This window comes from Cognatundibacterium rivi (assembly GCF_018139565.1).
Classification (GTDB): domain Bacteria; phylum Pseudomonadota; class Gammaproteobacteria; order Burkholderiales; family Burkholderiaceae_D; genus Undibacterium; species Undibacterium rivi.
Genome location: NZ_JAGSPK010000003.1, coordinates 57543 through 288228, shown reverse-complemented (window position 1 = coordinate 288228; position 230686 = coordinate 57543). Strand labels below are relative to the sequence as shown.

Sequence of the window (230686 nt, the reverse complement as noted above, 5' to 3'; positions counted from 1 at the left end):
GCAATGGTGCGGGCGATTTGCACCGCCTGATTCAAGGGGCGGGTAATGCTGCGGGTTGTCCAGTAAGCGAAGCTGCACGCCAGCAGAATCGCGATGATCGCAATACCCGATAGCATATTTCTGCTGTTCTGATAATTTTTCTCAGCATCTTCGCCGCTTTTGACCATGATGGTGCCAATCAGCGTAATCAGGTTTTGTACCTGAGAAAAATAGCCAGTCTGCGCATGCACAACGGACGACAACAGATATTCACCCGCTTCCTGTTTTTTTCCGTCGCCGATTAACTTCAGAAACTCGTTTTGAGTCACTGCATATTTACTGCGCGCTTCTTTCACGTCATTGAAAACCTGCTTGCCCTTTTCAGTCGAAATCGTTTTGTCCAGCTGGGCAATTTTTTCACCAACTCGGCTAACGTTAGATTTAATTTCGCTGAGTGCTGCTTTAATTTTTTCCGGATCTTCGGTGATCAGTAAATTTCGCATCGCAAGCGCATTGAAATTAATGCCATCAAGTATTTCATTGGCGAGCACCACTTTTGGGTAACGGTCGTTGACCAGCAGACTGGTGCCGTCGTTGAGTGAGCTCATGCGATTAATGCCAAACAAGGTCATGCCGATCAATAACATGACGACGATACCAAAACCTATGCCTAATCTTGTGCCGACTTTCATATTCATATTCATTTGTATTCTCTTCAGGTGAGTGAGTTGATACGGGCTCGTCTGTCTTTATTCGATGGCGAAAATTATTCAGAGAGCTGTTCTATTAAACCCATGTCACTGCTGGAAATGAGTTTGTCTATGTCGATCAAAATCAGCATGCGGTCATCTAATGTGCCGACGCCAATTAAATGGCCGGTATTGAGCGAGCCGATATCGGGTGCTGGCTTGACTTGTTCTTGCACCAGATTGATGACGTCGGAAACGCTATCGACGACCATGCCTATCACCCGCTGGCAGACGTGAAGAATAATCACAACGGTGAATTCATCGTAGGCCGGATTGTCCAGATTGAATTTGATCCGCATATCGACGATGGGCACGATCACCCCGCGCAGATTGATGACCCCTTTGATAAAGTCCGGCGCATTGGCAATCCGTGTCACTGCTTCGTAGCCGCGAATTTCCTGCACTCGCTGAATATCGATGCCGTACTCTTCTTTGCCCAGCGTGAATGCCAGAAATTCCAGTGAACCCAGTGCTGCGACGGGGTTCTGGGTGGTGTTGATGTTGTCGCTCAGTTGCATCACTATCCTTCGCATTCAGTGAAAGATATTTCTCTTTTCATCTGATACAGCGACCATGCGGCAAAGCATGTTGCTCACCTGTGAGGATAGTGGTGTTCAGCTGGCAGATAGGTTGAGGAAAATATCGGATCAGAATCGCGCTGTTAGTGTGATAACAGCACAGAATTTATTTCCAGATGGCAATGCTAAGGCTTTTGATTATATCGAGTCAATCGAATTTATCGATTTGTTGTTTGCGGGAGAATCTCTGATTACAAAGTGTGTGTTGTTTTACATCAAGGTTTTTCGCTGTTGATGTTGAAAATATCAGCGATGGTTGTCAGTAGTGCCGCCGCGGGAACTGGCTTGGTGAAGTAATGCCTTATTCCTTTGCGCAGGGCTTCATCGCGGTCTAAGCCATCGCTGTATCCAGTGCACAATATCACTGGCAAATCGGGTTGCATGCTGTGCAGATAGCGAGCCAGGGTCACACCAGTGATGCCTGGCATCGTCTGATCGGTGATCAGTAAGTCGATGGCAACTTCTTCGTTGGCGAGTGCATTCATCACCTTGTAAGGATCAGTAAATAATTCCACCTGATAACCGGCACCGGTTAACAGTTCCCGCAAAAATCCGCCGACGGCGGGTTCGTCATCAACGACCCAGATACGTTGTCCGGTGCCGGTGATACCTTCTGCACTGGAATTTTTTGCGGCTAGTGATTTGCATTCTGATGCTGGAACGATGGAAAACAGCAGCCGGAAGCGGCTTCCGAGGTTAGCACCGGATTCCACCAAAATATGGGCGTCTGAGCGTCGCAGTATGCCCTGTACCATAGACAAACCCAGTCCGGTTCCTTTACCCACTTCCTTAGTTGTAAAAAAAGGATCGAATAAGCGCGACATATTTTCGGGTGAGATGCCGCCGCCATTGTCTGAGACATCGATCGCCAGGTATTTGCCTGTTAACCTTTGCTGACTGATGGCGCAGATTTCCCCGTGTAATTCTGTCTGGTGCAGATGAATATCAATCACGCCATGGGTATCAATTGCATCGCGCGCATTGATGACGAGATTCAACAGGATCTGGCTTAATTCTCCAGCGTCCATACGGATACACAGATCATCTTCGATATGGCTTTGCAACTGTATGCTGGAAGGCAGCGACGGCAACATCATCGCCACCACTTCGTGTATAACCGAGGCAGGAGAAATCAGATTCACGCCTGTGCTGGCCTGGGTGCGGGTGAAGGTCAGCATTTTGGCGATCAGATCCCGCGCACGTTCGCTGGCCGTGATGACTTCTTTCAGATAGATCGCCAGTTTGCTTTGTTTGTCAGGCACGAAGCGTTCCAGCGCCAGATTCGAATAGCCAAGAATCGCGGCCAGAATATTATTGAAATCATGCGCAATGCCACCCGTCAATTGCCCCAGCGCCTGCATCTTTTGCGACTGTTGCAATTGTCTTTCCAGTTCCTGTTTGACGGATTCTGCTTTCTCTCTTTCAGAGATGTCACGCGTGAAAATAAAGAAATGTCTGGATTCCGGATCGTAAGTCACAGAAACTTCAACGCGGAAAATATGCCCGTCTTTATGGCGATGATGCGTTTCAAACTGGTCGCGATATTGTGTCCTGATTTTTTGCAGATGATTTTGGGCGTTTTCAGCACTCTGCGTGACATGCAATTGATTGATGCCCATTGTCAGCAATTCCTCCATGGAATAGCCGGACATTTTCACGTAGGCTTCGTTGACTTCAAGCAAATTTCCTTTGGCATCAACGATGACGAAGCCATCAATCGCGGTATCGAGCACGCGCTTGTGCCGTAATAAGGCTTTCGTGCTTTCCGTCACATTTTCGCCAACCGAAACATATCCCTCAATAATCCCATTGTCGTTCAGCAGCGGTGTGACGGTGCGATTGATGATGAAGCTTTCGCCGTTAGTTCGGGTAATGGTGATTGCACCACGCCAGATACGTCCGGCCTCAACGGTCTTTTTTAATTCTGCTGCGATCCTGGGATCAGGTGTGATCGGTGCCGAAAATAAACAGGCCTGTCCAGCGTCTTCCGATGCATCGGGAGGAAGAATGGCACGTGATGCCGGATTTCTCCAGCGCAGTACGCCATTTTCGTCGGTCAGAAAAATCGGTGTTGCGGATGACTCCAGTGCCATCGCTTGCGAACGTAAAGTTTCATTGATTTTTTGTACGGTTTCCGCATGCATCGCCAGCGTCTGATATGGCTTGCGCACAATCACTACAAACATCGCACGGTAAATCAGCGCATAACTGACGACCTTGTAAAAATGTCCGATTAAATTCGATGTGTCACTGATGACGACGTAGTCTGCAAAAAAAAATTCACTCATCGCCGCGATGGTAATCGCCGCGAACATCAGTGTTGAGAATTCCTGACCAGATGCGCGTGCGAGACGGTAGTAACGAAAGGCGGCGATGGATAGCGCTGCGGTGATCAGCCATTCAGTGACGATCTTGAACTGGCTTAATCCGATGTTTTCATTGTATGTAATGATCAGGCTGCTTTCCTGAAAAAAGACCAGCCACAAAATCCCCAGGTTAATGACACTGAATGCGGCCAGCACGGTATATCTGAAGCGCCGTCCGGGAGGATGCAGATTGGGAAAAAAACTGATGAACAAAATAATACCGGCGAACAGTATCCGCGCAAAAAGCCAAAAGGCAATCGACTTTTGTGGCGAGGATGGCGTGATCAGATCAGGCATTCCTTTGTAGGACATGACATGCGCAAAATCGAGCCAGCCAGCGGCGAGCAAAGTGACGGCGATCAGCAGCAGCGACGTGGAGACTTCTTTTTCCGGTGTGTGCCAGACGGCTGCAAAAATAAGAAACGCAAACAGAATGGCCGCAAATTCCAGCAAGGTATGCAGGGGAAGATAATACTGGTGCGGAATATGAATATTCGTCAGAGGCAACACCATCGCCAGCAAAAATAAGACGACAAAGACCGCGACCAGAGATAACTGACGGCTTAACAGCTTGTGCTTCGCGTCTACTCCGGGGATAAGCATGATGTCATTCATTCGGCGGGCATTCAACGTTCATCGTGGCATCAGTTTTATTCATCGTCGGCATGACCGTAAGAATAATTCAAGCGAAGCGGAAAGAAGATTATCGATGGAGAATGTATCGACGTATGGAGCCTATTCTGACATGGTCAGATGTTGAAACCTATGACCTGAAACAAACGTGCGGTATCGATAGGTTTTGAAAAGCAGCATTCCACACCGACGGAGAGAAGTTCCGCTTCGTTTTCCGGGCTCAGATATCCACTCATGGCGATAATCCTGACATTGGCTTGCCCCGGTATTTCTTTGATCTGACGGCAGACCTCGGTACCTTTGATGCCCGGCATCATCAGGTCGAGCAATACGATATCCGGGGAAAAAGTATGCACTTTACGCCCGGCATCAAAGCCATCGTAGGCAGCCTCTACCACCATGGGCTGCTCGCCTTCACCGAGCAATTCCATCAGGAAGCCAGCGAAAGCTTTATTGTCATCGACGATCAGGATTCGCTGTGGTCCTTTGTTTCCGGCAGGATTCCACTGGCGGGCAAAGCGTTCGACTTCTTCCAGACGAAAACGGCGATGTCCACCCGGCGTGACTTCGGCCTGCAATAAACCCCGTTGCGCCCAGCTACGCACAGTAATTGGCGACACCATCATCCATTGCGCGACTTCATTCGGCGTCAGGTAAGGTTTCTTTTTGTAGTCTTCAGTCATAAAAACGATTGATTCAATAATGTTACAGATGCGCCCAATTATGTCACTTTATTGATTTAGGGAAATAAAATAATGTTTCTGTCGCCCTCTGTCTGCGTGCTTTGACTGCGAAGCACGAGCGTATCAGCGTATGCCCCAGACAAACGGATCTTCCTCATTCAGCAGTATGTCTGCCTCCATGTTAACAAAGGCCATTCCGCGTAAACTGGGCAATATCTGTCCGCTTGCCTGACTCTCAGGTGAGGCTGGCAACTGATACGAGGCCTCGAAGACACTACCGATAATGCTTTCCTGACGCCATAGCTGACCCGGTGCCAGTTTATTGTCGGCCGCGAGGCAAGCAAGCTTGGCGCTGGTGCCGGTGCCGCAAGGTGAACGGTCATAGGCTTTGCCGGGGCAGAGTACAAAGTTCTTGCTGTGATTATTCGCTTTGGTCGCGGCGCCGAACAATTCAATATGATCGATGAGTGCATTGTTCTCGCCGGTAATCTGGCTGGCTTCCAATGCTTGTCGCACGCGCCATGCGTAGTCGGTCAGCCGCTCTACGTTCGACAGATGCAATTCCTGTCCATGTTGATTGATCAGGAAAAACCAGTTACCACCCCATGCGATATCACCGCAGACTTTGCCTATCCCCGGCACATCCACGCTGACAGCGGTTCTGTAACGATAAGCGGGAACATTGTGCACAGTGACGCTGTGATCGTCATGTAATTCTACATTCACGATACCGACCGGTGTTTCTATGCAATGTTGCCCGGCGTTGATCTTTCCCTGATGGGCGAGAGTGGCAACAAAACCGATCATGCCATGACCGCACATGCCGAGATAGCCGACATTGTTAAAGAAAATAATCCCTGCGATACAAGACGGATCGGCAGGTGTGCAGGCCAGTCCGCCGACGACGACATCTGAGCCGCGCGGTTCGCAAGCGGTGGCACTGCGATAGTGGTCAAACTTGTCGCGAAAAATTTGCAGACGCTCAGCGAGCGAGCCATGACCTAATTCAGGGCCGCCGCCGACGATAATGCGGGTGGGTTCGCCGCCGGTGTGAGAATCAATGATGGAGATTTTTTTCAACATGCGTTTCTTTCTGCGCGCGGATATCAGTGATGGTATGGTGCCATAGTATAAAGGCCTGACGTTTGTTTTATCCGGAACCTTGATTTTTTTTTCCGAAAAACGCATGCAATTCTCAGGTCAGAATCTGCAACAATATGGATTGCTGAGCATGCGATAATGAGGCTTGGCGAAGAGCACATCATAAGACAACATCGCCAGTTCCCGGTTTTTGATTAACTTGCAATTTAGCTGAATTTTCCACTATCTGCTGCATGAATCTGTTTCCAGCCAAAACTGAACATCAATTACCTGATGAGATTAAAAAACGCCTGACTGGCGGCTTGTTGATTTCTTTGTTGGTGCATGCTTTCATCCTGTCTTTGCAGTTTGGTTTACCGGGTGTCGGCTTACCGGGTCTGGAAGTCCCCTGGGATAAACGCCGTGCAGAAACACCTGAACTTAGTGTGCAAATTGCCGATGTTGTTCCTGCGGCAGCCACGACAGCAGCGTCTGCTGACGTGACCCGTTCTGATCCTGTTGCTGGTGCCAACCTGAAAGCTGAAACGAACACCGTTTCACCATCAAAGGAATCCATAGTTTCTGCGGCACCGCTGGCTTCCGTACCCGCACCGGTAATAGCTGATGCGCCGAAATCAACGACGGCGCGCGGAATACAGTTGCTGGCACCGCGGGTTGCCGTTGTCAGCGTACCTGTGCCGGAGAAAAAGACCCACACCAAAGCCGCGAAAGCGAAAAAATCTGTGACCCGGATACCTGTTGCTATGCCACGTCCACCAGGGGTTGTCGCAGTTGATGTGCCGGACATTATTACCCAGAATAATTTCAGAACCGACACTTTCAGCGTCGCGGTTCGTGATCCGGAAGAAAACAAGAAAGAGCTGACGCAGAACGTCGAGCAGAGAATGTTTCCCGACCCTGTAAGCCAGTCAGATGAAGCGTCGGCTGATCTGCCGCCGGTCGCTGTCAGTCGCTTTGAGCCGGATGCGCAGCAGCGTGAACGGCGCGAAGAAAAAATACTGCAGGCGACGAGAGAGTTGTTGCAAGAAAAAATTGCGGCACCTGCCTCCACGCAACAAAGTGTGAAGCAGATGGAAGAAGCCAGCCGCAAGCAACTTGCTGAAGCCGTGCGCGCAGAGGCTGATGCTGCGCTGGCACTGAGACAACAACAGGAAGCCGAGCGACAACAGCAACGTATTTTGCAAGAAGCCAGCAAAGCCAATGCCAGCGTGCTGGCTGCAACCGCGCTGCAAGGTATCGATAAGATGAAACTTGTTGATGACAGCCTGAAGCAGCAAATGCAGGCTGAGCTTGCTCAGCGCGAACAACAACGCAAAGAGCGCCAGACTGCCATGCTCACCGCCCGCCAGCAGGCAGAGGAGCGCGAGGAAGAATTGAAGCGACAACGCGAAGAGGCGTTGCGCAAACAACAGCAGATGGAAATGCAAATTGCTCAGGCAAAAAATGAGGAATTGCAGGAACGCCAGAAAATGGAAAAGCTGGCAGAACAACGGGCGCAACAGCAAGCACAAGAAGCTCTGCAAAAAGGACAACAAGAACGTCTCGAAATGCAGCGTGCCGAAAATGCCCGTCAGCAGGCTCAACAGACTGAACAGGCGCTGGCGCAGCAACGCGAACAGGCTGCTATCGCTGTGGCAAAAGCTGGTGGTACGAATAAGCTGGCGAGTGCGAATGATCACCCTATGTCTGCTGGTAAGGCAGATGGCAATAGTGCTGTCGGCAAGAGCAATATGTCCGGTAGTCACAGTAATTCTGCAGGATCAGCCGCAAGCAATGCCGTGGGAAGTGGTGACAAAACGGCGGCATTTGTTTTGCCACAAAGCTTACTCAGCAGCGATCTGGCGAACCGCTCGCGCGAACAGGCGCGTGGTTTGGATTTATTGCGTGGCACGCCACCTTTGCCGCGTGCCGATACTGAAGAACGGCCACGCCGTCGCAGTGTGTTAGGCAGTGCGGAAAAAGATATCCAACTGCGTATGTACATCGATAGCTGGAAGCAAAAAATCGAAAGAAACGGGAATCTGAATTTTTCACAGACATCACGCGATAAAGCGCGCGGCGATCCTGTTGTCACGGTCGCGATTCGCAGCGATGGCAGTGTTGAGGAAATTACGATACACCGATCGAGCGGGCGTGCTGATCTGGATCAGGCTGTGCGTAATATTGTTCGTATCAACGCCAAGTACGCTGCATTTCCACCGAATATCGCTGCACAATATGATGTGATAGAAGTGCGTCGCGTATGGAATTTTGATGATGGTTTGCGCATACTCGAAGAGTTGCGCTGATCGTCGCTGATGCTGATATTTTGACGCACTTTTGTTTGATCGCCGCCATTGCTGTTTGCAGTTGTTCTGTTCAGCGCTGATAGTGACGCATTGTGAACTGAAAACGGCGATGGGAAAGTTCTGCGAGATCTTCTGATGAAAAAATATTTAATGAGGCTGATATGCGTATTCTGATCACAGGTGGTACCGGGTTAATCGGTCGCCGTTTATGCTCGTCCTTACTGGAGCACGGACACGTGCTGACGGTGTTCAGCCGTCATCCTGAAACAGTCAGATCTTTGTGCGGTAATGCCGTCAACGCGATGCAATCGCTGGATGAATATCACGTCGATACCGAGTTTGATGCGGTGATTAATCTGGCAGGTGAACCTATCGTTGATAAACGCTGGACCTCAGCACGGCAAAAAGTTTTACGCGACAGCCGTATCGCCTTGACTGAAAAGCTGTTGCAAAAAATTTCTGCTGCCAATTTCAAGCCTGAGGTTTTTCTGAGCGGTTCTGCGGTTGGCATTTATGGTAATGGTGGTGATCAGTTGTTGAGTGAGCAGGCCGGAGTGGGTAAAGATTTTGGCGCTCGTTTGTGTGCCGACTGGGAAGCGGCCGCTGGCAGGGCGGCAGACATGGGTATTCGTGTTTGTATCCTACGTACAGGTCTGGTGCTGGATGCAGCAGGTGGCATCCTGAAAAAAATGCATCTGCCATTCAGTCTCGCTCTGGGGGCTCGAATTGCAGACGGCAAACAATGGATGAGCTGGATTCATGTGCAGGATTACGTGGCCATCGTGCGCTATTTACTGGACGATAAAAATGCGGCAGGGCCATACAATATGGTGGCACCGCATCCGATAACGAACCGCGAATTCACACAGACCATGGCTAGCGCGTTACACCGCCCCGCATTGTTTGTTGCGCCGGCATTTTTGCTGAAACTGGCGATGGGTGACATGGCGGAGTTACTGACTGGCGGGCAACGCGTGCAGCCCATGCACGTTGCCGAGTTAGGCTACGAATTTCAGTATCCGTATCTGGCGGAAGCGTTGCATGACTTGCTTTGATCGATGTCTTGTATCAGCCAGTTCAGTCTGTACCGTATTCGCATGAACTGTCTTCTTGCATGAATTTTTCTGTGATTTCCCCTGCATCAGGTAAACGTGCGATTTGTCAGCGCTGCCTGCGCCCGCAATCTGCTTGTATCTGCAACTGGATCGTGCCTGTGAATAATGGGGTAGAGGTATTGATACTGCAGCATCCTCTGGAAGTGAATAATCCGAAAGGCAGCGTGCGTCTGCTGGATTTATGTTTGCAGCATTCACGTGTTCTGACTGGTGAAGTTTTTGCCGGAGAGGCCCTGATGCAGGCCTTGTACGCACCCGCCGATGCCGTTACCGATAGAGCTGAGGATGTAGCTGCAGATATAGCGGCGGATGTCTCAACTGATACGCGGCCTGTGGCACAAATCCGGCCTGTGTTGCTCTATCCTGATACGTCTCTCATCGAAGCCATAGACCTGGCCTTGCCTGTCGCCGAAAAATATCAGGAGAGTGAGCAAATACAAGGACTCCGCTTGGTGATTATTGATGCGACCTGGCGTAAAAGTCGCAAAATGCTGTATCTGAATCCCGTGCTGCAAGCCTTGCCACGTCTGAGTCTGGAACGGATGCCAGCGTCGCATTACCGGATTCGTAAAGCGCATAAACCAGATCAATTATCGAGTCTGGAAGCCTGCGCGTATGCTTTGATGCGACTGGAAAACGAGGAAGACAAATATCACCGATTGTTGCAGGCGTTCGATGGATTCGTCGATCAGCAAATCGGCCGTATTCCGGCAAACTTCAGGTAAAAAAAGCCCCGCATGATGCGGGGCTTTTTGATAGACCAATGCGTCAGTTCTTACATCAGCACATTGATGATCGCATTTCCGATGCCCATCAATGCCGCACCCGAAATCAGACCGGCACAGATAGGCTCGCAGCCTTCGACCCAGAATTGATGGCCAGCCGTGCCTTTGACCGTGTGCTTGCGCCCCATCCACCAGAACACTGCAGCGCCCATCCACATCGCCAGACAAGCATCCGGCGGTAAGACGACGCCAAGACCTATCGCTACTGCTGACAATGGCACTTTACCCTTGGTGACGATTTTAGCGCCTTCGATGACCACCGCTGCAATCGCTGCAATCGCCATCGCGATGACTGCTGAAGTCGGCAAACTGCTGATGCCCTTGGCAATCAGTTCTGCCATACCCTTCCACTGCATTGCGGATGGATGTGAAAACTGATCGCTGACGATGCTTGCTGTATCGCGTACACCCTGAGCATCCGCAGGTAAAAACAGCAGATAGTAAATCGGCACACAAGCGAGTGCGCCGGAAATAATGCCGATGATGTGACCAATCGCCTGTTGGCGAGGTTTTGCACCCAGCATGTAACCCGGCGTGATGTCGGATAACAGGTTAGAGGCATTCGACGCCACTTCGGCGGTCATCCCGGCCGGAATCATGTTGCTGGCCGGGTTGACTCTGTCGATTGCACCCATGGTGATCTGGGTGATTTTTGAGAGCGCGCCGGTAGGTGTCCATGATGTCAGTGCCATCGAGTTCGCACAAATTACAGACAGCAGAAGAACCAATGGTAAGGCCGCGAACGTCAATACCATAGGCACGCCGAAAAAGCTGAAATTCAGCCACGCACCGAGCATACTGAAAGCCGGAATGCCGACATAGGAAATCATCAGCGGCAATTCGATATTTTTCAACAAATCATTGCTGTTGCCACTGTCTTTCTTTTTGCCGAAAGATTTAAATAAGCCCGTGAAAATTTCCGGTTTTGCTGCCAGCGTGACGATAGAACCGACGACCATGATCGACACCGCCCACCACAGACCCCACTGATTCAGAATTTCAACACGTGAAATCGGTACGACTTTACCGCTGGGGGCAATGCGCTGGACGATATCACCCTGACGTATCATCAACGGGCCAAGCAAAGCAAAATTCAGCAAGCTGCCGAACAACAGGCTGCTGGCAACCCGGATACCCATCAGACCACCGACGCCAAACATCGCGGCATCGACGGTAAAGCGCAAACCCAGTGTACGGAAATCGATACCCAGGATTTTTGGCACCCATAAATCAAATTTCACGGCTGCCATGTAATAGTATTCGTCAAATCTTTCCTGCAGATGCCAGGCTTCTTTCATACCTGCCCATTTATCCATTTGCAGCAGTTTGAATTGCAGCAAGCGCATCCAGCCGTCGCTGATGAGGAACTGATACGCGCCAGCAAACAGCGTCGTCAGACCCAGCAGTTTGGCCTGGCGCATGCCTTCTTTACCATCACCGGAATATAAAGTGTCGAGCACCACGCCACAAGCACGGCCTTCCGGGAACGGTAACTGATCTTCGTTAATGAAGCGCCGTTTCAACGGAAAAGCGACGAGCACACCCAGCACAGAACACACTACCATCCAGATCATCATGTGCCACCAGGGAATAATTTTTCCTGTTACCAGCATGTAAGCGGTAATCGGTGCCACCATAGGCATGGTCATATAGCCTGCGGCAGTTGCGATTGATTGCGCACAGTTATTTTCGAGAACGGTAAAGTCTTTGGCGATGCCGGTTTTGGATAAAATCCGGAACAGGGCAAAGGCCAGAATCACGGAAGTCAGACCTACGCCGATATTCACACCGGATTTAGCGGCGATATACAGCGCTGTCGCAGCCAGTATGCCGCCCAATAAAAAACCAGTGAGTGCTGAACGAAACGTCAGCTGTGGCATATCGCCACGATAAATATTCTTGAACCACCACTCGTCTTTCTGAGCTCGGGTCCAGGTGCGTACCTGCTCTTCAGATAATTGTTGCAGCGCCATTGTGTCTCCGGGATGAAATAGGATACCAACCGCATCAGCATGCAAATGACAGGCATAGATATTTGCCAGTTTTATCAACGCTGATGTCGAAATAATGAAAATAATTTTTCAGATGCCGCAGTATCTGAGTCATCAATCTTGCTGTCAAGATGTGTGAAGACAAAATCCCTGTTCGTGCATCGCATTCATAGCGATTCTTGACGTAACGCAGCAGGGTGCTGGCCCGGGAAAAGCAAATGGGAGCGAAAGCAGGAATGAAAACGGAATTCAAAACGGAATTGAAATTAGAAACGAAGAATGAAATTCTGGTGATGTATTTTTGTCCGCAAACCATGCAGCACGCTGAAATGAAAAAAGCTCTACAAAATGATTGCAGAGCTTTTTATTTCGTATGCAGCTCAAACTGAGCAGCAAGCGGTATTACATCATGCCGCCCATACCACCCATGCCGCCCATACCACCCATGTCGCCCATGCCACCAGTTGGTTTGTCTTCAGCCAATTCAGCAACCAGTGCGTCAGTCGTCAGGATCAGGCCAGCAACAGACGCTGCATTTTGCAATGCGGAGCGTGTTACTTTTGCTGGGTCCAGAATACCCATTTCGATCATGTCGCCGTAGGTGTCATTTGCCGCATTGAAACCGTAGTTGCCAGAACCGTTGATGATCGCGTTGACTACAACAGATGGTTCGCCACCGGCATTTGCCACGATTTCACGCAATGGTGCTTCGATTGCTTTCAATACCAGCTTGATACCTGCGTCTTGGTCATGGTTGTCGCCTTTGATCACGCCAGCCGCTGCACGAGCGCGCAACAGAGCAACGCCACCGCCAGGAACCACGCCTTCTTCAACCGCAGCACGAGTAGCGTGCAGAGCATCTTCAACGCGCGCTTTTTTCTCTTTCATTTCAACTTCAGTTGCAGCACCAACTTTGATCACTGCAACGCCGCCTGCCAGTTTGGCAACGCGTTCTTGCAGTTTTTCACGATCGTAGTCAGAAGTTGCTTCTTCAATTTGCGCGCGGATTTGTTTAACGCGTGCTTCGATGTTGATAGCCTGACCAGCGCCGTCGATCACGGTCGTGTTTTCTTTACCGATTTCTACGCGTTTCGCCTGACCCAGATCTGTCAGAGTTGCTTTTTCCAGTGTCAGACCAACTTCTTCGGCGATCACGTTACCGCCAGTCAGAATCGCGATATCTTCCAGCATCGCTTTACGACGATCACCGAAGCCAGGTGCTTTAACAGCCGCTGTTTTCAGGATGCCACGGATGTTGTTCACCACCAGAGTTGCCAGTGCTTCGCCATCAACATCTTCAGCGATGATCAGCAGTGGGCGGCCTGATTTTGCAACTTGCTCCAATACTGGCAGCAGATCGCGGATGTTCGAGATTTTTTTGTCGAACAACAGGATGAATGGGTTTTCCAGAATAACGGATTGTTTTTCTGGGTTGTTGATGAAGTATGGTGACAGGTAGCCACGGTCAAACTGCATACCTTCAACGATGTCGAGTTCGTTGTTAAGGGATTTGCCGTCTTCAACAGTGATCACGCCTTCTTTACCGACTTTGTCCATTGCGTTGGCAATGATGTCGCCGATGTCTGCATCAGAGTTCGCAGAGATAGAACCAACCTGAGCGATTTCTTTGTTAGTGGTCGTTGGGCGGGACAGAGTTTTAACTTCTGCAACCAAAGCAGTCACTGCCTTGTCGATACCGCGTTTCAGATCAGTTGGGTTGTAGCCCGCTGCAACGTATTTGAAGCCTTCGCGAACGATCGCTTGAGCCAATACGGTTGCTGTTGTTGTGCCGTCACCAGCGTTGTCAGACGTTTTGGAAGCAACTTCTTTCACGAGCTGCGCGCCCATGTTTTCCAGTTTGTCTTTCAGTTCGATTTCTTTTGCAACAGAAACGCCGTCTTTAGTGACTGTAGGCGCGCCGAAAGAGCGTTCCAGAACAACGTTACGGCCTTTAGGGCCCAAAGTGACTTTTACTGCATTTGCCAGAATATTTACGCCATTAACGATTTTCGCACGTGCGTCATCGCCAAAAATTACTTGTTTAGCTGCCATGTTATTTTCTCCAGAATCTTGTGGATTTCTATAGTGCTTATAGTGCTACCAGGAAGGAATTACTTCTGTACGATCGCGAAGATATCTTCTTCACGCATAACCAGAACTTCGTTGCCGTCAACTTTGACAGCCTGACCAGAGTATTTGCCGAACAAAACGCGGTCGCCAACTTTCACTTCCAGTGCGCGGATCGAACCGTTGTCCAACTGTTTGCCAGCGCCAACGGCCAATACTTCACCTTGATCTGGTTTTTCAGCTGCTGCGTCTGGCAGAACGATGCCGGATGCAGTTTTTGTTTCTTGATCCAGACGTTTGACGATAATGCGATCGTGCAGGGGACGAAGATTCATATTAACTCCTAAAATAATTACAAAAGTAAAACTACCGAAGTAAAACGGGGCTCATCACAAATTCAGACAGAATGACATTGAAGCATCACCTGATTTTGCATAAGTCCCATCAGCAAACAAACAAAAATGTGCGCCGTAGATGGTGTCAGTGTTCGCCACTTTCAAGCCCCTTACTTCACACATACATGTGCTGCATAAGAGCCGCCACGCTAACAGCGGCTAAGTTGCCTGCAACGCTGAAACCAGTCGATTTTAACATTGTTAGCACTCTCTTGTGTGGAGTGCTAATTGTAGGGGCGGGGTGTCGCTTTTTCAAGTGCGGGTGGCAATAACGACAATGTGTGTCATTTTGTCGGATTTCTTTTATCTCTGAACTTTGGTCACTTATCTTTGAACTCTTCGTGGAAGTAATTCAAAATTTAAGAAATATCCTCTCAACTTTCAATCGACTTTTTGCGGTTATGGGGGGAGATATCGGATCTGAAATTTCGCTTGCAACGAAAATGGATAGGATAAATGCAGTCTTCAAGGTGAGTTATCTGCAGAACTAATTCCCCATAAAAAATATTTGCAAAACAGGGAAACATGAAATATGATGGTCATCATGCGAAAATCAAAAACCGGAATCAGATCCAGCGCCAAAGAAGCATCTCATGAGCGAATCGTTCAGGCAGCCGCACGCGCCATTCGTAGAAGCGGTTACGACGGCACAGGAGTTGCTGACATTATGAAAGAGGCTGGGCTGACACACGGGGCATTCTATGCACATTTCGCCTCTCGTGAAGCCATGCTGGCAGAAGCTGCAGACCGTGCGGGAGCCGAATCCAATGCGGTTGCGGCAAACGTAATAGCAGCAGCCCCCCCGAATGAAGCTTTGCAAGCGCTTGCGCAGGTTTATCTCTCTAAAGAGCACCTCGCCGGCATAGAGAATGGATGCCCACTATCAGCGCTGGGTTCTGAAATGCCACGCCAATCTCCTGAGGTACGACTTGCAGCAACGCGACGGATCAAAGAGATGGTTGACCTCGTTGCTCGTCAGTTCCCTGATTGGGAGCAACCAAGTGCGCACGAACGAGCATTGGTGTCGCTGGCCACGCTGGTGGGCACTTTAGTGTTAGCACGCGCGGTAGATGATGCGAATTTGTCGGATGCATGGTGTAGCGCAACTTTGAAGAATCTCGATTTAGCTCAATCCAAATTAACAGAGTAAATTTTTTTGCCTTTAAATATTATGGTCATCATACGAAAACTGCACATAGTCTAAATTTTTAACTTTAAATCAACCAACATCTGAACACAGGAGAAGCCATGCAAGCATACATCGTTGAGCGCTATGGAAAGAATCATGCACTGCGGCTCGCAGATATGCCTACACCTGAGCTGCGCGATGACGAGGTTCTCGTCCAAGTACATGCTGCTGGTGTTAACCTGATCGACTCTAAGGTCAGGAACGGTGAGTTCAAACTCATCCTACCGTACGCCACCCCTTTCATCCTTGGTCACGACGTGGCTGGGATTGTGACTCAGGTTGGCCGTGGAGTACGACAATACAAAGTGGGCGATGAGGTGTATTCGAGGCCAGATGACTTACGGATTGGAACCTTCGCGGAATTTATCGCCATCAAGGAAAGCTCTCTCGCATTAAAGCCTAAGAATCTCACCATGGAAGAAGCCGCATCAATGCCATTGGTGGCCTTGACCGTCTGGCAAGCGCTGGTTGAGAAGGCTAAACTAAAGAAGGGGCAGAAGGTCTTCATTCAGGCAGGCTCAGGTGGTGTAGGTACTTTTGCCATCCAGCTAGCTAAGCATCTGGGTGCCACTGTGGCCACCACAACCAGTACAAGCAATGTGGCCTGGGTGAAAGAATTGGGTGCTGACGTTGTCATCGACTATAAAAAAGAAGATTTTGAAAAAGTCCTGAGCGGCTATGACGTCGTTTTAAATAGCCAGGACGGTAAGACACTCACGAAGTCGATGCGCGTGCTCAAGCCCGGTGGCAAGCTCATCACCATTTCCGGTCCTGCCGATCCTTCATTTGCAGAAGAAATCAAGGCTCCATGGTTTGTAAAACAAGTAATACGCCTTCTGAGCTTGGGAACCCGCCGAATGGCGAGGCGGCTACAAGTTGGCTTTTCATTCCTTTTTATGAAAGCCAACGGTAGCCAACTAAAACAAATCACGTCGCTCATCGAGTCGGGTGTCATTCACCCGGTTGTTGACAAGGTGTTTCCATTTGAATCGACGAATGCAGCCCTGGCCTATGTCGAAAGTGGGCGAGCTAAAGGCAAAGTCGTGATCAAAGTTCGCTAATCCATCGCCGCTGCCGAAAGCCGCGGCACGTCTTTTAATATGATGATTGTCATGTGAAATTTTATTTACTCCTGGAGTCTCTTATGAAAATCGAAAATTCTGTTGTTCTTGTCACCGGCGCCAATCGTGGAATTGGGCTGGCCTTTACCCAAGCACTGCTCGCGCGCGGCGCGCGTAAGGTATATGCCGCGGCGCGCAATCCCGCCAGCGTGACACAGCCGGGTGTCATCGCATTGCAACTCGATGTCACTAAACAAGATGAAATCGATGCCGCTGTTCAAAAAGCATCTGACGTAACGCTGGTCATCAACAACGCAGGCATAGCCCAGCCGGGCGGTTTTCTGGCGAACGACAGTGAAGACCTTACACGCCGCATCTTCGAAACCAATGTCTTTGGTGTACTAAATATCAGTAAAGCATTTGCGCCTGTGCTGAAGGGCAATGGCGGCGGCGCATTGCTCAACGTGCTGTCCGTTGCCTCGTGGGTTAACGATGGGGCTCTCGCTGCCTACTCGGCTAGCAAATCGGCTGCATGGTCGCTGACCAACGCACTGCGGCATGAACTGGCAAGCCAACAAACCCAGGTGCTGGGTTTGCACATGGCCTACGTCGATACCGACCTCACGCGCGGTTTCGACGTACCAAAAACAAGTCCCGAAGACATCGTACAACGCGCACTGGACGGTTTGGAAGCCGGTGCAGATGAAGTACTGGCAGACGCCTTGACGCAACAAGTGCATCAAGCCCTGACCGCACCGCGTCCTTTCTACCTGCCCCAGGCCGAATAAAAATCCTTGGAGTCAAACGATGAAAACGAATGTAATTCCGCAGTTGTGGAAGGCCGCCTTTGCGAGTCTCACCATCACCGCTACTCTACTTACAGCCCTGGTCGGCGCAGCAGAGGTGCTGCCCAACCAGACCGCAGCGTCCCTGCAGACTTCGGCACAAACGCCAGCAACCAACTGGAAGAATGTTCCGACGCAAACCATCAACGCCAACGACGTCAGTTTCGTCTATCGGGAGATGGGACAACACAACGGCGGAACGCCCGTGGTGTTTTTAGTCCATCTCGCAGCCGTGCTGGATAACTGGGACCCGAGGATCATGGACGGTCTTGCGACGAAGCACCATGTGATCGCCTTCGACAATCGCGGCATCGGCGCATCCACGGGCTCGCCATCTAATTCCATTGAGCAAATGGCAGACGACGCCATCACTTTCATCAAAGCGAAGGGGTTCAAGCAAGTCGACCTCTTAGGTTTTTCAATGGGCGGCATGATCGCTCAGGAAATGGCGCTGAAGGAGCCGCAACTGATCCGCAAGATGATTCTTGCAGGGACAGGTCCTGCTGGTGGCGAAGGTATCAGTACTGTAAATGGAGTCGCTAACTATGACATTCTTCGAGGGCTGTTGACTGGACAGGACCCGAAGCAATACCTGTTCTTCACACGCACACCCAATGGCATCGACGCCGGAAAAGCATTTCTGGCGAGATTAAGCGAGCGCTCCGAGAATCGCGATAAAGAAATCAGCGTGGCGGCCTACATTGCGCAGTTGCAGGCCTTAAGTGCGTGGGGGCGCAAGAGCCCTGTTGATTTGTCGGTGATCAAACAGCCGGTGCTCGTTGTCAATGGCGAAGCAGACCGGATGGTTCCTACACAAAATACCTACGATCTGGCGAAGCGCCTTCCGAACAGTGCCTTGGTCATTTATCCCGATGCCGGGCATGGAGGCATATTCCAATTTCACTCCGATTTCGTGGCCAGATCACTCGCATTCCTTGCACGTTAATTCAGCCACTGGCATTCCTAACAGCACTCAAATTTAACCTGGCACAACTTAACCAGAAAGCTATCGATGACAAACTCTGACGCATCAAAAATCGCCCTTATCACCGGCGCCTCTTCTGGCATCGGTGCCGTCTACGCCGATCGTCTGGCAGCGCGTGGATACGACCTTATCCTTGTTGCACGGCGCGCTGAACGACTGGAAGCTCTCTGCAAGCAGCTCGCAACAGTACATGGTATCAATGCCGAGCCAATTGTTGCGGATCTGACAAAGGACGAAGATGTGGCGAGAATCGAGAAAATTCTGGCTACGAATGAGGACGTGCAAGTCTTGGTCAACAACGCAGGTATTGCACGCCTGGCGCCGTCTACCCAGACCTCTGCGGACGACGCACAGACTCAGATTGCCCTCAATATCACCGCTCTGACGCGCTTGACGCAAGCGGCAGTGCCAGCCTTTGTGGCAAAAAAGCAGGGCTTGATCATCAACATCGCATCCGTACTCGCCATTCACTCGATGGCCATCAGCGCTATCTACAGCGGTACCAAAGCCTTTGTATTGCAATATAGCCGAGGCCTGCAGCAAGAACTGGCTGACACCGGGGTGAAAGTCCAATTGGTGTTGCCCGCATCCACTGCCACCGAGCTCTGGGATTTGTCGGGCGTTCCGCTGGCAGCCCTCAACAAAAGTACCTTGATGACGACTGAACACATGGTCGATGCGGCGCTGGCGGGTCTGGATCAGGGCGAAACGATCACTTGGCCATCAGTTGCCGATGCCAGTCTGTGGGACAAGTACGACGCAGCGCGTTCCGAACTTTTCGCCAGCACACAAGCTGGGACGCCAGCGCCTCGTTATCAGGTCGCTTGATTCCAGTGAACAACGTTGACTGCTCATCCCATTTTTAGTTATCCATTTTTAAGGAAAAGCCATGCTTTTTGAATCCTACCAACTTCGTTCAACCACGCTCAGCAATCGTATTGTGATGTCACCACTGACGCGTAGCCGTGCAAGTAGTGACAACATCCCCACTGAAATAATGGTCACCTACTACGCACAACGCGCCAGTGCCGGACTTATTATCACCGAAGGCACGTCACCGTCCCCCAACGGCTTGGGCTATGCCCGGATTCCGGGTCTTTTTAATGAAGCCCAGGTTCAAGGATGGAAACGAGTAACCGACGCAGTGCATGCTAAGGGTGGCAAGATCGTCGTGCAACTGATGCACACCGGCCGCGTGTCGCACCAGGCCAACCTGCCTGCGGGTGCAGAGGTGCTTGGGCCTTCGCCTGAAATCTGCCCCGGCGAGATGTGGACCGACGCGCAAGGTAGCCAGCCACATACGCTCCCACGTGCCATGACAGAAGATGACCTTCGCAACGTCATTGGTGAGTACGCGACAGCCGCAGGTCTTGCTATCCAAGCTGGCTTCGATGGTATTGAATTGCATGCGGCCAATGGCTACCTGCTGGAGCAATTCCTGAACGCCAACATCAACCGCCGCACTGATGGCTACGGCGGCACGGCGGACGGCCGCAACCGCCTGGTGCTGGAAGTCGCCCGCGCTACCGCAAAAGAAATCGGCGCAGAACGCGTGGGCATTCGCCTCTCACCGCACGGCGTGGTCAATGCCGCGGGTGCATTCGATGGCGTGGACGAACAGTACCTGGCACTGGTGACGCAACTCTCCGCACTCGGCCTGATGTACGTGCACGTGCTGGACCATTCGGCCTTAGGAGCTCCGCCGGTTCCTGCCACGCTGAAGGCTGATCTGCGGGCTGCATTCAACGGCCCCTTCATCCTCGCCGGTGGACTCGACAAAGCCGGCGCAGAGCTAGCCTTGAGCGAAGGCCGCGCAGACCTGACGGCCATGGGCCGCCCCTTCATTGCTAACCCTGATCTGGTGGAGCGCCTTCGCCAAGACGCTCCATTGAATGCGCCAAGCCCGGACACGTTCTACACACCAGGCGCTAAGGGTTACACGGATTATCCGGCGCTAGCGGCCTGACGATAAAAGGCTCCGACTGAACTGGTAGGCTCAGGCGTTCCTGGGTCTACCACACGATCAGGAGAGCAATATGCGTACTCAACAACTTCCAACTTTGGCAAGTGCGCTGGTGACCTGAGCATCAAGCGGCATTGGCGCGCCTGGCGCAAAACATAACTTGAGATCTGGCAGCAAAGGCATTAATGCCTAATTCTAGGGATTGATATATGACAGATACACATTTCACCGCTCCCACCCGCTTCATCGAAATCGATGGTGATAAATTTGCCTATCGCCGCTGGGGCAACACCGGGACCGACCAGCCGCCACTGTTTTTTTTACAGCATTTTCGTGGTGGCATGGACCATTGGGATCCACTGATGACGAATGGATTGGCCACGGATCGCGAAGTCATTCTCTTCAATGGCCGTGGCGTTGCTTCTTCAACAGGTGCGCCTCGTACCCGGATTGAAGACATGGCAGATGACGCTGCGGAAGTTATTCGTGCACTTGGTCTGCATAAGGTAGATGTTCTCGGTTTCTCGCTCGGTGGCTTTCTGGCGTTGGATTTGACGCGACGCCATTCCGATCTGGTTCGCAAGCTCATGCTGTTGGGAACAGGGCCTCGCGGAGGGAATCCAGAATCGCATTCTGATGTGTTGGAACATGCACCGCGTCTTATTCCAACCATGGATGATTTTCTGTTTCTTTTCTTCGGTCGATCCGAGGCCGCGAAGCAGGCTGGCCGTGAATTCTGGGAGCGCCGACACCAGCGTGTGGATCAGGACCCACCCAGCTCCCTCGCTGTGATGCAAGCTCAGATCGAAGCCAATGTGCTGTATTTACCGAGACTCTCGGAGGACGATCCTTTCGCTCACCTGCGAAGCATCCTGCAACCTACATTTATTCTCAACGGCGTGAACGACGTGATGATTCCGACTGTCAATTCGTTCTACATGGCGCGCAACATCCCGAACGCCCAGCTATTCATTTACCCTGATGCTGGTCATGCAGCTCAGTTCCAGTATCCGCAGCGCTTCCTGCGTCATGCGCTTCAGTTTCTGAATGAGTGACTCGCCTACATCACATCACTAGAACGCCTATTTTCCATTTCAAAAGAGTTCCTCAAATGTTCAAATTTAAATTTCTGTTGTGGGCATTTGCCCAATTGTTGCAACGAAAAATCAATAGCAATCCCAACTGCGCACGTTACGTTCAGGGAAAACGTCTGTCATTTCAAATTCGCACAGCCTCAGGCATTGGCCGCCACTATGTCATCGAAAATGGCGTAGTCCGCTCTTTTGCCGGGCTAACGAATAACGCCCAGTTCACACTCAGTTTTGTTAATGCCACCAAAGGTTTCGAAATATTGTCGGCTAGGGACGCTCAGCCAGCCTTCCTCAGAGGTGTTGGTAGCAAAGACTTGATCATCGGCGGAGACTTTCTGGAAGTGTTGTGGTTTCAGGGGTTGACGGCATTCTTACAGCCGCAGAAAGTTATCTCTGCTTATGACCTCACCGCGTACTGAGTCATCAGCGCTTACAAGCAGATTGTGTGTCGTTTCTGTCTCGGCAGCAATTTCCATCACTCCATTGAGCGAACGCGCCACGTCTTACCTGCTTGCGAAATCAACCCTTGCACCTGCCCAAAGGGAGTGCGCTGCGTAACCGTCTTGCCAAAGCATTTATGAGTGAAACGCCGGCGACCTACGACAACCGTGCAACGCCAGAGCTGGTTGCTCTTTACGAGCATTGGGCTAAGTCAGTTACGTTTGGATAATGTCCGCTTTTGGGTGTAAGCCGCCGATTATTTACAGCCATCACCCGTCACTCACTGGATTAGTCTTGGCGTGTCGGTATACGACCGGAATCAATGACCTGATTCTGATCAAAATTACTGGCTGACGTTGATGGAGAATACTTGACTGGTTTTGACGGGAATACGCAGTCAACCTGGTGATGACCCCAGTGCGTGCTTTGCACTGAATTTTGTCTCCCAGTTGATTAACGACAATGGATTGCTCTTAGTTCAAAGATAAATAAGTGAACGGGGGATGTAAAAGTTCAGAGATAACTGGCTTTTCAATTCAGAAATAAGTAATTTCTTTTTGCCTAAGCTTTTGATTTATCAGAATTTTGAGTTCAGAGATAAGAAATATCCGATAAGCATAGAAAATATACTCCCGGGGAGTATGTATAAACATCCCTTATTTTACTTAGAGATTGAGGTGTTTTTAGCATATACCCCCCATTGTTTCGGAAAGCTACGCAGGCTGAGCGGGGTATTTTTTATTTTTGTCTGTGATTGCGGAGGCTGAATATGGCTTCCCATGACGGCAGTCAGTTTGTCCTTAGCGTGGTTGTGGCGTTCGCGAACGATAAAAACTGCCTTGAACGGTGCGACGTCAGTAAAAGTAATGTGAATCGCGAAATATTGCCACATGGAAATTAATTGTCTAGTATACGCACGCTTTGATACTAAGCCGCTTTTTAATACCCAGCTTTTCCGCTCGCCAGCTTCATTTTCCGGTTGACTTCTGACAATATGAGGGCAAGCGCCTTCAATGCACGAATTTGCGCCGGGAAAATTCAGAAAACCCATTTTCTGATCAAACACAGTTCGAATATTTCTTGTGGTAACAAGACCGGTTTTACGTTCTGTCAATTGCTGCTTACTACAATGAAATGCACAGAGAGACGTGGATACTCAGACATTTATTATTTTTTCACTGGTGGTCGATGTCATTCTGATCATCACCATGATTCTGCCGTGGCTACATGAGCGCGATGACTGGCATGCGCTGTTCTGGGCTGCAGGTCAGGCAGGTATTACCTGTGGCAGTGGGCTGGCGTTTCAGCAAACGCCGCAACAGCTACATCCTTTGCTTTCTGCCGGTTTGCTGACCATCAGTATCAGCGGATTCTGGGCTGGCACCGAATATTTCATCGGCAATCTGCGCCGTAAGCATGTCATGCCTATCGCGGCTGTATCTGCACTTCTTTGTCTTCTGCTCACGCTATTTTTTTTCAGCGCGCCAGCCATGAGAGAGACAACAACAAAGATGCTGCTTGGCGCCGTGATTTTATGGTCTGGCGTACGTGTGTTGTGGATGCAGCATCACTTTCGTCTTTTGGGGACGATTTTAATCATCCGCGGTAGCTACAATTTGCTCAATGCGCTGAACCTGATCCCTGATCGTTTCGACGTCTGGTTCATGTTTGGATTAATCGTCAAAACAGCGTCAACGCTCTGCCTGATTTATGCAGTACTGGAAAAAATACGTGAACGTTATGCACGTACCATTGATTGCCTGAGTAATGGTCTGTTGATTCTGAACATGGATGGCATCATTCATGTCATCAACGAACGCGGCGCGCGTTTGCTGGGATATTCCTCAACGAAAGGCATGGTTGGCTCGCCGGTGGTGAATCACGTGAACGGGCTGGATGCTCATGCGGTCAAGAGCTATTTCAAACGATTCGCCGCGGCGGCCGGTAATTATCCTTTGGTCGAGAATATTGTCGTTATGTTGCCCGACAAGGGGCAGGTGCCTTTAGAGCTGATTTCCTCGCCCTACTATGAACGTGGGCGTCCTTACTGCATGGTGCAGATGATGGATATCAGCGAGCGCAAACAAAAAGAGGCGATCCTGCACAAGGCTGCGCACTACGATGATTTGACCGGGCTATTCAATCGTCATGGCTTTTCTCAGGAGCTGGCCCGGGTGATCGGGCTGTCGCAGGAAAAGGGGCTGGAGTGCGCCGTGTTATTGGTCGACATCGACAGGTTTAAACGAATCAATGACTCCTTCGGGCACCTCGCCGGTGAACAGTTGCTGCGGGAAATTGGTGGCCGATTGCAGCGGGCACTACCAGAAAAAAGCCTGACCGCCCGTTTCGGCGGCGACGAGTTTGCCATTGCGATGTATGGTCTGGAGCCAGGTTCTGCGGCACAGACAGCAGCACTCTGCGGCGACGATCTGTTTCAGATACTGACCAGTGGAATACCTTTGTTGCAGCAAAATATACAGTTCTCCGCAAGTATTGGTGTGACTTGTATTCCTGAGCATGGCACCGATACCGACACCGTTATTCAGCACGCCTATATCGCGATGTATGACGGCAAAAAAGCGGGGCGAAATCAACTGCGCTTTTTTTCTTCCAGCATGATCTCTCATGCGCGCGAGGCTGTTATCGACACCGCGTTGCGCAGTGCTATTTCTTCCGATGAACTCTATCTTTTATATCAACCCGTCGCGAATGCGAAAACGGGCAGAATTGATAAGGTGGAAGCTTTACTCCGTTGGAACAGCCGCACACTTAATAATGTCTCGCCGGATCATTTCATACCAATTGCAGAGGAAAGCGGCATCATTGTCGAAATCGGCACCTGGGTACTCAATCAGGCATGTCGGCAACTGGCGGAATGGCAGACCAGCGGCGTGCATCTGACCATGAGTGTCAATGTCTCGGCCAGTCAATTGCTCGACACACGATTCATTACCTATGTCGAACGCGCGTTGCAAATCAATCAGTTAAATCCGGCGCAGCTGGAACTGGAACTGACCGAGCGTGTGCTGATCGACGATGGCGCACATGTGAGAACGACCTTAAATCATCTCCGTGCAATGGGGGTGCGATTGTCGTTGGATGACTTCGGTACCGGATATTCATCGCTCAGTTATCTGACACAGTTTCATTTAAATACGCTGAAAATCGATCGTTCATTTGTGATGGCGCTGGAAAGCAGTGCACGACACCAAAGCCTGGTTTCCACCATTATTGCGATGGGACACAATCTGGATCTGGAACTGGTCGCCGAAGGGGTTGAGACAGAACAGCAAATCAGTATGCTGCAAAAAATGGGCTGCCACTATTTGCAGGGGTATTACATTTCCAGACCCATCGCTGCGGAAAACATCCCATTGATCTGTTCGTCGCCGGTTAAAATTCATTGAATACCAGCGGAAGAAACATCCGACCGTCGATCGTTCAAAATCAATTATTTTTTTGCATGTTGTTGACGGACATAACGTCGATGTAGCTCGGACTACTCCGTTTTGAGCAGCGGAAGTGTTTTATAATCTCGTCTTTCAGCAGTCAACTTCAGCATTCCAACGCCATCGTCAGTTTCTCGATCACCGGATTAACACTCCGGCACCGGCCAGATGCTTCCACATAATAATCCAGAGAACTTGCACCGCCGCTTTTACCAGCGGTCAATATGGTGACGAAGAAAGTTCCGGCAAGCGGACATATCGTCCGGATTTTGAATCGCTTTAAATAATACTGAAGCTCAGACAAGCGACATTTTTAATGTGCTGTTGCCATGGTTTCTTCAGATGAACGGGGCAGGAGTGTGATATGGCGGGTGAAACAACTGGCGCAGTGCGCTGGATTCTGCGGCTGGAAGGGATATGCGTGCTCGCTGCCGCCATCTTTTTTTATCCGGCATCTGATTTTGGCTGGGGATGGTTCGCACTGTTCTTTCTTGCGCCTGATCTTTCTCTGCCTGGATATGCGTTCGGATCAGGTTTAGTCGCGATATTCCGTGCCGATGCAGTGACTGCGTTTTATTTCGGGAGAAGATATGTGTTGGCTTCGTAGCGTGCTCATCGTTAGTCTCAGTCTTGGATGTGTCCTTTGCTGTGACGCCGCTGCGATGTCAGTTACATTTCTCAACCCCGGAAAGCCGGATGAAGTCTACTGGCTGACGGCAAGTAATAGTATGTTGGCCGCGGCGAAAGATCTGGATGTCAGGCTGGAAGTGATGTACGCAAACCGTAACCACCTCAATACTTTGACGCAGGCAAAACAACTGGCTGCCCGTGAGCTGAAAGACCGGCCGGACTATGTCATTCTGTCGAATGATCACGCGGTAGGATTTGAAGTTATCCGTATTCTGGACGCAGCCAATATCAAGACTTTCCTGGCATTCAGTGGTTTGCGCGAACAAAGTGAGCGTCTGCTTGCCACTGTTCCGCGGCAACACTTTCAGGGATGGCTGGGCTCACTGGAGCCACGCGCAGAAGAGGCCGGTTATCTGACAGCGCGGGCGCTGATTCAACACGGGCAGCAACATCACATGCAGGGCGCAGATGGCCGTCTGCACATGCTGGCGATTGCCGGAGATCGTTCTACGCCAGCTTCACTTAAACGCAATGAAGGTATGCGCCGTGCGGTCGCCGAAGCAAAAGATGTGGTGGTCGATCAGGAAGTGTATGCAGAGTGGAACCGTGCCAAAGCGCAGGAACAAAGTGAGTGGCTTTTTCAGCGTCACCCCCAGGCAAGGCTGATCTGGGCAGGAAGCGATCTGATGGCATTCGGTGCGATGGACAGCTGGAAAAATAAAGGCGGGCAACCCGGCAAGGATGCTTACTTCAGTGCGGTCAATACGTCATCTGAGGCATTGGCTGCGCTGGAATCGGGTAGCCTGACTGCGTTGGCTGGCGGGCATTTTATCGCTGGTGCCTTTGCTCTTGTGATGCTGTATGACTATCATCATGGTCAAGATTTCAAAGAGGAAGGGCTGGAACTGGATCGCTCGATGTTTATTCTTTTTAGCAAGGATGAGGCGCGCAAATTTCAGCGTCGTTTTGGCAGACTCGATTTTACTCAGGTTGATTTTAAAAAATTTAGTAAAGTGCTGAATCCGAAGTTAAAAAAATACGACTTTAATTTCCGGCAGATCTTAACGCAGGTCGAAAAACATCAATGAAACGCCGATTGTCACAACCTATTGCCAGTCTGCTGTTCCGGCGGGTGTTTAAATGGGTCATTCTGTGTATTTTGCTGTTCAGCAGTTTGCAGGCCTATCTGAATTACAGAGCGATAGAGCGTAACTTTGATATGACCATCAGAGACGTTGCCAACACGCATATCCCCTTGTTATCCCTGGCGATTTGGGACATCGAATTACAGGCAATACACAAACAGATTTCTTTACTGACAAAAAACACGAATATTGCTTACGTTGTTATCAAGGCCAGCACTGGGCAACAGTTTGTCGGTGGGAATGGCGGGCAATCAATGTCAGATGAACATCTGATGTTTGATATTCCGGCGCCGGACGGTGTGGGTCCGCGTGTCGGAACGATGGAATTAGTTGTTGATCGCAGCGTATTACGTCATGAGGTGACGCGCGGCTTTTTTATTGTTCTCGCTGAAGTTCTTTTACTGACGGCATTTATTTTTGCTGCTGTCTTCACAATCTTACGACGCGATCTTGAACGTCCTATGCGCCAATTAGCCGATTTCGTCAAAAATCTTCAGGCAAATAAAATAGCAACCCGTCTTGAGTTGGATCTTGGTCCCCGGCATGTTCACAACGAGATTGATCTGGTTGTGGATGGTTTTCGCACGATGCAGGATCGTTTGCAGAAACACATAGAAAATCAGGATGCCCTGGTGTCAGAGCGGACTACCCAGCTACAACAGGCGATGGACAGATTAAAGAAATTATCGGTGACGGACGTTCTGACCGGTTGTTATAACCGTTTGTTTTTCAACGAACGCATGCCCGGCGAAATACACAGAGCGATACGCTATGAGCGGAATTTGGCTGTAGTGTTTTGCGACATCGATTTTTTCAAGTCGGTGAATGATCGATACGGACATGCAGTCGGTGATGATGTGCTGATCGTTTTCGTCGAGTCGTTGCAAAGAGAATTGCGCGCGGAAATCGACTGGCTGGTACGGTATGGCGGCGAAGAATTTCTGATTGTCCTGCCTGAGACGTCGCTTCCGGCTGCCATTGAGGTCGCCGAGAGAATGCGCCTGAACGTCGAACGGGATCTGAAGATACCTCTGCCGGATGGGCAGCATCTGAATATCACCGCCAGTTTCGGTGTTGCCGAAAGATTGGCAGAAGACACGCTGGAGACACTGGTTCAGCGTGCTGATCAATGGCTCTATTTTTCTAAGTCGCTGGGGCGCAATCAGGTGCAGCCAGTGAGCGGCCGTGTGACGCAGGATGTGGCGTCAGTTTGATGTCGTCGGTGGTCGCGCAGACTGAATTATGGTAAGTTCTCATTCATGAAATCTGATTCTTGGCGTTTTCTGTTGATTTGTCTGATGCTGGTGCTGCTGCCTTTGCAAGGCTTTGCTGCTACTGGCATGTGGGCATTTGTGCATGAAAATAATACGCAAACGGCATCAGGTGCAGAGACAAACGATACTGTGAATCGTCCTGTGCATTGCGATGCGATGAAGCAAGGCCAGCAGGTATCTGCGCAGGATGTACACGTGGTGAAGCCAGATACCCAGAATCATTGTAAAGGGGCGTCACCTTGCTGCATTGGCATCGCCTTACTGCTGCAGCAAGCGGATCAATGCTGTTCACCCGACACGATCACAGTGTATCCGCTTGATTTCCACTCATTTTCATCGGCTCCTGCGCGTGCGCTGGAACGTCCGCCTAAACATTTTCCCGTTTAAATTGTTCTTGTAACTCAGGTGATTGCTGCCAGACTTCATGTTTTGGGTATGGCAGTACTGAGTTCAACTATGCCTGAGAGTATCAGGTCAGATCTGAATTTTAACGAGGACGACATGTCGCCACCTTTACCAAATTCTTTTGGTGTTGTACTTCCATTCGTGTCAGCCATGTTGCTGGCTGGCTGTACCAGTTTTGAAGCGGAAAAATCTGTTGATCAAATCAATCAGCAGTTTTCTGCGTTCACACAATCATCGCTGAAACCAGCGTTTAATGCCGAACAAAAATCCCGTTTGCAAGCGACCGCAGATCGCTTGCTGCAAGAGCCGGTTTCACAAAACGATGCAGTGCAGATTGCGCTGACGAATAGCCCGGGATTCCAGGCCATGCTTGCGCAATACTGGGCGAACGGGGCGAACGCAGCACAACAAGGCCGTATTGCTAACCCGTTCTTCAGTATCGAGCGCAGCCGTTTTGTCGATGAACTTGAAATTGCGCGCACGATCAGTGTTGGCTTGCTGGATGTGCTGACGTTACCGCGCCGGAATGCGATTGCTCAAAGCAAAATAGAGGCAGAGCAATGGCAATTCAGTAATGAGTTGATTGACCGCATCACGCAGGTAAGGGCAGCGTGGGTAAAGGCCGTCGCTGCGCAGCAAATTCTGAGTTATGCGATGCAAGTCAGTGATGCGGCTGAAGCCGGTGCAGAACTGGCGCAACGTATGCGCAGTGCCGGTAACTTCAATCAATTACAAGCCGCCAGACAGCGTGCTTTTTATGCGGATGCCGTTGCGCAACTGGCGGCTGCACGCCACAGCAATACGGCGGCTCGCGAGGGATTGGTGCGCTTGCTGGGGCTGACAAGCGATCAGCTGGCACGTTTGCGTTTGCCCGAGCATCTGCCTGATTTGCCTGACGCCGTTTATCCGGCCGAAAAAATCGCTGGGGTCGCGACTGAACATCGCCTCGATGTCCGCATGGCGCAAGCCTTGCTGGATACCGCCGCAAAGCAGCAAGGTTTGACGCTGGCGGCCAGCTTGACGGATATCGAACTCTCGGTAAAGCGTAATACGATTTTTGATAACACAAGTAAAACCAGCGATGTAAAACGGGGCGTGGAAATCGGTGTGCGCTTGCCCGTGTTCGATAGCGGTCAATTGCAGCGTGATGCAATGAATGCGGCGACGCTGGCAGCCAGTTATCGCCTGGAAAACACGCTGCGCAATGCCGCATCTGAGTTGCGTGAAAGTTACTCGGCATATCGCACCAGTTACGATATCGCCCATCACTATCAACATGAAATTCTGCCTTTGCGCAAACGTATTTCGCAAGAAAATCAACTGCGCTACAACGGCATGTTCATCAGTGTATTTGATCTGTTGGCCGATAGCCGGGAACAGATCAGCAGTGTGATTGCGGCGATTAACGCGGAACAGCAATTCTGGCTCGCAGATGCTGCTTTGCAGGCATCCATGATAGGCCGCCCTGAACGCATGAGTGTGACTGGTGCTGGCAGTGCCAGTGAACCAGCCACGGCACACTGATAACGGAATTGAGAAGGAATACCAATGAACTCAAGAAGAAACTTTTTCAAATTTGCCGGTATCGCCGGAGGTGCGCTGGCGGCCAGCGCGGTGAGCAAGGTCGCGTTAGCTGCATTGCCGGAAATTACGACCCAAACCAGCCCGGATACCATGCCGCCTTTAGTGCCTGCGAATGGCCGTCCATACAATCCTGTCGTTACCTTGAACGGCTGGACGCTACCTTGGCGAATGAAAAACGGGGTAAAAGAATTTCATCTGGTCGCCGAGCCTGTGGTGCGCGAAATGGCGCCCGGAATGAAGGCACATTTGTGGGGGTATAACGGTCAGAGTCCAGGCCCGACGATAGAGGTGGTGGAAGGGGATCGTGTGCGTATTTTTGTGACGAATCGCCTGCCGGAACACACCAGTGTGCATTGGCACGGACAGCGTTTACCGAACGGTATGGACGGTGTCAGCGGCCTGACGCAGCCCGCAATTCAACCCGGTAAAACCTTTGTGTATGAATTTGTCGCGCGTCGTCCCGGCACATTTATGTATCACCCGCACGCAGATGAAATGACGCAGATGGCAATGGGTATGATGGGGTCGTGGATCACGCATCCCAAAAATAAACATCCACTGATCGCCGATGTGGACAGGGATTTCGTATTCTTGCTGAATGCCTACGATGTCGAACCGGGCGCATCGCGGCCCAACATCATGACGATGACGGAATTTAATTTGTGGTCGTGGAATAGTCGTGTCTTTCCCGGCATCGATACTTTGAATGTCCGCAAAAATGACAAAGTCAGAATCCGCGTCGGTAATCTGACAATGACGAATCATCCGATTCATCTTCATGGACATGAGTTCACGGTTACCGGTACCGATGGCGGTGCGATTCCCAAAACTGCGCGCTGGCCGGAAGTGACGACCGATATCGGTGTCGGACAAATGCGCCAGATTGAATTCATTGCGGATGAAGAGGGCGACTGGGCATTGCACTGCCATAAAAGCCATCACACGATGAATGCGATGGGACATAGCGTGCCGAGCATGATCGGTGTTGATCATAAAGATGTCGCCGATAAAATCAGTCGCTTGATTCCCGCTTATATGACGATGGGCGATAAAGGTATGGCAGATATGGGCATGATGGAAATGCCTTTACCAGAAAATACTTTGCCGATGATGACAGGCGAGGGACCATTTGGCGGAGTAGAAATGGGCGGCATGTTCAGTGTTCTGAAAGTACGCAAGGATCAGAAGCCGGGTGATTACAAAGATCCGGGTTGGTATGCGCATCCGAAAGGAACTGCTGCGTATGAATATCAGGGGGATACCGCAGGTTTAGGTGAACCAGTCAGACCAGCTACCGCCACCGATCATGCCGGTATGCACCATCATCACGCGCCAGCATCTGCGGAAAAAGAAATCGAGGTGCAGGTCGTGAAACCCAAGGGGCATGAAGGGCACTGATATGTGAAAAATTGGTCGTGAATCCGTGTTTTGTTCACGCAGAACAGGGTTAGTGCTAATCCAAAAACGTCAGTCAGCTTTGCTGGTCTGACGTTTTTTTTCTTCGAGTTCTGCCACCTTGGAGAGTAACTGCTCTATCGTCCAGTGTCTGCTCAGCCATATCGTCAGCGCACCGCCAGATAACTGCTGCCACATGACGCCCTCGTGTGCATGATGCTGGCGTTGATATGATGAAGCGACACGCCACGCAAACAAGGTCACTGGCGGCGGCGCGTCTTGTCCCGCTGCAGACAAAATATACGATACTGGATTTAATTCGACTGCTTCAGGCTGCCCCTCATAGCCGGATTCAGCCCAGATTTTTTGCTGCATATCACCGGATATCATGTGAGCCGGTAAGTCTGGCTTACCGTCGATATCTTTCAGTCCAAGATAATACAAGCCCCATGGAATGCTGAAAACAAGAGCGAGGATGAGCAGAACGATAGCGATCAGACTGCGTTGCAGGATACTGAATGTGGGCATGATGAGTAAGTTTAAATAAGAGTTGATACAAGGTTGATCTGCAAACCGATGCGCAGTTTTTTCGCCCAAAGCGTCGTTGCTAGCTGCCAGAATTCATGCAGCTCAGATACTGCCGGACTGAGTTTCAAGCCTAGAAATCGGGCGGCGGGCAGCAATGCTTCATGTAATAAGTCATTATCGCCGCGATCAAATGCCAGTGCGCCGGTTTGTTTTGACAATTTTTCGCCGTTCGCGTTGGTAACGACGGGAACATGCAGATAGCTGGGGGTAGGCAAACCCAGCAAGCCTTGCAAGTAAATCTGACGTGCAGTGGAGTCGATCAGATCGGCGCCGCGCACAATATGGTTGATTCCTTGTGCCGCATCATCAACAACTACGGCGAGCTGATACGCCCAGAAACCATCGGCGCGTTTTAAAACGAAATCGCCGACTTCCGTTGCCAGGTTCTGACTTTGCGAGCCACATAAACGATCTTCGAAACAGACGACGCCTTGTTCCGGCTCGGGCACACGCAGACGCCATGCGCGGGCCGATTTTCCTGCGGGGATGCTGTGTCGGCAGGTACCCGGATAAATCTGACTGGCGGGATCGCCGAGACGCAGGCGAGAGTCAGCGATTTCCTTGCGTGAGCAGGCACAGGGATAAACATAGTCGGCTAATTGCCCTAAGGCTGCTTCATACAAATGCTGGCGCTGACTTTGCCAGACGACTTCGCCATCCCATTGCATACCGCAACGTTGCAGTGATTGCAGAATCTGCTGATCCGCTCCTGCCACATTCCTGTCGAAATCCAGATCTTCTATGCGCAGCAACCATGTGCCCTGGTGCGCTTTGGCGTCGAGATAACTCGCCATGGCGGCGACCAGTGAGCCCATATGCAGCGGGCCGGTCGGGGAGGGCGCAAAACGCCCGATGTAATCAGTCGTAGCAGACATGTTTGGTTTAATTTATTTTGTAGTATCGCTCAGCGTAACTTTAGTTGCCCATCAACATTTTTTGTACTATCGGGTCATTCAGTTTTTGTAAAAACCATTGCAGAGCTTTACCTTTGTTTGTGCTGCGCCAGACGATGCGGTTGTTACCCAGCAGGCGATTGGCACTGGTCTTCTTTTCAATCAGCATGCCTGACTGTAAATACGGTTGAGCAATTCTTCGTGGTAAGTGCCCGCAGCCCAATCCGGCCAGTTGCGCAGCCAGTTTGGCCTGTATTGACGGCACTGTCAGCGTATCTTGTCCGCTCAACAAACCTGCCGTCATCGAAGGCAGTGTCAGGCTGGTATCGCCAACTGCAACGGCGCGGTGTTCCAAGATTGCAGCGTGGCTGAGTGGCTCTGCCGCATTGGCTAAAGGGTGTTCGGGTGCAACTGCAAACACCCAATCAATGTTGCCAAGTGAGCGGGTCTGAAATTCTCCCTGCATGCGGATGGCATCGGGTCCATCGTATGCGGCACCGATCGCCAGATCGGCGCGCCCGGTGATCAGACTTTCCCATACGCCGGATAAAATTTCCTGTGAAATGCGGATGCGCGTGCCACCACCTTGTTGTTCAAATTCTTTAATTAAAGGGATCAGATCTTCGAAGCGGATGATGCCATCGATCACGATATGAAAGCTTGCTTCCCAGCCACTTGCCGCACGTTTAACGCGATTTTCAAGATCCTGTGCCGCATGCAATAAGTTTCTGCCCTGAGTTAACAATTCTTCGCCAGCGCTGGTCAGTTTTGCTCTGTGTCCCCGCCGGTCGTACAGCAAGACATCCAGATCTTCTTCGAGTTTGCGTATGCTGTAAGTAATTGCTGACGGCACTTTATCCAGCGCCGCTGCAGCAGCAGCAAAGCTGCCTTTGCGGGCGATGGCATCGAGAATTTGCAAGGCTTCCAGCGTCAGATTCATTTTATTCAATTAATTTGAATGATGTGTAGAAAATTTTACCCTTATCTTGTCTGATCTGCTTGTATATAGTGCAGGTACGGCATCAATTATTTTGAATAAGACAGATTTATCCGGGCTGACTTTGTGTGTGCTTGATGCTGATTGGCCATGTGCTGACGATGGTTTGAACAGTGGATTAAAAGATTGTTGACGAGATTCATCGGGCGTCATGGATGTGGATGATTTTTAATGAACCAAAAGGATATGTGACATGAAAAAAGTAGCGATTGTTTATCATTCAGGTTATGGACACACTACCAAGGCAGCTGAAGCAGTGCAGGCGGGTGTCGCTGCCAATGGCGCGGCAGCAGAATTGATATTGATTGATGCTGAAGGCAATATCACCGAAGCACAATGGGCGAGTCTGGCTGCGGCAGATGCGATCGTGTTTGGCTCGCCGACATACATGGGTACCGTTTCGTGGCAATTCAAAAAGTTTGCCGATGCGTCATCCAAGCCTTGGTATCACCAGCAATGGAAGAATAAGATTGCGGCGGGTTTCACGAACTCCGCGACGATGAATGGCGACAAACTAAGCACGCTGCAATATCTGTTCACTTTCTCACAGCAGCATTCCATGATCTGGGTGGGTACTGGTCTGATGCCATCGAACAGTAAAGCTGCGCAACGCAATGATATTAATTATGTCGGCAGTTTCAGTGGCCTGATGACGCAATCTCCGTCAGACTCCTCACCCGAAGAAGGTCCATTGCCGGGTGATCTTGAAACGGCAAAATTGTTTGGTCAGCGTATCGCCGAAGTGGCGAAAAAATTTAGTTAATCGTTCATTTTTTGTTTGATCGTATATGAAAAAGTCCGCTGTTACAGCGGACTTTTTTTGACTCAATTACCAGATTCAGTTACCAGATACTGACACGTTTGTCTTCCGGCAGGTACATACCATCACCGGGTTTCACGTTAAATGCGTCATAGAATGTGGTGTTGTTTCTGAGGCTGCCATTGACGCGGAATTCGCCGGGAGAGTGCGGGTCAGTCTTGATCAGGGCAAGCGCACGCTGTTCGCGTGATTTGCTGCGACGTGCTTGGGCGAGACCAAGGAACAGGCGTTGTTCGCCCGACCAGCCATCGAGAATCGGTGATGGTTTTCCTTCCAGCGACAGGCGGTAAGCTTTTAAGGCCATCACGATACCGACGTTATCCGCAATATTTTCGCCCAGCGTCAGTTCACCGTTCAGGAAATGACCCGGAACCGGGCTGTAGCCATTGTATTGTTCAACCAGAACTTTGGTTTTGCGGTTGAATTTTTCACGGTCTTCTTTGGTCCACCAATCACGCAAGTTGCCGTCACCATCGTATTGCGATCCTGCATCGTCAAAAGCGTGGCTGATTTCATGACCAATTGAAATACCGAGCGCGCCGTAGTTAACCGCATCTTCTGCTTCAACGTTAAACAACGGTGCCTGCAAACGCGCTGCCGGGAAGACGATTTCATTCATTTCCGGGCTGTAATAGGCATTTACTGTTTGTGGTGTCATATGCCATTCGCTGCGATCAACCGGTGTGCCCAGTCGTTTCACGTTTTTCTCGAAATCCGCGCTGCGAATACGTTTCAGATTACCGACCAGATCATCTTTACTGATCTGTATTGCGGAGTAATCTTTCCATTTCTCAGGGTAGCCAATCTTCACGCTGATTTTTGAGAGCTTTATCTGCGCTTGTTTTTTTGTTTCGGCGCTCATCCAATCCAGAGAGTCTATGCTGTCCTTGAATGCAGCCAGAAAATATTTCACCATCTTTTCTGTGCGGACTTTGGTTTCGGGGGCGAAATATTTTTCAACGTACAGCTTGCCAACGGCTTCGCCCAGCATCTGATCTGTCAACGCAACGGCGCGTTGTTCGCGTGTGCGGTTGACTTTGATACCGGCCAGCGTGGTGCCACGGAAGGCAAAATTTTCATTCGCAAATGCGCTGGACAGGTAGGGGCTGTAGGTGCTCAGCAGGTGCCATTCGGCATAGTTTTTCCAGGCAGATAAAGGAAAAATTTTCAGTGTATGACTGAATCCGCTCAGATAACCTGGTTGCTGTACCAGAACCTGATCAGCTTTTCCGGCGATACCGTTAGTCTGAAAATAAGATTGCCACTGATAGCCCGGCGTCAGCGTATCGAGCTTTGATACGGGCATTTTGTTATAGGTCTTGAGCGGATCGCGGTTTTCCACATTCGTCCATTGTGCTTTGGCGAGTTCCGTTTCTATCGCCAGTACCTGCTTCGCATTCATTGCAGCATTTTTATCGCCTGCCAGTGTCAGTACTTTTTCCACATGCGTCAGATACGCAGCGCGGATGTCACTCATTTTTTTGTCGTCGGTTTTCAGATAATAATCACGATTCGGTAAGCCTAATCCTGATTGTGCGATATCGACGATGTATTGACTGGATTGCTTGCTGTCTTGTTCAACACGCAGGCGGAACGGAGTGGTAACACCGATTTTCTGAAGCTGAGCAAAAAGTACGGCAAGCCCTTCTTTATTTTTTACTGCTGCAATATTGTCGAGTTCAGATTTCAGTGCCCCGACACCCAGCGCTTCTAATTTTTCCTCGTTCATGAAACTGTTGAAAAGATCCGCGATTTTCTGTTTTTCTGTACCAGCAGGATTTTTATCGTCCTTAGCGACATCGCTGATCAGCGCGTGCAATTGTCGCTGTACATTTTCACGGGCTTCCATAAAGGAGCCCCAGTCTGATTTGTCGGCAGGAATTTCATTGGCTCTTAACCAACCACCTTGCGCATGTCTGAAAAAATTATCCTGACCACGAGTCGTTGGTTCAAAATTACGCGGAACGATGCCTGAACCGAGGTTCAGTGTGACAGCCGCTGTTGGCGCAACGACTGGTTCTGCGGCATAAACGGCATTCGACAACAGGCTAAGCGCGAGAGTACTCAGTAAAAAACGTTTCATGGATTAGTCTCGTTTGTATTTTGGATAGATGAAAAGAATGTAGTGCGATTGTGACATGGTGTGACGCCGAAAGTTCAGAGCCAGAATGAAAAAAACTCATTCAACGTATCTGCGTCAAATGAGTTTTCTCTGAAGAAAAACGGAATGATCAAGCCTGGGGTTGCGCTAATTCTTTTTTGCAGTGCGGGCAGGATTTACCGGGGACATACCAGGGCGACAGTTGTTCACGCGGCGTGACGACGGCGCGGCAGGCAAAGCATTGCTTGGTATCTGTGGCCTCTAACTGCGGATTCAGCGCCGTACGATAGTCGAACACAAAGCAATCGCCGTGATAATGGTCGCCACCGACTTCTTCGAAATACTTGAGAATACCGCCTTCCAACTGATACACGCTTTCAAAGCCAACGTTTTGCATGTGAATTGCCGCTTTCTCGCAGCGTATGCCACCAGTGCAGAAGGTCACAACGGTTTTGTCGTTCAACTCATCGCGGTGATCTGCAATCACTTGCGGGAATTCCGTGAACTTGGTGATGCGGTAGTCGATGGTGTTGTCAAAACTGCCCACGTCAACTTCAAAATCATTGCGGGTATCGACCATCACGACCGCTTTGCCGTTATCGTCATGACCCTGATCCAGCCAGCGTTTCAGGGTCTGCGCATCGACTGAGGGTGCGCGACCTTCTTCCGGCTTGATCAGCGGCATGCGCATGGTAATGATTTCTGCTTTCAGCTTGACCAGCAATTTGGTGAAAGGCTGACGATCAGAGTAACTTTCTTTGGCAACGATGTCGGCGAATCTTGGATCACTATGCAGCCAGTCCATGTAAGCGTCGATCTCGTGACGCAGCCCTGCGAGGAACATATTGATACCTTCCGGCGTCAGCAGAATGGTGCCCTTGAGATTAAGTTCCTGACATTTATCGATAAACGCCTGCCGCTTTTCAGCAGTGTCGTTGAAGGTGATAAATTTGTAAGCAGAGATATTGACGTAAGGTGTTGCAGGGGATAACTGTGTGACCGGCATAATAGAAGAATTCACTCATTTTCAGTAAGTCATTGATTTAGCTCAATTATAGTTGAATTCAGCAATCGCTTGCTGGCAGCAGCATGACCAGGTGTGGAATCTCGTCTTCGAGATAGATATCGGAAACTGTCTGAAAGCCAAAGCTGCCATAAAACTTTTCAAGATAGGCTTGCGCGCCTATGCGCACAGGGGCAGATGGATAAAGCTGGCGCAGTGCCTTGATGCCGTTCGCAATCAATTCTTTTCCTACACCAGTCCCGCGCCATGCCTGCGTACTCAGGACGCGGCCCAGCGATGGTTCTGCATAACTGATGCCGGCAGGAACGATGCGTAAATAGGCTGCAATGTCATCATTGTTATCCCAGGCCACAAGATGGTGACTCAGAGGATCTTTGCCATCAATATCCTGATACGGGCAATTTTGTTCAACGATAAATACCGCGCACCTGGCCTGATACACCTTGTGTAACTGCTCAGGGCTGAATTCTGAAAAAGCGGACAATTGCCAGCGTAGTTGAGTGAGTCGATTTGTCATTTGCGTGAGATGAGTAGGCAAATTCGTAGTGTGCGATAGCCATTACATTTGCCGGAATAAATGTGAATAAACTCTGCTGACTGTCAGCTTATCATCGCTATCCCTCAATTTCAGTGTCATTTTTCCGTTGTCATCTTTGTGGGCCGCGAGAATTTTTTTGCTGTTCACCACGGTGCTGCGATGGATCTGCCAGAACACATCAGAATCAATTTGCGGCAATAATTCGCGCAAACTGCTGCGGATCAGTGAGGAATGTTCTTTCGTAACGACGTTAATGTATTTGTCTGTCGCTTCAAAATATAAAACGTCTTCGACCGGAATCATGCGGATCTGATTACCAACGGCGGCACGTATCATATGCAAAGGTTTATGCACAACAGATCCGCTGGCGTGTACGTGCCCCGGCATCATGTGGCGTAATTGTTCAAGCACGCGTTCGAGTTCTGTGCCGCTTTGCGACTGATCAGTCAGACGCATTTGCAAACGCTGTACCGTTTTACTCAGACGTTCTTCACTGACAGGCTTGAGTACATAATCTGACGCCGAATGTTCAAATGCCTGAATCGCAAATTCGTCGTAAGCGGTCACATAAACGATCAACGGGAATGGGCGGTTTTCCGGCCACTCTTCCGCCAGTTCTTGCGCTACTTCCAGGCCGGTTTTACCCGGCATTTTAATATCCAGAAAGAGAATGTCCGGTGCGTGCTGCAAGGCTTCCCGTACGGCTTCAACACCATTTTCCACCACGCTGCACAATACTAATTCCGGCCAGAGTTTTTCCAGCATTTTTTGCAGGGTGAGTGAGAGTATGACTTCATCTTCAGCAATCAGGGCGCGTATATTCATGATGAGGTAGTTGGGATAAAAGGTATAGAAATCCGGGCAATCGCACCTTCCGGCTGATTTGCTTCCAATGTAAATGTGGCCGATGGGCCAAAGAGCGCCTGCAGGCGTTCACGGAGATTGATATTGCCAAGCCCCAGTCCGGCATACTGAGCTTCTGGTGACACAGCATGAGGCGATAATCCAAGACCGGTATCTGCGACGGTCAGATAAAGGAAATGGCCATCATTTTCTGCTGCAACATGAATGTTTCCCCCGTTGATTTTTGGCTCCAGACCATGTTTGATCGCGTTTTCTACCAGCGGTTGTATGAGCATGGGCGGGATGGTTTGTTCCCGTAACTCTGCTGGCAGAGATAAGGTATAAGTCAGACGTTTTCCCATCCGTATCGCGAGCAGTTCCAGATAGGCTTCGATCAGAGAAAATTCCTGCTGCAATGTGGTTTTTTCTGCTCTGGAAGCGCTCAGGGTATTACGCAAATAAACAATCAACTGCGACAGCATATGTTGTGCCCGAGGCGGATCAAGTGCGATCAGTCCTTGCAGATTAGCCAGCGTGTTAAACAGCATATGCGGTTCTATCTGAGCCTGCAGCATTTGCAGTTGCGCTTGCAGTGCCTGGCGCTCAATCGCAGCAGATTTCGCTTTTTCTGCCTCTGCTTCCGCGGCCAGTTCTGATAATTTTGCTTTATTCCAGAACGACCAGACCGAAATCAGACTGATTACCATGGTCAGCCCGATGAAACTGCTGAAGTAAGCCCATTGCATCGAAAAAATACTCAGTAGCGGATACGAAAAAATAGCGGCAGCAAGCGTTGATCCTGTGATAAACCCCAGGGGCGTAATGAGCAAGCAAACGAGGAAAAACAAGAACGGCTGCGGTTTGCGTGTACGCCAGAACAAATGCTGAATGACACGTACCAGCGCATAGCAACTGAATCCTATGCAATTGGAAAAGACCCAGCTATGCAGCAAGGAACCGTGTTTTTGCATCACATAGGTGACGATCAGTGTGCAGATGGCGTTGATGAGCAGCAGCCGTGGCAGATCCTGCAGCAATTTTCTTAGCTGCGTTTCTTTACCCGGCTTCTGGTCTGGCGCCGGGCGATCTTTAGACTGGAGAACAGGTGGTGTCGTCATTTTTGCGCTTCGTATCTGATGCAATATTTTGTCCAAAATTGATGTTAGCGCCCGATGACAGCATCGGATATCTGATTGCGATGAAGAGTGCCGAATCTGTCGTCAAGCCCGCTTTATCTGGCGCGAAATACTGTTTCAGTTCTCGCGCCCCATCAGATCTGCTGGCTCAGATAATGCCACGTTGCCTGAACTGATTTAACTGTTCATCGTCATATCCAAGCACGGATTTTAAAATCTGATCTGTGTGTTGCCCTAGTAACGGCGGCGGCGCCTGATAATCAGGTGGCGTGGCCGATAGCTTCATTGGACTGCCGACTAACTTCACGCTGCCTGCAGTCGGATGAGGCAAAGTAATCTGCATACCGCGCGCCTTGACCTGAGGATCATTAAACACATCGTCCAGCCGATTAATTGGTCCGCACGGTACACCTGCTTCCTCCAGCAGCGCTATCCACTCTTGTCTGGATTTGCGTTTCACCATCTCTGCCAGCAATGGAATCAATACCTCACGGTTTGCCACGCGCGCTGGATTTGTGCTGAAACGCTCATCGCTTGCAAGCTGTTCCTCGCCGCCGGCTGCGACAAATTTTTTGTATTGGCCGTCGTTGCCGGCTGCGACAATAATATGTCCATCGGATGTAGCGAACGTCTGATAAGGAACGATATTCGGATGCGCATTGCCCCATCGTACCGGCGGTTTGCCGCTGGCCAGATAGTTGGTATTCATGTTTGCCAGCATGGCGACTTGCACATCAAGCAAAGCCATATCGATGTACTGACCTTCACCAGTGCGGTCACGATGTGTCAGAGCGGCCATCACCGCGATAGTGGCGTACATGCCAGTCATCAGATCGGCAATCGCAACGCCTGCTTTTTGCGGACCGCCTCCGGGTAGCTCGTCACGTTCCCCGGTCAGCGACATAAAACCACCCATACCCTGAACGATAAAATCGTAGCCAGCGCGATGAGCATACGGGCCATTCTGACCAAAGCCGGTAATTGAGCAGTAAATCAGATCAGGCTTCATTTCCTTCAGAGATGCGTAATCAAGCCCATATTTTTTTAACTGGCCGACTTTGTAGTTTTCTAAAACCACGTCGGATTGTGCGGCCAGTTTTTTGATGATTTCCTGACCTTCCGGCGTGGAAATATCCACCGTGATGGCCTGCTTCCCCCGGTTTGCCGCGAGATAGTAGGCGGCTTCAGTGGTGTTGTCGCCATTCTGGTCGCGCAGATAAGGCGGCCCCCAGGAGCGCGTATCATCGCCATTCCCGGGACGTTCTACCTTAATGACTTCGGCTCCCAGGTCGGCGAAATTCTGCGCACACCAAGGACCCGCCAGCACACGCGTCAGATCAAGAATGCGTATATGGCCGAGGGCTTTTTTTTGTAGCGACGTCGCTGTCATCCTGGATTATCCTTTTGTCTGCAATATTTTTTTGGAGATGAATATGTGGCCGTATCCCAAAGTTCTTGCGCACCGGGGTGGCGGTGTTCTTGCACCAGAGAACACACTGGCGGCAATGAAGTGTGGAGCTGCGCACGGTTTCACGGCGGTGGAATTTGATGTCATGTTATCAAAGGATGGCGTTCCTGTGCTGATGCACGACCCTGAATTTGGCCGGACTATCACTGGTCGTGGGCAGGTGGCGGATACGCTTGCCGCTGATTTACAAAAAATGGATGCGGGTGCGTGGTTTAACTCCGGTTACAAAGGCGAACCGGTGCCACTATATTCTGATGTCGTCTGCTTCTGCCGCCAGCATGGTATCTGGATGAATGTGGAAATCAAGCCAGCCCCGGGCTTTGAAGAAGAAACCGGGCATATCGTTGCGGCCCGGAGTTCTGAACTCTTTGCAGATATCGGTGTGAGCGATGTAAGGCATTTGCCTTTGTTTTCCTCGTTTTCTTTTGTTGCTCTGATGGCCGCCAAACGTGCCGCGCCCACTATTCCACGCGGTTTGCTGATGGATGAGATTACGCCGGATTGGAAAGCGAAATTGCAGGAAGTCGGCGCAGTGTCTCTGCATACGAATCACAAGTATCTGAGTCCATTGCTGGCAAAAAATGTGAAAGATGCTGGCTACGGATTGTTTTGCTATACCGTCAACGATGCAGAACGTGCAGCAGAAATTTTACGTTGGGGCGTCGATGGATTTTGTACCGACCGGATTGATCTGATACCTGCCGGGTTCTGATATTCATGTCTGCTTACCGCTTGTTACATGACTATACAAATACTTGTCATCGCTGAAGTTGCTGATTCCGTTGTGGAGTCTATGGGAACAACCCATTGATTTTACTCCACGGACACATGCTTCTACATTGAAAGGTACAACATGAAAATGATACAGATGACGGCATTCATTCTTGCCACCGCTTTTGTTGCACCAGTGTTTGCGCAGACAGCGACGCCGAATATCGATAAACGTCAGGCTCGTCAGCAGGAACGGATTGCCAAAGGCATCAGCAACGGCGAATTGACTGCGAAAGAAAGCGCAAATCTGGAAAAACGCGAAGCGAAGATTGAGGCAAACAAAGAGGCTGCCGCGGCTGATGGTGTTGTAACCAAGCAGGAGCGGGCAAAGCTTGAACATCAGGAAAATGTTGCCAGCAAACGTATTTATACAAAAAAACATAACGCCAGAAAAGTTGAAACCAGTCAGTAAGACCATTCCTCTTATTGAAAAAAAACCGTCAGTGCACCAGCGTTGACGGTTTTTTCCTTTTAAAGTCTGCGAAAACCTGTAGTCGTTTTGAGTGCTGGTGCTAAGGTAGTCGCTGATCGCTGTTTAATTGACGAATCTTCGGATTTCACAGCGCTGACTCCTGTTATAACGCAGAATTTATACCGTATAATCAGAAGTTAACTCATTTTCAGCTTTGGCCTATCTCTCTATGAACTCGTCAGAAATCCGCGATAAATTCCTTAGTTTTTTCGAATCCAAAGGGCACACCCGTGTGCGTTCATCCAGCCTGATTCCCGGCAATGATCCGACTTTATTGTTCACCAATTCCGGTATGGTCCAGTTTAAGGATGTGTTTCTGGGACAGGATAAACGTAGTTACACGCGGGCGACAACAGCACAACGCAGTGTTCGTGCAGGTGGTAAGCACAATGATCTGGAAAACGTTGGCTACACAGCGCGTCACCATACGTTCTTTGAAATGCTGGGCAATTTCTCTTTTGGCGATTATTTCAAAAAAGATGCAATTCACTATGCCTGGGAATTGCTGACTTCGGTTTATGGGCTGCCAAAAGACAAGCTGACCGTCACTGTTTATCAGGAAGATGATGAAGCTTACGAAATCTGGAAAAACGAAATCGGCGTGCCGGTAGAACGCATCATTCGCATCGGTGACAACAAAGGCGCGCGCTACGCCTCTGATAACTTCTGGCAGATGGCGGATACTGGTCCTTGCGGTCCTTGTACCGAAATTTTCTATGATCACGGCCCTGAAATCTGGGGTGGTCCACCGGGATCGCCAGATGAAGATGGCGACCGTTTCATCGAAATCTGGAATCTGGTGTTCATGCAGTTTAACAAAGATGAGGCGGGTGTTTTGCATCCTTTGCCTAAACCATGCGTGGATACGGGCATGGGTCTGGAACGTTTGTCTGCGGTGTTGCAGCACGTACACTCCAACTATGAAATCGATACTTTCCAAAACCTGATCAAGGCTGCTGCGCGTGAAACTGGTTGTACTGATCTGGAAAACAATTCACTGCGCGTGATTGCTGATCATATCCGCTGCGCTGGTTTTCTGATTGTTGACGGCATCATCCCTGGTAATGAAGGCCGCGGCTATGTGCTACGCCGCATTACCCGCCGCGCTTTGCGTCATGGCCATAAATTGGGGCAAAGCCAGCCGTTTTTCTACAAGTTAGTGGCAGATCTGGTCAAGGAAATGGGCGGCGCTTATCCAGAACTGGCCGAGGTTGCAGAGCGTGTTGCACAAGTCTTGAAGACGGAAGAAGAACGTTTCGGTGAGACGTTGGAACACGGCATGAAAATTCTGGAAGCGGCACTCGTCAAAGACGGTAAAAACCTTGACGGTGAAACGGCATTCACCTTGTATGACACTTATGGTTTCCCACTCGATTTGACCGCAGATATTTGTCGTGAGCGTAATGTCGTGCTGGATGAGGCTGGTTTCAATGCAGCGATGGAAAGACAAAGACAGACTGCGCGTGCTGCTGGTAAATTCAAAATGGCGACTGCGATTGAATACAGCGGCGATAAAACTAAGTTCGTCGGCTACGATCAATTGCAACACGAAGCGAAGGTTGTTGCGTTGTATGTTGATGGCAGCGCCGTTAATGAAGTCAAGGCAGGTCAACAGGCAATCGTTGTGCTCGACACGACTCCTTTCTATGCTGAATCCGGCGGTCAGTGTGGTGACTCAGGTGTATTGATGGGCTTAGATGGCGCGGTGTTTGAAGTCGCAGACACGCAGAAAATTCAGGCTGATGTGTTCGGTCATCACGGCGTATTGAAATCCGGTAGCCTGACTATCGTACAAAACGTCAAGGCTGAAGTGAATGCGGAAATTCGTGCTCAAACCATGCGTAATCACTCTGCCACGCATCTGATGCACAAGGCCTTGCGTGAAGTGTTGGGTAGCCATGTGGCGCAAAAAGGTTCTCTGGTTGACGTTGAAAAAACCCGCTTTGACTTTAGCCACAACGGCCCGATGACTGCTGACGAAATCCGTCAGGTGGAGTCCATTGTGAATCGCGAAATTTTGGCAAATGCGGCTACCCGAGCGCAAGTGATGGCTTATGACGATGCCGTTAAACATGGCGCGATGGCATTGTTCGGCGAAAAATATGGCGATGAAGTCCGCGTACTGGATATCGGTTCTTCCCGCGAGTTGTGCGGTGGTACGCATGTTTCCCGTACTGGCGATATCGGCTTATTCAAGATCGTTGCGGAGAGCGGTGTAGCAGCAGGTATTCGCCGTGTTGAAGCAGTGACGGGTGAAGTTGCGCTGGCGCTGGTGCAGAATCTGAACAACCGCATCAATGAAGCGGCTGCGGCCTTGAAAGCGCAGCCAGAAGAATTGACGCAGCGGATTGGTCAAGTACAAGATCACGTCAAAGCTTTGGAAAAAGAACTGGCGACACTGAAATCCAAAATGGCATCGAGTCAGGGCGATGATCTGATTGGTAAAGCGGTTGATGTCAAAGGTATCAAAGTGTTGGCAGCGACACTGGAAGGTGCCGATGTCACAGCTTTGCGTGAAACCATGGACAAACTGAAAGATAAATTGAAAACCGCAGCGATTGTATTGGCCGCTGTGAACGATAGTAAGGTCAGTCTGATTGCTGGGGTGACAGCAGATAGCACATCTAAAGTGAAAGCTGGTGATCTGGTTAACTTTGTGGCGCAGCAAGTTGGCGGCAAAGGTGGTGGTCGCCCAGACATGGCGCAAGCCGGTGGAACTGATCCTTCGGGCTTGCCAAATGCGCTGGCAGGTGTGCCGGACTGGATCAGTGCCAAGTTGGCTTGATTGCCAATATTGCGACAGTTTTTTCTAAAGATGTAACAGTGAGTTCGAGTTAAAAAAGACCGGCATGTGTGCCGGTTTTTTTATTTTAAATGTGTGAGCCTGCAGCGTACTTTCGTTTATCAATAAAGTTAAACAAGATGAATGATGTGGACGCTGGTTCACGGATTATTTTATAAAAAATAGCTGAATTTCACCTATGATGAAACAGTACGCTAGCGATTGAATTCTAATATTTTAATTGACGTTGATATCACCTGATTTTCTTCTTCGCCTTGTTTTTACCGTGATGTTTTTTTGAAAATAAAACAAATTAAAAATCAATTTGCCATATTTTGGTGCATAACTTGAGTAAATAAACAGGGTAAATGTTGTTAGTGTGCTGCATCGCACCATACCAATGAAAATTCCGGTAGAATTGGTGCGTCAAATGTTTTGCAAATGAGCTATATCGTTTGCTGCTACAGGAAAAATCATGCAATTCAATAAAGAACTTGACGCTCGTGGACTGAATTGTCCTTTGCCTATTTTGAAGACAAAAAAGGCACTTGCTGAGATGATTACCGGTGAGGTCTTGCACGTGCTTGCAACTGATCCCGGATCTGTTCGTGACTTCAAAGCATTTTCAAAACAAACAGGAAATGAATTATTGTCGCATCAGGAAAGTAGTAACGAATTTGAGTATTTTATTAAGCGCAAATAAAAATCTTAAATTTCAAAAAAACCCGCAAATTTTGCGGGTTTTTTATATTCTGAACCTCCTCACTTTTTAGCGTGATTGTTTATTTTTATTTTCATTATTGCCTCAGCGATAGGAATGCAGTCTGATTGCCCAATTTTTTGCATAATGTGAGGTATAAGCGTACGAAAGATCATGAAATGTGTTGATTAGATACTCTGCTCTAGTATCAATGTAAACAAAAAAGGAACGATCGTGCTAAATTGTGCGAAATCTTCTCATTTCGATTTATAATCAAACGGATTTACTTTACGTATACGTCAATCAGTACTAAATCAGCTTTAAAAGTAAGGTGTCGCGCAAAAAACAGTCGGCGCAGTGATTTAGTTAAGCTGATTGTTCGGCATGACTTAGCATTAACTAGCAATAAATCCGATAGAAGTAAGTACATCTGTATTTCCAATTAGCTCACAAAAAGGCAGAACTATGAAAGTCCTGGTACCAGTCAAACGAGTAGTCGATTACAACGTCAAAGTACGTGTCAAATCTGATGGCACAGGTGTTGATATTGCCAACGTCAAAATGTCGATGAACCCATTCGATGAAATTGCCGTCGAAGAAGCAACGCGCCTGAAAGAAGCTGGTGCTGTTACTGAGATTGTGGCCGTGTCCTGCGGCGTTGCGCAATGCCAGGAAACATTGCGTACAGCGATGGCAATCGGTGCTGATCGCGGTATTCTGGTCGAAACCGATGCCGAGTTGCAGCCACTGGCAGTGGCAAAACTGCTCAAGGCGCTGGCCGACAAAGAGCAGCCACAATTGATCATTCTGGGTAAACAAGCCATTGATGACGACTGTAATCAGACAGGTCAGATGCTGGCAGCTTTGCTGGGCTGGCCACAGGCAACTTTCGCATCAAAAGTAACTGTTGCAGACGGTAAGGCAACAGTCACTCGCGAAGTGGATGGTGGTCTGGAAACTGTTGCACTGACGTTGCCAGCGATCGTGACAACGGACTTGCGCCTGAATGAGCCACGTTATGTGACTCTGCCTAACATCATGAAAGCGAAGAAAAAGCAGTTGGATAACGTCAAGCCAGCCGATCTGGGTGTCGATGTCGCATCCCGCGTCAAGACGCTGAAAGTGGTTGAACCAGCTAAACGCAGCGCAGGCATTATCGTTCCTGATGTAGCGACACTGGTTTCCAAACTGAAAAACGAAGCAAAAGTGATTGGTTGATTCGCTGATTACAGCTGATTCACCGACAGTTTTCTTTATCGCATCTTATTTACAAATTTTTTCACCAGAATGAACTCTGGTGATTTATTAAGTGGAAAACATCATGACTACACTCGTCATCGCTGAACACGACAACGCTGGCCTCAAGGGCAGCACTTTGAATACCGTTACTGCCGCGACTCAATGCGGCGGTGATGTTCATGTACTGGTTGCTGGCTCGAATGCTGGTGCTGCCGCTGCAGAAGCAGCGAAAATCACAGGCGTCAGCAAAGTTTTGCACGCAGACGCAGCACATTTTGCCGATGGTTTGGCAGAGAACGTCGCTGAGCAGGTATTGGCTGTTGCTGCTGGTTACAGCCATATTCTGGCTCCGGCAACGGCTTATGGTAAAAATATTCTGCCACGCGTTGCCGCTAAACTGGACGTTTCTCAGATTTCTGAAATTACTAAAGTCGATGCTCCTGACACATTTGAGCGCCCGATTTATGCCGGTAATGCAATTGCAACAGTGCAATCCACTGATGCGGTGAAAGTGATTACTGTCCGCACAACCGGCTTTGATGCTGCAGCCACTGGTGGCTCTGCTGCTGTTGAGACTATCTCAGCAGTTGCTGATTCCGGTAAATCGGCTTTTGTTTCGCGTGAAGTTGCCAAGTCTGATCGTCCTGAGCTGACTGCTGCAAAAATCATCGTTTCCGGTGGTCGCGGTATGGGTTCTGCGGATGCATTCAAAGTACTGGAACCATTGGCAGACAAATTGGGCGCAGCGATGGGTGCATCCCGTGCTGCGGTTGATGCGGGCTTTGTTCCTAACGATTGGCAGGTTGGTCAGACTGGTAAGATCGTTGCGCCACAACTGTATATCGCTGTTGGTATTTCCGGCGCGATCCAGCATCTGGCAGGTATGAAAGATTCCAAGACGATTGTCGCGATCAACAAAGATCCGGAAGCACCGATTTTCTCTGTCGCTGATTACGGTATCGTTGGCGATCTGTTTGAAATCGTGCCACAACTGGTTGCTGAGTTGGGCTGATTTTAATGAATTCCCGGGCTGTTAATTCTTTAACTTGCCCAGACTGGACAGAATGAGTGGTTTGTCGCGCCATTGACAGCAGTGTTTTTGTTGTTGTGACACATTGCTGATTCTGTCCTTTTTCTTTTCTATCTTTAGGAAATGTTATGACTTATGTCGCACCTGTGAAAGACATGCTGTTCGCGATGAACGAACTTGCGGGCTTGTCGGAAGTGAATGCTTTACCCGGTTGTGAAGATGCCACATCTGAAACGGTAGAGGCAGTACTGGAAGAGAATGCAAAATTTGCTGGTGAAGTGGTTGCTCCCTTGAATTTTGAGGGGGATAAGGCGCCGAGTTACTGGCAGGATGGACAGGTCTTCACCACCAAGGGTTTTAAAGAAGCATTTAAGATGTTCGGCGAAGCCGGTTGGCAGGGCGTGCAACATCCGCAGGAATTTGGTGGTCAGGGTTTGCCTAAGCTGGTTGCAACTCCATGCATAGAAATGCTGAACTCGGCCAGCATTTCGTTTGCACTGTGCCCACTGTTGACTGATGGCGCAATCGAAGCGCTGCTGACTGCTGGCAGCGATGAGCAAAAAGCAATGTACCTGGAAAATCTGATTTCCGGTAAGTGGACTGGTACGATGAATCTGACTGAGCCGCAGGCGGGTTCCGATCTGGCGATGGTGCGCAGCCGCGCTGTTCCTCAGGGTGATGGTACGTACAAAATTTTCGGCACCAAGATTTTCATCACTTATGGTGAGCACGATATGGCCGAAAATATCGTTCATCTGGTGCTGGCTCGCACATCGGATGCACCGGAAGGTGTGAAAGGTATTTCCCTGTTTATCGTACCGAAATTCCTGGTTAATGCCGACGGCAGTCTGGGTGCTCGCAACGACGCGCACTGTGTCTCGATTGAGCATAAGCTGGGTATTAAAGCCAGCCCGACGGCGGTGTTGCAATTCGGCGACCATGGCGGTGCGATTGGCACGCTGGTCGGGGAAGAAAATCGTGGCCTGGAATACATGTTCATCATGATGAATGCGGCGCGGTTCGGCGTCGGTATGCAAGGTATCGGCGTGGCAGAGCGCGCATATCAAAAAGCGGTGCAGTACGCGAAAGACCGCGTCCAGTCGCGCGATCTGGCAGGTTCAGCTGGGCCAGTAGCGATCATCAATCATCCGGATGTGCGTCGCATGCTGATGTCCATGCGTGCGCAGACTGAAGGTGCGCGTGCGCTGGCGTACGTGGCAGCTGGTTTGAGTGATATTGCGCATCACCATGCAGACGAAGCGACCCGCAAAGCCAATCAGGCTGTGTATGAATATCTGGTTCCTATCGTTAAGGGCTGGTCGACAGAAATGTCGCTGGATGTGACATCGACAGGCGTGCAGGTGCATGGCGGCATGGGCTTCATCGAAGAAACTGGCGCGGCACAGCATTACCGTGATGCGAAAATCCTGACGATTTACGAAGGCACGACCGCAATTCAGGCGAATGATCTGGTGGGTCGTAAAACGGCACGTGATGGCGGTGCAACAGCGAAAGCTTTAATTGCTCGTATTCGTGAAACGGAAGTTGCATTAGCGGCTACTAATCAGCCCGAGTTGCTGGCGATTCAAAAGCAATTGGCTGCTGGTTCTGCTGCGTTGGAGGATGTCGTTGCTTATGTTGTGGCTAATTTCAAGCAGGATATCAAGGGAGTTTTTGCGGGTAGTGTGCCGTACCTGAAGCTGGCTGGTATCGTGTTGGGTGGATGGCAGATGGCGCGTGCTGCATTGATCGCGCAGCAGAAGCTGCAATCCGCGTCCGGCGATGCCGCTTTTTATCAGGCAAAAATCGCTACTGCCAGATTCTTCGCTGACCATATTATGTCTGCTGCGCAAGGATTACGTTCTGCTATCGTTGACGGCAGTGCCGGAGTACTGGCTTTACATGAAGATCAGTTCTGATTTCATCTGACGCAGAAACTAAAAAGGACTCATTTTGAGTCCTTTTTTTATTGCTGATCTGAATCAGCCGTAAGCGCCACCGGTATATAGCAGATCAAATGCACGGGCGATGACACCTATCAGTGTGATGGCGCCGATTCCTGCGGTCATTACGAGTATTAAGGCGAGAGGCCATGATGACGAGCTTTTTTTCGGTGATTGCGGGTTATGTCTGGCATCCCATTTTTCGTCTGGTGTCAGCCCGATCACCAAGGCTTCGAGTAACGCAATTAAAAATGATAAGAGAATCGGACTGTAGGTTAGCAGGGGTTGCGAGCCGAAGTACAAATGACTGATCAGGAGTGAAATCGGCAAGCTGATAAGATGAGCCCATCCCCAGTAATCGCTTTTGCCAAACAAATAAAATCTGTGCGCGCCGACGCTGCCAGCCAGTGCCGCCAGCAAGGTGGCGAAGGTTTTGTTCTTATGTGTCGCTGTCATCAGGTTTTCTTGCTGTTTGATAAGATGAAAGATTGTAGCCGACACTGTGACTGGTATCTTAATTAACACGTTTATGGCACATATCTCTGATAGTCCTTGCTTGTTTTGTTTTGGACGGGCTATAATCTACAGCTTTTTCCGCGTTTAGAACAATTTTTTTGGAAATATTATGGTCGTTATTCGTTTAGCTCGTGGTGGCGCAAAAAAGCGTCCTTTTTACAACATCGTTGCAACAGATTCCCGTAATCGTCGCGATGGCCGCTTTATCGAGCGCATCGGTTTTTACAATCCAGTAGCAACTGGCAATGCAGAAACAGTACGTGTTGCTGCTGATCGTCTGGCTTACTGGCAAGGCGTTGGCGCACAATTGTCGCCAGCAGTTGCTCGTCTGGTAGCTCAGTCTGGCAAAGCAGCAGCTTAATCGTTTGCTCTCAATGTCAGTTGAAGTTCATGTTCCTGATGATCTGGTCCTGGTGGGCTATATCTCGGGAGCATTTGGTATTCATGGATGGGTAAAGATTCGTCCTTACTCGCCAGATGCTGATGCAATGTTGTCTGCCAAAACCTGGTGGATTAATAAGCCGGATCTGCACGATGTTAATCGCCTCGAAGCAAAAATTCATGGCGAGGATGTGGTGGCAAGACTGGTCGGTGTTCCAGACAGGAATGCTGCGGAAGCACTGAAAGGTGCGACCATCAAAATATCCCGTAAGCACTTCCCAGCTTTGGCTGAGGGCGAGTTTTACTGGCACGATTTGATGGGTCTGGCAGTCGAGAATTTGCAAGGTGAAAATCTCGGTGTGGTTCGTGATCTGATGGATAATGGTGCTCATCCTATCCTGCGGGTCGCTGCTGCCGATGTGCCTGAAGCTGAATTGCAAAAGCATGAAAAATTGATTCCTTTTGTCGATCATTTCGTCAAAGAGGTCGATCAGGCGGCTGGCAAAATTCAGGTTGACTGGGGTACAGATTATTAATCCGATGCAATCAGAAGGCATGTGTATGCAGTTTGATGTCATCACTCTGTTCCCGGAAATGTTCGGCGCTATTACGCAATCAGGTGTAACGCGGCGTGCGTTTGAACAGCGCAAGTGTGAGTTGAAGCTGTGGAATCCGCGTGATTTCACTACGGACCGTCACCGCACTGTGGACGATCGTCCCTACGGCGGTGGTCCTGGGATGGTGATGCTTGCCAAACCGTTGCAGTCGGCAATTGACGCAGCGAAAGCGCGTCAGGCAGAACTGGCGAAACCGGCTCCGAAGGTTATTTATCTGTCGCCGCAGGGACAACGTCTGACGCACAAACGTGTGATGCAGATATCGGAGTTATCCGGACTGATCCTGCTGTGCGGTCGTTACGAGGCTGTCGATCAGCGTTTGCTCGATACATATGTTGATGAAGAGATCAGCCTCGGCGATTTTGTTTTGTCTGGTGGTGAATTGCCTGCGATGGCGTTAATGGATGCCGTTATTCGCCAGATTCCCGGCGTTTTGCACGATGATGATTCGGCCGTGCAGGATAGTTTTGTAAATGGTTTGCTGGATTGTCCGCATTACACCAGACCTGAGATATTTGAGCAGCAAGCTGTGCCGCCTGTGTTGATGAGCGGCAATCACGCTGAAGTTGAAAAATGGCGACGCCAGCGAGCGCTTGAAGCAAGTGCCTTGAAACGTCCCGATTTGATTTTAGCCGCGCGACAAGCAGGTTTGCTAAGTCGCGCAGATGAAAAGTTTTTGAGTAGTTTGTAAGATTCCTTGTGTATGCAGGGATGTAAAAAGAGCGTTCCTATCTGGTTCGCATGTTAAACCCCATCCTCTACCGGGCAGAAGTCAGACGATGTCTGCAGCGTCGGCAAGATGGTTATCGGAGTATAAAAATGGATCTGATCCAAAAATTAGAGCAAGAAGAAATTGCTCGTCTCGGTAAAAGTATTCCTGACTTTGCGCCAGGCGATACTGTTGTTGTTAGCGTTAACGTTGTTGAAGGTACACGTAAACGTACACAGGCTTACGAGGGTGTTGTTATTTCCCGCCGTAACCGTGGTTTGAATTCCAACTTCATCGTTCGTAAAATTTCTTCCGGTGAAGGCGTTGAGCGTACATTCCAGTTGTATTCTCCACTGATCGCTTCTATCGAAGTCAAACGTCGCGGTGACGTACGTCGCGCTAAGTTGTACTACCTGCGTGAACGTTCAGGCAAATCTGCTCGTATTAAAGAGAAATTGCCAGCACGTAAAGTTGCAGCAGCGAAAGCAGAGTAATATCTGTTTATGCCGTAACAAAAAAAGGGATGCCTTCGGCGTCCCTTTTTTTATGTTGTATTGAAAAATAAGATCTAAGCGAATAAGAGTTTATTTCCGTGACTAAATTGATTTTGACTCCCGAGCATTTACCGATTCATTCAATTGCAGACGAGGCTGCGATCGATGCGGATAGGCTGACACCAGAGTGGCTAAGACAGCGTTTCTCCAGTCCTCCAATATGGACTCCGGAATCCAATAACGAAGAGTTGATGGCGGCAGGACGGGTATTTCGTCCGGCATCAGTTCTGATACCCATCGTGATGCGAGAAAAAGAACTGACCTTGTTATTAACCGAACGTGCCGCGCATTTACAGCAACATGCGGGGCAGATCAGCTTTCCTGGCGGGCGTTTTGAATTCGCCGATGGCAGTGCTGCTGAAACCGCTTTGCGTGAAACGGAAGAGGAAGTCGGTTTGCCGCGTTCTCATATTGATATTCTGGGGGCTTTACCTGACTATAAAACTGGCACGGGTTATCAGGTGAGCCCTATCGTTTCTTTAGTCAAACCGCCTTTTGTCACGATCACTGATCCCGGTGAGGTGGCTTCTGTATTTGAGGTGCCGCTGGCATTTCTGATGAACGCGCGTCACCATCAACGACGTGTATTTCAGATGCCGGATGGAAGTGGGAGCAGAATGTTTTATGCGATGCCTTATCAGGATAGATTTATCTGGGGCGCGACCGCAGGCATGTTGCGTAATCTGTTTCATTTTCTGCGAGCATGACGAGAACGCATTTCTCAGAGGAACAAAGCTTCATAATCTGGGGAAATCGGTTTACACTTGCCGCACCGGTAAATTCTTCTAAGACAGTCGTCTGACTGCGAATCTAGCTCAGCCTATCATGACATTTATTTCTATTTTGTTTGCCCTCCTTTTTGAGCAACTCAAACCCTTGCGTGCAGATAATCCTATCTATGCGCAGATACAGGCGCTGGCAAATAAAATTGAAGCCTCGTTCAATGCCGGCAAGGTTGCACACGGGCGACTGGGCTGGTGGATAGTGGTCGGATCATTGACTATTCCTACTGCCTTGATTTACTGGCTCTGTCTGCGCCTGAGCCCGTTTGCCGCATTTGCTTGGAATGTGGTGATTGTTTATCTGACGCTGGGCTTCCGTCGTTACAGCCATTATTTCACATCGATACAACTGGCCCTCAGCGCGGGTGATGAGGATGCTGCCAGACGTCATTTGTCAGATTGGATACACCGCGATACCAGTGACCTTGATGTATCGGAGATTTCCCGTCTCGCGGTTGAGCGTTCACTGATTGCCACGCACCGCAATGTGTTCGGTGTCTTTTTCTGGTTTCTGATGCCTGTCGGGCCAGCCTGTGCTGTGATGTACCGCGTTGCCGAATATCTTGCACATGCCTGGACAGAGCCTGAGCACATGAAAAATGAAGAGTTTGGTATTTATGCTGCAAAAGTATTTTATTGGATCGATTGGGTTCCTGCGCGCCTGACTGCCGTCGCATTTGCCATTGTCGGCAATTTCGAAGACGCTGTATATTCGTGGCGCAATTACGCTGATCGCTGGTCGGATGAAGCGGTTGGTATTATTTTGTCTGCCGGCGGTGGTGCGCTGGGTTTGCGTTTAGGCGAGCCTGAAGAAAAAGCCATGGTGTTGCAAGCAGATGCAACGGCAGTAGACGTTGATAGCCTTGAGCTTGAAAGTCAGCCTGGAAGCGAAGCAACGCCACGTGCGCTGCAAAGTGTTGTCGGCTTGGTCTGGCGCGCACTGTTATTGTGGATGCTGTTGCTGGCATTACTGTCGTTTTCAGTCTGGGTCTGATTACCATTCTCTGTTCACATCTGTTCGTGATGGTTGGCACAATGATCAATGTCTGATATTTTCCTGCGAGCTTTTCAAAAAAATGATGCGGCTGCATTTGCCGTCATTGCACGCGAATCCGCGATTGATGCAGATCCATGGATGGGATGGTGTGACCATCAATACTCTGAACAGCAGGCGTTGGAATGGTTTGCGGTCTGCGCGCAAGAGCGGGCGTTTCAGACTGGCTACGAATTTGGGGTGTTTGATAAAGAGTCTGGTCAGCTGTTAGGCGCGGCAGGCGTCAATATGATAGACCGCATCCACCAGCGCGGCAATCTTAGTTACTGGGTCGCGCCTCGCTGGCAAGGGCAGGGCATTGCCACAACGGTCGCATCTTTTCTTACCCAATATTCTTTTACAGAATTACGACTACTCAGAGTTGAGTTGGTGATTGCCGCTGCTAATCTGGCGAGTCGTCGTGTTGCCGATAAGATCGGTGCGCAACTGGAGTGTCTGGCGCGCAATCGTCTGTGTCTGAATGGAAATAGTGTTGACGCGGCAGTATATTCATTGATTCCAGGTGAAGTGCGTGCGGCTTCTTGCCTGATTCAAGCATAGCCAAGCACCAGCACGCTTATTGTCGTTATTCTGATTTCTTTCATACACGTCCCGCTCAATAACACGGTCGATAATGTTATGAGTGAAGAAATTATTCTCGTTGTTTTGATGCATAACTAAATTACTGCGCACGAACACGCTGAGTTGTGCCGCGTGATTTTTTTGTTTCACATGTCCGTATTTTGCTTGAAGCCTGGATTTGCTTGATATCTGCTGTCCTTTTATTCCGGACGGCAGTGCAGCCTTGTTAGCGCTGATACGCAAAAAAAAGATGCCCGGAATCTGGATATTTTTTTACAATAAATGGCCTTGATGTAAATAAAACGGTATGCCCTGACGATGTGACTTTATCTATTTGTAAAGTTTACATCGCTGAAAATGCACTATATTAAGAGGTAATTGAGCGGTAACAACGTGATGAGGGGATGGCCTGGATATTTATCTGACGCTCAGGTTTCGATCCAAGTCTTCTATAAGATATAATACTCATGTATTTTGAAAGCTTAGTGTCACATAATGGCATTGATGCTTTTTTATTTTGCTTCATAGCGAGCCGAGCACATGGCCGATTCAAAAAAAACTCATCTTAAGCCAGTACGCGAGTTTTTCATCCAGGGCATCACCAGCGATGGAAAACAGTTTCGCCCCAGCGATTGGGCGGAGCGTCTTTGCGGCGCCATGTCCTGTTTCAGCCCGGACGGTGGACGGCACTCGCATCTGCAATACTCACCTTATGTCCGCCCGATTCTTTTAAATGGTGTGCGTTCTGTTGTGGTGAACGAAGCGATTCGTGATATTGAGCCGTTGGCCTATCATTTCGTGGTGAATTTTGCGAAAGACAATGATTTGCAAATCATCGATGCCTGTTTGTTACCTGATGAGCCACCAGCCAACAAGTAAATTATCGGCGCCGCACATTGATCTCTGACGCCACCGCGTCGTCTTTTGTTTTTTTTCACTATCATTGGTAAGGTGAGCCCGGCGCTTGTTGTGACTCTTTTAAGGCGCAAAGTTTTCCTTGCGTCCTTACTCTTCATTCCTTCCTGATTCTCATTTTCTCGTTTCTCTCAGCTCAGTCATTGAACTGTGTCGCTTTGTATTTTGATGGCATTCAGAATTTTGTTACCGGACGATACTGCTTTCGCCAAGCTTTCACTCTCTGTCTGCGTCATAACATTGTTTCCTTGTAATTATTAGTTACAAAGTATTAATTATGTATAAAAATATAACTAGATAAAATGTAGTGGCTTCTTTCAGGTGAGTCTTGGCAATTGGTATTTCCGTATTGCATCAGCCCTGCAAGGATTTGATCAAGTCATTTAATGAAAGTAACTATATGCTGAGTCGTGTAATGAAAATGCTGAAAGTCGCAATGATCGCGCCACTGCTCCTGAGCGCGGGTTTAGCTGGCGCTACTCCGCCGGAAAATGGCTGGTGGTGGAATCCTGCTGAAAGTGGCCGTGGTTTTGCGATTGAAGTGCAAAACGGCTCCATGTTTATGGCTGGATTTATGTATGACAATGCCGGCACGCCAGTCTGGTACGTTTCCGGTCCAGCGCCGATGACATCGGATACTTTATATCAGGGGAAGTGGATTTCTTACGGCGGCGGTCAGACTTTAAATGGGCAGTACAAAAGCGCGATAGTGACCAACGATGCGGTAGGCTCAGTGGTGATTAACTTTACCAGTACGACAACTGCTACATTGCAATTGCCGAATGGGACGGTTATGCCATTAGTGCGCTTTGGTTTTACGCCACAGCAACCGGGTACGGTTTCAGCGACCTGTACATCAGCGAACATCAATCTCGACAAATACAATCGTATTACCGTCGGCATGACGATGGCGCAAGTTAACCAGACTTTAGGTTGCACTTACTTGCCGGGCTCAACCAAGCGGGGCGCGACTTACACGCTCAACAGCTGGATGTCGTATGACAATGGCATCAGAGGCATACTGATTTACTTTGACACGACAAATTCCGTTGTCACTGCACAAGGGGGAACTGTGTTTAAAAGTGCCTCTGGATTTTAATCTCAGTATCTTGAAATTGTCATTTTTCTGCTAAATAATCTAGCCGTCGCTGTTGCCGACTCACCGTTTTTCGTTTCCGGTGTGTCGGCAATTGTCTTTATGTTTTGCCTGATTATCGAGATCTGTACACAAAGTGCAAAAACATATCTCATTTCCCCGATACTGACTGAATCACCTGCTCGCGTAACCAGCGGTTGGCGGGATCATGTTCCACATTCTGATGCCAGTACAGATAGACATCCCACGATGGCATGCTGACAGGCAATGGCAGAATCTGATTGCCAAATTGCTGATTCGCAATGCGTGCGTAGCCTTCCGGCATCGTCAGCAATAAATCGGTCTGACTGACGACGCGGCAAGCCGCAAAATAATGCTGACAGCGCAGCCGTATTCTTCTCTGCAAACCGAGGCGGCTGAGCTCGAAATCTTCCAGTCCCATGCCTTTGCGACGCGAGCTGGCCAAGATATGTTCAGCCTGCAAATACATGTCCAGATCAAGTTTTCCCTTTACCAGCGGATGATCACGGCGCGCCAGCACGACGGTGGTATCGCGTGAAATTTGCTGGCGCCGGATTTCATTCGGTAACGGCAGCAGCATATCGATTGCCAGATCTAATGTGCCCGCTGCCAGCTCACTCACCAGCTCACGCCGTTCAACCTGAATGGCTGCCAGATTGATTTCCGGTGCCTGCTGCGTAATCCGTTCCAGTAATGGCGGCAACACCGTCGATTCAAGCACATCGCGCAATGCCAGATTAAACAGCTTTACTGCTTGTGCCGGGTCGAAATTTCCATTGTCGGTCAGCGTCAGTTCTAAACCGCGCAATGCTTGCCGCACTGGTTCAATGATGCTGCGCGCCAGCGGCGTCGATACCATGGTCTGCCCTTGCCGCACAAATAGCGGGTCATCAAACATCTGCCGCAGGCGATTCAGCGCGTGGCTGATCGCGGGCTGTGTCAGATGTAGTTGCTGGGCGGCGCGGGTCACGCTGCCTTCGCTGTAAATGGCTTCAAAGACGGTGAACAGATTCAAGTCAACTCTGGATATATGCATGATATTAATAGTGTTTGATAATAACTATTCATTTGATCAATTATATCCGTCGTCTTACACTCAGTCTTCAGTGAGTTGCAGAACGAGGAAACAATGGCACAGATTTACCTGGTACGTCACGGGCAGGCATCATTCGGCAGTCAGAATTACGATCAGCTTTCTGATCTGGGGCAGCAACAGGCGCAGCATCTGGGGCGTTGGTGGGCGCAACGTGAGCTGAATATTGGTCGCGTTGTTACCGGCGATATGCACCGTCACCAGCAAACGGCACTCGCCTGTATGGCGACGTTGCAATCGCAAGAGGCGAGCCAGACCGACACCTCCGCATGGCATACTGATGCCGATTTCAATGAGTATAACCACCACGAAGTGCTGGCGCGTCATGTGCCTGAGTTTGATGATCCGGCCGCAGTTAAGCATTTTCTGATGCACACGCCGAATGGCAAACAGGCATTTCAGGATATTTTTTCGCAAGCCGTCGCGCGCTGGGTCTCGGGGCAGCACGATGCCGATTACAGCGAAACCTGGCGCGCGTTTCAAACACGCTGTGTGGCGGCATTGCAGCGGCAACTGGCACTCGATGACGGCGCTAAAAACATCGCGATTTTCACTTCCGGCGGCACGATTTCTGCGATTTGTCAGCATGTGCTGGGCTTCCCCGATCCCCGTTTTGCCGAACTCAACTGGTCGCTGGTCAACAGCGCCGTAACCCGGCTGCATGTACAGACCGCCACGCCAGAGCGCCCGGTGCGTCTGGCACTCGCGTATCTGAATAATTTTTCTCATCTCGAAGTATTGAATAACCCGAAAAGCATTACCTACGTTTAGGAGTAAAGAATGACAGATATGTTTGATCTGAGCGGAAAAGTCGCGTTGGTCACCGGTGCCAGCCGGGGGATTGGTGAGTCGATTGCAAAAACGCTGGCTGCGCGCGGCGCACATGTGATTGTGTCCAGTCGCAAAGCGGAAGCCTGCGAAGCGGTGGTGGCGGCGATTATCGCAGCGGGTGGCAAAGCCGAAGCGCGCGCTTGTCATATTGGTGAAATGGCGCAGATTGATGCCTTGTTTGCCGATATCACGGCGGTGCATGGCCGGCTCGATATTCTGGTGAATAACGCGGCGACCAACCCGCATTTCGGCCACATCACAGAAACCGATGTTGGCGCGTTTCAAAAAACAGTGGATGTGAATATCCGCGGTTACTTCTTTATGTGCAGTGCCGGCGCGAAGCTGATGGCAAAAAATGGCGGCGGTAGCATTATCAACGTGGCGTCCGTCAACGGCGTTATCCCGGGTGCGATGCAGGGCATTTATTCGATCACCAAAGCAGCGGTGATTGCGATGACCAAATCCTTTGCGCAGGAATGTGCGCCAATGGGCGTGCGCGTGAATGCCTTGTTGCCCGGTGCGACCGACACCAAATTCGCATCAGCTTTATTCCACAATCCGGCGATCTTGGAAAAAGCGCTGACCCGGATTCCGATGAAACGCATTGCCGAGCCGGATGAGATGGCGGGAACCGTGTTGTATCTCGCATCGAATGCTTCAAGTTACACGACAGGTGCCTGCATCAATGTCGATGGCGGTTACTTAGTCAGCTGAAGTCATCAGCTGCAGTCATCAGTTGATCTGGGGTGCTTAGCGCGCACCACGTTTTTCTTTTTATCAGAGGATTATCATGGATTTTCAGTACAGCCCTAAAGTCAAAGAGTTGCAAGCCCGTCTGATCGCATTTATGGACGAGCACATCTATCCGAATGAAAAAGTATTTTTTGGTGAAATTGCCGCGAATCGTCAGGCGGGCGATGTGTGGATACCGACGAAAATTGTCGAACAGCTCAAAGCCAAAGCCCGCGCTGCTGGCTTGTGGAATCTGTTTCTGCCGGAATCTGATCAGGGCGCGGGTTTGACGAATCTGGAATACGCACCATTGTGTGAAATCATGGGGCGCTCCTTATGGTCGGCCGAAGTATTCAATTGCTCAGCGCCGGACACTGGCAATATGGAAGTGCTGGCGCGTTACGGCACGCCCGCGCAACAGCAGCAATGGCTGACGCCGTTATTAAACGGTGAAATCCGTTCTTGCTTTGCGATGACTGAGCCAGCTGTTGCGTCGTCTGATGCAACGAACATTGAATCTTCCATCGTGCGTGATGGTGACGAGTATGTGATCAACGGCCGCAAATGGTGGTCGTCCGGCGCGAATGATCCGCGTTGCAAAGTGTTTATTTTCATGGGCAAAAGCGATCCGCAAAATGAAAATCGCCATAAGCAGCAATCGATGATCATCGTGCCGCGTGATACGCCAGGCGTGACGATTTTGCGCGCTTTGCCGGTGTTTGGTTATGACGATGCACCGCATGGACATGGTGAAGTGTTGTTTGAAAATGTGCGCGTACCCGCATCGAATATGTTGCTTGGAGAAGGCCGTGGTTTTGAAATTGCGCAAGGGCGTCTTGGCCCAGGCCGCATACATCACTGTATGCGTCTGATCGGTCTCGCAGAACGCGCGCTGGAAGATATGTGCAAACGTTCGCTGAGCCGGGTTGCTTTCGGTAAGCGGGTGGCAGAGCAGGGCGTCACGCTGGAACGGATTGCGAATGCCCGCATCCTGATTGATCAGGCACGTTTCCTCGTTCTGAATGCCGCACAGATGATGGATACCGTTGGCAATAAAGCGGCCGCGAAAGAAATCGCGATGATTAAAGTGGCAGCACCAAACATGGCTTGTCAGGTGATCGACTGGGCGATACAGGCGCATGGCGGTGGTGGTGTCTCGGATGATTTCGGTGTCGCGTATGCGTATGCGCAGGCCCGTACCTTGCGCCTTGCTGATGGTCCGGATGAAGTGCATCGTAACCAGATCGGCAAAATGGAATTGAAAAAATATATGCCAGCGAAGTGATGATATTCCGCCCGCGCTGCAAGGCTTTCATCGCAGCAGCGGCGGAAAATTTTCACGCTTTGGTTTTCGTATTTGCCCGACTTTTGCGACAGCGGGACTGACCGGTTATCCGGTCTTTTGTCGTTCAAAAGTTCGCTTGCAAAAATCTGGCATTAAGTGCTATTCAATCTGCATAGGTATGAAATTGAGGGGAGTATATTAAAAAAACAGCTTATTCTCAGCATAAATAAAGGGGTTTAAAAAATACTCCCCGGGAGTATTTTTCATGCTTCCGACGATCTGTTGTGCTTAATTTTCCAAAAAAACCATTATTCAGGAGACAAAAATGAGCGACACACCTTGGATCAATTCTTACCCTGCGGGCGTACACTGGGATGCCGCATTAACACTGAGCAGCGTCCCGCAACTGCTGCATGATGCGGTTGCACGCTGGCCGGATTTACCGGCACTGGAATTCATGGGCAAGAAAACCAGCTACCGTGAATTGCAGGCACTGGTCGATCAGGCCACCAAAGGATTTCAGCAACTGGGCGTCAGACCCGGCGTACATGTAGGCTTATTTTTGCCGAACACGCCGCATTATGTGATCAGTTTTTTTGCGATTTTGCAGGCTGGTGGCACGGTTGTGAATTACTCGCCGCTCGACGCTGAAAAAGTGCTGGAACATAAAATTGAGGACAGCCATACCGATATGCTGGTCACGCTGGATATGAGCATGCTGTATCCGCAGATGGCGAAAATGCTGACACATACGCGCCTACAAAAACTCATCATCGGCAATATCGCTGAAATGACTCCGTATCCCGATGCGGTGCGCGCTAACCTTGAGAAGGCCGGACAGTTATGCGCGATTCCGCAGGATGCGCAACATGTGCTGTTCGCTGATGTGTTGGCGAATGATGGTCATTACACACCGGTGGCGGCGACTGATCCTACCGAGACGATTGCGGTTTTACAGTACACCGGCGGCACCACTGGGCTGGCCAAAGGCGCGATGCTGACGCATGCGAATCTGACTGCGGCCTGCAGCCAGATTGTTGAAACCACGCATACTGAGCCGCGCTTGTTAGAAGAGGGCAAAGAGCGTTTGCTGGCGGTGTTGCCGCTGTTTCATATTTATGCGCTAACAGTCGATATGCTGTTCGGTATCCGTCTTGGCGCAGAAATTGTGCTGCATACCCGCTTCGATGTGGAAGCCGTGGTCAAGGATCTCGCTGCGAAAAAGATTACGGTGTTTCCTGGTGTACCAACGATGTACACCGCCATCATTCATTACCCGCAGATCAAAGAGTTCGATCTGCGTTCGCTCAAGTTCTGCAATTCCGGCGGCGCACCTTTACCGGTGGAAGTATTGCAGCAGTTCCAGAGCATTACCGGCTGCACTTTGCTGGAAGGCTGGGGCATGACTGAGACCTCACCGACTGGCACTTTCACGCCGGTGTCCGGTTTACGTAAGCTGGGTTCCTGCGGTTTGCCGACACCGGGCATACGCTTTAAATTTGCCAGCATCGATGACCCGCGCACGTTTGTGGCGAGAGGTGAACGCGGTGAAATCTGCGTTGCCGGAGCGAACGTCATGAAAGGTTACTGGAATAAGCCTGACGCAACCCGCGATGCGTTTACCGCCGATGGCTATTTCCGTACCGGCGATGTTGGCTATATGGATGAAGATGGCTTTATCTACATCGTGGACCGCACCAAGGATATGATTTTATCGGGTGGCTACAATGTCTATCCGCGCAATATCGAGGAAGCGATTTACCAGCATCCGGCAGTGGCCGAAGTCAGTGTGATCGGTATTCCTGATGAATATCGTGGTCAGGCGGCGAAAGCGTTTATCAAACTCAAAGCGGGGCAGACGCCGTTTAGTTTTGAGGTGTTAAAAGAGTTTTTGAAAGACAAACTCGGCAAACATGAGATGCCGCAGGCCATGGAAATTCGCCCGGAATTACCGAAAACACCGGTCGGTAAATTATCGAAAAAAGAGCTCTACGATGAAGAGGCGAAGAAGCGGGTTGCCGCATAAAATTGCGATGTAAAACGATATAAAAAAAGGGAGCCATCGCTCCCTTTTTTACGTGCTCTGTCGCTTAGCGTTAGCCTTAGATTAAGGATTCGTACACAGGCAATGCGTCAGTGCTGTATAGCCTTTGCCGTCTTTATTGATGTCGGCGAGCCAGCTCAGTTCGGATGCCATTTGCATCGCTGCTGCCGGTGGTACGCCGGTCGGTACCAGCGCAACCTTGAATTGCTGTTGCAATACTTTGGCTGTTTGCGAACCAAGCAGATCGAAAATGCGGTCAACTTTCGACATTTCCGGTTCTACATAACTGACACGGAAATTATTGCCGAGTTTGGCACGATTCGCTGCCGATTTTAAGGCGTCGGAATAGCTGCCAACGGTATCGACCAGATTGCGTTCTTTTGCCTGCGCACCAGTCCAGACACGTCCCTGCGCGACAGCATCGATTTTCTCTGGTGTCGTTTTACGGGCGGCTGCGGCTTTACCGGTAAATTCCGAGTAAATATGATTGATACTGCTCTGTACCAGTTCACCGAACTTCGGATTCAGCGGACGCAAAGGATTAAAGCCGTCACCGAGCCAGGTGGTAGTAGTACCGCCGGTATGCACGCCGAGTTTATCGATCGCTTTTTCTGCCGTCGGCAAAATCGCGAACACGCCGATAGAACCAGTGACCGTCGCTTCATCAGCAATCACTTCGTCGGCTGCCATGGAAATCCAGTAACCGCCGGATGCAGCAACGTTCCCCATAGAAACTACGACAGGCTTACCAGCCTTGCGTGTCAGCTCCAGTTCACGACGGATTAATTCGGAACCGAAAGCACTGCCGCCAGGCGAATCAACACGCAAAACAATTGCTTTGATGCTGTCGTCTTCCCGCGCTTTGCGGATCAGTTTTGATGTTGACAAGCCGCCGATAGATCCTGCCGTCGCATTTCCTTCGCTGATTTCACCGGAGGCCACCACAACGCCAACCGCGTTGCCGAATAACTGTGGTTTTTGGCGAGCGAGATAATCATCAAAGGCAATCTGACGGAAGGTTTTACCTTGTTCGTCTCTGGCGCCGTTTTTCAGCATCAGATCACGCAATTCATCGCGGGTTTTCAAACCATCGACAAGCTTCAGATTCAATGCCAGTTTTGCGCTGTCGTCGCCAGCGGTTTTCATTTGTTCCGGCAATTCATTGATGCCCTGCATGATGCTGCCGGCAGGCAGTTTGCGTGCTTTCTCTACATTGTCGGTATAGGTTTTCCACATCGCGTTGTAGAGGAAAGTATCGGCTTCCATCGCGGCTGGCGATGGCTCGTTCGCAATGTAAGGCTCAGCAAAGCTTTTGTAGGTGCCGACCTTGAGCAGATTCACTGTCACACCGACTTTATCGAGCGCATCGCGGTAGTAGTTACGATAGCGGCCAAAGCCGGTCATCATCACGGAACCCATAGGGTGGAGATAAACCTGATTCGCATGTGCTGCCAGAAAATACTGGCGCTGATCGAAACTAGAGCCCCATGCAATGACGGTCTTGCCGGACGCCTTGAAGCGATCGATCGCCGCTGCGACTTCGCGCAACATCGGCAAGCCAGCGCCACCCATATCGTCAAGCAGCAGGACGGCGCTGTGGATCTTGTCATCCTTGGCGGCGCTATCAAGCACACTCAGAATGTCACGCAATTGCGTACTCTTTTTAGCGTTACCCTGCGCTTCAGCGAGCAAAGCTTCACGGGCATTGCCGGAGTGTTGTTCAACCAGCGCGCCTTTGAAATCGAGAATCAGCGCGGTCTTATCTTCCAGCTTTTTGACCCCACCTGAAAATATGCCAATCAGCAGCGCGATAAAAAATACCAGCAGCAGTAAATTCAACAAAACCCGGCGGCTGAAATCCAGCGCGCGCCACAGATATCGGAAGCCCTGGCCTATCCAGCGAAATGGAGAGAAACTCATAGTAGTCCTTTGGTAGCGGAGTGATTATTCTGGCCAGACAGTTTGTAAGATCTGCGCCAGATGTGCACCTGCACGCACTAAGGCATCTTCTTTCATACTGACCATGGTTTTTTCGTATTCCAGCGGCAGGGCGATAGACCAGCTGTTGCCGCGCTGATTCGGGGTGCTTTTACTGAACTGCGTGCCCGCAAATAATTTTTTGGCGTCACTGACGGCATCATCTGCCCACAAGGCAGGTAATTGTTCCAGCGGTGCTTTTGCCACGTTCAGCGTGCGTGCTTTTTTGGTTAATGCTTCATTCATGCGGCCGCGTTTAAATTGTTGCGGCAAATCATCCCATAAAGAATGCAGATTGCCGCACGGGCACTGTAAAGCATTGCCGCCGACGGTATTGCTGCCGCGGTCGTACTCGCCTTCATCGGGATTGATGATCTTGCCTTCCGCATTCAGAAATACCGAACCGACATGCAGCGGTTGATGAATATCGCCGACATAGTGCGTCAGTAACGCCAGTGCTTCCTGCTTATCTTTGAATGCAAATGGCTTAGGTTGTGGTTTTCCCTGTAACACCAGCGCAGCGGCACGGATCGCATTCACGACATCATGATCGCTGGTGCCGACATAGCCGGTTTTGTAATGATCGTGCTGCAGAGCGACATCGGCATAGTGATATTGCTTATGGCAGTTTTCTTCGTCAAATGCCGGGTTGCAATTCGTATTGTTACGACGGACATAATCTGCCATCGCGGCGATACCAGCCGGATTTTCAAACGGTGCGCATTCTGGATAGCGCCCGGCAGATGTGTACGCATAATCCTTTTCAGGTGAAATACCTTTAACGCAGTCGCCCCAGACCGCCATTTTTTCCAGCGTGTTGTCACCGAGCAGAGCTTTGACCTGGGCACCGGCCTTGGTACCACTCAGTAATTGATCAGCGATTGCGCCGACTGTCTGGTGACCATCGGCACCCCAGGCAAAACTGAGTTGCGGCAGGCTGGTCGCGCATAACATCATGGCTGAAATGAATATCTTTTTCATAGAAGTTCAGATAGGGTTGGGAAAATAGCATCAATGGTAGTACACAAAGATGACGACGGTATAGCAAACTGCAAAAATTTTATTCAGATCACGGCTGCTGTTTGCTGCGTGAACTTTCTTTTTTCGTTTTTCCGTTGCGTCGTAAAAGCCGTTTCACCAATGAAGCGGTTAAAAAAATATTAAAATATCTACCAATGTTTGCATTGATGATTGACGCAAATCAGCCGCGCCCGATTCCACTGGCGCATCATCACAGGTGTACAGACAGTGGGCACCTTACGGTGTACGCAGTTGAAAAAATTGCTGTTCCTGGTTTTTGTAAAGAAAGCAGACACGCATGAAACAAGCTTGTTTATTTCTGGCGTCACGAATATCGCGGTCAGTGCTGCTGATCCTGACCCTGCTTTTGGCGACACCATTTGCCAGTGCAGCAGATGCGGTGCAAAAAACAGCAACGATCCGCTATCCTCTGGTCTCACCCAATGCCGACCCGCATGTGGACTATGTGTTAGAAATTCTCAGGCATGCTGTGAAGGCGAGTGGCCAGCCGTATCAGTTGCAGGCAAGTGAGGTCGCGATGCAGCAGGCCCGGGCAATTTATGAACTGACGTCGCCAAATGGGATCGTTGATATTCTGTGGACGATGAGCACGGATGAGAGGGAGGCGCAACTGATCCCTATCCGCATTCCTATCGACAAAGGTCTACTGGGATGGCGTCTGGCGCTGCTCAGATCTGCTGATGCAGAGATGTTTCGCGAAGTAAGAACGTTGAAAGATCTGAGTGCTTTCAGCGCCGGGCAGGAAATGGATTGGCCCGATGTCGCGATTCTGAGAAATAATGGTTTGCCAGTCAAAACATCTGCTTCCTATGACCCTTTATTTACGATGCTGAAGGCTGGACGTTTTGATTATTTTCCACGTGCAGTTTTTGAAATTCAGAATGAGCTTGATCTGCGACCTTCTCTTGACCTGGTGATCGATAAGCACATCGTTTTGTATTACCCCTCCGCATTGTATTTTTTTGTCAGTCCGCGCGAGCCAAAAATGGCTCAGGACATACAACGCGGGCTGGAGGAACTGATTAAAAATGGGACTTTTGAAAAAATTTTTCAACGAGCCAATCAGGATGCGATTAAAAATGCAAATTTGAAATCCCGTACGATCATCACCTTGCGTAATCCGTTTCTGAGCCCGGAAAAAATGCCCTTACATCGAACTGGCTTATGGTTCCGGCCATGAGTTCCTTACTGGCTGCCGCGGCTGTGCTGGTGTAAGTCTTGCAAATATAAGGCGAATCTGACCAGCGAAGCAGGCGCGTATTCGACTTCAATCCCAATACCAGCTAAACTTGCGTGTTTTTTTTCCATTTTTGCGGCATCTGCAATGACTACCAACCACGAATCCACAGACGACATCCCAGAATCCGCATCGACATCAGCGACGGACACAACGCAAGGCCATGCTGCGTCAAAAGATCTGATCAGCCGCGAAGTGAAGCGTCGTCGCACTTTCGGCATTATTTCCCATCCGGATGCGGGTAAAACGACGCTGACAGAAAAGCTGCTGATGTTTTCCGGCGCGATTCAGCTGGCCGGTACCGTCAAGGCGCGTAAGAGCGGTCGCCATGCGACTTCGGACTGGATGGAAATCGAAAAGCAACGTGGTATTTCGGTTGCTTCTTCCGTCATGCAGTTTGAATACCGCGATCACGTTGTGAATCTGCTCGATACGCCGGGTCACCAGGATTTTTCTGAAGATACCTATCGCGTGTTGACGGCAGTGGATTCTGCGCTGATGGTGATTGATGCGGCGAAAGGTGTGGAAGAGCAAACGATCAAACTGCTGAACGTTTGCCGTATGCGCAATACGCCGATTATCAGTTTCGTCAACAAAATGGACCGCGAAACCCGTGATCCGCTGGAGTTGCTCGATGAGCTGGAATCCGTTTTAAAGATTCAGTGTTCGCCGGTCACCTGGCCTATCGGCATGGGGAAAACCTTCCGCGGTGTGTACCATATTCTGCGTGATGAAATTTTGTTGTTCACACCAGGCAGCGAACGTGCCGATCAGGAATTTGAAGTCATCAAAGGCATCGATAATCCGCGCCTCGCGGAAATGTTCCCGCTGGAAATCGAACAACTGAAAATGGAAGTGGAACTGGTGCATGGCGCATCGCATCCGTTCAGTCTGGAGGATTTCCTGGCCGGTGTGCAAACGCCGGTGTTCTTTGGTTCCGCGATCAACAACTTCGGTGTGCGTGAAATTCTGAATGCCTTGCTGGACTGGGCTCCGCCACCGCGTGAACGCGATGCGACCGTGCGTTCTGTTGAGCCGACAGAACAGGCATTTTCCGGTTTTGTGTTCAAGATTCAGGCGAATATGGATCCGGCCCACCGTGACCGTATTGCATTTTTACGCGTCTGCTCAGGCCGCTTTGAGCGCGGCATGAAGCTCAAGCATTTACGCCTGAACCGCGAGATAAAAGTGTCGTCGGTCGTTACTTTCATGGCGTCCTCGCGTGAACAGGTCGAAGAGGCGTATGCGGGCGATATTATTGGTTTGCCGAATCACGGCAATATGCAGATCGGTGACAGTTTTTCGGAAGGCGAATTACTGCAATTCACCGGCATTCCTTATTTCGCACCGGATTTCTTCCGCACGGCGCGCATTCTGAATCCGCTGAAAATCAAGCAATTGCAAAAAGGTTTGCAGCAACTTGGCGAAGAAGGCGCGGTACAGGTATTCAAGCCCGTGGTCAGCAGTGATCTGGTGCTCGGTGCGGTCGGTGTACTGCAGTTTGAGGTCGTTGCCAGCCGCCTTAAAAATGAATACGGCGTGGATGCAGTGTTTGAAGGCACCAGCATCAGCAGCGCGCGCTGGATTACGTGTGACGATAAGAAAATGCTGGCCGATTTTGAACGTTCATCTGCCGGTGCGAATATCGCATTTGATGCGGCGGGAAACATGGCGTATCTGGCGACATCCGGCGTGAATCTGAAACTCACACAAGAACGCTGGCCCGGCGTCACGTTCCACGCGACCCGCGAACATGCGGCGAAGCTGGGATAAAGCGACGGCTTACTAGCTTGTGAGTAGATAAAAATTCGATACAGATACAACCGGGGTAGATAGTAAAGACCCAGTCCTGATGCGGCTTACAAAGGTTTTTTCCTTTGCAAGCCGCTTTGTTATTGAGACTGAGAACGAGAGTTGAAACCGCGTTTTTATTTGCTACTATTCCACCTGCATATCGCAAATGGTATGCCTGCAGCAGCGCATGCTGCGGACGACTCTTTAGAAATATCGAATTGACTTCCGTTTTTTGATTCACCGTCAGGGAGATTCATCATGGCATTATTCTTTATTGAAGCAGTCAGGTTTGATGACAGTGGCAAGCGTATTGAAAAAGTACGCTGGGGACGAAGTAAAGGCGGGCAGGTGATGCCACCAGCGATCGTGGATGATCCACAGGAGGTTGATGTCGGTGTGGTCTGGGATACCATCGCCAACGGCGATGAGGTGGTGACGAAATTCCATGGTGATCATGGCATCGTGCTGGGCGAAAAAGTGACCGGCGTGCTGTACGAAGATGGTATGCGCGGGCTGTGTGGTGACGCAAATGGCAATGATGGCATCCGTTTGCAGGATTTGCCATCTTTTTAAGCATAACAATAAGCATGACAATAAGCATGACAATTTTACGTTTCGATTCTGAAAAATAAAATTGTCTGGATCGCCTAACTCGTCTAATGTTTTTCAGCGCTTTGCTCTGCAAAAGATGCAGTACCAGATGTCATCTGATGCAGGGCAAAGGCAGTTGTTTGCTGATGGCGCGGCTATTATTTTTACGTATTTTTTTTGCCTGTATCGTTCAGACTTAGCTGCGACGTCTTAGCCACAACCATATGCCACTGAGCATAAACAGCAGCGGCATTATCCCCGTCAGACTGATAAAAATTCTTCCCGCAATGCCAAATGCTTCTCCTGTGTGCAAGGGGAAAAACCAGTTCAATACTAAGTTCCCACCTTGTAGTCGCTTCGGATCTGTGATCTGCAATATGCTGGCGTCGTGCATGTCGATAGCGATGCGGGTAGATCCTGCCCCTTTTCTGACTTCGTTGGGTTGACGCATCCGCACTTCCAGCACGTTTCCGGATTTTGCCGGAAACGCCAGGCGGGTTAATTTTCCTTCGGGGAATTGTTGTTGCGCGACCGATAAAATTTGATGAAGGGGTAATAATCGGGTTTCTGCCGATGTCTGTTCAGGTTTTTTGGCTTGCGTCGAGAGTGGCATGATCTGCGCGATCAGCGGCGTTATCCATTGAGGGAAGTTAAAGTAGATTCCCGTTATTGCAAGAGTAAGAAACACTGGTGCAAAGTAAAACCCTGCCGCCCGGTGCAGGCGGAAATTTAATGCACGCCAACTGACGAATTTACCTGTGGTTAATGCTTGTCGCAGCGCTTGCCAGCGTGCTTTGGGCCACCAGAGCAGAATGCCTGATAAGCACAGCATAACGATGATGATGGCCGCGATCGATAAAATGAATTTCCCGGTTTCCCCTGCCAGCAAATAATGATGCAAATGAAAAATTGTTGGCATGATTTGCTCACGGCTGATACCGCTCCTGCCCCAATAGCGCTCACCCAGAATGGCGCCGGTATCAGGATTGAGCATTAGTTGACGCGATACTCCTTTTTCTTTGTCGGCGCTTAATTTATACCAGACCACGATCGCATGCTGGTTATCTTCCGGTAATTCGATACGACTCGGTGCCGATGTTTGTGTTTCCGAAAGTTTTTCCAGCAAACGTTGCAGGTCTTCTGGACGTTGGGCGAGTGGTGCTTTCTGAGCGTTTACAGGCACAGTCAGTAAGTCGGGGTTGAGCCACTGATCAATTTCATGTCGCCAGCTGAGTACACTACCGGTTAATCCCAACAGCACAAAGAAGAGGCCGGCCGTCAGTGCAAAACATAAGTGCAGACGCCGGAAAATTTTTTTATACGACATGGCTATGTAAATAAAAAAGCACCGCAAGCGAGCGGTGCATTTGATTGGGGGAGCATTTCACCTGAGCGCTTGTTAAAAGCGGTAGCGTGTCGTCATATACAGACCCCGGCTTTCACCCGGCATATTGTAGTCATTCGCACCGCTGTGAGCGGCGACAAAATAACGACGATTGAACAGATTACGCAGGCTGACATTGAATTCCAGTTTTCCGGTCTGATAACCGGTGGCCAGGTTAATTACAGTGTAGCCAGGCAAGGTAACGAGATTATCCGGCGACGCATAACGTGCTGATTCTGCACGTCCTCCGCCGGCAACATACCATGCCGGATTGATTTTATATTTCAGCCACAGGTTGGCGCTGTGTTTTGGCGTCAGTGCTGAGGTGTTGCCTTTAAATGGCGTACCGGCACTGGTGAGTTCTGTGGATTCCAGAATCTCGCCGCGCATGTAGGCGTAACCTGCGAGTATGTCCCAGCCTTTGGCGATTTCGCCTGTGTACTGCACTTCTACACCTTTCGTGCCTTGTTTGCCGATTGGTAGCGAAGCATTTTTATTCAGCGGATCTTGTACCTGAACGTTATTCTGGCGCATGTCGAACACGGCGAGCGTCAGGCTGGCTTTGGCATCGATGTCGAGCTTTAAGCCGACCTCGTTATTCGTGGTTTTCGTTGGCTCCAGCTTGTCGGTGTTGGTACGTATCGTAAAGGTGTCGGCCAGTGGCTGGAACGAGGTGCTATTGCTGGCGTAAAAACTTAATGCGTCAGTTGCGTGATAAACAAAACCAAGCCGGGGCGCGAAGTTATTGTCCTGACGTGATTGATCCAGATTTTTTGAGGTGCGGTCATCACGGTTCTGGCGCAAACTGTCGTAGCGCAGACCTGCCAGAATTTTCCATTGTGGCGTCAGACTGATTAAATCCTGCACATACGCCGCAGCAAATTCATAGCGGTTCAATGTATTGGTTCCCGGGGCCAGTGTCGTCGGCATCGCCGCTAAATTAACTCTGACTGGCTGGAATAAATTGTAGGTCGCGACGTTATTTCGGTTCCAGAGAATTTCTTCTTTATCCTGTGTACCTAATTCCACGCCGTACATCAGCTGATGGCGTGTGTCACCCCATTGTGTTTTCTGGGATAACTCCGTTTGCCAGTAAGTGCCGTTCTCGTTACGTAAGCGCTTGGATTGGCCGATTGATACCGTCGGTGTTGTGCCGTCTTTGATGTCACCGATACCGGTGTAATTTCGGTCAAGTTTGAAATCATAAGAGCGGATCGCGCTGTGTAACGAGAGACTCTCATTAATTTTATGGTCGAGGGTAATCGTGCCGCTGATGACATCAGACTGCACATAACCAACATCACTCGCATTGGCGGCACCATAGAATGTATTGACAGGCACATCAACAGGACGGCCACGGTAGGATGGCAAACCCTGATCTGCGATGCGCTTGTCCTTCAGATAGTCGGCTTGCGCCGTGATGCGTGTTGCCGGATTCAACTGCCAGGTTACAGAAGGTGCAATAGCCTGACGCTTGAGTGAAAACTGATCACGGAAATTACTGCTGTCTTCCAGAGCACCGTTAATACGGAAATTCAGTTGTTCACCGGCAGCGCCCACATCAAAGCTCGTACGCTTCTGACCTTGCGAACTCAGACTCAGCGCAACCTCCGATTCCGGATGCGCTTGCGGCTTTTTGGTGATGCGATTGATCAGTCCACCAGCTGAACCTCGGCCATACAAAACCGATGCGGGGCCTTTCAGCACTTCGATGCGTTCAATATTTGATAAGTCGCGGAAGTACATCGCGTCATCGCGGATACCGTCGATGTACTGATCGTAAATGGCGGTAAAGCCGCGAATGGCGACCTGATCACGCTGCCCATCGCCAACGCTGAAGCTGAGACCCACCACATTTTGCAAGGCGTCCTGAACCGAGCTGGCATTTTGTTCGCGCATCACGATGTCCGGCACGACGTTAACAATTTGTGGAATATTCCGCAGTGCGATTTTTTGCTTGGTCGCGCTGCTGGCTTCAGTCACATCGTATTGATCCGTTTTTTCGGCTTTTACTTTTACCTGAATTTCCGGCAGCTGATCGTCTGCGTGCGCATAGCCTGAAAATAGCCCGCCAGCCAGAATGCCGGCAATCGTTTTTAATTGAAAGTTCTTCATATCGGAATTGAGAGAGATCGTCGTTACACAGTTGCTTCTTCTTACATGGCGCTGGCGAATAAACGCGATGTAGCAGGCATCGACCTGAAGGGGAAATCAGCAAGAGCAAGTGCTTTTTATATTAACGCAAATGAGAATGATTCGCAATAATTATAAATTGTGTGTTGTGGTGCGCGTTGTTTTATTGATTCAGGCACAGAATTGTTGGTCGCGAAAAATTCTTACGTAGGATGGGAGTGATTTTTACGCGCTTGCCAGTGTGTGTATCTCATTTTTTTAAACACTTTTTTGTGTATTTTTTCTCTGACTTTTATCCCGTTTTTGTTGCTTTCAAACTACTGAACATTTTTGCATATACGTCTGGCGCGGGCTGCCGTTTGAGTGAATGACTGCATCATTGCTTCAGCTGTTCTTTGATATTCGGTGCCAGCGATAAGATAATCAGCGCGACAGCCAGTGGCACGGTGGAGATAAAACCCACATGTTTAAAACCAGTGGCGCCGAGAATGCCGCCGATAAAAAATGCGATAACCAGACGCAAGTGCAGACGCAGTTTCTGCAAATTTGCATTGATTTCCTGCTCGGGATGCAGCTCGTCTTTATTTTTATTCCAGTAAATCAGTTTTCCCATTTCTATACCGATGTCTGTCACCAGGCCGGTCACATGCGTGGTGCGGATTTCGGCCCGAGAAATTTTGGTGATCAGTGCATTTTGCAAACCCATCAGATAACACAGCAGCACGGTCGTAAAAGAAACCGTCACGACCGCGTGCTCCTGTAATTCGGTACCGACCAGACCGAACACCAGCAGCAACACCGATTCCAGCAGCAGCACCGGGGTGTACATGTAACGCATGTGATTGCGTTTTGCATAGTTCACCATCAGCGAGGTGCAGGCCGCGCCCCAGCCAAACGCAATCAGCATAAAGATAGACGCAAACGCCGGAATAAATTTCCCCAATACCAGATCGTCGGCAGCACTGGAGATCATGCCCGACATATGCGATGTATATTGGCCGACAGCCAGAAAGCCACCGGCATTCACCGCCCCGGCAATGCAGGCGAGAGTAATGCCCAGATGCATATTCGAGCGCGGTGTTCTTTTGGGGGATGTCAGTTTGGCGAGGTAATTAATCGGAATGGAGATGGGCATCGCAGACGGCCTTAAATGATGAAAACCTGGTCTTAGTGTAACCGACACAGGGGCGTACTGTGAATGTTCTGGCACGGTGTGTGCATTGCTGATAGAAAAAGATGATGTTTGTCTTGCGCTTAATTGCAATACCACTTAAATACCTATTGACGACCACTATGAAAATAATTACATTCGTACCTGATTTTTCAGCAGAGCAATCTTGGCCATGGGATATCTGCGCATGCGCAAGGCGGATCGGCTGAAGAAACTCATTTTTCAGCGTGCCGCAAAAAGGATGAACAAACTCTTGATGACACAAGTGAAGACAACAGCGAAAACAGCAGCACAAGCAAAAACGTGCGGTGAGGCAGCACCGGTAATCGCTTACCTGATCGGTGTCGATGGCGGCGGCACTGGCACGCGGGTAGTGCTGGCAGACCGCCAGGGAAAGCCGCTGGCACGCGGCACAGCGGGGCCTTCAGCACTTGCGCATGGCCGTCCGCAGGCATGGGAAGCAATTTTGCAGGCGATCACCGATGCGTTTGCGCAGGCGCATCTGGCGCATCCTGCCTTGTCTGATATCGCAATCGCATGTGGCCTGTCGGGTGTGAATAACGCGCAATGGGCGGATGAGCTGAAGGCGCTCAATCCGGGGTTTGCGCTGCTGCTGACAGAAACCGATGCTGGCACAACACTGATCGGCGCACATCAGGGTGCGCCGGGTGCGGTGATTGCGCTTGGTACCGGTAGCGTCGGTGAGGTCTTGCAAAGCAATGGACAGCGGCGTGAAGTTGGTGGCTGGGGTTTTCCTGTCAGCGATGAAGCCAGCGGTGCATGGATAGGAATGCGAGCAGTGAATTACCTTCAGCGTGTGCTGGATGGCCGCGCCACCAGCAGCCGTTTTGCTGACGCAATTTATGCTCACTGCGGCGGTGACAAAGATACTGTGTTCAGATGGCTGGCGCAGGCAAATCAAACCCGTTATGCCGAAGTCGCACCTATCGTTTTTCAACACGCCGAAGAATCAGTGGTCGCGCGCAGCATGTTGCTTGATGCCGGACGCGAAGTCGAGATGATCGCCGATGCGCTTGATCCCACGCATACATTGCCGCTGGCGCTGTGTGGCGGACTGGCCGCTGCACTGCTGCCGTTTCTGCCAGACGGTTTGCGGCAAAGAGTACGCACGCCTCTGGGCGATTCCGCCAGCGGTGCGCTGATTTTGCTGCAACAACATTTACGTTCAACCTGAATCCACACTGACAAGATCGAGGCGACATGCTGGCTTCCCTGCGCGATTTCAAACCTGATAGTGATAATGCCACGCCCTTGTATCTGCAACTGGCGAACAAGCTGGCACAAGGCATACAAAGCGGGCGCTGGCAGCCCGATGAAGCCTTACCGTCGGAGCGTCTGCTGGCAGAGACGCTGGAAATTTCACGTGTCACCGCACGCAAGGCACTGGCGATGTTATGCGAGCGCGGGCTGCTGAGTCGTCGCCATGGTTCCGGCACCTATATCACCCCGAAACTGGAACAGCCTTTATCGCGCCTCACCAGCTTCAGCGAAGAATTGCGCCAACGCGGTTTTGTGCCCGGTTCGCGCTGGATACAGCGTGAAAGCGGTATCGCTTCACCGGAAGAAATTTTATCGCTGGGTTTATCGCCCAACACTGCGGTTTCGCGTCTGAAGCGCCTGCGCACCGCTGACAATGTGGTCATGGCGATAGAAACCACCACCATCCCGGCGGCGTATATGCCGCAACCGCAACTGGTGACAGACAGTTTATACGGCTATCTCGATGCGCAGCATTGCGCACCGACGCGCGCCTTGCAACACATCCGCGCCATCAATGCAAATGCAGAACAGGCGCAGTTGGCCGATATCAAGCCGGGTGCGGCGATGCTGTTCATCACCCGCATCGGTTATCTGCCGGATGGAACGGCAATTGAACTGACGCACTCGTATTGCCGCAGCGATTATTATGATTTTGTCGCGGAGTTATTCCGATGAGCGAACAGCAATTACACGGTCAGATACTCACGCCGGATGGCTGGGTACACGGCAGCATCAATTTCAGCGAAAAGATACAGCGTATCCAGAGCGCGCCGCCGCGCGAAACCGCGCATTACATCCTGCCCGGTTTCATTGATCTGCATGTGCATGGCGCGGGTGGCAAAGATACGATGGAAGCGGGTAGTGCCGTCGAAACCATCGCTCGTTTGCATGCGCAACACGGCACCACCAGTTTGCTGGCAACCACCATGACTGCGCCGCTGAGCGATATTGAAGCGGCGCTGAGTGCGATACAACCTTTGCTGCAGCAACGCCCCGCCGGTACCGCACGCGTGCTGGGTGTGCATCTGGAAGGGCCATATATCAATCCAGGCAAACTCGGCGCCCAACCTGCCTTTGCGGGCATAGGCTCGGTCGCGCAGGTGCAGGCACTTGATGCGATTGCTGCCATTAAATTGATTACGCTCGCGCCTGAAATGGACGGCCATCTGGCGCTGGTGCGCGAACTGACGGCGCTGGGTATACGGGTGCAGCTCGGTCACAGCACCGGCAGTTACGAAGAGGGCGTTGCCGCGCTGGAAAATGGTGCCAGCGGCTTCACGCATTTGTACAACGCGATGTCACGACTCGATCATCGTGCACCCGGCATGGTCGGTGCGGCGCTCGCGCATGCGCAGTTTTCAGAAATTATTCCAGATCTGTTGCATGTGCATCCGGGCGCGATTAAAGCCGCATTAAGAGCTATACCGTATCTGTATTGCGTGACCGATTCGACTGCTGCCACCGGCATGCCAGATGGCGAATATATGCTGGGGCGACAGCGTGTGCATAAATGCCTGGGCGGCGTGCGTCTGGCCGATGGTTCGCTGGCAGGTAGCGCACTGACGATGGATCAGGCGCTGCGCAATCTGGTCAGTATAGGCCTGACGCTGGACGACGCGGTGCGCCGTGTTTCGACTTACGCTGCCGATTATCTCGGGCTGCCGGAACGCGGTCGTTTAGCGCCGGGCGCATTCGCCGATATCGTCGTCCTTGATCAGGACTTGCAACTGCTTGCCGTTTATACCGAAGGAGAAAAGATTGAATTCGCAAATGCTTAACGAAGCCTGCGCAGCAGCAGAACAGGTCGCCATTCAACTGACGCACGATGGCGACCGCTATGCCAGGCTGGGAGCGCATTTGCGGACGCAGCCGCCATCATCTGTACTGACGATCGCGCGCGGCAGCTCCGATCACGCCAGCAATTACGCGGCGTATCTGATCATGGCGCGCCTGGGCCGTATCGTCGCCTCGTTGCCGTTATCGCTGGTGACCTTGAATCATGCACCCTTGCTGGTTAAAGACGCGCTGGCGATTGCGATTTCGCAATCCGGGCAAAGTCCGGATGTGGTTGATCCCATGCGCTATTTTCGTGCGGCCGGTGCGACCACGGTGGCGCTGGTGAATGATGTCAGTTCACCCATAGCCGCAGCTGCCGAATGGACGATGCCTTTGCATGCAGGGCCGGAACGCAGCGTTGCGGCCACTAAAAGTTTTATCACCTCGCTGGTGGCAGCGGCCCGTCTGGTTGCGCACTGGCAGAACGATCCGCTGTTGCTGGCAGCCATCGCACAGCTACCTGCCGCGCTCGATGCCGCCAGCAAAACAGACTGGTCGGCGGCACTCGATGTGCTGGTGCCGGCACAGCGCATGATGGTGGTTGGCCGTGGCATCAGTTTTTCAGTGGCGCTCGAAGCTGCGCTGAAATTCAAGGAAACCTCGGCCATACAGGCAGAAGCGTTCAGCGGTGCAGAAATCAAACATGGCCCGATGGCTTTGATTGATGAAGGTTATCCATTACTGATATTCGCGACCCGCGGTCCGGCGCAGGAAAGTCTGATCCGGCTCGCCGAAGAAATGCGCGGACGCGGTGCTGAGGTGCTGTTGGCTGCGCCGGAGGATGTACGCGAACGTCAACTGACTTTACCGGTGGCAGCGACGCCGGACCTTGATCCCATCGTCGCGATTCAGGCGTTTTATGTGATGGCAGCGCAACTGGCAGTTGCACGCGGGCTGGACCCCGATCAGCCGCGTCATTTAAGTAAAGTGACTAAAACCAGTTAAATCAGCGCAATGACCGGATTTTAGTCTTATATATATACTCCCCCCCAGTATTTTTTAAGCCCCTTATTCTATGCTGACAATAAAGGTGTTTTTAGTAAAAGTAGGGGGAGTATCCATATTCAGACGCATCAGCGCCGGTTGGGAACGAGACCGGCAATGCCAACAAATTCAGCAAAATCAGTATGAGCGTTGACATTCTCGATGCCGTAAATACCAGTAATAGCAGCCACCAGAGACCTATGACAAACACCAATTCCACCTCGCCAGTTGAACCGCCGCATGCGCTGAACGCACCGCTGAATATTGATGATGCACGTCGTCTGGCCGGGCAGCTGGTGATGGTGCGCATTACCGTCACCCGCATGGATGACGATCTGGCGGAATTTTTACGCGAGCATCATATCCGCGCCGTTTGCCTGTTCCGTAACAATATGACGGACGAAGTACAACTCAAAAAACTGACCGCGGATCTGCGCGCCGTGATGGGGCCGGAATCGCTGATCGCGCTCGATCAGGAAGGTGGCGCGGTTGTGCGGCCAACCTGGGTACCGCCACCGCCGTCAGCGATGGCGCTGGGGGCCAGTGACGATGCAGATCTGTGCTATCAGGTCGGTGCCGCAGTCGCACGCAACATTAAGGCGCTGGGCTTCAACTGGAATTTCGCACCGGTGCTGGATTTGAATAATAACGTTGATAATCCTGTCATCGCTGAACGCTCATTCGGTGCCGATCCGCAACGTGCCAGCACGCTGGCGCTGGCGTGGATGGATGGCAGCCTGTCGGAAGGCGTGGCTTGCTGTGTCAAACATTTTCCCGGGCATGGCGACACCAATGTCGATTCGCACCGCGCGCTGCCGACTGTGAATAAATCGCTGGCCGAATTGCAGGCAATGGAGTTTGCACCATTCCAGATCGCCGTCCGCCGCAATGCGCCGGCGATGATGACGGCACACATCGTTTATCCCGCGCTGGATGCGGACAACCCGGCAACCATGTCGCCCACGATACTGACGAATTTATTGCGCGAGCAGTGGCAGTATCGCGGTGTTGTGATTACCGATGGCATGGATATGCAGGCGATTGCGGGGCGTTACGGTGTTGGCAATGCCGCGGTGAAAGCATTGCTGGCCGGTGCCGATATGGTGATGGCAATCGGCAGCAGAGAGTCACAAACCGAAACGCTGGCAGCACTCACGGAAGTCATCCTCTCGGGACAGATTTCTTATCAGACCGTGCAGCAGAAACTGCAGCGCATACGGCAACTGACCGACGCTTATCCGTGCATCGACACTGACTATCTGACTGATGCCGCTGACCGTGCGTTGATGGCGCATGCGTGGCAACGCGGCTTGACCAACGTTGGCGACCTGCAGCCGCCGGCAAAAGGCAGCCGGGTACGCCTGGTGATACGCGCTGATGCGGTCAGCGATGGTGTCTCTGAAGCAGGTATCACGGCAGACAAAGTCGCATCGATGCTGGCGGATTTGTATGATGTTGATACCGTCACTTTCAGCGATGCAGAGCACTTCGACTGGTGCAGTCTGCCGCAGGATGATCGTTGTGTGATTCTCGCCTCGACGGTAAGGAAACGTTATGGCGAATCCGTGCGTAGATCGTGGAAACCGGATCTGCATCTGGTGTTGTGGAATCCGTTTCACATGCTCGATATTCAGTCACCGGCATTGATCACTTATGGTTTCGCCGCACCTGCCATCGCGGCGGTGCGAGCCTGGCTGGCGGGGGAAATCCAAGCGCAAGGACACATTCCTGTGGATATTGCTGGGCAGCGACAGTAGGCTCTGTTCAGCTCAGCTCAGCTCAGTTCAAATCAGAGTCAGCATTGTTGAATATCAATACAAAAATTTGTATTCCGCAAATCATTTAGTCTGAATTTACATACTGATAGTCGTCGTATGCTGACGCTAAACTTACGGCTGACAGGTGGTTTGTTGCATCAGAAACACCGCATGTGAACGAATGTCATTTTTCATCTGTGTTGATGGGCAAAAGCGAAGTGCTATCGGATAATATGCGGCAATACCTGCAAATAAATGTGCTGTTCGTGTCTTGACGAATTGAGCTCTGATCCCGATCAGAGGGGCTGGCATGGCGGGCAGACAAAGGAGACAAGGTCTTAATGATGTCGATGGAATTCCACACACCGCTGATGCCGGTGACTAAACGCACGCGAGCTGGTCATGCTATTTTTTTCGCGTTGTCGGTTTGCTTGCATACTGACGCGCCTGACACCCGTATCGAACAGGCAAGCTGATGTTGAAGCTGTCTTTGCGCTGGAAGCTGATTCTCGTCAGCGTGCTCGTCGAAGTTGTGATGTTGTCTATCCTGGTCGGCAACAGCTTGCGATTCAATGAAAGAAATTTATCACAGCTGACAGATATGCGGGCACGGGAAATGTCGCATTTACTCAGCACAGCAATTGCGCCGTCGCTGGCGCAAAAAGATTACGGCGCAATCAGAGATATCTTCCGTACACATGAACGTGGCGTCGATTATTTTCTGTTGTTCGGTCAGGAACGCCAGCTGATACTGCATTCAGGCTGGACTAAAGCCTTGCCTGCCACCAGCGATGCCTTGCAATTGCCCGTTGCCAGCGACCGCCAGGATGTGCGCGTTCCTATCGTGTCTGGCGGCATCAATCATGGCGAACTGGTATTTGGTTTATCAACCCGGTTTGTGCTGGATGCGCAAAAAAAATTATTTGAAGAATCCGTTCTGATCTCTTTTTTCGAAGTCGTACTCTCGACGATTTTTCTGTTTTTACTGGGGCTGTGGCTGACCCGTCATTTACGACAACTGGAAGCCGCAGCAAATGCGATTTCGGCCGGTGAGTTTGAAACAAAAGTTCAGTACACCGGTCAAGATGAGATCGGTGTCGTCGGTCATGCGCTGAATGTGATGAGCGATCAGCTGGCCAATGAAATCGCGGCACTCAGACACAGCGAGCAGCAGCAGAGGGAAACGGCAAATCGCTTGTTGGCCGTGTTTGAGGCCGTGCCTGACTATATGACGCTGAGCCAGTTCGAAACTGGTCGCATTCTCTATGCGAATGCCGGATTTGAAAGGCTCACAGGTCATCGCAAGCAAGATGCGATAGGAAAGACCTCGCTGGAATTAGGTATCTGGTCTGATCCGGAACAGCGAAAAGTCTGGACCAATATGATCGCAGAGCAAGGAACGGTGAGTGACTTTCAGGGGACAATGCAGACCAAGGATGGCCAATTTAAATCGGGATTGCTGTCTGCTGCTATCGTTGAGGTTGATGGTGCCAGACACATCGTTGCGATTTGCAAAGACATTACTGATCGTCTGCAGGCAGAAGCGAAAGTGGAAACTGCGCGACGCGACTTGCAGTCCGTACTTGATGCCGCCTCAGAAATTTCAATTATCGCGACCAATAAAGAGGGGCTGGTCACGATCTTTAATCGCGGCGCGGAAAAAATGCTGGGTTACCGTACACACGAAAGTGTCGGCCAGCTACATGCGACAGATTTTCATGATGCCGATGAAATGGAACAGCGCAGCCGTGAATTATCACAAAAATTTGGACGTGAGATTTCTGGTATCGATATTTTTTCAACCATCGCCACCAAGTATGGCATGGAGACACGCAACTGGATTTACATCACCAAGTACGGTAAAAAAATTCATGTCTCTCTGAGCGTGACGGCGCTGACCAATGCTGATCAGGAAATTACCGGTTACCTTGGTATTGCCCGTGACATCACGCCGCAAATTGAAGCACGCGAAGCATTGAATCAGTTGAATAGCGAACTCGAATCACGGGTACAACAACGAACCGCAGAGCTGGAATTGGCGAATCATGAACTCGCTTCAACGATGGGGCATTTGCAAATGGCGCAAACCGAGTTATTACGCTCGGAAAAATTGCGTGCGCTCGGTGATGTCGTGGCTGTTGTGGCGCACGAACTGAATACACCGATCGGTAATTGCCTGACGGTCGCCAGCACGCTGCTGGAAAAATCACGCGAGATCAGCAGCGCTTTTAACGACGGCAGCTTAAAGCGTTCTTTACTCGCAGCGTATTTGCAGGACACTGAGCAAGGCATGGGGATACTGTTGCGCGGGCTGAACCGTTCGAGTGAACTGGTGATCAGTTTCAAGCAAGTGGCTGCGGATCAGGTGTCTGATCAGCGTCGTCCTTTTGATTTAAGGGCGGTGGTGCAGGAAGTCACCAGTTTATTGCACCCGATGCTGCGGAAGACACCGTTCGTACTTCATGTCGACATTCCGGAGAAACTGAAGATGGATAGTTTTCCGGGGGCGCTGGAACAGATTGTCACTAATCTGATTAATAATGCGGTCACGCACGCTTTCGAGGGGCGCTCATCTGGCACGATGACTATTCATGCCGAACTGATCGGAACAGACAAGGTAAAAATTATTTTTTCTGACGATGGTATCGGAATAGAAACGGCGCATATGTCGCGTATTTTTGATCCTTTTTATACGACAAAAATGGGGCGTGGCGGCACTGGCCTTGGCTTAAATATCGTTCACAATATCGTCATTAAAATGTTGGGTGGAAAGCTGGAAGTCGAGAGCCTCGTGGGCACGGGCACACGTTTCATCATCTATCTGCCACTCACCGCACCCCATACAGATACGGTACCGGGTGATACGAACAATGCTTTGTTTACGGCGCGATAATACAAACAGCCGGCACAATCTGCATCTATAGTAAATGCAGCTCATGCAGAAAAGCCAGCATGTTCAGTCGAATCAACTGCTCACTTTTTTTGACGTAGTCTCTCCATATGTGTTTCACTGAGTGGCGTTCTGTTTTCAGTGCATACGCACAAAGTGCCACTGATCAGAAACCAGCTTGCGTTACTCATCTGAAATCCATCTGAAGGAGAAATCATTTTGCGTACACTGAATCCCTTATGTATCGCCGGTTTGCTTTGTTGTTCTTTGAATGGCGCTCTGGCCAGCACGATATACAAATCGGTGACACCTGATGGGCGAGTTGTGTTCAGTGACCAGCAGCCGAGAGAAGGACGGCTGGAGAAAGTGATGCAATTTAAGGATCAACCGGCCAGTGATATTCCTGCGTCGACACTCTCTGAGATAGAGCGCCTGAAAAAAGCAGGAATAAATCCTGCGACAGATTCTGCTATCGCGAGTAAGGACTTGATTCTGTATTCGGCCACCTGGTGCGGATACTGCAAAAAGGCGAAGTCCTATCTGGCAGGAAAAGGTATTTCTTATCGGGAAGTGGATATTGACACCAACTATGGCAAGGTGGCATTTGCAGAAGTTCGCGGTGGTCGGGGCGTGCCGCTCATGTTGTCCGGTACTAAACGTATGCAGGGCTTTTCGAAGGAAGGCTACGATGCCTTCTTCGCAAACCGGGATTAGTCAGACCGCAGCGCAGAAACTCGTTGTGCAGTTTTTTTCACGAAAATGAACAGAATGTCGCACCTGAGAAACCTTGTCTGCACGCCGCTCTGATTTTTCTATCGGGGCAACGTAATGCACGTTACTATGCTCTCTCTGTGTCATCGCTCAGCAGCTCAGGCTTGAGTTGATGGTGCAGATTTTAAAGCGCCACCTCATTCCTATTTTTTCGACAGATTATTCATGAATATCCATCTCTCTCTCATGCCCGTACTGGCGCTGGTCGCAGGTCTTTGTATTCTGGTTAAACCGAAATTAGTCAGCTTTATTGTCGCCTTGTACCTGATTATTGTCGGCGTGGTCGGCATACTGGGGTTGGGGCGCTTTCATCTGTTCTGAAGAACATCATTCACACGGACACTAAATAAAAAAATCCCCGTTCGCCGCAAAGCAAACGGGGATACTACATAGTCAGTCTTAGTTAAAGCTGGCCGAGCTGGTATTACTGTTTGTCAGTGTCTGGGTTTTGAAGTTGACAGTGAAGTGATCACTTGGCTTACCTGATCCCAGGCCTTTGAGAATACTGAATACTTGCTTGAATTGATTCTGGAACGGCACGTTGACAGCATTTTGGTCTGATGGCTTACCACTTAACATGGTGATTGCTGTCGGATTGGCTGGGAATGCATTCATCAATACTTTGTATTGTTTAACCCGGTCTGTTCCCATATCACGCAAGGCCAGCTCACCGGCATACACGGTGCGGTGGAAGTCGCCATAAAACTCATATGCCGTGATTTTGGCAAAATCATCCAGTTTGTAACCGGCAGCTGTTGCCAATGCCGCTGCTTTGGTCGTCGCCACAGCCCAGTCAGCCGTCAACTGGCTGGAGGATACCGGCGTGCCGCTGACACTGCCTTTTGCCATGCAATTTGCGGTCAATGGCAAAACTCCCGGCACATCCTTCAATTGTGCGAAGGTAACCTGGGTCTGCAACTGTGACAGAATCAACATCTGCTTTGCATCGAGCGTCGTCGCTGCTTCTTTCATTTCACACGGCCAGTAATCATCCATGAAGCGCAGACGTGACAGCTCACCAAAATAGTAGCGGGTAAATTCGCCATAGGATTTGGTGTTGAGAATATCTTTGCTCCAGCGTTTGCTGATATCGGAAGCAAGATTGCTGTTTTGCAGGTAATCGTATTCGGTCTGGTAATACTTGAAGAGCTCGTTGTAGCGCGCAACATTATTCAGGGAAACGGTTTCAATATCGACTGTATCCTGATCTTTGTATTTGACGACTTTATACGAAGCACCGAATACCGCTAAGGACGGCGACTGTACGTTGACGAAATAATTACCGGTCGCATCTTTGTAATCATTGGTACCGTTGAAATGCATATGTCCACCCATGTGCAACTGCATACCGGTGGCTGCCAGCGCAGTCGTAGTGGCTGCATCCGGTACGCGGGAAACCTGGAAGGCGCCGGATTTAAAGACGGCTTTCATTGCGTCGGTTTGGTTTGCATAGAAATCCATGGTTGGATAATGCGAGAACGCGATCAGTCGCTTGCCTTGCGCTTTTGCACGCGCTGTGACGGTTTTGATCCATGCCAGCAAATGTTTTTTATGCGTCAGTACTTTGTTCCAGCCCGCATTGCCGGCGCCATCAAAGCCCTTGAATGCTTTGGCATTGACCGGATCAAACGCGCTGTTAGGAATATGCACGTTCGCGTCTATCGACAATAACCAGACACCTTTAACTGGTTCTACCAGATAGCTGGAATCAATAATGCTGGTACATTTGGTAAAGGCTTTACCGAGATTTTTTTCACCTTCTGCTTTATAACTGCCGCCTTCGCCTTCAGCGCAAATTTCAAACTGGCGGTTTTTGACATCAGCGCTGGTGAGTGCCGCATCGTAACTGTAGGCAGTGCTGCCATAGTTAGAAAACGGAGTTTCCCAATAGACGTCAGCCTTGTTCGGCATGTAGCCAAATTCGCCCAATTGCGCGATCAATTTTTCGTAACCCAGTTCCATTAACTGATTGGTACAGGCAACGCTGGCGTCCTGAGATTTGCAACCAGAGTAATTGACGGCATAGACTTTTTGTTCTTTTCCTTCTGCCGTCAGAAAATCACTTTTACCAGATTCGTCATTATCAAACGGCTCGTTAGGATCGTGATTGCCGGGGGCGATGAAGAAGCGCATGCCTTTTGCCTGATACTCTTTCAAAATCGCAGCGATACCATCGATATTAACTGGTTGCGCATCATCGGAATAGTCGCCGGATAAAGCGACCAGTCGGATGCCGCGTGTATACGCATCATCCAGTGCACCACGGAAGGCGAAATAGTTTTCGTTGAAAAGGCGGGTCGAAGTCAATTGCGCATACATGGTACGGATAGTCGCAAACTTGCCGTCAGCGGTAGGGATGCCGGAAAACTTAGGATTTTTAAGATCGCCGTAGACATTTTCAAAATGCACGTCCGACATTACGGCCACGGCAGGGGTCTCCGCCTCAGCAGGTGCCGGTGCTGCGCTATCCTTGCTATCACCGCAGGCGATCAGTGCCAACGGCAAACAGAATGAAAGCAAATGCTTTGCAGCTTTGCCTTCATTAAAAAAATGAAGAGCCATGATTATTCCTGTTAAATTTTTTGAGTGATGCATCAGGACGGGTCAGATGTCAGAGTGAGAACTGCGCACTGCCCGTAAGATTGAAAAAACAGAGTGATTTCAGTTGCCCGATTGTAAAGTTGCTTAATGACAAGCTTGTGACTCACCTGCCAGTATGGGGGGAATTGCAACAGTCAAATCGGATGTCTGAGACCAGATACTTCCGTGTGCATTGAGGGTTGTAGTGGTGGTTGCGTACATAATTGCAGAGATCATTTCCATCTTCAGTCTTCCAGATGCAGGCGGTCAGCGATGGTTTCCCAGCGGATGTATTTGAAGTTTTGCGGTCCATCAGGCAAACGTTTGTAGCCGTCCTGCACGACCAGCATACCTTTGGGAAAATGCGCTCCGAGATAGGCAGAACTGACTTCAATGCCATCAGTCTCAGAAGTGCCGTCGATCCCCGCGCTCAGATTGGTACCGATACGGAATTTTCCTCGCAGTTGGTATGGCGGTTGCGCATTCAGCACCAGATAGCTGTTATCTCCCTGGCTTGATACCAGTAAATAGGTTGATTTTTTTCCCTGATACAGCGCGAGTCCCTCGACATCGGCAACCAGTTGCTTTCCGACTGGCATGACCAGTTGTAACACCGCCGCTTGCTCTGCGTCGGCTGAGGTAACCCAGATCCCATGTTTTTCCTCACCGATAAAAATACGTGCTCGCTGATCGTCAACGACGCAGCCTTCAGGTTGCGTTACGAGTTTAAAACTCCGTACTAACTGACTGCTGAAATTTCCGTTGATATATCTGATCCGGTATTGCTGATAACGTCCGTCTTTGTCGTTAACGAATGCCTCAAGTCCACCGCTTTGAGGACGGTACAGACAAAACCCATATATTTTTTCCAGGGTGGTTGGCAGACGGGTGGCTTCGCGTACTTCGCCATCACTTGCAATTGTGTAGAGCGCCAGGCTGTTGTCGTCACGTTGTGTTGCCAGCGCAAGATCGAAACGCTGTTGTGCATCGGCATTTTCGAAGCGGATATTCTGGCGGATGTCAACATTGTTCAGGCGGCCACTTTCCAGTAACTGCAATTGCTTTCCTTGAAGGTTATAGACCAGCAAACCTTGTTTTTTATTCGTGCCAAGAACGCGAGACCGCGCTGGGTCTGATGGATGTACCCAGATCGCCGGATCATCAGCCGCATCGCCAAAGCGGGCGACGACATCTGTTTGTACGTCTGCTGGAATAATCACGCTGTTATCGTTTGTTGTCGGCGTTTTTTCCCAGGAAATGGCGTACATCTGCCACGCCTTGGTTACATTATTTTTTCTTACTATAAGGGGATGCTCAAATGAAGTAGTCGTTGCAATTTTCTTCGTCGATGTCGCGTGCGTTTTCTTGCTAAGATCTCTGTTCTGTAGCGGCTGGGAAGCCAGTTTTTTCCATTGAGTCCCTTGCTGAAGGTAGCGATGCAGTTGCTGCGTTTGTTCGTCCACGATTGCGACCCCGCCCGTTAAGGCAACGATCTTAGGTGCTCCTTCGGAACTTTGCCGTGTAGGACGCGGTGTTTCAATGAGCCAGTGATGCAATAAATTTTCGGCATCCGCGCTGATCGCCCAGACCCCAGTTTCCGCAGTGCTGACATACAGCGTATGTTGAGTGTCATCGCTGCGGCAATGACGAATATGCGGCGGCAACGCAAGCCTGCGTAGCAGTTGGAAGCCGCTGCCGTAGCGTATCCATTGTTCACTGATTCCTTCTTTGCCGATCAAAAAGACATGATCCTGTTGTTGGGCGTCGCGATACAGACAGCTGCTTTCGAGGGCAAATGGCGGCGATGGCAGTGATGGCTGGGCGAGCAATTCGCCGGTATGTGTATCAACGATAAAAGGCAGGCTGCGTTGGGTATCTGCTTCCAGCAACATTGCATATGCACCTTGTGTATGTGCCCGGATATCAAGATGTTTCGCCCGCATTGGAACACGCGCTCTCTCTGTGCCGTCGGCGTGCATCAGGCGCAGATTGTTTTTATCCAGCATCAGCCAGCCGCCATCCGGCAATCTCACCAGTTCCTGCGCACGCTGGAGCGTTACTGGTAGATCTTTCGCATCAGCATGGAATGACGGAGTTGGTGATACCGCATTGCTCAACGGTGACAGCGTAAGTAAGCTCAAAGCCAGTAGCAGATGAGCTTGTAGAGAAAGAGTGCGCATAAATAAAATGAAAAAATTGAATAGAGTGCAGTGTTCACAGACTACGTAACAGAACAAAGAGGACAGGTTTGGTGCGTGCGCTGCGCGGACTTCTCCGGCGGATATAACCGGAGAAATCCAGCCACAGAAGCGCTCAGGCATGCTGTTTTACAGAGCTTTAAAAGACGCTGGCTTTCAGACTGACTTTATAGGTACGTCCGTATTGTTCGTATTGCGCGTTGTATTGCTGTGAGCCTTGATAAACGTAATATTTTTCATTGTTCAGATTGGTCGCTTCAAACACTAACTGGAAGCGTTTGTTTAACTGATATGACAAAGAAAAATCGAGCTGCTTTTGGGCTTCAACGATACGATCCTGATCCGCACGCAGAATATCTGAGCCGAGTTCCAGCAGATACGGTGACTTGTAATTCAATGCGAGGCGCGTGCTGATTGCACCATGTTCGTAGCCCAGCATCAGGTTCATTACACGTTTGGACTGACCCGGAAAACGTATGCTGCGTGTCAGCGTTTTACTGCTGGCAACATCGTAGCGGCTGATACTGGCGTCAGAATTTGTGAACGAAGCATTTGCGCCTATCAGCACATATTTCCAGGGCGCGGGTAACATGCGCAGCGGTTGTGAATACGCGACTTCTATTCCCTGAATGCTGGCCGTGTCACCGTTCGCGTATGAAGTTGCTGTCGTATAGTTTTTCCATTGGCCGGTGCCGGCAAGGTTGGTCGTATAAGTGAAATTTTTAATATCTTTATGAAACAGGTAAGCTGAAACGACGCCGTCGTGCTCTAACTGACGCTCGATACCGAGATCAAGATTCGATGCTTTCAACGCTGCCAGATCCGGATTGCCTATCGTCGCTTCTGTGTTGCTGGCGAGATTGATGCCGGGTGCCAACTGGCTGAAATTCGCACGCACCACGGCACTTGTCCAGGCGGCGCGCACGCTGGTATGTTTGTCCAGATCATAGCGTGCGTGCAGCGACGGTAACCAGTTAGTGTAGGCGCGCTCACGAGTAACAGGCTGGATGGTGCTGCCGCTGACCTGGCTTCCTGCAGCGTTAAATTTAGTACGCTCAACTCGTGCCCCGGCAAGAATATTCCAGTGGCCAAAATCAAATGTATTCTGCAGGTAAGCTGCATCGATATCTTCATTCAGAGTGAAATCATTGATCGCGGACTCCAGCGCGAGTTTTGCATTTGCCCGGTTGAGTCCGGCAATACGGGCACGGATCAGTGCTGGACTGATCGCTGCGCCAATGTTCGTAAATGGATAGTCCAGCGTGCCCTGAACAAAACTGCTGAGGGAAGTGGAGCCGGTACCCCAATAGTTTCCGCTGGTGGTTTTACTGCTGTTATAAGTCCATTGATCGGTATCATTCGTCTTTTCGCGACGGCTGACTTTCGCACCGAATTTCAGGGTAGATTCCAACTGATCGAATGTCATTTTGCGACTCATATCCAGCTGCGCATGCTGCTCGGTGTCCTTTGAGTAGCGCTGCTGTAATGTGATTGCATTTAATCCGTAGTTGGCCGGATCAGAAAGGCTTGCAGGTGCAATCAGTTTCGGTAACTGGCTATCCGTGAATCCCACGCCGGAAAAGTTAGTGGTACCTCTGAATCGTGCATCATTAATTGATTCCGGGGTATCGTCGGTTGCTCGGCTCGATGCGGCGGTAGCCTCCATTTTCCAGCCAGCGATGTGTTGCTCTGTACCAGCAACAAAAGAACTGATCTGTTGCGTATATTTACGTTGCCGTAAGCGGCGTTCTGCGCGTGCAGTTGATGTGTTGCCTTCACTGATGCTGCCACCACCGAAATTGCTGATGGTCAGACGGTCGCGTACCTCATCATCGCTGAAATCACTGAGGAAACTGCGCAGATAATATTGCTGCTCTCTGGACGCGCGATAATCAAGATTAAGGGCATAAGCATGGCGTTCACGTTCCGGTAGATAATCGCGGAATTCGATGCCGCTGAGTCGGTTGTTATCCCATGCTCCGCCGGTTTCTACATTATCTGAACCAAAACTGCGTTTTTCTGCGCTGATGCCTGCTGCTATGCCGAGTTTCCCGTCGAGAAAACGATCAGCCCACAAGGCGCCCGCATTCGGACTGGTTTTTCCGGTTACCTGATCGTAGCTTACCCCGGTATTTACCGTCAGCGTTTTACCGGGCATGTCGAATGCGGTCAGCGATTTGACCTCGACTGAACCACCGAGTGAGTTAGCGTCCTGCTCGGGACGGAGGGTTTTTGTTACTTCCAGTGAGCGGATCAGACCGGAGGGTAGCACATCCAGTGCGACAGCCCGCCGGCTTGCTTCCGGGGACGGCACCAGCGCACCGTTAATCGTCACTGCATTTAAATCGGCTCCGAGACCACGCACAACCACATAGCGGCCTTCGCCCTGATCGCGTTGCACCGAAACACCCGGCAGGCGGGCCAGCGCTTCTGCGGCATTTTTATCCGGCAGACTACCTATATCGTCGCTGCTGATAACGCTGATGATGTTATTCGCTTTCTCTTGTGCCTCGATGGCTTTACGCATGCTCACGCGTTGTCCGCTGATTACAACATCGCTCGCAGAAGCCAGGGTGATGTCGTTCGCTTGTGCTGTGCTGATCAGGCCAAGAACGCCGATGCTGAGTGCAGACAGGCGGAAGATCGCCTGAGCGTCAGGGGTGGAAAAGTATGCAGGTCTTTGTCGGGTTTTCATTTTTGTCATTCATCAGTAAAAAGAATGAGCGGATTCTGGAGTCCGAATATGTCGTTTCCGTGACATAAATCAGACTGAAAGAGACATTGCCGGGAAAACGCTGCGACGAAGATGAGAAATGAGCTGAATTGACTTGCGTTGACATTGTTAATTGCTGTCACTGCTGCTATAGCCGGGGAAGGAATAGCGCATGGAGGTGAATTCACCATTTTTTTGGAGTAATAAGTGAGCTGTTTGCACCCCTGTTGTTTTTTGCTGCGTAATGCTGCTCATTGATTTTGATGTCATGAATTTGTCATGCAGGCCGGTTATTCTCGCGCCAGTTTTTATCCGGGGGCTTGCATGCTGCACTTACATCGTAATCTGATTCTGGCGAGTATCGTCGCGTTGATCGCGTTAAGCGGCTTGTATGCGTATGTCGGTGTACTCAAACCGCTCTATAAATGGCACTGGATGGATATTGTCGGGGAAGGCGGCACTGCAATCATGGCGGGTGTCTGGCTGCTGATGACACTCAGCAGCCGGCCAAAAGGCCGGGTTACGCTTTTGCTGGCGCTTGGTCTCGCTTCCATCATGTCAGGTTCCTGGGCTGATTGTTTGGATGAGTTTTTTGCGATTCCCAAGGAGGATGTCTGGGATAACTGGTTGGAAGACACCCTGACTTTAGGTGGCATGCTGATTTTGACTGCAGGTATGTATTACTGGCGCATAGAGCAATTCAGTCTGAATGAACATTTACAAAAACGGGAACGTTTATTTCGGGAACACAAACCGTACGACAGGGTGACGCAACTCAGTGATGCGGATTATCTGCGCTTGCAAATTCGTCTGGAAAAAGAAAACCGCCCTGCGGCGATTTGTTCCATCGTCTTATTGGACATTAATTCCTTTCATCAGATTAACCGTCAGTTTGGCCAGCGTGAGGGCGATCGCGTGCTGCAAGCAGTCAGTCACATGCTGCTGCTGAATTTAAGAAATGAAGATGTGCTGTGTCGTTACGCCGGTGATCGTTTTGCGATTGTCATGCCAGAAACAAACGTGGCAGATGCCGATGAGCTGGCAAAGCATCTGTGCCATATGGTGCACGGAATGCGTCATTTCGCAAAACGCGAGCTGGTGCGGCTTGGTTTGCGCTATACCTGCGCTGAATCGGACGGTGATGCAGAGCGTCTGTTGCAAGAACTCAGTCGCGGAATTGACTGCCGAGGGACAACACCTTCAGAACTGGCGACAGCTAGCCACGTCTGTGCAGCATGATCGCTTACCACCACATCAGTGATGAGCGTATCGCCATGCGTCAGCATCCGGCGATGCTGATCGAATTTGCCCGCAGCCGCGAAATAAGTGATGCGCAGATATTGCTCGATACAGGCATCGATATTGCGGCGACTGAAGATGCTCAAAGGATGATCAGCCCGCAGCAATATTTGCGCTTACTGATGAACGTGAATAAAGCTCTGGACGCCAACGACACCAGCTTTTTAATCGGTGAGCAAATGTTGCCAGGCCATATTCACGGCGTCAGCCATGCTTTATTACACGCCGGAAGTTTGCGTGAAGCACTCGATATATTAATTGCGCATGCAACGCAACTATCTCCCTTAATGTGTCCCAGGCTCAAGCGCGGTAAAGGTTGGATTGTGGTTTACTGGATGGATAGTTATGGCGCCCCAGCACAGCGTTCAGTTTTAACGGAAATGCACATGGCCGCTTTGGTCGCTATGTGTCGCTGGCTGAGTGGAGAGCGCTTGCCATGGCGCTTTTGTTTTAACCGGAGGGCGCCGCGCTACATCGAACAATATGAGGTACATCTTGGCGCAGAAATGAAATTCAATTGCCACTTTGATGCCATGCTGATTGAAGAAGATGTGCTCGACCGACGATGGCCGCGTGGTAATCCGGCGGCGGTTAAGCTGGCGTTGCAAGCAAGTGTCGCAGAACAAAAACAACATACACCCAGCTTATTGAATGCACTGTACGACTACCTGTTAAATCACATCCGTTGCGCACCGACGCTGGAGCAGACAGCGCAACAGTTTTTCTGCAGCCCGGCGACTTTGAAACGCTATCTTGCAAAACACGGCACACATTTTCAGGCGGAGTTAGATCAGGCGCGATCACATGCTGCTTTGCATTTGTTCTTAACGCAGCAAATTGATAATGAGGCTGTGGCACAGCATCTTGGTTTTCACGACGCAAATAACTTCCGTCGTTCGTTTAAGCGCTGGACCGGCCTGACACCCAGCTTAATCCGGGAAGGTATGCATGCCGATCTGGCGAAATGGATTTAATTCGTTATGACGCAGTGTCGATTTTATTCATCCTGGCGCAGACGTTTGACGTAAATCTGTTGTTGCTGATAGGTCTGAGATGACTGTTGATCGTAAGTCCGATTTTGCTGCGGTGTTTTGAGCAGGCCGAGAAATACTCTCAGTAAAACAAACAGCAGAAATAAGCTCAATACAAATGGAATCAGACTGATCGCCAGTGCAATCGCGATGCAGATCACGAAAATACGCGGCAGCGGAGTACGCAACATTCCCAGTGCACATTTCGATGCGAACTGACGGAATTCCTGTGTTACCTGACGCAGGACAGAATACATATATTGTGAAAAGGCGTTCATGGTGGCTTTCTTGTCGCGTTTTGCTCGGGAGTAAAGTGTAGGCGATTATTACGTTGATCAATGTCGTTCACAACGGTAATAATTTCTCTAATTTGCCGTGACGAAATTGTTCGTAAAAACTTACTGCAGATCAGTGTACGTTGTGTCTGGGAAGGTGCATACGCTCGGTGCTCGCGAAAATGCAGTATGCGTTACCCAATAAAAAAACTCCCGCATTGCGGGAGTGTAAAACCAGAGTGGCGATGGGCGTAAATGCAGCAATCAACGCCACTCATATCTGTCGATTTATTTATTTCCAGAGCCCAAATGTTGCAAGAAAAAGGCTTCGTATTTTTTATGCCAGGCTTTGGCTTTGATCGCGCCGCCCAGCGCATGTTCGCCATCCGGATCTAGGAAAAGATCGACCAGCGTTTCCTTGCCATTTTCCAGCAGTGCGCGATAAACATTCACCGTGTCCTGATACAGCACATTAGGATCTTGCATGCCGTGTACGAGTAGCAGCGGTTTTTTCAAGCCCACGGTCAGCGGTAATAAAGAATACTTGCGCAGATTCGGTTTATTACGCTCAGTCTTGCCTATGGTGCGACCACTGTACCAACTGTTGTAGTTTTCCCATTCGGTCGGACCCGCGCCTGCAATCCCGGCAGCGAAGGTGTCCGGGCTGGTGTACATCGTGTATTGGGTCTGGAAGCCGCCGAAACTCCAGCCGGTCAGACCTATGCGTCGTCCATCTACCCCCAGGTTTTTTTGCATGTATTGCGTCAGATCTTCGAGATCTTCTGTTTGTGGTTTACCCGCCTGTTCCCAGTTTGCATCGCTGAATTTGCGACCGTAATTGGAATGTCCGCGCGGATCAACCGCTACAGTCACGTAACCATTTTTTGCCGACATATACATGCCAAACATATACGCTGTCTGCTGGAAGCTGTCGGTTTCAATGATGTGTCTGTCATTCAGCGGGCCACCATAGGTGTAGACAATGGCTGGACGATGATCGCTGGCTTTCCAGTTCGCTGGTTTGAAAACATACGCCTGTATCTGGTCGCCGTGACGGTTTTTAAAACTGAAACGTTCTGGCTGCTGAATATCGATCGCCTGCCACTGCGGATCATGACTTTGCGTCAGCGTCGTGCTTTTACTGGACTTCACATCAATCAGTTTTAACTCCGGACGGCTCGACCATTGACCAGCAACGCTGGCGAGTTTGTCACCGCTATCAGCGACATCGCTGGCACGATGGAAATCGCCCGTTTGTCCGAGTGCTTTCATGTCGCCGCTGGCGATATCGACCTTATACGCATTCATCGAAGCGAAGTCATCCTTATTTGCCAGCACGAACATGGATTTGCTATCTGGCGTAAAACCGATGATCTGGTGCGCTTCAAAATCATCTTTCAGAATGGCTTTAGCACTGCCGCTGCCATTGTTGTTATCAGTACTGATAATGTAGGGCTGGCGATATCCTTGCTCGTCAAGTACGGCGATCAGTTGTTTTCCGTCAGGAGTAAATTTTGGCTCCAGCACATTCACGACTTCATGACCAACATTGCCGCGACGTTCAAACACCAGCGCAGGCTTAACTCCTTCTTCTGCTTTACCTACGTAAATGCGCAGCAGATTTTTTTCGCGTTCCCAGGTTGAAAACGTATAGCGGCTACCGTCTTTCGCCCAGTTGACTTTGCTCATTTCAAACCAGACATCACCGCCATTATTGGTGAAAACAGGTTGCGGCTGGCGGACGGATGTATCGGTCACGCGGCGAATGTACAAGGCCGTTGCTGGGATTTTGCGTTTGTCATCCGACACTTCGCGCGGCACTTTTTTGGCTGTAGCGAAGCGCTCGCTGTAATTCATAATTTCTACCTGACGCTCAGAAGATGGTTTCACTTTACCGGTTTCTTCATCGACATCGGGTGCCACTGCAGAAATTGCCATCCATTGTTTATCTTCACTCAGCACGGTGTTGGCGATGCTGTATTTTTTCTCTGCGTCATCCGGATGGATCAGTTCACGATTCAACTGACGGATCGCGCTGTTGTCAAAGGCCGCACTGTAGAGACTTTTGCTATCCATATAGATATAGCCTTTGTCATCCGCACGATAGGCGACGATGCGTTCTGCTTTGTCGGTTTGTGTCAGCCTTTCCACCTTACCGCTGGCTGCCTGCAGACGGAATAAATCGCCGCGATACTGGAATATCAGTTCATTCTTTTTATTCGCCCAGACCAGATAATCGACTCCGGGATAGAGATCACTGGGTTTTAGTTTTTCTTTCGCGATTTTCTTTTTCAGTTCATCGCGTAGTTCCCACAGTTCTTTTTGTTTGTCGCTGTCTTTATCGGCTTTACTGTCTTTTTTGTCGTCCGCCTTTGCTACCGTAGTATCGGCCGTGGCACTGTTTTTTGCTGCTTTCTCGGCAGCTTTTTCTTTTGCAGCCTCGGCATCAGCTTCGGCTTTTTTCTTCGCATCGCGGGCTTTTTTATCAGCCAGTTCGCGTTTTACTTCTTCTAAGCCGGCTTCTTCCCATTGTTGCAGGTTGACCTTTTCACCACGCAGGTAAGCGGCATGAGCTTCAGCCTTTGCCTGACGCTCTGTTTCTTCTTTTTCTTTTTGCTTTGCTTTCTTCTCGAACCGATCCCACACTTCCGGCGCATCGAACGTCTTCATCAGTGCTGGCGAAGTAATGCGGCGGGTTTCTCCTGTTTGCGTGTCGTGCACATACAAGTCAGAGCCGATTTCATTAAACGGATTCCAGACGTAAGCAAGATAGCGGCCATCGTGGCTAAAGCTGATCACTTTTGCTGCCTGACCGGCATACGGTTTTGCACGGAACACCTGTTCCAGCGTCAGATCTGCAGGGGTGATTTTGGCAATGACGTTGCTTGTCGGTGCCGCATGGGCGATTTGCTGCGGTAACAGCGCTGCGCCTGAGCATGCAAGGGCAATACTGAGGGGGATAAATTTCGGAAACATAGCACTTGCCTTCAATTTTTTTATAGGTTTGATTGGGGGAATAAGCTGATCAGCTGTTTTCTGATACAAATAACACCGGATAGGTCTGTGTTTTTCGCGTTCAACAAGCGACAGCTATTTTGCAGATGAACTGCATAGACTGAGACCTGCGGACAGAGTTCCTGATAGATAAAACTATTTTTATCTGCTTCGCTTCATTTAGATTCGGAAGAACGAAATTGCAAAAGATAAAAGTTATCAAAAATTCTTGATTATTATTGTTTTGGTGTTATAGTTAACTACAACACCAATTCATTTCCAAATGAAGCGTGAATCAATCAACTTTTCGATACTGAGTAGATAGAGGTAACGCATTTGGTGCGGACAATGAAAATGAGGAGGGAATATGAGTGTCAACTGGCATGATCAGTCGCCGATTTACCGGCAACTGAAGGAGAAGGTGCAGGCCATGATACTGGATGGTGTTTTGAAACCAGGCGATGCCTTGCCTTCTGTGAGGCAGATTGCCGCAGATTATCAAATTAATCCGATTACGGTATCGAAAGCGTATCAGGAACTGGTCGATGAATCTTTAGTAGAAAAACGAAGAGGAATAGGTATGTATGTGACGGAAGGTGCATCAGACAAATTGCTGGCAACAGAGCGGCAGCGTTTTTTGGAAGAAGAGTGGCCAGCCATGCTGGATCGCATCCGCCGTTTAGGGATAGGCACAGATGAATTGTTGGCGCAAATCAAGCGCGGCAAGACTACAGGAGATGAATGATGAGTATCGTGGTTTCCGCAAAAAATCTTTGTAAAAAATACGGTAAGCAGCGCGTTTTGGACAATATCAGCTTTGAGATTCCGGCTGGTCGTATCGTTGGTCTGATCGGACCAAATGGTTCTGGCAAAACGACGACGCTCAAAGCCATACTCGGATTAACCCCGTTTGACGGTGAAATGCAGGTGCTGGGGCTGAATCCGCGCAGTGAGCGTGACGCCTTAATGCAAGACATCAGTTTTATTGCAGACGTGGCGATTTTGCCTTCATGGCTAACAGTACGCGAGGCGATAGCTTTTGTTGAAGGCGTGCATCCGAAATTCAATCGTGCGAAAGCGGAGCGTTTTCTGGCAAAGACTAAATTGCAACCGCAACAGAAAGTTAAATCCATGTCGAAGGGCATGGTGGTGCAATTGCATCTGGCGCTGGTGATGGCGATTGACGCAAAGCTGCTGGTGCTGGATGAGCCAACGCTGGGTTTGGATATTCTTTATCGCAAACAGTTCTATCAGGATTTGCTGGAAGATTATTTTGATCAGAATAAAACCATCATCATCACCACGCATCAGGTCGAGGAAATCGAGCACGTACTGAGCGATGTCATATTCGTCCAGGATGGGCAAATTCGCCTCTCTTCCAGTATGGATGAGCTGGAGCGTCGTTTTATAGAGTTGATTGTGCGTGAAGAATTTATGGATCGTGCGCAAGCCTTGCATCCCATCGATCAACGGAAAACATTTGGGCAGACAACGATGCTGTTTGATGGCGTCAACCGTGAGCAATTAGCGCAATTCGGAGAAACCAGACAACCGAGCGTCGCCGACTTATTTGTGGCGATGATGAAGGGAGATAAAGTATGAAAACGATGAAGTTTTTATTGTTGCGGGAATGGTGGGAAAACCGTCAGTTATTTATCCGGACGGGTTTGATTCTGATCGCTTTATCTGTTGTGTCTGCAATTATTTCTGCCGTCGTGATGCAAAGTCCAGACACTTCCCGCATCTTGCCAGGTGCAGTACTGACGGCAGAACAACTGAGTAAAGAAGTGGATGGCATTGCCGGACATAGCTTGGTTGGACGGATGTTCGGTTTTTGCGTTGCCATGATTTTTATCATGTACTCGTATTTTTCCGGAGCCCTGAGTGAGGAAAGAAAAGACCGTAGCATTCTGTTCTGGAAATCATTGCCTGTCTCTGACGCACAGTCGGTACTTGCCAAAGTATTGTTCGGAGTGATTGCTCTTCCTCTGTTCATGTTGTTTGCTTCGGTCATTTCCAATATTCTGGCGTTAAGCATCGTGTGTATTGGCCATGCTTTACAAGGGCGCTGGCTGTTTTTATCAGTATTCAGTCATGCAGGACTCTGGTCGCCGGTTCTGGATGCCATCAGAGTTTTTCCCGTGTTTATTTTGTGGTCATTACCAACGGTGGGTTGGTTGTTACTGGTCTCCAGCGTGCTGACCAAACGGGGCGGTTTGTGGGCAGTACTGGGGCCGGTCGCCGTCTTTTTTCTGCTGGTTCTGCTCTGCAAATCGCTGAATGTAACGCTCGATCCTTTTGCCTATTTGTGGCTGGGGCGTATGCTGTTCAGTCTGTTGCCATTCAGTTGGTTATTGAATGGCGAATTTATCCGTCAGCATTATGATTTTAAACATGTGTTAGATGCAATGCGGTCTACACCAACGGATAGCTGGGATACATTCCTGCATCTGAATATCTGGTGCGGAGTGCTGGTCGGTGCATTGTTCATTTACGGTGCGATCCGTATGCGGAATTATCGCGAGTGATCGTTAAAAAGGCCTGAAACACGTCGGTTTCAGGCCTTTTGATTTTCAGTCTTCATTTTTATGTCAGCGTGCCGGTCTGACGACTAAGGCCACACCCGCCAGCGCGATACACATACCTGCTAATGCGATCATGGTGAATTGCTCACCAAACATCAGCCACGCCATCGCAGCAGTGACGGCAGGTACCAGATACATATAGCTGGTGACTTTGGTTGCTTCGCCGTGCCGTATCATGATGTACAAAACGGAGATTCCGATACCGGATAACACCAGAACGGACCATGCGAGTGCACCGAAAAATTGTGGCGTCCATAGGATGGTTTGCGTTTCCAGCATCCATGCAAATGGTGCGGTCACCAACAGCGACGCCGCAAATTGAATTACTTGCCCGGTCCGTACATCAAACGAAGGGCAGGTTTTTTTCTGATACAGCGTGCCTATCGTCATCGCAAATAAGGCCATCACTGCCAGACTGACACTGGTCAGCGACAAAGCGACGACAGAAATTTTGTTCGCCACCACCAGACCCACACCAGCGATACCGAAAGCCAGCCCCAGCCATTGTTTGCCACGTATGCGCTCGCCGATGAACGGCCCCATGACCGCTGTCAGTATGGGTTGGATATTAGCGATCAGCGCTGCCACACCAGCTGGCATGCCGAGCTTCACGGCGCACCAGATACCGCCGAGATACAAGGCTTGCATCAGTATGCCGGCGATGGCAATCGGCAACAGATCTTTGCGGGCGGGCCACGGTGCGCGCATGAGTATCGCGAGCGTCAGCATCATAACGACCACGCCCAGATAGCGCATGCACAAAAATGTCAGTGGCTCTGCATAAGGCAGACCGTACTTGGCGACCACATAGCCGGATGCCCAGATAAAGATGAAAGTAGCGGGCAAAGATTTCAGTAACAAACTCTGGTTTGATTGCATACGAGATTCATTCGTTCAGGGTGGATGTATTGGTTTTTTATTGTCGCCCGGGTTTGGGATACGAGCGTCGTTACCGGATATTGGCGACCATTTTTTTATATCTTCGCATAAAGCATTTTGGGTATAGATGAAAAAAAACCTGTGATGCCGAAACATGCACAGGTTTTTTTCATCTGTTCCAACTGATGTCAGAACAGACCCGGTAACACGGTAACTTACGCCAGGTTCGCTGCAGCGAAATCCCAGTTAACCAACGCCCAGAATGCTTCCAGATATTTTGGACGCGCATTGCGGTAGTCGATGTAGTAAGCGTGTTCCCACAGATCGCAGGTGATCAGTGGTTTGTCTGTTGTTGTCAGTGGTGTCGCTGCATTCGATGTGTTGACGATATCCAATGTACCGTCCGCTTTTTTCACCAGCCATGTCCATGAAGAACCGAAATTGCCGACTGCGGATTTATTGAAGGCTTCTTTGAATGCATCGAAAGAACCCCATTTTGCGTTGATCGCGTCAGCCAGTGCACCAGTAGGAGCGCCGCCGCCATTCGGTTTCAGGCCATTCCAGTAGAAAGTGTGATTCCAGATTTGCGCAGCATTGTTGAAGACGCCAGCGGAAGATTTTTTAACGATTTCTTCGAGTGTGGAATTTTCGAACTCTGTACCTTTGATCAGGTTGTTCAGGTTGGTCACATAAGTCTGGTGATGTTTGCCGTAGTGATATTCCAGTGTTTCTTTGGAAATGTGCGGAGCCAGAGCGTCCAATGCATAGGGCAATGCCGGTAAGGTATGTTCCATGATGTGTCCTTTTAGTTTTCTTCAGTGGGTTCCGTTTTATGACTACGAACGGGTAAAACGACCATTGTAAGCGTTTGTGCAAAAGCTTGCAGCGCAACTGTGCGATTTTCGGATCAGGAAGCGGTCGCAAGCTTATGTCAGCGGTCGCTGAACGTGTCATGCCGGTCGCATATTTTGTCATCACTGATCCAGACTGGTCTGGACGCTGCTGATGCCCACTTCAGCACTGCCGTTTGCCAGATGGATGTTGATCAGGCTTTGCGGGTGTAACTCTTGAGTTGAACGCAGGAGTTTGCCTTTGTGGTCGCGGATAATCGCGTAACCACGATCCAGCGTGCGTTGCGGATTCAGTAATTCCAGCTGTGTCTGCAGCGCGCTGAGTTGTTGGCGTTGCTGCGAAAGCGCGTGGCGTTGGCATTGCTGCAGCCGATGTCGGAGTTCGTTTAATTGTGTACGTGCCGAATGCACATCAGGGCGCTGGCTTTTCAGCCGCATATCCAGCTGCGCCAGTGCATGGCGTGAACGTTGCAAGGGAATGCCGCTGCTGTAACGCAGCGTTTGCAGACAATGCTGCAATTGCTGTCGTTTTAAATTGATCGCTGCCGCCGGACTCAGCAGACGACGGGACAGCCAGTCCAGCGTCTGATTCTGGGTCGCTATTTGTCGGCGCATTGCTCTTTGCATACGGTGTTGTTGCTGTTCTAGCCCGGCGATCCAGTCGGCACGCGGTGTGGCGGCAAGTTCTGCGGCGGCCGTTGGCGTTGCAGCGCGGATATCGGCGGCGAAGTCGGCAATCGTAAAGTCGGTTTCATGGCCGATGCCGGCAATCACTGGCATGGGGCAGTTGGCGATGGTGCGGGCGATGATTTCTTCATTGAATGCCCACAAATCTTCTATGCTGCCACCACCGCGGCAGACCAGCAGCACATCGCATTCTTCGCGTGCGGCAGCAGTGGCGATTGCCTGGGCAATTTTGGCACCGGCGCCTTCGCCTTGTACCGGCGTCGGATACAAGATGACCTGAATCTGCGGCACCCGGCGCCGCAGCGTCGTCAGCACATCGCGCAATGCGGCTGCCTGCGGGCTGGTGACGATGCCTATGGTTTTTGGAAAAACGGGTAGCGCGCGTTTGCGCTCAGGATCAAATAAGCCCTCCTGAGTCAGTTGCGCCTTCAGACGTAAAAAAGCTTCATACAGGTTGCCGACCCCGGCACGACGTATCGCTTCGACGCTGAGCTGATAATCACCGCGCGGCGCATACAGCGTCACCAGTGCCCGCACCTCGACTTTATCGCCCTCGCGCGGTTGGAAATCCGCATACTGGGCGCGGCCACGAAACATGACTGCACGTACCTGAGCCGCGCTGTCTTTGAGAGTGAAATACCAATGTCCAGAGCTGGCGCGGGTGAAATTCGATATTTCGCCGGAAACCCAGGTCAGCGGGATATTGCGTTCCAATAATTGAGCTACGGCGCTGTTGAGCGCCGAAACACTGATGACAGCGCTTGTCGCAATTGAGTTTGAAGGGCGGGATTCAGTGTTCATGTGGCATACAATCAAAAAAGCTGTCCACAGAAGCTTGTGGCGGTCTCCAGCATGTCATTACGACAGTCATAAGTCAAAAGAAATGCAAATTCCGAATATAAGTCCTTGATTTTTATTATCTATCTCTCTGCAAGTAAATCAGGCAATATGAAAAAATCCTTACAAATCAAAGGAGTTACAGAACGATACAAGGCTTGTGCACAAACTTATCCACAGAATAAGTGCATAAACTGTGGGTATCTTCAGCGCAGTGACGGAAACCAGGTTTTGCTTATATTTTATGCAGAACAGTATTTCTGAATAAAATCATGGAGTTAGTGCGTTTTCTTTTCCTTTTGCACAGTCTTGTCCACAAAAAATGTGAGAAAAATGGACTTGTTCACAGAAAAACTTGCTTTGTAAGTAATTATTTCTTTGTGATCTCATCTTTTTAGTCCGTGCTTAAAAAACAGGCTTTATAAAATAGTTGATATAAATCATGGACTTAATGTGATTCCCCAGTCTTTTTCACAATGTTGTCCACAAAAAATGTGCAAAAAGTCAGAGTTATCCCCGACAGCGGCTGAATGCTATCGGTTTCATGATGATAAAAAGGTATTGAATCGCCTCAAAACCGGATTTGCCCAATTTTTAAGCTGATTATATTTATCTATATAAATCAATTAATTGCAGATCTTTTTCGGCATTCTGCACAAATTTGTCCACATAATTTGTGCAAAACAATGGAGTTGTCCACTGCATGCGCAGCCTTGCTGTTATTTTGAGCAAAATGACTGAAAAAAAGCACTTTGCCTAAATAATTTGCAGAAGATTAATCTATTTATAAATCAGGGACTTAACTTGTTTCGCAGCGCTTGTGCACAAGCTTGTCCACATAAAGTGTGCAGAAATAGGAAAAAATATGGCCGGAAAAACCCGGTATCTACCCCGATCAACGTTGCCTAATTCTTGAGCGTTATCGGAAATCTTTTTTATTTCAAAGGCTTACGGTGCTATGCCATACTTATCCACAAGCTTGCGCACAGATTTTGTGTAAAACATGAGAGATATGCACAGACGTCGTTTTTTTCATCAGTACCCTTGCCCGTCAGCACACAAAGCGCTACATTGCGGGGTTGGATTTCTGAACCTACTAGGAGTGCGCTTTGTTCGCCATTATTCAAGCCGCCGGCTGGCCTATTTATCTGTTGTTGATTTCTTCTGTGATCGCCTTAACGCTGATTATTGAGCGCAGTTTTTCCTTGCGCCGCAATAAAATTCTGCCAGCGACGCTGCTTGATGAAGTGATACGGGTGTATCAGTCAGGTAAGGTAAAGCCGGAAGTGATACAACAACTTGCAGGCAATTCCCCTTTGGGTAAAGTGCTGGCTGCGGGTTTGCGCAACGTCAGCGCGCCACGCGAAGTGATGAAAGAGTCCATCGAAGAAGCTGGTGCTGCGGTCGCACATGAGCTCGAACGTTTCCTGACGACACTGGGCACGATAGCTTCATTGGCGCCGCTGATGGGCTTGTTCGGTACGGTGGTTGGGATGATAGAAATTTTCGGTTCGCAAACGGCGACCGGCGCGAATCCGGCGCAATTGGCGCATGGTATTTCGGTGGCCTTGTACAACACGGGTTTTGGTCTGCTGATCGCGATGCCGGCGCTGGTCGCTTATCGCCATTTCCGAGCCCTGGTCGATAGTCTCGTGGTCGATATGGAACAACAGGCCGTCAAATTTGTTGACGTTGTTCACAGCGCCAGAAAGTAAATATGAACTTTCGCAAAGGAAAGGGCAGGGAAGAGCCTGAAATTAACCTGATCCCGTTTATTGACGTGCTGTTAGTGATCCTGATTTTTCTGATGGTGACGACGACATATAGCCGTTTCACCGAATTACAGATCACGCTGCCAACGGCCGACGCCGAAAAAGCACAGGAAAAGCCGAATCAGATCGATATCGGTATCGATGCGCAAGGACGATACAAGATCAATAATCAGGCGGTTTCTTTTCTGGATACTGCAACGCTGGCCGAGGATTTGCGCCGTGCCAGTGCCGCACTGGCCGAGGGCTCGACTGGCGCGCAGGCTGAGCCCGTTGTGATCATCAATGCAGATCGCGCTGCGACGCACCAGTCGGTGATCGATGTGCTGGAAGCGGCGCGTATTGCAGGATTAGCCAAAGTGACATTCGCAGCCCAGGCTGGAAGCCGCAGTAAATAAGCCTCTCCAGCATGGTGATTTTGGGGAGTATGTGAATACAACACCCTATACCCCAATGTTTTAGCGGGCAATTTCATTTTTGAATAGCATACTACCGGGGAGTATCATACTCCCCGCTTGTTTTTAGCAGAGGGAAAAAGATGCGGGTCTGGCTGGAATCCTGGCTGTTGCAGGCGTGGCAAAAGCGCGGTCTCGTGGCGTGCTTGTTGTGGCCGCTGTCCAGACTGTTTCAGCTCATCGTCACGTTCCGCTTCGGCTTGTTTGTGCTGGGTTACAAAGCGCAAGCGAAACTCAGTGTGCCGGTGATTGTGGTCGGCAATATCTATGTCGGTGGCACCGGCAAAACCCCGTTGGTGATCTGGCTGGTGCAGCAATTGCAGGCGGCAGGTTATCGACCTGGCGTCATTTCGCGCGGTTATGGGGCGCAAGCTGACAACGTGACGCTGCTGACGGCGGATGCGCTGGCGTCACAGGTCGGCGATGAGCCGCTGTTGATCGCGCAACGTACCGGTGTTCCGGTGGCTGTCGGGCGGGATCGCGTTGCGGCGGGGCGCGCATTGCTGGCGTCGCATACGGAAGTAGATATCGTGATTGCCGACGATGGTTTGCAGCATTACTTTCTGGCGCGCGATATCGAGATCATGCTGTTCGATCAGCGTGGTGCTGGTAACGGCTGGATGTTGCCTGCGGGGCCTTTACGCGAACCGGTACAAAGACGACGTGATTTCACCGTACTCAATGCATCTGAAGAGATCAGCGCCGCAGCTGTGCCGGGTATTCCTGCTGATGCGGTTCGTATGCAATTGCAGGCGCAGCAGGCGTATCAACTGGCGGCGCCTGAATGTCGTCAGCCTCTTGCTAATTTTGCGGCGAAGCGTTTGTGCGCGGTTGCAGGCATCGGTCATCCGCAGCGTTTTTTCACGACACTGGCTAATGCAGGATTGCAATGTGAAGGCGTGGCGTTGCCGGATCATTTCGCTTTTGATGCCGCGACTTTTCAGGCCATCGCTGCCGATTGCATTCTGATCACGGAAAAGGATGCAGTAAAATGTCGACAAATTCCTGCATTGCAAACAGATGCCCGCATCTGGGTTGTGCCTGTTGAGGCGCAACTGGACGGCACGTTTGCAGCAGATCTACTTCAAATGATTTCGGAGAAAAAGCATGGAAGCTCGCCTGCTTGATATTTTAGTTTGTCCTGTCTGCAAGGGACCATTGGTCTATAACAAAGCTGCGCAAGAACTAATTTGCTATGCCGATAAACTGGCGTTTCCTGTGCGTGACGATATTCCTGTTATGTGGACAGATCAGGCTCGCACCCTGACACAAGAAGAAATCGACGCGCGCTAAGCGGGGCGCCGTATGAGTTTTATCGCCATTATTCCGGCGCGACTGGCATCGAGTCGCCTGCCAAATAAACCGCTTGCTGATATCGCTGGTAAACCGATGGTGGTGCGCACCGCTGAACGTGCGCTCGCATCTGGCGCCAGCGCGATTATGGTGGCAACTGATCACGCCGATATTGTGGCTGCCTGTGAGGCGCATGGTGTGCCTGTGCGCATGACGCGCTCAGACCATCCGTCTGGCACCGATAGGATTGCGGAGGTGGCTGCCAGCATGCAATTGCCTGCAGACGCCGTGGTGGTCAATGTGCAGGGCGACGAACCCTTAATTGATCCGGCATTGATCGGTGCTACGGCGGCATTGGTGAATGCGCAGGTGCCGATGGCGACCGCAGCGCATCCCTTGCATGACGTCGCTGAAGTTTTTAATCCGAATGTGGTGAAAGTGGTGCTCGATAAATCCGGCCGCGCTTTGTATTTTTCACGCGCAACGATCCCCTGGCATCGCGACGCGTTTGCGGCGAGTCGTGAGCAGCTGCCAGCTGGCTACACGCCGCTGCGTCACATCGGTCTGTATGCGTACCGCAACGATTTTTTACAACAGTATCCACAACTCGACATCTCGCCTCTGGAACAGATCGAAGCACTGGAACAGTTACGCGTGCTGTGGCACGGCTATCCGATTGCAGTGCATGTGACGCAGGCCAGCCCGGCGCCCGGTGTGGATACGCTGGAAGATCTGGAACGGGTTCGTCGTATTTTTTCAGGAAAATGAGCTAAAACATTGATGACTCTGGATTGATTTCATATTCAGACAGCAATAGTGGCGGAAATTGTGGTAAGTTTCGTGAAAAGATTCTGTGTTATTACTACTAAAAGAAAAACAATTCCGTAGTGTTCCACAGTAAATTAAAAAAGATTCCGCATGCTCCCTTGCGAGCGTGCAAGCAAATTCAAACTCGTCTTAGGAAATAAAATGCGTCTTATTTTGTTAGGAGCGCCAGGTGCTGGTAAAGGCACGCAGGCTAATTACATCAAAGAAAAATTCAATATTCCGCAAATCTCGACTGGCGATATGTTACGTGCCGCAGTCAAAGCTGGTACCCCGCTCGGTCTGGAAGCAAAAAAAGTCATGGATGCAGGTGGTTTGGTTTCTGATGACATCATTATCGGTCTGGTCAAAGATCGCCTGAAAGAAAGCGACTGCGCCAATGGTTATTTGTTCGACGGTTTTCCGCGCACAACGCCACAAGCTGATGCGATGAAAGAAGCCGGCGTCGCGATTGATTATGTATTGGAAATCGATGTTCCTGATGAGGCGATTGTTGACCGTATGAGCGGCCGTCGTGTGCATCCGGGTTCAGGTCGTACTTATCACGTCAAATACAATCCACCAAAAGTGGCAGGGAAAGACGACGTCACAGGTGAAGACCTGATACAGCGTGACGACGATAAAGAAGAAACGGTTAAAAAGCGTTTGTCTGTCTATCACGAACAGACAGAAGTGCTGGTTGGCTATTATGGCGACTGGGCAAAATCAGGTCAGCCCGGCGCACCTAAATACCGCAAGATTGCGGGAGTAGGGCCAGTCGAGACCATACGCGACAGCGCTTTCGCTGCATTAGCGGAATAAGAGAAGTAAGGAAGCGGACAATATGTCCGCTTTTTTTTCGTCTCTGCTCCTGTTGTGCATGATTAACTTATGTGCTGAGTTTTTCTGTCGTCTCTGAGCATTTGCCCCGGATGACGCTGTCTGACAACTACAACAACAGGAGGAGTCACCATGGTAACGAGTCTCTGGTTTGTGATCGCATGCGGCGTGATTGCCGTGTTATACGGTTTGCTGTCGCGCCGCTGGATATTAAAGCAGGATGCCGGCACCCCGCGTATGCAGGAGATTGCAGCGGCGATACAGCAAGGCGCATCAGCTTATCTGGCGAGACAATACCGTACGATAGCGCTGGTAGGCGTGATCCTGTTCATTGCGATTGCTGCGATTCCCGGGTTGGGACTGACAACCGCCTGTGGCTTTCTGATTGGCGCAGTCTTGTCGGGAGCCTGTGGTTTTATCGGTATGAATGTGTCGGTGCGGGCGAACGTGCGTACTGCGCAGGCGGCGACCAAAGGGATGAACGAAGCGCTTGATGTTGCCTTTCGTGGCGGTGCAATTACCGGCATGTTGGTTGTCGGGCTGGGCTTGTTAGGCGTTACCGGTTTTTACTCGCTACTCATACTCTCCGCGCCGCATGGGATGGGGCTGACGCTGAGTCAGCACGATGTGATTCAGCCCTTGATCGGACTTGCCTTCGGTGCTTCGCTGATTTCCATTTTTGCCCGGCTGGGCGGTGGTATTTTCACTAAAGGCGCCGACGTCGGTGCGGATCTGGTCGGGAAAGTCGAAGCAGGTATTCCTGAGGATGACCCGCGTAACCCCGCCGTGATTGCCGATAACGTTGGCGATAATGTCGGTGATTGTGCGGGGATGGCAGCAGATTTATTTGAAACGTATGTCGTGACGCTGATTGCGACGATGTTACTGGGCGCGCTGGTCGTCACTAACGCTGTCACGCAAGCGATTGTTTATCCCTTGCTGCTCGGCGCGGTGTCGATACTTGCCTCTATCGTCGGTTGTTCTGCCGTCAAAGCCCGGCCCGGTAAAAAAATCATGTCAGCGCTGTATACCGGCTTGTGGTGGGCGGCTGGTTTGTCGCTGATCGGCTTTGCGATTGTGACCTGGCTGGTGTGGCCCGACGATGCAATGCGCTGGCGCATGATGGGGGCAACCGTGGTGGGTATCACCCTGACTGGCCTGATGGTGTACATCACTGAATATTACACAGGAACCGATTTCAAGCCGGTGCAGCATGTGGCGCAGGCATCAACTACTGGCCACGGCACCAACATTATTGCTGGTCTGGGCGTGTCGATGAAATCGACCGCGTGGCCGGTGCTGGCGGTGTGCGCTGCCATTCTGACTTCTTACAGCTTTAGTGGTTTATATGGCATCGCGATCGCAGCGACAGCGATGCTGTCGATGGCAGGTATCATCGTTGCGCTAGATGCGTATGGCCCGATTACAGATAACGCCGGCGGTATCGCTGAAATGTCAGAAATGCCTGCTTCAGTCAGAGCCATTACCGATCCGCTGGATGCGGTTGGCAACACCACCAAAGCAGTGACTAAAGGCTATGCGATAGGCTCAGCAGGTCTGGCCGCATTGGTCTTGTTTGCCGATTACACCCATGCTTTAGATGCTGTCGGTAAATCGACTGTATTTGATTTGTCGAATCCGCAGGTCATTGTCGGTCTGTTTATAGGTGGCTTGATTCCTTATCTGTTTGGTGCGATGGCAATGGAAGCTGTTGGGCGTGCCGCTGGTGCTGTGGTGGTGGAGGTGCGCCGCCAGTTCAGCGAAATCAAAGGGATTATGGATGGTAGTGGCAAACCAGAGTACGACAAGGCTGTCGATATGCTGACGACATCAGCTATACGGGAAATGATATTGCCCTCGCTGCTGCCTGTGATTGTGCCGCTGCTCGTTGGTTTGCTGCTGGGGCCGGCAGCGCTGGGTGGATTATTAATGGGAACGATAGTGACAGGATTATTCGTCGCTATTTCGATGACGACTGGCGGTGGTGCCTGGGATAATGCAAAGAAATATATCGAGGATGGTCATTACGGTGGCAAAGGTTCCGAGACGCATAAGGCGGCCGTGACCGGGGATACGGTGGGTGACCCATACAAAGACACCGCCGGACCGGCTGTGAACCCGCTGATCAAAATTATTAATATTGTTGCCTTGCTGCTTGTGCCACTGCTGCCGCATCCGGTGTCGCAGTCGGCTGGCGGTATTGCTGCAAGTGCTCCTGCCTCATCTGTCGCTGCCGTCGTCGTTTCAGCGGCACCTCCACACGTAGTGAGCCTGGCAGTGTCAGCACAAAAATAGATACAAAATCAAATCAGAAAAAGACACAGACATAAACATAAACGATTATTTGATTCAGCTTAAAAAGATGCGTACCAGAACAGCGGAGCATCTTTTTTCTTTTAGCGGCGCGGCAAAGTTGGATACAATACAGAGATGACGTTTACGTAAACGTAACGTGTTTGCATTGCACGTTGAAATGCAAGCCCAATTCCGGTCAGATTTTCACATCAATAGCATAACTTTGCTATTTCTTAACCAAAACGAAAGAGGCAGAACATGCAAATCCAACATGGTGTTTTTATTATTACTGGTGGTGCTTCCGGCTTGGGTGCCGCGACGGCAAAGATGATAGCTGCCAATGGCGGTAAAGTCGTTTTAGCGGATTTACAGGTGGAAGCTGGTGAGAAACTGGCTGCCGAACTGGGCGGGATCTTCGTGAAGTGTGATGTAACTTCAGAAGCGGATGGCAAAGCAGTTGTCGATGCCGCGACTGCATTGGGCACCGTGCGCGGCCTGGTAAATTGTGCAGGCGTTGCGCCAGCCGTTAAAACAGTCGGTAAAGATGGCCCACATCCGCTCGATGTATTTCAGCGTGTCGTTAATATTAATCTGATTGGCACGTTCAATATGTGTCGACTGGCCGCCGATGCGATGGCAAAAACAGACGCGACAGAACAAGGCGAGCGCGGTGTGATTATTAATACCGCGTCGGTCGCGGCGTATGACGGACAAATCGGTCAGGCGGCTTATGCATCCTCTAAAGCGGCGGTGGTTGGACTGACCTTGCCGATGGCACGTGATTTATCCCGCAGTGGGATTCGTGTTATGACGATTGCTCCAGGTATTTTTGAAACACCGATGTTGCTGGGCATGCCGCAAGAAGTACAGGACGCGTTAGGAAAAATGGTGCCGTTCCCACCTCGTCTCGGTAAGCCGGAAGAATATGCACATTTATCCAAAACGATTATTGAAAATGTGATGCTGAATGGCGAAACTATCCGTCTGGATGGCGCTATTCGCATGCAGCCCAAATAACCTCGCGGTGCCGTTGATGTTGTCAGCGAGCGCAACGTCTGCGTTTGATCTGATGACAATTTCGTTGCAGGCTAATACACTAGGGCGAACACTTGTTTGCCCTTTTTTATTGTCGGAGTCTGATGAATCCTCATTCTGAAACTGGATTGATCCTGACCGGTGGTGGTGCCCGCGCCGCTTATCAGATGGGCGTGCTGGACGAAATTGCCAGGATTTTAGTTGAGGAAGCATCCTGGTCGCCTGCTACTAACCCTTTTGGCATTATCTGCGGCACCTCTGCCGGTGCCATCAATGCGACCGCTCTGGCTTGTCGAGCAGATCACTTTGCTGAATCGGTCGCGCATGTGCTCAAGGTCTGGGAAAACTTTGAAGCAGCACAAGTCTACCGGTCTGATTCTTTAGGGGTCATCCGGACAGGCGCGCGCTGGCTGACTCTGTGGTCATTTGGCTGGTTGTTGAACAAATGGCGTCAGTCGCCCCCCAATTCTCTGCTCGATAGTTCACCGCTCGCAGATTTGCTGAACCGGATGCTGGATTTGCCGCGATTAGACGCTGCACTGCAATCGGGCGCTTTGCGGGCGTTGGCGGTGACGGCGTCGTCGTACACGTCTGGACATCACTTAACTTTTTATCAGACTCTGGCGGACATTGCACCATGGGTAAGAAGTCAGCGTTTGTCGCAACGTGACTTTATCGCTGTCTCGCATTTAATGGCATCGGCAGCAATTCCATTTATTTTTCCGGCGGTTCCTTTGAATTGGGAAGGCCATCTTCAATATTGCGGTGACGGTTCTATGCGCCAGTTGGCACCGATTTCCCCGGCGATCCATCTGGGGGCAAAGAAAGTGCTGATCGTGGGTGCAGGTAGACTGGCAGAACCTCCTGCTACGAGTGCAGATCATGTGCAATACCCCAGCCTTGCGCAAATTGCCGGCCATGCGCTTTCAAGTATTTTTCTCGACAGTCTCGCCGTTGATATTGAACGGCTGACGCGGATTAATAAAACCCTGTCCTTGTTGCCCAAAGAAGCCCTTGCAAATGCGCCGTTGCGCCCAGTAGAGTTGCTGGTGATTGCACCTTCTGAACGTCTGGATGAAATTGCGAGTCGCCATACCGGCAGCTTACCTTTGCCCGTTCGCACCATGTTGGGAGGCGTCGGTGCAACCGAGGCACGTGGCGCGGCACTGGCATCCTATCTTTTGTTTGAGGCAAGTTACACGCGCGAACTGATTGAGTTGGGTAGACGTGATACCAGGGCAAAACAAGAAGAGGTATTAAATTTTTTCCGTTCAGAAGACGACATTCTCAAACGATAGCAGGCTAGTCAGCGATGAATGAAGGTTGATACATGGCGAGCAAACCGTTAATCTACGGTTTAGTTCACCGTTTGCATCATGCTAAATTAATGAGTAGTTAATGAGAAATTTTCGCTTTTTTCGCCAGTACTTTCTCTTTTTGACGATTGCTTTACTTGCTTCTGTTGCATTTGCAAAAGATAATGTCGGCATCGTGTTCGTCAGCGAGCTTCCGCGCGAGGCACAGACAACCTTGATGCTGATTAAGCAAGGTGGCCCGTTTCCATACGAAAAAGATGGCGTTGTTTTTGGTAATTACGAGTCCAGACTCCCCAAGCAAAAGCGTGGCTATTATCACGAATACACAGTCAAAACCCCGAGAGCCCGCAATCGTGGTGCTCGTCGCATCATCGCTGGCGGGATACCGGCGCAATCCGGGGAGTATTACTATACCGATGACCATTACGAAAGTTTTCGGCGTATCAGAGAATAATTATGATCTCATCACCTGAGGGAGAAATGGATTTATTAGTAACAGTGGCGCCGAATGTCGTGCAGTCGATTCGGGCTTTCCGTGTTCCTGATCTGCAGGCTGAAGCGGCGCATCTGGGACAGCATTTTTTGTACGCATACTGTCTTGACACGACGACCAAGCAACAAGTTTTGGCTAAAATTGCTGCATCTTTCGGTTTTCCAAAGCATTTCGGGAAAAATTTTGACGCTCTGTATGATTGTCTGACAGATATGATTCATCAGGCTGGCCCACAACCCGGCTTTGTCATTGTTCTGGAGCAATTACCGAATACTCCGAAATTCGATAAAGAAGCGCGTGAAATTTTATTAGATGTGTTTCGTGATGCCGCCGATTTCTGGGCAGAAAAGAAAGTTGCCTTTCGGGTATTTTATTCATTTGAATAATCATCTTGATGTTGCCAGACTAAAATGCCGGCGCTGATGACCGGCATTTTTATTTGGGAGTCAGTGCCTTACAGCGTTACAATGCCGCCATGAAAAAGATCGTTATTCTCATTTCTGGTCGTGGTAGTAATATGCGGGCAATCGTTGACGCCTGCATGTCACAAAAATGGCCAGCACAGATTGCTGCCGTCATCAGTAACAAAGCCGATGCCAGTGGTTTGGCTTATGCTGCCGGACTTGGCATAGATACAGCCGTTGTCGTCAGTAAGGAATTTTCATCTCGCGAAGCATTTGATTGTGTGCTGCAGCAGACGATTGACGAATATTCGCCTGATCTTGTTGTTCTGGCCGGTTTTATGCGGATTCTCACACCTGCATTCGTCGAGCATTATGCGGGGCGTTTGCTGAATATACATCCATCATTGCTGCCGAGTTTTACTGGCCTCGCGACACACCGGCAGGCACTGGACGCTGGCGTCAAGGTGCATGGTGCAACGGTGCATTTTGTGACTGCAGAGCTCGATCACGGGCCGATTGTTGCGCAGGCTGTAGTTCCGGTCAAAGCGGATGATACCGAGGACAGTCTGGCTCTTCGCGTACTGGAGCAGGAGCATGTCATTTATCCACAGGCGGTACGCCTGTTTGTGGAAGACAAAATCAATATTACTGGCCATATCGTTAAGGTCAGTGAATAAACAGGTCAACATTGACCGATATAGAATTTTAAGGAAGCAGTATGAGATTACCTCCCGCCATTACTGGCCACACAGAAGAAGTTTTACGCGAGATTTTACGTTTTACCGGTCCAGCCGATGGTACTTTATCTCGCTATTTCCGTGAACATCCGCGCCTTGGTTCGCGCGAACGCGGCGTGATCGCAGAAGCGATTTATGGCTTGTTGCGGAATAAATCGGTGTACACCAATTTTGCTGAATCTGGCTCTGGTTCGCCGATGCGACGTCTGACCTTACTTGGCCTGGCCGATGCTGTCGGAGCTGAATCCTTGGGTGGGCTCAGCGAAGAAGAAACCAGCTGGTTAGAACGGGTAATGCAAATTGATCGCTCACATTTACCTGTCGTAATGAAGTCAAATTTACCCGCCTGGCTGTGGGAAAAATTAAGTGAACGTTTTGGTGAAGAGAAGGCGCTGGCTCTGGCTGAATCATTGAATACACCGGCTTCTCTTGATTTACGTGTGAACTCGATGAAGGCTAATCGTGATGACGTGGCTGCGGCTCTTGCGCAGGCACCGATTATTGCTGAGCCGACACCGTATTCCAGCACTTGTTTGCGGGTAAAGAAAAAGCCATCCATACAGAATTTGCCCTTATTTAAAGATGGCACGATAGAAGTTCAGGACGAAGGCAGTCAGCTACTCGCACAACTGGTTGGCGCTCGTCGCGGTGAAATGGTGGCAGATTTTTGTGCCGGTGCCGGCGGTAAGACATTGGCGTTAGGTGCGACGATGCGCAACACAGGTCGTTTGTATGCATTTGATATTTCTGAGAAGCGTCTGGCGAAGCTGAAACCACGACTCGCGCGCAGCGGTTTATCAAACGTGCATCCGGTTGTGATTGCACATGAAAAAGACGCAAAAATTAAGCGCTTGGCGGGGAAGCTTGATCGCGTGCTGGTCGATGCACCATGCAGTGGTCTCGGGACTTTGCGCCGTAATCCAGATGTCAAATGGCGGCAGACGGTCGAAGGTGTGGCGGAACTGAATGTAAAGCAATCTTCTATTCTGGCGAGTGCTTCTCGCATGGTGAAAGCTGGTGGCCGTCTGGTATATGCAACATGCAGTATTCTGGACGAAGAGAATGAAGCGATTGTTCAGGCTTTCCTGGCGGAACATGCTGATTTCACTTTAGTTCCAGCATCAAAAGTTTTGGCTGAGCAAAAGATAGAACTGGAGATGGGTGACTATCTGAAATTGTATCCACATATTCATCAGACTGACGGTTTCTTTGCTGCGATATTAGAACGCAATAAATAATTTGTTCCTTCTATCTAGTCCTCTTCGTTATGCGATGAGGACATTTTTATTTTCCCGATATGAGCGCACCATTACTCGCCAGTTTATTGTCTGATCTGGCCACCGATTTTCGTGAGCCTCAGTTTTTTTGGCAAGTGGGGACCGTGTTATGTTGTTTTGCGCTCGCCTGGGGAGTTTCACGCCTCCTTAAAACTAGTGTTGCCGGAACTCATGAGCGGGCCAGTTCGGGTGTCGTTCAATTAGGTGTCGGTAGCTTTTCACGTGTACTGACTCCTGCGCTGACCTTATTGTTTTTACTGATAGGTAAAGCGATTTTGGGGCAATGGCAGCATACCAATCTGATCCGATTACTATTTCCAGTGATAGGTTCTCTGGCACTTATACGCTTTGGGTTTTATGTTGTACGTAAGACTTTTGCCAGGGATGGAAACTTAGGTAAGTTTCTGGCTCTTTTTGAAAAGCTATTCGCGGGCTTGGTGTGGGTCGGGGTTGTTTTGCACTTCAGTGGTTTGTGGCCAGATTTACTGGAAGCAATGGATGACCTGGTCATTCCTGTTGGTAAGAATAAAATTTCCTTGCTGACGATTTTTCAGGCAAGTATTTCCGTCGCGATTACTTTAATTGTTGCATTGTGGGCCAGCGCCGCACTTGAAACCCGGCTGATGATGTTGCCAACGGTGCATACATCGTTGAAAGTTGTTCTCTCCCGTGTCGGGCGCGCATTGCTGATTCTCATCGCAATTCTGATGAGTCTGACCATAGTCGGAATAGACTTAACCGTTCTCTCCGTATTTGGTGGTGCGCTTGGGGTTGGCCTAGGATTTGGTTTACAGAAAATTGCCAGTAGTTATGTTTCGGGGTTTATTATTTTGCTCGACCGCAGCATGTCTATCGGAGATATGATTACCGTAGATAAATTCAGCGGAAAAGTCACTCAGATCAATACCCGATACACCGTTGTGCTGGGGCCCGATGGTTCGGAATCCGTGATTCCAAACGAAATGCTGGTATCAACTCCGGTACAAAATTATTCGTTAACCAATAGCAAGGTGGCGATGTCGACGGATCTGACGGTTTCCTATCAGACTGATCTGGATACTCTGCTGGCTCTGTTAGCATCAGCGGCCGCTAAAGTTGCGCGGGTTGCACAAGATCCTGCCCCGTCGGCGTCGCTGATAAAGTTTGGTGCGGATGGTTTTGATATCCGTGTAGGATTCTGGATATCTGATCCAGAAAATGGGCGTGTCGGCGTGCTGTCCGAGGTTAATCTGGCGATTTGGCAAGTCATTAAAGAGCACAATATTGATCTGCCGTTCCCACAAAGAGTGGTGACATTACTCAAAAATGAGCCATCGGAGGCGGCAAAGTTGAGCTGATGAACGCTATAAATTGGTGGAACCCCTCTAAAAACGCGTACAATACCCGCGCACGTGCCACTAAGGTTGTGCGTATATTTATACAACATAAGCTACGAAGCAAGCGATAACGACGGAGTACATGATATTTTGAGCACTTTTATTGAAACCGCAATAGATTTTCTTTCCAATGGCATTACCCGTGCTACTGGCTGGCAAGTTTTCGTATTCACAGCAATCGTTACTCATATTACGATTGCCAGCGTAACGATTTTTCTCCATCGCTGTCAGGCGCATCGCGCACTGGAATTGCACGCTATTCCTAGTCATTTTTTCCGCTTCTGGTTGTGGCTGACCACTGGTCAAGTCACCAAAGAATGGGCTGCCATCCATCGTAAACATCACGCAAAATGCGAGACTGAAGAAGATCCGCATAGCCCACAAACGCGCGGTATCAAGAAAGTGTTGTTTGAGGGCGCGGAATTATATCGTAGCGAATGCAAGAATCTGGAAACCATGCAGAAATACGGCCATGGTACCCCAGACGATTGGTTGGAGAGGAACGTCTACACCCGCTTCAGTGGGCGAGGCATTGTTTTAATGCTGCTTATCGATTTTCTCTTGTTTGGTGTGATTGGCATTACTGTCTGGGCAGTGCAGATGGTTTGGATTCCGATTACTGCTGCAGGAATCATTAACGGTATCGGTCACTACTGGGGCTATCGTAATTACGATTGTGTTGATGCTTCGACCAATATATTTCCGTTGGGAATATTGATTGGTGGTGAAGAATTGCACAATAACCACCACACGTTTGGCACTTCGGCGAAGTTGTCCTCTAAGTGGTACGAGTTTGATATTGGTTGGATGTATATCCGCTCCATGGAAATGGTTGGCTGGGCGACGGTAAAAAAAGTGGCGCCGGAACCCAAATTCGTCGAGTTGAAATCCTCAGTTGATATGGAAACTTTGCAGGCGGTGATCACTAATCGCTACGATGTCATGGCTAAGTATGCAAAATCTTTGCGCAAAACCTGGCACGATGAAGTTGTTTTATTACGCGAGAAAGCACAGTTTGAAGCGGCACGCCTGAAAGTCACAAAAAAGCTGTTGCAGCGTGAACCGACCAAGCTGGAAGTATCTCAGAAACAAGAATTGTCGGAAGTGTTGGCACACAGTACGGTATTGCAGACGATGCATGATATGCGTGTTGAATTAGGGCTGATCTGGGAGCGCTCGACAGTCAGCCGCGAGCAACTGGTGCATCAACTGCAGGATTGGTGTCTGCGTGCTGAAGCATCGGGTATTCAGGCTTTACACGATTTTTCCCGCAGGTTGCGCACCTACGCCTGATTACTGAGTAGCGTATAAGAAACGGCGTTAGTAGCGCCGTTTTTTTATGGTTCATCGAGAACATTCCGGGAAACGAAAGATGAAAAAAAACCTCGCAATGCGAGGTTTTTTTATTGCTACTAAAACACAAAATTATTTAATTTTGGTTTCTTTGTAGATGACATGCTTACGTGCCTTAGGATCAAATTTCATGATCTCCATTTTTTCAGGCATCGTGCGCTTGTTTTTGGATGTTGTGTAGAAGTGACCTGTACCAGCAGTCGATTCCAGTTTGATTTTGTCGCGACCAGATTTAGCCATGATGATTTCCTAACAATAGTTTAGCTTAAACTTTTTCGCCGCGAGCACGCAGGTCAGCCAAAACCGCATCAATACCGATTTTGTCAATGACGCGCAGACCAGCGTTAGATAAACGCAGAGAAACCCAACGGTTTTCTGATTCTACGAAAAAGCGACGGTTTTGCAGGTTAGGCAAAAAGCGACGTTTTGTTTTGTTATTAGCGTGGGAAACGTTGTTGCCAACCATCGGCCCTTTCCCAGTTACTTGGCAGACACGTGCCATATTTAACTCCTTGATAGTTTCCGAAATTGGAAAAAATGAGAGTATAAACAAAATCTCATGAATTATCAATGACTTGCGAAAAACAATTGTGTCTTAGTTTAAAAATTAATTTAACAATTTAAAATTCAGAGTAAACCATGCTCTGCGAAGGAGTAAACATCTGGGTTTGCAATAATAAAATGATCCAGTACTCGTATATCGACCAGTGCCAGTGCCTGCTTCAGAGTTTGGGTTAGTCGCACATCGGCATCACTGGGTTCGCAGGAGCCTGACGGGTGATTGTGTGCAAGGATAATGGCTGCCGCATTGTGTTGTAAGGCCGTTTTAACTACTTCTCTGGGGTATACGCTGGCGTGATTGAGTGTGCCCCGAAATAATTCTTCTGATGTAATCAGTCTGTTTTTCGTGTCGAGAAACAGAACCGCAAATGATTCATGTGCTTTGTTTCCGATTAAGAGTTGCAGATAATGCTTGACGGCTTGCGGTGAAGACAGGGAGGCGTTGCTCTGTAACTCTTCGTAAATAGACCTTCTGGCCAATTCGAGCACAGCTTGCAATTGTGCATACTTAGCATGCCCTAATCCGTGAATGGCAGAGAATTCGGTAATGCTGGCGTTAAACAACTTTGATAAAGAGCCGAAGCTATTGATCATCTCACGCCCCAGGTCCACCGCGCTTTTCCCGGTAACGCCAGTTCGTAAAAACACCGCCAGGAGTTCTGCGTCTGATAACGCAGACGCGCCAAATCTGATCAGTCTTTCCCTTGGCCTCTGATCTTCAGGCCAATCGTTAATTGCCATATTTACGCCACTCCGGAATTTTGAGAAAAGAATCGAAGTACAAAAGCTGGCTTACAATAGAACCTTATTTGTTAAAGCCATTGATCATGACCACTACGAACACCCCCATTGTTACTAAAGATGCTTATCTTACTTTGCATTATCGGCTTGCAACCTTAGATGGTGAAGACATTATCAGCACATTCAAAGAAAGCCCGGCTACATTGCAGATGGGAACTGGCCAACTGGCTCCTGAGCTTGAATTGTCTCTGATCGGCTTGGCAGAGGGCGCTCATGTAACGCAAGAGTTATCGCCAGAAAAAGCGTTCGGTCCACGTAATCCTGATTTGGTTCAGCGTGTATCTATCGCTACTTTAAAAGAAAATTCGGCATCTGGCGAACAATACGTCGTCGGAGATCTGGTTGATTTTGCTGCTCCTTCCGGTGGACGTTTTGCCGGAGTGTTACGTTCAGTGGATGAACAGGGATATATTTTTGATTTCAATCATCCCCTTGCCGGTCAGACCTTATTATTTGAAACAAAAATCATAGGGATTTTGTAAGCACATGGAAAAAGAGATTTTATTGGCTCAACCCCGCGGTTTTTGCGCTGGGGTAGATCGTGCGATTGAAATCGTGGAGAGGGCGCTGGAGAAATTCGGTGCACCTATCTATGTCAGGCATGAAATTGTCCACAACGCTTATGTTGTGAATGATTTGAAAGAAAAAGGGGCTATTTTTATCGAAGACCTGAATGATGTTCCTCGTGGAAATACCTTGGTTTTTTCTGCGCACGGAGTATCGCAGGCAGTCCGTAAGGAAGCAGAAGAACGTGGCGTACAGATTTTTGATGCGACCTGTCCTTTGGTCTCAAAGGTTCATTCTGAAGTTGTTAAGATGCGTGATGAGGGCCGGGAAATTATTATGATCGGCCACCAGGGACATCCTGAGGTCGAAGGCACAATGGGACAATCAGAGGGGGGAATGTATCTGGTCGAGACGATCGACGATGTAGAGCATTTGTCTGTTGCTGATCCTGCCATGCTGGCTTATGTTTCGCAGACGACCTTGTCCGTTGACGATACTGCTGAAATTATTGCTGCTTTAAAAAAGCGATTTCCATTGATCAGTGAACCCAAAAAGGGCGACATCTGTTACGCAACAACCAACCGTCAGGAGGCTGTAAAGTTCATGGCACCTCAAGTCGATCTGGTGTTGGTGGTTGGAAGTCCAAACAGTTCGAATTCAAATCGTCTACGCGAACTCGCTGAAAAAATCGGGGTACCTGCATTTATGGTCGACAATGCGGCACAGATCAATCCTGCATGGCTGGAAAATGTTTTGCGCATCGGTGTTACTGCGGGCGCGTCTGCGCCGGAGGTATTGGTGGCTGAGGTGATTGCCCGGTTGCGCGATCTTGGTGCACGCAGCGTCCGGGCTTTAGACGGTGTTCAGGAGCACGTGACGTTTCCTATGCCAAAAGGACTCAGTGCTAGTAAGGAAGTATCACGCGAGGCAAACTCATCGACATAACAATTGAAAAATTTGTTTTATGTCGATATTCAATATTTTATTTTGCTAATTCGTATTTAAGATTGTTCCGCACATCAATGCGGATATTTACCAAATTGATCAAGTGTTGACAGTCGCCATTGATTTTTGTGGAAAATACGTAGCATGGGGTGGTTTTTTTACCACTCGCACAGTGTGTTGCATCTGTATAATTCCGCCCACTTCAATGGCGTAACAAAGAAGTCTAAATATTAGAAAAACTTTTACAAAAAGTTGCAGAGGAGAATTGATCATGTGCATTACACGTACTATTGGCACTCTCGATATGATGACGCGCCTTTTCGGATAGCAAATTGTTAAAACACGAGCGGCCCCCTGATTAAAGGGAGCCGTTTTTTGTTAACAGGAATGATTTTTGCTGATTACGAACTAGCTTATCCAGTTCTAAGTCGTCGTTTAGCTGAAATTCCGATTCGTTTATAGAGAGAGATGCGAAATATGGATACCTTTATCCAACAAATTATTAATGGGCTTGTCTTAGGCAGCATGTACGCTCTGGTTGCCCTGGGGTACACCATGGTCTATGGGGTACTGAATCTGATTAACTTTGCGCACGGTGACGTGCTGATGGTGGGTGCGATGGCGGGGCTGAGTATCATCAAGCTTTTGCAGGTCTATGCGCCCGGACTTCCTGGTTTCGTCATGTTGCTAATTGCAATTCTTGGCGCCATTCCAGTCTGTATTGCTGTCAATCTGCTGATCGAACGTGTGGCCTATCGCCGTTTGCGCAATGCGCCTCGTCTGGCGCCATTGATCACGGCAATTGGTGTTTCACTTCTGGTGCAGACCTTTGCCATGATGATCTGGGGGCGTAGTCCCATCTCATTCCCATCCGTCATGCCGACTATCCCTGTTGAGGTTGGCGGAGCAGTGATTTCTCAGGTGCAAATTTTACTGCTGGTGCTGGCCACGGTGGCGATGATAGGGTTGGTGCTGCTGGTAGAAAAAACCAAGATGGGGCGCGCGATGCGGGCCACGGCTGAAAACCCTCGTGTTGCTGGCTTAATGGGGGTTGATTCGAATAAGGTGATCGTCGCCACGTTCGCGATTGGTGCCGCACTTGCTGCTATTGCAGGCGTAATGTGGGCTGCCAATTATTCATCTGCACAGTTCGCCATGGGATTTGTTCCCGGCTTAAAAGCCTTCTCGGCGGCCGTATTAGGCGGAATCGGTAATATTTATGGTGCAATGGTTGGTGGCATCATTCTTGGGTTGATCGAAAGTATGGGAGCAGGATATATCGGTGATTTAACCGGAGGTGTGCTCGGTAGCCAATACCAGGATATTTTTGCTTTTATTGTTTTGATTATCGTACTGACATTGCGACCATCCGGCATCATGGGTGAACGCGTTGCTGACCGTGCATAAGGGGAAGATCAATGTCAACTATATTTGATGTCAAAGCGAATCCTGAAAAGGCCTACACCAGCTTTGCTGTGTTGGGATTAGTGCTGGTTCTTTTTCCGTTTATTGCTGCAAATTTTGGTAACTCCTGGGTTCGTATTATCGATTTTGCGTTGCTTTATATTATGCTGGCGCTGGGTTTAAATATTGTGGTCGGTTTTGCCGGCTTGCTCGATTTAGGCTATATCGCGTTTTACGCGGTCGGGGCTTATCTGGCAGCACTCTTTGGTTCACCACAGTTTGCGACTGTTCTGGCGTCGTTTGTTGAAAATTACCCTGCACTTGGGAATTTTCTGGTAACGCTGTTTGGCCCGGAAATCGCAGAAAAGGGTATTCATCTTTCGGTCTGGATCATTATTCCTTTTGCCGCAGCCATTGCGGGCTTATTTGGTGCATTGCTTGGCGCGCCGACATTAAAGCTGCGCGGTGATTACCTTGCAATCGTCACGCTGGGTTTCGGTGAGATTATCCGCATTTTTATGAATAATATGAATGCGCCGGTCAATATCACGAACGGGCCTCAGGGGATCAACATGATTGATCCGGTCAGCATCTTAGGTGTTTCGCTGGCAGGTGAAGCGGGTTCCAATGCGACGATTAATCTGGCTGGTTTTAGCATGCCATCGGTGAATGCCTATTATTTCTTGTTCTTATTTTTGTGTATCGCTATCGTGATTGTATCGACACGTTTACAGCATTCGCGTCTCGGAAGAGCCTGGGTAGCGATTCGTGAAGATGAAATCGCTGCAAAAGCAATGGGTATCAATACGCGTAACGTGAAATTGCTGGCGTTTTCCATGGGCGCATCATTTGGCGGTATTTCTGGTGCCATGTTCGCATCGTTTCAGGGATTCGTTTCGCCAGAGTCTTTTTCTCTGACCGAGTCTATGGTGATTCTCGCTATGGTCGTGTTAGGTGGTATTGGTCATATTCCAGGCGTGATTCTGGGCGCGATTCTGATCGCGGCATTACCTGAAGTGTTACGTCACGTGGTTGAGCCAGTGCAGATGTTGATATTCGGAAAAATCTGGATTGATGCTGAGGTATTGCGTCAACTGTTGTACGGTCTGGCAATGGTGGTTGTCATGTTGAATCGTCCGGCCGGTTTATGGCCAGCGCCGAAACATGAAGACAGAATGGCCAAAACGAATGACGCAGCAGCATAAGGAAGATCAAGATGACTGAACAAACAATGTTGAAAATTGAGGGTGCGAACAAGCGTTTTGGTGGTTTGCAAGCATTGTCAAACGTAGGGATTGACATCAAGAAAGGTCAGATTTACGGTTTGATCGGCCCGAATGGCGCTGGTAAAACAACTTTTTTTAATGTGATCACAGGCCTGTATCAACCTGATACCGGCAGCTTCGAGCTGGATGGTAAGCCGTATTCGCCGTCGGCACCACATGAGGTTGCTAAGGCGGGGATTGCCCGTACCTTTCAGAATATCCGTCTGTTTGGCGAAATGACTGCGCTCGAAAACGTGATGGTGGGGCGTCATATCCGTACCAAGCAAGGTGTCTTTGGCGCTATATTCCAACACGCCGCTGCGCGTGAAGAAGAGGCTGCAATCCGTCGCCGCGCACAGGAATTGCTCGATTTCGTCGGTATTGGACAATTCGCCGGACGTACATCCAAGTTTCTTTCTTACGGTGATCAGCGCAGGCTTGAAATTGCCCGCGCATTAGCAACTGATCCGAAATTACTTGCTCTTGATGAGCCTGCGGCAGGTATGAATGCGACTGAAAAACTCGCACTCAGAGAGCTGCTCGTTAAAATCAAGGCAGAAGGAAAGACCGTACTTTTGATTGAGCATGATGTGAAATTGATGATGGGCTTGTGTGACCGTATTACCGTATTGGATTATGGCAAACCGATTGCAGAAGGTGTTCCGGCTGATATTCAGAAAAATCCTGCGGTAATCGAAGCATATTTGGGAGGTGCTCATTAATGGCTGAGAACATTTTAAAAATCAGTAATCTGAAGGTTGCTTACGGTGGTATTAAAGCCGTTAAAGGCATAGACCTTGAGGTGAATAAGGGCGAATTGATCACGTTGATTGGCGCGAATGGTGCGGGAAAGACCACCACGTTAAAAGCGGTCACCGGGACTTTGCCGAGCTGTACGGTGGAAGGCGATATCTCTTACTTAGGTAAATCCATCAGAGGAAAAAACTCTTTTGAGCTGGTGGCGAATCATCTGGCAATGGTACCTGAAGGGCGTGGCGTATTTACCCGCATGACGATTCTTGAGAATTTGATGATGGGTGCTTTTACCAGAAATGATAAAGCTGGAATTGAAAGCGATATCGATAAATGGTTCTCGATTTTCCCTCGCCTGAAAGAGCGCTCTGCGCAGCTGGCAGGCACTCTTTCCGGTGGTGAGCAACAGATGCTGGCGATGGCGAGGGCATTAATGAGTCACCCTGAATTATTGTTGCTGGACGAGCCGTCAATGGGCTTGTCACCCATTATGGTTGAGAAGATTTTTGAAGTGATCCGCAACGTCTCGGCACAAGGCATTACCATTTTACTGGTAGAACAAAATGCAAAATTAGCTCTGCAGGCCGCTCATCGTGGTTATGTGATGGAGTCAGGCAATATCACTATGAGCGGCAACGCCAAAGACATGCTGGATGACCCAAAAGTCCAGGCGGCGTATTTAGGCGAGGCCTGATTATTTCCCTTCATAAAAAAGCCCCGGAAAATTCCGGGGCTTTTTTATAACTGAAGCCCTTGAATGTCGGGGCTTATATCCATTATTTCTTTGTAGTACGAGGAGTCGCCTTTTCTGTTGCTTGTGAGATTTGCGCGACCGTGTTGTTCAGATTCGCTTCTATTGCATCGACGGCTTGTTTCGTGGTTTTACTTAATTGCTCATATCCGGAATTCATATTTGTGATCGCTGTTTTAAAAAACGACACAAATTGTTCTGATCCTGCAGGCGCATTTTTTGACACTTCGTCAAACAAAGCCTGAAATTTGCGGCTACTTTCCGCTATTTGTGCTTCTGCGGCATGCGTGAGCTCCGCTTGCGCGGCCGATGCGATGGATGTCAGATGTCGGCTGTAATCAAGTAATTTTTCTGCACTTGGCTGGGCATGTGAGCTGCTCAAAGCAAAAAAATCCTGAGGGTCTTTTGCTGCTAACAATTGCTTTGTTGTTGTCGCGGTCGACTCGAATGAGCTTTTAATGGCGTTCAGATTTAATTCAATTAACTTCTCAACGCCTTCGATAGTTTTACCGCTCAGGTTAGAGAATAAGGCCAATTGTGCATCTAAGTTTGCTTTAGTTGCATTAGAAAGTTGTTCAGGTACGGAAAACATAGTGATCTCCTGTTTAAAAGGGCGAATCAGACAGAGGGTGTTTTCAGCATTTATTGAAACAGAACAAATACAATCGATAAATGCAGTCGCTTGTTAAATTTGTGCTATGCAGTAATTATTATATTGCTTCATCGCGCTTAATCAAGCGTAATTATGTAATTAATGCAATATTTTAACGTTGTCGTTTTGTGATGAAACTCTGACCTTGCAGGCTCAGTCAGGAGAAAAGTTGATTCTCAAGCCATAGTTTCTCTTTCCTGTATGACAGGATTATGAATTTGTAAGCTTATGTTAGACTTTTATCTAAGAAAAAAGCGACACTGAGTCGACGTAAAAGGGGACTAATGAAGATACAAGCGAAACGCCGTAGCGACTTCGGCCATTTCCATGAAATAACCACACGCTGGATGGATAACGATGCGTATGGACATGTGAATAATGTGGTGTATTACAGCTGGTTTGATACGGTGGTCAATCAATTTCTGATCAGTCATCAGGTGCTTAATATTGAAAAAAGTAATGTGATTGGACTCGTGATAGAAACGCAGTGTAATTACTTTGCCTCCGTTGCTTTCCCTGAAAAGGTGACCGCGGGTGTTTCTGTCAGTAAATTAGGAAATTCCAGTGTGCGTTACGAACTGGGTATTTTTAAAGCAGATGAGACTGAAGCATGCGCGCAAGGTCATTTCGTCCACGTCTATGTGGATAGGGAAAGCCGCCGTCCTGTTCCTCTCCCAGAGCCTTTACGCTTACTTTTGCAATCAATAAAAAGTGATTCATGATGATAACTTCCCCTTCCCAGCAAATTGTTGATCAGGTCATTACAGAACGTCGTTCGGTTCGTGCATTTTTACCTGATGTAGTGGCGCCAGAAGAGATACAGCGCATTCTGGAGGTGGCATCGCGCGCACCATCCGGGAGCAATACGCAGCCATGGAAAGTCTATGTATTGACGAGCAATAGTCTGACGCAACTGTCTGAAAAAATTCTGCATGCCCATCAGCATCCCTCGACAGAAGAAGCGCATACTGAGGAATACAATTATTACCCCGTAAAATGGGTTAGTCCGTATCTGGAGCGGCGGCGTAAAGTTGGCTGGGACTTATACGCCTTACTTGGACTTGCACGCGAAAATAAGCAAGGGATGCATGCGCAGCATGGCAGGAATTATGCTTTTTTTGATGCGCCGGTGGGATTGATTTTCACCATTGATCGCGTAATGGAGCAGGGCTCTTGGTTAGACTACGGCATGTTTTTGCAAAATATCATGTTGGCGGCAAAAGCCCGTGGTCTGGATACTTGTCCGCAAGCCGCTTTTACCCAGTATCATAAAATTATCCGTGAGCAACTACAGTTTCCTGAAAATGAAATGCTGGTGTGCGGCATGGCTCTGGGTTACGCAGATATGTCGAAAGTAGAAAATTCGCTTGCGACTGAACGTGAGTCAGTCACTGCGTTCGTTAAGTTTTTAACATGATGTATTGCTTCAAAAACTTACGCTAAGTTATTAATTATCTTGCGATTTTTTTGAGATTTGCTAAACTGCATCAAATTTTTTGGCATATTTTAATAGGAGTTAGTGACAGTGAAATTTGCCCGTCAAGCTTTAATTCTTTCTTTTGTGAGCCTGTTTCCCGCCACGATTTTATCGGCGCAGGCGACCGAACATAAACACACCTCGCATAAGAAATATATTGTTCACAAAAAAGTGGTCAAAACAGCCGCTGCGAAAACGACTAAACGTTATGTCGTTGTTAACGGTAAACGCAGGGTGATTACTGAACGTGTTGCTGCGGCACCTGTGGTGCCAGAAAAACCCAGTGTTGGCGATACGGTGGGGCTCAATCATTCACACGATCCTTTAGCATTACAGTCAAATGTTGCCTATGTGGTTGATCAGGCGAGTTCCAAGGTTTTGTTTGAAAAAAATTCCAATGTATCCTTGCCGATTGCCTCCATTACCAAACTCATGACGAGTCTGGTTGTCGTCGAAGCGAATCAGGATTTGAATGAACTGATAGAAATCACGACAGACGACATCGATAAAGAAAAGGGAACTGGCTCCCGTCTGAAGATAGGTGCGAAGTTGTCGCGCTCAGATATGTTGCATATCGCTTTAATGAGTTCAGAGAATCGCGCTGCATCGGCGTTGGGGCGGAATTACCCAGGTGGCTTGCCCGCCTTTGTCAATGCGATGAATGCGAAAGCGCACCAACTGGGAATGTCGGAAACGCACTATGTTGATTCCAGTGGTTTATCGAGCCAGAACCGTGCGAGTGCAAAAGACCTGGTCAAGCTGGTTAATGCTGCATATCAGCATCCTGTCATTCGCGAGTATTCAACCGACTCTAAATATGTGGTCAACCCTGGTGGTCGTCAGCTTGAATACGGTACCTCGAATAAGCTGGTTTCGAATCCTGCATGGGAAATCGGTTTACAAAAAACCGGTTACATTGCAGAGGCAGGTCGCTGTCTCGTAATGCAGGCGATGATAGAAGGTCGTGCGATCGTCATGGTATTCCTTGATTCCAAGGGAAAATACTCTCGTTTAGCAGATGCTGGCCGTATTAAAAAATGGCTGGAAAGTGCTAAGCCGCAAGTCTGAGGCTGTACCTCGGCAATGCTGATTTAATTGAAATCAGCACAGATGGCATCACCGTCTTTTTGTCTGTGATGCCATCAAATATCCGCTGATGTTTCTCACCCGTCATTGCTGATTATTCCCTCTTCTTCCACGCATCTGGATTGCATCATCGATATGTTTGGGGCTCAGCTGTCGCGAGCTCAGACGCTAACACTGTGTTCGTTGCTCTTACAGTGCCCTTACTGAGATGTCACTCAATATCATCGTCGCCAGCAGGCGCTTTCTTCCCAGTGAGCATGGCGGCGATCAGGTTTTCATGGTGCTGCCAACTGGTAAACAAGACGCCGCTGATATGCAAAGCAATCAATCCGATTAAGGTCCAGGCGATGGTGGTGTGTAACAGCACAGGCCAGGCATAGCCCCACAACAAATCGGTGGTCGTGAGCCAGCCGCTGACAACGAGCAAACCGACACAGCTCAGCAATGCAATGACCATCCATCCGCCCAAAGGATTATGTCCCAGGTAGCGAGCTGCGTGACCTTGCATCACTTCACGCAGATACTGCAGCGTCAGTGGGGCTGGGCGAACGAATTGCGTGAAGCGGGCATAACGGTTGCCAGTAAATCCCCACAGCAACCGTAGCAAAACGATAGCGCCAGCACCGTAGCCAATGTATTCGTGCGCTGCGCCAGTACGATGGCTGCTGATCCAGGCTGCTGTGATCGTTGCAACTAACAGCCAGTGCAGCAGGCGGACTGGCAGATCCCAGACTGGCTGCTTAATTTTCTTCAACACGCTTGAATGTCACCGGGTCAAAAAAAGCTTCGATGCGCTTGCCTTGCGGGTCTTTGGCATAGACTTCGTAGCAGCTTGAAGTCATTTCCATGCGGCGTATGACCCAGCCCTCCTTGGTCAGTTTCTGGTGCAATTCTGTGTGTGGTCGCCATTCCGATTTCGGCTGTGTTGTGCACTTCACGTCGCCGTGAGCAGAGGCGTAGCTGGCTGAAAAAGCGAGCAGCAGTGGAATAATTTTTTTGATTGTCGATATCATACAAACTCCTTCATGAAGGTAATGTGAAACGGTTATTCAGGTAATCGTCCAGCGGCGCAGCAGATTATGGTAAACGCCGGTCAGACTGAGCAAACGAGGATCGTTTGCAGCAATTGCTGGTGTCAGTTTTTGTATGGTTTGGTCGAGATCGAACAGCATCGCACGTTCGCCTTCGTCACGAACCAGGCTTTCTATCCAAAAAAATGAAGCGACTCTGGCACCGTCAGTGACCGGCATGACGCGGTGCAGGCTGGATGATGGGTACAGCACCATGTTGCCGGCTTCCAGTTTGACTGCCTGCACACCGAATTCCGTTTCGATCTCCAGCTCGCCGCCTTCATATTCATCCGGCTCGGCCAGAAACAATGTGGCTGATAAGTCGGTGCGCAGGCTCAGATTTGTGCCGGGTATCTGCATGATCGCGCTGTCCACATGCGTGCCGTAAGTGCCACCGTCAGCATAGCGATTGAATTTTGGTGGATATATTTTGCGCGGTAACGCCGCCGAGACGAACAGCGGATTATTCCCAAGCGAACGCAGAATATGATTACCAAGACTGATTGCAACTTCTGAATTATCGTCAATCTGCGCGTTACGTTTGACATTCCGCGCCAGCGTTCCTGCTGTTTTGGTACCGTCATTCCATTCCGCTGCATCCAGATGGTGGCGAAATTGTTTTACTTCATCCTTACTCAATACGTTATCAATAGTAATCAGCATAATTTCATCTCGTTTATTCGTGACTGTTGTCGTGAGGCGGGCAATCCGTGGACGTGGCCGACGCGCCGCATCGCACTAACGCGCCGCGATTGATTTCTTTCAGTGTCGCGCAACCAGCCAGCGACATACATATTTCGAGTTCTTCGCACAGTAGCTTGATCATGTGGGCGACGCCCAGAGCACCGGCGACGCTCAGTGCGTACATTTGCAAACGGCCTATGAGGACGGCATCTGCACCCAATGCCAGGGCTTTGAATATATCGCTGCCAGAGCGTATGCCGCTATCGAGCAACAAGGGAAAACTGCTACCGACGGCAGCACGAATGGCTGGCAGCGCATCGAGACTGGCAGGGGCGCCGTCCAGGCTGCGCCCGCCGTGATTCGAGACGATGATGCCAGCCACGCCCATGTTTTGCAGTGCGCGTGCATCGTCAGGATGTAACACGCCTTTTACCCAGACCGGCAGCGATGTCTGAGTCATCAGCCACTCAAGATCTTTCCAGGTTGGCGCGTCACGCATGATGCCCTGAAAGACGCGGCTTTCACCGGGGCTGAGAGTGATGCTCGCAGGTGCACTATGATCGCGCAGATTGGCTGCCACACAACCCGGTGGCATACGAAAACCGGCGCGTTGCGCGCGTAAGCTTGCAGCCTGAATTGATGCATCTAAAGTGACAACAATGGCGCTGTAGCCTGTATTGGCGGCTCTGTTGATGAGATCCAGTGTGTCATTTTGTTGGGGCTGAAAATACAGCTGGAACCAGCGCGGCGAGCCACCATTATTGGCGACAGTGGCAACGTCTTCCATGCGTACAGATGACAGCGTGCTGCTGACCATACAGCTTTGCATTGCCTGTGCGGCACGGGCAGTATCTATTTCTCCGGCTGGGTGAGCGAGTTGCTGAAATGCGACCGGTGCCATGAAAACCGGGTGATGGAAAGTTTGCTGACCCAGCGTCAGCCTGGTATGACCAGCGGTGACGTCTCGTAGCAGACGGGGATAAATCGCCCATAGTGCGAAGGCATTCAGATTTGCCGCGACAGTGATGTCGCGACCGCAGCCACCGGCAACATATTCATAGTGGGGGAGCACCATGAATTGTTGCGCCAGACGCTCGTAATCCTGTGCGCAGCGTATGTCCGGTGGAATAGTGCTGAGCGCAGCTTGCGCCGGTGTGGTGGTATTAGTCATATCAGCAAATGTCGGGCAAGTGCCCGACATTGTATCGAACGTTATGTAGCGTTGATGTTGGTTTTTGCAGCGAGCTTACATTTCATAGTTCAGCGTTAACCGGACTGCACGGGCATCGCCTTTATACAGGAATGAGCCGGAACGATAAACCGCTGTGTAGTAGTCCTTGTTCGTGGCGTTTAATACGTTCACGCGCAGATCCAGTTTCTTGGAAAAACGATACGCAGCAAAGACATCATAGACTGCAAATGACGGCACCGGTTGTGAGCAATAGCCTGTCGCTGTGTAACCAGCCGCAGTGTCTGGCTGACCACCACAACGATCGCTTTCGTAGCGGGCAGTAGCGCCGAACGAGAATGCGTTTGTCAACTGATACTTCGCTTGTGCAGAGAATGATTTTTCTGCAAAGTTACTCAAAGGACGACCAATATTCGATGCGGTTGCAGAGTCCAGCACTTTCGATCTGAGTATTGCCAGGCCGACTTGCGCTGACAATTTTTCAGTTACGTCACCAGCGAGGCCAAACTCGATACCTTGTACACGATTTTTACCCGTGTTGAATGTACCGATGGTGTCGTAATTGGCACCTTCCATCACGTCAGATTTTTTGGTCTGGAATATCGCTGCCGTTGCGAGCAATTTGTCGTCAAACAGATTCCATTTTGCACCCAGTTCCAGATTGATCGAGGTTTCAGGCTTAGCACCTGCGATCTGATTCTGATACAAGACAGCGCCACCGTAACCGCTGCTGGTACCGGCATCGGCTTCACCACCGTTGATATCCTGCGCACTTGCCATGCTGCCGTAAACGATCAGTTTTGGCGTGACTTTATAGCTCAGACCAAGGTGACCGTTGACCAGCGTGTCGTTGTAGCTGTAGTCGCCAGTGATCGCGGCGGTTGTATTGTTACGGCGGATCAGTGACAGGTCAAAATAATCGGCGCGCAAGCCACCAAATGCCGTAAAGCGATCCGTCAGATCAACGGTATCCATCGCCGTCAGTGCGATCGTTTTTACCTGCCAGTTCTGTGTCCAGCCCTGACGGGTGCCGTTACGACCAGCGAGTGTATTCAGGTTGCTGACGGGGACACCATTGCTATCAGTAAAGCAAAAGCCATTATTCGCACCGATACCCGCGGTTGTTTTACAGTTAAAAGCGCCGCTGTTGCTGACGGCAAAGTTACCAGAAACCACTTTGTGATCTGTGTATTCTGCACCGAAGATGAATTCGTGTTTCAGACCCAGCAGTTCTTTATCCCAGCGCAGATTGCTTTGGTGCGCGAAATAGTCAACGTCTTGCCAGCCGGTATGCCCACCATCCAGCACGCCTGTCGTGTACGCTTTGCCAGTCGCGCCATCGTAACGGGTTGCACTGGATGCGCCGGTCGTGACATAGGAATTACCTGATTTGCCATAACGTGTCAGGCTGTTGAGCGTGAGTGCCGGTGCGATTTTCCACTTAACGCGTGCGGTCAGCGTATCAACATCCGACTTGAGGAAATCATTAGCTTGCGCATACACTGGAACATTTTTTGCCGGAACGCGGTCGGGCACGGTGCCAACCAGATAATAACCAAGATCCGGTGCTTTATCTTCGGTACGCAAACCGTAGTAATCCAGCGTCACAAACAGATTTTCATTCGCTTCCCACAGACCAGACAGCGCCACACCTTTGCGATTGCGGTTTGATGGAGAGCGGTCTGGGATACCTTCATCACCGTAGAGAACGTTGGCACGCAAAGCGAAGTTATCGCCAAAGCCTTTGTTAATATCGGCAGTCACACGTTTCTGATTATCAGTACCTGCGCCGATAGAGACTTTGGAGAAATCTTTATCTAAAGTTGCCTGCTTTGTGATGGCGTTCACCGCACCACCAGCGCTGCCGCGGCCAGCAAAACTGGAGCTTGGTCCCTTGGAAATTTCTAATTGTTCAATCGCGAAACTTTCACGTGTCGTCATGCCTGGGTCACGCAGACCGTCAACGAATACGTCACTACGCGCTTCCTGACCGCGGATGATGTAACGGTCGCCAAAGGCGTTACCATTTTCACCGGTACCGAGGGTAATGCCAGGCTGTGCGCTCAGAATCTGTTTCAGTTCAGTCAGACCGGAATCATCGATAGCGGCTTTAGTAATGACAGAGATGGTTTGTGGTGTCTCAGCCAGCGGACGAGTGTGACGGGAATCACCAGATGTTTTTGCTTTGTAAGGGACGCCTGATTCTGCATTCGGGTTCGGATCCAGTGCTTTGCCATAAATTTGTACTTCTGGCAGTGCCTGCGTTTTGTCATCGGCTGGTTTTGTTGGTGCTGTCTGCGCCATCGCCACTAATGGAATAAACATCGCGGTGGAAATGCCCATAGCAATGCTGGTTTTATTCATGGAAATGAATGTCGTGTCATTGGTGCGTAGGCTATTTGGCTGGCGCGTTTGCTTATTTCTCAAGGTGTGCTCCTGGTTGAGGTTAAAGGTTTGCGCGTAGTGTAAACAACATTTTAATGAATGTAAATAGGAATTAGTCTCATTTGCATTGTTGTTACTTGTTTCAGTTAACGAGTGTCTGCCAAGGTATTGGCGCTGATACGTTGAGTTGCTAGATTTGAAGGGGGCGCGCCAACGCATGCTAGAGGAAATACCGACGGATATCTGTCGGAGCCAGATACAGGGCAAAGCGTTGCGATGCCGGCTGTGCCCTGTATCTGTAGAGATGGATTTATGCCGGAGGGATGTCGTCGCCAAACAGCGACGCCCATAATTGCCGCGTTGCTGCCACTTCCTGAGTAACTTTGCTGATGGCAATGCGGGCACGGTCTTCGCCTTGCAGGCGGATGCCGTGTTGCAATTTACGCAGCCAGCGATAGGCTTTTGCAGTCTGTCCAGCCAGATCGGCATCAATCAGACCGAGCTCGCCGCAGAGTTTCAGCAAGGCGATATTGCCGATATTGGCAGTCAGTTGCGGATATTGGTGCGCATATCTGAGCACTAAATACTGCACCATAAATTCGATATCGATCATGCCGCCAGCGTCATGCTTGAGATCGAATAATTCGCTGCGGTTAATGTTGGCGTCACGCATTTTTTTACGCATGCTGACGACTTCCTCCGATAATGCCGCGGCATCTCTGGTCTGACGCAATACCTGATCGCGGATACGTTCAAATTCCTGTGCGATCGCACTGTCGCCGGCGCAAAAGCGGGCGCGGGTCAGCGCCTGATGTTCCCATAACCAGGCGGATTGTTCCTGATAACGGGCGAATGAGGCTAGCGAAGACACCAATAAACCGCTCGCACCATCCGGGCGCAGCGCGATATCAATGTCGAACAATATGCCGGCCGGTGTGTGGCTGGTCATCCAGGTGATGAAGCGTTGCGCGAGTTTGGCGTAATTGCCGGGGGCTTCCTGATCGTCATCATCGTACAGAAAAATCACATCCAGATCCGACGCGTAACTGAGTTCTTTACCGCCCAGTTTGCCGTAGGCAATGACGGCAAAGCGTGGCACTTCGCGATGCCGGCTGGCGATGGTTTCCCATGCCGCCTGTATGGTTGCCGCTACGATCAAATCAGCGAGTTTCGAGAGCTCATCCGCCAGATGCTCAACGCTGAGTTGGCCTTCCAGATCTTGTGCCAGCAAGCGGAATTGCATTGCATGGTGCAGCTCGCGCAAGGTCTCCATCTGGCGTTCCGTATCGCCCTGGTGCTGGCTGAGTTGGCGCTGCAGATCCTGCTCAAAACTGCCCCAGTCAGGACGCTGGTGCAGCGATGATTCATCGAGCAGTTCGTCCAGCAGAATGGGATGGCGGGTCAAAAATTTGGCGGCCCAGTCGCTGGCTGCCATCATGCGGATGACGCGTGCCAGCGCATGCGGATATTCGGTGAGTAAGGAAAGATAGGCCGAGCGGCGCGCAATGGTTTCGAGAAAATCGAGCAGACGGTTCCAGCAAGCCAGTTGCATTTCTTCTTGTCTGGCAATCTGCGGCAAAGCATTGTTGATCAGCGCAATCATTTTATTGCGGCTGGATTCAGACAAGCTCTGTATTTTTCCCGACTGCCAACTGGCGATCAGTCGGCGTGCAACATCGCCCGCCTCATGGAAACCGGCGTTACTCAATTGTGATGTCAGTAATTCTTCGCTCTCGCTGCTGCCGAGATTGGCTGTCAGCAGGTATTGGGCTGCTTCCGTACTATTGTCTGCTTTGTCTTTGAAAATGGCGTCGAACTGTTCCGCGACAAAGGCGCGATGCGGCTGCAATTGCGCCAGCAGTTCTTCCACACTCTGGCAGCGCATCATCTGTGCAATGCGCAACTGGTCTTCGGTTTGCGCCGGGAAGGTATGCGTTTGCGCATCATCCAGATATTGCAAACGATGTTCGAGATTCCGCAAAAAAGTGTAGGAAGTAATTAACTGCTGCACCATCCGGGTGTCGAGTATCCCTTTTTCAGCCAGCGTCAGTAAGGTATTGCGGGTTGAGCGGTCACGCAGGCTGGTGTCGCGGCCGCCACGTATCAGTTGAAATACCTGTGCCAGAAATTCCACTTCCCGGATGCCGCCGCGCCCCAGCTTTACATTGTTGCTGCGTTCAGGATGTTTGCTTTCCTGGCGTACCACTTCGGCACGGATCTGCGCATGCATGGAGCGTAGCGAATCAATCGAGCCATAATCGAGATAGCGCCGATAGACAAACGGGCGGATGATTTTTTCCAGCGTCGCAATATCGTCTGCATGGCCGGTCATGGCGCGCGCTTTGACCCAGGCGTAACGTTCCCATTCGCGACCCTGAATCAGAAAATATTCCTCAACCATACCAAAGCTTGCAACAAGCGGGCCGGAGGCACCATTCGGGCGCAATGCCATATCAACGCGGAAGCTGAAACCGTCTTCGGTCACTTCAGAAATAGCGGCAATCAGCTTTTTACCGAGGCGGGTGAAGTATTCGTGATTCGACAGACTGCGTTGCGTACTGTCGCTGGTAACGGTATCGCCATCCTCGGCGTAGCAAAAAATCAGATCAATATCCGACGACACATTGAGTTCGTAGCCGCCCAGCTTACCCATGCCGAGTACGATCATTTCCTGCACGCGGCCGCTGTCTTCCCCGGTCGGCGTACCGTATAAACTCTGCATTTCAGCGCTGAGTGCGGCCAGATGCTGCTGCACCACGAAGTCGGCAAATTCGCTGATGGTCGTCACCACTTCGTGCATATCAGCGTCGCCGCACAGATCACGCTTGATCAGAGTGCAGACGACGAGGTTGCGCAAACGACGCATGGCTTTGTTCAGTGTCGCGCCAGATGAAATTTCTTTTTGTAAAATCTGAGCAAAAATTGCCGGGGTCAAGGATAATCTTGAAATCTCGTCCAACATTGCCTGACGGTCGCTGCCGCCTTGTAGCCAGCGTTGCAAAAAGCGCGATGCATGCAGAATATCGGGGATGTCAGCTTGGGTGGGTGGCGTGAGAGTCATAGTCAGTCGTCGGAAAAGCGCGGTGTCGTGGTGTGGCAGCAATTCTTGTTGCGGCGTTGCTTCGATTCTAAGTCATGTTGATCGGCTGCGGGCGTGTTAATCAAAGAAGTGTGAAGTTCCTCCTGGAAGGCGTAAATATACTCCGGGGGAGTATTATTTAAAGCCCAATGTTTCTGCGGACAATTGGGCGAAATCAAGAAAAATATAGGGGGGTATGTTGAAAATAGCGGTATATCCAGTGACCAGCGCCTTGTCGGCAGAATAGTGTCATTGCTTAAATGAAAACGGATATTCCCGCCTCTCAGCCATCCGCGCTCCCGGATCAGGAGCCAGTATTGCCTGCGCGCTCGCGCTGGCGTCGGCTGTCGTCGCATACTTTTGCCGCTTGCGGTGGCAGCATTCGCTTCGTTTTCCGCGCCGCTTTATTGCTGTACTTTGTGTTCTGCATCCTCGTGCTGGTGTTGCGCTATCTGGTATTGCCACATGTTGCCGATTACAAGCCGGAAGTGGAAGCGATGGTCAGTCGTGCGATCGGCCGCGAATTGCACATGGCGTCTTTGCAGGCGTCATGGCAAGGGCTGAATCCGCAGCTGGTATTGCAAAATGTAGAGATGCTTGATCAGCATGGCAAAGCGGCCTTGCGTTTGCCCGAAGTCAGGACGACGCTGTCGTGGTGGAGTCTGGCGTTGCTTGATCTGCGCTTCGACAACATCGAGCTGCATCAGCCGGTACTCGATATACAGCGTGATGCCGATGGCAAATTGTATATCGGTGGGTTTTTTATCGATCCGAAAAAGAAGAGCGACGGCAAAGGCCTCGATTGGGTGTTGGCGCAGCATCAGATTGTGATTAAACAAGGCTTGTTGCGCTGGAATGACCAGGCACGTAAGGCACCGGAATTACAGCTCAATGATGTCAGTCTGATTTTGCGCAATCGTTGGCAGCATCATCAGTTTGCACTACGTGCAACCCCGCCTGCGGCACTGACCGCACCGATCGATATTCGCGGCGATTTGCAGCATCCGCCATTCAGCAGACAAGTATCGGATTTTTCTAACTGGAGCGGTGAGCTGTATGCCGATCTGCAAAGTACCGACCTGCACGCATTGCGCTCGTATATTGATTATCCGGCCGATATCAGTCAGGGGTATGGCGCAGTAAGATCATGGTTGCGACTCGATCGCGGCCGCGTTGCTGATGTCAGCGCCGACCTGAAACTCGCGGATGTGCAGGGGAAATTTGCCAAAGACTTGCCTGAGCTGGATATGGCAGAAATTCGTGGTCGGGTGACTGCCAGTGAAAAAGCTGATCTGGGGAAAAAGTATCTGCCATCTTTGTTCGGCAAAGCGGGACACACGATTGCACTGACCGATTTTTACATGAAAGCCAGAGATGGTGCGGTCATGCCCGCAACCACTATCAGGGAAAGTTTTACCCCCGGCATAGGAAATCAGCCAGCGAAGGTTGAGTTGTATGCCAAATTTCTTGATTTGCAAATTCTGGCCAATTTTGCCGGACATCTGCCTTTACCCGCAGATCAGCGGCAGATGCTGGCAGATTTTGCGCCCAAGGGGCAATTAAAAGAATTCTCCGCGTCGTGGCAAGGGACTTATCCGGATGTCGCGGCCTACAAAGTGAAGGGCGAATTTATCAATTTGTCCATGCAGCCACAGCCAGCCCAGTTAGCTCGTGCCAAAACTACAAAAACACCGGCGAAAGCAGCGGTTCCGGCGATTCCTGGCTTTGAAAATTTATCCGGTACCGTTGATGCCAGTGACCGAGGCGGGGCATTTTTGCTGGATTCAAAAGACTTGTCCTTGCGCCTTGCCAGCTATTTCATTGATCCGGTCATGCCGTTTAACCGTTTGCAAATGCAGGCAAACTGGAAATTTCAAGCCGACGACAAGCTGATGTTTCAGATCAATAAGATGGATATGGTGCAGGAGAGTATGCACGCCACTTTATCTGGTAAACACATTATGTCTATGCGTGCATCGGCACAGCCGCAGCCCGGTGACGTCGATTTAACCGCGCATCTTGATGGTTTCGATCTGAAACAGCTGGATCGCTATATTCCTACGGTCGCCGAGCCGGATTTACGTCATTGGCTGACGAAAAGTATCCTTGATGGGCGCGCTGACGATGTTACCGTGCGCATTCGCGGCGACCTCGCGCATTTCCCATTTTCAGCCAGTGAACCTCATTCCAGAAACAAAGGTGAATTTCTGGTCAGAGGTAATCTGAGCGGCGGCAAACTGGATTTCACTGCAGGTGAGTTGGCGGAAGGTGGCAAAGCACCTTTATGGCCAGTCATCGACGACATCAAAGGGAATTTCATCTTTGAGCGCGCCAGAATGGAAATTAACGGCGATACGGCGAAAACCCTGGGCGCTGATCTGCGTAAGGTGAAAGCGGTGATTCCCGATTTATTAAGTGCGGGATCGGTTCTGAATATCGATGGCAACGCCAGCGGGCAACTGCAGACCATGCTGGCTTATGTCAGCGCCAGTCCTGTCGATGGCTGGTTGGGGCATTTTCTGGCGGAATCGAAAGCCAGCGCGAACGCCGGTTTAACATTAAAGCTGCAATTACCGTTGCGACACATGATTGATGCCAAAGTCAACGGCGTGCTGCAGTTTGCCAATAATGACGTGGTGCTGCAACCCGGCATTCCACTGGTCACCGGCGTCAACGGCAAACTCGAATTTAACGAGCGCGGTGTTAATCTCGGGACGCTGAAAGGAACTGCGCTGGGTGGGCCAATTGTGATCAGCGGCGGCTCGCAAAAAGATAACAGTATTCGCGTCCGGCTTGATGGCAGCGTCACTGGTGAGGGCTTGCGGCAGATGCTGCCAGCAGCGAATCGCGAGCAGATCAAGATAGATGGTACCAGCCGCTACATCGCAACGATCGCCGTGAAAAAGCAATTACCGGAAATCGTGATTGAATCGAATTTACAGGGAATGGCATTCAATTTTCCCGCACCTCTGAAAAAAAATGCGACAGAAGTGATGCCCTTGCGCATCGAACTGGTGCCACAGAACACAGCTGACAGCGGTGTTTTGCAGGATGAGTTGCGGATTCATCTTGGCAATGCGGTGCATGCAAAATATGTACGTCAGAAAAGCACCGATAAGCAGGCCAACTGGCAGCTCTTGCGTGGCGGTATCGGTGTGAATTTACCTGCGCCTGAGCCTTTGCGCGGGGTGGCGGTCAATATTGAAGCGAACGTACTGCATGTTGATGAGTGGCGCAGCGTCTTGAGCGCAAGTTCCACCGGCACGTTAGTGCCGAATACCAATACAGCGACTTCTGTGCCGAACGGCGCTGCTGGCAAAGTGGTACAGGGCATCACCGCTTTAAATATTGCACCGTATCTGGACGTCAGCACACTGGCATTAAAAACCGGTCAGTTGCATATCATGGGCAAGCAACTGGATCATGTCGTGATGGGCGTTTCTCATCACAATGATCTCTGGCAGGCGAATATTGATGCCAGCCAGGTTTCGGGTCATATCAGTTGGAATGACGGCAGCGCAAAAGCTGGCGCCGCGGGAGTGGGATCGGGGCCGGGCACCGTGACGGCACGGTTAAGCAAGCTGATTATCCCGCAAACGGCGGCAAGCGATGCTGGTGATTTGTTCGATGAAAAGCGGAGCAGTACCCAGATCCCGGGGCTCGATATCGTTGCGGATAATGTTGAGTTATTCAACAAAAAACTGGGCAGATTAGAGCTGCAAGCCAGTAATCAGATGAGTGGTACTTCGAATGAATGGCTGCTCAGTAAGGTGTTACTGAAAAATCCGGATGCGGAACTCAGGGCGACCGGACGCTGGGGCAATCGTACCGGGAATAGCACCGGGAATAGCACCGGGAATAGCACTGGGAATAGCGTGACTCAACTCAATTACGTGCTAGATATTGCGAACGCCGGGCAATTGCTGGACAGGCTGGGTTTTGCGAATGTCGTACGCGGTGGACGCGGACGTCTCGACGGTGACGTGAAATGGAATGGTTTGCCTTATGCGATGGATATTCCCAGCATGAGTGGCAAGGTCCAGCTTGATCTGGCCGCCGGGCAGTTTTTAAAGGTCGATCCGGGAGCCGCAAAGCTGCTGGGTGTGCTGAGTATGCAGTCGTTGCCACGACGTCTGACCCTCGATTTCCGGGATATATTTTCTGAGGGATTCGCTTTTGATGCGATTACCGGCAGCGCACAAATTCTGCAGGGTGTGGCGCGTACCGATAATCTGAAAATGCGCGGAGTGAATGCGACGGTGGTGATGGCTGGCAACGCTGATATCGTGAATGAATCTCAGCAATTGCATGTTGTGGTTATTCCTGTTATCAATGCCGGTGCAGCGTCAGTTGTGTATGGGCTGGCGGTCAATCCTGTGATCGGCTTGGGTACTTTCCTGGCGCAATTGTTCTTACGTGAACCGCTGGCAAAGGCTTTCACCTTCGAATATATGGTGAGTGGCCCGTGGAAAGATCCTCTGGTGAAAAAAATTGAACGTCAGGACAATCAGGACGTTGCAGGTGAGCATCGCGTGCAAGATGCCAAGAAAGGTGAATGATGAAAGTTGCAGCTATACAGATGGTTTCTTCCAACGTTCTGGCCGACAATATGGCAACCGCAAAACGCTTGTTGATCGCAGCGGCGGGCGAGGGTGCCGGATTATTGTTGTTACCGGAGTACTGGCCTTTAATGGGCTTGCAGGATACCGACAAACTGGCGATCGCGGAACCAGCCGGTAGCGGCCCTATGCAGGAATTTTTAGCGGAGATGGCGCGCTCATTGAAGGTCTGGATCATCGGCGGCACAATTCCGTTGCAGTCAGCTGAAGCCGGCAAAGTCATGAATTCGACACTGGTATTTGACCCGCAGGGCGTGCAGCGCGTCCGCTATGACAAAATTCATTTATTTGGTTTCTCTAAAGGCGAGGAGTCTTACGAAGAGGCGCGCACGATTACCGCCGGGGAACAGGTGACAACATTTGAAACCGACGCCGGGCGGGTTGGTCTGTCTATTTGCTATGACTTACGCTTTCCGGAATTATTCCGTGCGATGGGGCCTTGTTCTCTGATCGTTGTTCCTGCTGCTTTTACTTACACCACAGGTCAGGCGCACTGGGAAATTCTATTGCGCGCCAGAGCGATAGAGAATCAGTGTTACGTTCTGGCATCGGGGCAGGGCGGCAAACATCTGAATGGGCGTCGCACCTGGGGACATAGTATGCTGATTGACCCTTGGGGGAAGATCGTCGCAGAATTGCCGGAAGGCGAAGGTATGGTCAGCGGTGAAATTGATGCTGAACTTCTGCAGCAGATCCGCGCCAGCCTGCCCGCGTTGCAACACCGGAAATTATAGTTTCTTCCCTGCTTACCTCTCAGGACGGTTCAACTTCAAGTGTAAGTTATCAGGATACTGTTGTCGTCACTGAGTTGTTTTACAATGCATATATTGCATTCTTTTGTATTGGTTAATCTACTTTATGAGTTCTTCAAATTCAGCCTTGAACCACCTTGCGATTGCTCGCGACATTTTATTGACGCCATTTGGCCTGGACGACCATAAATTGTCGAAAGTGCTTGGTTCTATGTTCACTCACCGTGTGGACTATGCTGATCTGTATTTTCAGTTTACTCGCAGCGAAGGCTGGAGTCTTGAGGAAGGTATAGTCAAAACAGGTAGTTTTTCGATTGATCAGGGCGTTGGCGTTCGCGCTGTTTCAGGGGATAAGACCGCTTTTGCTTACTCCGATGAAATTTCTGAAAAGGCGTTGTCTGACGCAGCCAAAGCAACCAGAACGATTGCAGTTCAGGGCGCTGGCAAGATTAAAGTGGCTTCTGCTTTGCACGGAATTCAGGGACGGGATTTATATTTGCGAGATGATCCTTTGCATTCTCTTGACGCAAACGAAAAAGTGCGTTTGCTTGAGCGTATAGAAAAAATTGCGCGGGCAAAAGATCCGCGCATCGTACAGGTGATGGCATCGCTGGCTGGCGAGTATGACGTTATTCTGGTGGCCCGTAGTGATGGCGCGTTGGCGGCAGATATCCGCCCTCTGGTGCGCGTTTCCCTGACCGTGATCGCGGAGCAGAATGGTCGTCGTGAGATGGGTTCCAGTGGTGGCGGTGGTCGTTATGATTACTCTTATTTTTCCGATGTCTTGCTTGAACAGTACGCGGATGAAGCCGTGAAATCGGCTCTGGTGAATCTGGATGCCCGTCCTGCGCCGGCGGGACCGATGACAGTTGTGCTTGGGCCAGGCTGGCCTGGAGTGTTGTTGCATGAAGCGATAGGGCACGGTCTGGAAGGTGACTTCAATCGCAAAGGATCCAGTACGTTTTCTGGCCGTATCGGTGAACGCGTTGCCGCAAAAGGGGTGACTGTCGTTGATGATGGCACGATGCAACATCGCCGTGGTTCGCTCAATATCGACGATGAGGGGAATCCTACCCAATGCAGTACGCTGATTGAAGACGGGATACTCAAGGGATACATGCAGGATACGATGAATGCGCGCCTGATGAAGATGGCCGTCACTGGGAATGCCCGGCGAGAGTCGTTCGCGCATTTGCCTATGCCGCGCATGACCAACACCTATATGCTGGCCGGAGATAAAGATCCGGCTGAGATTCTCGCTTCAGTGAAAAATGGCTTATATGCGGTGAATTTTGGCGGTGGTCAGGTTGATATCACCAATGGCAAATTTGTATTTTCTGCTAGTGAAGCCTATATGATAGAAAACGGTAAGCTTAGTTACCCGGTGAAAGGCGCAACACTGATCGGTAACGGACCGGAAGTATTGAATCATGTATCTATGATCGGTAATGATTTACGTCTTGATTCCGGTATTGGTGTCTGCGGAAAAGAAGGTCAGAGTCTGCCGGTGGGAGTTGGTCAGCCGAGTCTGCGTATTGATGGCCTGACCGTCGGTGGGACTGCGTAATTTTGCGATTGGTTTCTGGTTTTGATTGAGGACGACGCCCCATGTTTGTGATTGCTGTCGTGTCAGCAAAAGGTGGCGTAGGAAAGACTACGCTATCAGCCAACCTTGCGGTTGGTATTGCGCAGCGTGGTCACCCCACTCTGGTGGTTGATCTCGATCCGCAAAATGCGTTGCAATGGCATCTCGGCGGGCTGGATCAGAACGAATGCAAGGGGATCAGTGCATTGACCGGTACACGCACCAGACTTGCAGGAGTGACACATGCCAGCCCTTATCACGTTTATTTTTCTCCTTATGGACGTGGAGGAGAGGTGCAGCGTCAGCGTTTTGAGAGCATTCTGGAAAAACAAGACGATTGGCTGCGCGGTAAGTTACAAAAAGCAAATTTGTCGGAAAACGCGATCGTGTTATTGGATACCCCGCCTGGGCCTTCCGTATATCTGAAGCAGGCAATTCATGCCGCAGATTATGTTCTTGCCGTGGTATTGGCTGACGCGGCGTCCTACTCCACCTTACCTGAGATGGAAGAATTGATCTCTGCCTACAGGCCGCCAAGCGCGCAGATTACAGGATCCGCCTATGTGATTAATCAATCGGCGAAGCGGCAGTTGGCGCAAGATGTATTAGCACTGTTTCACACGCAATTAGGTGAGCGCATGGTGCCTTGGGTGATACCGGAAGATGCTGAAGTTGAAGAAGCTTTAGCCTACGAGTGTCCGCTTTTGCATTATCGCCCTGATAATCCGGCCACAAAGAAAATACAGTCTGTCGTTGATTGGTTGCTTTTGCGCGCCCCGAAATCTCATTGAATGAATAAATTTCCTCCTCTTTTCTCCTCTGTTTGAGTGGATGGTTGGATGACCTCCGTTCTGCGCCTGAAGATATTCTCCGTGAAAACCATCTAGCGTTTGCCAGCTCAGATGGATAGTTACGCCATATAAGCGAGCTATCAGAAAATAAAAATCAATTAATTATTAATGTAACAATGTTTTTTGTCATCTGCCATGTTCAAATGGCGGGTAATTGTAAGTAAATGAAATGATTATTTACTTCTGATGAATTCTGATTTATCGCAAACAAATGTTTTTGCTTTGAAACTTATTGAGAAAAAATGACTCTGCATTGATGTTTGGATATTCCTAGTTATAAATTGTTGACATTTGTTTACTGTGTATCGCTAGACGATCAATTCTGGTGGGTGTTAAAGTTTCAGCCGATGAACTTGGTTTGGTTTCAGATGCCGGGTGCAGAAAGATCAGCAAAATAATGAATGGAAGTGTTTAAGTATGTTGAAGAAAAACCTGCAGTATTACGAGTCTCAACAGTGCTCGAATCAATGGAGAACATTTCTTGCTGCGTTTTCTGCTGAGTTTGCCTCTAAAGGCGAGGTGTCTGATTTACGTGCGTTTATGTATCAGATGGGACGGACGATGGCAGCGGCTTTTCCTGCGCCCAATGGCAGTAGTTTGCAAGCACTTGAGGATAGTATTAATTCTCACTGGTCGCAAATTGATTGGGGCTGGGTGGCACTGATAGAGCAAGCGGAGAGTCTCGTTGTTGAACACCATGCTTCTCCGTTAAAAGTGGCTTTTGGTGAGGACGCACTGGTATGGTCATCTGCGCTACTCGAAGGTGTTTATGCGCAGCTGTTTGATAACCTCGGGATGGATAAATCGCTTTGCTTGAGGCAGCGCGGTGATGCTTTAGAAGATGGTCAGTTGTTTGTTTTTGAATTAAAGAAACAGCTCGATGAGCCGACATATTTCACACGTCGTTGATTGTCGGATAAAGAAGTATTAAGTATTGAAAAGGGCTGTAAAGATTATGGATGATGACGTTAAAAATCTTTTTCAAAAGTTTGGGCAACCAGCGACAGCATACCAAGAGATAAATCGTGATGTCGAAAGCGAGCAGGCTAAAATGCGCTGGCCGCTTTTGCGCGATGTCAGGGTACACGCAATTCCTGATAACTCGATGTCCGAAGACATGGAGCCACTCCCGGCACCGCAAGTCCCGCCATCAATAAGGCCAGAAATTATGCCCGGAATTGATCGTAAGCCAGTGTTAAAAGAAAGTATCGGTAGCAGTTATCAAGGAACGAGTGATATTTTCGGCAGAAAAAAAGACCTGACACCGACAGGGGCAGTCGTTGCTGCCCCTGAACAGATCAACGGTTCTGCAAGCTTATTCAGATCTGAGCGTCAGCCAAAAGTTACGTTACCTCATACGGATGAGCAACTGCAACAAAGCAGCAGTTTGTTTCGCCCTTTGCCTGTGGATACAATGAGTGCGAAAGGGTACGGATCGGCCTCTCAGGAAAAAGTAGCAGTTTTACCTGTTCATGCAGATAAAGACCAAGCTGTCTCTGACATTTTTAAACGACTGGCTAAGCAACCGGAGCCAGCTAAAACCGTCGATACTTCAGTGAATTCCTTTTTCAAAAAAATCTTCAAATCATGAGGATAGTTGCGGTCATTTCTCCCAAAGGAGGGGTAGGAAAGACAACGGTCACGGCTAACCTCGCGGCATCGCTTGCGCGCATGGGGGCTAAGGTGGTTGTGTTGGATCTCGATCCTCAGAATGCGCTGAGATTGCATTTCGGAATACCCTACGAGGATGCTTCTGGCATTGCAATCCGCAATCTGGCTGATGATCGCTGGTCGCACGTGTTGTACCAAAGCACTTATGGCGTTGATTTTTTACCATACGGAACGGTGGAGGAAGATCAGCGCGCGGTATTTGAAGATGCGGTCAGGGGAAATCCGGATTGGTTGCTTTCTCATTTACAGAATTTATTTCTGGGGCCAGAGACCATCGTTTTAATTGACACACCGCCGGGTCCAAGCATTTATTTGCAGCAAGTGCTCAGCGTTGCACATATCGGGCTGGTTGTGCTGAAGCCCGACGCTGCTTCCTATTCGACTATCCCTTCTATTGAGTCCCTGATTCAATATTACACAGCAGGAAGAAAAGATTTTCTCGGCTACTGTTACGTCTTGAATCAAATGGATGCATCAAGACAATTATGTCGTGATGTCCATGGCATGCTGCGGACAACCTTGGGCGACAAATTTGTGCCTTCCACGATTCATAAGGATGAAGCCGTGAGTGAGGCACTGGCGTGCCAGATGCCGGTTTCTTACTATGCGCAACACAGTTCAGCAACACATGATGTGCAGCAACTTGCTGCATGGCTGCAGGAAAATTTTGGACTGATCGATTAATGCGCTCAATACTGAACTCCAGATATTTATACGGCCGGCTCAATGAATTTGGACGATTGATGGTTAACTGGTCCGGGTGGAATTCGAAGTTGCCGCGCGTGTTGGCGCTGATTGTTGCCGCCGTGCTGTTCTGGATTTCGATCAGTATTCCAATGGAGTTACCATACCAGACCTTTTTCTCGGCAGTGATATTTTCCACTGCGATGTATTTACGCCGATACACGGGAACGCTGATTTCACTGATCATGGTGATGTTTTCTGTCAGCGCAACCAGCCGTTATATTTACTGGCGGGTTAACTACACAATCGATACTGAAAATCTGGTCGATTTGTTTTTTGCGTTGGTACTGATCCTCGCAGAAGTTTACGCGTGGCTGGTGCTGCTGCTGGGATATTTGCAAACTGCCTGGCCTTTGCGGCGCAAACCGGTCATCTTGCCGACCGATACATCAAGCTGGCCGGTTGTTGATCTGTTTATCCCGACTTATAACGAAGATTTGGCTGTGGTCAAACCTACTGTCATGGCGGCGATGGGCATAGACTGGCCTAAAGACAAACTGAATATCATTATTCTGGACGATGGACGGCGCCCCGAATTTGCTGAGTTCGCTGAGACTATCGGTGTCCAGTGTTTTACGCGCTCCGATAATAACCACGCCAAGGCGGGCAATATTAACGCTGCGCTGAAGCGCACTACCGGTGAATTTGTCGCGATTTTTGACTGCGATCACATGCCGACCCGTTCGTTTTTGCAATACACGATGGGATGGTTTCTGGTTGATCCGAAACTGGCGATGATACAGACGCCCCATCATTTTTTATCACCAGATCCATTTGAAAGAAATCTGCATACGTTCCGACATGTACCCAACGAAGGCGAGCTGTTTTACGGCTTGATTCAGGATGGAAATGATTTATGGAACGCGACTTTTTTTTGCGGTTCGTGCGCAATTTTGCGGCGTACTTATCTCGAAGAGATTGGTGGTATCGCCGTTGAAACCGTGACTGAAGATGCGCACACCGCATTAAAAATGCAAAGGCTCGGGTATAACACGGCGTATCTGGCACTGCCGCAAGCGGCGGGGCTGGCAACCGAAAGTTTGTCCGCGCACGTGGGGCAGCGCATACGCTGGGCGCGTGGAATGGCACAGATTTTCAGGGTGGATAATCCTTTGTTAGGTAAGGGGCTGACTTTTGGGCAGCGACTTTGCTACAGCAATGCGATGCTGCATTTTTTCTACGGCCTGCCGCGCATGGTGTTCCTGTTGGCGCCCATTTCGTATCTGTTTTTTGAAGTTCATATCATCAAGGCGTCGGCGATTTCTATTGCGGCATATTCGTTGCCGCATTTGCTGCACGCCAACTTGACCAACTCCCGTATTCAGGGCGCTCACCGGCATTCATTCTGGGCAGAAGTCTATGAGGCAACCCTTGCCTGGTATATCTTCCGGCCAACGATGGTGGCGTTGATTAATCCTAAATTAGGTAAGTTCAACGTTACTGCCAAAGGTGGTTTAGTTGAAGAGGAACACTTTGACTGGGTGATTTCTAAACCCTATCTGGTGATGCTGGCCTTGAATATTTTAGGTTTCATCGTTGGTATCGGGCGGGCTATCTGGTGGAATAGCTATGAGCTCGATACGGTTTTGCTGAACATGTTATGGACGATTTATAACCTGGTTATTCTTGGCGCGACTCTTGCCGTGGCAACCGAGTCCAAACAGGTACGGCGCTCCCACCGCGTCCGTGCAGAATTGAGCGCCACATTGCGCTTGCCAAATGGACACTCCTTTGTTTGTCAGACCGAGGATTTTTCTATGGGTGGCATGTCCCTCAAAGTACCTGAAGGTTTCAAAATGGAGAAAGGCCAAGAGGCAATGATTTCGCTGTATGGCACGAATGGGGAATGTTTATTTCCATCGAAAGTCATTTTCTCAAAAGAGAATTTATTGAGTCTGCAATTTTTGGATCTGAGTTTACAGCAACAGATGGATCTGATCAGTTGCACAATTGGTCGCGCTGATGTCTGGTTGAATTGGTCTGAGGAGCGCGATCTGGATCATCCTTTGAATGGTTTAAAAGAAATTGCCTTTCATAGTATGCGTGGTTTTATCCGGTTCGGAGCCGGGTTGAGGCAATACTTAGGAAAAAGCGCTTAGCACATGAATACACTTACTGAAGCGAACATTGTGAAAAACATGAAATCAACATTGCCTTGGAAAAAAACTGTCAAAACCACGCTTGCCCTGGCAATTGCATTTGGTATGAGTGTGATTGCGCATGATGACGTTTTTGCGAAATCGAAGCGCGCAAAATCTGCTGAAACGCAAACGGAAGAATCGGAAAAAACATCGGCAAGCGACGTTGCTGTCGGTGCCTCAACACCGGTTCCTGGCCAGAAAGTGTATACCATCAGCCTCAAGCAGATGGGGCAGGGCTCGAATATCGAATTGCGTGGCGTTGAAGGTGAGCGTACATTTCCTTTCACCGTCCGCAGTGACGAAGTGATTACCTCTGCAAAAATACGTTATGGCATTGCGTATTCGCCAGCGCTGTTGCCGGATTTGTCGCATATCAAAGTTTCGGTTAACAATGAGCTGGTCAGCGTTGTACCTCTGCCTAAAGATAATCCTAAGGGTATCGTCCGCGAAGACAATATCGATCCGCGATTTTTTGCGGATTTTAATCAGCTCAGTTTCAAACTGATAGGGCATTACACCAGAGAATGTGAAGATCCCTATCATTCCAGCTTGTGGGCAAAAATCAGTAATACGACACAATTGGAACTGACCGTCAGCACAATCGATCTGGCGAATGATCTGGCGCTGCTGCCTGGGCCATTTTTTGACAAGCGTGACTCCAAATTGCTGGAGTTGCCGTTTGTGTTGCCCAATGGCGCATCATTGGAACTGTTGCGCAATGCGGGTGTTGTTGCTTCCTGGTTCGGTCAGTTGGCGTCCTATCGCGGTGCTCGTTTTCCGGTCGCTGACGGCATGCCTAAATCGCATGCGATCGTATTCGCAACGACGAAAGAAGCCCCCGCCGGTGTGCAATTACCTGTGATTAATGGTCCGACCTTGATGGTGGTACCAAATCCGCAAAACCCGAAAACAAAGTTGTTGTTAGTTTTAGGGCGTGACAATGCAGAGCTGAAAATTGCGACGCAAGCGTTGACACTGGGACAAACGGCATTGGCGGGACAGACAGCGATTATCCGTAACTTTAAAGAGCCAGCGCTGCGTAAAGCCTATGATGCCCCTAAATGGCTGCCAACTTCGCGGCCGGTTAAATTCGGCGAACTGACTCCGCTGCAAAGTTTGCAGGTGAATGGCCTGACGCCCGATCTGATCCGGATTAACATGCGGGTGGCACCTGATTTGTTCACCTGGCAGACCGAGGGCGTTCCTATGGATCTGCGTTATCGCTTCACGCCCAGACCAACGATAGACAAGTCAACGTTAAATATCGGTATTAACGATGGTTTTGTCCGCGCATTGTCTTTGTCTGGTGCAGAACCGGAAAAAGGCAAGATCAAAGAATCTGTGATGCTTTTCTTTAAGTCGGGCCTGCGTTACGCTCAGGAGGAAATCCAAGTACCGACATTCCGAATCGGTGCTGAAAATCAGCTGCAATTTCACTTCTTCTACGACTATCCTAAGCAAGGCGCTTGTAAAGATGTGTATCTGGATAACGTGCGCTCCACGATTGACCCAGATTCGACCATCGATTTTTCACACATGCCGCATTACGCGACTTACCCCAACCTCGCCTACATTGCGAATGCCGGGTTTCCCTTTACCAAATTGGCAGACTTATCTGAAACGGCAGTCATTCTTCCTGAGCGTGCCAGTAATCAGGAGCTGGAAGTCTTTTTCAATCTGATGGGACGCATGGGAGAATCAACCGGCTATCCGGTCACCAACAATACTGTGATCTACGGTAGCGATGTCGAAAAACACAGCAATAAAGATTTGCTCGTGATTGCGACTAACGGTAACCAGCCGCTTCTGAAACAATGGTCGAAATATATGCCACTGACCATTGATGAAACAGGGAATCGTTTGCAATTGCCGACCGGATTTTTACGTGTTCTAGCGCGTTGGGCTGGTAAAGATCTGGATGAGCTGGAGCGTAAATCCGGCGAAATGTTAGCCAGTACCGGAAGTGCATTTGGCACCGTCATGCAGTTTGAATCGCCACTGTCTGCCGGTCACAGCGTTGTCGTTGTGACTTCGGGCAGCCCCCGCGGCTTACTGGATGTGACAGATGGTTTGAACAAAGCTGATCTTCGCAGCCAATTCCAGGGCGATCTGGTGTTGATTAAAGGTGATAAGGTCATCAATGCATTGATCGGTAATACCTATTATTCCGGTCATCTGCCTTTATGGACCTGGCTGAAGTGGAATCTGTCAACGAAACCTGTTTTGCTGATTGCTTTCCTGATGTTAGCGTCATTGATTGCCGCCGCTTTACTGTTCCGCTATTTACGTAAAAAGGCAGCCCAGCGCTTGAAAGCGAATGAGCCCAAAGATCAACATTGATGCATCAAAAATAACTGAATAAAAGAGTAAATTTACACAGGCAGACCACATCATTGTGGTCTGCCTGTTTATAATTTAATGCCAGTTTTAAAGCAGATTTCAAAATCTCCAATTGAGGTAGAGATCGCTTCATTAAAGTGTTGAATAGGGGATGGTAATGGTTTTCAAAAGAAAAGCGATGGCGTTGGCGCTTTTAGCGATGTGTGTGGAATGCAGCACTGCTTTTGCAAACTCTCCTCTGACCCAGAAATTAGTGGAACAGGCACATTTTTGGGAGCAGCGCGGTCGTGACGATAATGCAGCCGATGCCTGGCGCAAGGTACTGAAAGTCGATGCGAATAATATCGAGGCATTGGTTGCACTGGGTATCTTCGACGCTCACAGCGGCAATGCGGATTTAGCGAAAAATCACCTTGATAAGCTGAGAGAGATCAAAGCAGGCAGTGCGCAAATTCGTTTGGTAGAAAAAGCGCTCAGTCTCGGTACTGCCGGGGGGAAGTCTCAGCTTGAAAATGCCAGACGACTGGCGCAACAAGGCGATACCGAAGCCGCAGCCGACAGTTATCGTATGATCGGTGATGCATCCCGCCTGAAAGGCGATGCGGCACTTGAATATTATCAGGTGCTGGCCGGTACTAAATCTGGTTATGCCGAGGCAAAACGCGGCCTTGAAAAGCTGGCGAAAGAAAATCCCTCCAATCATAAATATGCGTTGGCTTACGCGCAGGTACTGACTTACCGCGATGCCAGCAGACCAGAAGGAATCGCCTTACTGGAAAGTCTGACCAGTAAAGCTGACGTATCCAGACAGGCGGAAGAGGCATGGCGTCAGGCTTTGACCTGGATGGGGCTGCAAAGCAGCAACAGTAAGTATTTCAGAAATTATCTGGAAAAACATCCGCAGGATAAAACCATACAAGACAAACTCGCGAGCGTGAATCGTCCGGTCAGGAATGAGGTGCCGGAAGAGCGCCGTCCCGTCAGTAAGCCAAAACCCGAAAGCCCGTTAGCAAAAGGATCTGCACTCGGCTTTAAGGCACTGGATGCCAATGATGTGCCGACTGCAGAGAAAGAATTCCAGTCACTGATCAAGTCTCATCCTAAAGATCCTGTTGGTTATGGTGGCATGGGGCTGGTCAAAATGCGACAGGAAGAATTTATTGAGGCACGTAAATTCCTGCAAAAAGCCTTAGATTTTTCATCCGCAAAAGCGAAATCGAATTGGAAGCAGGCATTTGACGGTGCCAATTACTGGGCGCTGATCGAAGATGCACGCACCGCTTTTGAAGATGCTGACAGCGTAAAAGGCATTGCTTTATTGCGTAAAGCGGTTGAGATCAACGGCACTGAACCATCCGGGCTTTTACAACTCGCCGACGCGTTGCAGGCTGAAAACGATATGGCAGGCGCAGAAGAAAACTTTAAACGTGTTTTTAATGCAGATAAAAAAGAAATGCGCGCGCTCGATGGCCTGATCGGCATCTATGTTTTACAAAAACGGCTTAGTGATCTGGAGGCGCTGGGTGAATATTTATTGCCTCGTCATCTGGCGATCGTCGCGAATCTGAAGTCGGAGCAAATGGCGGCGCAGGCAAAACAACTTGAAGCCGCGGGCGACATCGTTGGTGCACAAAGGGTGTTGGAAGACGCGGTACTGATCAAGCCGGACGATGCCTGGTTAAGAATGTCGCTGGCCAAAATTTATCTGAAACGGGATATGGCACCGCAGGCGCAGGCATTGTTAGATGCGCTGACGAATGTTGAAAAACCCGATGCAGAGGCGCTCTACGTCAGTGCCTTGCTCAGTCAGATGCAGCAACTGTGGTGGGAAGGTTTGCAAACACTGGAGCGCATTCCTGCCAATGCGCGCAAGCCGGAAATGTTTGCTCTGCAAAAGCAATTGTGGATACGCGTCCAGCTTGACCGGATTGATCTTTTGAACAAACGTGGCTACGTCGATCAGGTCAGGGGCATCCTAGCAGAGATTGAAGCGGCTGCAGGAACGGATAGTGAGTATATTGGCACCCTTGCAGCCTTGTACATCAAGTTAGGCGATACCGAACGCGGTTTTGCCATGATACGGCAGGCAGTGCAAAATACGCAGCAACCGTCTGCCAGCCTTTTGCTGCAATACGCCAGCACCTTGATGCAGGCGAATCAGGAAGCTGAGCTGGACGCCGTGATGCGTAAGGTCGCCGCGATGCCGAAATTGCAGGAGGACGAAGTAAAATCCTTCAAGCAATTGCAAAAGGCTTTGTCCATGCGTTACTCCGAGCGTGCCAGAGAGGCGAAAGACTACGCGGCGGCTTACGCTTATATCCAGCCTTATCTGATCGAGACGCCGGACGATAATTTATTGCTGCTGACCCTGGCGCGTATTTATTCGTCCGCCGGTGATAGCGAACCGGCAAAAGAGTTGTATACCAAAGTACTGGAAACCGATCCGGATAATCCCGAGGTATTACAAGGCCTGGTCTTTGCGGCGATACAAATCAAAGATTTCAGCGGTGCCGAAAATTATCTTGAGAAGTTAATGCGCATGCAGCCGGAGAATCCACGCTTTATTGCGCTGGCGGGTAATGTTGCGCGCGCGCAGGGACACAATAGCAAGGCGCTGGGTTACTTCAAAAAAGCCCTGGCACTGGAGCAGGCGCAGCGACCATTGTCCGGCGCTGGTGTCGACGGTTTGCGCCTGGTCACACCGGGTTCGGTTGCTAACAACCTCAACAATTTCAAAGTCAATCCTTTTGCTGAACGTAAGGAGGATCCTGTTGCCGCGGTGACGCAAGTCGCCGCACCAGCGGCGTTAGTGACTGCGGCAGCGACGCGCACACCACCAGTATTAAAAGAGGTGCCACAGCTTGCGCCGCAATATGCTGCCGCGGCGAAGCCTGCAAGCACAACGTCCGCAGTAGTCACGCCGGTCTCAGCAACACCGCTTGTTGCGAATGGATCTGCACCCGGCGCGACAAGTACATCAGGTACAACAAATACGATAGTTGTACCGGCAGCCGTCAGTAACTCAACTGGCGTCGCTGTTGCTGGCAATGTCAGCAACAAATCAGTTAACGCACCAGCATTACTCAGCGTGCCTGCTGTGCCACCAGTATCACAAAGCTCTGCGGTGATACGCAGCAACCCTTTGCCAGTAGCGAAGCCTGTGGCTGGAAATGCAGTCAGCGGCGCTGATGTAAAAAAAGCCTCACCGTTTTCATCAGTCACCGGGCGCAAAACAGATTCAGCCGCGTCAACGGCGCCTGTCAGCGCCGAAGAGGCTGCACTGATCAAAGAGATTGATGCACTCAATGAGCTTAATCGTTCTGAAGTCACCGCCGGGTTTTCTGCCAGAGCACGCAGTGGTCAAAGCGGTTTATCTCAGTTAAAAGATCTGGAAACACCGATAGAAGCGCATATCACGACATTGGGTTACGGCCAGTTTGGCTTGAAGGTGATTCCTGTCGTGATTGATGCCGGAACTTTGCAACTGAATGATGCGAATGTCGCAGGTCAGTTCGGGCGCAATACTATACTCAATGAACAGGCAAAATTCGCCAAAGTCGCTTTTTCAACTCAAGCCAGAACACGTGGCTTATCGGATGCTTCTTCCATCGAGCAAGTGGCGAAAGGTGTGGCGCTGAATCTGAGTTATGAGTTGGCAGGTGTGAAGCTTGATGTCGGTTCCAGTCCACTGAACTTTCCTATCCAGAATGTTGTTGGTGGACTTCGCTGGAGCACGCAGTCGGACGGTCTCAATTTCAGTGCAGAAGTGTCCCGTCGTTCTGTGACGGATAGTTATCTGTCGTATGCGGGAGCAAAAGACAGCCTGTACGGACTGAACTGGGGCGGCGTTACCAGAAATGGCTTACGTCTGGATACATCTTACGATGGCGAGGACGGCGGTGTTTACGGTGCTCTCGGCGTGTATGGCATCAATGGTAAAAACGTCGTCAAAAACACGCAGGTTGATGCGGGTGCCGGCATTTACTGGCGGGCTTACCGCACCAAAGACACCACAGTCACGACCGGGCTGGGTTTAAATTCAAGTTTCTATAAAAAGAATCTGCGTTATTTCACTTACGGTCACGGTGGCTATTTCAGCCCGCAATCATATATCGCGCTGAATGTGCCGCTGGAGATCAGCGGACGTTATGGCAAATTGTCGTATCAGGCTGGTGCATCGGTCGGTGTTCAGCATTTCCGTGAAGATGCGACACCGTATTACCCTTTGATCAGCGCGGATCAGACCGAGCTTGAGTTATTTGCAGCGGCGAATCCTGCGTTGAATATTGCCAGCAGCTATGCGGGGCAGTCGCATACCGGATTGCAGTATAAAATTTCCGGCGCCTTAGAGTATTTGCTGTCACCGCATTTCACGTTGGGCGGCAGATTCTCTGCCGATAACTCGGGTGACTTTACCGATGCCAGCGGCATGCTGTATATCCGTTACACGTTCGAGCCGCGGCGGGGTCAGGTTGCGTTCCCGCCGATTGCGCCTAAGCCTTACTATTTGGGAAATTGACCGATGAAAACTATCATGAAGACACTGATCGTCACATCGGCAGCGCTGCTGTTAACAACCGTGGTAAGTGCTGCGGATTTACAGTCAGAAGGACGGGTACATCTGGCTGAAGGGGACGCAGCTGCGGCGAGTAAAAAATTTGCTGAAGCAGCGAAAGTAAATCCATTTGATGCATCTGCGTTAAATAATCAGGCGGTATCGCTGGCAGCGCAGGGCGATTATGAAAACGCACTGAATTTGCTGGAGCGCGCCGTCCGGCTTAATCCCGAGCGTCGTGATATTGCGACCAACCTGACCAGCATGCGGCAATGGATGGCGCGCAACGTACCACAAGTGAAATTGAAAGAGCAGAGCAAACCCATCATGAATGTGTATCCGGATGGCGATATTCCGCCGGAACCACCAGCGCTTTGGAAAAAATAAATACGAATTGGCGGGATTGGGCTTGCCAATTGCTGATTTTTGATGCAATATCAATCCCGAACTTTTTAAGTTTTATCAAAATTTAATATAGCGATTTAAGATAAACGCCTAATTTATGAAACTTGCGCACTTCTTTTTCTTTTTTTACTTTAGCTATTCCAAGCCACAGGCGGTCGGAAGAAGGTAAGCGCACAAAGAAAAAAAGCTCAACCAGATTTCTGAAAAAACCGCCAGTCATGGCGGTTTTTTTTTGCCACGAATTTAGCCCACGAATTCAGCCATTTGCACTTATTTATATTTGAAAGACACAGGAGAGAACATGCACCGTACCGACGATTTACGCATACGCGAAATGAAAGAACTGGTCCCACCTTCACATTTGATCCGTGAATTTGCCTGTTCTGCCAAAGCATCTGAAACCGCTGCACACGCACGCACCGCCTTGCACGATATTCTGCATGGTAAAGATGATCGCCTGATGGTGGTGATTGGTCCTTGTTCGATTCACGATACCAAAGCCGCGATGGAATATGCACGTCGCCTGGCGGAACAGCGCACACGTTTTGCCGGTGAGTTAGAAATCGTCATGCGCGTGTATTTCGAAAAACCGCGTACCACCGTTGGCTGGAAAGGTCTGATTAACGATCCCTACATGGATAACAGCTTCCGCATCAACGATGGCCTGCGTATTGCGCGTGAATTGCTGCTGAACATCAATGAACTCGGCTTGCCAGCGGGGACAGAATTTCTCGATGTAATCAGCCCGCAGTACATTGCTGACCTGATCAGCTGGGGCGCGATCGGTGCCCGCACCACAGAATCGCAGGTTCACCGCGAGCTGGCATCAGGTTTGTCTTGCCCTGTCGGCTTTAAGAATGGCACTGATGGCAACGTCAAAATTGCGGTCGATGCGATCAAGGCATCATCGCAGTCACATCATTTTTTATCAGTGACTAAAGGCGGCCATTCAGCGATTGTTTCGACCAACGGTAACGAAGATTGCCACATTATTCTGCGCGGCGGAAAAACACCGAATTACGATGCGGCGAGTGTCGATGCGGCCTGCAAAGATATCGCGAAAGCCGGTCTGGCGGCGCGCCTGATGATCGATGCGTCCCATGCTAACAGCTCGAAAAATCCGGCGAACCAGATTCCGGTCTGTGCCGATATCGGCGCTCAGGTTGCTGCTGGTGACACGCGTATTGTTGGGGTGATGGTTGAGTCACATCTGGTGGCCGGACGTCAGGATCTGGTGCCGGGACAGGAGCTGGTGTATGGTCAGTCTGTGACCGATGGTTGTATCGACTGGGATTCCAGCGTCAAGGTGTTAGAAGGTCTGGCAGCGGCGGTCAAACAGCGTCGCGTCGTTGAGGCGCAACCAGCGTAAGTGTGCTGCCTTATTGGTGTCTGTGACCCTGATCAGAAACGTTTGCTCAGGGTCATCTGATCGCCTTCACGCCGCATTTCCATGCGGTTCAGAAACGACATACCCAGCAAAGGCATCGTCAGGCCTGCTTCGATGACCGAAGCATCCACCTGATGTAATTCGATATCACCGATCTTGATGGTGTCGAGCTTGATCAGATACGTATTGACGACGCCACCAGCGGTATTGGCGCGGCCCATGCGGCCAGCTTTGTAATTCAGACCGATGCGCGTCGCATCGGCTGCGGGCAGGGCGATCAGGCTGGCACCGGTATCGACCATCATATTCACACCGACGCCGTTGATCATCGCCGGTGCCATAAAATGTCCGCGGTCGCCGGCTTTCAGCACCACGCTGTTACCGCTGCTGGCGGCAGAGCGGTGAACAGTTTGTCCCATCACCAACACGTAGCGTTTGCCGTTGCTGACGATGGTGGCGGATTCCCTATCTGCATCAACCAGTTTGGTGTCGCTGCTCAGCGCGCTGCCTACCGCATAAGTCTTAGGCGGTGCGCCATCGATCACCAGTATCGCCTTGCCCGGAAATAAACCGACTACGCCGACATCCGTTGCGAATGATGACAGTGAATACAGGAAAAGTGGCAGCAGGGCAAAGCGTTTCATGGTGACTTTCGGTATGAAGTACGGCATGCGGAATGAAGCGGGGAGCGCAGCATATCGCACCAAACGGCGCGATATGTCCATCAGCAATCAGTCGCGGAAATTATTAAATTCCAGCGGCAGATCTTTGATTTCCTTGCGCAGTAAAGCCATCGCCGCCTGCAGATCATCACGCTTGGCACCCTGAACGCGCACGGCATCGCCTTGTATGCTAGCTTGCACTTTCATTTTGCTGTCTTTCAGCACTTTGACGATTTTCTTCGCATCTTCAGTCTCAATGCCATTTTTGACCTTGATGACTTGTTTGACTTTGTCGCCACTGATTTTTTCGACTTTGCCGAAATCGAGGAAGCGCACGTCAACTTTACGTTTCCCCATGGTTTGTGTCAGCTCGGTAATGATCTGATCCAGATGGAATTCTGTATCGCCAAAAATCACGACTTCGCGCTCTTTTTCTTTGAGTTCGATTTTAGCGCTGGTGCCTTTCATGTCGAAGCGATTGGTGACAACTTTGTTCGATTGCGTGACCGCATTCTTCACTTCTTCCATGTTTGCTTCAGAGACGGTATCAAATGAGGGCATAGTGCTTCCTTGGTGAAATAAATAAACGTGCGCCATTTTATCAAATGCGCGGCTGTCACAAAGCGCAGCAGCTATAATTTGCACCCTATGACGACGAATCTTTCTTTTTCCCGCGACGTTTCGCTGCAACCGTACAATACTTTTGGCATTGCGGCGCAGGCGAATTACTTCTTATCCATTACCGACGTCGATCAGTTGCGCGCGCTGCGTGCCGATCCTGCACTCGCTGCCATGCCACGTCTGATCTTGGGTGGCGGCAGCAATCTGGTGTTGTCAGATCAGGTCGATGCGCTGGTCCTGAAGATGGATTTACTCGGCAAATCCATCGTTGGTGAAGATGCGGAATTTGTTTATGTGCAGGCGCAGGCCGGTGAAAACTGGCATGCGTTCGTGCAATGGACGCTGGCGCTGGGGCTGGGCGGACTGGAAAATTTGTCCCTGATTCCCGGTACCGTTGGCGCCGCGCCGATACAGAATATCGGCGCGTATGGCATGGAAGTGCAAGACGCCTTGTTTCAACTCGAAGCGTTTGATTTTGCAAGCGGCGAGATGCGGGTGCTGGATAAGGCGGCGTGTCAGTTTGCCTATCGCGACAGTATTTTCAAACATGCGTTGAAAGACCGCGTGGCAATTACCAGCGTGCAGTTTGCTTTGCCTAAACAATGGCAGCCTAAAATCGCTTATGCCGATGTCGCCAGATATTTGCAACTGCAAGCGATCAGCGCACCTTCGCCACGCGCAGTCAGCGATGCGATTATCGCGATACGTCAGGCGAAGTTACCTGATCCGCAGGTGATCGGTAATGCCGGTAGTTTTTTCAAAAATCCGCTGGTCAGTGCGGCGGAACGTGATGCGCTGTTGCTGAACTATCCCGATCTGGTCAGTTATCCGCAGGCATCCGGCGAGTACAAACTGGCGGCAGGCTGGCTGATCGAGCGTTGCGGCTGGAAAGGAAAAAATCTGGGACGTGCCGGTGTTTATGAAAAACAGGCGCTGGTGCTGGTGAATCGCGGCGGCGCGAGTGGCGCAGAAGTGCGCGCGCTGGCGCAGGCGGTGCAGGCTGATGTGCTGGCGAAGTTTGCGGTCACGCTGGAAGTTGAACCGGTGTTTGTCTGATTTATTTCTCTGCCGGTCGCGTTGGCCGGCGCTCTGACATATGCGTCGTTTTTTTCTGTCAAGACAGATACTCCCCCTCTTTTTTAATGAAATCGCCTTTATCTCAGCATAAATAAAGGGCTTCAAAATATACTGGGGGGAGTATATTTAAGGTCTTTTGGCACGTCTTTGGCCGTATTGGGCACTATCGTAAAAATGTCAGCCATGCTGGCAGCACAGCCATGCGTTTCAAACACGGGTCAGCGATCGCAACCCATGCCTTTTAAATCCTTGTCCGCATTGCCAGCATTACCGCCCTGACGCAGGCTGGTCAGTGCTTCACGCACCTTATCGCACATCGCTTTTTTACGCGCTGCTTCGCCATTGTCGGGTGCACTTGCCGATGCGGCTTTTTCGTTGGCAGCCGGTGCAGAGGCAGACGCTGGCGTGGCTGGCGCTGCAGGCCTTGCGGCATTCATTGCACGCTGTTTTTCATCCATGCATTCTTTTTCAACCGCTGCCCGCACATCCGCAGCATTGCCACGTTGCGCGTAAATTTCATTGATCAGTTTCTTGCGCTCTTCGGTGCCGGCTTCGGACAAAACACGTTCCTGCGTTGCACCGGCTTCACGCATCCAGATAATTTTTTTAGCGTCTTCACCACGCAAACGGCACGATGCATCGACCACCGGTTTGTTCGCATTGTCCGTGGCCGCGAGCTTGCCTAAGATCTGCTCTTTCTGGCCTTTGTCGCAGGGCTTGTCCTGATACGAATTTCCGCAGCGATACAGGGTTTGCGCCTGCGCACCCGTCGCCATACTGAGAACCAGCAGCAAGCTGCCGAGAGCTGTGGATGTTGAGAATATTTCGCGTCGCGTCTTCATAGTGACTCCTGTCGTCCAAATGCAGAGAGGTGCCATCTGTGCACCTCTCTTTGTTTTACTGCGGTTGGATTCAGCCTTTGCTTCTGGCTTCGATGGTTTCCCATTTATCCAGCGCGGTCAGCAATTCCTCGTCGATGTCGGCAAAGCGCGCATTCAATTTATTCGCTTCATCCGGGCCATTTTTATACAAATCAGCATCAGCGAGTTTCGCGGTAATCGCAGCTTGTTCTGCTTCCAGTTGCGCGATCAGCTTAGGCAATTCTTCCAGCTCGCGTTGCTCTTTGTAGCTGAGTTTTTTTGCTTTTGCAGTGGCCGTCGCCGTTGCTGCAGAATTGGCAGCATTCGCGGCTGGCTTGTTATCTGCTTTCACTGCAGATTTAGCGACGGAATTGCTGTAACGTTCCCAGTCGCTGTAACCGCCGATATATTCGCGCCACTGGCCTGCGCCTTCAGAGACGATCACCTGTGTCACAACGTTGTCGAGGAAAGTACGATCATGGCTGACCAGGAACACGGTGCCGGTATATTCTTCGAGCAATTCTTCGAGTAATTCCAGCGTGTCGATATCCAGATCATTCGTCGGTTCATCGAGCACCAAGACGTTCGCTGGTTTGGCAAACAGGCGCGCCAGCAACAGGCGGTTACGCTCGCCGCCAGACAAAGATTTGACCGGTGAACGGGCGCGTTCCGGCGCAAACAGGAAATCGCCCAGATACGACATCACATGCTTGCGCTGGCCGTTGATTTCAACGAAATCACTACCCGGTGCAATCGTTTCAGCCAGACTCATTTCATCATTTAACTGCGCGCGCATCTGATCGAAATATGCGATCTGCAATTTACTGCCTTGTTTGATGGTGCCGCTATCCGGTGTTTCCTGCCCGAGTATCAGTTTCAGCAAGGTGGTTTTACCTGCGCCGTTCTGACCGATCAGACCGATCTTATCGCCACGCATAATGATGCTGGAAAAATCTTTGACAATGACTTTCTCGCCAAACGATTTGCTGACGTTTTCCAGTTCCGCCACGATCTTGCCGGAACGCTCGCCGGTGGTGACATCGAGTTTGACCTGGCCTTGCAATTCGCGTCGTGCGCTGCGTGCCAGACGCAATTGTTCCAGACGTTTGACGCGACCTTCATCGCGCACGCGGCGCGCTTTCACGCCCTTGCGTATCCAGATTTCTTCCTGCGCCAAAAATTTATCAAACTTCGCATTTTCGACTTCTTCATTTTCCAGCTGCTCTGCTTTGCGGGTCTGATAGGTGGTGAAATTGCCGGGATACGAAGTCAGCTTGCCGCGATCGAGTTCAACGATGCGCGTTGCCACATTGTCGAGGAAACTACGGTCATGCGTAATGAACAGCACACTGCCTTTGAAATCTTTCAGCAAACCTTCCAGCCATTGAATCGAAGAGAAATCCAGATGGTTGGTCGGTTCATCGAGCAACAATACATCCGGTGCACTGACTAGCGCACAGGCCAGCGCCACGCGCTTTTTCATCCCGCCCGATAAGGTGCCCATAATCGCGTCTTTGCCGAGATTGAGTTTGTCCAGCGTGGTTTCGACTTTATTGCCGAGACTCCAGGCATCGGCTGCATCCAGCTTGACCTGAATGTCATGCATGCGCTCCATCAGCGCATCATCATTGTCGCCACCGAATTGGCCGGTCAGGCTTTCATATTCCTGCAACAGCGCCGGTAATTCACCGAGGCCCGAAGCCACTGCGTCAAACACGCTGATGTTCTGGTCAAATTGCGGTTCCTGTTCCACATACGCGATTTTCAGACCTTGTTGCTGCACCAGCAGACCATCGTCGATTTTTGAAGTGCGGGCGATAATTTTCAGCAAAGAAGATTTGCCGGTGCCGTTACGGCCGATCAGACCGACGCGCTCGCCGGTTTCAAGAGAAAACTCTGCATGATCGAGCAGAGCTACGTGTCCGAATGCCAATTGGGCATCGCTTAATGAGATAACTGCCATAAATACCTGTGAGATCAGTACGGCAGATCATGCCGGACTACATTGGAGAAAACCCGTATTGTACGACAGGCAGCCCGGCGCTTAGCGATCTTGATGCACAGTGTTGATGTGCCATTGATTGATTGTTAGGGGCTGCTCAGGTAAGATGGCGGGCTTGCTGAACCGCGCCTGCCGCTGTTCACACCGTGTCTCGCCGTAGTTCAATGGATAGAACGTATGCCTCCTAAGCGTAAGATACAGGTTCGATTCCTGTCGGCGGGACCAGTCCTGGCACATCTCATTCCTCAACGTAATCGACGTACTTTTCCCTCTGTTTTGTGATTAGCGGTCAGCTTTGACCACACATGATGCGTGGCTGATTCGTTAAATATTATTTCCTACTGGCAATCAGGCATTACTACAGATGAATATCCTATAGAATCAAGCGATTGCACCGATATACACAAAAACAATACAACGCTGATTTTTAATCATCTGTCAATTTTAGCGATGTTATCCCTGCAGCTTTTTCAGCTTTCAACGCATGCGCACTTTCAGCACGAGAGTGTCGGCCAAACATTCCTTCACGTTTCCACAGCAGTGGGCAGATTCAGCCTCACTGAGTATCAAACATAAAGAGCACCGTCATGAACCAGTCCAGTATCTCCCGCCAGAATGCCTTGATCGAAGCGCTCAACCGTGTGCAGGCGATTATCGAATTTGACCTGCAAGGCAATATCCTGCACGCGAATGAATTGTTTCTTACAACGATGGGCTACACGCTCGACGAAGTGGTCGGCCAGCATCATAAAATTTTTTGTGAGCCGTCTTATGTCAATGGCATAGGATATAGCCAGTTCTGGAGTAAGTTAGCTAAGGGCGAAACGTATACTGGCGAGTTTCATCGTTACGGTAAAGACGGCAAAACAGTCTGGTTGCACGCGTCCTACAACCCCATTATGGACGACGATGGCAAGCCCGCACGCATCGTCAAATTTGCGACCGACATCACCGCAGAAAAATTACGACGCGCTAACGATGAAGGGAAAATCAATGCAATAGACCGGGCGCAGGCGGTGATCGAATTTTCTCTGGATGGCAGAGTGTTAGTGGCGAATCAGAATTTTCTGCAGATTTTTGGCTACGACATCGAACAGATAACCGGACAACATCATCGCCTTTTTTGCACGCAGGACGAAGCGCGTTCTGTTGAATATCTGAATTTCTGGGAACGCCTCGGGCGTGGTGAATTTGATGCTGGTGTTTATCGGCGGCTTGATGTGCATGGCAAGGATGTCTGGATACAGGCATCGTATAACCCAGTGTTCGATCCCGATGGTAAGCCATACAAGATCGTGAAGTTTGCGACTGACATTACAGAATTGCGTACCAGACAGGCGGAATCTGAGGGCAAGCAGAATGCGATTTCCCGTTCGCAAGCGGTGATTGAATTCGATTTGCAGGGCAATATCCTGGCGGCGAACGCTAATTTTTTACGTACTTTCGGTTTTACCGAACAGGAAATCATCGGCCAGCACCATAAAATGTTTTGCGAAGCCGCGCTGGTCAAATCACTGGAATACCGGCATTTCTGGGCCGATCTGGCAGATGGCCAGTTTAAAAGCGGGCGCTATAAACGGATAGGCAAACACGATGCCGAAGTCTGGATACAGGCAACCTACAATCCTATTCTTGATCTGGAAGGCAAGCCGTATAAGGTTGTGAAATATGCGGTGGATATCACCGAGCAAGTCGATAGGGAAAACCTGATTTCAGAAAAAGTTGAATCGATCACGCGCATACTCGACGAACTGTCAGCATCCATCGACAGCATTTCCAAAAGTTCTGAACACTCGAATGATCTGGCGCAGAAAACCCAGCAACATGCGGCCGATGGCAGCGGTGTGCTGAAGCGTTCGCAAGAAGCGATACAGGCGATACAGAAATCGTCAAACGATATCAACGAAATTATCAATACGATTGCTGATATTGCCAGTCAGACCAATTTGCTGGCGTTTAATGCGGCGATTGAAGCGGCGCGCGCAGGCGAGCAAGGGCTGGGCTTTTCCGTGGTGGCTGACGAGGTGCGTAAGCTGGCAGAAAAGTCGACGTTGGCAGCGCGCGAGATCGCCAAGCTGATCACGCAAACCGTGACGCGGGTGGACGAAGGCGGGCGTTTGTCGGAACAGGTCGGTGATTCGTTTGCGCGGATTCTCGATTCCATGAATAACACCACGCAATCAATCGCTGCGATTCACGGTGCAACCACTGAGCAGGCCGATGCGACCCGCAACGTCGTGAACTTGCTCAACGAATTGAATCAATCGACGGAGCGCCTGTGACCCTCGCCACCGCACCGGTCGCGTTAAACGGCGCGCGTCGCAACGACAGCAGTCTGAGCATGACATTCTGCCGGCTTGGTGAATTGCGTTTTGCTGTGCCGCTGAACGATGTGGTGCAGGCGATCCGGCAGCCACCTCAACTGACGCTGTTGCCACGTCGCGATCAGGCGATTGTCGGCGTGTTTGTGTATCGGCAGCAGACCATACCATTGCTCGATTTGCGGCGCTGGTTACCGTGGCCGGATGAGCGTGACGAATTACCGGGACAGATATTATTGTTGCGCCAGAATGCGCATCTGGTCGGTGTGGTGATTGATCAGGTTGAAGGTTTGCAGCGCGTCCCTGGCAGTCAGATTCAGCGCGTGATTCAGCGAGAGGATGACGAAGAATTATTTCACTCCACCGTCAGTATTGCCGCTGGCGAACAAGAGTCGCAGGCTCTGGGTTTGCTTGATGTCGATGCGCTGATCCGGCTGTCACAAGTATGGAGCGCAGCGGATGAAGAGTTCGCGGCTTCCATCGCAGCAGCCGATAGCGGATTGGCCGCAACTGCTGCTGCCTCAATCAGCACAGTGCCGCATGCATTGTTTGAGCTTGCCGGACAGGTGCTGGCAATTCCCGCCAGCGATGTTGCCGCCGTGATTTCCATGCCTGTCGTGACCACGATATTTGGACGACATCCGGCGTGGCTCGGTATGACCCTCTGGCGCGAACGTGATGTGCCGGTCTTGCGCACGATGGCGGCTTTAGGCTTACCACCGCCAACAGCGGATGAACCTGCGCACAAAACGACGGCATCCGCGCAAGAAAATTTGCTGGTGATACTGGGCAGCGAAGGGCGTTATGCCGGCTTACCGGTGCGGGCCGCCCGTGCGGTCACGCCACTCGATACCAGCGCAGCGCAAACGGCTGCCAGCGCTGGTTTACCTGTCAACGCGGTATTAAGTGGCGTATTGCATCTGAATGCGGAGGAACGTCTGTTGCTGGTCGATGGGGCAGCGCTGGTGAATACCTGCTCTTTGAGTGCGCTGAGCCAGAAAACCGCGAGTGCCGAACAAGGCCCGCAAAACCAGCAGTCAGATCAACAGAGTCAGGCGGATCAGGATGCGGCGTTACAAGCGCATGTGGTGGTGCTGGGCGGACACGCCTGGGCAATCGGCATGCGCTGGCTGGAGTCCATCATTCTTTTCCCGTTGCAGCTCGATAAAAATACAGCGGGAAACCCGGCACAGTTGGGTAACTTTATCTGGAATCAGCAGACCATACCCTTGTGGGATTTGCGTATGCTGACCAATCAAACACCAACGCCGGATAGCCAGGAACGCCGCGTGCTGATCACGCGTATCGGCGGTGCGCTGGTCGGGCTTGCGGTTGAGCAGTTGCTGATCCTGCTACCCGCCAGAACCGGCAAACTTGCAGCATTCGGGCGACGTCAGAGCGGCGTCACGCACATCATCACCGTCCGCGATCAGGATCAGGAAAAAAGCTACAGCATTCTGAATTCGGCCGAATATTTGCCGTTGCAGCAGGCGCTGACATCTTCTGCTCACTGAAAAATGGGGAGTATCTGCTATTTCATGCGGATTGTCGGCATGAAATAAGGGGCTTTAAAAATACTCCCCCCCAGTATCTTTTCATTAAAAAGCCTTCATTTACTGCCCGTAAGGGCAATCTGTCATCGCTAGTTGGCTCGCCTGAAACAAGGATGAAAACCGTCGCAGCATTGCGATGTGCCTGAAAATATCTTCGTAAAAAATAAAACTCAGTAAAATAGACCATATCTATTTTGTAATTTTCGTGACGGAGTACGAATGAGTGGTAAGACTTCTCGTGGCATGACGTGGGCAAGAATCGTCATCGTTTTGATTCTGGTCAGCTTGATGGCATGGTGTACGACTAATAATCGCAGGATGGCGCAATCAGCGCCGCTGCGCATGGAGTTGCAATCCATCTTTCTTGAGCAAGGCTTAATCGATAACAACAACGAGCGCAGTAATCTCGCGGACGTCGCCAGAAAAGCCGGAACCGCCCGCATGAACCGTCTCCTGTACGATGTGGCAGGCAGCGCTTCACTGGATAGCCTGAAATGGATCGTGGCCAATGGTGCCGAACCGAAAAACATTGGCATCATGCGTGATATGACTTTGCTGCAATCAGTGGCGATGCGGGCGCAGGGCGACCGGATAGAATATTTTCTGGGGTTGGGATTAAATCCTGCCGAACGCAGTCGTGACGGTAAAACCCTGATGCATATCGCTGCGCAAGGTGGTATGGATAATAAAGTGCTGGCGCTGTTGGTGAGCAAAGGCCTGAACATGAATGAGCCGGATAATGTCGGGCGCTTTCCCATACATTACGCCAGCGTCAAAGCGATCAGTGTGCTGGCCGGTGCCGGTGCCGATATCGATGCGAAAGATCCGCTGGGAATGACGCCTTTGCATTACGCTGCCAAAGAAGGGAAGAACGATATCGTTGCCGAGTTATTGCGCAATTCGGCCTCGGTTTATCTGACTGACAAAAAGGGCAGAACCGCGCTGCATTTTGCGGCGATGACGGCACAGTCAAATAATGTGGTGGATACCTTGCTGGCCGCCGGTGCTCCGGTCACAGTCAGAGATGAAGATGGTAATACGCCGAAAGATCTCGCCATCGAAGCGCGTGACAATTACCGCTATCGCAATGTGAGTGTGATTGACCGTCTGTAAAAATCGACGGCTGTGAAAAAAAGCATAAAAAATAGCTTCATACGCGTTAATGGCTGTGTATAAAGCTCTTTCGGCACTATTCCCAGTTTGTTTGCAGTAGTAGCTGTGACGATTAATGTTTATTACGTTTCAGAATGACGGGATCGCGACCGTCCGCGGGAGCTACTTGCAGTTTGTAATCGATGGCTTTTGCGTCTTGCTGGCTGATCTTGTCGTTGAATGTGGATTTCAGAAAGTCCCACATATTTCTTTGCAGACCATCACATTCAAGTACATCGCGGCTTTTACGGGTATAGCGATGGTTGTATTCGAGATCATTTCCTTCTTGTTCTTCACGATAATTTCTTGATCGTGAATTCTCATTTGCCCGTTCGCGCTCGAACTGATTCATAGGGATAGCGCAGTTTTCGCGGAAATTCGACATCAGCAACTGCTCCACGGCGACGCTGCATTGTGAATAGCGATGCGACAGTTGCCAGCAGCTTTTTCCTACATCCTGCTCTTTGATGCGAGAGCTGATTTTCTTTAATGCTGCGTCGTCACGGACTTCCTTGACTGATTCGCCTGCTTTGCTGGCGCAAGGTTGATCTGTGTAGGTAACCGTACCGGTACTGCTGACACATTTTTTTAAATCAGCGTGTGCCGATAGCGGTGCAAGCAGGATAAGCACAACAGAAAAACAGACAACCGGGTTGAGCATGAATACTCCAGTCAAAAATAAAGGTAATGAATTGTTCCCGCGCTTTTTTCTGACCAGCAATGCAGCGGCGGGAGACAAAGATTTTATCGAGGGGTATTGTAAAATATCTGTTACAAAGTGATGGTTTATTTTTTACTTGATCACAACGCCGTCCATTGCTGCTCGACCAGCAGGTGGTCGCCGGAATAAATCCTGCCGGTGAAAATTGCACCGCTTTGAACTGGTCCCACGCCTTTCGGTGTGCCTGTCATCAGGATGTCGCCATCATTGAGGCTCATAAAACTCTGTATCGATGCCAGTAATTGTGCAGGTTTAAACAGCATCAGCGGTGTGCCGCCATGTTGTGCGAGCTGTCCGTTAATCAGTAATTCCAGCCGTAGCGCTTCCAGATTGCCGTCGAAGCGCACAAACTGGCTGAATACTGCCGAGCCATCAAACGCTTTGGCGCGTTCCCACGGTAATCCTTGTTTTTTCAGGTTGGTCTGCACCGCACGGCGGGTCAGATCGAGACCGAAACCGACCGCATCGATCTGGCCATTCTGCAACAGGAAGCTGATTTCACCTTCGAAATGGATATCGTCGCCATCCGAGCGCAGTTCCTCAGACAGAGCCGAATTTGGTTTGACAAAAATCACCGGTTCTGTCGGAACTTCGTTATCGAGTTCGGCGATATGTTCGACATAATTGCGGCCAGCACAGACGATTTTGGATGGCACGACGGCCTGATTTTCGCGTATCACGGTATGCATGTTGACTCCTGAATTTCTGTCGCGAAAGCGACCAGTTGAATTGATGTAAAGAACTTTCTCAGCGTTGCGCGAATGCGAGTTTGGCGGCCAGTAAGGCAAACACAGTCGCCGCGCTGCGATTGAGCCAGCGCTGTGCTTGTGCCGAGCGGCGCAAACGCTGACCGACACTGGCGGCGAACCAGGCGATACCACCAAAGGTGATCAAGGTTGAGATGATGAAAATGGCACCAAGCTGAAAAAACTGCGGTGCAATCGCACCACGTTCTGCGGAGACAAACTGCGGCAGCAACGCGAGGAAAAATAACACGACCTTAGGATTCGTCAGATTCATGATAATGCCGCGCAAATACAGCTGCGCCGGACGCATGATCAGTGCGCTGTTACCTGCCGTATCGCCGACCGGAGCATGAAACGCGCCCCACGCCAGATACGCAAGATAAGCTGCGCCGACGAATTTGAGAACAAGAAATGCGGTCGCCGAGGCGGCAAACAGTGTGGCCAGCCCCATCGCAATGGCGCTGGTGTGGACGATGATGCCGGTACTGAGACCAAAGACGACCAGCATGCCCGCTTTGCGTCCCTGCGTTGCCGATTGCATCAGCACGAACAGGTTATCGGGGCCGGGCGTCAGTCCCAGCAAAATTGAAATACCAAAGAAAGTCAGCGCAGTTTGTAAAGTCAGCATGGCATCACCCAGAAAAGCAAACCAACATTATCTGCGATTTGCCTTCAAGCGGGTATCGTCCGCTGTGCTTAAATTACAGTGAGTGGCGGCGTTTTTCCGGATGGCTCAGGACTCGCCCGCTAGTGACTGGATCAACATCATTCGCCTGCAGGTATTCCAGCGCGCAACTGGTGCCGTGGCTTTGTTGCAGGCGGATCGCGGTTTCCACATACGCTGCAGTGCGCAGATCGTGGCGCTGCGCGTCAATATGGGCGATATCGGTCAGCGGTGTGGCAGAAGCGGGGAAATCAGGAATAGCGGTAATACCGTGGCGGTGCATGTCAGACTCCATAATCAAACCAGCCGCGACATCGTTCTTATGCCCTCTTACTGCTACGGACACTCATCATGCAACTGGTGATGGTCATAAGGTTGCTGTGGCGGGGTGGATAATCAATAAGTGGGTATCCGTGAAACACCCTCACATTATAAATCCATCAAGGGCAGAAAGATTGCGCGGCGTCAACATCCCGCCAAGCCGCTGCCGGGACGGACGGGCTGCGAGGATGTTGTGACTAGCTTCTTGAGTCAGGTTTGACAGGCACTCATGCTTACAGCGCGGTGCGCAGGGCGAATAATTCCGGAAACAGCACCACATCCAGCATCTTGCGCAGGTAACTGACGCCAGCCGTGCCGCCGGTACCGGTTTTAAAGCCGATGATGCGTTCTACGGTGGTCACATGACGGAAGCGCCAGATGCGGAAAGCGGTTTCCATATCCACCAGTTTTTCTGCCAGCTCATACAAAGACCAGTGTTGTTCCGGCGCGCGGTACACTTGCAGCCATGCGGCTTTAACGGATTCATTGGCGGTCGTCGATTGTGTCCAGTCTGCTTGCAAGCGCTCAGCATCAATCGCCAGACCCTGCCGTGCCATCAGCATGATCGCTTCATCGTAAATCGATGGCGTGTGCAACGCATCGCTGAGCGTGGCATGGATTGCCGGTTTGCTTTCATGCACGCTCAGTAAGGCCGCATTCTTATTGCCGAGCAGGTATTCCAGTTCGCGGTACTGATGCGATTGAAAGCCGGACGAGGCTCCGAGGTAAGGGCGGATCGCGGTGTATTCACTCGGCGTCATGGTTGCCAGCACATCCCAGGCGTGCACCAGCTGATCCATGATGCGTGCCACGCGTGACAGCATTTTGAACGCAGGCGGCAAATCATTATTGCGTATCTGTACCCGCACCGCATGCAGCTCATGCAGCATCAGCTTAATCCAGAGTTCGCTGGTCTGGTGCTGTACGATAAACAGCATCTCGTTGTGATTTGGCGAGCGCGGATGTTGCGCCGTCAGTATCTGATCCAGACCCAGATAATCGCCGTAACTCATGTCATTCGAAAAATCCATCTGTGCGCCATGCCATGCCATCGGGCATTTGCCAGCGGGTGTATTGTCGTTGCTCATTGTGTTCCTCTTTTTTATCGTTGCTGTTGCTTTGTCTGCTGACTTATCTGCTCATTTGTCTTTATCGCCGCTGTGATCAGGTCACGGCATGACGCTTTGCATGCAGATCGTAATCTTCGCGGTCGAGTATGTCGCGCAGATTGGCAACGGCATCCCAGACATCGACATAACGCACGTATAAAGGGGTGAAACCAAAACGCATGATGCCGGGCTCGCGGTAATCGCCGATCACGCCGCGTTCTATCAAGGCCTGGATAATCGCGTAAGCATGCGGATGATGGAAACTGGCCTGGCTGCCGCGTTGCTGGTGTTGACGTGGCGTGACCAGTTCCAGCGGATGTGCGGCGCACTGGCTTTCAACCAGCGCGATAAATAAATCAGTTAATGCCAGTGATTTTTCGCGTATCGCCTGCATCGTGGTTTTACCGAAGATATCGAGACCGCAGCCGACCAGCGCCAGCGACACCATCGGTTGCGTGCCGCACAAGGCGCGGCGGATACTGGCCGTTGGCTCAAAATGCGGCTGCATCGCGAATGGGCTTGCATGCCCCCACCAGCCCGACAGCGGATGCTGAAATGCAGCCTGATGGCGTCGCGGTACCCAGATGAATGCGGGCGCACCGGGGCCGCCATTCAGATATTTATAAGTGCAGCCAACTGCGAAATCGGCCTGCGCCGCATTCAATTCCACAGGCACCGCGCCGGCGGAATGTGCCAGATCCCATAAGGCCAGCGCACCGTGCTGATGAATCAGGGCGGTCACCGCTGCCATATCGTGCAGATAGCCGGTGCGGTAGTTCACATGCGTCAACATCACCAGCGCCGTTTTTTCATTGATGACCTGCGGCAGCTCGTCAGGAGTATCGATCAGTTGTATCTGATAGTCGCGATCCAGCCAGCGGGTGATGCCTTCCGCCATGTAAATATCGGTAGGGAAATTGCTGCGCTCGGTGATGATGACTTTGCGTTGCGCATCGCCGGATTGCATCTGCAAGGCCGCGCTGATGGCTTTGAACAAATTAATGGAGGTCGAGTCGGTGACGACCACTTCGTCTGCCTGCGCGCCGATCAGCGGTGCGAGCTGATTTCCCAGTGTGGACGGCAGATCGAACCAGCCAGCCTTATTCCAGCTTTTGATCAGATCGGTGCCCCATTCCTGCGCGATCACTTCCTGCGCCCTTTGCAGCGAGGCTTTCGGGCGCGCACCCAGTGAATTACCGTCGAGATAAATAACGCCGTCGGGCAAAAGAAATTCATCGCGTAAAGCGGCCAGCGGGTCTTGCTGATCGAGTTGCTCGCAGGCGGCGCGGCTGTTGGGCGTGGTCATCGTGATCTCCTGAAAATATTATCGTGGTGTATATGGTTGTACGCTGATGCGGTTTTGATTGTCGGCAGCGCTCTGAGTATCGCCCGCACCGGGCTGGCATCGAGTCCGGCGAGTTTTAAGGGCAGACAGATTAATTCGTAATCGCCCTCAGGCACATCATCAAGAACAATGCCTTCCAGAATCGCCATCTGATGCTGCTTCATGCGCAGATGTGCATCCAGCGTTTTGGATTCCTGCGGGTCGAAAGACGGGCTGTCGATGCCAATCAGCCTGACGCCGTGCTGCGCCAGCAGATCGATGGTTGCCGGGGCAATACTCGGAAAATCTGCATCCCATTGCATTTGCGGCGCTTGCCGATAGGTGCGGAACAGCACGCGGGGCGGCAGGTTGTGCAAACAGTCGCTGACGTGTTCTGGTAAAACCTGCGCCACGCCGACACAATGAATCACGCGGCAGGTACCGATATAGGTCTCCAGCGCGACCTGATCGATGGATTTACCGTCAACATCGTAATGCGAAGGCGCGTCGCAATGTGCGCCGGTATGGGTGGACATCGTGATCTTGCTGACTTTGACCGGGCAGCCGTCGGCAATTTGCCAAGTGGTTTCAGCGCTGTAAGCACTGTCGCCCGGCCAGACCGGAATCCCCGGTTGTATCGCCGGTGTGATGTCCCACAAACGCGGCATTTCAGGCAGCTTAGACAGATCAGACATGGCAAACTCCTTAACAGAACAGGCAGAGATTTTATGCTGGATTGCCTGAATAATTGTTGCAAATCACATTATTAAAAACGGCATTGGTAGAATATGCTGCGAATAAATAAGTGTTATTTGACGGAAAATGTGAAGGTGTTTTTTTGCATTGCGCAAATACACCAGAAAACAGGAAAACCATGCAACTCGATGCGACCGATCTGAAAATTCTCGATTACCTGCAAACCGATGGCCGTATCAGCAATCAGGAATTGGCGGACAAAGTATTTTTATCGCCCTCATCCTGCCTGCGGCGGGTGCGTATGCTGGAAGAGGCCGGCGTGATTCATCATTATTGCGCCGTGATTGATACCGAAAAAGTCGGGCTGGAGGTGGATGCGTTTGTGCAGGTGACGATGCGGCGCGATGTCGAACAATGGCATGAGAATTTTTCGCAAGCCTTGCAGCAGTGGCCGGAAGTGACCGGTTCCTACATCATCACCGGCGACGCCAATTACCTGCTGCGTGTGCGTGCCCGCAATCTCAAGCATTACTCCAGCTTCGTTCTGGAACGCCTCTACAAAACCGCCGGCGTGCTCGATATCCGCTCGAATATTGTCTTGCAGACGTTGAAAGATACCCAGCAGATTGATACTGCTTTACTCGAGGAATAAGGCAATTTCAGGGGAGTATCTTCGATTTTCGCCTTATTCTCAGCATAAACAAAGGGCTTTTAAATATACCCCGGGGAGTATATTTTTGCCTCTGGAAGCTGTTTTACAGGCTTATTTACTCTGTAACAGCGCTTTCAGTATTCCTGCTGCCGGGCCCTGATTGTTCCAGGTCTGGGTCAGATCAAGGTCGCCGTTGGTGCTGACGAGGATCAGGATATGACCGTTTTGGATATCGAGCAGATTCAGGATGCGCACACCGGCGATCCAGCCCTGACGTTCGACGATGGTGGTCGGTTTGCGTTCGTCAGCGCCTTTGAATGGATAGACCCAGACGCCGAGCGCACCGCCGGTGGCATTCGGTTTCAGCATGTCAGCGCGGGCGGCGGGCGTCAGCAGCTTGCCCGCAATGAAGGCGCGGTCAAAGGCGAGTAAGTCTTGCAGCGTGCCATACGACGAACCGGCCGCGCCGTAACTGGCGAAATTCACTTCCGGTTCAGCTTTCCCACCCAGTGTGCCGTGCACATGCGCCGGGTTGTCCGGCATCGCGGCGTTGTACATGCCAGCGCTTTTCATGCCGGAAGGCTGGAACAGGCGTCTTTGGAGTAATTGGGCAAAAGGCTGACCGCTGATTTTTTCCAGCAGAGCACCCAGCACAAGATAGTCGCAGTTGTTGTAGTCGAATGTGCTGCCCGGCGCACTTTTCATTGGCCCTGCGCAGATGCCGCTTGCGAAGGCCTGCATATTGTCGCCCTGATTGGCATTACGCATGTGAAACGTAGGCTCGGCGTTTTCATTGTAAAGGCTGGAATAATGCGTCAACAGTTGCCGCAGCGTGATCTGGCGCGCCTGCGGATTCGGATAATCGGGCCAATACTTTCCCAGCGGCTGATCGAGTTGCAAACGCCCGGCATCGACTTCCTGCATTATCAGGATCGCGGTCATTTGCTTGGTGATCGAGGCGAAACGGAAAGGGCGTTGCAGATCACCAAAGTCGGCGCTGCTTTTTTGCAGCAAAATCTTATCGCCGCGCGCCGCAAGTAGCGCACCGCGGAAACCGCTGGCAAACAACTGGCTGGCGGCGGTTTCCAGCGGATCAGGCTGTTTTGCCGCGACATTCTGGGCGGATAGCGCACTCAACAGGCTCAGAACGATGAGGGTGCTGCTGCGCAGAAACTTAATGAGATGACAGAGGCGGGGCATGGCTCTACTCCGGGAACAGATCAGAAACCGCAGTGTAACAAATCACGGTAAAAGCGGAAGATTGTGCAGTGCATGAAGGCGCTCGCGATATAATGCCGCACCATGAATTTACTGAAAACTCTTGCTTCTATCAGCGGCATGACGATGTTGTCGCGCATTACAGGCCTGGCGCGCGACATTCTGATTAACAGCCAGTTCGGCGCGAATGCACTGTCCGATGCATTCAATATCGCGTTCCGTATCCCGAATCTTTTACGTCGTTTATTTGCCGAAGGCGCGTTCGCGCAGGCCTTTGTACCGATTCTGGCCGAATATAAAGTCAGACAGGGCGAAGAAGCGACGAAGGCACTGGTCGATCATGTCGCGACCTTGCTGACCTGGGCTTTGCTGCTGACCTGCGCCGCCGGTATCGTCGGTGCACCGGTGATTTTGTATGTGGCCGCGAACGGTCTGTTAGACCGGCCTGATGTATTTAATGCCAGCGTGGTGATGACTCGCATCATGTTCCCTTACATCGGTTTTATGTCGATGGTGGCGCTGGCTGGCGGTATTTTAAATACCTGGCGCGAATTCAAAATACCGGCTTTTACGCCGGTGATTTATAACCTGACCTCGATAGCCGGATCTTTGTGGCTGTCACGCTATCTGGAGCAACCGATTTATGCGCTGGCGATTGCCGTTTTCGTTGGGGGTGTGCTGCAAATGGCGATCCAGATTCCGGCTCTGGTCAAAATTGGCATGTTGCCACGCATAGGCTGGCGGCCGCATACTGCCTGGCAGGACGAAGGCGTGCGCCGCATTGTGCGCAATATGCTGCCAGCGATCCTGGCCGTTTCGGCGTCGCAGATCAGTATTCTGATCAACACTAGTCTGGCTTCCAAAATGGTGGCAGGCAGTACCAGCTGGCTGGCCAGTGCAGATAGGCTAATGGAATTCCCAACCGCGCTGCTGGGCGTCGCTTTAGGCACGATCTTGCTACCGGGTTTGTCCAAGGCGAATGCTGACGGCGACACAACGGAGTATTCGGCATTGCTCGATTGGGGCTTGCGTCTGACTTTCCTGTTAGCGATGCCTGCTGCTGTGGCGCTTGCGACGATTCCCGAAGCGCTGACCGCTACCTTGTTTCATCATGGTAAATTCGATGATCATGCGGTGCAGATGACCTCGCATGCCCTGATTTCTTATGGCATTGGTCTGATCGGTCTGATCGTGGTGAAAATTCTGGCACCGGGTTTTTATGCGCGGCAGGATATACGCACGCCAGTCAAAATCGCGCTGACCGTAATGATCGCAACGCAATTACTGAATCTGGTGTTTGTGCCTTTGTTTGCGCATGCCGGTCTGGCTTTGTCGGTCGGTCTGGGCGCTTGCATCAACGCACTGTTGCTGTTTGTTGGATTGCGCCGCCGCGGTATTTTTCAGCCGCAAAAAGGCTGGCTGATGTTCCTGATTAAACTGGCTGCGGCTTTAATGCTGATGGCTGCGGTATCGTCTTGGATGTCAGATCAGATACACTGGCTTGCGATGAAACATACACCATTGCTGCGCGCAGGCGCATTGTTCGTACTGATACTGATATCGGCTGCGGCGTATTTCGGTGCGCTGGCGGTAATGGGCTTCCGCCCGAAAGATTTCAGGAAAACAGCGAAAGTCTGATGTTGTTTACTGTAATAAAAAGGGATGTCACCGTGAGTGAACAAGTGTTTTAGCGCCTGATTTTAGTTCCTGAGTCGCTGAATTAAGTTCAGAAAACAATACATCCCAACTTGGATTACGCGCAATTATTTTTTAGGATCTGGGAGTACCGGTTCTGCAGAACCGAAAAAAGTCAGATAGGAAATCCAGATTTCATTGATACGCTCATCGTAGAGCCGTAACTGACATTCTGCAGAGTCGCGAAAACGAGCGCTACCTTGCTCGCGGCTATACAGATAATCACAATGCTGCCGCAGATATTTCTCCCAGGTTTGCTGAGCTTCGATTAATTTTTCAGCGGAGCGCCCGGATAAACTTTCCTGTTTCTGCGCCGCCAAAAAATATTTCTGAAACTTGGCGACCTTCAAATCAATTTCCTTAGAGAGGCACTCCGCCTCCTCGGCTATACCTTTGCTATTGACACATACTGCGAGGTTTTGCGCTGACCATGCTGCGTTACCAAGTAGTGTAAAAATAGTAGCCAACATGTATTTTGCGAACGATGATTTTTTCATTTTCAGTTTGAAAAGTTGAAGGCTAAGATTTTTGGGAACCTGATTTTTCTTTGTGTCTGTCCAGTATTCCACAACATACGGTAAAAAATGCAATTGCCCAGCCAAAAAAGACCGGGCAATCGCTGTGCAACAGAGCAAACTGAAAAGGAAAGACGAAAGCATGTTTGCCATCGCTTGCGGTTTTTATGGCTACTGCTGCGAAACCTCAACTGACTCTGAGGTGATGAAATAATTCAGACGACGAAATGGCAAACGTAATCCAGGGTTTCCAGCGTTTCGATTTCGAAGCTGGAATTGGCGGGTACCTGGAATTGCTGGCCGCCTTCGTAGGTTGACCATTCACTGTCGCCTTTGACGCGGATGCGGCATTTGCCTGCGTTCAGCTCCATGATTTCAGCTGCACCGGTATTGAATACCAGGCTGGATGGGAAGATCACGCCTATGGTTTTTTTTGTGCCGTCAGCCAGCAATACTGTGTGGGAAACGCATTTGCCGTCGAAGTAAATATTCGCTTTTTTTACGACGCTGACCTGGTCGAATTGAGTTGTCATCTTGTTTTATTCCAAAAAAACAGCCCGCGTAAAAAGCGGGCTGAGTTGCATTGATAAAAGCGGGTGTATTTCCTGATTACTGACCGCGTTTTGCGCGGGCATTTGCTGCAATACGCATACGCAATGCGTTGAGCTTGATGAAACCACCGGCATCCGCCTGGTTGTAAGCGCCGCCGTCTTCATCAAAAGTAGCAATGTTCATGTCGAACAGAGAATCTGTTTTGGAATCACGCGATACGGTGATCACATTGCCTTTGTACAGCTTGACGCGTACCCAGCCATTGACCGTTTGTTGTGTCTGATCGATCAGTGTTTGCAGAGCGATGCGCTCTGGTGCCCACCAGTAGCCGTTGTAAATCATGCTGGCGTAACGTGGCATCAGATCATCTTTCAGATGCGCGACTTCGCGATCCAGCGTGATCGATTCAATTGCACGGTGCGCGCGCAGCATGATGGTACCGCCTGGCGTTTCATAGCAACCGCGGGATTTCATACCGACATAGCGGTTTTCCACCAGATCGAGACGACCGATACCGTGCTTACCACCCAGACGGTTCAGTTCAGTCAGCACCGCTGCAGGTGACAAGCGTTTGCCATTCAGGGACACGATGTCACCGCGTTCAAATTCGATATCCAGATATTCAGGTGCATCTGGTGCCTGTTCCGGACTGACGGTCCAGCGCCACATCGATTCTTCTGCTTCGGCACTTGGGTTTTCCAGGTGGCGGCCTTCAAAACTGATGTGCAGCAGATTCGCATCCATGGAATACGGCGCGCCGCCGTTTTTGTGTTTCTGGTCGATTTCTATGCCGGCATCTTGGGCGTATTTCATCAGTTTTTCGCGTGACAACAAATCCCATTCACGCCACGGTGCAATGATTTTCACGCCTGGCATCAGCGCATAAGCACCGAGTTCAAAACGTACCTGGTCGTTACCTTTACCAGTTGCACCGTGCGAGATCGCATCGGCACCGGTTTCTTTGGCGATTTCGATCAGGCGTTTGGCGATCAGCGGACGCGCAATCGACGTGCCGAGCAGGTATTCACCTTCGTAAATCGTATTGGCGCGGAACATAGGGAAAACGAAATCGCGGACGAATTCTTCACGCACGTCATCGATATAAATGTTTTCCGGTTTGATGCCGAATTTGATGGCTTTGGCGCGTGCCGGTTCCAGCTCTTCACCCTGGCCCAGATCGGCAGTGAAGGTCACGATTTCGCATTGATAATTGTCTTGCAGCCATTTCAGAATGACTGAGGTATCCAGACCGCCGGAATAGGCGAGGACGACTTTTTTAATATCGCTCATAGTGTGCTTTCAAAGTGTCTATTATTTCGAGTTAAAACGTGTGTGCTCAATCCGGTTCAGCTGATTTCGCCGACAACCAGATATTCTAATAAAGCTTTTTGTACGTGCAGGCGGTTTTCTGCTTCATCCCAGACGACAGACTGTGGGCCATCAATGACGCCAGCCGAGACTTCTTCGCCGCGATGGGCTGGCAGACAATGCATAAACAGCGCATCCGGATTGGCGCGCGCCATTTTTTCTTCATCCACAATCCAGCCGTCAAATGCTTGCAGACGGGCCTGATTTTCGGCTTCGTAACCCATACTGGTCCAGACATCGGTATTCACCAGATCAACACCGGCACAGGCATCGGATGGATTGTCGAACAAGGTGTACTGCGATGGATCTGCGCTGACCAGTGACATATCCATGTCATAGCCTTTAGGGGTGGAAATATGCAGATGGAAATTGAATATCTGGGCGGCCTGCAGCCACGAATACAGCATATTGTTCGCGTCGCCTATCCACGCCACTTTTTTGCCGGTGATGGAGCCACGATGTTCGATATAGGTGAACACGTCGGCCAGTACCTGACACGGATGATGTTGGTTGGTTAAACCATTGATGACGGGTACGCGCGAATTGGCGGCGAATTTTTCTATCATCTCTTGCTCGAATGTGCGGATCATGATGATGTCGCACATGCGGGACATGACCTGACCTGCGTCTTCGACAGGTTCGCCGCGGCCAAGCTGACTGTCACGCGTGTTCAGATAAATTGCAGCACCGCCGAGCTGATGCATGCCAGCTTCAAATGACAAACGGGTACGGGTGGAATTTTTCTCGAAAACCATCACCAGCGTTCTGTCGAGCAGAGGGTGATAGGTCTGATAAGCTTTGAACCGTTGTTTGATGATGCGCGCACGTTGCATCACATATTCAAATTCGGTCAGCGTAAAATCGGAAAATTGCAGGAAATGTTTGATAGCCATAAATAAAACCGGCAGCAAGTTGAGCTTGCCGCCGCCTGTTATAACTGCTTCATTATAAAGGATTAAAGCGGCTTTCCCATATTAAATTCAGAAGATGACGGGTTTGAAAATTAATTTGTGGGTGCTTTTGACATTTATTTGCGAAAAATCAGCTTTGTTGTCGTGATATTGAAATGTTGTTTGATTGTGTCCGGAATTGTTAATTTTCGTGAATTAGTAAAAAAAAGTAACTCAGCTTGATAATCTTATTGATCTGACATCATTGGTTCTCGGTAAGCTATTTATAATGCCGCTGATTGCAGAATTTATTTCTTCAGAGAATTCGTCTTAATCTGACTGGCGTTCGAGCTGGCAGATTGTTTGTATTGAACAACATTTACCGGATTAATTATTATGAGCGCACTGTTAGCCGGACTGACCGTCCTGATTATTGGCGATAGCCATATGTCCACACCAGATTATCTGATCACGACTTTACACGATGATCTGATGAATAAAGGTGCCGTCGTTTATTCTTTCGGTGCCTGCGGTGTCGCTGCTGGCGACTGGATGGTAAAGAGCCAGTCTTCTTGCGGCGGTGCGGTTCGTCTGAAAGATGGTCCGGTCGAAGTGAAAACCGGGCAGGATGCAATGACGCGCCCGTTCAATGAACTGGTGAAAACCTACAAACCAAATCTGGTGGTTGTGGTGAATGGCGATACGATGGCGTCGTATTCTCAGCCAGAGCTGCAAAAAAACTGGGTCTGGCAACAGGTTTCCCGTCTGACCAAAGGCGTCAAAAATAACAATGTGAGTTGCGTCTGGGTTGGCCCGGCCTGGGGTACTGAAGGCGGCAAATTCAATAAAACCTATGCCCGTGCCAAAGAAATGTCCGGTTATCTGTCTGAGATCGTGGCGCCATGCACTTATATCGATTCACTCAGCCTGTCTAAACCTGGCGAATGGGGCACGATAGATGGTCAGCATTTTGATGGCGCTGGCTATAAATCCTGGGGCAGTGCGATTGGTAATGCGATTGCCACACCTGCGATTCTGAATTCGATCAAACGTTAATATCCAGATTGTCCGGCCGTGCGCCACCAGATTCCTATCTGTGGCGCACGGGTGTTTTTGGCTGGCATGATCCTGTTTGTATTGTCGGCTTTGTCTTTGACCGCATAGACTGATTCATCAAAATGAAAAAAATTATCCTTACTTGCCTGGCTTCTGTCTTGTCTCTGAGTGCTTACGCAGATAATCCTTTGTATGAAACCGGCCCTGGTCAGGATTCATCCTTCGTGCGTTTTCTGAATGCCAGCAGCGATAAGGCGCTTGTCGTCAACGGCGCCGCTAAAGTGAGTCTGGATGTTAAAAATGAGAGTCGTGTTTCGCGGTTTTATCCGGTCAAGGCTGGCGATAAACTGAAAGCCAGTGTGCAAGTCGGTGCCGCTAAAACCAATGTGGAAGTTGTGGCGAAGCCGGGTGAATTTATTACTGTCACCATCCTGAATAAAGGAGCTGCGCTTGAAAGTATGCTGGTGCGCGAAGCGCCGACCGATTTCAATGCGATGCGTTCTTCTATTTCTCTGATGAATGTTGATAGCAGTTGCGCTGCCGCCTCGCTGACGGGTGGTGCCAAGTCTGCGATGATTTTTGAAGGCGTGAAACCAGCCACAACACAACGTCGCCTGGTGAATCCTGTGGCGCTGACAGTGCAGGCGAATTGTGGCACTGACGCTGCCGGTGCAGCGGTAGATATGTCGCAATTGCAAGCAGGTGAACGTTACAGCATTATCGTGATTCCTGCGAAAAAAGGTCGTCAGACTTTTTTTGTACGTGATTCGACTTCCTGATCTGATTCAGGACTTTTCTCATGGTATTCGCTTCTCTTGAGTTTCTGACGCTGTTTCTGCCTCTGTTTTTTGCGCTGTATCTGGTCACACCGCAGCAGTATCGCAATCACACTTTGTTGTTTGGCAGCTGGCTGTTTTATGCATGGTGGACGCCGAAATTCCTGCTGTTGATTATTGCGCTGACCATCCTAGCGTGGGGCGCTGCGATCCTGATTGACAGAACCAATGATGAACGCCTGAAAACACGGGTGATGGTGGCAACCATCGTGCTGAATCTGGCATCGCTGGTTTGGTACAAATACACCAACATGGTCGTGTCGTCGCTCAACACGATACTCACGGGGCGGCAGATGCCCGTCATACCGTGGGAAAATCTGATGCTGCCGATCGGTTTGTCGTTTACCGTGTTGCATGCGATTTCCTACGTCGTCGATGTGCGTCGCAAGACCGTACCAGCACAGTACAGCTTTATTTCTTTCAGTGCGTATATGGCGATGTTCCCGCATCTGATCGCTGGCCCTATCGTCCGTTATAAAGTGATCGACAAAGAACTGCGCGAACGTGTTTTTTCATTTGAAAAATTCACGCTTGGTGCGCGTCGCTTCATGATCGGTTTTTCGATGAAGGTCCTGATTGCCGATACGCTGGCACCAGTTGTTGCACTGGCTTTCGGCTTGAAAAATCCCGGATTCGGTGATGCCTGGGTTGGTTGTATCGCCTACACATTCCAGTTGTATTTTGATTTTGCCGGTTACAGCGCGATGGCAATTGGCCTTGGGTTGATGCTGGGTTTTCATTTTGAGGAAAACTTCAATAATCCTTATCTGGCGGTGTCAATACAGGATTTCTGGCGGCGCTGGCACATGACCTTGTCGTCATGGTTACGGGACTATCTCTACATCAGCCTTGGCGGTAATCGTCAGGGAAAAGTCCGCACCTATGTGAATCTGATGCTGACGATGGCGATCGGCGGATTATGGCATGGTGGTGATAACTGGAATTATCTGATCTGGGGCATCATTCACGGTAGTGCATTGTGCTGTGACCGCGCCTTTACTCAGCGAGGTTGGTCCATGCCCAATTTCGCGTCGCGCAGTCTGACTTTGTTGGCGGTGATGTTTGCCTGGACCATCTTCCGTGCCGCAGGTTTCGACAATGCGCTCGACATGTGGGCGGGACAACTTGGTTTCAACGGTATGAGTATCGGCGATGAAATTATTCTGGCTTTGCGCCCCGGCATTTTACTGACCTTCGTCATTGGCCTGATTTGCGTGGTTTATCCCGCGACCCGGATCGCGAAGCAAGGTGGTCTTGGTGTGATGAGCTGGAGTATGGTCTGGCCTGTGCTCACATTCGCTTATGCCGTGATTGTGCTGGCAGGGCAAAAGGCAATTCCATTTTTGTACTTCCAGTTTTAAGAGGAAAACATGAGCGAATCTTTTTCCTTTGATGCAAAAAAAGCCGGGGCATGGCGCTATGTGCCGGCCTTGTCATTTGCCGCGATACTTGCCGCTGGCCTGGTTGCGACGGTATCGTCTTTGCAAGAGGTGCCACTGCAGAAGTGGCGAGAGATGGGGGACGGGCAGAAAATTGTTCAGGGTGAGGCGACGCGTATGTTTACGACGCAGCTCAATGAACATTTTTCATGGAGTAAAACATTTGCTAAATTTGAGCGCGCGGTTCGATGGAATCTTGCGCGCGATGCTGGTCCGAATGTCCGTGTTGGTTGTGATGGTTGGTTCTTTTTACAGGAAGAGCTGACGACATTTGATGGTGGTGCACAGAACGCCAATGCGCGTGCATACATGGTCGGACAGATTGCGCAGAGCCTGAAAAAACAAGGCGTGCAACTGGTGGTGGCGGTCGTTCCGGATAAATCCCGGGTGGAACAGCAGCACCTCTGTGGTCTGCACCGGCCAGCGGGCTTTGCCCAGCGTGGCGATGACTGGATTAAGGCTTTACGTGCAAAACAGGTCGATGTGATCGACCTGTATCCAGCGCTGAACAGTTTCAGTGGTGAGCGTTATTACCGGACCGATTCGCACTGGAGTGAGGCGGGTGCGAATGTGGCTGCGGCAGCGATTGCGAGGCATTTGCAAAGTGCAGGTCTGGTTGATAAGTTCACTGCCGATCTTCCTGCAGGTGCAGTGAAAACCGTGATCGCAGAGCGTATGGGGGATTTATTCCGTGTTGCCAATCTGGATGGATTGCCGGCTGCGTTACGTCCCGCTATTGAAAAAACGGCGACCAGTACCGTGGCACCCGTTGCGAATAACAGCGACGATTTGTTTGGTGATGCCGGATTGCCTGCGGTGGCTTTAATCGGTACCTCATTCAGTTTGCGCGGTAATTTTGTGCCATTTCTGAGTCAACATCTGGCGGCACCGGTAGCGAATCTCGCCAAAGATGGCGGCGATTTTGACGGTTCCGCCACAGCCTATCTGCATAGCAAAGCATTACTGCAGGAGCCGCCAAAAGTCGTAGTGTGGGAGATACCAGAACGTATGTTGCAAAAGCCGTTCAAGCCCTCCGAGCGCGCTTGGCTGGAAAGCCTGAAGCAAGGCAAGCTGTAATTGCAGCGCTGATTTTTTAATGCACAAAAATCAGCGCTGAAAATCAGCGATCAGTAACCGACCGTTTGTGCGGATTCATGCACGAGTTGTTCAAACAGCTCGTGCCGCATAGCGGCGATGCTGCCATCTTTGACTGCGGCCAGTATCGCGCAGCCAGGCTCGGCGTGATGGTGGCAATTGTAGAATTTGCAGTGTCCCAGATACGGTAAAAATTCCGGGAACGCCCGTTCCAGCATGCCTTCACTCAGATGATGCAAACCAAATTCCTGAAAGCCCGGTGAATCAATCACATACGAATTTTCATCCATCTGATACAGACGGGTGAACGTGGTGGTGTGCTTGCCGGTATCCAGCGCGGCCGAGATTTCACGAGTGGCGATTTCCGCATCGGGAATCAGCAGATTGATCAGCGAGGATTTCCCCATCCCTGATTGGCCTATCAATATCGTGCTTTGGCCGCGCATCAGGTTTTCCATCGTCATCCGTGTGCCTTCAGGATCGGCCTTGGCAGAAACTTCATGCACCGGATAGCCTAGCTTCGCGTAGAGTCCGACACGTTCACGCGCTTTCGGCAGTGATTCGGTGACATCCACTTTGTTCAGAATCAGATGTGGTTTGATGCCGGAAGATTCTGCCGCAACCAGCGCCCGCGAAACCAGATCGTCAGTAAAGCTGGGCTCTGTTGCCACCACAATCAACAGTTGCGTGAGATTCGCTGCCAGCATTTTTGATTTGTACTGATCCGAGCGGTACAGCAAGGTTTGACGTGGCGTAATCGCTTCGATCACGCCCTGATTTTTTGATGTCAGCGCAAATTCAACCACGTCACCGACAGAGACATCGCTTTTCTTGCCACGTGTGACGCAATGCAGTTTTAGCAGTTCGCCGTTGATCGTCGCCTGTATCAGGTAATGACGGCCATGTGCAGCGATAACCAGACCTTGTAGATGCGCCATCAGGAAAAACTTTGCTCAAAAATGGCGTCGATTTTAGCGGCGCAGATGAAGTCGTTTTCCGAGATGCCGCCTTTGCCGCCATTCACCGTGTGCGTGTCAAAACGCACCACACAACGGTTATAAGTGACGACCAGTTCCGGGTGATGGTCTTCGGCGTGAATCACATACGCAATCGCATTGATGAACGACAGCGTTTCATAATAATTTTTGAACTGATAGGTTTTGGCGATACGCGCACCATCGACTGCCCAGCCCGGCGTGGCGGCCAGATAAGCTGGCAATTCCGATTCCGGTAATCCGGTGAAGGTTTCCTGTGATTTTTTAGCGAGCAGGTCGGCGGTTTTAATCATGGTCATTCCTGAGATTATTTTTGACGTTATTTCTGAAATTACGCGGCAGGCGATGCCGCCAACAATTTGTTAATTCTTACGGTCGCTGGCGGATGCGAATCATAAAAAGCAGAATGCAACGGATCCGGCGTCAGGGTAGATGCATTGTCTTCATACAGTTTCACCAGCGCCGCCACCAGATCATTGGCATCGGTATGTTTGGCGGCGAAAGCATCAGCCTCAAATTCATGTTTGCGCGAGCTGATCGAAGTCAGCGGTGAAAACAGGAAGGTGAATACCGGCACACTCAACATAAACAAAATCAGGGCCATTGCATCATTTTTCGCCAGCAGCATAGGTTCAACACCAAGGCCGGTATAAAACCAGATCTGCTCTTTCAGATAGCCCAGTAAGCCCAGAAAAACCAGTGACAGACCAAAGATCACGATCATACGTTTGACGATATGTTTTAATTTGAAGTGACCGAGTTCATGCGCGAGTACCGCTTCAATTTCGGCCGGTGCCAGACGCGACAACAAAGTATCAAAAAAGACGATGCGCTTGGATGCGCCGAAACCCGAAAAATAAGCATTGCCGTGGGCGCTGCGTTTTGAACCGTCCATCACGAACAAACCTTTCGATGCAAAGCCGACGCGCTGCATCAGACCTTCGATGCGTGTACGCAAACCATCATCTTCCAACGGGGTGAATTTATTGAACAGCGGTGCGATCACGCTGGGGTAAATCAGCATCATCAATAACTGAAAACCGCTCCAGAATAACCATGCATACAGCCACCACAAGGCACCGGATTTATCCATCAGCGTCAGCACGACCCAGATCAGCGGCAGACCAATCACCGCGCCCAGCAAGGTGCTTTTTAGCAGATCGCCGAAGAACAGGCCTGGCGTCATTTTGTTAAAGCCAAACTTCTGTTCGAGCACGAATTGCGAGTAATACGAAAACGGTAGCTCCAGCAGGCTGCTGATCACAGCAAATGCGGCGATCAGGCTGATCTGATACACCATGCCCGGGCCAGTGACCTTGACCAGTGTGACAGACAGCCACTGCAAACCACCAAACAAGGTGAAGCCGATCAGTACCAGTGCGTTAAATATCAGTAAAACCAGACCCAGTTTCGTCTTCGCAATGGTGTAGTCAGCGGCTTTCTGATGTGCTGCCAGCGGGATTTTTTCGGCAAATTGCGCTGGCACCTGTGAACGGTGTTGCAGTATGTGACGAATGTGGCGCGAGCCCAGCCAGAACTGCACCAGCAGTGTGAGCAGCAGAAAGGAAATGAAGAAAACCGAAAAGGCGACTGAAATCATGGGAAAATGTGACATTCGTAAAAAACGCTAAGGAAGAATTATGTCACAAGCGACCGACATTCAAGCAAACACACCACCTGCACGCCCAAATGAAATGAATCTGATCTGGGTGGACATGGAAATGACTGGCCTTGACCCTGATAATGACCGCATTATCGAAGTGGCCGTGGTCGTTACGGATTCGCAATTGAATGTGCTGGCTGAAGGCCCGGTGTTCGCCATTCATCAGTCGGATGAAACGCTGAACAAAATGGACGCCTGGAATAAAGGCACGCATGGCCGCTCCGGCCTGATCGATAAAGTTAAAGCATCAACGTTCAGCGAAGCCGACGCAGAGGAAGCCTTGATCGCGTTTCTGAAACCGTATGTGCCAGCCGGTAAATCGCCGATGTGCGGTAACTCGATTTGTCAGGATCGCCGTTTCATGGCGCGCGGCATGCCTAAGCTGGAAGCCTTCTTCCATTACCGCAATCTGGATGTCTCGACGCTGAAAGAATTATGCCGCCGCTGGAAACCGGAATTATCGACAGGCTTTAAGAAACATCAGAAACACACCGCGCTGGCCGACATCGTTGAATCGATCGAAGAACTCAAATATTACCGCGAGCATTTCATCAAAGAATAAGCTGAGTGCGGTGCTGTTCCTGCGTAGTTGTGGAGTTTCGGACGTGAGCAGGCAGCAGCAGGCAATAAAAAAGCGACGGTGAAATAACCGTCGCTTTTTTATTGCCTGATTTTCCATATACTCCCAGGGAGTATCAATTTTGGTGTCGCTAACCTCCTTTGTTTATAAGGAGATGTCCGCAATTAAATAAGATACTCCCTGAAAAATGGCAAAAACAGGGCAAAAAAGACTGTTTTCAGGCCATTTTCTGCGCAACCAGAAGCTTAAACGCCCAGCAGTTCAACTTCAAAAATCAAAGTTGCATTCGGTGGAATCACGCCGCCTGCGCCGCGTGGGCCGTAGCCGAGGCTGGATGGGATTGTCAGGATACGTGTGCCGCCGATTTTCATGCCTTGTACGCCTTCATCCCAGCCTTTAATCACGTGACCAGCGCCGAGTGGGAAAGAGAAAGGATCATTGCGGTCTTTGCTGGAGTCGAATTTCGCGCCAGCGCTGCCATCGGCATTTTGCAGCCAGCCTGTGTAATGAACGACGACGTGATTGCCTGCTTGCGCTTCGGCGCCTTCACCGACGACTTTATCTTCGTATTGCAGACCGCTGACGGTAGTAATGGTGCTCATGGTTTCCCCTTCATTTGTCAAAAAAGTGGCGCAATTGTAGAGCAAAAACAGAGTCCGGCGCTGTAATCTGCCCAGCGCGCGCTTTTTTCCTGGTTGTAAGGAGTTTCCTGTATGAAAGTTGTTGCCTTGATTTTGCTCAATATCGGCTGAAAAGTAAAAAAACAGCAAGCCTGATCTGAGCCGTTGATGACTATGCACGGTAAAATGCAGACTTAATTCATTTATTGGCGGTCTTCTTTCATGCGTAGTCGTTCTTTGTTGGCATCTTTGTTGTTTGGTTTATTGGTTCCTGCGGTTGTACCGGCAGCACAGTCAAATGTGGTGGTCGTGCTGAATTCACGTGACGCGACGGTCAGTTTGCTGGATCAGCAGACCTACAAAGAAATCAGTACCTTTCCTATCGGCAAAGAACCGCATCATCTGATGGCGACGCCAGATAATAAATCTCTGATTGTGGCGAATGCGATAGGCGATGAACTGGTGTTTCTGGATCCCAAGAGTGGTCAGATTCAGCGTCGTATCAAGGATATTGCCGATCCGTACCAGATCGGTTTTTCACCGGATCAGAAATGGTTTGTCTCAAATTCGTTGCGCCTTGATCGCGTCGATTTTTATAAATTCGATGGTCAGGATCTGAAACTGGTGAACCGTGTTCCGCTGGCGAAATTACCTAGTCACATGGCATTTGATGCCGCCAGCACGACGGTGTTTATTACCCAGCAGGGCAGTGATCAGGTGTCAGCAATTGATCTGGCAACCCAGAAAGTGAAATGGACGATTCCTGTCGGTAAGCTGCCGGCGGGTATCGTGATGACGCCGGATGATAAATATCTGCTGGTCGGCATCATGGGCAAAGATTACGTTGAAGTGATTGACTGGCGCACACAAAAAACCGTCAAGCGTATTAAAGCTGGTGTCGGCACACATAATTTCCGTGCGCTGGGTGATAAGCGCCATGTGTTTGTGTCGAACCGCACTTCCAACGAAATCAATATTCTGGATCAGCAAACGTTGGAAATGGTCGGCAGTATTCCTGTCCCCGGTGGTCCTGATTGCATGGAAGTCAGTGAAGACGGTAAGACCTTATGGGCGACTCTGCGCTGGATTAAAAAAGTAGCGGTCGTGGATATTCCTTCCAGAAAAGTCATCAAGCTGATTCCTGTCGGCCGTTCCCCGCATGGTGTTTTCTTTGCCAATCGTGCCGGCAACATCTAAGCACCGTCCTTACATTGTAGCCGCACTGGCAGCCTTGATTCTGCCAGTGCAGATCAGCGCTACCGCAGCGGCCGCTGCGAATCATTCTGTCGCATGTAAGGGAACAATTTATCTGACATTTGACACTGGCAGTCAGTCGCAGGCGGAATTGATTGCGACAACCCTGCGTCGCCATCAGATCAAAGCCACCTTTTTTCTGGCGAACGAAAAAACGGTGCGTGACGATTATTCTCTCGATCCATCCTGGGCACCCTATTGGAAAACGCTGGCAAACGAAGGCCATGCGTTTGGGTCGCACACTTTCGATCACGTTTATGTGATTGGTGATCTGCCGGATGGCAGAATAGAAGTGCGCCCGCAGTTCGGTGCTGATGCCGGAAAAAAACTGGCGTGGACACCGCAACAATACTGCAGTGAATTGCGCCGTGTGAACCAGCGCTTTCTGCAGCTGACCGGTAAGCAACTTGATCCCTACTGGCGCGCTCCTGGCGGTAAACTGACGCCGAATTTATTAAAGGCTGGCGAAGCTTGCGGCTATCGTCATGTCGCATGGGCGCCTGCCGGTTTTTCCGGCGATGAATTATCCAGCGAAAAATTCAGTAATGCCGTGTTGTTGAAACGCGCACTGGATCATTTGCGGGATGGTGATATTTTCATGGCGCACCTTGGCATCTGGTCGCGCAAACAGGCTTGGGCACCGGAAAATCTGGAACCTTTAATTGCCGGCCTTGAGCAGAAATCTTTTTGTTTTGCTACGCTACGCGAGCATCCTTCTTATCTCTCCGCTACTCCCGTTAAATAATGAATGTTATTGCCTACTTTTCTGATCTGCTGACGAATCTGCAATCCTGGATTTTTCAAGCCATCGTGCAGCCGACGATGTTTTATGTCGGGCTGGGGGAATATGTGGAAGATTCATTTGAGGGTGTTGAGTGGTTTATCTTTGGCGTTTTACAACTGATTATTCTGTTCCTGATTTTACGACCGCTGGAATCGTGGATCCCCGTACATAAAATCACTGATCGTTATGCCCGCTGGAACGATTTTATTTATACCGCCTTGCATCGCCTGGGCGCGTTTTCGATGGTGGTGTTTTTTCTGCTGACACCGGTATTTGATTATCTGACAGCGGTCTTGCATTTACAGGGCGTCAACCCGTTTAATCTTGAAGATCTGTGGTCAGGTTTCTTGCAATATCCGGCCTTGCTGTTTATTGCTTACCTGTTTGTGCTGGATTTTTTTGATTACTGGTATCACCGTGCCAGCCATCAGTTCAACTGGTGGTGGGGTTTGCACAGTCTGCATCACAGTCAGCGCAATATGAATCTGTGGAGCGATAACCGTAATCATTTGCTCGACGATTTTCTGCGCGATATTTACATGGGCATGATTGCGATTGTGATAGGCGTGGAGCCTGGGCAGTATGTGATGCTGGTGATGGCATCGCAGATGTTACAGAGTCTGCAGCATGCGAATGTGCGTATTCATTTCGGCTGGTTTGGTGATTATCTGCTGGTGTCGCCGCGCTATCACCGCATGCATCATGCGATTGGACTCGGGCATGAAACGCAGGGTAAGGGCACTTTGGGCGGGCACAATTTTGCCGTGTTGTTTCCGGTATGGGATGTGTTGTTTGGCACAGCCTTATTCAGTAAAGAATATGCCGAGACTGGCATCCGAGATCAGCTGCCTGCGCCGGAAGGATGTTCCCGCGAGTACGGGCGCGGATTCTGGTCACAGCAATGGCTGGGGCTCAAACGCATGACCGGTATGGAAAAGGAAACCCATTCATGAGTATTGCTGCGGTTGGTATCGCATGGGGGCGAGCGGTTGCCGCCCAATTACATGTTCGCATGCTGTTGCTGACGTTCGCACCGTTTCTGGTTGCAATGCTGATCTGGAGCGTCGCTATGTGGTTTGGTCTGCAGGCGCTGATTGATTATTTGCAGTTGTGGTTTGCCGAACATAACAGTTTTCAGACTGCTGGCGACGTTCTGGGCATGATAGGTTTATTCACATTAAAAGCGATGGTGGTGCCACTGGTCGCGATGTGGCTGCTGTTACCGCTGATGGTGTTTACTGCGTTGTTATGTATAGGCTTGTTTGCGATGCCTGCGATCAGCAAACATGTGGGATCCCGCCATTATCCGCAGTTGGAACAACTCCACGGTGGTTCCTTGCTCGGCAGCCTAGGGTATTCACTCAGTTCATTTGTGATTTTTGCTGTCGTCTGGCTGCTGACGTTGCCGCTGACTTTATTTCCGCCTGTGAGCCTGGTCTTGCAGCCGTTGCTTTGGGGCTGGCTGACTTACCGCGTGATTGTCTACGATGCGCTGGCTGAACACGCCGATGCCGATGAGCGGCATGCGTTGATGAAACAGCATCGCTGGTCTTTATTATTGATGGGAACCATCGCCGGTATATTTGGCGCTGCACCGGGCTTGTTGTGGCTGGGGGGCGTGATGGCGGTGATGTTCTTGCCGGTGATCGCCGGATTTGCGATCTGGCTGTATGTGCTGGTCTTTGTTTTTTCCGGTCTGTGGTTTCAGCACTATTGCCTGGCGGCGCTGGCGCAACAGCGTGCGGCAGCAGCGTCATCGTCTGCTCTTGTACAATAAGCACATCGCGAATTTCAACTAAGGAACGCACATGGCTATCGGTCTGATCATCATCGGTGACGAAATTCTTTCAGGAAAACGGCAGGATAAGCATTTGCCGCAAGTGATTTCTGCGCTGAATGCGCGAGGCTTACAACTGGATTGGGCAGAATACGTCGGTGATAACCGCGAACGGATTACCGCGACCTTACAGCGTAGTTTTGCCAGCGGCGATATCGTTTTTTCGACTGGCGGCATCGGTGCGACACCGGATGACCATACCCGTCAGTGCGCTGCCGCTGCGCTGAATCTGCCGCTGGAATTGCATACTGAAGCCAAAACGCTGATACAGCAACGGGTACTGGACATGGCGGCAGAGGCCGGTAAGACCGTGGATCTGAACAGCCCCGATCATTTGCAGCGCCTGAAGATGGGCGAGTTTCCGCAAGGCGCAGCCCTGATTCCGAATCCTTACAACAAGATTCCCGGCTTTGCGATACGCCAGCATTATTTCGTTCCGGGCTTTCCCGTGATGGCCTGGCCGATGATAGAGTGGGTACTGGATACGCATTATTCCCATCTGTTCCATCAGCAGGCAAGAGCAGAAAAAGCGGTGTTGGTGTACGAAGCGATAGAGTCTGTATTGACACCGTTAATGGAAGCTTTGGAAGCGGAATTTCCACTGATTAAAGTCTTCAGCCTGCCTAGTGTTGGCACTACGACGCAGCGGCGACATATCGAGCTGGGTGTCAAAGGTGATCCGGAACAGGTCGAGGCTGCATTTATAAAAATGCTCGCAGGGCTCGATCATTTTCACTCTGAATATGTGCCGGTACCGCTGAGTTCTGACGCCTGATGCAAAAGATCAAGTTCACCCTGTTTTCGCTGCGCGACCTGATCATCGCGTTTGGGCCGGTGACACTGATGGTGCTGATCGTCTGCGGCCTCGGGTTCTGGCTGGTCGATCCGGCGCCGCCGCGCATTATCGACATTTCCACCGGTCCGGAAAACAGTGCTTACGAACGTTTTGCCAAGTTATACGCGGCGGAGCTGGCGAAAAACCAGATTCAACTACGCTTTAAAACTTCACAGGGTTCGCAGGAAAATTTGCAGCGCATCAGCGACCCTGATTCTGAAATCGAAGTGGGTTTCGTGCGTAGCGGCTCGACTGATCGCGCGGATGCCGCAGAAAAAGGATTGGTATCGCTGGGCAGTTTATTTTACGAACCGATCTGGATTTTTTACCGAGATAAAAAAGAATTGACGACCATCAGCCAGTTCAGAGGGCGTCGTATAAATGTCGGCCCTGATGGGACTGGTGTTGGCCGTATTTTCGAGCAGATTTTATCGGTCAATAGCATGAGTGCTGATGATGTCAGTTTCCAGCATCTTGATGATACGCCGGCGACAGTGGCGTTTCTGGCTGGACAGTTGGATGTGCTGGTATTCAGCACCGCCAGCGATGCGCCGCTGGTACAGATGTTGTTGCAGACACCCGGTGTGCGTTTGTTTGACTTTGTACAGGCCGAAGCCTATACCCGGCGTTTCCCTTATCTTTCGCAAGTGACGCTACCGCGCGGCATTGTCGATATCGGTTTGGATTTGCCCGCCCGCGATTATCACCTGATCTCACCGACAGCAACGCTGGTGGCGCACGAAAGTCTGCATCCTGCATTGACCGGTTTGTTGTTGCAGGCAGCGGCTAAAATCCATAGCCGCGCTGACTGGCTGAGTAAGCAGGGGGAATTTCCTTCCGATCGTTACACCGAAATTCCGGTGTCCGGCGAAGCTGAAAAATTCTATAAGAACGGTGCACCGGTGCTGCAACGTTATCTGACTTTCTGGGTCGCAAATTTTATCGAGCGCATGTGGGTAGTGATCGTTGCACTGGGCGCTTTATTTTTGCCCTTATCCAAAATTATTCCCCCTTTATACGTCTGGCGTATCCGCTCCAGAATTTATCGCTGGTATGGTCAGTTACGTACGGTCGAGCAGATCATCGATAACCTGAGCAACTCAGATAAAAGAGCGACGCTGGAAAAGCAGTTGAATTATCTTGATGAAATTGAAGACAAGGTGAACCGCATCAGCGTTCCCTTGTCGTATGCAGAAGAATTATATGGTCTGCGCAGTCATATCCAGTTTGTACGAACCCGGGTGCAGTCTTTACTAAAAAGCAGATAAATTCTGCGTACCATCCATCACAGTGGAGCAACTGGTGACTGTATGCCTGCTGCCAGCAAATCCAGAGCCTGTCGCAGAGTGTTGTTATCAATGTTCAGCATTTGATCGCCGACATACCATTCAAACATGCAATAGCCCGGCAGCGCTGTATGCACTGCGTTGTTAAATAGCCAGATGCCGTGTTCGCTGGCGATGCGGTTGCGCAACTGTATTGCTGTGTCTTTGTCTGTCGGTAAATGCAGATGCAGCATATTGCAGTGTGGCGATGCCGGATTCGCGATGAATACCGGATAGTCTTTTAATACTTCATAGATTTCTCTGGTACGCTGAAAATACGCCGGCATTGCCGCAATGCGCTGATCGAACTGCATCGTCGCGGCAACCGCATACGGTGTACGGCGGAAAACGTTACCACCTTGCCTGTGCATCCAGACTCTGGCTTTCGAAATGAAATCAGTGCGACCGGCAAGCATGGCGCCGGCAAATCCGCCTATGCCTTTGTAAAACGACACATAGACACTATCGAAGCCTGCTGCGATGTCGTTCAGGGGCTTATTGAAACCGCTGGCCGCTTCCCATAATCTTGCGCCATCCATGTGCAGGTGAATGTCTTGCTGACGGCAATAGATTTTTATCGCATTGAGTTCTTCCCAACCCGGTAATTGCCCGCCGATCTCGCGCATCGGTAATTCATATTGTGTGGCGGCGATGTGTTCGGGCTGGGCTTGCAGGTCTTGCAGTGTCCACGGACGGTGAGGATTACCGATGTTCAATGCAGTGAAATAATGCAGAGCCTGAAAGTTACTGCGTTCGTGCAAAAGTATGTGCGAGGTCGGATGCAGCGCGACCAGCGCACTACCGCGTTCTTCGCAGGCCAGTTTTAATGCAATCACCTGAGCCATGGTGCCGCTGATGCAAAACATCGCGGATTCCATTCCCAATAGCCCGGCAATTTTTTTCTCAAATGACTGTAGAAAATCGCCCTCACCATACACGTCATGCTCAATATTATTCGCTTCGCACCAGCTCGCCATCTGTGCAAAACTCTGCGCCGGGGTCAAGGCTTTATGACCGGGCAGGATGGTATGACAAGTGTTTTTCAGGGCGAGAGTGTCGGCGTTATTCACATTTTTCTCCGGTCGGTTTTCTGCTTAGTTTTTTGCTGAGGTATCGTTCAGTACGTCGCTGACGAAGTATGCTGCGGGTTTTTGTAAAACTGAATGTGAGCTAAAATTGTTGCCTCACTCCACTTTGCAGAAGCCCTGAACATGAGCACGACGCCTACGCTTGCACCGCAGTTCTTAACTCCCTATGAAACTGGTAATCAGAATCAGACAGCCAGTTGGGATGAGTGCATACAATTCTATCAGCGACTTGCTGTTGAATTTCCCCGAACCTTACAGTTTTTTGAGATCGGTAGATCCGATGCAGGAAGACCTATTCATGCGGGTGTCGTGACGGCGGATGGCGTGTTTGATCGTAAACAATTACAAAGTGAAGGCCGCCCCGTCTTTTTTAATAACAATGGTATTCATCCCGGAGAGCCGGAAGGCATTGACGGTTGTATGGCGTTGGTGCGTGACTTTTGTCTGCAGCCGGAGCGTCTGGCAGCATTAGGACGAACGGTGTTTTTGTTTATCCCCGTATATAACGTTGATGGCTGCGTCAATCGTCAGAATACATCGCGCGTAAATCAGGATGGCCCGGAAATGTTCGGCTTTCGCGGTAACAGCCTGCATCTTGATCTGAATCGTGATTTCATCAAATGCGACAGCCTGAATGCGCAGGCCTTTAACCGTTTCTTCAGTGCCTGGAGCCCGGATGTGATGGTCGATACGCATACGTCGAACGGCGCAGATTACCAGTACACCATGACACTGATACAGACTCAGGCCGATAAGCTGGGGAGTGCGCTCGGCGGCTTTTTGCGCGAGACGATGTTACCTGCAATTTATACACAGATGAACGAACGCGGCTGGCCAACATGCCCGTATGTGAACCCTGTGCAGGATATTCCGGATCACGGCATAGAAGATTTTTTGGAAACGCCGCGCTTTTCCACAGGTTACGCCGCGCTGCATCACACGATAGGTTTTATGCCAGAGACGCACATGCTGAAACCGTTCGCTGACCGCTACGCATCGATGCGGGCACTGGTCGAAACCGTGCTGGACTTCACCATTGCAAATGCCGCACAGATACAAACGCTGAGGGCACAGGCCAGACAGGCTGCAGCAAGCAGCACTCATACGGCAGTCAGCTGGAAGGTCGATCGTAACCGTGCTTCCAGCTTTCTCTTTAAAGGTTATCAGGCGGTATATCGTCCCAGCGTGATTGGTCATTACACACGTTTAGGCTATGACCGCAGTCAGCCGTGGGAAAAAGCGATTCCGTATTTCAATCACTTTGTCAGTGATGTAACTGTTACGCGGCCCAAAGCCTATCTGTTGCCACAAGCATGGCGCGCCGTGATCGAGCGACTGCAATGGAATGGTGTGCAGATGCTGCGCATCGAAAAAGCGCAGGTGTTTGAGGTGCAGACTTACCAGATTGAATCTGTGCAGTCGCGTCCACATGCGTATGAGGGGCACATGTTTTATGACCAGTTGACGCTCGTCAGCCGTCAGCAGACAGTGCAGGCTGTACCTGGTGACTACCTGATTGATCTTAATCAGCCACAGGCACGGTATGTGATGGAAACGCTGGAGCCACAAGCGCATGACAGCTTCTTCCGCTGGGGTTTCTTTAACAGTGTGCTGGAGAAAAAAGAAGCCTATTCCGATTACGTCTTCGAAGATACCGCAGCAGAAATTCTGCGCGATGAACCCGTAACCCGCGCCTTATTTGAGACATGGAAAAGCAATCATCCTGAGTTGCTGAACAATCAGGAAGCGGTACTCGATTTTATTTTCACGCATTGCGAGCGCTTCAGAGAACCAGAATGGCGTTGTTATCCGGTGTTGCGGATAATCTAATGTCGGTAACTTTTGCTTACATTTAAGATGAAACCGAATAGAATGTTTTCTTCGAAGTAATGTCATCAACTTTTACCTGAGAAACACTATGTCAAAACTGTTGGACTATCTGAATTATCTGGATCAAAACGCTGACGCACGTGAAGCATTTGCAGCCAACCCTGTCGCTGCAATGGATAGTTTTGGTCTGAATGAGGAAGAAAAAAATGCCCTGATTTCAGGCGATAAATCGAGGGTGGCAAATTTAATTGGTATTGATGAGGCAAACCTGCCCACGCTCCAGTCTACTGAGACAACCCACTGATGTGTTTAACGTTGTGCGCGTAATAATGAAGGCATTCAAAAAGTTTTTGTTATTATGCGCAATGCTGCTCATCGCATTTCTGCCTCAATACAGTCAGGCTGGTACGGATGAAAAAAACGATGCGCTTTTAAAAAATGTCTCGCGGAGTTTACTCAATTCTCCAGATGAATCGCTCAGGAAGTTAGATGAGCTGGTGTTGCAGCAGGCGACATTCTCTACCGAACAAAAAAATAAATTTCTGCTTTTACGTGCATCGGCGCTCGGTTTTCTCGGAAAACACCGCGAGCGGGTGGAATTTGTTCAGTCTGTCATCTCAGATATTTCTGATATCGACTATCGCGCCCGATTTTTATATCAGCTATCGGATGGCTACATCAATTTGGGTGAGTATGAAAATGCGCTGAGTTATATGAATCAGAGCATAGTAATGCTACCCGGTCTGAAAAATAAAAATGCCAAGATTGATGTTTTGCAATCAGCAATTACTATTCTGAATTCATTGCGCGCGTATGATGAATCGATGGAATATGCACGCCGCTTGCCGGAACTGGATCGTGATGAAATTCCGGGGCCAGCGACTTGTCTTGGGATTGGCAATCAGCTTGAAATCAATTTTTTAATGGGTCGTAGTCAAAAAGCCAATGAGTTGTTAAACGTTGCTATTACGACCTGTGATGCTCAAGGGCGATTTTTTATTTCGCTTTTGATTAAAACCATCGCCAATATTGATGTGATTGAATCAGGTAATTATGCTCTGGGTATCAAAGCTGGAATACCTTTGCTTGAAGAGTTGAAAAAAAATAGTCAGAGTTCTGGTTACTTGATACAGCTGGAAACGGCACTTGCCAAAGCTTACCTAAAAATGGGAAATACACAGCAGGCTGAGTCATATGGTTTACTGGCATATGCCCGGGCAAAAAAAGAAAATGTCGTTTTGTTATTGGAAAAAGCCAGTGAAATTATGGCAGATATCAAGCGATCACAGGGGCAGTATTTCTCAGCACTGGAGTATGCCGATACGGCGCTGACTTTAAAAAATAAGCTGCTTGATCAACAGTTGCAGAAAAACCTGGCCTACCAGCGTGTTAAGTTCGAGATTCAGGATAAAGCCAATCAAATGGTTTTACTCGAACAAAAGAACAAAATTCTCGATGTTGAAAAAAAATTAGAGAAGAAGAGCAATCAGAATCTATTGCTGATCATCGCCTTGGTGCTGTGTTTTATTTGTGTGCTTGGCCTCTGGTTGTGGAAAGTTATCAGACAGAAAAATATTTTTCAACGCCATGCAGAACTAGATGGGCTGACGCAGATCAGCAATCGTTCGCACTTCATGAGTTCAGCTGAGGCTGGCGTTAAATATCGTACCTCAGCCGTCAGCCTGATCATGTTTGATATGGATTTTTTCAAAAATGTGAATGACAGTTTTGGTCACCCGACTGGTGACTGGGTATTGAAAACTGTGAGTCAGGCTGTTGCCGGTGTATTGCGTAAAGGTGATGTTTTTGGGCGTATTGGCGGCGAGGAGTTTGCTATTTTTTTGCCCGCGGCGGAACAGGAAATCGGTTTGCAACTTGCAGAACGTTGTCGACATGCCATTGCTACGATTGATACCGAATCCCGTGGCATCCATTTTCCTTTAAGTGCAAGTTTTGGCCTCGCGACAATGACGATGAACACTACCGGCATCACTAATTTCCAGGAACTGATGCAAGCGGCGGATAAAGCGCTGTATCAATCCAAAGCAGATGGACGTAATCGCGTTTCCGTATTTTCATAGAATTCAATGTTAAATAAAAAAGCAGGGAAATTAGTTTGTGTCGGCACTGGCATGCGTATGGCGGGACAATTGACGCCCTTGGCCAAAAGTTATATCGAATCATTTGATGTGGTGATCGCTGCCGTCCCTAACATGTTCACACGCAAATGGCTGCAAGGTGTGGCAAAAGAGTATGTCTGTTTATTAGATCACTACGACGACACGAAAGTTGACGGTAAGACCCGGCGGGATACTTACCGGCGTATGGCTGATACGATTTTGCATGAAGTCCGGCAAGGGAAAAAAGTCTGCGCCGCTTTTTACGGGCATCCCGGTATTTTTGCCTGCATTTCTCACATGGCGATTGCGGATGCACGGCAAGAAGGCTTTGAAGCGCATATGGAGCCGGGGATTTCTGCCTTGGATAGTCTGGTCGCCGATCTGGGAATAGACCCAGGTACTTTCGGTATGCAGTCGATGGAAGCTACGCAATTTATGATTTATCAGCGTCAGATCGATCCGACGGCTTTGCTGGTTTTGTGGCAGATCGGTATTGCTGGCGATCTGACACTCAAACGTTTTGAGACAGAACCAGCGCATTTACAGATTATCGTGAATAAGCTCATGAAAACATATTCACCTGATCATGAGGTGATTTTGTATGAGGCCGCGACGCACCCGTTGGAGCAGACCAGAGCGGATAAAATCCGTCTCTGTGAATTGCCGCAGGCGGCACTCAAACAGATCACCACACTGGTGATTCCGGCGGCAAACAAGATGCAGATTGATCAGGAAATCGTCGATCAGTTAAGAGCCTTATCCGATTCCCGGGTGGCATGGCCTTTACTTGTACAGGTTTTACTGAAATAAAAAAGCAGCACAATTTTTTTGTGCTGCTTTTTTTCGTCAGTTTTCACTTCTTCTCTGAGGCTGACAGGGTAGGGAGCGTGTAGTTTAGTTCGACGCTTGCCGCAGAGGATTCAGCAGTTCCCGCAGATTATTATGGTCAATCTCGTACATCAGCTCCAATAATCTGCCTATCTCTCCTTTGGGAAAGCCTTCACGCGCAAACCAGCCCAGATAATGCCCCGGTAAATCGGCGATGTATCTGCCTTCGTATTTACCGTAAGGCATTTTCAGTGTCAGCAATCGCTGCAAATCATCTGCTTGCATGGCTTTTTCAAATGGCAGCTTAGTTATCGGCATTCGACTTACTTATTTCTTTACCCGCCTGATCTGGCGCGGCTGCTTGTTCAACCGGCGGTGCCTTTACAGACGCACTTTCTTTTTTTTCTGTATCGGGATCATTCGGCATTTGCACACTATCGAGATAGCGTTCAACCAGATCAAAAAACTGGTTATAAAACTGACCGGTTGGTATCGTTTCGCTGGCGACTTTGACGAGCGCATCATCCGTTGTGCCAAATGGCAAAGAAACCGAGCCAATGGCGCTCACACCGATACTGGCAGAAGTGTTGCTCTTTTTCAGCGAGTAGCGATCGCGGACTGCATTCGCGAATATAGTGGTGCTGTTGCTGCCCTGGCTGTTTGCGACGCAGACGACATTAAACTCGATTTCTGCATGGACTTCGGCATCGTGCTGGTATTTGCGGCGACCTTTGAGGATGGAAGGTTTCCAGTCGTTGATAACATATCCCTGGCTCAGCAATGCACGTCGCGCTGCTTCACAGGCGGATTGCTCCGTCCCGGGAAAACTGCGCGTAAATACACCGCTGGCACCAAATTCCTCATGTTGCTGCGAAGGGGATTTGGTCGTGGAACAGGCACTGACCAGACTCAAAGAAAGTGCGACTGATAAGTACAAAAATAAACGGCGCATTTTTAATCTAAACTTCATGTGAACAGAGGCTGGTTTTACTACGATTCATCCTCAAGCAAGCGCCTCTTTTGCTGCTTCTTCGGGACTCAGACCATCAAAAAATAAATCGGTGAACCATTCGATTTGTTCTTCTATGTGATCCTGCGCCTGTGCGACGGTCGCACCACCGGCGACTAAAAAACCTTCGACTTCTGTGCACCATGCGATCAGTGCTTCAGTTTCCGGATCAAGTTCGTTCTTTTTTGCCATGGTCATTTCCTTCATTCAGACTGCATTTTAACTGTTTGACAGGATGAACGTTGTTACAAGACTGTTACCAGATTATGTCGTAACGTATCAGACTGGTTGTTGCAACGTGTCAGCGACGTTTTTCGATGACGTGCTCAGTTATTTTGTTATTAAAAACTGCCAGCAAACTGGTAGCGTTTTCCCGGGTGCCACATGGTCACAACAGTGGCGATCTTCCCCTTTGAGCGGGTTTTTCTGTGCAATACTAGGCACGTATCCTTCACGGCAATCTGCAACATTGCAGCGATGTGTTTTGGCGGCATCATCGCTTCTATCCGGTAATCAACGCCTTGCAGCGGTGCCACCGCGACCAGATACTCATTCGGCGTCATGCTGCTGAAATCCTGTTGCAGATAATCAGGCGTGACACTGGAGTTGACCCAGCGGTCCTCCACCTGAATCGCGACATTGTCTTCAAAGTGAACAATCACTGAGTGAAACAGGCGATGCCCTGGTTTGACCATAAACTCCTGAGAAAGTTGCTCACTCGCAGGATGCTCTGCCAGCAGATGTAATTCACTTCGATGCACGTGCCCACGTGAACGGATTTCTTCGGCAATGCTTTTGATTTCCACCAGCGTCGCCTGATATTTCTGCTGCGCGACATACGTGCCCGAGCCCTGAATTCTGTGCAGGATCTGTTCGCTGGTCAGCTCGCGCACTGCGCGATTGACTGTCATGCGCGAAACCTTGAATTGTTCTGCCAGCATCGCTTCAGATGGGATTGCGTCGCCTTCTTTCCAGGTGCCGGACTGAATTTCTTTCAGTAAGTAATTCTTGATGGTTTGAAAAGCGGGAGCATTAACTTGTACTTTTGGCACGGGATTCCTGCTGAAATGTATACGTTATTGTCTCACTAAAAATCCGCTTGCAAAAGTTGTATATACAACTTAAACTCAAAAAATGTTCAGGGCAAGGCTGGTATTTGTGCGACCTGCAGTAAATTTCCAGCTAAATGACCAGCGCTATTTTCCGCACATCATCTGAGATCAGGAGACACCATATGTCAGAGATTCTTCAAAACGACCCACGCTGGGATGCCAGCCGTGTTATTCACGCACCGCATGGTGCAGAGAAGGTTTGTAAAACCTGGGTGGCTGAGGCAGCCTATCGCATGATACAAAACAACCTGGACCCGGCCGTCGCTGAAAATCCTAAGCATCTGGTGGTGTATGGCGGCATAGGCCGCGCGGCACGTAACTGGGAATGCTACGACCAGATTCTGGCTTCGCTCAAGGCGCTGGAAACCAATGAAACCCTGTTGATACAGTCAGGCAAACCGGTAGGGGTATTCCAGACGCATGAAGATGCGCCGCGCGTGCTGATCGCGAATTCCAATCTGGTGCCGAAATGGGCCAACTGGGAACACTTCAATGAACTCGACCGCAAGGGCTTGTTTATGTATGGCCAGATGACCGCAGGCAGCTGGATTTACATCGGCACCCAGGGCATTGTGCAGGGCACATACGAAACCTTCGCCGAAGCCGGACGCCAGCATTACAACGGCGACTGGGGCGGGCGCTGGATACTGACCGCCGGACTCGGTGGTATGGGCGGTGCGCAGCCATTGGCGGCCAGCTTTGCCGGTGCGGTATCACTGAATATCGAATGCCAGCAAAGCAGTATCAACTTCCGTCTGCGTACCCGCTATGTCGATAAACAAGCGAAAGACCTGGACGATGCGCTGGCGCTGATACAGCAGCATTGCGCACGCAAAGAAGCGGTTTCCATCGCCTTGCTCGGCAATGCGGCTGAGATCCTGCCTGAGCTGGTCAAGCGCGCCAAAGCGGGCGGCATGAAACCGGATCTGGTGACTGACCAGACTTCGGCTCATGATCTGATCAATGGCTATCTGCCTATAGGCTGGAGCGTGGAACAGTGGAAGGCTGCCCAGCACGATTCGACACAACATGCAAAGCTGACTGCGGATGCAGCTCAGGCTTGTGCGGTGCATGTACAGGCAATGCTGGACTTCCATGCGATGGGCATCCCTACTGTCGACTACGGCAATAATATCCGCCAGGTCGCGTTTGATACCGGCGTAAAAAATGCCTTCGATTTCCCCGGTTTTGTCCCAGCTTACATCCGTCCGCTGTTCTGCGATGGTAAAGGCCCATTCCGCTGGGTGGCTTTGTCGGGGGACCCGGAAGATATCCGTAAGACTGATGCCAAAATCAAGGAATTATTCCCACACAATAAAGGCGTGCATAAATGGCTGGACATGGCGGGTGAGCGCATCGCTTTCCAGGGCTTGCCGGCACGTATCTGCTGGCTGGGTCTGGGCGAACGCCATATCGCCGGACTCGCATTCAATGAAATGGTCAAAAACGGCGAACTGAAAGCACCGGTCGTGATTGGCCGCGATCACCTCGATACCGGCTCAGTGGCTAGCCCGAATCGCGAAACCGAGGGGATGCTTGATGGCACCGATGCCGTCTCTGACTGGCCTTTGCTGAACGCCTTGCTGAATACCGCCGGTGGCGCCAGCTGGGTCTCTTTGCATCATGGCGGCGGTGTAGGCATGGGCTATTCCCAGCATTCCGGGATGGTGATTGTGGCTGATGGAACGGATGCCGCTGCGAAACGTCTGGCACGTGTACTGGTCAACGATTGTGGCTCCGGCGTGATGCGGCATGCCGATGCTGGCTACGAACAGGCTATCGCCTGTGCCAAGCGCGAAGGTCTGAACTTACCGATGATTAAATAAGCAGACCGTTTGAGTTGATATGAGAATGCCCGCGTAATATGGGCTTCATGGCGCAAAAATGCCTGAAGAGGCGCGCAGGTATTGCGACACACCATTGCAAAAAACCATTGCGACACCTTATTAGAAAGTAAAAAATATGAGCAAGCATCTTGAGATACATCCTGACGAATTCACCTTGTCGGATTTGCGTCGCATCTGGATCAGTCCGACGCCGCTAAAACTGGTCGCGTCTGCGTATCCGGCGATACATGCATCATCAGAAATGATACAAAAAATCGTTGCCAAAGGTGATGCCGCGTATGGCATTAATACCGGCTTTGGTAAGCTCGCAAAAACCCGTATACCGGATGACCAGCTTGAGCTCTTGCAACGCAATCTGATTTTGTCGCACTCGGTTGGTTCGGGCGAATTGATTGCCGATGAGGTCGTGCGCTTGATATTGGCGATGAAAATAGCCAGCCTGGCACGCGGTGTCTCCGGCATCCGCGCAGTGGTGATCGATACCATGATCGCGATGCTCAACGCGGGCATTATGCCAACCATCCCGGTCAAGGGATCGGTCGGTGCTTCGGGTGATCTGGCACCGTTATCACACATGACGCTGGCGCTGCTGGGCGAAGGTGATGTGCGTGTTAACGGCGCACTGATTCCAGCCAAACAGGCGCTGGCGGATGCCGGCATCACGCCGGTGGTGCTGGCCGCAAAAGAGGGATTGGCGCTGATTAACGGTACGCAGGTATCAACCGCGTTGGCTTTGCATGGCTTATTCATGGCGGAACGTTTGCTGGAAGCGGCGACCATTACCGGTGCTTTGTCGGTCGATGCCGCTAAAGGCAGCGATGCGCCATTTGATCCGCGGATACATAGCAGTCGTGGTCAGCCGGGGCAGATTGCCACGGCAGAAATTTACCGTAAGCTTTTGGTCGGCAGTGAAATCCGTCAATCGCATCTGGTGAATGATGAGCGCGTGCAGGATCCGTATTGCCTGCGCTGCCAGCCTCAGGTTATGGGTGCCTGCCTCGATATCATCAATAATGCAGCGCGCACTTTGCTGATCGAAGCCAATGCCGTGACCGATAATCCGCTGGTGTTTGTAGAAACCGGCGAAGTCATCTCCGGTGGTAATTTTCATGCTGAGCCAGTTGCATTTGCGGCCGATACGCTGGCGCTCGCAATTGCTGAAATCGGTGCTATTTCCGAACGTCGGATTGCCTTGCTGATCGATGCTTCCTTGTCTGGTTTGCCGCCATTTCTGGTGCCATCATCAGGTCTGAATTCCGGTTTCATGATCGCGCATGTGACAGCGGCAGCGCTGGCTTCCGAAAATAAATCGCACGCGCATCCATCCAGCGTTGATTCGATTCCGACCTCAGCCAATCAGGAAGATCACGTCAGTATGGCGACCTATGGTGCGCGCCGCCTGCATGAAATGGCGCAGAATACCGCGACCATCGTTGGTATCGAATTACTGGCAGCGGCGCAAGGTGTGGATTTTCATGCACCACTGAAAACCTCGTCTATGCTGGCGCAGGTGCATCAGACCTTGCGGGATCAAGTTGCGTTCTATGACAAAGACCGTTTTTTTGCACCAGACATCGAGGCGGCCAAAGAACTGGTGGTCTCTGGCCGCATCAGCGCTGAATGCCAGCATCTGTATCAGCATTTATATCTGGCTTGACGTATGTTGATGCCGCGTATGTTGATGCAGCGTTGGTCGGTGAGCGATTATCAGACGATGCCCTGGAAAAATGGCGGCGGCAGCACGACGGAGCTGGCGATTTTTCCGGCTGGTGCCAATCTGGATAATTTTATCTGGCGCCTGAGTACGGCACAAGTCGCGACGGACGGACCATTCTCCCATTTTCACGGCATAGACAGAACGCTGGCGGTGCTATCGGACGCTGGCCTGATTTTGCATACGAAGGCGGAGCCGGGAACTACGCCGCCGGGTGTGGTACATCTGACGCAAGATAGTCCGCCGTATCGCTTTCCCGGCGAGCTGGCTTTGGATGCCGAATTGTCAGACGGATGCGTGTTAGATCTGAACATCATGACGCGCCGCGATGTTTGTACTCATACGATGCGTAAGCTATTAAGCGGCCATCATCATATTGATGCGCTGGGAGCTCGGCAAATCTTGCTGTACTGCGTTGCTGGCAATGCCCGTATGACGAGCGGTGAAACATTCAGCAGTGGTGAGCTTATGCTGCTGAGTGAAGCACGTCCTGCTTCCGGCATAGCACTGGAGTTGATTGCTGATCAGGGCGCCATCCTATATCTGATTGCGCTGCAATTTTTCGACAAAGGAGCAGACTGATGTTGCACTGGGACAGCTTGTGGACCAACATCCACCTCGCGACGATGGTCGATGGCTATGGCGAGATCAATGACGCGGCGCTTGCTGTGCGTGACGGCAAGATCGTCTGGTTAGGTGAGCGCAATGCCTTGCCTGCAAATTATTTGGTCACAGCTCAGCATGATGGCGCGGGCTGTTGGGTCACGCCGGGGCTGACCGATTGCCATACACATCTGGTGTACGCAGGTAACCGCAGTGATGAGTTTGAGGCGCGTCTGAATGGCGTCAGTTATGAAACCATTGCAAGGCAGGGGGGCGGTATTCTATCCACCGTCAGGGCGACCAGAGCAGCGACCGAAGATGAATTATTGCAAGCGACCCTGCCACGTCTGCGCGCGCTGCTCAGTGAGGGTGTGACCACGCTAGAAATTAAGTCCGGTTACGGTCTTGATTTGCCTAGCGAAGCGCGTCTGTTGCGTGTTGCACGGCGCATAGGGCGGGAATTTCCGGTACGCGTCAAGACCGCATTTCTGGGCGCGCATGCCTTGCCACCGGAATACGTCGGGCGACCAGACGATTACATCACGCTGGTGTGCGAGCAAATGTTGCCGGCGCTGGTGGCGAAAGATTTGGTGGATGCAGTCGATGTGTTTTGCGAAAAAATCGGTTTTTCTCCGGCTCAGACTGAGCGGGTATTTATGGCTGCGCAAGCACTTGGTTTACCGGTAAAACTCCATGCAGAACAATTATCAGATCAGGGTGGGGCGGCGTTAACCGCGCGTTATCAAGGCTTATCGGCGGATCATCTGGAATATCTGACGGACGCCGGGATCGCTGCGATGGCCGCCAGCGGTACGGTCGCCGTGTTATTGCCCGGCGCTTATTATTTTTTACGTGAAACGCAATTGCCTCCGGTGCAGGCATTACGTGCTGCCGGTGTGAAGATTGCCCTGGCGACCGATTGTAATCCCGGCACATCGCCACTGACCTCACTGTTACTGACGATGAATATGGGCTGCACCCTGTTCCGATTGACGCCACTCGAAGCATTGCAGGGCGTGACTTGCCATGCAGCGCTGGCATTGGGAACGGATGGCATCAGCGGCACCTTGGAAGTGGGCAAAGTAGCCGATTTTATTTTGTGGAAAATACAGCGACCAGCTGATCTGGCCTACCACATCGGTGCGAATCCGCTCTGGAGCCGGGTTTTCGGCGGGCGACCAGAATAACGACGGTGGTTTTTTCTAGTTGAGGTGCACGCTTAGCAGCCAAGGTCGGATGCGTTTAAGTCGGCAGTCAGCCCGACCGCCTGCTGCACTGCTTGCATGACCTATCTTGACCGGCGCGGTTTTCTCTCCTGAAGCGCAAGAACTGGAAACGAAGACTAGCCGCTGTTGCTCCTGACTGACACTGACCAACATGAAGCCGTGCCCGAGCGGGCGCTTATTCATGGTTTGTTTAATCCTTACGCGCTTCTGTTCGAATGAGTGTTGATTGGTACCGAATGAACTCTGGTAATCTTTTGACACATTATTTAACCCGCACAGCCCGGGTTTTCCCCGCTTTGAGGTAGCGCGAGACGTATAATGCTGGAAAAATAATATTCAATTCAAAAATGAAGCCTGCAGCGGTTTTCTGCTTCATTTCACCTACGCTCAGAGGTTCACAGTGGCATTACCGGTTATTTCTTTTCCTATTCGTTTTCAACGCTGGAGACCGGTGCGCTGGCTTGCCGGGGGGCTGCTCTTGGTCGTGCTGCTGATGTTGCTCAGCTACTTATTTCTGCCGGTGTTTGTAAAACGCATGGCGATAGAGCAGGTGCAACAACAAACTGGCCGCAAACTGGATATCGGCGAGGTCAGTTTTTCTCCATTTTCACTTGCCCTGACGGCGACGAATGTGCGCCTCTATGAAGCTGATCAGAAGACGTCAGCTTTAGCGGTACAAGAGCTGAGAGTCAATCTGTCAATGACATCCGTGTTTCATCGCGCACTGGTACTCGATGAGTTTTATCTGACCGCGCCGGATGTGCATCTGGTACGTTACAGTGCGGCTCAGCATAGTCGCTATAACGTCAGTGACGTGCTGGATAAAATTGCTGCAGCACCCAAAAGTGATGCGCCGCTGCGTTTTTCTGTTGCAAACATACAGATCAGCAAAGGCACTATCGTCTTTGATGATCAGGTCTTCGGTAAGCAATTTAAACTGACAGACTTACAGGTAGGCTTACCTTTCATTTCTAATTTCCCGAAACAGATAGACAGTTTTGTCGAACCCCGATTATCTGCCCATATCAACGGTGCGGATTTTTCTTTGCAGGCGCGCGCCAAGCCATTTTCTGAAACCCATGAAAGCACGCTGGCGATCGATTTCGATCAATTAGATCTGGCGCAGCTGACTCCCTATGTGCCCGTGGCTTTGCCGGTGCAGGTCGCCAGTGCCAGACTGAGCAGCAAGCTCAATCTGACATTCAGCCAGAAAAAGCAGATGGAGATTTTTCTGTCCGGTGATTTGCGTTTGCATGACGTTTTCCTGAAAGATAAACAAAGCCAGCCTTTGCTGAAGCTGGAAGGTTTGCAGGCGCAGATCCGCCAGATGAATCTGATGACGGCGGCGACAGAGTTGCAGCAATTAAGCCTGAGCGCACCACAGGTATGGCTGGATTTTGATGCGAAAAATGGGCTGAATTGGGCGAATCTGCAAGCCGCGCCCGTTGCTAAATCAAGTGCGGTAACGACTGCAGCAGCCGGAAAGACATCCCCTGTAACATCCGCATCGACAGCGGCAGCAGCGACAGCAACCCCGGCAGCTTCGCCCCTCGTGCAGGTGCACGATCTGCAGGTGGCGAATGGACAGATACACTTTTCTGACGCCGTGCACGCCAGACCAGAACAAAAACTGGAATTGCAAAACATCAGTTTGAAGGCGCAGCAGTTATCGACTGCGAAAGACGTCAAACCAGCGCAATTCAAACTGAGTCTGGAAACAAAAGCCGATGAAAAAATCGGGTTTGACGGACAATTGCAGATTTTTTCCTCTGCGCTGAATGGCAAGCTTGCGATCAGTGATGTGGCGCTTGCTAATTATCAGGCTTTTCTGAACCCGTTTTTGAAGGCGAACTTGAGTGGCAAACTGGATGCGGAATCCGGCGTCAGCCTGAAGGCTGGCGAATTTCAGCTCAGTGATTTATCGCTCAGACTGCGTGATCTGCTGCTGAAGGGAAAAGCCAGCGACGGCAGCGTTGCACTGAAATCTTTTACGCTGAACAAAACATTGTTTGATTCCGCGAACCGCGCCATACAGATGGGAACTGCGGAATTTGATGGCTTGCGGGGCGATATCCGGCGCGATAAATCGGCGGCGATGCTGATGCAGAGCTGGTTGCCTGAGCCGATGGCTTCTGCGCCTGCAAGTAAAACAGTCGTAGCCGGTAAGACTGACCAGGCTGTCGCGGCCAGCAAAGGAGCTGCGCCGTGGAAAATCAGCCTGAATCAATTTGATCTGAAAAACAGCGAAATCGACTTTCTCGATCAGTCTGTTACTCCGGAAGTGAAATTAAACCTGAACAGCATCAGCCTGAATCTGGGTCAACTGAGCAGTGATTTTTCTAAAGATATCAGCTTCCGTCTGCAATCGAAGCTGAACCGGCGTTCTAAGCTGAATCTGGATGGCAGCAGTTCCGCCGGCATGAAAAAAGTCAACGTGAATCTGGATACCGAGAGTTTGCCGATCGCGCGACTGTCTTCGTATTTTTCACAATTTCTGAATGTGCAGATTGTTAAAGGTGGCGGCACTGCCAAAGGTAAGCTGGTGCTGACGAATATCCTGGAAGCCGATCGTCAGTTTGATTACGACGGCACGCTGAGTCTGAATAATTTTCAGATATTTGAAAATGGTACAGAGGAAGATTTTCTGGATTGGAAAGCGATTTCCGCTGAAGGCATACACGCGAACATAGGAAAAACCAAACAACTGATTGATGTAAAAAAACTGAGTCTGAATGATTTTTTTGCGCGTCTGGTGTTGTCTGACAAGGCGCGCTTGAATTTGCAGAATATTGTGGTCAGCCAAACCGCGAAGGACACACCTGCAATCGCAGTGCCGACGTCGAAAGAAATGACGCCGAAAACCAGTGCAGGCCTTGCCGGTAGCACCACCGTGACGCAGAAAGTGCCGGTCACCGGTACGCCATCTTCTGTCGTCATGCGCATAGGTCAAACCGTTATCACCGGTGGCAACGTTAACTTTACCGATAATTTTATACAGCCGAATTACCATGCCAATCTGACTGGCATCAGCGGCAGCATAGGCGCGATTTCATCCGATAATCCACAAGTGGCGACGGTGGAACTGAATGGTAAGGTGGATGACGATGCTCCGCTGTTGATTTCAGGTAGCATGAACCCATTATCAACGCCGGTGTTTCTGGATATTAAAGGCAGCGCGAACGGTATCGAGCTGACCAAGCTGACGCCGTATGCGGCCAAATACGCGGGTTACGCGATTGAAAAAGGAAAATTATCAGCGCAAGCCAGTTATAAGATAGAAAACCAGCAATTGACTGCAGAGAATGAGGTCAGGCTGGATCAACTGACATTCGGTGAAAAAGTAGATAGCCCGAGTGCAACCAGATTACCAGTGATGCTGGCAGTGGCGCTGTTGCGTGACAATCAAGGCCGGATAACGATCAATTTACCCATCTCAGGCTCATTAGCCGACCCGCAGTTTTCTGTGAGCAGCATTATTTTTAAAGTGTTCGTGAACATCATTACCAAGGCCGTGACGTCGCCGTTTGCTTTACTGGGATCGATGTTCGGTGGTGGTGAAGAGCTCGCTTATCTCGAATTTAATCCTGGCAGTGCAGTTCTGACCCCGGCAGCAACCGAAAAACTCGACAATCTGGCGAAAGCATTGAAAGAACGCACCAGCCTGCATCTCGATATTATCGGCCGCGTCGATGTCAAAAGCGATACTGAGGGCGTACGTCATGAAATGCTGGAAAATCGTTTGCGTGAAGCTAAATGGCGTGAGCTTGGGCGTAAAAATCGCGGTATCAAAGCGGAGTCGCTGACACTGACGGCAGACGAACGACATAAATTTCTGCAATCCTTATACGATGCGGCAAAATTCAATAAACCACGGAATGTGCTGGGGCTGGCTAAAACTCTGCCAGACGCAGAAGCGGAACAGTTGTTATTGCAAAATCTGACGGTGGACACTGATGATTTACGGGACCTGGCGCAAAGACGTGCAGATACTGTGCGCGATTATCTTGAAGATGTGGCGTTGGTGAGCCGCGAACGCATGTTCCTGATTGCCCCCAAACTGAATGCGGATGGCATCAAAGATAAGGGAGCTCCAAACCGCGTTGATTTTTCATTGAAATAAGCTGATCTGTACGGTGTAACAATTTTGTTTAAGGACTGAGAATGACATCTGCAAACCTGGTCAACATTTTATATGTTGAGGACGACTCCGATATACAGACGGTGGCACAGATTGCCCTTGAAGTTGTTGGCGGCTTTGTTCTGAAGACCTGCAGCTCAGGCAGTCAGGCATTGTCTGAGGTGAAAGCGGGTTTTGTGCCGGATTTGCTATTGCTCGATGTCATGATGCCGAATATGGATGGGCCAACGACACTGGCTGAGTTACGCCAATTATCCGTGACGGCGACGACGCCGGTCGTTTTTATGACGGCGAAAGTGCAGGCATCTGAATTGGAGCTGTATTATTCTTTAGGTGCCATCGGCGTGATCGCGAAGCCTTTCGATCCTATGGAGTTATCCGCACAGGTCGTTAAACTCTGGCAGGAAAGAAAATAGATGTCCGAAAAAATGGATAACCTGCAAGAAAAACTGCGTAAGTTGGAAGCACTTTTTTTGCAGAAATTACCCTCCCGGTTTGATGAGATTACTGGCGCATTAGGGCAGTATTTGCACAACCCACAGGACAAAGAATCACTGACGGCTTTACATCGTCATCTGCATACGATGGCCGGTTCGGCAGGTACTTTCGGCTTTGAAGATCTGGGTGTGCAGGCGCGGGTGTTTGAGTCGCGTCTGAAGCCATTACTCAGCGGCACCGAGTGGAGCCAGACTGAGCTGGAAGATTACGCCCGTGATATTCGCGATTACTTTGCTGCCGCGCTAAACAATCTCAACAAGGAACATGCGCCGGGTGATATCGCATCCGCAGACGCGGGCGAAGCGGCCTTGCCCGGTAATCAGTCACGGCTGATTTATCTGGTCAATCAGGATTGTCGGCAAAATCAGGAAATTACGACCCAACTTGAGCATTTCGGTTACGAGACCGTCAGCGTGGAACAATCGAAAAATCTGGCTCTGGCAGTGGCGCGACGTCGCCCGGATGTGATTGTGATCGATATGGGATCTGTCGAAGATGGCACTGGCGGAGTCGAAGAAATAAAGAAAGTAGAACAACTGCAACGCTTGCGTATTCCAACGATTTTTATTTCGAAATCGAGTAGTTTTGATTCGCGCCTGATGGCGGTGCACGCCAAGGGCGACGGCTATTTTACTAAGCCAGTGGATGTTGTTGAGCTGACCGAAAGAATCGATACGATATTGCAGCGGGATGAAACCAAAGGCTACCGGATACTGATCGTCGATGATGATGTGGTGACGGCGAACTATTACGGCGCGATTTTGCGCAATGCCGGCATGATCGTGCAATTGCTGAATGAGCCGTCCCGGATATTATCTGTCATGACAGATTTCCGCCCTGAGTTGCTGCTGCTGGATGTCTACATGCCGCTGTGCAGCGGGATAGAGTTGTCGCAACTGATCCGGCAGGACAATTCGTATGTGGATGTGCCTATCGTGTTTTTATCCAGCGAAGCTGACCCGCAAAAGCAGTTAGAAGCCGTGCGCGCTGGTGCGGATGATTTCATTACCAAACCGGTGGCGCCGGATTATCTGGTCTCATCGTTGGCAACGCGCGCCGAGCGCTACCGTTCCCTGCGTGCGCTGATTATGCGCGATGGTCTGACTGGCTTATATAACCATACAGCGATCAAAGAACATCTTGCCGCCGAGATTTTGCAGGCACACCGCAATGCGACGCCGCTGGCATTAGCCATGATTGATCTCGATTATTTCAAACAGGTGAATGACCAGCATGGGCATGCTGCCGGCGACCATGTATTACGTATGTTGGCGCGTTTGTTGCGCCAGCGTCTGCGCCGCACCGATATCGTCGGGCGTTATGGTGGTGAAGAGTTTGCTGTTATTTTTCCGAATACCGATGCGAGTACTGCACGCAAGGTGCTGGATCAGGTTCGTATCGCATTTGCGAAAATTCTTCAGCATTCAGAAAACAGGGAGTTTTCTTCAACGTTTTCTGCGGGAATTGCTGGTCTTGAGTTATCTGGCGATGTTGATACCTTGTTTGATGCAGCGGATGCGGCGATGTATGTCTCCAAACAAAGCGGACGCAATTGCATCACGATCGCCTGAGACACGCATAGCGGATGCGGCATTACAGCTAAACGAACGCGCAATAAAAAAGCCTGAAGATGCTTCAGGCTTTTTATTCGTCTACATTAAGCTAACTTAATTTAAGGCGCTTAACTCAGTTTCTGCAGACTGCTGGCCTTAATTTTTACCTCCAGCGGCTTACCTTTACGGGCGCGTTTGTTGATGTGGACAGACAGGGCGTTAGCGCTCAGATTCACTTCCTGCGCTTTGCCGCCGCGTCCGGTTCCCGTTACTCTGACACCTTTCTGGCTGATTGCCTGTGCTGCGAGCAGCACCTCTTTGTCTTCGAGTTCCATCAGAATTACGCCACGTCCACCGCTCGATAATTGCTTGATTTCATTCAGACCAAAGACCAGCAAACGGCCATTGCCAGATAAACAGGCAATCGCGCTGGCATCTTCGCTGATGACCGCGGGCGGCAGCGGTAAATCCTTTTCTTCCAGCGTCATAAAGGCTTTGCCAGCCTTCATACGACCAACCATGTCGCCCACTTTGGCGGTGAAGCCATAACCAGCATCCGATGCCAGTAATAAACCGATTTCATTGTTACCGGCGAAGTAATGCAGAATCTTGGTGCCGGCTGCGAGATCGATCAGGGTGGTAATCGGTACGCCATCGCCACGCGCGCCGGGCAGGGCGGAGACAGGGACAGAATAGACTCTGCCATTCGAGCCGAACACCAGTAAATGATCGACCGTACGACATTCAAACGTGCCATACAGGCTGTCGCCCGCCTTGAAAGTGAACTGACTGGCTTCATGCCCGTGACCAGTGCGGGCGCGTACCCAGCCTTTTTCTGAGATGACGACCGTGACCGGCTCATCGACGACTTTCTGCTCTACCGACGCACGGACTGCTTCTTCGATCAGCGTGCGGCGTGTATCACCGTATTGTTTTGCATCCGCTTCGATTTCTTTTATCAGCGTTTTCTTCATCGACGCCGGATTGTCCAGCAAGTCATGCAAGCCTGCTTTTTCTTTACGCAATTCTGCCAGCTCTTGTTGAATTTTAATCGCTTCCAGCCTCGCTAACTGACGCAAACGGATTTCCAGGATATCTTCCGCCTGCCGGTCAGATAAGCGGAAAGCCTGTATCAGTGCGGGTTTCGGCTCATCTGACTCGCGGATGATGCGGATCACTTCATCAATATTCAGTAAAACGGCTTCGCGACCTTCGAGTATATGAATACGGTCATCGACTTTTTTCAGACGGAATTGCGTGCGACGTGTGACGGTCGTGAAACGGAACGCAATCCATTCGCTGAGGATATCGAGCAGACCTTTCTGACGCGGACGGCCATCGCCACCGATCATCACCAGGTTCATCGACGCCGACGTTTCCAGTGACGTATGCGCGAGCAACATCTGCATGAACTCGGCCTGATCCTGATTTTTCGATTTTGGTTCCAGCACCAGACGCACAGGCGCATCTTTGCCCGATTCGTCACGCACAGTATCGAGCACCGATAAGATCACTTGTTTTAACGCGACCTGTTCCGGCGACAAGGTTTTTTTACCGGTTTTGATTTTTGGATTGGTCAGCTCTTCGATTTCTTCCAGCACTTTTTGCGACGACACGCCCGGCGGCAATTCGGTCACGACCGCTTGCCACTGACCGCGCGCCATGTCTTCTATCTTCCAGCGTGCCCGCACTTTCATGCTGCCGCGACCACTGGCATACATCTCGGCAATTGCCGATGCCGGTGTAATGATTTGTCCGCCGCCGGGGAAATCCGGGCCGGGGATATATTCCATCAGCTCGGCCTGTTTCATGGCCGGGTTGCGGATCAGCGCGACAGCAGCCTTCGCAACTTCGGTCAGATTATGCGAAGGAATTTCGGTGGCCAGACCGACCGCAATACCGGATGCGCCATTCAGTAACACCATAGGCAAGCGCGCTGGCAGTAGCTTCGGCTCTTCGGTGGTGCCGTCATAATTCGGCTGAAAATCGACGGTACCCTGATCGATTTCATCCATCAGTAATTTGGCGATCGGCGTCAGGCGCGCTTCGGTGTAACGCATCGCCGCCGCGCCGTCGCCATCACGTGAGCCGAAGTTACCTTGCCCATCAATCAGTGGATAACGCAGCGAAAAATCCTGCGCCATCCGCACCAGCGCGTCATACACCGACTGATCGCCATGCGGATGCAGCTTACCGAGCACATCACCGACTACCGCAGCGGATTTACGCGGTTTGGCCGACGAATTCAGACCGAGTTCGTTCATCGCAAACAGGATGCGGCGCTGCACCGGTTTCTGACCATCGCAGACGTCCGGTAAGGCGCGTCCTTTGACGACGGAAATTGCGTAATCAAGATAAGCACGTTCGGCGAAACTCGCCAGCGTCAGTGCTTCGCCATCGCCCGGCGGCGGTGTTTGTTCAAATAAATTCGCTTGTTCGCTCATAGTTTTTTATTCTTCGTGGCATCCGGCAAAACGCCGTTCTGTTTGCCGTCATCTGTAATTTTCGGGGAGTATGTCTGAAAATACACCTTATGTCCGCATATTCATTGGGGTGTTTACATATACTGGGGGGAGTATTTTCAGACTTTAAAAAGCATTCCAGCGCCTTAAATATCGGCTTCGACAGCATTGCCGTGTTCTTCTATCCAGGCGCGACGGGCCGCGGCTTCGCCTTTTCCCATCAGCATATTGAAGCGACCTTCGGAAAAATCCTGATCGAATTCACCGAGGCTGACCGGTAACAAGCGGCGGGTGTCAGGATTCATCGTGGTTTCCCATAACTGTTCTGCATTCATTTCACCCAGACCTTTGAAGCGGGAAATATTCCATGCGCCGTCTTTGACGCCTTCCTTGCGTAACTTGTCTTCGATGGATGTCAGTTCGGCAGCATCCAGTGCATAGATTTTTTGCGCCTGCTTTTTGCCACGTGCCGGAGCGTCAACGCGGAACAGCGGCGGACGCGCAACGCAGATGTGACCACGGGCGATGAGTTGTGGAAAATGTTTGAAAAACAGCGTCAGCAACAGCACCTGAATATGTGAGCCGTCGACGTCCGCATCCGACAAAATACAGATCTTGCCGTAACGCAGATTCGACAGATCAACGTTATCGTTAGCCCCATGCGGATCGACGCCGATGGCGACCGAAATATCGTGAATTTCGTTATTCGCAAACAAACGGTCACGTTCCGATTCCCAGGTGTTGAGTACCTTGCCGCGTAAGGGCAGAATCGCCTGAAACTCTTTGTCACGCCCCATTTTTGCGGAGCCACCAGCGGAATCACCTTCGACTAAAAACAATTCATTGCGGGTGATGTCGCTGGATTCGCAGTCGGTCAGCTTGCCCGGCAAAACGGCCACGCCGGAGGATTTTTTCTTTTCCACTTTTTGCGCTGAACGCAAACGCGACTGCGCTTGTTTGATGACCAGTTCCGCGAGTTTTTTGCCGTAATCGACATGCGAATTGAGCCACAATTCCAGCGGTGGTTTGGTGAATGAAGAGACCAGCCGCACCGCATCACGCGAATTCAGACGCTCTTTAATCTGCCCCTGAAATTGCGGGTCCAGCACTTTTGCTGACAACACAAATGAGACGCGCGCAAACACATCTTCCGGCAACAGCTTGACGCCTTTCGGCAGCAGCGAATGCATTTCCGCAAAGCTCTTGACCGCGCCGAATAAGCCTTCGCGCAGACCGGATTCATGCGTACCGCCAGCCGGTGTCGGAATCAGATTCACATACGATTCACGTACCACATTGCCTTCTTCGGTCCAGGCCACCACCCATGATGCGCCTTCGCCTTCGGCAAAGCCTTCGGTGTCTGCGCTGGCGAATTGCTCGCCTTCAAACAGCGGGATCAGCGGTTCGCCATGCGAATACTGGGCCAGCGCTTCGGTCAGATAACCGCGTAAGCCCTGATCGTATTGCCAGGTTTGCGATTCACCGGTTTTGGCATTGCTCAGCGTGACTTTTACGCCTGGCAGCAAGACCGCTTTTGAGCGCAGCAAACGCTGTAACTCACCTTGCGGTATATTCGCGGAATCGAAATATTTTGCATCGGGCCAGATACTGACGCGGGTGCCGCTCTTTTTATCGCCACGCGGAATCGGCTGGCTGCGCAGCGGCTCAATCACATCGCCATCAGCAAAGGTCAGCTGATGCAAGCCAGCTTCGCGCCAGACGGTAATTTCCAGACGTTTGGATAATGCATTAGTGACAGAGACACCAACGCCGTGCAGACCACCGGAAAACGCATAAGCTCCGCCGGAACCTTTGTCGAATTTGCCGCCGGCATGCAAACGTGTGAATACAATTTCGACAGTAGGAACACCCTCGTCCGGATGCAGACCAACCGGAATGCCGCGGCCATCATCTTCAACGCTGATGCTGCCATCGGTGTTCAGAGTGACTTGTATATGTTTGCAATGACCGCCCAGGGCTTCATCGGAAGCATTGTCGATGACTTCCTGAATGATGTGCAGAGGGTTTTCGGTGCGGGTATACATGCCCGGTCTTTGTTTAACCGGTTCCAATCCTTTGAGGACGCGGATGGATGATTCGCTATAGTCGGACGGAGTCGTATTTTTTTTAGTGGCCATGCAAATAGAAATCTGTTGTTTTGGTTAAAGTGCAATAATATTTTGCAATTTTTAAATACGGAATACATGATTTTAGATGTATTCTTGCATACGTTTTGGCAGCTATTGTAGCTGTAATAGGTAGATGGATAAACGATGTCAATAAAAACTCCAACGATCGCGATCCGACTGCTTGGATTTTCCGCTAAAGAGGAAGAAACTTTTTCTGCAGTACTCGCCGTAGCGCGCGAGACCGGTTACAGCTATACGTGTCTGAGGACCGGGTGCGTCCAGGATCCGGACATGTATATCGTCAATGCCAGTAATATCAAAGCGATTGCGACACTGTCTGACCTTAATCCCGGCGATGCGATGCCGGTGTTGTTAATTGGTAAAACCGATATTGATTTACCTTATCAAGTGATGCCAAGGCCTATCCGCTGGCGCAATATTTTCGGCATTCTCGACGAGCTGATCAATAAACGTGAGCTGTTGCTGCATACGTTAGCCGCGCACACCATCAATTTAACGGTACATGAGCGGCGGGCGCATAAACGCATCGATTTTGATCTTACCGATCCACAGGTGTATCAAAAAATGCGTGATACGCCGATGGCGAAGGGCGGTATTCTGATCGTCGATAAGGATACGCAATTTCGTGAATACGTGGCGGCCATTATGGATCATTACGGCATTACTGTGACGCTGGCTGCCGATGAACGCAGCGCACTGATGCTGGATAGGAACAACCAGCATGCACTGACCTTAATCAATACATCCACCCCGGATGTCGACCCTTATCACCTGTGTGATGGGCTGAAAAAACAAAATCATGGTTTAAAGACTTCCGTGATTTTTTTAATCGATCAATCTTTTGATTACAAACTCGGGCTGGCGGAGCGGGTGCGTTGCGACGGTTTTCTGGTAAAGCCATTGTCCCGTCGTGTTCTACTCAGTACGATTAGAAAGTACTTACACTTATTTAAATAAGCCCGGCGCTTACTTGCTGAGTAAGCGCATTCCCCGTTCCAACCCTTCTATGGTGACCGGAAACATGCGGTTACTCATGACCTGACGAATAACCGAAATAGATTGCCGGTATTGCCACAAGCCTTCCGGTTCGGGATTGAGCCAGATATATTTGGGAAATGTCGTTGCAAAACGTTGTAGCCAGACAGCACCAGCTTCTTCGTTGTTGTATTCGACCGAGCCGCCCGGTTGCAGAATTTCATACGGACTCATGGTGGCATCGCCAACAAAGATGAGCTTGGTATCTGGCGGATATTTGCGCAAAACATCCCAGGTCGGGAATTTTTCTGCATGACGGCGACGGTTATTTTTCCAAAGATAGTCGTACACGCAATTATGGAAATAAAAGAATTCCATATTTTTAAATTCAGTTTTTGCTGCTGAAAATAGTTCTTCCGTTTGCTGTATGTGATCATCCATCGTACCTCCGACGTCCAGCAGCATCAGTACTTTGATATTGTTTTTACGCTCGGGTTGCATCTTGATATCGAGGTAGCCAGCGTTGTTGGCCGTTGCTTTGATGGTAGCGTCCAGCGCCAGTTCTTCTTCGGCACCCTGACGCGCGAATTTACGCAAACGGCGCAGCGCGACTTTGATATTGCGTGTGCCGAGTTCACGTTCAGCGTCGTAATCTTTGAATGCGCGCTCTTCCCATACTTTGACCGCACTGCGGTTGCCACCCTTGCCGCCGATGCGTATTCCCTCGGGATTCGTGCCGCCATTACCGAAGGGCGAGGTACCACCGGTACCTATCCATTTATTGCCGCCTTCATGCCGTTCTTTTTGCTCATTCAGCAGCTCTTTGAGTCTGTCCATGAGCTTGTCGTAGCCGAACTTTTCGATCGCTGCTTTTTGCTCATCGCTCAGTTCGCGTTGCAGTCGCTTGGTCAGCCAATCGAGAGGGATGTCTGGGCGTTGCTCAAAGATCGTGTCTATCCCCTTGAAATACATGCCGAACGCTTTATCGAACTTGTCGTAATGTGCCTCATCCTTCACCATGATTGTGCGCGACAGAAAATAAAAATCGTCGAGTGACATGTTGATCAGACCTTTATCCAATGCTTCAAGCAGCATCAGAAATTCTTTGATCGAGACAGGAATTTTGGCGTCTTTTAAGGTAAAGAAAAAATCAATCAGCACTTGTTTATCTCTCAGTATTTATTTTGCATATATTGCAAATTCTTTTTTAAGCCCGGCCATTCATTTTGCAGAATGCTATACACAACCGTATCACGGATACGTCCGTCGGGTAATATCATGTGATTGCGCAAAACGCCGTCACGTTTGGCGCCAAGCCGCTCAATCGCCGCTTGCGAACGTCGGTTAAACCAGTCGGTACGGAATTCTACCGCGATGCAGTTCAGCACTTCAAATGCATGGGTCAGCAGCAATAATTTACATTCCGTGTTGATTGCCGAGCGTTGCACCGATTGTGAATACCAGGTGTAACCGATCTCCAGCCGCTGATGTTGGTGATCTATATTGCAAAAGCGGGTAGATCCTACAATTTTGCCACCAGATTTCTCGCGGACGACAAACGGAATTGCCTTTTGCTGGGATTGCATGGCGAGCGCTGCATCAAGCCACTGTTGTGTTTGTTCTGGCGCTGGCACTGAAGTAAAGAACAGCTTCCACAGTTCACCATCGGCGGCTGCATTGCGGATATCCGCAATGTGTGCTTGCTCTAAAGGCTCCAGACTGACACTTGTTCCCTGTAAATGTAGTGGGTGACATTCCATACTGATTCCTCGCGGTAGTTATTTTTTAAGACTGTTGCACAAAAAGTCTGTGAATATCAGTAACAATAATGAAAAATTGGGTGAATAAAGATGGTTTCACGGGTTATAATCTTCTATTCACTCAAAACAACAGCAATGCTTGCTAACGAAAATAAAAGCCGTTATACTGCAAAGCTGTATAGAATTTTGCGGCGTGGCATTTAATCAAATGTTTTGACCTCGTCGCTTTGACCACGTTTAGGAAATCTCATGGCAAATACCGCACAAGCACGCAAACGTGCTCGTCAAGCAGTAAAACAAAACGCACACAATTCCAGCCAACGCTCGACTCTGCGTACAGCAATCAAAGCTGTTCGTAAAGCAATCGAAGCTGGTGATAAAGCTGCTGCTGCAACAATTTTTCAAGCTTCCGTATCGACTATCGATCGCATCGCTGACAAGAAAATTATTCACAAAAACAAGGCTGCTCGTCATAAAAGCCGCCTGGCTTCCGCTCTGAAAGCTTTAGCTTAATTGCTATTTCGCCTGCAGATAAGTGCAGGCAATTTCAGATGTAAAAAAACCGCATTTTTTTGCGGTTTTTTTGTTTTCTTCTTCAGATTTCATCAGATACACAAGTTTGTTGGGTATCTGATGCGAAGTTGATCAGCGCAGTGGCAGACCTTCAATTTTGCTGCCTGGTTTAATATTTTTTTGTTTGAACCAGCCCTGATTCATTTCCAGTGCGTAGCGCACCGTCTTTTTCGCACAGTGAGAGTCGGTCGTTTCTGGCTGCATGTCTTCAATATTCACGATTTTCCCTTCGCCGTCGATAAATGCAACGGACAATGGAATCAGTGTATTTTTCATCCACATGCAAACGCCGGCCGGGGCCCCAAAATCAAACACCATGCCTTCGTTGATACCCATTTTGCTTCTCAACATCAGGCCTTGTTCCCGATCGGCATCGCTGGCAGCTACTTCGGCCTGGATGACATAAATTCCAGCAGAGAGTTGTTTGACAGGTAGTTTTCTTTCAGCATGCGCAAGAGGCATCAGCAGGCTGAGCAGAACAATACTTGTCGCTTTCAGTTTGATATTCGGAAAAAGGTTCATCATGGTTGGAATCAGGTTAAAAAAAATAACAACAGGTATGCTACCGCAAATAAAAAAGGCAGGAATGCATCCTGCCTTTTTTATTTGCGATCAGATAATTGATTTGCAGTAATTACTTTGTCATTGATGCTGAAGCTGCGGCTTCTGCTGCAGCCTTTTTTGCTTTCTTCGTTTTTTTAACTTTTTTAGCTGGTTTAGCAACTTCAGCCGAAGCGGAAGCAGATGCCGGGGTGGAAGCTGCCGGTGCAGGTGCTTGTGCGAAAGCGGCTGAAGCAAACAGACCAGCAATCAGAGAGGCGATCAATTTTTTCATGTTAACTTCCTTTGCGTGAGTAATTTGGGAGGGTGATTCAATAGGAATCATCTGGATAACGCACTCAAACCCAGATAAGTTGACATGATATTGCAGCGCATGGCCGAAATCGTAATTAATTCTGCTGCAAGGCAATAAAACAACTCAGACGTTCACTTCCTGCCATTCTCCGGGCAATAAGGGATGTGTTTCTAATGAAAATCCTCCAATTGCAGTACGTACCAAGCGCAAAGTGGGAAGTCCGACTGCTGCCGTCATTCTTCGAACCTGGCGGTTTTTTCCTTCCGACAGAATAATGCACAGCCAACTGGTCGGAATATTGTTCCGGTGCCGAATTGGCGGCGTTCTTTCCCATAGCCATTCAGGTGTTTGTACGTGCATGACAGTGCATGCCTGAGTCACAAAATCCCCCAGATCTAAAGGATTGCGCAAACGCTCCAGCGTTTCTTTATCCGGTATACCTTCTACTTGCACCAGATAGGTTTTCGCTTGTTTGTGATCGGGATGACTGATGCGATTCTGAAGTTTGCCGTCATCTGTCAGTAAAATTAAGCCCTCACTATCTGCATCAAGACGTCCCGCCGGGTATATATTAGGAATGTGCAAATAGTCCGCCAGAGTTGGCCTGTCCGGATGAGCGGAAAACTGGCACATGACGTTGAAAGGTTTGTTGAATAAGATGAGTTTCATGGCAATATGGTAACCGCAATTTTGTAAACAGATGGCATCCAGTAAAATACTAGTGCATAATACGAAATGAAGGTCTTGTGTCTTATAGAAGAGTTAATAGCGATATTGACCGCTATGTTAGCAAGCAAGGCATATTACGAGAAAAGCGTGACCCGCTTGATCGCCTAACTACGGAGAAAACGATGTATCAACATATTAAAGTACCTGCTGAAGGTAAAAAAATTACCGTCAATGCTGACTTTTCATTGAATGTTCCTGATAATCCTATCATTCCTTTTATCGAAGGCGATGGTACTGGTGTTGATATCAGCCCGGTCATGATCAAGGTCGTTGATGCGGCCGTAGCGAAAGCCTACGCAGGCAAGCGCAAAATCAGCTGGATGGAAATCTATGCTGGTGAAAAATCCACAAAAGTATACGGCCCTGACGTCTGGTTGCCAGAAGAAACACTGAAAGTACTGAAAGACTACGTAGTTTCTATCAAAGGCCCATTGACGACGCCAGTTGGCGGCGGCATCCGTTCCCTGAACGTGGCTCTGCGTCAGGAACTTGATCTGTATGTCTGTCTGCGTCCTGTGCGTTATTTCAAAGGTGTGCCTTCACCAGTACGTGAACCTGAAAAAACAGACATGGTGATCTTCCGTGAAAACTCGGAAGACATCTATGCAGGCATCGAATTTGCGCAGGGTTCCGATCAGGTTAAAAAACTGATTAAGTTCCTGCAAGACGAAATGGGCGTGAAAAAAATCCGCTTCCCTGAAACTTCAGGCATTGGTATCAAACCAGTTTCTATCGAAGGTACTGAGCGCCTGGTTCGCAAAGCGATTCAATACGCAATCGACAATGACAAGCCATCTGTGACTATCGTTCACAAAGGTAACATCATGAAGTACACCGAAGGTGGCTTCCGTGATTGGGCTTATGCATTGGCACAAAAAGAATTCGGTGCAGAATTGATCGATGGTGGTCCATGGTGCAAATTCAAAAATCCAAAAACAGGTAAAGAAATTACTGTTAAGGATTCCATCGCTGACGCATTCCTGCAGCAAATTCTGTTGCGTCCGAATGAGTACAGCGTGATCGCTACTCTGAACCTGAACGGCGATTATATTTCTGATGCGCTGGCAGCTCAGGTTGGTGGTATCGGTATCGCTCCAGGTGCTAACTTGTCTGATTCTGTTGCTATGTTCGAGGCAACACACGGTACGGCTCCTAAATACGCTGGTAAAGATTATGTGAACCCAGGTTCATTGATTTTGTCGGCTGAAATGATGTTGCGCCATATGGGCTGGACTGAAGCTGCTGATTTGTTGATTTCTTCGACAGAAAAAGCAATCACAGTGAAAAAAGTCACTTATGATTTCGCCCGTCTGATGGAAGGTGCGACTCAAGTATCTTGCTCAGGTTTCGGTGACGTCATGATTGAGAACATGTAATTTACATGTGACTGTCTCGAGCAGAGTCTAAAAAAGCCAGCGTCAGCTGGCTTTTTTTATATTTGCGTTACTGAGTTATATTATTCAGAGCGTAGCGGATGAGATCTGCCTGACCTTCAATATTCAGCTTGCGCTTGATATTGAGTCTGTGGGTCTCAACCGTCCTGACACTCAAGCCTAAATCCAGCGCAATGTGTTTGTTCGATTTGCCGGTCGCAATGCTATTCAGAACGCACTGTTCGCGCTGAGTCAGTATCTGCGTTGCGTTGTTCGTATTATTTTGCTTGAGGCCTGAGCTGAAATACACCCCGCCAGCCCGCACGGTTTCTATCGCGTTGATAATATCTTCTGCGGGTGCATCCTTCAGTACGTATGCGCGAGCACCTGCTTGTATCGCCTGATTCACGTACTCGGCTTTATCGTGCATAGAGAGCATGATGATCGCGATCTGCGGGTAATCCTGTGTAAATTTTGCTGTCAGACTGATGCCATTGGTACCACCCAGATTAATGTCCATCAATATCAAGTCGGTCGCGTGCAGCGTCACCATTTTGAGCGCGTCTGCCGCGTTACCAGCCTCGCCAACGATGTGGAAATGAGGAATGGTTTCCAGCCTGGCTCTTAATCCATCTCTGACCAGAGGGTGGTCGTCGACTAATAGCAGGTTGATTGTCTTTTTATCCGTCATCATATTTCTCCATTCGGAATTTTTGCTATCACACTGGTGCCGCCTGCGCCTGAGAGTATATCCAGGCTGCCATTCACAGTCGCCATGCGCTCGTGCATATTACTGAGTCCTATACCACGTTTGGGGTGATTCTCTATGCCCTGAATATCAAAGCCGGTTCCGTCGTCCTCGATTGTCAAGGTGATGATTTCTCCGGCCTCAACGAGCTGTATATCCACGTGGCTGACGTTGTGTGCATGTTTGTGGATATTGGTCAGTGCTTCCTGCGCAATCCTGAACAGAACTGTATTACTGATTTCTGACAATTTGCTGAAATTCCCTGTTGCTGTGACTCGTACCGGTAAGCCACAGGCATTTTCAAATTCGCCGGCAAGATGTTCAAATGCCGCGACTAAGCCGAGATCATCCAGCATGGCAGGACGCAGATCGTGTGAAATTCTGCGTACTTCGTTGAGCGCTTCATTGAGTTGTTGTGTTGCGCGGTGAAATGGCAATCTGGTCGACTCCTGTGCTTTGTGGGTACTATCCAGCTTTGCCAGGCCAGATTCTATCTGCAGCTTAATCGAGACCAGTAACTGACTTAAGCCATCGTGTAAGTCACGTGATAAGCGGGCGCGCTCATCCTCCTGAGAACGAACGACACTTCTTGCCAGAACTTTCAGTTTGGCTTCGGCGATTCTGGATTCACTGATATTCAACACCAGGCCTGACAGTGCAATCAATAGCGCACAAACCAGAGCGATGACGGCAATCCAGATTAAGGTGCCACGTATATTCTTTTCTACCTGTACATCAATTTTATTCAGTGCTGCATCGACATCATCGAGATATATGCCGGTGCCAAGCATCCAACCCCAGCGATCAAGCAGAATGACGTAACCGAGTTTTGGCGCAATCTGACCGCTGGACGGCTTTTCCCACAAATAGCGTACTGCGCCACCACCGTTTTTGGCTTTGTTGATCAGATTCTGAATCGTAAAATTTCCTTCCGGATCTTTCAGGTTCCACAGGTCTTTTCCCATCAGTTCTGGTTGCCTTGGGTGCATCAGATTATTGCCATTCATGTCATAAACATAGAAATAGCCATCATCACCAAAATCTAAGGTAGATAGCATTTTCTTGGCGTTTTCCTGATTTTGGGCAACGTCTTTGCCATTGTTGTAAAAATGTTGAATTGCTGCTTTTCCCAGACTGACGTAGTGCTTCAGCTCCGCCTCCTTACTTGCCAGATACGCTTGCTCGACGGTGTTTCGCTGTTGCTTCGCCAAATTTGTCGCCTGATAGAAAACTGCCGCAGAAATACCTGCCAGCGAAAGCAAAAGAGGGATGATGGCCAGCAATATAAATTTATAGCGAAGTTTCATTTAGTCGTTGCGTCTTATGGGATGTACGATCTGCTATTTTGTATTTATACCGTTATTCCAGAAAAATAAAAAACCCCGCAAAAGCGGGGTTTTTCAGAAAGTCCTAAATCCGGATATTAAGGATTTTGGATGTTAGAAGCTTGCTTGCCTTTAGGGCCTTGCGTGACTTCGAACGCTACTTTTTGACCTTCTTTCAGTGTCTTAAAGCCGTTCATTTGGATTGCGGAAAAGTGGGCGAACAAATCCTCACCACCGTCGTCCGGAGTGATAAAGCCGAAGCCTTTGGAATCATTGAACCACTTGACGGTACCTGTTGCCATAATGCGTCTTTCAAATAAAAACTAATCACACGAGCCGTAAAAGCAAGAAACCTGGCGATATGCCAGCCCCCCCTAAACTTGCCCACTTCATATTGACTAATTACTACTAATGCAGTCAATAAATGTCATTCTTGGCGGAAAAAAAACTAAAGTCAAGAAACTTTTATTTACTTGTATCCTATTGTTGTATTTTTAAGTAATGTCAGCAAATTCCTTTATACATTTAAGTGAAATGTCGACTTTTCACTTAAAACTTGATCTGTGAGAAATGATCACCATCTGTGAGTTTGTCCGAAAGCAGGTAACATCTGCTGATAGCAGAAATAAGGTAGTTTTACCTGTTTATTATTTGCCTTTGGAACGAATCAACGTACTAGAATAGACGCATGGGAAACAAGCAAGAAAACGGTACGATACTGGAGCGGCAGACACAACAGCTCAAACCGCCATCGATGTATCAGGTAATATTATTGAACGACGACTATACCCCTATGGAATTCGTGGTGGCGGTCGTTCAGGAATACTTTCATAAAGACCGTGAGACGGCGATGCAGATCATGCTCAAAGTACATAGAGACGGTAAAGGAATTTGTGGCGTATATTCGAAAGATATTGCACTGACTAAAGTGGAACTCGTTTTGACACACGCTCGTAAGGCAGGACACCCCCTGCAATGTGTGATGGAGGAAGTATGATTGCGCAAGAATTAGAAGTCAGTTTGCATATGGCCTTTGTTGAGGCCAGACAAGCTCGTTATGAGTTCATCACAGTCGAGCATTTATTGCTGGCTCTGCTGGATAATCCTTCGGCAGCCGAGGTGATGCGCGCATGCGCGGTCAACATCGATGACTTACGCAAAACCCTGAGTAACTTCATTACTGATAACACGCCGACCGTGCCCGGTACGACAGAAGTCGATACGCAGCCGACCCTGGGTTTTCAGCGCGTGATTCAACGTGCGATTATGCATGTGCAGTCGTCGTCAAATGGCAAAAAAGAAGTCACTGGCGCGAATGTACTGGTGGCTATTTTCGGCGAGAAAGACTCGCATGCCGTCTATTATCTGCATCAGCAAGGCGTCACCCGTCTGGACGTCGTGAATTTTATTTCTCATGGTGTCCGTAAAGATAATCTGAACGAGCCGCAAAAATCTCCTGAAGGTGGTGATGAGGGGCAGGCAGATGCGCAGGCGAAAGAAAATCCACTGGATCAGTTCACTCAAAA

205 protein-coding genes, 1 tRNA gene and 1 pseudogene (2 of these 207 only partly in view) are annotated in these 230686 nt (G+C 50.1%); 128 read left to right on the top strand and 79 right to left on the bottom strand.

Annotation, left to right across the window (positions count from 1 at the left end):
- The 5 genes from KDM87_RS09960 to KDM87_RS09940 all read right to left on the bottom strand — a co-directional run.
- Nucleotides 1-683, bottom strand: the beginning of a protein-coding gene (locus KDM87_RS09960) for a methyl-accepting chemotaxis protein (protein WP_212678933.1). The gene continues 982 nt to the left of window position 1, outside the view; 683 of the gene's 1665 nt are visible here — the first part of the coding sequence; the start codon lies at nt 681-683; its stop codon lies off the left edge, out of view.
- 62 nt (nt 684-745) lie between these two features.
- Nucleotides 746-1246, bottom strand: coding sequence for a chemotaxis protein CheW (locus KDM87_RS09955; protein WP_212678932.1), 501 nt, complete (start codon nt 1244-1246; stop codon nt 746-748).
- Between the two features lie 275 nt (nt 1247-1521).
- Entirely contained in the window at nt 1522-4275 is a 2754-nt protein-coding gene (locus tag KDM87_RS09950; RefSeq protein ID WP_212678931.1) for a hybrid sensor histidine kinase/response regulator, read from the bottom strand.
- Nucleotides 4276-4421: 146 nt separating this feature from the next.
- Nucleotides 4422-4988, bottom strand: a complete 567-nt coding sequence (locus KDM87_RS09945; RefSeq protein WP_186883074.1) for a response regulator — start codon at nt 4986-4988, stop codon at nt 4422-4424.
- Between the two features lie 123 nt (nt 4989-5111).
- A complete protein-coding gene (locus KDM87_RS09940) occupies nt 5112-6071 on the bottom strand; it encodes a 4-hydroxyproline epimerase (protein WP_212678930.1) in 960 nt (319 codons plus the stop codon).
- A gap of 251 nt (nt 6072-6322) precedes the next feature.
- On the opposite strand from KDM87_RS09940, the gene KDM87_RS09935 reads away from it, so the two are divergent.
- From KDM87_RS09935 to KDM87_RS09925, 3 genes are all read left to right on the top strand, one after another.
- Nucleotides 6323-8377 (top strand): TonB family protein, encoded by a 2055-nt coding sequence (locus KDM87_RS09935; RefSeq protein WP_212678929.1) that lies wholly within the window; start codon nt 6323-6325, stop codon nt 8375-8377.
- A 161-nt stretch (nt 8378-8538) separates the two neighbouring features.
- Complete coding sequence (locus tag KDM87_RS09930) at nt 8539-9432, top strand: TIGR01777 family oxidoreductase (protein ID WP_212678928.1); 894 nt, start codon at nt 8539-8541, stop codon at nt 9430-9432.
- 59 nt (nt 9433-9491) lie between these two features.
- Nucleotides 9492-10217: a tRNA-uridine aminocarboxypropyltransferase gene (locus tag KDM87_RS09925; protein WP_212678927.1), complete on the top strand. Its 726-nt coding sequence runs from the start codon at nt 9492-9494 to the stop codon at nt 10215-10217.
- A 50-nt stretch (nt 10218-10267) separates the two neighbouring features.
- Here the strand turns inward: KDM87_RS09925 and KDM87_RS09920 are convergent, their stop codons facing one another.
- Entirely contained in the window at nt 10268-12250 is a 1983-nt protein-coding gene (locus tag KDM87_RS09920; protein WP_212678926.1) for an OPT family oligopeptide transporter, read from the bottom strand.
- A 236-nt stretch (nt 12251-12486) separates the two neighbouring features.
- Here KDM87_RS09920 and KDM87_RS09915 point away from each other — a divergent pair, with 236 nt between their 5' ends.
- Nucleotides 12487-12657 carry a hypothetical protein gene (locus tag KDM87_RS09915; RefSeq protein WP_212678925.1) on the top strand — a complete coding sequence of 57 codons (171 nt, stop codon included), beginning with the start codon at nt 12487-12489 and terminating at the stop codon, nt 12655-12657.
- Nucleotides 12658-12670: 13 nt separating this feature from the next.
- On the opposite strand, the gene groL is transcribed toward KDM87_RS09915, so the two are convergent.
- Together groL and groES are read right to left on the bottom strand one after the other, a co-directional pair.
- Nucleotides 12671-14320: a chaperonin GroEL gene (gene groL, locus KDM87_RS09910; RefSeq protein WP_212678924.1), complete on the bottom strand. Its 1650-nt coding sequence runs from the start codon at nt 14318-14320 to the stop codon at nt 12671-12673.
- A 59-nt stretch (nt 14321-14379) separates the two neighbouring features.
- A complete protein-coding gene (groES, locus tag KDM87_RS09905; protein WP_186883080.1) occupies nt 14380-14670 on the bottom strand; it encodes a co-chaperone GroES in 291 nt (96 codons plus the stop codon).
- A 592-nt stretch (nt 14671-15262) separates the two neighbouring features.
- Here groES and KDM87_RS09900 point away from each other — a divergent pair.
- The 8 genes from KDM87_RS09900 to KDM87_RS09865 all read left to right on the top strand — a co-directional run bounded on the left by KDM87_RS09900 (nt 15263) and on the right by KDM87_RS09865 (nt 22283).
- Nucleotides 15263-15880, top strand: a complete 618-nt coding sequence (locus tag KDM87_RS09900) for a TetR/AcrR family transcriptional regulator (protein WP_212678923.1) — start codon at nt 15263-15265, stop codon at nt 15878-15880.
- Nucleotides 15881-15978: 98 nt separating this feature from the next.
- Nucleotides 15979-16980, top strand: a complete 1002-nt coding sequence (locus KDM87_RS09895; RefSeq protein ID WP_212678922.1) for an NADP-dependent oxidoreductase — start codon at nt 15979-15981, stop codon at nt 16978-16980.
- Nucleotides 16981-17063: 83 nt separating this feature from the next.
- The gene (locus tag KDM87_RS09890) at nt 17064-17768 is read left to right on the top strand and encodes an SDR family oxidoreductase (RefSeq protein WP_212678921.1); all 705 of its coding nucleotides are present in this window, start codon (nt 17064-17066) and stop codon (nt 17766-17768) included.
- 19 nt (nt 17769-17787) lie between these two features.
- The gene (locus KDM87_RS09885; RefSeq protein WP_212678920.1) at nt 17788-18771 is read left to right on the top strand and encodes an alpha/beta fold hydrolase; all 984 of its coding nucleotides are present in this window, start codon (nt 17788-17790) and stop codon (nt 18769-18771) included.
- Nucleotides 18772-18837: 66 nt separating this feature from the next.
- Nucleotides 18838-19638, top strand: coding sequence for an SDR family NAD(P)-dependent oxidoreductase (locus KDM87_RS09880; RefSeq protein ID WP_212678919.1), 801 nt, complete (start codon nt 18838-18840; stop codon nt 19636-19638).
- Nucleotides 19639-19699: 61 nt separating this feature from the next.
- Nucleotides 19700-20776, top strand: coding sequence for an alkene reductase (locus tag KDM87_RS09875; RefSeq protein WP_212678918.1), 1077 nt, complete (start codon nt 19700-19702; stop codon nt 20774-20776).
- A gap of 206 nt (nt 20777-20982) precedes the next feature.
- A complete protein-coding gene (locus KDM87_RS09870) occupies nt 20983-21828 on the top strand; it encodes an alpha/beta fold hydrolase (RefSeq protein ID WP_212678917.1) in 846 nt (281 codons plus the stop codon).
- A 56-nt stretch (nt 21829-21884) separates the two neighbouring features.
- Nucleotides 21885-22283, top strand: a complete 399-nt coding sequence (locus KDM87_RS09865) for a helicase (protein ID WP_212678916.1) — start codon at nt 21885-21887, stop codon at nt 22281-22283.
- 683 nt (nt 22284-22966) lie between these two features.
- Here the strand turns inward: KDM87_RS09865 and KDM87_RS09860 are convergent.
- The gene (locus KDM87_RS09860) at nt 22967-23419 is read right to left on the bottom strand and encodes a hypothetical protein (protein WP_212678915.1); all 453 of its coding nucleotides are present in this window, start codon (nt 23417-23419) and stop codon (nt 22967-22969) included.
- A gap of 34 nt (nt 23420-23453) precedes the next feature.
- Between KDM87_RS09860 and KDM87_RS09855 the strand changes: the two genes are divergently transcribed.
- From KDM87_RS09855 to KDM87_RS09825, 7 genes are all read left to right on the top strand, one after another.
- On the top strand, nt 23454-25712 hold the full coding sequence (locus KDM87_RS09855) for a putative bifunctional diguanylate cyclase/phosphodiesterase (RefSeq protein ID WP_329604918.1): 2259 nt from the start codon (nt 23454-23456) through the stop codon (nt 25710-25712).
- Between the two features lie 406 nt (nt 25713-26118).
- Nucleotides 26119-26361 (top strand): DUF4260 family protein, encoded by a 243-nt coding sequence (locus KDM87_RS09850; protein WP_212678914.1) that lies wholly within the window; start codon nt 26119-26121, stop codon nt 26359-26361.
- 55 nt (nt 26362-26416) lie between these two features.
- On the top strand, nt 26417-27472 hold the full coding sequence (locus KDM87_RS09845) for an ABC transporter substrate-binding protein (RefSeq protein ID WP_230407688.1): 1056 nt from the start codon (nt 26417-26419) through the stop codon (nt 27470-27472).
- An 8-nt stretch (nt 27473-27480) separates the two neighbouring features.
- On the top strand, nt 27481-28743 hold the full coding sequence (locus tag KDM87_RS09840) for a sensor domain-containing diguanylate cyclase (RefSeq protein WP_212678912.1): 1263 nt from the start codon (nt 27481-27483) through the stop codon (nt 28741-28743).
- A 45-nt stretch (nt 28744-28788) separates the two neighbouring features.
- Nucleotides 28789-29190: a hypothetical protein gene (locus KDM87_RS09835; RefSeq protein WP_212678911.1), complete on the top strand. Its 402-nt coding sequence runs from the start codon at nt 28789-28791 to the stop codon at nt 29188-29190.
- A gap of 114 nt (nt 29191-29304) precedes the next feature.
- Complete coding sequence (locus KDM87_RS09830) at nt 29305-30732, top strand: TolC family protein (protein ID WP_212678910.1); 1428 nt, start codon at nt 29305-29307, stop codon at nt 30730-30732.
- A 24-nt stretch (nt 30733-30756) separates the two neighbouring features.
- Nucleotides 30757-32190, top strand: coding sequence for a multicopper oxidase family protein (locus tag KDM87_RS09825; RefSeq protein WP_212678909.1), 1434 nt, complete (start codon nt 30757-30759; stop codon nt 32188-32190).
- Between the two features lie 69 nt (nt 32191-32259).
- Here the strand turns inward: KDM87_RS09825 and KDM87_RS09820 are convergent, their stop codons facing one another.
- Genes KDM87_RS09820 through KDM87_RS09810 form a run of 3 tightly spaced genes read right to left on the bottom strand, consistent with a single transcriptional unit; the run spans nt 32260 to nt 34608 of the window.
- A complete protein-coding gene (locus KDM87_RS09820) occupies nt 32260-32715 on the bottom strand; it encodes a hypothetical protein (RefSeq protein ID WP_212678908.1) in 456 nt (151 codons plus the stop codon).
- 11 nt (nt 32716-32726) lie between these two features.
- On the bottom strand, nt 32727-33650 hold the full coding sequence (gene gluQRS, locus KDM87_RS09815; RefSeq protein WP_212678907.1) for a tRNA glutamyl-Q(34) synthetase GluQRS: 924 nt from the start codon (nt 33648-33650) through the stop codon (nt 32727-32729).
- Nucleotides 33651-33690: 40 nt separating this feature from the next.
- The gene (locus KDM87_RS09810; RefSeq protein WP_212678906.1) at nt 33691-34608 is read right to left on the bottom strand and encodes a LysR family transcriptional regulator; all 918 of its coding nucleotides are present in this window, start codon (nt 34606-34608) and stop codon (nt 33691-33693) included.
- A 250-nt stretch (nt 34609-34858) separates the two neighbouring features.
- Here KDM87_RS09810 and KDM87_RS09805 point away from each other — a divergent pair, with 250 nt between their 5' ends.
- Complete coding sequence (locus KDM87_RS09805; RefSeq protein WP_212678905.1) at nt 34859-35428, top strand: flavodoxin family protein; 570 nt, start codon at nt 34859-34861, stop codon at nt 35426-35428.
- A 79-nt stretch (nt 35429-35507) separates the two neighbouring features.
- On the opposite strand, the gene KDM87_RS09800 is transcribed toward KDM87_RS09805, so the two are convergent.
- The 6 genes from KDM87_RS09800 to KDM87_RS09775 all read right to left on the bottom strand — a co-directional run bounded on the left by KDM87_RS09800 (nt 35508) and on the right by KDM87_RS09775 (nt 42517).
- Nucleotides 35508-37568, bottom strand: a complete 2061-nt coding sequence (locus KDM87_RS09800) for a M13 family metallopeptidase (protein WP_212678904.1) — start codon at nt 37566-37568, stop codon at nt 35508-35510.
- A 148-nt stretch (nt 37569-37716) separates the two neighbouring features.
- Nucleotides 37717-38592 carry a sulfurtransferase gene (locus KDM87_RS09795; RefSeq protein WP_212679251.1) on the bottom strand — a complete coding sequence of 292 codons (876 nt, stop codon included), beginning with the start codon at nt 38590-38592 and terminating at the stop codon, nt 37717-37719.
- Between the two features lie 58 nt (nt 38593-38650).
- Complete coding sequence (locus KDM87_RS09790) at nt 38651-39127, bottom strand: GNAT family N-acetyltransferase (RefSeq protein ID WP_212678903.1); 477 nt, start codon at nt 39125-39127, stop codon at nt 38651-38653.
- Between the two features lie 42 nt (nt 39128-39169).
- Entirely contained in the window at nt 39170-39973 is an 804-nt protein-coding gene (locus tag KDM87_RS09785) for a LytR/AlgR family response regulator transcription factor (protein ID WP_212678902.1), read from the bottom strand.
- Nucleotides 39970-41109 (bottom strand): sensor histidine kinase, encoded by a 1140-nt coding sequence (locus KDM87_RS09780; RefSeq protein ID WP_230407687.1) that lies wholly within the window; start codon nt 41107-41109, stop codon nt 39970-39972. Before KDM87_RS09780 ends, KDM87_RS09785 begins: the two co-directional genes overlap by 4 nt.
- A gap of 166 nt (nt 41110-41275) precedes the next feature.
- On the bottom strand, nt 41276-42517 hold the full coding sequence (locus KDM87_RS09775; RefSeq protein WP_212678901.1) for a CaiB/BaiF CoA transferase family protein: 1242 nt from the start codon (nt 42515-42517) through the stop codon (nt 41276-41278).
- A 43-nt stretch (nt 42518-42560) separates the two neighbouring features.
- Between KDM87_RS09775 and ugpQ the strand changes: the two genes are divergently transcribed.
- The 7 genes from ugpQ to KDM87_RS09740 all read left to right on the top strand — a co-directional run bounded on the left by ugpQ (nt 42561) and on the right by KDM87_RS09740 (nt 51508).
- A complete protein-coding gene (ugpQ, locus tag KDM87_RS09770) occupies nt 42561-43307 on the top strand; it encodes a glycerophosphodiester phosphodiesterase (protein ID WP_212678900.1) in 747 nt (248 codons plus the stop codon).
- Between the two features lie 141 nt (nt 43308-43448).
- Entirely contained in the window at nt 43449-43778 is a 330-nt protein-coding gene (locus KDM87_RS09765) for a hypothetical protein (RefSeq protein ID WP_212678899.1), read from the top strand.
- Between the two features lie 229 nt (nt 43779-44007).
- Complete coding sequence (alaS, locus tag KDM87_RS09760) at nt 44008-46623, top strand: alanine--tRNA ligase (protein WP_212678898.1); 2616 nt, start codon at nt 44008-44010, stop codon at nt 46621-46623.
- Between the two features lie 472 nt (nt 46624-47095).
- Complete coding sequence (locus KDM87_RS09755) at nt 47096-47323, top strand: sulfurtransferase TusA family protein (protein WP_186883101.1); 228 nt, start codon at nt 47096-47098, stop codon at nt 47321-47323.
- Nucleotides 47324-47785: 462 nt separating this feature from the next.
- A complete protein-coding gene (locus tag KDM87_RS09750; RefSeq protein ID WP_186896787.1) occupies nt 47786-48538 on the top strand; it encodes an electron transfer flavoprotein subunit beta/FixA family protein in 753 nt (250 codons plus the stop codon).
- 103 nt (nt 48539-48641) lie between these two features.
- Complete coding sequence (locus KDM87_RS09745) at nt 48642-49571, top strand: electron transfer flavoprotein subunit alpha/FixB family protein (RefSeq protein ID WP_212678897.1); 930 nt, start codon at nt 48642-48644, stop codon at nt 49569-49571.
- A 146-nt stretch (nt 49572-49717) separates the two neighbouring features.
- Nucleotides 49718-51508 (top strand): acyl-CoA dehydrogenase, encoded by a 1791-nt coding sequence (locus KDM87_RS09740; protein WP_212678896.1) that lies wholly within the window; start codon nt 49718-49720, stop codon nt 51506-51508.
- A 63-nt stretch (nt 51509-51571) separates the two neighbouring features.
- Here KDM87_RS09740 and KDM87_RS09735 read toward each other — a convergent pair whose 3' ends face one another.
- Nucleotides 51572-51988, bottom strand: coding sequence for a TM2 domain-containing protein (locus tag KDM87_RS09735; protein WP_212678895.1), 417 nt, complete (start codon nt 51986-51988; stop codon nt 51572-51574).
- 169 nt (nt 51989-52157) lie between these two features.
- On the opposite strand from KDM87_RS09735, the gene rpsP reads away from it, so the two are divergent.
- From rpsP to KDM87_RS09690, 9 genes are all read left to right on the top strand, one after another.
- A complete protein-coding gene (gene rpsP, locus KDM87_RS09730; RefSeq protein WP_110255824.1) occupies nt 52158-52409 on the top strand; it encodes a 30S ribosomal protein S16 in 252 nt (83 codons plus the stop codon).
- Between the two features lie 13 nt (nt 52410-52422).
- Nucleotides 52423-52965, top strand: a complete 543-nt coding sequence (gene rimM / locus KDM87_RS09725; RefSeq protein WP_212678894.1) for a ribosome maturation factor RimM — start codon at nt 52423-52425, stop codon at nt 52963-52965.
- Nucleotides 52966-52990: 25 nt separating this feature from the next.
- Nucleotides 52991-53737 carry a tRNA (guanosine(37)-N1)-methyltransferase TrmD gene (gene trmD / locus KDM87_RS09720; RefSeq protein WP_212678893.1) on the top strand — a complete coding sequence of 249 codons (747 nt, stop codon included), beginning with the start codon at nt 52991-52993 and terminating at the stop codon, nt 53735-53737.
- A 128-nt stretch (nt 53738-53865) separates the two neighbouring features.
- Complete coding sequence (gene rplS, locus KDM87_RS09715) at nt 53866-54249, top strand: 50S ribosomal protein L19 (protein WP_186883107.1); 384 nt, start codon at nt 53866-53868, stop codon at nt 54247-54249.
- A gap of 98 nt (nt 54250-54347) precedes the next feature.
- The gene (locus tag KDM87_RS09710) at nt 54348-55016 is read left to right on the top strand and encodes a CoA pyrophosphatase (protein ID WP_212678892.1); all 669 of its coding nucleotides are present in this window, start codon (nt 54348-54350) and stop codon (nt 55014-55016) included.
- A 118-nt stretch (nt 55017-55134) separates the two neighbouring features.
- A complete protein-coding gene (locus KDM87_RS09705) occupies nt 55135-56085 on the top strand; it encodes a CobD/CbiB family protein (RefSeq protein WP_212678891.1) in 951 nt (316 codons plus the stop codon).
- A 48-nt stretch (nt 56086-56133) separates the two neighbouring features.
- Entirely contained in the window at nt 56134-56685 is a 552-nt protein-coding gene (locus KDM87_RS09700) for a GNAT family N-acetyltransferase (RefSeq protein WP_212678890.1), read from the top strand.
- A 561-nt stretch (nt 56686-57246) separates the two neighbouring features.
- Nucleotides 57247-57585, top strand: a complete 339-nt coding sequence (locus KDM87_RS09695) for a DUF3579 domain-containing protein (RefSeq protein WP_212678889.1) — start codon at nt 57247-57249, stop codon at nt 57583-57585.
- Between the two features lie 451 nt (nt 57586-58036).
- Nucleotides 58037-58720 (top strand): hypothetical protein, encoded by a 684-nt coding sequence (locus tag KDM87_RS09690; protein WP_212678888.1) that lies wholly within the window; start codon nt 58037-58039, stop codon nt 58718-58720.
- A 148-nt stretch (nt 58721-58868) separates the two neighbouring features.
- Here KDM87_RS09690 and KDM87_RS09685 read toward each other — a convergent pair whose 3' ends face one another.
- Nucleotides 58869-59774, bottom strand: a complete 906-nt coding sequence (locus KDM87_RS09685) for a LysR family transcriptional regulator (RefSeq protein WP_212678887.1) — start codon at nt 59772-59774, stop codon at nt 58869-58871.
- Between the two features lie 93 nt (nt 59775-59867).
- Between KDM87_RS09685 and KDM87_RS09680 the strand changes: the two genes are divergently transcribed.
- The 4 genes from KDM87_RS09680 (at nt 59868) to KDM87_RS09665 (ending at nt 64705) form a co-directional block, all read left to right on the top strand.
- The gene (locus KDM87_RS09680; RefSeq protein ID WP_212678886.1) at nt 59868-60602 is read left to right on the top strand and encodes a histidine phosphatase family protein; all 735 of its coding nucleotides are present in this window, start codon (nt 59868-59870) and stop codon (nt 60600-60602) included.
- Nucleotides 60603-60611: 9 nt separating this feature from the next.
- Nucleotides 60612-61376 carry an SDR family oxidoreductase gene (locus tag KDM87_RS09675; RefSeq protein WP_212678885.1) on the top strand — a complete coding sequence of 255 codons (765 nt, stop codon included), beginning with the start codon at nt 60612-60614 and terminating at the stop codon, nt 61374-61376.
- A 76-nt stretch (nt 61377-61452) separates the two neighbouring features.
- Entirely contained in the window at nt 61453-62679 is a 1227-nt protein-coding gene (locus tag KDM87_RS09670) for an acyl-CoA dehydrogenase (protein ID WP_212678884.1), read from the top strand.
- Nucleotides 62680-63004: 325 nt separating this feature from the next.
- Nucleotides 63005-64705, top strand: a complete 1701-nt coding sequence (locus KDM87_RS09665) for a long-chain-fatty-acid--CoA ligase (RefSeq protein WP_212678883.1) — start codon at nt 63005-63007, stop codon at nt 64703-64705.
- Between the two features lie 81 nt (nt 64706-64786).
- Here the strand turns inward: KDM87_RS09665 and sppA are convergent, their stop codons facing one another.
- Entirely contained in the window at nt 64787-66643 is a 1857-nt protein-coding gene (gene sppA / locus KDM87_RS09660; RefSeq protein ID WP_212678882.1) for a signal peptide peptidase SppA, read from the bottom strand.
- A 24-nt stretch (nt 66644-66667) separates the two neighbouring features.
- Entirely contained in the window at nt 66668-67681 is a 1014-nt protein-coding gene (locus tag KDM87_RS09655; protein WP_212678881.1) for a S1/P1 nuclease, read from the bottom strand.
- A 101-nt stretch (nt 67682-67782) separates the two neighbouring features.
- Between KDM87_RS09655 and KDM87_RS09650 the strand changes: the two genes are divergently transcribed.
- The 4 genes from KDM87_RS09650 (at nt 67783) to KDM87_RS09635 (ending at nt 71345) form a co-directional block, all read left to right on the top strand.
- Nucleotides 67783-68022, top strand: a complete 240-nt coding sequence (locus tag KDM87_RS09650; RefSeq protein WP_212678880.1) for a hypothetical protein — start codon at nt 67783-67785, stop codon at nt 68020-68022.
- On the top strand, nt 68019-68921 hold the full coding sequence (locus KDM87_RS09645; RefSeq protein ID WP_212678879.1) for a substrate-binding periplasmic protein: 903 nt from the start codon (nt 68019-68021) through the stop codon (nt 68919-68921). Before KDM87_RS09650 ends, KDM87_RS09645 begins: the two co-directional genes overlap by 4 nt.
- A 144-nt stretch (nt 68922-69065) precedes the next feature.
- Nucleotides 69066-70751 (top strand): peptide chain release factor 3, encoded by a 1686-nt coding sequence (locus KDM87_RS09640; protein ID WP_212678878.1) that lies wholly within the window; start codon nt 69066-69068, stop codon nt 70749-70751.
- A gap of 279 nt (nt 70752-71030) precedes the next feature.
- Nucleotides 71031-71345, top strand: a complete 315-nt coding sequence (locus KDM87_RS09635) for a hypothetical protein (protein WP_212678877.1) — start codon at nt 71031-71033, stop codon at nt 71343-71345.
- Between the two features lie 214 nt (nt 71346-71559).
- On the opposite strand, the gene KDM87_RS09630 is transcribed toward KDM87_RS09635, so the two are convergent.
- The 3 genes from KDM87_RS09630 to KDM87_RS09620 form a co-directional block, all read right to left on the bottom strand.
- Complete coding sequence (locus KDM87_RS09630; protein WP_212678876.1) at nt 71560-72690, bottom strand: PepSY-associated TM helix domain-containing protein; 1131 nt, start codon at nt 72688-72690, stop codon at nt 71560-71562.
- Nucleotides 72691-72762: 72 nt separating this feature from the next.
- A complete protein-coding gene (locus tag KDM87_RS09625; protein ID WP_212678875.1) occupies nt 72763-74862 on the bottom strand; it encodes a TonB-dependent receptor in 2100 nt (699 codons plus the stop codon).
- Between the two features lie 394 nt (nt 74863-75256).
- Nucleotides 75257-76003 (bottom strand): YoaK family protein, encoded by a 747-nt coding sequence (locus KDM87_RS09620; protein WP_186883350.1) that lies wholly within the window; start codon nt 76001-76003, stop codon nt 75257-75259.
- A gap of 289 nt (nt 76004-76292) precedes the next feature.
- Between KDM87_RS09620 and KDM87_RS09615 the strand changes: the two genes are divergently transcribed.
- The 9 genes from KDM87_RS09615 to KDM87_RS09580 all read left to right on the top strand — a co-directional run bounded on the left by KDM87_RS09615 (nt 76293) and on the right by KDM87_RS09580 (nt 85891).
- A complete protein-coding gene (locus KDM87_RS09615) occupies nt 76293-77246 on the top strand; it encodes a glucosamine kinase nucleotide-binding domain-containing protein (RefSeq protein WP_230407686.1) in 954 nt (317 codons plus the stop codon).
- A 26-nt stretch (nt 77247-77272) separates the two neighbouring features.
- On the top strand, nt 77273-78007 hold the full coding sequence (locus tag KDM87_RS09610; RefSeq protein WP_212678874.1) for a GntR family transcriptional regulator: 735 nt from the start codon (nt 77273-77275) through the stop codon (nt 78005-78007).
- Nucleotides 78004-79110 carry an N-acetylglucosamine-6-phosphate deacetylase gene (gene nagA, locus KDM87_RS09605; RefSeq protein WP_212678873.1) on the top strand — a complete coding sequence of 369 codons (1107 nt, stop codon included), beginning with the start codon at nt 78004-78006 and terminating at the stop codon, nt 79108-79110. Before KDM87_RS09610 ends, nagA begins: the two co-directional genes overlap by 4 nt.
- Entirely contained in the window at nt 79103-80113 is a 1011-nt protein-coding gene (locus KDM87_RS09600) for an SIS domain-containing protein (RefSeq protein ID WP_212679248.1), read from the top strand. Before nagA ends, KDM87_RS09600 begins: the two co-directional genes overlap by 8 nt.
- 182 nt (nt 80114-80295) lie before the next feature.
- Complete coding sequence (nagZ, locus tag KDM87_RS09595; RefSeq protein WP_329604917.1) at nt 80296-81909, top strand: beta-N-acetylhexosaminidase; 1614 nt, start codon at nt 80296-80298, stop codon at nt 81907-81909.
- Nucleotides 81910-82250: 341 nt separating this feature from the next.
- The gene (locus KDM87_RS17890; RefSeq protein WP_268977589.1) at nt 82251-82385 is read left to right on the top strand and encodes a hypothetical protein; all 135 of its coding nucleotides are present in this window, start codon (nt 82251-82253) and stop codon (nt 82383-82385) included.
- Entirely contained in the window at nt 82385-84802 is a 2418-nt protein-coding gene (locus KDM87_RS09590; RefSeq protein WP_212678872.1) for a PAS domain S-box protein, read from the top strand. The genes KDM87_RS17890 and KDM87_RS09590 overlap by 1 nt, the downstream gene beginning before the upstream one ends.
- Nucleotides 84803-85018: 216 nt before the next feature.
- Nucleotides 85019-85513, top strand: coding sequence for a glutaredoxin family protein (locus tag KDM87_RS09585; RefSeq protein WP_212678871.1), 495 nt, complete (start codon nt 85019-85021; stop codon nt 85511-85513).
- Between the two features lie 222 nt (nt 85514-85735).
- On the top strand, nt 85736-85891 hold the full coding sequence (locus tag KDM87_RS09580; protein ID WP_212678870.1) for a DUF3096 domain-containing protein: 156 nt from the start codon (nt 85736-85738) through the stop codon (nt 85889-85891).
- Between the two features lie 78 nt (nt 85892-85969).
- Here the strand turns inward: KDM87_RS09580 and KDM87_RS09575 are convergent, their stop codons facing one another.
- The 3 genes from KDM87_RS09575 to KDM87_RS09565 form a co-directional block, all read right to left on the bottom strand.
- Nucleotides 85970-88132, bottom strand: a complete 2163-nt coding sequence (locus KDM87_RS09575) for a metallophosphoesterase family protein (protein WP_230407685.1) — start codon at nt 88130-88132, stop codon at nt 85970-85972.
- A gap of 263 nt (nt 88133-88395) precedes the next feature.
- A complete protein-coding gene (locus KDM87_RS09570; RefSeq protein ID WP_212678868.1) occupies nt 88396-90330 on the bottom strand; it encodes a phytase in 1935 nt (644 codons plus the stop codon).
- 157 nt (nt 90331-90487) lie between these two features.
- Nucleotides 90488-93043, bottom strand: coding sequence for a TonB-dependent receptor (locus KDM87_RS09565; RefSeq protein WP_212678867.1), 2556 nt, complete (start codon nt 93041-93043; stop codon nt 90488-90490).
- Between the two features lie 342 nt (nt 93044-93385).
- Here KDM87_RS09565 and KDM87_RS09560 point away from each other — a divergent pair, with 342 nt between their 5' ends.
- Nucleotides 93386-94300, top strand: coding sequence for a GGDEF domain-containing protein (locus tag KDM87_RS09560; protein ID WP_212678866.1), 915 nt, complete (start codon nt 93386-93388; stop codon nt 94298-94300).
- Entirely contained in the window at nt 94297-95334 is a 1038-nt protein-coding gene (locus KDM87_RS09555; RefSeq protein WP_212678865.1) for an AraC family transcriptional regulator, read from the top strand. The genes KDM87_RS09560 and KDM87_RS09555 overlap by 4 nt, the downstream gene beginning before the upstream one ends.
- A 23-nt stretch (nt 95335-95357) precedes the next feature.
- Here KDM87_RS09555 and KDM87_RS09550 read toward each other — a convergent pair whose 3' ends face one another.
- Both KDM87_RS09550 and KDM87_RS09545 read right to left on the bottom strand, forming a co-directional pair.
- On the bottom strand, nt 95358-95669 hold the full coding sequence (locus KDM87_RS09550) for a hypothetical protein (RefSeq protein WP_212678864.1): 312 nt from the start codon (nt 95667-95669) through the stop codon (nt 95358-95360).
- Nucleotides 95670-95954: 285 nt separating this feature from the next.
- Nucleotides 95955-98642, bottom strand: coding sequence for an alpha/beta hydrolase family protein (locus tag KDM87_RS09545; protein ID WP_212678863.1), 2688 nt, complete (start codon nt 98640-98642; stop codon nt 95955-95957).
- 385 nt (nt 98643-99027) lie between these two features.
- Here KDM87_RS09545 and KDM87_RS09540 point away from each other — a divergent pair, with 385 nt between their 5' ends.
- The 3 genes from KDM87_RS09540 to KDM87_RS09530 are packed head-to-tail and all read left to right on the top strand — an operon-like array spanning nt 99028 to nt 101188.
- On the top strand, nt 99028-99405 hold the full coding sequence (locus KDM87_RS09540) for a GntR family transcriptional regulator (protein ID WP_212678862.1): 378 nt from the start codon (nt 99028-99030) through the stop codon (nt 99403-99405).
- Nucleotides 99405-100262: an ABC transporter ATP-binding protein gene (locus tag KDM87_RS09535; RefSeq protein WP_212679246.1), complete on the top strand. Its 858-nt coding sequence runs from the start codon at nt 99405-99407 to the stop codon at nt 100260-100262. The genes KDM87_RS09540 and KDM87_RS09535 overlap by 1 nt, the downstream gene beginning before the upstream one ends.
- Nucleotides 100259-101188, top strand: coding sequence for a hypothetical protein (locus tag KDM87_RS09530; RefSeq protein ID WP_212678861.1), 930 nt, complete (start codon nt 100259-100261; stop codon nt 101186-101188). Before KDM87_RS09535 ends, KDM87_RS09530 begins: the two co-directional genes overlap by 4 nt.
- 63 nt (nt 101189-101251) lie before the next feature.
- Here the strand turns inward: KDM87_RS09530 and KDM87_RS09525 are convergent, their stop codons facing one another.
- The 3 genes from KDM87_RS09525 to xseA form a co-directional block, all read right to left on the bottom strand.
- Nucleotides 101252-102124 (bottom strand): DMT family transporter, encoded by an 873-nt coding sequence (locus KDM87_RS09525; protein WP_212678860.1) that lies wholly within the window; start codon nt 102122-102124, stop codon nt 101252-101254.
- Nucleotides 102125-102339: 215 nt separating this feature from the next.
- On the bottom strand, nt 102340-102918 hold the full coding sequence (gene sodB / locus KDM87_RS09520; protein ID WP_186883141.1) for a superoxide dismutase [Fe]: 579 nt from the start codon (nt 102916-102918) through the stop codon (nt 102340-102342).
- 180 nt (nt 102919-103098) lie between these two features.
- A complete protein-coding gene (xseA, locus tag KDM87_RS09515) occupies nt 103099-104463 on the bottom strand; it encodes an exodeoxyribonuclease VII large subunit (RefSeq protein WP_212678859.1) in 1365 nt (454 codons plus the stop codon).
- 1145 nt (nt 104464-105608) lie between these two features.
- Between xseA and KDM87_RS09510 the strand changes: the two genes are divergently transcribed.
- From KDM87_RS09510 to KDM87_RS09440, 15 genes and pseudogenes are all read left to right on the top strand, one after another.
- Entirely contained in the window at nt 105609-106214 is a 606-nt protein-coding gene (locus KDM87_RS09510; RefSeq protein ID WP_212678858.1) for a MotA/TolQ/ExbB proton channel family protein, read from the top strand.
- Between the two features lie 2 nt (nt 106215-106216).
- The gene (locus tag KDM87_RS09505; RefSeq protein ID WP_186883144.1) at nt 106217-106666 is read left to right on the top strand and encodes an ExbD/TolR family protein; all 450 of its coding nucleotides are present in this window, start codon (nt 106217-106219) and stop codon (nt 106664-106666) included.
- Nucleotides 106667-106806: 140 nt separating this feature from the next.
- A complete protein-coding gene (gene lpxK / locus KDM87_RS09500; protein ID WP_212678857.1) occupies nt 106807-107850 on the top strand; it encodes a tetraacyldisaccharide 4'-kinase in 1044 nt (347 codons plus the stop codon).
- Nucleotides 107831-108016 (top strand): Trm112 family protein, encoded by a 186-nt coding sequence (locus KDM87_RS09495; RefSeq protein WP_186883146.1) that lies wholly within the window; start codon nt 107831-107833, stop codon nt 108014-108016. Before lpxK ends, KDM87_RS09495 begins: the two co-directional genes overlap by 20 nt.
- A 12-nt stretch (nt 108017-108028) precedes the next feature.
- Nucleotides 108029-108784 carry a 3-deoxy-manno-octulosonate cytidylyltransferase gene (gene kdsB / locus KDM87_RS09490; protein ID WP_212678856.1) on the top strand — a complete coding sequence of 252 codons (756 nt, stop codon included), beginning with the start codon at nt 108029-108031 and terminating at the stop codon, nt 108782-108784.
- 201 nt (nt 108785-108985) lie between these two features.
- Nucleotides 108986-109642, top strand: coding sequence for an adenylate kinase (gene adk / locus KDM87_RS09485; protein WP_186883148.1), 657 nt, complete (start codon nt 108986-108988; stop codon nt 109640-109642).
- 150 nt (nt 109643-109792) lie between these two features.
- A complete protein-coding gene (locus KDM87_RS09480; RefSeq protein ID WP_212678855.1) occupies nt 109793-111955 on the top strand; it encodes a sodium-translocating pyrophosphatase in 2163 nt (720 codons plus the stop codon).
- Between the two features lie 258 nt (nt 111956-112213).
- A complete protein-coding gene (locus tag KDM87_RS09475; protein ID WP_212678854.1) occupies nt 112214-112972 on the top strand; it encodes a 3-hydroxyacyl-CoA dehydrogenase in 759 nt (252 codons plus the stop codon).
- Nucleotides 112973-113094: 122 nt separating this feature from the next.
- Nucleotides 113095-114288, top strand: coding sequence for a patatin-like phospholipase family protein (locus KDM87_RS09470; RefSeq protein ID WP_212678853.1), 1194 nt, complete (start codon nt 113095-113097; stop codon nt 114286-114288).
- A gap of 100 nt (nt 114289-114388) precedes the next feature.
- Nucleotides 114389-114760 carry a ribonuclease gene (locus KDM87_RS09465; RefSeq protein WP_186896746.1) on the top strand — a complete coding sequence of 124 codons (372 nt, stop codon included), beginning with the start codon at nt 114389-114391 and terminating at the stop codon, nt 114758-114760.
- Between the two features lie 5 nt (nt 114761-114765).
- Nucleotides 114766-115185, top strand: a pseudogene (locus KDM87_RS09460) (barstar family protein); the annotation flags it as partial.
- A gap of 89 nt (nt 115186-115274) precedes the next feature.
- The gene (purN, locus tag KDM87_RS09455; RefSeq protein ID WP_212678852.1) at nt 115275-115880 is read left to right on the top strand and encodes a phosphoribosylglycinamide formyltransferase; all 606 of its coding nucleotides are present in this window, start codon (nt 115275-115277) and stop codon (nt 115878-115880) included.
- A gap of 353 nt (nt 115881-116233) precedes the next feature.
- Entirely contained in the window at nt 116234-117178 is a 945-nt protein-coding gene (locus tag KDM87_RS09450; protein ID WP_408058727.1) for an RsmB/NOP family class I SAM-dependent RNA methyltransferase, read from the top strand.
- A gap of 59 nt (nt 117179-117237) precedes the next feature.
- The gene (locus KDM87_RS09445) at nt 117238-118554 is read left to right on the top strand and encodes a mechanosensitive ion channel family protein (protein WP_212678850.1); all 1317 of its coding nucleotides are present in this window, start codon (nt 117238-117240) and stop codon (nt 118552-118554) included.
- 129 nt (nt 118555-118683) lie between these two features.
- Complete coding sequence (locus KDM87_RS09440; RefSeq protein ID WP_230407684.1) at nt 118684-119886, top strand: DesA family fatty acid desaturase; 1203 nt, start codon at nt 118684-118686, stop codon at nt 119884-119886.
- Between the two features lie 132 nt (nt 119887-120018).
- Here the strand turns inward: KDM87_RS09440 and rpmG are convergent, their stop codons facing one another.
- The 3 genes from rpmG to radC form a co-directional block, all read right to left on the bottom strand.
- Nucleotides 120019-120186, bottom strand: a complete 168-nt coding sequence (gene rpmG, locus KDM87_RS09435) for a 50S ribosomal protein L33 (protein ID WP_110257750.1) — start codon at nt 120184-120186, stop codon at nt 120019-120021.
- A 25-nt stretch (nt 120187-120211) separates the two neighbouring features.
- Nucleotides 120212-120448 (bottom strand): 50S ribosomal protein L28, encoded by a 237-nt coding sequence (gene rpmB, locus KDM87_RS09430; RefSeq protein WP_162040513.1) that lies wholly within the window; start codon nt 120446-120448, stop codon nt 120212-120214.
- Nucleotides 120449-120573: 125 nt separating this feature from the next.
- A complete protein-coding gene (gene radC, locus KDM87_RS09425) occupies nt 120574-121248 on the bottom strand; it encodes a RadC family protein (RefSeq protein WP_212678849.1) in 675 nt (224 codons plus the stop codon).
- Nucleotides 121249-121334: 86 nt separating this feature from the next.
- Between radC and KDM87_RS09420 the strand changes: the two genes are divergently transcribed.
- The 6 genes from KDM87_RS09420 (at nt 121335) to KDM87_RS09395 (ending at nt 126876) form a co-directional block, all read left to right on the top strand.
- A complete protein-coding gene (locus tag KDM87_RS09420; RefSeq protein WP_212678848.1) occupies nt 121335-121790 on the top strand; it encodes an FKBP-type peptidyl-prolyl cis-trans isomerase in 456 nt (151 codons plus the stop codon).
- A 4-nt stretch (nt 121791-121794) separates the two neighbouring features.
- On the top strand, nt 121795-122760 hold the full coding sequence (gene ispH, locus KDM87_RS09415) for a 4-hydroxy-3-methylbut-2-enyl diphosphate reductase (RefSeq protein WP_212678847.1): 966 nt from the start codon (nt 121795-121797) through the stop codon (nt 122758-122760).
- A gap of 477 nt (nt 122761-123237) precedes the next feature.
- Nucleotides 123238-124167: a branched-chain amino acid ABC transporter permease gene (locus KDM87_RS09410; RefSeq protein ID WP_212678846.1), complete on the top strand. Its 930-nt coding sequence runs from the start codon at nt 123238-123240 to the stop codon at nt 124165-124167.
- An 11-nt stretch (nt 124168-124178) separates the two neighbouring features.
- Nucleotides 124179-125369 carry an ABC transporter permease subunit gene (locus KDM87_RS09405; protein WP_212678845.1) on the top strand — a complete coding sequence of 397 codons (1191 nt, stop codon included), beginning with the start codon at nt 124179-124181 and terminating at the stop codon, nt 125367-125369.
- An 11-nt stretch (nt 125370-125380) separates the two neighbouring features.
- A complete protein-coding gene (locus KDM87_RS09400; RefSeq protein ID WP_186883174.1) occupies nt 125381-126151 on the top strand; it encodes an ABC transporter ATP-binding protein in 771 nt (256 codons plus the stop codon).
- The gene (locus KDM87_RS09395; protein WP_212678844.1) at nt 126151-126876 is read left to right on the top strand and encodes an ABC transporter ATP-binding protein; all 726 of its coding nucleotides are present in this window, start codon (nt 126151-126153) and stop codon (nt 126874-126876) included. The genes KDM87_RS09400 and KDM87_RS09395 overlap by 1 nt, the downstream gene beginning before the upstream one ends.
- An 82-nt stretch (nt 126877-126958) precedes the next feature.
- On the opposite strand, the gene KDM87_RS09390 is transcribed toward KDM87_RS09395, so the two are convergent.
- Entirely contained in the window at nt 126959-127525 is a 567-nt protein-coding gene (locus KDM87_RS09390) for a phasin family protein (RefSeq protein WP_212678843.1), read from the bottom strand.
- A gap of 344 nt (nt 127526-127869) precedes the next feature.
- On the opposite strand from KDM87_RS09390, the gene KDM87_RS09385 reads away from it, so the two are divergent.
- From KDM87_RS09385 to KDM87_RS09375, 3 genes are all read left to right on the top strand, one after another.
- Entirely contained in the window at nt 127870-128307 is a 438-nt protein-coding gene (locus tag KDM87_RS09385; RefSeq protein ID WP_212678842.1) for an acyl-CoA thioesterase, read from the top strand.
- Nucleotides 128307-129002 carry a nitroreductase gene (locus tag KDM87_RS09380; protein WP_212679243.1) on the top strand — a complete coding sequence of 232 codons (696 nt, stop codon included), beginning with the start codon at nt 128307-128309 and terminating at the stop codon, nt 129000-129002. The genes KDM87_RS09385 and KDM87_RS09380 overlap by 1 nt, the downstream gene beginning before the upstream one ends.
- Nucleotides 129003-129110: 108 nt before the next feature.
- Complete coding sequence (locus KDM87_RS09375) at nt 129111-130130, top strand: serine hydrolase (protein ID WP_212678841.1); 1020 nt, start codon at nt 129111-129113, stop codon at nt 130128-130130.
- A 229-nt stretch (nt 130131-130359) separates the two neighbouring features.
- Here KDM87_RS09375 and KDM87_RS09370 read toward each other — a convergent pair whose 3' ends face one another.
- From KDM87_RS09370 to glnE, 6 genes are all read right to left on the bottom strand, one after another.
- Nucleotides 130360-130905, bottom strand: a complete 546-nt coding sequence (locus KDM87_RS09370; protein ID WP_329604915.1) for a cytochrome b/b6 domain-containing protein — start codon at nt 130903-130905, stop codon at nt 130360-130362.
- The gene (locus tag KDM87_RS09365) at nt 130889-131161 is read right to left on the bottom strand and encodes a PepSY domain-containing protein (RefSeq protein ID WP_212678840.1); all 273 of its coding nucleotides are present in this window, start codon (nt 131159-131161) and stop codon (nt 130889-130891) included. Before KDM87_RS09365 ends, KDM87_RS09370 begins: the two co-directional genes overlap by 17 nt.
- Before the next feature lie 36 nt (nt 131162-131197).
- Entirely contained in the window at nt 131198-131881 is a 684-nt protein-coding gene (locus KDM87_RS09360) for a Fe2+-dependent dioxygenase (protein WP_212678839.1), read from the bottom strand.
- Between the two features lie 13 nt (nt 131882-131894).
- Entirely contained in the window at nt 131895-133073 is a 1179-nt protein-coding gene (locus tag KDM87_RS09355; RefSeq protein ID WP_212678838.1) for an alpha-hydroxy acid oxidase, read from the bottom strand.
- Nucleotides 133074-133148: 75 nt separating this feature from the next.
- Nucleotides 133149-135518 carry a TonB-dependent receptor gene (locus KDM87_RS09350; protein WP_230407683.1) on the bottom strand — a complete coding sequence of 790 codons (2370 nt, stop codon included), beginning with the start codon at nt 135516-135518 and terminating at the stop codon, nt 133149-133151.
- A 268-nt stretch (nt 135519-135786) separates the two neighbouring features.
- Nucleotides 135787-138537 (bottom strand): bifunctional [glutamate--ammonia ligase]-adenylyl-L-tyrosine phosphorylase/[glutamate--ammonia-ligase] adenylyltransferase, encoded by a 2751-nt coding sequence (gene glnE / locus KDM87_RS09345; protein ID WP_212678837.1) that lies wholly within the window; start codon nt 138535-138537, stop codon nt 135787-135789.
- A gap of 278 nt (nt 138538-138815) precedes the next feature.
- On the opposite strand from glnE, the gene KDM87_RS09340 reads away from it, so the two are divergent.
- The 11 genes from KDM87_RS09340 to KDM87_RS09290 all read left to right on the top strand — a co-directional run bounded on the left by KDM87_RS09340 (nt 138816) and on the right by KDM87_RS09290 (nt 158200).
- The gene (locus KDM87_RS09340; RefSeq protein ID WP_212678836.1) at nt 138816-143114 is read left to right on the top strand and encodes a YhdP family protein; all 4299 of its coding nucleotides are present in this window, start codon (nt 138816-138818) and stop codon (nt 143112-143114) included.
- Nucleotides 143111-143908, top strand: coding sequence for a carbon-nitrogen hydrolase family protein (locus tag KDM87_RS09335; RefSeq protein ID WP_212678835.1), 798 nt, complete (start codon nt 143111-143113; stop codon nt 143906-143908). The genes KDM87_RS09340 and KDM87_RS09335 overlap by 4 nt, the downstream gene beginning before the upstream one ends.
- A 124-nt stretch (nt 143909-144032) precedes the next feature.
- Complete coding sequence (gene tldD / locus KDM87_RS09330; protein ID WP_186896729.1) at nt 144033-145493, top strand: metalloprotease TldD; 1461 nt, start codon at nt 144033-144035, stop codon at nt 145491-145493.
- Between the two features lie 41 nt (nt 145494-145534).
- Complete coding sequence (gene bcsQ, locus KDM87_RS09325; protein WP_212678834.1) at nt 145535-146302, top strand: cellulose biosynthesis protein BcsQ; 768 nt, start codon at nt 145535-145537, stop codon at nt 146300-146302.
- A gap of 477 nt (nt 146303-146779) precedes the next feature.
- Entirely contained in the window at nt 146780-147271 is a 492-nt protein-coding gene (bcsD, locus tag KDM87_RS09320) for a cellulose biosynthesis protein BcsD (protein ID WP_212678833.1), read from the top strand.
- A 46-nt stretch (nt 147272-147317) separates the two neighbouring features.
- A complete protein-coding gene (gene bcsP / locus KDM87_RS09315; protein ID WP_212678832.1) occupies nt 147318-147953 on the top strand; it encodes a cellulose biosynthesis protein BcsP in 636 nt (211 codons plus the stop codon).
- Nucleotides 147950-148717 carry a cellulose biosynthesis protein BcsQ gene (gene bcsQ / locus KDM87_RS09310; protein ID WP_212678831.1) on the top strand — a complete coding sequence of 256 codons (768 nt, stop codon included), beginning with the start codon at nt 147950-147952 and terminating at the stop codon, nt 148715-148717. The genes bcsP and bcsQ (KDM87_RS09310) overlap by 4 nt, the downstream gene beginning before the upstream one ends.
- A gap of 59 nt (nt 148718-148776) precedes the next feature.
- On the top strand, nt 148777-150876 hold the full coding sequence (gene bcsA / locus KDM87_RS09305; protein ID WP_230407682.1) for a UDP-forming cellulose synthase catalytic subunit: 2100 nt from the start codon (nt 148777-148779) through the stop codon (nt 150874-150876).
- Nucleotides 150877-150879: 3 nt separating this feature from the next.
- Nucleotides 150880-153258: a cellulose biosynthesis cyclic di-GMP-binding regulatory protein BcsB gene (gene bcsB, locus KDM87_RS09300; RefSeq protein WP_212678829.1), complete on the top strand. Its 2379-nt coding sequence runs from the start codon at nt 150880-150882 to the stop codon at nt 153256-153258.
- A 157-nt stretch (nt 153259-153415) separates the two neighbouring features.
- Entirely contained in the window at nt 153416-157777 is a 4362-nt protein-coding gene (locus tag KDM87_RS09295; RefSeq protein ID WP_212678828.1) for a cellulose biosynthesis protein BcsC, read from the top strand.
- 15 nt (nt 157778-157792) lie between these two features.
- Complete coding sequence (locus KDM87_RS09290; protein WP_212678827.1) at nt 157793-158200, top strand: tetratricopeptide repeat protein; 408 nt, start codon at nt 157793-157795, stop codon at nt 158198-158200.
- Nucleotides 158201-158282: 82 nt separating this feature from the next.
- Here KDM87_RS09290 and KDM87_RS09285 read toward each other — a convergent pair whose 3' ends face one another.
- Complete coding sequence (locus KDM87_RS09285) at nt 158283-158438, bottom strand: hypothetical protein (protein WP_212678826.1); 156 nt, start codon at nt 158436-158438, stop codon at nt 158283-158285.
- Between the two features lie 81 nt (nt 158439-158519).
- On the opposite strand from KDM87_RS09285, the gene aroG reads away from it, so the two are divergent.
- Complete coding sequence (aroG, locus tag KDM87_RS09280) at nt 158520-159587, top strand: 3-deoxy-7-phosphoheptulonate synthase AroG (RefSeq protein WP_212678825.1); 1068 nt, start codon at nt 158520-158522, stop codon at nt 159585-159587.
- A gap of 32 nt (nt 159588-159619) precedes the next feature.
- On the opposite strand, the gene KDM87_RS09275 is transcribed toward aroG, so the two are convergent.
- Together KDM87_RS09275 and KDM87_RS09270 are read right to left on the bottom strand one after the other, a co-directional pair.
- Entirely contained in the window at nt 159620-160249 is a 630-nt protein-coding gene (locus KDM87_RS09275) for a retropepsin-like aspartic protease family protein (RefSeq protein ID WP_212678824.1), read from the bottom strand.
- Between the two features lie 87 nt (nt 160250-160336).
- On the bottom strand, nt 160337-160828 hold the full coding sequence (locus KDM87_RS09270) for a YajQ family cyclic di-GMP-binding protein (RefSeq protein WP_212678823.1): 492 nt from the start codon (nt 160826-160828) through the stop codon (nt 160337-160339).
- An 87-nt stretch (nt 160829-160915) separates the two neighbouring features.
- On the opposite strand from KDM87_RS09270, the gene murB reads away from it, so the two are divergent.
- The gene (murB, locus tag KDM87_RS09265; RefSeq protein WP_212678822.1) at nt 160916-161944 is read left to right on the top strand and encodes a UDP-N-acetylmuramate dehydrogenase; all 1029 of its coding nucleotides are present in this window, start codon (nt 160916-160918) and stop codon (nt 161942-161944) included.
- Nucleotides 161945-162183: 239 nt separating this feature from the next.
- Here the strand turns inward: murB and KDM87_RS09260 are convergent, their stop codons facing one another.
- Both KDM87_RS09260 and KDM87_RS09255 read right to left on the bottom strand, forming a co-directional pair.
- A complete protein-coding gene (locus KDM87_RS09260) occupies nt 162184-162807 on the bottom strand; it encodes a hypothetical protein (RefSeq protein WP_212678821.1) in 624 nt (207 codons plus the stop codon).
- Between the two features lie 70 nt (nt 162808-162877).
- Nucleotides 162878-164788: an ATP-binding cassette domain-containing protein gene (locus KDM87_RS09255; protein ID WP_212678820.1), complete on the bottom strand. Its 1911-nt coding sequence runs from the start codon at nt 164786-164788 to the stop codon at nt 162878-162880.
- 189 nt (nt 164789-164977) lie between these two features.
- Here KDM87_RS09255 and KDM87_RS09250 point away from each other — a divergent pair.
- From KDM87_RS09250 to KDM87_RS09235, 4 genes are all read left to right on the top strand, one after another.
- Nucleotides 164978-165052 (top strand) — tRNA-Arg (locus KDM87_RS09250).
- Nucleotides 165053-165414: 362 nt separating this feature from the next.
- The gene (locus KDM87_RS09245) at nt 165415-167109 is read left to right on the top strand and encodes a methyl-accepting chemotaxis protein (protein WP_212678819.1); all 1695 of its coding nucleotides are present in this window, start codon (nt 165415-165417) and stop codon (nt 167107-167109) included.
- Entirely contained in the window at nt 167106-168662 is a 1557-nt protein-coding gene (locus tag KDM87_RS09240; RefSeq protein ID WP_212678818.1) for a chemotaxis protein CheW, read from the top strand. The genes KDM87_RS09245 and KDM87_RS09240 overlap by 4 nt, the downstream gene beginning before the upstream one ends.
- 258 nt (nt 168663-168920) lie before the next feature.
- A complete protein-coding gene (locus tag KDM87_RS09235) occupies nt 168921-169814 on the top strand; it encodes an ankyrin repeat domain-containing protein (protein WP_212678817.1) in 894 nt (297 codons plus the stop codon).
- Between the two features lie 112 nt (nt 169815-169926).
- Here the strand turns inward: KDM87_RS09235 and KDM87_RS09230 are convergent, their stop codons facing one another.
- The 7 genes from KDM87_RS09230 to kynB all read right to left on the bottom strand — a co-directional run bounded on the left by KDM87_RS09230 (nt 169927) and on the right by kynB (nt 175406).
- Entirely contained in the window at nt 169927-170514 is a 588-nt protein-coding gene (locus KDM87_RS09230; RefSeq protein ID WP_212678816.1) for a DUF4124 domain-containing protein, read from the bottom strand.
- A gap of 140 nt (nt 170515-170654) precedes the next feature.
- Complete coding sequence (locus tag KDM87_RS09225) at nt 170655-171263, bottom strand: fumarylacetoacetate hydrolase family protein (protein ID WP_212678815.1); 609 nt, start codon at nt 171261-171263, stop codon at nt 170655-170657.
- Nucleotides 171264-171321: 58 nt separating this feature from the next.
- Complete coding sequence (locus KDM87_RS09220; RefSeq protein WP_212678814.1) at nt 171322-171948, bottom strand: LysE family translocator; 627 nt, start codon at nt 171946-171948, stop codon at nt 171322-171324.
- A gap of 73 nt (nt 171949-172021) precedes the next feature.
- A complete protein-coding gene (locus KDM87_RS09215) occupies nt 172022-172267 on the bottom strand; it encodes a hypothetical protein (RefSeq protein ID WP_212678813.1) in 246 nt (81 codons plus the stop codon).
- A 271-nt stretch (nt 172268-172538) separates the two neighbouring features.
- Nucleotides 172539-173393 (bottom strand): tryptophan 2,3-dioxygenase, encoded by an 855-nt coding sequence (kynA, locus tag KDM87_RS09210; protein ID WP_212678812.1) that lies wholly within the window; start codon nt 173391-173393, stop codon nt 172539-172541.
- A gap of 76 nt (nt 173394-173469) precedes the next feature.
- Complete coding sequence (kynU, locus tag KDM87_RS09205) at nt 173470-174720, bottom strand: kynureninase (RefSeq protein WP_212678811.1); 1251 nt, start codon at nt 174718-174720, stop codon at nt 173470-173472.
- Nucleotides 174717-175406: an arylformamidase gene (gene kynB, locus KDM87_RS09200; RefSeq protein ID WP_212679240.1), complete on the bottom strand. Its 690-nt coding sequence runs from the start codon at nt 175404-175406 to the stop codon at nt 174717-174719. Before kynB ends, kynU begins: the two co-directional genes overlap by 4 nt.
- A gap of 206 nt (nt 175407-175612) precedes the next feature.
- Between kynB and KDM87_RS09195 the strand changes: the two genes are divergently transcribed.
- Nucleotides 175613-176086: an Lrp/AsnC family transcriptional regulator gene (locus tag KDM87_RS09195; protein ID WP_212678810.1), complete on the top strand. Its 474-nt coding sequence runs from the start codon at nt 175613-175615 to the stop codon at nt 176084-176086.
- Nucleotides 176087-176197: 111 nt separating this feature from the next.
- On the opposite strand, the gene KDM87_RS09190 is transcribed toward KDM87_RS09195, so the two are convergent.
- On the bottom strand, nt 176198-177286 hold the full coding sequence (locus KDM87_RS09190; RefSeq protein WP_212678809.1) for a serine hydrolase domain-containing protein: 1089 nt from the start codon (nt 177284-177286) through the stop codon (nt 176198-176200).
- 102 nt (nt 177287-177388) lie between these two features.
- Between KDM87_RS09190 and murJ the strand changes: the two genes are divergently transcribed.
- Nucleotides 177389-178942, top strand: coding sequence for a murein biosynthesis integral membrane protein MurJ (gene murJ, locus KDM87_RS09185; protein ID WP_212678808.1), 1554 nt, complete (start codon nt 177389-177391; stop codon nt 178940-178942).
- Between the two features lie 125 nt (nt 178943-179067).
- On the opposite strand, the gene KDM87_RS09180 is transcribed toward murJ, so the two are convergent.
- The 4 genes from KDM87_RS09180 to argF form a co-directional block, all read right to left on the bottom strand.
- On the bottom strand, nt 179068-179469 hold the full coding sequence (locus KDM87_RS09180) for a lysozyme inhibitor LprI family protein (protein WP_212678807.1): 402 nt from the start codon (nt 179467-179469) through the stop codon (nt 179068-179070).
- Between the two features lie 260 nt (nt 179470-179729).
- On the bottom strand, nt 179730-180047 hold the full coding sequence (gene ppnP, locus KDM87_RS09175) for a pyrimidine/purine nucleoside phosphorylase (RefSeq protein WP_212678806.1): 318 nt from the start codon (nt 180045-180047) through the stop codon (nt 179730-179732).
- Nucleotides 180048-180123: 76 nt separating this feature from the next.
- Nucleotides 180124-181356, bottom strand: a complete 1233-nt coding sequence (locus tag KDM87_RS09170) for an argininosuccinate synthase (protein ID WP_212678805.1) — start codon at nt 181354-181356, stop codon at nt 180124-180126.
- 56 nt (nt 181357-181412) lie between these two features.
- The gene (argF, locus tag KDM87_RS09165) at nt 181413-182327 is read right to left on the bottom strand and encodes an ornithine carbamoyltransferase (protein ID WP_212678804.1); all 915 of its coding nucleotides are present in this window, start codon (nt 182325-182327) and stop codon (nt 181413-181415) included.
- Between the two features lie 393 nt (nt 182328-182720).
- Here argF and KDM87_RS09160 point away from each other — a divergent pair, with 393 nt between their 5' ends.
- The 4 genes from KDM87_RS09160 (at nt 182721) to KDM87_RS09145 (ending at nt 186732) form a co-directional block, all read left to right on the top strand.
- Nucleotides 182721-183380, top strand: a complete 660-nt coding sequence (locus KDM87_RS09160) for an SGNH/GDSL hydrolase family protein (RefSeq protein ID WP_186883212.1) — start codon at nt 182721-182723, stop codon at nt 183378-183380.
- A 122-nt stretch (nt 183381-183502) separates the two neighbouring features.
- A complete protein-coding gene (locus tag KDM87_RS09155) occupies nt 183503-184159 on the top strand; it encodes an alginate O-acetyltransferase AlgF (protein ID WP_212678803.1) in 657 nt (218 codons plus the stop codon).
- Between the two features lie 20 nt (nt 184160-184179).
- Complete coding sequence (locus KDM87_RS09150) at nt 184180-185577, top strand: MBOAT family O-acyltransferase (protein WP_212678802.1); 1398 nt, start codon at nt 184180-184182, stop codon at nt 185575-185577.
- Nucleotides 185578-185586: 9 nt separating this feature from the next.
- A complete protein-coding gene (locus KDM87_RS09145; protein ID WP_212678801.1) occupies nt 185587-186732 on the top strand; it encodes an alginate O-acetyltransferase AlgX-related protein in 1146 nt (381 codons plus the stop codon).
- A 50-nt stretch (nt 186733-186782) separates the two neighbouring features.
- Here the strand turns inward: KDM87_RS09145 and rsgA are convergent, their stop codons facing one another.
- Genes rsgA through KDM87_RS09130 form a run of 3 tightly spaced genes read right to left on the bottom strand, consistent with a single transcriptional unit; the run spans nt 186783 to nt 189345 of the window.
- Nucleotides 186783-187688 (bottom strand): ribosome small subunit-dependent GTPase A, encoded by a 906-nt coding sequence (gene rsgA / locus KDM87_RS09140; protein ID WP_212678800.1) that lies wholly within the window; start codon nt 187686-187688, stop codon nt 186783-186785.
- On the bottom strand, nt 187688-188038 hold the full coding sequence (locus tag KDM87_RS09135; protein ID WP_212678799.1) for a 4a-hydroxytetrahydrobiopterin dehydratase: 351 nt from the start codon (nt 188036-188038) through the stop codon (nt 187688-187690). The genes rsgA and KDM87_RS09135 overlap by 1 nt, the downstream gene beginning before the upstream one ends.
- A 38-nt stretch (nt 188039-188076) precedes the next feature.
- Nucleotides 188077-189345 (bottom strand): M48 family metallopeptidase, encoded by a 1269-nt coding sequence (locus KDM87_RS09130; RefSeq protein WP_212678798.1) that lies wholly within the window; start codon nt 189343-189345, stop codon nt 188077-188079.
- Between the two features lie 40 nt (nt 189346-189385).
- Here KDM87_RS09130 and orn point away from each other — a divergent pair, with 40 nt between their 5' ends.
- Nucleotides 189386-189970 (top strand): oligoribonuclease, encoded by a 585-nt coding sequence (orn, locus tag KDM87_RS09125; protein WP_212678797.1) that lies wholly within the window; start codon nt 189386-189388, stop codon nt 189968-189970.
- A 263-nt stretch (nt 189971-190233) separates the two neighbouring features.
- Here the strand turns inward: orn and KDM87_RS09120 are convergent, their stop codons facing one another.
- A complete protein-coding gene (locus tag KDM87_RS09120; protein ID WP_212678796.1) occupies nt 190234-190590 on the bottom strand; it encodes an FKBP-type peptidyl-prolyl cis-trans isomerase in 357 nt (118 codons plus the stop codon).
- A gap of 240 nt (nt 190591-190830) precedes the next feature.
- On the opposite strand from KDM87_RS09120, the gene KDM87_RS09115 reads away from it, so the two are divergent.
- From KDM87_RS09115 to KDM87_RS09090, 6 genes are read left to right on the top strand one after another with little or no spacing between them, the layout of a single operon-like run.
- Nucleotides 190831-191805: a YVTN family beta-propeller repeat protein gene (locus KDM87_RS09115; RefSeq protein WP_212678795.1), complete on the top strand. Its 975-nt coding sequence runs from the start codon at nt 190831-190833 to the stop codon at nt 191803-191805.
- Complete coding sequence (locus KDM87_RS09110; RefSeq protein WP_212678794.1) at nt 191768-192607, top strand: polysaccharide deacetylase family protein; 840 nt, start codon at nt 191768-191770, stop codon at nt 192605-192607. The genes KDM87_RS09115 and KDM87_RS09110 overlap by 38 nt, the downstream gene beginning before the upstream one ends.
- Nucleotides 192607-193599 carry a sterol desaturase family protein gene (locus KDM87_RS09105; protein WP_212678793.1) on the top strand — a complete coding sequence of 331 codons (993 nt, stop codon included), beginning with the start codon at nt 192607-192609 and terminating at the stop codon, nt 193597-193599. Before KDM87_RS09110 ends, KDM87_RS09105 begins: the two co-directional genes overlap by 1 nt.
- Nucleotides 193596-194423, top strand: coding sequence for an EI24 domain-containing protein (locus tag KDM87_RS09100; RefSeq protein ID WP_230407681.1), 828 nt, complete (start codon nt 193596-193598; stop codon nt 194421-194423). Before KDM87_RS09105 ends, KDM87_RS09100 begins: the two co-directional genes overlap by 4 nt.
- Nucleotides 194424-194454: 31 nt before the next feature.
- A complete protein-coding gene (locus tag KDM87_RS09095; RefSeq protein ID WP_212678791.1) occupies nt 194455-195258 on the top strand; it encodes a competence/damage-inducible protein A in 804 nt (267 codons plus the stop codon).
- A complete protein-coding gene (locus tag KDM87_RS09090) occupies nt 195258-196586 on the top strand; it encodes a TAXI family TRAP transporter solute-binding subunit (RefSeq protein WP_212678790.1) in 1329 nt (442 codons plus the stop codon). The genes KDM87_RS09095 and KDM87_RS09090 overlap by 1 nt, the downstream gene beginning before the upstream one ends.
- A gap of 17 nt (nt 196587-196603) precedes the next feature.
- On the opposite strand, the gene KDM87_RS09085 is transcribed toward KDM87_RS09090, so the two are convergent.
- Complete coding sequence (locus tag KDM87_RS09085) at nt 196604-197713, bottom strand: threonine aldolase family protein (RefSeq protein ID WP_329604914.1); 1110 nt, start codon at nt 197711-197713, stop codon at nt 196604-196606.
- A gap of 141 nt (nt 197714-197854) precedes the next feature.
- Here KDM87_RS09085 and KDM87_RS09080 point away from each other — a divergent pair, with 141 nt between their 5' ends.
- The 4 genes from KDM87_RS09080 (at nt 197855) to KDM87_RS09065 (ending at nt 202491) form a co-directional block, all read left to right on the top strand.
- Nucleotides 197855-199561: a M14 family zinc carboxypeptidase gene (locus KDM87_RS09080; RefSeq protein ID WP_212678789.1), complete on the top strand. Its 1707-nt coding sequence runs from the start codon at nt 197855-197857 to the stop codon at nt 199559-199561.
- Between the two features lie 88 nt (nt 199562-199649).
- Nucleotides 199650-199865, top strand: coding sequence for a hypothetical protein (locus KDM87_RS09075; protein ID WP_186896688.1), 216 nt, complete (start codon nt 199650-199652; stop codon nt 199863-199865).
- 61 nt (nt 199866-199926) lie between these two features.
- Nucleotides 199927-201642 (top strand): tetratricopeptide repeat-containing diguanylate cyclase, encoded by a 1716-nt coding sequence (locus KDM87_RS09070; RefSeq protein ID WP_212678788.1) that lies wholly within the window; start codon nt 199927-199929, stop codon nt 201640-201642.
- A gap of 6 nt (nt 201643-201648) precedes the next feature.
- Nucleotides 201649-202491, top strand: coding sequence for an SAM-dependent methyltransferase (locus tag KDM87_RS09065; protein ID WP_212678787.1), 843 nt, complete (start codon nt 201649-201651; stop codon nt 202489-202491).
- An 84-nt stretch (nt 202492-202575) separates the two neighbouring features.
- Here the strand turns inward: KDM87_RS09065 and KDM87_RS09060 are convergent, their stop codons facing one another.
- From KDM87_RS09060 to hutC, 4 genes are all read right to left on the bottom strand, one after another.
- Nucleotides 202576-202794, bottom strand: coding sequence for a DUF3820 family protein (locus KDM87_RS09060; protein WP_212679237.1), 219 nt, complete (start codon nt 202792-202794; stop codon nt 202576-202578).
- A gap of 19 nt (nt 202795-202813) precedes the next feature.
- Nucleotides 202814-203461 carry a DUF2242 domain-containing protein gene (locus tag KDM87_RS09055; protein WP_212678786.1) on the bottom strand — a complete coding sequence of 216 codons (648 nt, stop codon included), beginning with the start codon at nt 203459-203461 and terminating at the stop codon, nt 202814-202816.
- Nucleotides 203462-203512: 51 nt separating this feature from the next.
- A complete protein-coding gene (locus tag KDM87_RS09050; RefSeq protein ID WP_212678785.1) occupies nt 203513-203710 on the bottom strand; it encodes a hypothetical protein in 198 nt (65 codons plus the stop codon).
- 149 nt (nt 203711-203859) lie between these two features.
- Nucleotides 203860-204570 (bottom strand): histidine utilization repressor, encoded by a 711-nt coding sequence (hutC, locus tag KDM87_RS09045; RefSeq protein ID WP_212678784.1) that lies wholly within the window; start codon nt 204568-204570, stop codon nt 203860-203862.
- Nucleotides 204571-204752: 182 nt separating this feature from the next.
- Between hutC and hutU the strand changes: the two genes are divergently transcribed.
- From hutU to KDM87_RS09010, 7 genes are all read left to right on the top strand, one after another.
- Nucleotides 204753-206456 (top strand): urocanate hydratase, encoded by a 1704-nt coding sequence (hutU, locus tag KDM87_RS09040; protein WP_212678783.1) that lies wholly within the window; start codon nt 204753-204755, stop codon nt 206454-206456.
- A 136-nt stretch (nt 206457-206592) separates the two neighbouring features.
- Nucleotides 206593-208134 carry a histidine ammonia-lyase gene (gene hutH, locus KDM87_RS09035; protein WP_212678782.1) on the top strand — a complete coding sequence of 514 codons (1542 nt, stop codon included), beginning with the start codon at nt 206593-206595 and terminating at the stop codon, nt 208132-208134.
- Nucleotides 208135-208137: 3 nt separating this feature from the next.
- Nucleotides 208138-208773: a HutD/Ves family protein gene (locus KDM87_RS09030; RefSeq protein WP_212678781.1), complete on the top strand. Its 636-nt coding sequence runs from the start codon at nt 208138-208140 to the stop codon at nt 208771-208773.
- A complete protein-coding gene (gene hutI, locus KDM87_RS09025) occupies nt 208773-209981 on the top strand; it encodes an imidazolonepropionase (RefSeq protein ID WP_212678780.1) in 1209 nt (402 codons plus the stop codon). The genes KDM87_RS09030 and hutI overlap by 1 nt, the downstream gene beginning before the upstream one ends.
- Nucleotides 209982-210420: 439 nt before the next feature.
- Entirely contained in the window at nt 210421-214140 is a 3720-nt protein-coding gene (locus KDM87_RS09020; protein WP_212678779.1) for a DUF748 domain-containing protein, read from the top strand.
- A gap of 41 nt (nt 214141-214181) precedes the next feature.
- Nucleotides 214182-214574 carry a response regulator gene (locus KDM87_RS09015; RefSeq protein WP_212678778.1) on the top strand — a complete coding sequence of 131 codons (393 nt, stop codon included), beginning with the start codon at nt 214182-214184 and terminating at the stop codon, nt 214572-214574.
- The gene (locus tag KDM87_RS09010) at nt 214575-216227 is read left to right on the top strand and encodes a diguanylate cyclase (RefSeq protein WP_212678777.1); all 1653 of its coding nucleotides are present in this window, start codon (nt 214575-214577) and stop codon (nt 216225-216227) included. It abuts the gene before it with no gap.
- A 110-nt stretch (nt 216228-216337) separates the two neighbouring features.
- Here the strand turns inward: KDM87_RS09010 and parC are convergent, their stop codons facing one another.
- On the bottom strand, nt 216338-218653 hold the full coding sequence (gene parC / locus KDM87_RS09005) for a DNA topoisomerase IV subunit A (RefSeq protein ID WP_212678776.1): 2316 nt from the start codon (nt 218651-218653) through the stop codon (nt 216338-216340).
- A gap of 164 nt (nt 218654-218817) precedes the next feature.
- Entirely contained in the window at nt 218818-220809 is a 1992-nt protein-coding gene (locus KDM87_RS09000; protein ID WP_212678775.1) for a DNA topoisomerase IV subunit B, read from the bottom strand.
- Between the two features lie 135 nt (nt 220810-220944).
- On the opposite strand from KDM87_RS09000, the gene KDM87_RS08995 reads away from it, so the two are divergent.
- Nucleotides 220945-221778, top strand: coding sequence for a response regulator (locus KDM87_RS08995; protein ID WP_212678774.1), 834 nt, complete (start codon nt 220945-220947; stop codon nt 221776-221778).
- Between the two features lie 9 nt (nt 221779-221787).
- Here the strand turns inward: KDM87_RS08995 and KDM87_RS08990 are convergent, their stop codons facing one another.
- Both KDM87_RS08990 and KDM87_RS08985 read right to left on the bottom strand, forming a co-directional pair.
- On the bottom strand, nt 221788-222957 hold the full coding sequence (locus tag KDM87_RS08990; protein WP_212678773.1) for a vWA domain-containing protein: 1170 nt from the start codon (nt 222955-222957) through the stop codon (nt 221788-221790).
- 11 nt (nt 222958-222968) lie between these two features.
- Nucleotides 222969-223562, bottom strand: a complete 594-nt coding sequence (locus KDM87_RS08985) for a GNAT family N-acetyltransferase (RefSeq protein ID WP_408058726.1) — start codon at nt 223560-223562, stop codon at nt 222969-222971.
- 243 nt (nt 223563-223805) lie between these two features.
- On the opposite strand from KDM87_RS08985, the gene rpsT reads away from it, so the two are divergent.
- Nucleotides 223806-224069 (top strand): 30S ribosomal protein S20, encoded by a 264-nt coding sequence (gene rpsT, locus KDM87_RS08980; RefSeq protein WP_186883248.1) that lies wholly within the window; start codon nt 223806-223808, stop codon nt 224067-224069.
- A gap of 132 nt (nt 224070-224201) precedes the next feature.
- Here rpsT and KDM87_RS08975 read toward each other — a convergent pair whose 3' ends face one another.
- The 3 genes from KDM87_RS08975 to KDM87_RS08965 form a co-directional block, all read right to left on the bottom strand.
- Entirely contained in the window at nt 224202-224591 is a 390-nt protein-coding gene (locus KDM87_RS08975; RefSeq protein ID WP_230407716.1) for a DUF192 domain-containing protein, read from the bottom strand.
- A 172-nt stretch (nt 224592-224763) separates the two neighbouring features.
- Nucleotides 224764-224964 (bottom strand): hypothetical protein, encoded by a 201-nt coding sequence (locus tag KDM87_RS08970; RefSeq protein WP_212679236.1) that lies wholly within the window; start codon nt 224962-224964, stop codon nt 224764-224766.
- A gap of 144 nt (nt 224965-225108) precedes the next feature.
- Nucleotides 225109-225654, bottom strand: coding sequence for a pseudouridine synthase (locus KDM87_RS08965; RefSeq protein WP_212678770.1), 546 nt, complete (start codon nt 225652-225654; stop codon nt 225109-225111).
- 182 nt (nt 225655-225836) lie between these two features.
- Here KDM87_RS08965 and icd point away from each other — a divergent pair, with 182 nt between their 5' ends.
- On the top strand, nt 225837-227090 hold the full coding sequence (gene icd, locus KDM87_RS08960; RefSeq protein WP_186883252.1) for an NADP-dependent isocitrate dehydrogenase: 1254 nt from the start codon (nt 225837-225839) through the stop codon (nt 227088-227090).
- A 67-nt stretch (nt 227091-227157) separates the two neighbouring features.
- Here icd and KDM87_RS08955 read toward each other — a convergent pair whose 3' ends face one another.
- The 3 genes from KDM87_RS08955 to KDM87_RS08945 all read right to left on the bottom strand — a co-directional run bounded on the left by KDM87_RS08955 (nt 227158) and on the right by KDM87_RS08945 (nt 229462).
- The gene (locus KDM87_RS08955; RefSeq protein WP_212679235.1) at nt 227158-227778 is read right to left on the bottom strand and encodes a response regulator transcription factor; all 621 of its coding nucleotides are present in this window, start codon (nt 227776-227778) and stop codon (nt 227158-227160) included.
- On the bottom strand, nt 227778-229142 hold the full coding sequence (locus KDM87_RS08950; RefSeq protein WP_212678769.1) for a cache domain-containing protein: 1365 nt from the start codon (nt 229140-229142) through the stop codon (nt 227778-227780). Before KDM87_RS08950 ends, KDM87_RS08955 begins: the two co-directional genes overlap by 1 nt.
- A gap of 116 nt (nt 229143-229258) precedes the next feature.
- Nucleotides 229259-229462, bottom strand: coding sequence for a cold-shock protein (locus KDM87_RS08945; RefSeq protein ID WP_186883254.1), 204 nt, complete (start codon nt 229460-229462; stop codon nt 229259-229261).
- 386 nt (nt 229463-229848) lie between these two features.
- Between KDM87_RS08945 and clpS the strand changes: the two genes are divergently transcribed.
- A complete protein-coding gene (clpS, locus tag KDM87_RS08940) occupies nt 229849-230157 on the top strand; it encodes an ATP-dependent Clp protease adapter ClpS (protein ID WP_186883255.1) in 309 nt (102 codons plus the stop codon).
- Nucleotides 230154-230686, top strand: partial view of an ATP-dependent Clp protease ATP-binding subunit ClpA gene (gene clpA, locus KDM87_RS08935; RefSeq protein WP_212678768.1) — the beginning only. It continues 1768 nt past the right edge of the window; 533 of the gene's 2301 nt are visible here — the first part of the coding sequence; the start codon lies at nt 230154-230156; its stop codon lies beyond the right edge, outside the window. Before clpS ends, clpA begins: the two co-directional genes overlap by 4 nt.

Excerpts from the sequence above, each read along its gene's own strand:
- KDM87_RS09955 (WP_212678932.1), bottom strand. The coding sequence starts at position 1,246 with ATGCAACTGAGCGACAACATCAACACCACCCAGAACCCCGTCGCAGCA.
- KDM87_RS09950 (WP_212678931.1), bottom strand. The coding sequence starts at position 4,275 with ATGCTTATCCCCGGAGTAGACGCGAAGCACAAGCTGTTAAGCCGTCAG.
- KDM87_RS09945 (WP_186883074.1), bottom strand. The coding sequence starts at position 4,988 with ATGACTGAAGACTACAAAAAGAAACCTTACCTGACGCCGAATGAAGTC.
- KDM87_RS09940 (WP_212678930.1), bottom strand. The coding sequence starts at position 6,071 with ATGTTGAAAAAAATCTCCATCATTGATTCTCACACCGGCGGCGAACCC.
- KDM87_RS09935 (WP_212678929.1), top strand. The coding sequence starts at position 6,323 with ATGAATCTGTTTCCAGCCAAAACTGAACATCAATTACCTGATGAGATT.
- KDM87_RS09930 (WP_212678928.1), top strand. The coding sequence starts at position 8,539 with ATGCGTATTCTGATCACAGGTGGTACCGGGTTAATCGGTCGCCGTTTA.
- KDM87_RS09925 (WP_212678927.1), top strand. The coding sequence starts at position 9,492 with ATGAATTTTTCTGTGATTTCCCCTGCATCAGGTAAACGTGCGATTTGT.
- KDM87_RS09920 (WP_212678926.1), bottom strand. The coding sequence starts at position 12,250 with ATGGCGCTGCAACAATTATCTGAAGAGCAGGTACGCACCTGGACCCGA.
- KDM87_RS09915 (WP_212678925.1), top strand. The coding sequence starts at position 12,487 with ATGGGAGCGAAAGCAGGAATGAAAACGGAATTCAAAACGGAATTGAAA.
- groL (WP_212678924.1), bottom strand. The coding sequence starts at position 14,320 with ATGGCAGCTAAACAAGTAATTTTTGGCGATGACGCACGTGCGAAAATC.
- groES (WP_186883080.1), bottom strand. The coding sequence starts at position 14,670 with ATGAATCTTCGTCCCCTGCACGATCGCATTATCGTCAAACGTCTGGAT.
- KDM87_RS09900 (WP_212678923.1), top strand. The coding sequence starts at position 15,263 with ATGATGGTCATCATGCGAAAATCAAAAACCGGAATCAGATCCAGCGCC.
- KDM87_RS09895 (WP_212678922.1), top strand. The coding sequence starts at position 15,979 with ATGCAAGCATACATCGTTGAGCGCTATGGAAAGAATCATGCACTGCGG.
- KDM87_RS09890 (WP_212678921.1), top strand. The coding sequence starts at position 17,064 with ATGAAAATCGAAAATTCTGTTGTTCTTGTCACCGGCGCCAATCGTGGA.
- KDM87_RS09885 (WP_212678920.1), top strand. The coding sequence starts at position 17,788 with ATGAAAACGAATGTAATTCCGCAGTTGTGGAAGGCCGCCTTTGCGAGT.
- KDM87_RS09880 (WP_212678919.1), top strand. The coding sequence starts at position 18,838 with ATGACAAACTCTGACGCATCAAAAATCGCCCTTATCACCGGCGCCTCT.
- KDM87_RS09875 (WP_212678918.1), top strand. The coding sequence starts at position 19,700 with ATGCTTTTTGAATCCTACCAACTTCGTTCAACCACGCTCAGCAATCGT.
- KDM87_RS09870 (WP_212678917.1), top strand. The coding sequence starts at position 20,983 with ATGACAGATACACATTTCACCGCTCCCACCCGCTTCATCGAAATCGAT.
- KDM87_RS09865 (WP_212678916.1), top strand. The coding sequence starts at position 21,885 with ATGTTCAAATTTAAATTTCTGTTGTGGGCATTTGCCCAATTGTTGCAA.
- KDM87_RS09850 (WP_212678914.1), top strand. The coding sequence starts at position 26,119 with ATGGCGGGTGAAACAACTGGCGCAGTGCGCTGGATTCTGCGGCTGGAA.
- KDM87_RS09845 (WP_230407688.1), top strand. The coding sequence starts at position 26,417 with ATGTCAGTTACATTTCTCAACCCCGGAAAGCCGGATGAAGTCTACTGG.
- KDM87_RS09835 (WP_212678911.1), top strand. The coding sequence starts at position 28,789 with ATGAAATCTGATTCTTGGCGTTTTCTGTTGATTTGTCTGATGCTGGTG.
- KDM87_RS09830 (WP_212678910.1), top strand. The coding sequence starts at position 29,305 with ATGTCGCCACCTTTACCAAATTCTTTTGGTGTTGTACTTCCATTCGTG.
- KDM87_RS09825 (WP_212678909.1), top strand. The coding sequence starts at position 30,757 with ATGAACTCAAGAAGAAACTTTTTCAAATTTGCCGGTATCGCCGGAGGT.
- KDM87_RS09820 (WP_212678908.1), bottom strand. The coding sequence starts at position 32,715 with ATGCCCACATTCAGTATCCTGCAACGCAGTCTGATCGCTATCGTTCTG.
- gluQRS (WP_212678907.1), bottom strand. The coding sequence starts at position 33,650 with ATGTCTGCTACGACTGATTACATCGGGCGTTTTGCGCCCTCCCCGACC.
- KDM87_RS09810 (WP_212678906.1), bottom strand. The coding sequence starts at position 34,608 with ATGAATCTGACGCTGGAAGCCTTGCAAATTCTCGATGCCATCGCCCGC.
- KDM87_RS09805 (WP_212678905.1), top strand. The coding sequence starts at position 34,859 with ATGAAAAAAGTAGCGATTGTTTATCATTCAGGTTATGGACACACTACC.
- KDM87_RS09800 (WP_212678904.1), bottom strand. The coding sequence starts at position 37,568 with ATGAAACGTTTTTTACTGAGTACTCTCGCGCTTAGCCTGTTGTCGAAT.
- KDM87_RS09795 (WP_212679251.1), bottom strand. The coding sequence starts at position 38,592 with ATGCCGGTCACACAGTTATCCCCTGCAACACCTTACGTCAATATCTCT.
- KDM87_RS09790 (WP_212678903.1), bottom strand. The coding sequence starts at position 39,127 with ATGACAAATCGACTCACTCAACTACGCTGGCAATTGTCCGCTTTTTCA.
- KDM87_RS09785 (WP_212678902.1), bottom strand. The coding sequence starts at position 39,973 with ATGAATATACGCGCCCTGATTGCTGAAGATGAAGTCATACTCTCACTC.
- KDM87_RS09780 (WP_230407687.1), bottom strand. The coding sequence starts at position 41,109 with ATGACGACACCACCTGTTCTCCAGTCTAAAGATCGCCCGGCGCCAGAC.
- KDM87_RS09775 (WP_212678901.1), bottom strand. The coding sequence starts at position 42,517 with ATGACAGCGACGTCGCTACAAAAAAAAGCCCTCGGCCATATACGCATT.
- ugpQ (WP_212678900.1), top strand. The coding sequence starts at position 42,561 with ATGTGGCCGTATCCCAAAGTTCTTGCGCACCGGGGTGGCGGTGTTCTT.
- KDM87_RS09765 (WP_212678899.1), top strand. The coding sequence starts at position 43,449 with ATGAAAATGATACAGATGACGGCATTCATTCTTGCCACCGCTTTTGTT.
- alaS (WP_212678898.1), top strand. The coding sequence starts at position 44,008 with ATGAACTCGTCAGAAATCCGCGATAAATTCCTTAGTTTTTTCGAATCC.
- KDM87_RS09755 (WP_186883101.1), top strand. The coding sequence starts at position 47,096 with ATGCAATTCAATAAAGAACTTGACGCTCGTGGACTGAATTGTCCTTTG.
- KDM87_RS09750 (WP_186896787.1), top strand. The coding sequence starts at position 47,786 with ATGAAAGTCCTGGTACCAGTCAAACGAGTAGTCGATTACAACGTCAAA.
- KDM87_RS09745 (WP_212678897.1), top strand. The coding sequence starts at position 48,642 with ATGACTACACTCGTCATCGCTGAACACGACAACGCTGGCCTCAAGGGC.
- KDM87_RS09740 (WP_212678896.1), top strand. The coding sequence starts at position 49,718 with ATGACTTATGTCGCACCTGTGAAAGACATGCTGTTCGCGATGAACGAA.
- KDM87_RS09735 (WP_212678895.1), bottom strand. The coding sequence starts at position 51,988 with ATGACAGCGACACATAAGAACAAAACCTTCGCCACCTTGCTGGCGGCA.
- rpsP (WP_110255824.1), top strand. The coding sequence starts at position 52,158 with ATGGTCGTTATTCGTTTAGCTCGTGGTGGCGCAAAAAAGCGTCCTTTT.
- rimM (WP_212678894.1), top strand. The coding sequence starts at position 52,423 with ATGTCAGTTGAAGTTCATGTTCCTGATGATCTGGTCCTGGTGGGCTAT.
- trmD (WP_212678893.1), top strand. The coding sequence starts at position 52,991 with ATGCAGTTTGATGTCATCACTCTGTTCCCGGAAATGTTCGGCGCTATT.
- rplS (WP_186883107.1), top strand. The coding sequence starts at position 53,866 with ATGGATCTGATCCAAAAATTAGAGCAAGAAGAAATTGCTCGTCTCGGT.
- KDM87_RS09705 (WP_212678891.1), top strand. The coding sequence starts at position 55,135 with ATGACATTTATTTCTATTTTGTTTGCCCTCCTTTTTGAGCAACTCAAA.
- KDM87_RS09700 (WP_212678890.1), top strand. The coding sequence starts at position 56,134 with ATGTCTGATATTTTCCTGCGAGCTTTTCAAAAAAATGATGCGGCTGCA.
- KDM87_RS09695 (WP_212678889.1), top strand. The coding sequence starts at position 57,247 with ATGGCCGATTCAAAAAAAACTCATCTTAAGCCAGTACGCGAGTTTTTC.
- KDM87_RS09690 (WP_212678888.1), top strand. The coding sequence starts at position 58,037 with ATGAAAATGCTGAAAGTCGCAATGATCGCGCCACTGCTCCTGAGCGCG.
- KDM87_RS09685 (WP_212678887.1), bottom strand. The coding sequence starts at position 59,774 with ATGCATATATCCAGAGTTGACTTGAATCTGTTCACCGTCTTTGAAGCC.
- KDM87_RS09680 (WP_212678886.1), top strand. The coding sequence starts at position 59,868 with ATGGCACAGATTTACCTGGTACGTCACGGGCAGGCATCATTCGGCAGT.
- KDM87_RS09675 (WP_212678885.1), top strand. The coding sequence starts at position 60,612 with ATGACAGATATGTTTGATCTGAGCGGAAAAGTCGCGTTGGTCACCGGT.
- KDM87_RS09670 (WP_212678884.1), top strand. The coding sequence starts at position 61,453 with ATGGATTTTCAGTACAGCCCTAAAGTCAAAGAGTTGCAAGCCCGTCTG.
- KDM87_RS09665 (WP_212678883.1), top strand. The coding sequence starts at position 63,005 with ATGAGCGACACACCTTGGATCAATTCTTACCCTGCGGGCGTACACTGG.
- sppA (WP_212678882.1), bottom strand. The coding sequence starts at position 66,643 with ATGAGTTTCTCTCCATTTCGCTGGATAGGCCAGGGCTTCCGATATCTG.
- KDM87_RS09655 (WP_212678881.1), bottom strand. The coding sequence starts at position 67,681 with ATGAAAAAGATATTCATTTCAGCCATGATGTTATGCGCGACCAGCCTG.
- KDM87_RS09645 (WP_212678879.1), top strand. The coding sequence starts at position 68,019 with ATGAAACAAGCTTGTTTATTTCTGGCGTCACGAATATCGCGGTCAGTG.
- KDM87_RS09640 (WP_212678878.1), top strand. The coding sequence starts at position 69,066 with ATGACTACCAACCACGAATCCACAGACGACATCCCAGAATCCGCATCG.
- KDM87_RS09635 (WP_212678877.1), top strand. The coding sequence starts at position 71,031 with ATGGCATTATTCTTTATTGAAGCAGTCAGGTTTGATGACAGTGGCAAG.
- KDM87_RS09630 (WP_212678876.1), bottom strand. The coding sequence starts at position 72,690 with ATGTCGTATAAAAAAATTTTCCGGCGTCTGCACTTATGTTTTGCACTG.
- KDM87_RS09625 (WP_212678875.1), bottom strand. The coding sequence starts at position 74,862 with ATGAAGAACTTTCAATTAAAAACGATTGCCGGCATTCTGGCTGGCGGG.
- KDM87_RS09615 (WP_230407686.1), top strand. The coding sequence starts at position 76,293 with ATGAACAAACTCTTGATGACACAAGTGAAGACAACAGCGAAAACAGCA.
- KDM87_RS09610 (WP_212678874.1), top strand. The coding sequence starts at position 77,273 with ATGCTGGCTTCCCTGCGCGATTTCAAACCTGATAGTGATAATGCCACG.
- nagA (WP_212678873.1), top strand. The coding sequence starts at position 78,004 with ATGAGCGAACAGCAATTACACGGTCAGATACTCACGCCGGATGGCTGG.
- KDM87_RS09600 (WP_212679248.1), top strand. The coding sequence starts at position 79,103 with ATGCTTAACGAAGCCTGCGCAGCAGCAGAACAGGTCGCCATTCAACTG.
- nagZ (WP_329604917.1), top strand. The coding sequence starts at position 80,296 with ATGAGCGTTGACATTCTCGATGCCGTAAATACCAGTAATAGCAGCCAC.
- KDM87_RS17890 (WP_268977589.1), top strand. The coding sequence starts at position 82,251 with ATGATGTCGATGGAATTCCACACACCGCTGATGCCGGTGACTAAACGC.
- KDM87_RS09590 (WP_212678872.1), top strand. The coding sequence starts at position 82,385 with ATGTTGAAGCTGTCTTTGCGCTGGAAGCTGATTCTCGTCAGCGTGCTC.
- KDM87_RS09580 (WP_212678870.1), top strand. The coding sequence starts at position 85,736 with ATGAATATCCATCTCTCTCTCATGCCCGTACTGGCGCTGGTCGCAGGT.
- KDM87_RS09575 (WP_230407685.1), bottom strand. The coding sequence starts at position 88,132 with ATGGCTCTTCATTTTTTTAATGAAGGCAAAGCTGCAAAGCATTTGCTT.
- KDM87_RS09570 (WP_212678868.1), bottom strand. The coding sequence starts at position 90,330 with ATGCGCACTCTTTCTCTACAAGCTCATCTGCTACTGGCTTTGAGCTTA.
- KDM87_RS09565 (WP_212678867.1), bottom strand. The coding sequence starts at position 93,043 with ATGAAAACCCGACAAAGACCTGCATACTTTTCCACCCCTGACGCTCAG.
- KDM87_RS09560 (WP_212678866.1), top strand. The coding sequence starts at position 93,386 with ATGCTGCACTTACATCGTAATCTGATTCTGGCGAGTATCGTCGCGTTG.
- KDM87_RS09555 (WP_212678865.1), top strand. The coding sequence starts at position 94,297 with ATGATCGCTTACCACCACATCAGTGATGAGCGTATCGCCATGCGTCAG.
- KDM87_RS09550 (WP_212678864.1), bottom strand. The coding sequence starts at position 95,669 with ATGAACGCCTTTTCACAATATATGTATTCTGTCCTGCGTCAGGTAACA.
- KDM87_RS09545 (WP_212678863.1), bottom strand. The coding sequence starts at position 98,642 with ATGTTTCCGAAATTTATCCCCCTCAGTATTGCCCTTGCATGCTCAGGC.
- KDM87_RS09540 (WP_212678862.1), top strand. The coding sequence starts at position 99,028 with ATGAGTGTCAACTGGCATGATCAGTCGCCGATTTACCGGCAACTGAAG.
- KDM87_RS09535 (WP_212679246.1), top strand. The coding sequence starts at position 99,405 with ATGAGTATCGTGGTTTCCGCAAAAAATCTTTGTAAAAAATACGGTAAG.
- KDM87_RS09530 (WP_212678861.1), top strand. The coding sequence starts at position 100,259 with ATGAAAACGATGAAGTTTTTATTGTTGCGGGAATGGTGGGAAAACCGT.
- KDM87_RS09525 (WP_212678860.1), bottom strand. The coding sequence starts at position 102,124 with ATGCAATCAAACCAGAGTTTGTTACTGAAATCTTTGCCCGCTACTTTC.
- sodB (WP_186883141.1), bottom strand. The coding sequence starts at position 102,918 with ATGGAACATACCTTACCGGCATTGCCCTATGCATTGGACGCTCTGGCT.
- xseA (WP_212678859.1), bottom strand. The coding sequence starts at position 104,463 with ATGAACACTGAATCCCGCCCTTCAAACTCAATTGCGACAAGCGCTGTC.
- KDM87_RS09505 (WP_186883144.1), top strand. The coding sequence starts at position 106,217 with ATGAACTTTCGCAAAGGAAAGGGCAGGGAAGAGCCTGAAATTAACCTG.
- lpxK (WP_212678857.1), top strand. The coding sequence starts at position 106,807 with ATGCGGGTCTGGCTGGAATCCTGGCTGTTGCAGGCGTGGCAAAAGCGC.
- KDM87_RS09495 (WP_186883146.1), top strand. The coding sequence starts at position 107,831 with ATGGAAGCTCGCCTGCTTGATATTTTAGTTTGTCCTGTCTGCAAGGGA.
- kdsB (WP_212678856.1), top strand. The coding sequence starts at position 108,029 with ATGAGTTTTATCGCCATTATTCCGGCGCGACTGGCATCGAGTCGCCTG.
- adk (WP_186883148.1), top strand. The coding sequence starts at position 108,986 with ATGCGTCTTATTTTGTTAGGAGCGCCAGGTGCTGGTAAAGGCACGCAG.
- KDM87_RS09480 (WP_212678855.1), top strand. The coding sequence starts at position 109,793 with ATGGTAACGAGTCTCTGGTTTGTGATCGCATGCGGCGTGATTGCCGTG.
- KDM87_RS09475 (WP_212678854.1), top strand. The coding sequence starts at position 112,214 with ATGCAAATCCAACATGGTGTTTTTATTATTACTGGTGGTGCTTCCGGC.
- KDM87_RS09470 (WP_212678853.1), top strand. The coding sequence starts at position 113,095 with ATGAATCCTCATTCTGAAACTGGATTGATCCTGACCGGTGGTGGTGCC.
- KDM87_RS09465 (WP_186896746.1), top strand. The coding sequence starts at position 114,389 with ATGAGAAATTTTCGCTTTTTTCGCCAGTACTTTCTCTTTTTGACGATT.
- purN (WP_212678852.1), top strand. The coding sequence starts at position 115,275 with ATGAAAAAGATCGTTATTCTCATTTCTGGTCGTGGTAGTAATATGCGG.
- KDM87_RS09450 (WP_408058727.1), top strand. The coding sequence starts at position 116,234 with ATGCAAATTGATCGCTCACATTTACCTGTCGTAATGAAGTCAAATTTA.
- KDM87_RS09445 (WP_212678850.1), top strand. The coding sequence starts at position 117,238 with ATGAGCGCACCATTACTCGCCAGTTTATTGTCTGATCTGGCCACCGAT.
- rpmG (WP_110257750.1), bottom strand. The coding sequence starts at position 120,186 with ATGGCTAAATCTGGTCGCGACAAAATCAAACTGGAATCGACTGCTGGT.
- rpmB (WP_162040513.1), bottom strand. The coding sequence starts at position 120,448 with ATGGCACGTGTCTGCCAAGTAACTGGGAAAGGGCCGATGGTTGGCAAC.
- radC (WP_212678849.1), bottom strand. The coding sequence starts at position 121,248 with ATGGCAATTAACGATTGGCCTGAAGATCAGAGGCCAAGGGAAAGACTG.
- KDM87_RS09420 (WP_212678848.1), top strand. The coding sequence starts at position 121,335 with ATGACCACTACGAACACCCCCATTGTTACTAAAGATGCTTATCTTACT.
- ispH (WP_212678847.1), top strand. The coding sequence starts at position 121,795 with ATGGAAAAAGAGATTTTATTGGCTCAACCCCGCGGTTTTTGCGCTGGG.
- KDM87_RS09410 (WP_212678846.1), top strand. The coding sequence starts at position 123,238 with ATGGATACCTTTATCCAACAAATTATTAATGGGCTTGTCTTAGGCAGC.
- KDM87_RS09405 (WP_212678845.1), top strand. The coding sequence starts at position 124,179 with ATGTCAACTATATTTGATGTCAAAGCGAATCCTGAAAAGGCCTACACC.
- KDM87_RS09400 (WP_186883174.1), top strand. The coding sequence starts at position 125,381 with ATGACTGAACAAACAATGTTGAAAATTGAGGGTGCGAACAAGCGTTTT.
- KDM87_RS09395 (WP_212678844.1), top strand. The coding sequence starts at position 126,151 with ATGGCTGAGAACATTTTAAAAATCAGTAATCTGAAGGTTGCTTACGGT.
- KDM87_RS09390 (WP_212678843.1), bottom strand. The coding sequence starts at position 127,525 with ATGTTTTCCGTACCTGAACAACTTTCTAATGCAACTAAAGCAAACTTA.
- KDM87_RS09385 (WP_212678842.1), top strand. The coding sequence starts at position 127,870 with ATGAAGATACAAGCGAAACGCCGTAGCGACTTCGGCCATTTCCATGAA.
- KDM87_RS09380 (WP_212679243.1), top strand. The coding sequence starts at position 128,307 with ATGATAACTTCCCCTTCCCAGCAAATTGTTGATCAGGTCATTACAGAA.
- KDM87_RS09365 (WP_212678840.1), bottom strand. The coding sequence starts at position 131,161 with ATGATATCGACAATCAAAAAAATTATTCCACTGCTGCTCGCTTTTTCA.
- KDM87_RS09360 (WP_212678839.1), bottom strand. The coding sequence starts at position 131,881 with ATGCTGATTACTATTGATAACGTATTGAGTAAGGATGAAGTAAAACAA.
- KDM87_RS09355 (WP_212678838.1), bottom strand. The coding sequence starts at position 133,073 with ATGACTAATACCACCACACCGGCGCAAGCTGCGCTCAGCACTATTCCA.
- glnE (WP_212678837.1), bottom strand. The coding sequence starts at position 138,537 with ATGACTCTCACGCCACCCACCCAAGCTGACATCCCCGATATTCTGCAT.
- KDM87_RS09340 (WP_212678836.1), top strand. The coding sequence starts at position 138,816 with ATGAAAACGGATATTCCCGCCTCTCAGCCATCCGCGCTCCCGGATCAG.
- KDM87_RS09335 (WP_212678835.1), top strand. The coding sequence starts at position 143,111 with ATGATGAAAGTTGCAGCTATACAGATGGTTTCTTCCAACGTTCTGGCC.
- tldD (WP_186896729.1), top strand. The coding sequence starts at position 144,033 with ATGAGTTCTTCAAATTCAGCCTTGAACCACCTTGCGATTGCTCGCGAC.
- bcsQ (WP_212678834.1), top strand. The coding sequence starts at position 145,535 with ATGTTTGTGATTGCTGTCGTGTCAGCAAAAGGTGGCGTAGGAAAGACT.
- bcsD (WP_212678833.1), top strand. The coding sequence starts at position 146,780 with ATGTTGAAGAAAAACCTGCAGTATTACGAGTCTCAACAGTGCTCGAAT.
- bcsP (WP_212678832.1), top strand. The coding sequence starts at position 147,318 with ATGGATGATGACGTTAAAAATCTTTTTCAAAAGTTTGGGCAACCAGCG.
- bcsQ (WP_212678831.1), top strand. The coding sequence starts at position 147,950 with ATGAGGATAGTTGCGGTCATTTCTCCCAAAGGAGGGGTAGGAAAGACA.
- bcsA (WP_230407682.1), top strand. The coding sequence starts at position 148,777 with ATGGTTAACTGGTCCGGGTGGAATTCGAAGTTGCCGCGCGTGTTGGCG.
- bcsB (WP_212678829.1), top strand. The coding sequence starts at position 150,880 with ATGAATACACTTACTGAAGCGAACATTGTGAAAAACATGAAATCAACA.
- KDM87_RS09295 (WP_212678828.1), top strand. The coding sequence starts at position 153,416 with ATGGTTTTCAAAAGAAAAGCGATGGCGTTGGCGCTTTTAGCGATGTGT.
- KDM87_RS09290 (WP_212678827.1), top strand. The coding sequence starts at position 157,793 with ATGAAGACACTGATCGTCACATCGGCAGCGCTGCTGTTAACAACCGTG.
- KDM87_RS09285 (WP_212678826.1), bottom strand. The coding sequence starts at position 158,438 with ATGACTGGCGGTTTTTTCAGAAATCTGGTTGAGCTTTTTTTCTTTGTG.
- aroG (WP_212678825.1), top strand. The coding sequence starts at position 158,520 with ATGCACCGTACCGACGATTTACGCATACGCGAAATGAAAGAACTGGTC.
- KDM87_RS09275 (WP_212678824.1), bottom strand. The coding sequence starts at position 160,249 with ATGAAACGCTTTGCCCTGCTGCCACTTTTCCTGTATTCACTGTCATCA.
- KDM87_RS09270 (WP_212678823.1), bottom strand. The coding sequence starts at position 160,828 with ATGCCCTCATTTGATACCGTCTCTGAAGCAAACATGGAAGAAGTGAAG.
- murB (WP_212678822.1), top strand. The coding sequence starts at position 160,916 with ATGACGACGAATCTTTCTTTTTCCCGCGACGTTTCGCTGCAACCGTAC.
- KDM87_RS09260 (WP_212678821.1), bottom strand. The coding sequence starts at position 162,807 with ATGAAGACGCGACGCGAAATATTCTCAACATCCACAGCTCTCGGCAGC.
- KDM87_RS09255 (WP_212678820.1), bottom strand. The coding sequence starts at position 164,788 with ATGGCAGTTATCTCATTAAGCGATGCCCAATTGGCATTCGGACACGTA.
- KDM87_RS09245 (WP_212678819.1), top strand. The coding sequence starts at position 165,415 with ATGAACCAGTCCAGTATCTCCCGCCAGAATGCCTTGATCGAAGCGCTC.
- KDM87_RS09235 (WP_212678817.1), top strand. The coding sequence starts at position 168,921 with ATGAGTGGTAAGACTTCTCGTGGCATGACGTGGGCAAGAATCGTCATC.
- KDM87_RS09230 (WP_212678816.1), bottom strand. The coding sequence starts at position 170,514 with ATGCTCAACCCGGTTGTCTGTTTTTCTGTTGTGCTTATCCTGCTTGCA.
- KDM87_RS09225 (WP_212678815.1), bottom strand. The coding sequence starts at position 171,263 with ATGCATACCGTGATACGCGAAAATCAGGCCGTCGTGCCATCCAAAATC.
- KDM87_RS09220 (WP_212678814.1), bottom strand. The coding sequence starts at position 171,948 with ATGCTGACTTTACAAACTGCGCTGACTTTCTTTGGTATTTCAATTTTG.
- KDM87_RS09215 (WP_212678813.1), bottom strand. The coding sequence starts at position 172,267 with ATGCACCGCCACGGTATTACCGCTATTCCTGATTTCCCCGCTTCTGCC.
- kynA (WP_212678812.1), bottom strand. The coding sequence starts at position 173,393 with ATGAGCAACGACAATACACCCGCTGGCAAATGCCCGATGGCATGGCAT.
- kynU (WP_212678811.1), bottom strand. The coding sequence starts at position 174,720 with ATGACCACGCCCAACAGCCGCGCCGCCTGCGAGCAACTCGATCAGCAA.
- kynB (WP_212679240.1), bottom strand. The coding sequence starts at position 175,406 with ATGCCGCGTTTGTGGGACATCACACCGGCGATACAACCGGGGATTCCG.
- KDM87_RS09195 (WP_212678810.1), top strand. The coding sequence starts at position 175,613 with ATGCAACTCGATGCGACCGATCTGAAAATTCTCGATTACCTGCAAACC.
- KDM87_RS09190 (WP_212678809.1), bottom strand. The coding sequence starts at position 177,286 with ATGCCCCGCCTCTGTCATCTCATTAAGTTTCTGCGCAGCAGCACCCTC.
- murJ (WP_212678808.1), top strand. The coding sequence starts at position 177,389 with ATGAATTTACTGAAAACTCTTGCTTCTATCAGCGGCATGACGATGTTG.
- KDM87_RS09180 (WP_212678807.1), bottom strand. The coding sequence starts at position 179,469 with ATGTTGGCTACTATTTTTACACTACTTGGTAACGCAGCATGGTCAGCG.
- ppnP (WP_212678806.1), bottom strand. The coding sequence starts at position 180,047 with ATGACAACTCAATTCGACCAGGTCAGCGTCGTAAAAAAAGCGAATATT.
- KDM87_RS09170 (WP_212678805.1), bottom strand. The coding sequence starts at position 181,356 with ATGAGCGATATTAAAAAAGTCGTCCTCGCCTATTCCGGCGGTCTGGAT.
- argF (WP_212678804.1), bottom strand. The coding sequence starts at position 182,327 with ATGGCTATCAAACATTTCCTGCAATTTTCCGATTTTACGCTGACCGAA.
- KDM87_RS09160 (WP_186883212.1), top strand. The coding sequence starts at position 182,721 with ATGAGCGCACTGTTAGCCGGACTGACCGTCCTGATTATTGGCGATAGC.
- KDM87_RS09155 (WP_212678803.1), top strand. The coding sequence starts at position 183,503 with ATGAAAAAAATTATCCTTACTTGCCTGGCTTCTGTCTTGTCTCTGAGT.
- KDM87_RS09150 (WP_212678802.1), top strand. The coding sequence starts at position 184,180 with ATGGTATTCGCTTCTCTTGAGTTTCTGACGCTGTTTCTGCCTCTGTTT.
- KDM87_RS09145 (WP_212678801.1), top strand. The coding sequence starts at position 185,587 with ATGAGCGAATCTTTTTCCTTTGATGCAAAAAAAGCCGGGGCATGGCGC.
- rsgA (WP_212678800.1), bottom strand. The coding sequence starts at position 187,688 with ATGGCGCATCTACAAGGTCTGGTTATCGCTGCACATGGCCGTCATTAC.
- KDM87_RS09135 (WP_212678799.1), bottom strand. The coding sequence starts at position 188,038 with ATGATTAAAACCGCCGACCTGCTCGCTAAAAAATCACAGGAAACCTTC.
- KDM87_RS09130 (WP_212678798.1), bottom strand. The coding sequence starts at position 189,345 with ATGATTTCAGTCGCCTTTTCGGTTTTCTTCATTTCCTTTCTGCTGCTC.
- orn (WP_212678797.1), top strand. The coding sequence starts at position 189,386 with ATGTCACAAGCGACCGACATTCAAGCAAACACACCACCTGCACGCCCA.
- KDM87_RS09120 (WP_212678796.1), bottom strand. The coding sequence starts at position 190,590 with ATGAGCACCATTACTACCGTCAGCGGTCTGCAATACGAAGATAAAGTC.
- KDM87_RS09115 (WP_212678795.1), top strand. The coding sequence starts at position 190,831 with ATGCGTAGTCGTTCTTTGTTGGCATCTTTGTTGTTTGGTTTATTGGTT.
- KDM87_RS09110 (WP_212678794.1), top strand. The coding sequence starts at position 191,768 with ATGGTGTTTTCTTTGCCAATCGTGCCGGCAACATCTAAGCACCGTCCT.
- KDM87_RS09105 (WP_212678793.1), top strand. The coding sequence starts at position 192,607 with ATGAATGTTATTGCCTACTTTTCTGATCTGCTGACGAATCTGCAATCC.
- KDM87_RS09100 (WP_230407681.1), top strand. The coding sequence starts at position 193,596 with ATGAGTATTGCTGCGGTTGGTATCGCATGGGGGCGAGCGGTTGCCGCC.
- KDM87_RS09095 (WP_212678791.1), top strand. The coding sequence starts at position 194,455 with ATGGCTATCGGTCTGATCATCATCGGTGACGAAATTCTTTCAGGAAAA.
- KDM87_RS09090 (WP_212678790.1), top strand. The coding sequence starts at position 195,258 with ATGCAAAAGATCAAGTTCACCCTGTTTTCGCTGCGCGACCTGATCATC.
- KDM87_RS09080 (WP_212678789.1), top strand. The coding sequence starts at position 197,855 with ATGAGCACGACGCCTACGCTTGCACCGCAGTTCTTAACTCCCTATGAA.
- KDM87_RS09075 (WP_186896688.1), top strand. The coding sequence starts at position 199,650 with ATGTCAAAACTGTTGGACTATCTGAATTATCTGGATCAAAACGCTGAC.
- KDM87_RS09070 (WP_212678788.1), top strand. The coding sequence starts at position 199,927 with ATGCTGCTCATCGCATTTCTGCCTCAATACAGTCAGGCTGGTACGGAT.
- KDM87_RS09065 (WP_212678787.1), top strand. The coding sequence starts at position 201,649 with ATGTTAAATAAAAAAGCAGGGAAATTAGTTTGTGTCGGCACTGGCATG.
- KDM87_RS09060 (WP_212679237.1), bottom strand. The coding sequence starts at position 202,794 with ATGCAAGCAGATGATTTGCAGCGATTGCTGACACTGAAAATGCCTTAC.
- KDM87_RS09055 (WP_212678786.1), bottom strand. The coding sequence starts at position 203,461 with ATGCGCCGTTTATTTTTGTACTTATCAGTCGCACTTTCTTTGAGTCTG.
- KDM87_RS09050 (WP_212678785.1), bottom strand. The coding sequence starts at position 203,710 with ATGGCAAAAAAGAACGAACTTGATCCGGAAACTGAAGCACTGATCGCA.
- hutU (WP_212678783.1), top strand. The coding sequence starts at position 204,753 with ATGTCAGAGATTCTTCAAAACGACCCACGCTGGGATGCCAGCCGTGTT.
- hutH (WP_212678782.1), top strand. The coding sequence starts at position 206,593 with ATGAGCAAGCATCTTGAGATACATCCTGACGAATTCACCTTGTCGGAT.
- KDM87_RS09030 (WP_212678781.1), top strand. The coding sequence starts at position 208,138 with ATGTTGATGCCGCGTATGTTGATGCAGCGTTGGTCGGTGAGCGATTAT.
- hutI (WP_212678780.1), top strand. The coding sequence starts at position 208,773 with ATGTTGCACTGGGACAGCTTGTGGACCAACATCCACCTCGCGACGATG.
- KDM87_RS09015 (WP_212678778.1), top strand. The coding sequence starts at position 214,182 with ATGACATCTGCAAACCTGGTCAACATTTTATATGTTGAGGACGACTCC.
- KDM87_RS09010 (WP_212678777.1), top strand. The coding sequence starts at position 214,575 with ATGTCCGAAAAAATGGATAACCTGCAAGAAAAACTGCGTAAGTTGGAA.
- parC (WP_212678776.1), bottom strand. The coding sequence starts at position 218,653 with ATGAGCGAACAAGCGAATTTATTTGAACAAACACCGCCGCCGGGCGAT.
- KDM87_RS09000 (WP_212678775.1), bottom strand. The coding sequence starts at position 220,809 with ATGGCCACTAAAAAAAATACGACTCCGTCCGACTATAGCGAATCATCC.
- KDM87_RS08995 (WP_212678774.1), top strand. The coding sequence starts at position 220,945 with ATGTCAATAAAAACTCCAACGATCGCGATCCGACTGCTTGGATTTTCC.
- rpsT (WP_186883248.1), top strand. The coding sequence starts at position 223,806 with ATGGCAAATACCGCACAAGCACGCAAACGTGCTCGTCAAGCAGTAAAA.
- KDM87_RS08975 (WP_230407716.1), bottom strand. The coding sequence starts at position 224,591 with ATGCCTCTTGCGCATGCTGAAAGAAAACTACCTGTCAAACAACTCTCT.
- KDM87_RS08970 (WP_212679236.1), bottom strand. The coding sequence starts at position 224,964 with ATGAAAAAATTGATCGCCTCTCTGATTGCTGGTCTGTTTGCTTCAGCC.
- KDM87_RS08965 (WP_212678770.1), bottom strand. The coding sequence starts at position 225,654 with ATGAAACTCATCTTATTCAACAAACCTTTCAACGTCATGTGCCAGTTT.
- icd (WP_186883252.1), top strand. The coding sequence starts at position 225,837 with ATGTATCAACATATTAAAGTACCTGCTGAAGGTAAAAAAATTACCGTC.
- KDM87_RS08955 (WP_212679235.1), bottom strand. The coding sequence starts at position 227,778 with ATGACGGATAAAAAGACAATCAACCTGCTATTAGTCGACGACCACCCT.
- KDM87_RS08950 (WP_212678769.1), bottom strand. The coding sequence starts at position 229,142 with ATGAAACTTCGCTATAAATTTATATTGCTGGCCATCATCCCTCTTTTG.
- KDM87_RS08945 (WP_186883254.1), bottom strand. The coding sequence starts at position 229,462 with ATGGCAACAGGTACCGTCAAGTGGTTCAATGATTCCAAAGGCTTCGGC.
- clpS (WP_186883255.1), top strand. The coding sequence starts at position 229,849 with ATGGGAAACAAGCAAGAAAACGGTACGATACTGGAGCGGCAGACACAA.